Origin of the sequence: Pseudoteredinibacter isoporae (genome assembly GCF_011602085.1) — a bacterium.
In the GTDB taxonomy this organism is placed as follows: Bacteria; Pseudomonadota; Gammaproteobacteria; order Pseudomonadales; family Cellvibrionaceae; genus Pseudoteredinibacter; species Pseudoteredinibacter isoporae.
This window is the reverse complement of the sequence record NZ_JAAONY010000001.1, coordinates 1-230686: the sequence shown is the minus strand read 5'-3', so window position 1 is coordinate 230686 and position 230686 is coordinate 1. Positions and strand designations below refer to the sequence as shown.

At 50.5% G+C, this 230686-nt stretch carries 192 protein-coding genes and 1 riboswitch; of the genes, 106 read left to right on the top strand and 86 right to left on the bottom strand.

The window, feature by feature from the left end; translation table 11 throughout:
* Window positions 1–137: 137 nt before the first annotated feature.
* The 5 genes from folE to ppk1 form a co-directional block, all read right to left on the bottom strand.
* Complete coding sequence (gene folE, locus G8768_RS00955; RefSeq protein ID WP_166852777.1) at window positions 138–815, bottom strand: GTP cyclohydrolase I FolE; 678 nt, start codon at window positions 813–815, stop codon at window positions 138–140.
* An 8-nt stretch (window positions 816–823) separates the two neighbouring features.
* Window positions 824–1189: a dihydroneopterin triphosphate 2'-epimerase gene (folX, locus tag G8768_RS00950; protein WP_166852780.1), complete on the bottom strand. Its 366-nt coding sequence runs from the start codon at window positions 1187–1189 to the stop codon at window positions 824–826.
* A 196-nt stretch (window positions 1190–1385) separates the two neighbouring features.
* A complete protein-coding gene (rho, locus tag G8768_RS00945) occupies window positions 1386–2645 on the bottom strand; it encodes a transcription termination factor Rho (protein WP_166852783.1) in 1260 nt (419 codons plus the stop codon).
* Window positions 2646–3030: 385 nt separating this feature from the next.
* The gene (gene trxA / locus G8768_RS00940) at window positions 3031–3354 is read right to left on the bottom strand and encodes a thioredoxin TrxA (protein ID WP_166852785.1); all 324 of its coding nucleotides are present in this window, start codon (window positions 3352–3354) and stop codon (window positions 3031–3033) included.
* A gap of 204 nt (window positions 3355–3558) precedes the next feature.
* Window positions 3559–5670 carry a polyphosphate kinase 1 gene (gene ppk1 / locus G8768_RS00935; protein ID WP_166852788.1) on the bottom strand — a complete coding sequence of 704 codons (2112 nt, stop codon included), beginning with the start codon at window positions 5668–5670 and terminating at the stop codon, window positions 3559–3561.
* 192 nt (window positions 5671–5862) lie between these two features.
* On the opposite strand from ppk1, the gene G8768_RS20900 reads away from it, so the two are divergent.
* Together G8768_RS20900 and G8768_RS00930 are read left to right on the top strand one after the other, a co-directional pair.
* Complete coding sequence (locus G8768_RS20900; RefSeq protein ID WP_243749339.1) at window positions 5863–6522, top strand: TVP38/TMEM64 family protein; 660 nt, start codon at window positions 5863–5865, stop codon at window positions 6520–6522.
* Window positions 6477–7988, top strand: coding sequence for a dihydrolipoyl dehydrogenase family protein (locus tag G8768_RS00930; RefSeq protein ID WP_243749338.1), 1512 nt, complete (start codon window positions 6477–6479; stop codon window positions 7986–7988). Before G8768_RS20900 ends, G8768_RS00930 begins: the two co-directional genes overlap by 46 nt.
* A gap of 1 nt (window position 7989) precedes the next feature.
* On the opposite strand, the gene G8768_RS00925 is transcribed toward G8768_RS00930, so the two are convergent.
* The 9 genes from G8768_RS00925 to G8768_RS00885 form a co-directional block, all read right to left on the bottom strand.
* Window positions 7990–9972 carry a hybrid sensor histidine kinase/response regulator gene (locus tag G8768_RS00925; RefSeq protein WP_166852789.1) on the bottom strand — a complete coding sequence of 661 codons (1983 nt, stop codon included), beginning with the start codon at window positions 9970–9972 and terminating at the stop codon, window positions 7990–7992.
* 123 nt (window positions 9973–10095) lie between these two features.
* Window positions 10096–11247 (bottom strand): radical SAM family heme chaperone HemW, encoded by a 1152-nt coding sequence (hemW, locus tag G8768_RS00920; RefSeq protein WP_341800950.1) that lies wholly within the window; start codon window positions 11245–11247, stop codon window positions 10096–10098.
* The gene (gene rdgB, locus G8768_RS00915) at window positions 11244–11846 is read right to left on the bottom strand and encodes an RdgB/HAM1 family non-canonical purine NTP pyrophosphatase (protein WP_166852792.1); all 603 of its coding nucleotides are present in this window, start codon (window positions 11844–11846) and stop codon (window positions 11244–11246) included. Before rdgB ends, hemW begins: the two co-directional genes overlap by 4 nt.
* A 63-nt stretch (window positions 11847–11909) precedes the next feature.
* Window positions 11910–12377 carry a DUF4426 domain-containing protein gene (locus tag G8768_RS00910; protein WP_166852795.1) on the bottom strand — a complete coding sequence of 156 codons (468 nt, stop codon included), beginning with the start codon at window positions 12375–12377 and terminating at the stop codon, window positions 11910–11912.
* An 8-nt stretch (window positions 12378–12385) separates the two neighbouring features.
* A complete protein-coding gene (gene metW, locus G8768_RS00905; protein WP_166852798.1) occupies window positions 12386–12973 on the bottom strand; it encodes a methionine biosynthesis protein MetW in 588 nt (195 codons plus the stop codon).
* Window positions 12963–14129 (bottom strand): homoserine O-succinyltransferase MetX, encoded by a 1167-nt coding sequence (metX, locus tag G8768_RS00900; RefSeq protein WP_166852801.1) that lies wholly within the window; start codon window positions 14127–14129, stop codon window positions 12963–12965. The genes metW and metX overlap by 11 nt, the downstream gene beginning before the upstream one ends.
* An 8-nt stretch (window positions 14130–14137) precedes the next feature.
* On the bottom strand, window positions 14138–14734 hold the full coding sequence (locus G8768_RS00895) for a YggT family protein (protein ID WP_166852804.1): 597 nt from the start codon (window positions 14732–14734) through the stop codon (window positions 14138–14140).
* Between the two features lie 99 nt (window positions 14735–14833).
* Window positions 14834–15658, bottom strand: a complete 825-nt coding sequence (gene proC / locus G8768_RS00890) for a pyrroline-5-carboxylate reductase (RefSeq protein WP_166852808.1) — start codon at window positions 15656–15658, stop codon at window positions 14834–14836.
* 70 nt (window positions 15659–15728) lie between these two features.
* Window positions 15729–16466, bottom strand: coding sequence for a YggS family pyridoxal phosphate-dependent enzyme (locus G8768_RS00885; protein ID WP_166852811.1), 738 nt, complete (start codon window positions 16464–16466; stop codon window positions 15729–15731).
* Between the two features lie 223 nt (window positions 16467–16689).
* Between G8768_RS00885 and G8768_RS00880 the strand changes: the two genes are divergently transcribed.
* Both G8768_RS00880 and G8768_RS00875 read left to right on the top strand, forming a co-directional pair.
* Window positions 16690–17724: a type IV pilus twitching motility protein PilT gene (locus G8768_RS00880; RefSeq protein ID WP_166852814.1), complete on the top strand. Its 1035-nt coding sequence runs from the start codon at window positions 16690–16692 to the stop codon at window positions 17722–17724.
* A 24-nt stretch (window positions 17725–17748) separates the two neighbouring features.
* On the top strand, window positions 17749–18894 hold the full coding sequence (locus tag G8768_RS00875) for a PilT/PilU family type 4a pilus ATPase (protein WP_166852816.1): 1146 nt from the start codon (window positions 17749–17751) through the stop codon (window positions 18892–18894).
* Window positions 18895–18907: 13 nt separating this feature from the next.
* Here G8768_RS00875 and ruvX read toward each other — a convergent pair whose 3' ends face one another.
* The 4 genes from ruvX to gshB are packed head-to-tail and all read right to left on the bottom strand — an operon-like array spanning window position 18908 to window position 21817.
* Window positions 18908–19333, bottom strand: a complete 426-nt coding sequence (gene ruvX / locus G8768_RS00870) for a Holliday junction resolvase RuvX (RefSeq protein WP_166852818.1) — start codon at window positions 19331–19333, stop codon at window positions 18908–18910.
* A gap of 25 nt (window positions 19334–19358) precedes the next feature.
* A complete protein-coding gene (locus G8768_RS00865; RefSeq protein ID WP_166852820.1) occupies window positions 19359–19928 on the bottom strand; it encodes a YqgE/AlgH family protein in 570 nt (189 codons plus the stop codon).
* Between the two features lie 14 nt (window positions 19929–19942).
* A complete protein-coding gene (locus G8768_RS00860; RefSeq protein WP_166852822.1) occupies window positions 19943–20812 on the bottom strand; it encodes an energy transducer TonB in 870 nt (289 codons plus the stop codon).
* Window positions 20813–20869: 57 nt separating this feature from the next.
* Window positions 20870–21817: a glutathione synthase gene (gene gshB, locus G8768_RS00855; RefSeq protein WP_166852823.1), complete on the bottom strand. Its 948-nt coding sequence runs from the start codon at window positions 21815–21817 to the stop codon at window positions 20870–20872.
* Window positions 21818–22267: 450 nt separating this feature from the next.
* On the opposite strand from gshB, the gene pilG reads away from it, so the two are divergent.
* From pilG to G8768_RS00815, 8 genes are all read left to right on the top strand, one after another.
* Window positions 22268–22660 (top strand): twitching motility response regulator PilG, encoded by a 393-nt coding sequence (gene pilG, locus G8768_RS00850; protein ID WP_166852824.1) that lies wholly within the window; start codon window positions 22268–22270, stop codon window positions 22658–22660.
* A gap of 38 nt (window positions 22661–22698) precedes the next feature.
* The gene (gene pilH / locus G8768_RS00845) at window positions 22699–23061 is read left to right on the top strand and encodes a twitching motility response regulator PilH (protein WP_166852825.1); all 363 of its coding nucleotides are present in this window, start codon (window positions 22699–22701) and stop codon (window positions 23059–23061) included.
* A gap of 31 nt (window positions 23062–23092) precedes the next feature.
* The gene (locus G8768_RS00840) at window positions 23093–23635 is read left to right on the top strand and encodes a chemotaxis protein CheW (RefSeq protein WP_166852826.1); all 543 of its coding nucleotides are present in this window, start codon (window positions 23093–23095) and stop codon (window positions 23633–23635) included.
* Window positions 23636–23708: 73 nt separating this feature from the next.
* The gene (locus tag G8768_RS00835) at window positions 23709–25871 is read left to right on the top strand and encodes a methyl-accepting chemotaxis protein (RefSeq protein WP_166852827.1); all 2163 of its coding nucleotides are present in this window, start codon (window positions 23709–23711) and stop codon (window positions 25869–25871) included.
* Window positions 25872–25923: 52 nt separating this feature from the next.
* On the top strand, window positions 25924–26799 hold the full coding sequence (locus G8768_RS00830; RefSeq protein ID WP_166852828.1) for a CheR family methyltransferase: 876 nt from the start codon (window positions 25924–25926) through the stop codon (window positions 26797–26799).
* 18 nt (window positions 26800–26817) lie between these two features.
* Window positions 26818–32769 carry a hybrid sensor histidine kinase/response regulator gene (locus tag G8768_RS00825; protein WP_167202719.1) on the top strand — a complete coding sequence of 1984 codons (5952 nt, stop codon included), beginning with the start codon at window positions 26818–26820 and terminating at the stop codon, window positions 32767–32769.
* A 1-nt stretch (window position 32770) separates the two neighbouring features.
* On the top strand, window positions 32771–33751 hold the full coding sequence (locus tag G8768_RS00820) for a chemotaxis protein CheB (RefSeq protein WP_166852831.1): 981 nt from the start codon (window positions 32771–32773) through the stop codon (window positions 33749–33751).
* 13 nt (window positions 33752–33764) lie between these two features.
* Window positions 33765–34235 (top strand): chemotaxis protein CheW, encoded by a 471-nt coding sequence (locus tag G8768_RS00815; RefSeq protein ID WP_166852833.1) that lies wholly within the window; start codon window positions 33765–33767, stop codon window positions 34233–34235.
* Window positions 34236–34258: 23 nt separating this feature from the next.
* Here G8768_RS00815 and G8768_RS00810 read toward each other — a convergent pair whose 3' ends face one another.
* Entirely contained in the window at window positions 34259–34984 is a 726-nt protein-coding gene (locus G8768_RS00810) for a 16S rRNA (uracil(1498)-N(3))-methyltransferase (RefSeq protein WP_166852835.1), read from the bottom strand.
* Window positions 34985–35084: 100 nt separating this feature from the next.
* Here G8768_RS00810 and G8768_RS00805 point away from each other — a divergent pair, with 100 nt between their 5' ends.
* From G8768_RS00805 to G8768_RS21220, 4 genes are all read left to right on the top strand, one after another.
* Window positions 35085–35726 carry a response regulator gene (locus G8768_RS00805; RefSeq protein ID WP_166852837.1) on the top strand — a complete coding sequence of 214 codons (642 nt, stop codon included), beginning with the start codon at window positions 35085–35087 and terminating at the stop codon, window positions 35724–35726.
* Window positions 35727–35801: 75 nt separating this feature from the next.
* Entirely contained in the window at window positions 35802–37727 is a 1926-nt protein-coding gene (locus G8768_RS00800) for a TonB-dependent receptor plug domain-containing protein (RefSeq protein WP_166852839.1), read from the top strand.
* A gap of 75 nt (window positions 37728–37802) precedes the next feature.
* Entirely contained in the window at window positions 37803–38666 is an 864-nt protein-coding gene (locus G8768_RS00795; RefSeq protein WP_166852841.1) for a hypothetical protein, read from the top strand.
* On the top strand, window positions 38656–40062 hold the full coding sequence (locus G8768_RS21220; protein ID WP_166852843.1) for a HAMP domain-containing protein: 1407 nt from the start codon (window positions 38656–38658) through the stop codon (window positions 40060–40062). Before G8768_RS00795 ends, G8768_RS21220 begins: the two co-directional genes overlap by 11 nt.
* Window positions 40063–40101: 39 nt before the next feature.
* Here G8768_RS21220 and G8768_RS00785 read toward each other — a convergent pair whose 3' ends face one another.
* The 3 genes from G8768_RS00785 to G8768_RS00775 form a co-directional block, all read right to left on the bottom strand.
* Window positions 40102–41766 carry an alkaline phosphatase D family protein gene (locus tag G8768_RS00785; protein WP_166852846.1) on the bottom strand — a complete coding sequence of 555 codons (1665 nt, stop codon included), beginning with the start codon at window positions 41764–41766 and terminating at the stop codon, window positions 40102–40104.
* Between the two features lie 88 nt (window positions 41767–41854).
* Window positions 41855–44179 carry a TonB-dependent receptor domain-containing protein gene (locus G8768_RS00780; protein ID WP_166852849.1) on the bottom strand — a complete coding sequence of 775 codons (2325 nt, stop codon included), beginning with the start codon at window positions 44177–44179 and terminating at the stop codon, window positions 41855–41857.
* Between the two features lie 222 nt (window positions 44180–44401).
* A complete protein-coding gene (locus G8768_RS00775) occupies window positions 44402–45136 on the bottom strand; it encodes a helix-turn-helix transcriptional regulator (protein WP_166852852.1) in 735 nt (244 codons plus the stop codon).
* 289 nt (window positions 45137–45425) lie between these two features.
* Here G8768_RS00775 and G8768_RS00770 point away from each other — a divergent pair, with 289 nt between their 5' ends.
* From G8768_RS00770 to G8768_RS00760, 3 genes are all read left to right on the top strand, one after another.
* Entirely contained in the window at window positions 45426–46508 is a 1083-nt protein-coding gene (locus tag G8768_RS00770) for a threonine aldolase family protein (RefSeq protein WP_166852855.1), read from the top strand.
* 69 nt (window positions 46509–46577) lie between these two features.
* Window positions 46578–47906, top strand: coding sequence for a Xaa-Pro dipeptidase (gene pepQ / locus G8768_RS00765; RefSeq protein ID WP_166852858.1), 1329 nt, complete (start codon window positions 46578–46580; stop codon window positions 47904–47906).
* Window positions 47907–47957: 51 nt separating this feature from the next.
* A complete protein-coding gene (locus tag G8768_RS00760) occupies window positions 47958–49244 on the top strand; it encodes a metal-dependent hydrolase family protein (RefSeq protein ID WP_166852861.1) in 1287 nt (428 codons plus the stop codon).
* A 61-nt stretch (window positions 49245–49305) separates the two neighbouring features.
* On the opposite strand, the gene lepB is transcribed toward G8768_RS00760, so the two are convergent.
* From lepB to G8768_RS00745, 3 genes are read right to left on the bottom strand one after another with little or no spacing between them, the layout of a single operon-like run.
* The gene (gene lepB, locus G8768_RS00755) at window positions 49306–49935 is read right to left on the bottom strand and encodes a signal peptidase I (RefSeq protein WP_166852864.1); all 630 of its coding nucleotides are present in this window, start codon (window positions 49933–49935) and stop codon (window positions 49306–49308) included.
* A gap of 49 nt (window positions 49936–49984) precedes the next feature.
* Complete coding sequence (locus G8768_RS00750) at window positions 49985–51199, bottom strand: acetate/propionate family kinase (protein ID WP_166852867.1); 1215 nt, start codon at window positions 51197–51199, stop codon at window positions 49985–49987.
* A gap of 26 nt (window positions 51200–51225) precedes the next feature.
* Window positions 51226–52146, bottom strand: coding sequence for a bifunctional enoyl-CoA hydratase/phosphate acetyltransferase (locus G8768_RS00745; RefSeq protein ID WP_166852870.1), 921 nt, complete (start codon window positions 52144–52146; stop codon window positions 51226–51228).
* A gap of 218 nt (window positions 52147–52364) precedes the next feature.
* Here G8768_RS00745 and G8768_RS00740 point away from each other — a divergent pair, with 218 nt between their 5' ends.
* Complete coding sequence (locus G8768_RS00740) at window positions 52365–53726, top strand: hypothetical protein (protein WP_166852873.1); 1362 nt, start codon at window positions 52365–52367, stop codon at window positions 53724–53726.
* Window positions 53727–53817: 91 nt separating this feature from the next.
* Here the strand turns inward: G8768_RS00740 and G8768_RS00735 are convergent, their stop codons facing one another.
* From G8768_RS00735 to gpmI, 5 genes are all read right to left on the bottom strand, one after another.
* Window positions 53818–54051 carry a DUF6316 family protein gene (locus tag G8768_RS00735; protein WP_166852876.1) on the bottom strand — a complete coding sequence of 78 codons (234 nt, stop codon included), beginning with the start codon at window positions 54049–54051 and terminating at the stop codon, window positions 53818–53820.
* A gap of 132 nt (window positions 54052–54183) precedes the next feature.
* Complete coding sequence (locus tag G8768_RS00730; RefSeq protein ID WP_166852879.1) at window positions 54184–54954, bottom strand: divergent polysaccharide deacetylase family protein; 771 nt, start codon at window positions 54952–54954, stop codon at window positions 54184–54186.
* Window positions 54955–54960: 6 nt separating this feature from the next.
* A complete protein-coding gene (locus G8768_RS00725) occupies window positions 54961–56304 on the bottom strand; it encodes a S41 family peptidase (RefSeq protein ID WP_166852884.1) in 1344 nt (447 codons plus the stop codon).
* Window positions 56305–56421: 117 nt separating this feature from the next.
* A complete protein-coding gene (locus G8768_RS00720; RefSeq protein ID WP_166852887.1) occupies window positions 56422–57567 on the bottom strand; it encodes a murein hydrolase activator EnvC family protein in 1146 nt (381 codons plus the stop codon).
* 19 nt (window positions 57568–57586) lie between these two features.
* Window positions 57587–59140: a 2,3-bisphosphoglycerate-independent phosphoglycerate mutase gene (gene gpmI, locus G8768_RS00715; protein ID WP_166852890.1), complete on the bottom strand. Its 1554-nt coding sequence runs from the start codon at window positions 59138–59140 to the stop codon at window positions 57587–57589.
* A 294-nt stretch (window positions 59141–59434) separates the two neighbouring features.
* Between gpmI and G8768_RS00710 the strand changes: the two genes are divergently transcribed.
* From G8768_RS00710 to G8768_RS00695, 4 genes are all read left to right on the top strand, one after another.
* Window positions 59435–59836, top strand: coding sequence for a rhodanese-like domain-containing protein (locus G8768_RS00710; protein WP_166853495.1), 402 nt, complete (start codon window positions 59435–59437; stop codon window positions 59834–59836).
* Between the two features lie 10 nt (window positions 59837–59846).
* Complete coding sequence (gene grxC / locus G8768_RS00705) at window positions 59847–60107, top strand: glutaredoxin 3 (protein WP_166852893.1); 261 nt, start codon at window positions 59847–59849, stop codon at window positions 60105–60107.
* Window positions 60108–60300: 193 nt separating this feature from the next.
* Window positions 60301–60810, top strand: coding sequence for a protein-export chaperone SecB (gene secB / locus G8768_RS00700; protein WP_166852903.1), 510 nt, complete (start codon window positions 60301–60303; stop codon window positions 60808–60810).
* Between the two features lie 171 nt (window positions 60811–60981).
* Window positions 60982–61590, top strand: a complete 609-nt coding sequence (locus G8768_RS00695) for a GNAT family N-acetyltransferase (RefSeq protein WP_166852907.1) — start codon at window positions 60982–60984, stop codon at window positions 61588–61590.
* Here the strand turns inward: G8768_RS00695 and ntrC are convergent.
* The 5 genes from ntrC to glnA form a co-directional block, all read right to left on the bottom strand.
* On the bottom strand, window positions 61587–62996 hold the full coding sequence (ntrC, locus tag G8768_RS00690; protein ID WP_166853497.1) for a nitrogen regulation protein NR(I): 1410 nt from the start codon (window positions 62994–62996) through the stop codon (window positions 61587–61589). The genes G8768_RS00695 and ntrC overlap by 4 nt on opposite strands.
* Before the next feature lie 2 nt (window positions 62997–62998).
* Window positions 62999–64066 carry a nitrogen regulation protein NR(II) gene (gene glnL, locus G8768_RS00685; protein WP_166852911.1) on the bottom strand — a complete coding sequence of 356 codons (1068 nt, stop codon included), beginning with the start codon at window positions 64064–64066 and terminating at the stop codon, window positions 62999–63001.
* Between the two features lie 325 nt (window positions 64067–64391).
* Window positions 64392–64952, bottom strand: coding sequence for a DUF4124 domain-containing protein (locus G8768_RS00680; RefSeq protein ID WP_166852917.1), 561 nt, complete (start codon window positions 64950–64952; stop codon window positions 64392–64394).
* Between the two features lie 102 nt (window positions 64953–65054).
* On the bottom strand, window positions 65055–66113 hold the full coding sequence (locus tag G8768_RS00675) for a 1-aminocyclopropane-1-carboxylate deaminase/D-cysteine desulfhydrase (protein WP_166852924.1): 1059 nt from the start codon (window positions 66111–66113) through the stop codon (window positions 65055–65057).
* A gap of 176 nt (window positions 66114–66289) precedes the next feature.
* Window positions 66290–67696 (bottom strand): glutamate--ammonia ligase, encoded by a 1407-nt coding sequence (gene glnA / locus G8768_RS00670; protein WP_166852931.1) that lies wholly within the window; start codon window positions 67694–67696, stop codon window positions 66290–66292.
* Between the two features lie 472 nt (window positions 67697–68168).
* On the opposite strand from glnA, the gene thiI reads away from it, so the two are divergent.
* Window positions 68169–69623: a tRNA uracil 4-sulfurtransferase ThiI gene (gene thiI / locus G8768_RS00665; RefSeq protein ID WP_166852938.1), complete on the top strand. Its 1455-nt coding sequence runs from the start codon at window positions 68169–68171 to the stop codon at window positions 69621–69623.
* A 32-nt stretch (window positions 69624–69655) separates the two neighbouring features.
* Here thiI and G8768_RS00660 read toward each other — a convergent pair whose 3' ends face one another.
* On the bottom strand, window positions 69656–70138 hold the full coding sequence (locus G8768_RS00660; RefSeq protein WP_166852945.1) for an Lrp/AsnC family transcriptional regulator: 483 nt from the start codon (window positions 70136–70138) through the stop codon (window positions 69656–69658).
* Window positions 70139–70310: 172 nt separating this feature from the next.
* Here G8768_RS00660 and G8768_RS00655 point away from each other — a divergent pair, with 172 nt between their 5' ends.
* From G8768_RS00655 to typA, 3 genes are all read left to right on the top strand, one after another.
* Window positions 70311–71264: a hypothetical protein gene (locus G8768_RS00655; protein ID WP_184679345.1), complete on the top strand. Its 954-nt coding sequence runs from the start codon at window positions 70311–70313 to the stop codon at window positions 71262–71264.
* A gap of 142 nt (window positions 71265–71406) precedes the next feature.
* Complete coding sequence (locus tag G8768_RS00650; protein WP_166852950.1) at window positions 71407–71877, top strand: hypothetical protein; 471 nt, start codon at window positions 71407–71409, stop codon at window positions 71875–71877.
* Between the two features lie 254 nt (window positions 71878–72131).
* Complete coding sequence (typA, locus tag G8768_RS00645; protein WP_166852974.1) at window positions 72132–73949, top strand: translational GTPase TypA; 1818 nt, start codon at window positions 72132–72134, stop codon at window positions 73947–73949.
* An 89-nt stretch (window positions 73950–74038) separates the two neighbouring features.
* Here typA and G8768_RS00640 read toward each other — a convergent pair whose 3' ends face one another.
* Both G8768_RS00640 and G8768_RS00635 read right to left on the bottom strand, forming a co-directional pair.
* Window positions 74039–74980, bottom strand: coding sequence for a DMT family transporter (locus G8768_RS00640; RefSeq protein ID WP_166852977.1), 942 nt, complete (start codon window positions 74978–74980; stop codon window positions 74039–74041).
* 65 nt (window positions 74981–75045) lie between these two features.
* Complete coding sequence (locus tag G8768_RS00635; protein WP_166852980.1) at window positions 75046–75639, bottom strand: DNA-3-methyladenine glycosylase I; 594 nt, start codon at window positions 75637–75639, stop codon at window positions 75046–75048.
* A 163-nt stretch (window positions 75640–75802) separates the two neighbouring features.
* Between G8768_RS00635 and pip the strand changes: the two genes are divergently transcribed.
* Together pip and dtd are read left to right on the top strand one after the other, a co-directional pair.
* Window positions 75803–76774, top strand: coding sequence for a prolyl aminopeptidase (pip, locus tag G8768_RS00630; RefSeq protein WP_166852983.1), 972 nt, complete (start codon window positions 75803–75805; stop codon window positions 76772–76774).
* A 107-nt stretch (window positions 76775–76881) separates the two neighbouring features.
* Entirely contained in the window at window positions 76882–77322 is a 441-nt protein-coding gene (dtd, locus tag G8768_RS00625; protein WP_166852986.1) for a D-aminoacyl-tRNA deacylase, read from the top strand.
* A gap of 55 nt (window positions 77323–77377) precedes the next feature.
* Here the strand turns inward: dtd and tatC are convergent, their stop codons facing one another.
* The 8 genes from tatC to ubiE all read right to left on the bottom strand — a co-directional run bounded on the left by tatC (window position 77378) and on the right by ubiE (window position 82696).
* Window positions 77378–78124 (bottom strand): twin-arginine translocase subunit TatC, encoded by a 747-nt coding sequence (tatC, locus tag G8768_RS00620; protein ID WP_166852990.1) that lies wholly within the window; start codon window positions 78122–78124, stop codon window positions 77378–77380.
* The gene (gene tatB / locus G8768_RS00615; protein WP_166852994.1) at window positions 78121–78501 is read right to left on the bottom strand and encodes a Sec-independent protein translocase protein TatB; all 381 of its coding nucleotides are present in this window, start codon (window positions 78499–78501) and stop codon (window positions 78121–78123) included. The genes tatC and tatB overlap by 4 nt, the downstream gene beginning before the upstream one ends.
* Before the next feature lie 5 nt (window positions 78502–78506).
* Window positions 78507–78758: a Sec-independent protein translocase subunit TatA gene (tatA, locus tag G8768_RS00610; protein WP_166852997.1), complete on the bottom strand. Its 252-nt coding sequence runs from the start codon at window positions 78756–78758 to the stop codon at window positions 78507–78509.
* 50 nt (window positions 78759–78808) lie between these two features.
* Window positions 78809–79147: a phosphoribosyl-ATP diphosphatase gene (locus G8768_RS00605; protein ID WP_166853000.1), complete on the bottom strand. Its 339-nt coding sequence runs from the start codon at window positions 79145–79147 to the stop codon at window positions 78809–78811.
* A 59-nt stretch (window positions 79148–79206) separates the two neighbouring features.
* Window positions 79207–79593 carry a phosphoribosyl-AMP cyclohydrolase gene (gene hisI / locus G8768_RS00600; protein ID WP_166853003.1) on the bottom strand — a complete coding sequence of 129 codons (387 nt, stop codon included), beginning with the start codon at window positions 79591–79593 and terminating at the stop codon, window positions 79207–79209.
* A 78-nt stretch (window positions 79594–79671) separates the two neighbouring features.
* Entirely contained in the window at window positions 79672–81270 is a 1599-nt protein-coding gene (ubiB, locus tag G8768_RS00595) for a ubiquinone biosynthesis regulatory protein kinase UbiB (protein WP_166853006.1), read from the bottom strand.
* Window positions 81267–81917, bottom strand: coding sequence for a ubiquinone biosynthesis accessory factor UbiJ (locus G8768_RS00590; RefSeq protein ID WP_166853009.1), 651 nt, complete (start codon window positions 81915–81917; stop codon window positions 81267–81269). Before G8768_RS00590 ends, ubiB begins: the two co-directional genes overlap by 4 nt.
* A gap of 17 nt (window positions 81918–81934) precedes the next feature.
* Complete coding sequence (gene ubiE / locus G8768_RS00585; protein ID WP_166853012.1) at window positions 81935–82696, bottom strand: bifunctional demethylmenaquinone methyltransferase/2-methoxy-6-polyprenyl-1,4-benzoquinol methylase UbiE; 762 nt, start codon at window positions 82694–82696, stop codon at window positions 81935–81937.
* Between the two features lie 254 nt (window positions 82697–82950).
* On the opposite strand from ubiE, the gene G8768_RS00580 reads away from it, so the two are divergent.
* Complete coding sequence (locus tag G8768_RS00580) at window positions 82951–84201, top strand: hypothetical protein (RefSeq protein ID WP_166853015.1); 1251 nt, start codon at window positions 82951–82953, stop codon at window positions 84199–84201.
* Between the two features lie 71 nt (window positions 84202–84272).
* Window positions 84273–84629 (top strand): glyoxalase superfamily protein, encoded by a 357-nt coding sequence (locus G8768_RS00575; RefSeq protein WP_166853018.1) that lies wholly within the window; start codon window positions 84273–84275, stop codon window positions 84627–84629.
* A 21-nt stretch (window positions 84630–84650) separates the two neighbouring features.
* Here the strand turns inward: G8768_RS00575 and G8768_RS00570 are convergent, their stop codons facing one another.
* Window positions 84651–85523: an ABC transporter six-transmembrane domain-containing protein gene (locus G8768_RS00570; RefSeq protein WP_166853021.1), complete on the bottom strand. Its 873-nt coding sequence runs from the start codon at window positions 85521–85523 to the stop codon at window positions 84651–84653.
* Between the two features lie 112 nt (window positions 85524–85635).
* On the bottom strand, window positions 85636–86643 hold the full coding sequence (locus G8768_RS00565; protein WP_166853024.1) for an AraC family transcriptional regulator: 1008 nt from the start codon (window positions 86641–86643) through the stop codon (window positions 85636–85638).
* Window positions 86644–86766: 123 nt separating this feature from the next.
* On the opposite strand from G8768_RS00565, the gene G8768_RS00560 reads away from it, so the two are divergent.
* Window positions 86767–87870 (top strand): alpha/beta fold hydrolase, encoded by a 1104-nt coding sequence (locus G8768_RS00560; protein ID WP_166853027.1) that lies wholly within the window; start codon window positions 86767–86769, stop codon window positions 87868–87870.
* Window positions 87871–87915: 45 nt separating this feature from the next.
* Here the strand turns inward: G8768_RS00560 and G8768_RS00555 are convergent, their stop codons facing one another.
* On the bottom strand, window positions 87916–88536 hold the full coding sequence (locus G8768_RS00555; RefSeq protein ID WP_166853031.1) for a glutathione S-transferase family protein: 621 nt from the start codon (window positions 88534–88536) through the stop codon (window positions 87916–87918).
* Between the two features lie 176 nt (window positions 88537–88712).
* On the opposite strand from G8768_RS00555, the gene G8768_RS00550 reads away from it, so the two are divergent.
* Window positions 88713–92018, top strand: coding sequence for a VPS10 domain-containing protein (locus tag G8768_RS00550; RefSeq protein ID WP_166853034.1), 3306 nt, complete (start codon window positions 88713–88715; stop codon window positions 92016–92018).
* A gap of 74 nt (window positions 92019–92092) precedes the next feature.
* On the opposite strand, the gene G8768_RS00545 is transcribed toward G8768_RS00550, so the two are convergent.
* The 4 genes from G8768_RS00545 to G8768_RS00530 form a co-directional block, all read right to left on the bottom strand.
* Window positions 92093–95158, bottom strand: coding sequence for an efflux RND transporter permease subunit (locus tag G8768_RS00545; protein WP_166853037.1), 3066 nt, complete (start codon window positions 95156–95158; stop codon window positions 92093–92095).
* 18 nt (window positions 95159–95176) lie between these two features.
* A complete protein-coding gene (locus G8768_RS00540; protein ID WP_166853040.1) occupies window positions 95177–96328 on the bottom strand; it encodes an efflux RND transporter periplasmic adaptor subunit in 1152 nt (383 codons plus the stop codon).
* 315 nt (window positions 96329–96643) lie between these two features.
* A complete protein-coding gene (locus G8768_RS00535) occupies window positions 96644–97018 on the bottom strand; it encodes a gamma-butyrobetaine hydroxylase family protein (RefSeq protein ID WP_166853043.1) in 375 nt (124 codons plus the stop codon).
* Between the two features lie 36 nt (window positions 97019–97054).
* On the bottom strand, window positions 97055–98239 hold the full coding sequence (locus tag G8768_RS00530; protein WP_166853046.1) for an NnrS family protein: 1185 nt from the start codon (window positions 98237–98239) through the stop codon (window positions 97055–97057).
* A gap of 384 nt (window positions 98240–98623) precedes the next feature.
* Between G8768_RS00530 and G8768_RS00525 the strand changes: the two genes are divergently transcribed.
* From G8768_RS00525 to cobA, 17 genes are all read left to right on the top strand, one after another.
* The gene (locus G8768_RS00525; protein ID WP_166853048.1) at window positions 98624–99052 is read left to right on the top strand and encodes a BLUF domain-containing protein; all 429 of its coding nucleotides are present in this window, start codon (window positions 98624–98626) and stop codon (window positions 99050–99052) included.
* A gap of 201 nt (window positions 99053–99253) precedes the next feature.
* A complete protein-coding gene (locus tag G8768_RS00520) occupies window positions 99254–100459 on the top strand; it encodes a sulfatase-like hydrolase/transferase (protein ID WP_166853051.1) in 1206 nt (401 codons plus the stop codon).
* A 51-nt stretch (window positions 100460–100510) separates the two neighbouring features.
* On the top strand, window positions 100511–101014 hold the full coding sequence (locus tag G8768_RS00515) for a GNAT family N-acetyltransferase (RefSeq protein WP_166853053.1): 504 nt from the start codon (window positions 100511–100513) through the stop codon (window positions 101012–101014).
* Window positions 101015–101059: 45 nt separating this feature from the next.
* The gene (locus G8768_RS00510) at window positions 101060–101521 is read left to right on the top strand and encodes a GNAT family N-acetyltransferase (RefSeq protein WP_166853055.1); all 462 of its coding nucleotides are present in this window, start codon (window positions 101060–101062) and stop codon (window positions 101519–101521) included.
* 34 nt (window positions 101522–101555) lie between these two features.
* Window positions 101556–101846, top strand: coding sequence for a hypothetical protein (locus tag G8768_RS00505; RefSeq protein ID WP_166853057.1), 291 nt, complete (start codon window positions 101556–101558; stop codon window positions 101844–101846).
* Window positions 101847–101928: 82 nt separating this feature from the next.
* Entirely contained in the window at window positions 101929–102840 is a 912-nt protein-coding gene (locus G8768_RS00500) for a bile acid:sodium symporter (RefSeq protein ID WP_166853059.1), read from the top strand.
* 53 nt (window positions 102841–102893) lie between these two features.
* Entirely contained in the window at window positions 102894–103376 is a 483-nt protein-coding gene (locus tag G8768_RS00495) for a DUF3291 domain-containing protein (RefSeq protein ID WP_166853061.1), read from the top strand.
* A 14-nt stretch (window positions 103377–103390) separates the two neighbouring features.
* Window positions 103391–103813 (top strand): SRPBCC family protein, encoded by a 423-nt coding sequence (locus G8768_RS00490; RefSeq protein ID WP_166853063.1) that lies wholly within the window; start codon window positions 103391–103393, stop codon window positions 103811–103813.
* A gap of 195 nt (window positions 103814–104008) precedes the next feature.
* Window positions 104009–104602, top strand: coding sequence for an ANTAR domain-containing response regulator (locus tag G8768_RS00485; protein WP_166853065.1), 594 nt, complete (start codon window positions 104009–104011; stop codon window positions 104600–104602).
* Window positions 104603–104964: 362 nt separating this feature from the next.
* Window positions 104965–106344, top strand: a complete 1380-nt coding sequence (locus G8768_RS00480; protein WP_166853067.1) for a CmpA/NrtA family ABC transporter substrate-binding protein — start codon at window positions 104965–104967, stop codon at window positions 106342–106344.
* Window positions 106341–107339 carry an ABC transporter permease gene (locus tag G8768_RS00475; protein ID WP_166853069.1) on the top strand — a complete coding sequence of 333 codons (999 nt, stop codon included), beginning with the start codon at window positions 106341–106343 and terminating at the stop codon, window positions 107337–107339. The genes G8768_RS00480 and G8768_RS00475 overlap by 4 nt, the downstream gene beginning before the upstream one ends.
* The gene (locus G8768_RS00470; RefSeq protein WP_166853071.1) at window positions 107339–108175 is read left to right on the top strand and encodes an ABC transporter ATP-binding protein; all 837 of its coding nucleotides are present in this window, start codon (window positions 107339–107341) and stop codon (window positions 108173–108175) included. The genes G8768_RS00475 and G8768_RS00470 overlap by 1 nt, the downstream gene beginning before the upstream one ends.
* 20 nt (window positions 108176–108195) lie before the next feature.
* Window positions 108196–109404: an alginate export family protein gene (locus G8768_RS00465; RefSeq protein WP_166853073.1), complete on the top strand. Its 1209-nt coding sequence runs from the start codon at window positions 108196–108198 to the stop codon at window positions 109402–109404.
* Window positions 109405–109453: 49 nt separating this feature from the next.
* Window positions 109454–111979 (top strand): nitrite reductase large subunit NirB, encoded by a 2526-nt coding sequence (gene nirB, locus G8768_RS00460; protein WP_166853075.1) that lies wholly within the window; start codon window positions 109454–109456, stop codon window positions 111977–111979.
* A 40-nt stretch (window positions 111980–112019) separates the two neighbouring features.
* Window positions 112020–112367: a nitrite reductase small subunit NirD gene (gene nirD / locus G8768_RS00455; protein ID WP_166853077.1), complete on the top strand. Its 348-nt coding sequence runs from the start codon at window positions 112020–112022 to the stop codon at window positions 112365–112367.
* Window positions 112367–115051: a nitrate reductase gene (locus G8768_RS00450; protein ID WP_166853081.1), complete on the top strand. Its 2685-nt coding sequence runs from the start codon at window positions 112367–112369 to the stop codon at window positions 115049–115051. Before nirD ends, G8768_RS00450 begins: the two co-directional genes overlap by 1 nt.
* Before the next feature lie 2 nt (window positions 115052–115053).
* Window positions 115054–115887: a uroporphyrinogen-III C-methyltransferase gene (gene cobA / locus G8768_RS00445; RefSeq protein ID WP_166853084.1), complete on the top strand. Its 834-nt coding sequence runs from the start codon at window positions 115054–115056 to the stop codon at window positions 115885–115887.
* Window positions 115888–115985: 98 nt separating this feature from the next.
* On the opposite strand, the gene hslU is transcribed toward cobA, so the two are convergent.
* The 4 genes from hslU to G8768_RS00425 form a co-directional block, all read right to left on the bottom strand.
* Window positions 115986–117305: an ATP-dependent protease ATPase subunit HslU gene (gene hslU / locus G8768_RS00440; protein ID WP_166853087.1), complete on the bottom strand. Its 1320-nt coding sequence runs from the start codon at window positions 117303–117305 to the stop codon at window positions 115986–115988.
* A gap of 8 nt (window positions 117306–117313) precedes the next feature.
* The gene (hslV, locus tag G8768_RS00435) at window positions 117314–117853 is read right to left on the bottom strand and encodes an ATP-dependent protease subunit HslV (RefSeq protein WP_166853090.1); all 540 of its coding nucleotides are present in this window, start codon (window positions 117851–117853) and stop codon (window positions 117314–117316) included.
* Between the two features lie 190 nt (window positions 117854–118043).
* A complete protein-coding gene (locus tag G8768_RS00430; protein WP_166853093.1) occupies window positions 118044–118661 on the bottom strand; it encodes an SPOR domain-containing protein in 618 nt (205 codons plus the stop codon).
* Window positions 118662–118724: 63 nt separating this feature from the next.
* Window positions 118725–120923 (bottom strand): primosomal protein N', encoded by a 2199-nt coding sequence (locus G8768_RS00425; RefSeq protein ID WP_166853096.1) that lies wholly within the window; start codon window positions 120921–120923, stop codon window positions 118725–118727.
* 243 nt (window positions 120924–121166) lie between these two features.
* Between G8768_RS00425 and rpmE the strand changes: the two genes are divergently transcribed.
* Together rpmE and G8768_RS00415 are read left to right on the top strand one after the other, a co-directional pair.
* Window positions 121167–121379, top strand: coding sequence for a 50S ribosomal protein L31 (gene rpmE / locus G8768_RS00420; RefSeq protein WP_166853099.1), 213 nt, complete (start codon window positions 121167–121169; stop codon window positions 121377–121379).
* Window positions 121380–121814: 435 nt separating this feature from the next.
* Complete coding sequence (locus G8768_RS00415; protein ID WP_166853102.1) at window positions 121815–123080, top strand: malic enzyme-like NAD(P)-binding protein; 1266 nt, start codon at window positions 121815–121817, stop codon at window positions 123078–123080.
* A gap of 111 nt (window positions 123081–123191) precedes the next feature.
* On the opposite strand, the gene G8768_RS00410 is transcribed toward G8768_RS00415, so the two are convergent.
* Complete coding sequence (locus tag G8768_RS00410) at window positions 123192–125864, bottom strand: penicillin-binding protein 1A (RefSeq protein WP_243749337.1); 2673 nt, start codon at window positions 125862–125864, stop codon at window positions 123192–123194.
* Window positions 125865–126019: 155 nt separating this feature from the next.
* Here G8768_RS00410 and G8768_RS00405 point away from each other — a divergent pair, with 155 nt between their 5' ends.
* From G8768_RS00405 to G8768_RS21215, 12 genes are all read left to right on the top strand, one after another.
* A complete protein-coding gene (locus G8768_RS00405) occupies window positions 126020–127087 on the top strand; it encodes a pilus assembly protein PilM (RefSeq protein WP_166853499.1) in 1068 nt (355 codons plus the stop codon).
* Window positions 127087–127656: a PilN domain-containing protein gene (locus G8768_RS00400; protein WP_166853105.1), complete on the top strand. Its 570-nt coding sequence runs from the start codon at window positions 127087–127089 to the stop codon at window positions 127654–127656. Before G8768_RS00405 ends, G8768_RS00400 begins: the two co-directional genes overlap by 1 nt.
* Window positions 127656–128267: a type IV pilus inner membrane component PilO gene (locus tag G8768_RS00395; protein WP_166853108.1), complete on the top strand. Its 612-nt coding sequence runs from the start codon at window positions 127656–127658 to the stop codon at window positions 128265–128267. The genes G8768_RS00400 and G8768_RS00395 overlap by 1 nt, the downstream gene beginning before the upstream one ends.
* A 2-nt stretch (window positions 128268–128269) precedes the next feature.
* Entirely contained in the window at window positions 128270–128791 is a 522-nt protein-coding gene (locus tag G8768_RS00390; protein ID WP_306667765.1) for a pilus assembly protein PilP, read from the top strand.
* 10 nt (window positions 128792–128801) lie between these two features.
* Window positions 128802–131027 carry a type IV pilus secretin PilQ gene (locus tag G8768_RS00385; RefSeq protein ID WP_184679344.1) on the top strand — a complete coding sequence of 742 codons (2226 nt, stop codon included), beginning with the start codon at window positions 128802–128804 and terminating at the stop codon, window positions 131025–131027.
* A gap of 6 nt (window positions 131028–131033) precedes the next feature.
* On the top strand, window positions 131034–131540 hold the full coding sequence (aroK, locus tag G8768_RS00380) for a shikimate kinase AroK (RefSeq protein WP_166853111.1): 507 nt from the start codon (window positions 131034–131036) through the stop codon (window positions 131538–131540).
* Between the two features lie 96 nt (window positions 131541–131636).
* Window positions 131637–132716 carry a 3-dehydroquinate synthase gene (gene aroB / locus G8768_RS00375; protein ID WP_166853114.1) on the top strand — a complete coding sequence of 360 codons (1080 nt, stop codon included), beginning with the start codon at window positions 131637–131639 and terminating at the stop codon, window positions 132714–132716.
* 45 nt (window positions 132717–132761) lie between these two features.
* A complete protein-coding gene (locus tag G8768_RS00370; protein WP_166853117.1) occupies window positions 132762–134543 on the top strand; it encodes an AAA family ATPase in 1782 nt (593 codons plus the stop codon).
* A gap of 292 nt (window positions 134544–134835) precedes the next feature.
* Complete coding sequence (gltB, locus tag G8768_RS00365) at window positions 134836–139275, top strand: glutamate synthase large subunit (RefSeq protein WP_166853120.1); 4440 nt, start codon at window positions 134836–134838, stop codon at window positions 139273–139275.
* 14 nt (window positions 139276–139289) lie between these two features.
* On the top strand, window positions 139290–140726 hold the full coding sequence (locus tag G8768_RS00360) for an FAD-dependent oxidoreductase (protein WP_166853124.1): 1437 nt from the start codon (window positions 139290–139292) through the stop codon (window positions 140724–140726).
* Between the two features lie 234 nt (window positions 140727–140960).
* A complete protein-coding gene (locus G8768_RS00355) occupies window positions 140961–141638 on the top strand; it encodes an NINE protein (RefSeq protein WP_221450526.1) in 678 nt (225 codons plus the stop codon).
* Window positions 141639–141982: 344 nt separating this feature from the next.
* The gene (locus G8768_RS21215; protein WP_166853129.1) at window positions 141983–143608 is read left to right on the top strand and encodes a methyl-accepting chemotaxis protein; all 1626 of its coding nucleotides are present in this window, start codon (window positions 141983–141985) and stop codon (window positions 143606–143608) included.
* Between the two features lie 16 nt (window positions 143609–143624).
* Here G8768_RS21215 and G8768_RS00345 read toward each other — a convergent pair whose 3' ends face one another.
* Window positions 143625–144470, bottom strand: coding sequence for an acyl-CoA thioester hydrolase/BAAT C-terminal domain-containing protein (locus tag G8768_RS00345; protein ID WP_166853131.1), 846 nt, complete (start codon window positions 144468–144470; stop codon window positions 143625–143627).
* A 229-nt stretch (window positions 144471–144699) separates the two neighbouring features.
* Between G8768_RS00345 and G8768_RS00340 the strand changes: the two genes are divergently transcribed.
* Complete coding sequence (locus G8768_RS00340; RefSeq protein WP_184679343.1) at window positions 144700–145356, top strand: helix-turn-helix domain-containing protein; 657 nt, start codon at window positions 144700–144702, stop codon at window positions 145354–145356.
* Window positions 145357–145426: 70 nt separating this feature from the next.
* Here the strand turns inward: G8768_RS00340 and G8768_RS00335 are convergent, their stop codons facing one another.
* From G8768_RS00335 to G8768_RS00315, 5 genes are all read right to left on the bottom strand, one after another.
* The gene (locus G8768_RS00335) at window positions 145427–146608 is read right to left on the bottom strand and encodes a CaiB/BaiF CoA transferase family protein (RefSeq protein WP_166853133.1); all 1182 of its coding nucleotides are present in this window, start codon (window positions 146606–146608) and stop codon (window positions 145427–145429) included.
* A 92-nt stretch (window positions 146609–146700) separates the two neighbouring features.
* Complete coding sequence (locus tag G8768_RS00330; protein ID WP_166853135.1) at window positions 146701–147843, bottom strand: acyl-CoA dehydrogenase family protein; 1143 nt, start codon at window positions 147841–147843, stop codon at window positions 146701–146703.
* 73 nt (window positions 147844–147916) lie between these two features.
* Complete coding sequence (locus G8768_RS00325) at window positions 147917–150055, bottom strand: 3-hydroxyacyl-CoA dehydrogenase NAD-binding domain-containing protein (RefSeq protein WP_184679342.1); 2139 nt, start codon at window positions 150053–150055, stop codon at window positions 147917–147919.
* Window positions 150056–150105: 50 nt separating this feature from the next.
* Window positions 150106–151314: an acetyl-CoA C-acetyltransferase gene (locus G8768_RS00320; RefSeq protein ID WP_166853138.1), complete on the bottom strand. Its 1209-nt coding sequence runs from the start codon at window positions 151312–151314 to the stop codon at window positions 150106–150108.
* A gap of 208 nt (window positions 151315–151522) precedes the next feature.
* Window positions 151523–152530: an AraC family transcriptional regulator gene (locus tag G8768_RS00315; RefSeq protein ID WP_166853140.1), complete on the bottom strand. Its 1008-nt coding sequence runs from the start codon at window positions 152528–152530 to the stop codon at window positions 151523–151525.
* 221 nt (window positions 152531–152751) lie between these two features.
* Here G8768_RS00315 and G8768_RS00310 point away from each other — a divergent pair, with 221 nt between their 5' ends.
* Window positions 152752–154416 (top strand): AMP-binding protein, encoded by a 1665-nt coding sequence (locus tag G8768_RS00310; protein WP_166853142.1) that lies wholly within the window; start codon window positions 152752–152754, stop codon window positions 154414–154416.
* 82 nt (window positions 154417–154498) lie between these two features.
* On the opposite strand, the gene rpiA is transcribed toward G8768_RS00310, so the two are convergent.
* On the bottom strand, window positions 154499–155176 hold the full coding sequence (rpiA, locus tag G8768_RS00305) for a ribose-5-phosphate isomerase RpiA (RefSeq protein WP_166853144.1): 678 nt from the start codon (window positions 155174–155176) through the stop codon (window positions 154499–154501).
* A 164-nt stretch (window positions 155177–155340) separates the two neighbouring features.
* Between rpiA and G8768_RS00300 the strand changes: the two genes are divergently transcribed.
* Window positions 155341–156654 (top strand): amidohydrolase, encoded by a 1314-nt coding sequence (locus tag G8768_RS00300; protein ID WP_243749336.1) that lies wholly within the window; start codon window positions 155341–155343, stop codon window positions 156652–156654.
* Window positions 156655–156667: 13 nt separating this feature from the next.
* On the opposite strand, the gene G8768_RS00295 is transcribed toward G8768_RS00300, so the two are convergent.
* A complete protein-coding gene (locus G8768_RS00295) occupies window positions 156668–158722 on the bottom strand; it encodes a sensor domain-containing phosphodiesterase (RefSeq protein WP_166853146.1) in 2055 nt (684 codons plus the stop codon).
* A 165-nt stretch (window positions 158723–158887) separates the two neighbouring features.
* On the opposite strand from G8768_RS00295, the gene ilvA reads away from it, so the two are divergent.
* From ilvA to G8768_RS00250, 9 genes are all read left to right on the top strand, one after another.
* Window positions 158888–160399, top strand: a complete 1512-nt coding sequence (ilvA, locus tag G8768_RS00290; protein WP_166853148.1) for a threonine ammonia-lyase, biosynthetic — start codon at window positions 158888–158890, stop codon at window positions 160397–160399.
* A 113-nt stretch (window positions 160400–160512) separates the two neighbouring features.
* Window positions 160513–160677: riboswitch (cobalamin riboswitch) on the top strand.
* A gap of 123 nt (window positions 160678–160800) precedes the next feature.
* Entirely contained in the window at window positions 160801–162645 is a 1845-nt protein-coding gene (locus G8768_RS00285; protein WP_166853150.1) for a TonB-dependent receptor domain-containing protein, read from the top strand.
* Between the two features lie 25 nt (window positions 162646–162670).
* The gene (locus tag G8768_RS00280; protein WP_166853152.1) at window positions 162671–163684 is read left to right on the top strand and encodes a FecCD family ABC transporter permease; all 1014 of its coding nucleotides are present in this window, start codon (window positions 162671–162673) and stop codon (window positions 163682–163684) included.
* Window positions 163685–163751: 67 nt separating this feature from the next.
* Complete coding sequence (locus G8768_RS00275; RefSeq protein ID WP_166853154.1) at window positions 163752–164561, top strand: heme ABC transporter ATP-binding protein; 810 nt, start codon at window positions 163752–163754, stop codon at window positions 164559–164561.
* Between the two features lie 13 nt (window positions 164562–164574).
* Complete coding sequence (locus tag G8768_RS00270) at window positions 164575–165468, top strand: cobalamin-binding protein (RefSeq protein WP_166853156.1); 894 nt, start codon at window positions 164575–164577, stop codon at window positions 165466–165468.
* Window positions 165469–165471: 3 nt separating this feature from the next.
* The gene (gene cobO / locus G8768_RS00265) at window positions 165472–166074 is read left to right on the top strand and encodes a cob(I)yrinic acid a,c-diamide adenosyltransferase (protein ID WP_166853159.1); all 603 of its coding nucleotides are present in this window, start codon (window positions 165472–165474) and stop codon (window positions 166072–166074) included.
* A 46-nt stretch (window positions 166075–166120) separates the two neighbouring features.
* On the top strand, window positions 166121–167584 hold the full coding sequence (locus G8768_RS00260; RefSeq protein ID WP_166853509.1) for a cobyric acid synthase: 1464 nt from the start codon (window positions 166121–166123) through the stop codon (window positions 167582–167584).
* 497 nt (window positions 167585–168081) lie between these two features.
* The gene (locus G8768_RS00255; protein ID WP_166853161.1) at window positions 168082–169029 is read left to right on the top strand and encodes a GGDEF domain-containing protein; all 948 of its coding nucleotides are present in this window, start codon (window positions 168082–168084) and stop codon (window positions 169027–169029) included.
* Between the two features lie 108 nt (window positions 169030–169137).
* Window positions 169138–170043: a TIGR01777 family oxidoreductase gene (locus G8768_RS00250; RefSeq protein ID WP_166853163.1), complete on the top strand. Its 906-nt coding sequence runs from the start codon at window positions 169138–169140 to the stop codon at window positions 170041–170043.
* A 67-nt stretch (window positions 170044–170110) separates the two neighbouring features.
* Here the strand turns inward: G8768_RS00250 and G8768_RS00245 are convergent, their stop codons facing one another.
* Complete coding sequence (locus G8768_RS00245) at window positions 170111–172354, bottom strand: TonB-dependent receptor (protein ID WP_166853165.1); 2244 nt, start codon at window positions 172352–172354, stop codon at window positions 170111–170113.
* 249 nt (window positions 172355–172603) lie between these two features.
* On the bottom strand, window positions 172604–173209 hold the full coding sequence (locus G8768_RS00240; protein WP_166853167.1) for a TetR/AcrR family transcriptional regulator: 606 nt from the start codon (window positions 173207–173209) through the stop codon (window positions 172604–172606).
* Window positions 173210–173448: 239 nt separating this feature from the next.
* Here G8768_RS00240 and G8768_RS00235 point away from each other — a divergent pair, with 239 nt between their 5' ends.
* The 3 genes from G8768_RS00235 to G8768_RS00225 all read left to right on the top strand — a co-directional run bounded on the left by G8768_RS00235 (window position 173449) and on the right by G8768_RS00225 (window position 177028).
* On the top strand, window positions 173449–175053 hold the full coding sequence (locus G8768_RS00235) for an alkaline phosphatase D family protein (RefSeq protein WP_166853169.1): 1605 nt from the start codon (window positions 173449–173451) through the stop codon (window positions 175051–175053).
* A 6-nt stretch (window positions 175054–175059) separates the two neighbouring features.
* Window positions 175060–175962 (top strand): HAD family hydrolase, encoded by a 903-nt coding sequence (locus tag G8768_RS00230; RefSeq protein ID WP_166853171.1) that lies wholly within the window; start codon window positions 175060–175062, stop codon window positions 175960–175962.
* 70 nt (window positions 175963–176032) lie between these two features.
* The gene (locus tag G8768_RS00225) at window positions 176033–177028 is read left to right on the top strand and encodes an SMP-30/gluconolactonase/LRE family protein (RefSeq protein WP_166853173.1); all 996 of its coding nucleotides are present in this window, start codon (window positions 176033–176035) and stop codon (window positions 177026–177028) included.
* Window positions 177029–177104: 76 nt separating this feature from the next.
* On the opposite strand, the gene ettA is transcribed toward G8768_RS00225, so the two are convergent.
* Window positions 177105–178769 carry an energy-dependent translational throttle protein EttA gene (gene ettA, locus G8768_RS00220; RefSeq protein WP_166853175.1) on the bottom strand — a complete coding sequence of 555 codons (1665 nt, stop codon included), beginning with the start codon at window positions 178767–178769 and terminating at the stop codon, window positions 177105–177107.
* Between the two features lie 237 nt (window positions 178770–179006).
* On the opposite strand from ettA, the gene G8768_RS00215 reads away from it, so the two are divergent.
* A complete protein-coding gene (locus G8768_RS00215) occupies window positions 179007–180545 on the top strand; it encodes a carotenoid oxygenase family protein (RefSeq protein WP_166853177.1) in 1539 nt (512 codons plus the stop codon).
* A gap of 66 nt (window positions 180546–180611) precedes the next feature.
* On the opposite strand, the gene G8768_RS00210 is transcribed toward G8768_RS00215, so the two are convergent.
* From G8768_RS00210 to G8768_RS00185, 6 genes are all read right to left on the bottom strand, one after another.
* On the bottom strand, window positions 180612–180908 hold the full coding sequence (locus tag G8768_RS00210) for a hypothetical protein (protein ID WP_166853179.1): 297 nt from the start codon (window positions 180906–180908) through the stop codon (window positions 180612–180614).
* A gap of 115 nt (window positions 180909–181023) precedes the next feature.
* Window positions 181024–181557, bottom strand: a complete 534-nt coding sequence (locus G8768_RS00205; RefSeq protein WP_166853181.1) for a DUF4136 domain-containing protein — start codon at window positions 181555–181557, stop codon at window positions 181024–181026.
* Window positions 181558–181671: 114 nt separating this feature from the next.
* Window positions 181672–181866 carry a hypothetical protein gene (locus G8768_RS00200; protein ID WP_166853182.1) on the bottom strand — a complete coding sequence of 65 codons (195 nt, stop codon included), beginning with the start codon at window positions 181864–181866 and terminating at the stop codon, window positions 181672–181674.
* A gap of 128 nt (window positions 181867–181994) precedes the next feature.
* A complete protein-coding gene (locus tag G8768_RS00195) occupies window positions 181995–183245 on the bottom strand; it encodes a diguanylate cyclase domain-containing protein (protein ID WP_166853185.1) in 1251 nt (416 codons plus the stop codon).
* Window positions 183245–185404, bottom strand: coding sequence for a putative bifunctional diguanylate cyclase/phosphodiesterase (locus G8768_RS00190; protein ID WP_166853187.1), 2160 nt, complete (start codon window positions 185402–185404; stop codon window positions 183245–183247). The genes G8768_RS00195 and G8768_RS00190 overlap by 1 nt, the downstream gene beginning before the upstream one ends.
* 126 nt (window positions 185405–185530) lie before the next feature.
* On the bottom strand, window positions 185531–186415 hold the full coding sequence (locus G8768_RS00185; protein WP_166853189.1) for an AraC family transcriptional regulator: 885 nt from the start codon (window positions 186413–186415) through the stop codon (window positions 185531–185533).
* Between the two features lie 134 nt (window positions 186416–186549).
* On the opposite strand from G8768_RS00185, the gene G8768_RS00180 reads away from it, so the two are divergent.
* From G8768_RS00180 to G8768_RS00145, 8 genes are all read left to right on the top strand, one after another.
* Window positions 186550–188055 (top strand): CoA-acylating methylmalonate-semialdehyde dehydrogenase, encoded by a 1506-nt coding sequence (locus G8768_RS00180; protein WP_166853192.1) that lies wholly within the window; start codon window positions 186550–186552, stop codon window positions 188053–188055.
* A 391-nt stretch (window positions 188056–188446) separates the two neighbouring features.
* Window positions 188447–189613 (top strand): acyl-CoA dehydrogenase family protein, encoded by a 1167-nt coding sequence (locus G8768_RS00175; protein ID WP_166853193.1) that lies wholly within the window; start codon window positions 188447–188449, stop codon window positions 189611–189613.
* Window positions 189610–190392 carry an enoyl-CoA hydratase gene (locus G8768_RS00170; RefSeq protein WP_166853195.1) on the top strand — a complete coding sequence of 261 codons (783 nt, stop codon included), beginning with the start codon at window positions 189610–189612 and terminating at the stop codon, window positions 190390–190392. Before G8768_RS00175 ends, G8768_RS00170 begins: the two co-directional genes overlap by 4 nt.
* Before the next feature lie 200 nt (window positions 190393–190592).
* A complete protein-coding gene (locus G8768_RS00165; protein WP_166853197.1) occupies window positions 190593–191699 on the top strand; it encodes an enoyl-CoA hydratase/isomerase family protein in 1107 nt (368 codons plus the stop codon).
* 38 nt (window positions 191700–191737) lie between these two features.
* Window positions 191738–192634: a 3-hydroxyisobutyrate dehydrogenase gene (mmsB, locus tag G8768_RS00160; protein ID WP_166853199.1), complete on the top strand. Its 897-nt coding sequence runs from the start codon at window positions 191738–191740 to the stop codon at window positions 192632–192634.
* Window positions 192635–192879: 245 nt separating this feature from the next.
* Complete coding sequence (locus G8768_RS00155) at window positions 192880–194370, top strand: alpha/beta hydrolase (protein WP_166853201.1); 1491 nt, start codon at window positions 192880–192882, stop codon at window positions 194368–194370.
* On the top strand, window positions 194363–195097 hold the full coding sequence (locus tag G8768_RS00150) for an ABC transporter ATP-binding protein (RefSeq protein ID WP_166853203.1): 735 nt from the start codon (window positions 194363–194365) through the stop codon (window positions 195095–195097). The genes G8768_RS00155 and G8768_RS00150 overlap by 8 nt, the downstream gene beginning before the upstream one ends.
* Window positions 195097–196242 carry an ABC transporter permease gene (locus G8768_RS00145; protein WP_166853205.1) on the top strand — a complete coding sequence of 382 codons (1146 nt, stop codon included), beginning with the start codon at window positions 195097–195099 and terminating at the stop codon, window positions 196240–196242. Before G8768_RS00150 ends, G8768_RS00145 begins: the two co-directional genes overlap by 1 nt.
* A gap of 68 nt (window positions 196243–196310) precedes the next feature.
* Here the strand turns inward: G8768_RS00145 and G8768_RS00140 are convergent, their stop codons facing one another.
* The 5 genes from G8768_RS00140 to G8768_RS00120 all read right to left on the bottom strand — a co-directional run bounded on the left by G8768_RS00140 (window position 196311) and on the right by G8768_RS00120 (window position 201530).
* Window positions 196311–196886, bottom strand: coding sequence for a YceI family protein (locus G8768_RS00140; RefSeq protein ID WP_166853207.1), 576 nt, complete (start codon window positions 196884–196886; stop codon window positions 196311–196313).
* A 105-nt stretch (window positions 196887–196991) separates the two neighbouring features.
* On the bottom strand, window positions 196992–198335 hold the full coding sequence (accC, locus tag G8768_RS00135) for an acetyl-CoA carboxylase biotin carboxylase subunit (RefSeq protein ID WP_166853209.1): 1344 nt from the start codon (window positions 198333–198335) through the stop codon (window positions 196992–196994).
* Between the two features lie 51 nt (window positions 198336–198386).
* A complete protein-coding gene (gene accB / locus G8768_RS00130) occupies window positions 198387–198851 on the bottom strand; it encodes an acetyl-CoA carboxylase biotin carboxyl carrier protein (RefSeq protein WP_166853211.1) in 465 nt (154 codons plus the stop codon).
* Between the two features lie 54 nt (window positions 198852–198905).
* On the bottom strand, window positions 198906–199343 hold the full coding sequence (aroQ, locus tag G8768_RS00125; protein WP_166853213.1) for a type II 3-dehydroquinate dehydratase: 438 nt from the start codon (window positions 199341–199343) through the stop codon (window positions 198906–198908).
* A 321-nt stretch (window positions 199344–199664) separates the two neighbouring features.
* The gene (locus G8768_RS00120) at window positions 199665–201530 is read right to left on the bottom strand and encodes a protein-disulfide reductase DsbD family protein (RefSeq protein WP_166853215.1); all 1866 of its coding nucleotides are present in this window, start codon (window positions 201528–201530) and stop codon (window positions 199665–199667) included.
* 184 nt (window positions 201531–201714) lie between these two features.
* Here G8768_RS00120 and G8768_RS00115 point away from each other — a divergent pair, with 184 nt between their 5' ends.
* The 8 genes from G8768_RS00115 to G8768_RS00080 all read left to right on the top strand — a co-directional run bounded on the left by G8768_RS00115 (window position 201715) and on the right by G8768_RS00080 (window position 212435).
* Window positions 201715–202419, top strand: coding sequence for a tetratricopeptide repeat protein (locus tag G8768_RS00115; RefSeq protein WP_166853217.1), 705 nt, complete (start codon window positions 201715–201717; stop codon window positions 202417–202419).
* Between the two features lie 300 nt (window positions 202420–202719).
* Window positions 202720–204615 (top strand): bifunctional diguanylate cyclase/phosphodiesterase, encoded by a 1896-nt coding sequence (locus G8768_RS00110; protein WP_166853220.1) that lies wholly within the window; start codon window positions 202720–202722, stop codon window positions 204613–204615.
* Between the two features lie 53 nt (window positions 204616–204668).
* Window positions 204669–205103: a copper chaperone PCu(A)C gene (locus G8768_RS00105; RefSeq protein ID WP_166853222.1), complete on the top strand. Its 435-nt coding sequence runs from the start codon at window positions 204669–204671 to the stop codon at window positions 205101–205103.
* A gap of 59 nt (window positions 205104–205162) precedes the next feature.
* Entirely contained in the window at window positions 205163–206170 is a 1008-nt protein-coding gene (locus tag G8768_RS00100; protein WP_166853224.1) for a DUF2333 family protein, read from the top strand.
* 178 nt (window positions 206171–206348) lie between these two features.
* The gene (locus tag G8768_RS00095) at window positions 206349–208811 is read left to right on the top strand and encodes a DNA polymerase II (RefSeq protein WP_166853226.1); all 2463 of its coding nucleotides are present in this window, start codon (window positions 206349–206351) and stop codon (window positions 208809–208811) included.
* Window positions 208812–209034: 223 nt separating this feature from the next.
* Window positions 209035–210738, top strand: coding sequence for an EAL domain-containing protein (locus tag G8768_RS00090; RefSeq protein ID WP_166853228.1), 1704 nt, complete (start codon window positions 209035–209037; stop codon window positions 210736–210738).
* 136 nt (window positions 210739–210874) lie between these two features.
* Window positions 210875–211216 carry a YciI family protein gene (locus G8768_RS00085; protein WP_166853230.1) on the top strand — a complete coding sequence of 114 codons (342 nt, stop codon included), beginning with the start codon at window positions 210875–210877 and terminating at the stop codon, window positions 211214–211216.
* Window positions 211209–212435 (top strand): RNA polymerase sigma factor, encoded by a 1227-nt coding sequence (locus tag G8768_RS00080; protein ID WP_166853232.1) that lies wholly within the window; start codon window positions 211209–211211, stop codon window positions 212433–212435. The genes G8768_RS00085 and G8768_RS00080 overlap by 8 nt, the downstream gene beginning before the upstream one ends.
* Window positions 212436–212448: 13 nt before the next feature.
* On the opposite strand, the gene G8768_RS00075 is transcribed toward G8768_RS00080, so the two are convergent.
* Window positions 212449–213441: an adenosine kinase gene (locus G8768_RS00075; protein WP_166853234.1), complete on the bottom strand. Its 993-nt coding sequence runs from the start codon at window positions 213439–213441 to the stop codon at window positions 212449–212451.
* A 95-nt stretch (window positions 213442–213536) separates the two neighbouring features.
* Here G8768_RS00075 and mrcB point away from each other — a divergent pair, with 95 nt between their 5' ends.
* The 4 genes from mrcB to G8768_RS00055 all read left to right on the top strand — a co-directional run bounded on the left by mrcB (window position 213537) and on the right by G8768_RS00055 (window position 219456).
* On the top strand, window positions 213537–215840 hold the full coding sequence (gene mrcB / locus G8768_RS00070; RefSeq protein ID WP_166853235.1) for a penicillin-binding protein 1B: 2304 nt from the start codon (window positions 213537–213539) through the stop codon (window positions 215838–215840).
* A gap of 34 nt (window positions 215841–215874) precedes the next feature.
* Window positions 215875–216384, top strand: coding sequence for a tetratricopeptide repeat protein (locus G8768_RS00065; RefSeq protein ID WP_166853237.1), 510 nt, complete (start codon window positions 215875–215877; stop codon window positions 216382–216384).
* A 230-nt stretch (window positions 216385–216614) separates the two neighbouring features.
* Window positions 216615–219125, top strand: coding sequence for a DUF1631 family protein (locus tag G8768_RS00060; protein ID WP_243749335.1), 2511 nt, complete (start codon window positions 216615–216617; stop codon window positions 219123–219125).
* A gap of 1 nt (window position 219126) precedes the next feature.
* Window positions 219127–219456 carry a PilZ domain-containing protein gene (locus G8768_RS00055; protein ID WP_166853239.1) on the top strand — a complete coding sequence of 110 codons (330 nt, stop codon included), beginning with the start codon at window positions 219127–219129 and terminating at the stop codon, window positions 219454–219456.
* An 89-nt stretch (window positions 219457–219545) separates the two neighbouring features.
* Here the strand turns inward: G8768_RS00055 and hemL are convergent, their stop codons facing one another.
* The 3 genes from hemL to G8768_RS00040 are packed head-to-tail and all read right to left on the bottom strand — an operon-like array spanning window position 219546 to window position 223074.
* Window positions 219546–220826, bottom strand: a complete 1281-nt coding sequence (gene hemL / locus G8768_RS00050; RefSeq protein ID WP_166853241.1) for a glutamate-1-semialdehyde 2,1-aminomutase — start codon at window positions 220824–220826, stop codon at window positions 219546–219548.
* A 49-nt stretch (window positions 220827–220875) separates the two neighbouring features.
* Window positions 220876–221298 (bottom strand): protoporphyrinogen oxidase HemJ, encoded by a 423-nt coding sequence (gene hemJ / locus G8768_RS00045; protein ID WP_166853243.1) that lies wholly within the window; start codon window positions 221296–221298, stop codon window positions 220876–220878.
* A gap of 24 nt (window positions 221299–221322) precedes the next feature.
* Entirely contained in the window at window positions 221323–223074 is a 1752-nt protein-coding gene (locus G8768_RS00040; RefSeq protein WP_166853245.1) for a chloride channel protein, read from the bottom strand.
* A 287-nt stretch (window positions 223075–223361) separates the two neighbouring features.
* Here G8768_RS00040 and argC point away from each other — a divergent pair, with 287 nt between their 5' ends.
* The 4 genes from argC to erpA all read left to right on the top strand — a co-directional run bounded on the left by argC (window position 223362) and on the right by erpA (window position 226197).
* Window positions 223362–224405 (top strand): N-acetyl-gamma-glutamyl-phosphate reductase, encoded by a 1044-nt coding sequence (gene argC / locus G8768_RS00035; protein ID WP_166853247.1) that lies wholly within the window; start codon window positions 223362–223364, stop codon window positions 224403–224405.
* Window positions 224406–224487: 82 nt separating this feature from the next.
* Complete coding sequence (locus tag G8768_RS00030) at window positions 224488–225231, top strand: DUF6776 family protein (RefSeq protein ID WP_166853249.1); 744 nt, start codon at window positions 224488–224490, stop codon at window positions 225229–225231.
* A gap of 52 nt (window positions 225232–225283) precedes the next feature.
* Window positions 225284–225706 carry a bactofilin family protein gene (locus tag G8768_RS00025; protein ID WP_166853251.1) on the top strand — a complete coding sequence of 141 codons (423 nt, stop codon included), beginning with the start codon at window positions 225284–225286 and terminating at the stop codon, window positions 225704–225706.
* Between the two features lie 137 nt (window positions 225707–225843).
* Window positions 225844–226197, top strand: a complete 354-nt coding sequence (gene erpA / locus G8768_RS00020; RefSeq protein ID WP_166853254.1) for an iron-sulfur cluster insertion protein ErpA — start codon at window positions 225844–225846, stop codon at window positions 226195–226197.
* A gap of 41 nt (window positions 226198–226238) precedes the next feature.
* On the opposite strand, the gene G8768_RS00015 is transcribed toward erpA, so the two are convergent.
* Both G8768_RS00015 and G8768_RS00010 read right to left on the bottom strand, forming a co-directional pair.
* Window positions 226239–227381, bottom strand: coding sequence for an anhydro-N-acetylmuramic acid kinase (locus G8768_RS00015; RefSeq protein ID WP_166853255.1), 1143 nt, complete (start codon window positions 227379–227381; stop codon window positions 226239–226241).
* A gap of 9 nt (window positions 227382–227390) precedes the next feature.
* A complete protein-coding gene (locus tag G8768_RS00010) occupies window positions 227391–228800 on the bottom strand; it encodes an OapA family protein (protein WP_243749334.1) in 1410 nt (469 codons plus the stop codon).
* 244 nt (window positions 228801–229044) lie between these two features.
* Here G8768_RS00010 and tyrS point away from each other — a divergent pair, with 244 nt between their 5' ends.
* Window positions 229045–230349: a tyrosine--tRNA ligase gene (tyrS, locus tag G8768_RS00005; protein WP_166853257.1), complete on the top strand. Its 1305-nt coding sequence runs from the start codon at window positions 229045–229047 to the stop codon at window positions 230347–230349.
* The last annotated feature ends 337 nt before the right edge of the window (window positions 230350–230686 follow it).

Here is a 230686-nt window from a genome sequence, read left to right as displayed (position 1 = left end):
AAAAAATGGTCTGCTATTAAATACAGCGAGTCCTAGCATAGCGCTAAGTTTCAGGGCTCGCCAGGGGAACGTGGAGGAGTATAGAGGCTTTGGCTGTACCCAGGCTTAAGACTTAGGTGCAGCCATCATTGTTGGGGCTAATTACTGAGAAATTCAGCGCGGAAGCTTTTGTCGTTTTTGAAACAGCCGCCGAGTGCCATGGTGCTGGTTTGTGAGCTGCTGTCCATAACGCCGCGGGATTTCACACAGTAATGGGTCGCTTCCATGCTGACGGCCACATTCTCGGTTTCCAGCAAGGTTTGCAGTGCCACGAGCACTTGTTGGGTCAGGCGTTCCTGAACCTGCGGACGTTGGGCAAAAAAGCGCACGATGCGATTGATCTTGGACAGGCCGATAATTTTATCGCCGGGGATATAAGCGACTTTGGCAGTGCCATCGATGGTGACGAAATGGTGTTCGCAGGTGCTGGTCATGTCGATGTCCCGCACCTTGATCATCTCATCCACGGCCATTTTATTTTCGATCAGAGCAATCTTGGGAAACTTACTGTAATCCAGGCCGGAAAAAATCTCATGAACGTACATTTTGGCTATGCGGTGAGGGGTTTCAGCGAGGCTGTCGTCGTTTAAATCCAAACCAAGGGTGCTAACGACCTCAGTCATCAATTCCTTGATGCGCTGATACTTCTCCTCATTGCTCAGCTGTTTGGCCAGCATGGGGGTTTCCAGGCCGACAGCGGCCAGGGCAGCTTGCACCTTCTGAGCTTCCGGGCTGATGCTGTTTTCTTTGCTAATGGGGGCTATCGCTTTGTTCATGGTGTTTCCTAGGATTTATGGTAGCACAGGCTCAGAGCGACCGAATCGGCAAAGCGCAAAGCGTGGGGTTTATCAATGCAGACTTCAGCATATTCAATGCTGGGGTGCTCACTGCATATTTCCAGTACATCACTGACCAGTTTTTCGAGCAATAAAAATTGCCCCTGTTCCACATGCTGGATGATGGCCTTACAAATGGTTTTGTAATTCAGTGCGCTATCAACGTCGTCACTGGCAATGGCCGGATTGGCCATATAGTGAATTTCAGCGTTGATCACAACATCCTGATGTTTTTCTCTTTCCTCGGGATTAAAGCCGATCAGAGTTCGCAGGCGTAAATTGCGTATATGTATTTTGGCTAAGCGTGTATTCATCTTTTCCCTTATTGCACGGCGTATTTCGCGACTTTTCGCTAACTGTTTGTACGCCTTCCTGCGGGTACTCGATCATAGATGCTACACGCTAAGGACAATAAATTCTATAAACCCCTGACTCTATGGGGCTTTGCGACCGTAAATACAAAAACGGCACCCAATGAGGTGCCGTTTGAATGCTTCTGATGTTTGACGCTTATTTGCGTTTCATCGACAGGAAGAATTCATCGTTGGTCTTGAAGTCTTTCAGGCGATCAACCAAAAACTCGGTTGCGGCAATGTCTTCCATATCATGCAGCAGTTTGCGCAAAATCCACACGCGCTGCATTTCGTCTTCTTTCATCAACAGGTCTTCGCGACGAGTACCGGAGCGACGTACATTGATGGCCGGATAAACACGCTTTTCGGCGACCTTGCGATCCAGGTGCAATTCCTGGTTACCGGTACCTTTAAATTCTTCGTAGATCACCTCGTCCATTTTGGAGCCGGTATCGATCAGGGCCGTTGCAACGATTGACAGGCTGCCACCTTCTTCAATGTTACGGGCGGCACCGAAGAAACGTTTCGGGCGCTCCAAAGCATGGGCGTCAACACCACCGGTAAGTACTTTACCGGAGCTTGGGATTACGGTGTTGTAGGCGCGTGCCAGACGAGTGATGGAGTCGAGCAGAATCACAACGTCTTTCTTGTGCTCAACCAGGCGCTTGGCTTTCTCGATAACCATTTCGGCAACCTGTACGTGGCGCGAAGGTGGCTCATCGAAAGTAGAGGCTACCACTTCGCCGCGTACAGAACGCTGCATTTCGGTAACTTCTTCAGGACGTTCATCGATCAGCAATACGATCAGGTGAACCTCGGGGTTGTTGCGGGTAATCGCCTGGGCGATGTTCTGCATCATGATGGTTTTACCGGCCTTCGGTGGTGCAACGATCAAACCGCGTTGACCTTTACCGATGGGGGCAACCAGATCGATGATACGACCGGTCAAATCCTCAGTAGAACCGTTACCGGCTTCCAGGTGCAGACGCTCGTCCGGAAACAGGGGGGTTAAGTTTTCAAAGAGGATTTTGTTTTTGGAGTTCTCGGGCTTATCAAAGTTGATCTGGCCAACTTTTAACAGGGCAAAATAGCGCTCGCCTTCTTTAGGGGGGCGAATCTTTCCGGCAATGGTGTCACCGGTGCGCAGATTGAAGCGTCGAATTTGGCTCGGGGATACATAGATGTCATCGGGGCCGGCCAGGTAGGACGAATCTGCGGAGCGCAGAAAACCAAAACCATCTTGCAGAATCTCAAGCACGCCATCTCCGTAGATGTCTTCGCCGCTTTTGGCGTGGCGCTTGAGGATGTTAAAAATAATGTCCTGCTTGCGAGAGCGGCCAACATTGTCGAGGCCTACGTCTTTTGCAATATTCAGCAGTTCTTCAATAGGTTTGGTTTTTAGGTCTGTTAAATTCATAGAATTAGAATTGGAAAAAGAAGGCCGAGAGAAGTGGCCAGTGGTGAGTGAACGTTATGTTTAGATCAATATAACTGTAAATTTCTAACCTTTGAGCTTAACTGCGCTCAAATTCAAGGAATATGGATTGCAGGCCTGCGGGGCTATCGTTGTTGTTACCGCTTTACCAGCTCGCGCGAATACTGCTATAGGGTAATGGCAATGTTCCATTGAATCAGCACAGTAAATCGAAAGGAAAATAGAAACCGTTCGTTGGGTCTAATAGCTAGCTGTGGAGAATCTATTGGGAAGATTAGCCGCGAAACGCGCTTAATAGGCAGGATTATAGCGTACTTTTTGCCCCTTGCAAGGCTTCGGCGGCCCGTATGGCCGCCGTTTGGCCAAATTACAGGCTGGTGTCGATGAACTCAACCAGCTGGGTTTTGGACAGAGCGCCCACTTTCATGGATTCCATGGAGCCGCCCTTGAAGATCATCAGGGTAGGAATACCACGGATATTGAATTTGGCTGGAGTTTCCTTGTTGGCATCAACATCCATTTTGCAGATCTTGATTTTGTCACCGTAATCGCTGGACAGCTCGTCCAGAACAGGAGCGATCATCTTGCATGGGCCGCACCACTCTGCCCAAAAATCAACCAGTACTGGGCCTTCGGCGTTTAAAACGTCGGCTTCAAAGCTGCTGTCGGTTACGTGAACAATGCTACTCATGGGGTTTCTCCGAAATATGAGGCTTGGCATTTGGCTGCCAACGAAAATTTAGCGTAATGATAAGGATTGGCTGGCGATGAAACAAGAGCTGTTATGGCCCTGCTGAGTCAATTGCGGCATAAGCTTAGAGCCTCTGGGGAGGCTCTTGTCGCTGATATAGCAGTGTTTTGCCTCTGCCCGCTGGGCTGGCAGGCGCTCCGCCAGCTATAGTTGCCCCAACAATTCCAGCAGTTGCTGTTGCTGGGGTTTGTCGTCGGGGCTTTGTTTTACCCCGGGGGCAATGTAGTTACCTTCCGAGTTCAACTCCCAGCGTCCCAGCTCGCTGTCGATATAACCTTGCAGTTCATTAATGATTCGCTTGGCGAGGTTGGATTTGGAAATCGGGAAGCAGGTTTCTACCCGTCGATTCAGGTTCCTCTCCATCAAATCCGCGCTGGCACAGTAGACCTGGGGTTTGGCGTTGGCGAAATAATAGGCGCGGGTATGTTCCAGAAAACGGCCGATGATGGAGTAGACGCGAATGTTCTCGGAAACCTGCGGCAGGCCCGGGCGCAGGCTGCACATGCCGCGAATGAGCAGATCAACTTTTACCCCCGCCTGGGAGGCTCGATAGAGCGCCTGGACAACTTTGGGTTCGGTAAGGCCATTGGCTTTCAGGATGATGTGGCCTTCCTTGCCCTTTTTGCAGGCTTCAATCTCATCATCGATCAGCTTGAGCAACTGCTTCTTTAAAGTGAATGGCGCGTGCAGAAGGTGATTGGAACGCTCGGTTTTGCCCATGCCAGTGAGCATCTGAAACACCTTGTGTACATCCTCGCCCAGTTCGGGGTTGGCCGATAGCAATGAATAATCGGTGTACAGGCGGGCATTGCCACTGTGGTAGTTGCCGGTGCCCAAATGGATATAGCGTTTCAGCTTGCCGGCTTCCTTGCGCACAATCAGCAGCATTTTTGCGTGGGTTTTGTAGCCCACAACGCCGTATACCACCACGGCGCCGGCTTCCTGGAGGCGGCTCGCCAGTTCCAGATTTTCCTCTTCATCAAAGCGAGCACGAAGTTCGACCACCGCGGTAACTTCCTTGCCGTGGCGGGCGGCTTCAATCAGGGCTTCTACCATGGGGCTTTGGTCGCCGGTACGGTATAGGGTTTGTTTGATGGCCACGACATCCGGGTCTTTCGCGGCCTGCCGTAACAGATCCACTACTGGATTGAAGGATTCGAAGGGGTGCAGAAGCAGCTGGTCCTTGGCGGCCAGGGCGTCAAACAGATTGTCTTTACGAGTCAGGCCCTTGGGCAGGCCAGGGGCAAAATCAGGGTAGAGCAAATCCGGCCGGTTCACCATGCCGGGTACGCTCATCATGCGCTTAAGGTTTACCGGACCGTTCACGCGATACAATTCGTCGTCACTCAAGCCGACTTCTTTTTGCAGGAAATCCACCATGGCATCCGGGCAGTTATCGGCCACTTCCAGACGCACCGCATTACCAAAGCGGCGGGAATGCAGTTCGCCGCGCAGGGCTCTGGCGAGATCTTCCACACCTTCGGTATCCACATCCAGGTCCGCATTTCGGGTTATCCGGAATTGGTAGCAGCCTTTGACCTGCATGCCGGGGAACAGCTCTTCAGCATGGGCGTGAATCATCGAAGACAGAAATACAAAATTATCGCCGGGTTCGCACAGCTCATCGGGCAGGCGAATCAGGCGGGGCAAAGAGCGCGGTGCTGGCACAATGGCCAGACCGGACTCCCGGCCAAAGGCGTCTTTGCCTTCCAGCTCGACAATAAAGTTCAGGCTTTTATTCACCAGTCTTGGAAAGGGGTGGGCGTGGTCGAGTCCAATCGGGCTGACAACCGGCAAAACTTGCGTGTGAACAAAATCGGCAATCCATTCGGCCTGGGCTTCGCTCCACTGGCGACGGCGCAGGAAGCGAATGTTTTCCTGCTCCATAGCGGGAATCAAAATATGGTTGAGCGTATCGTATTGCAGCTGCACGGTCGCATGGCACTCTTCGGCCAACTGATCGAGGATTTGCTGGGGCAGTAATCCATCCGGGCCGGGATTGTCACGACCCAGCTTCAAGCGCTGGTGCAAACCGGCCACGCGAATTTCAAAGAACTCGTCGAGGTTGGAGCTGAAGATCAACAGAAACTTCAGGCGTTCCAGAAGCGGGTGACTTTCATCCAGCGCTTGGGCCAGGACGCGCTGGTTAAACTTCAAATGACTGAGTTCACGATTGATGTAATACTCCGGGGAGCTAATATCAATCTCGTTAGAGCTGTCTTGAGCGCTCTTGTCGGCTTTGTTGCTTGGCATCATTGTTCTTTGTTTTAAGTGGTGCTTGTTTAAGTGTTGCTGTGCTAACGGAGCTATGGTGTAGCGTAGGAGTATAGCCGCGAGCGTGATTGTTACAATAATATGCGAGGCCTGTGACACTTTTATGTGATTTGCAGAGTACGCTGTGTCAACCATAGAAACCTTGCTGCGAGTGAGTATTTTAAGGATTTCATCATGATTAAAAAAATCGCCATTCTTGCGGTGCTGATTATTGCGATTGCCGCCTTCTATCTGAATGGGGGCGAGCAGTACCTGTCGTTGGCGTTTTTCAAACAGTTGGTGGCAGATCAGCCGTTGAAAGCCGGTTTGTTGTTTTTCCTCATTTATGTGGGTGTCACTGCGGCATCGTTACCGGGTGCGGCGATCATGACTTTGATTGCCGGGGCCGTATTCGGCTTTTCCTGGGGGCTGCTGTTGGTGTCTTTTGCCAGCAGCATCGGTGCCACACTGGCCTTTTTGATCTCCCGCAGCCTGCTTGGCGATTGGGTACAGAGCAAATTTGGTGATCATTTGAAAACGGTCAATGACGGCTTGGAGAAGGAAGGTGGTTTTTATTTGTTCACCTTGCGTTTGATTCCGGTGATTCCGTTTTTCGTGATCAACCTGGTGTTTGGTCTGAGCCGTATTAAAACCTGGACATTTTACTGGGTGAGCCAGCTTGGCATGTTGGCCGGCACGGCTGTGTATGTGAATGCGGGTGCCCAGCTGGCTACGGTCGAAGAACTGAGTGTATCCGGTGTGCTGACACCGCAAATTATTTTGGCTTTTGTGCTCCTGGGTGTTTTCCCATGGCTGGCAAAAGCTTTACTGAAAGCGCTGCGCAAAGGCGATTAAGCACGGGTCTGATTATGTTTTCCAATAAAAAGTTTGACACCAATATTGTCGTAATCGGGGCCGGTAGTGCTGGTTTGATTTCTGCCAATATCGCCGCCACCTTGAATGCCAAGGTGACATTGATTGAGCGCCACAAAATGGGTGGCGACTGTTTGAACACAGGTTGTGTGCCCAGTAAAACACTGCTGCGTTCGGCGAAGATCCGCCATTTGATTTCCGAATCTGATCGTTTTGGTTTGAAGGTCGCTGAAGCTTCCGTAGATTTTCCGGCGGTCATGGGGCGTGTGCAATCGGTGATCAAACATATTGAGCCTAATGATTCAATCGAACGCTACACCTCGTTGGGGGTGGATTGCGTCACCGGCGATGCGACATTAATTTCGCCGAACGAAGTGTTGGTGAACGATCAAACAATTCGCGCCCGCCACATTATTCTCGCGATGGGTGCACGACCGTTTATTCCTGACATCCCCGGGCTGGAGAACATCGAATACCTGACGTCCGATAATATTTGGGAGTTGGATGAGCTGCCTGAATCCATGTTGGTGATGGGTTCCGGAGCGATTGCCTGTGAGATGACCCAGGCCTTTTCGAGATTGGGAACCCGGGTCAGTATGGTGCAGCGTTCGGCATCGATTCTGAACAAAGAAGAACCTGAAGTTGGCGAGTTTATGTTGAAGACCTTCCGGGACGAAGGTATTGACGTCAAACTGAACACGAGCATCAGCGAAGTGCGAGCTGGAGAGAACGGAACCATCGAGGCCTTGTTACGCACTGCTGATGGCAGTGAGCAATGGGAAAGCTTTCAGCATTTGCTATTGGCGGTAGGACGGCAGGCCAATACCGAAGGCATGGGTCTGGAAGACGTGGGTGTTGAGCTTAATGACAATGGCACTGTGAAAGTGGATGAATACCTACGCAGCAATCATAAAAATATTATGGCCTGTGGTGATGTGGCTGGCCCTTATCAGTTTACCCATATGGCCTCCCATCAAGCCTGGTACGCTACCGTTAATGCGCTGTTTGGTTTCGTGAAGAAATTCAAAGTTGATTACCGGATTGTTCCCAAGGCGGTATTTACCGATCCTGAAATTGCTTCGGTTGGCAAATTGGAGGCGGAGTTGAAAACCGAATCGGTGGCTTATGAAGTAATTAACTTCCCCCTCGATGATATGGACAGGGCGCTTGCTGAAGGTGAGGCCAAAGGTTTTATTAAAGTGCTAACGAAGGCAGGCAGTGACAAAATTCTCGGAGCCACGATTGTCGGTGCTCATGCCGCTGAATTGCTCACCGAGTTTGTTAATGCCATGAAAAATGGCCAGGGTTTAAATCACATTCTGGGTACGATTCATATTTATCCAAGCTTCAGTGAAGCGAATAAATATTTGGCAGGACAGTGGAAGCGTAAACACGCTCCCCAGTGGGCTCTGCGCATCCTTAAGAAATTGCACGCCTGGCGTCGCTGATTTAAGACGAGCTGTTTTTCATATCCTCAATGCCGATACGGTGGAACAGCTCTGAAAACGCTTGAATGGTTAACGGTTTGCTGAGGTGGTCGTTAATGCCTTCGCGATAGGCATTGTCGGTATGCTCCCCTTTTTCATGGGCAGTGAGCGCAATAATTTGACAGTTGGCCAGTTGATTGTTCCGCTCGATATCCCGAATCATCTGGGTGGCCTTGATGCCATCCATCACCGGCATTTCAATATCCATTAAGATCAATGGAAATTTCCCCCGATAGCGTTCAAACAGTTCGACGGCTTCCAGACCGTTTTTCGCCACTACTGGCTCAACGTTAAACTTCGATAAAATCTTTTGCGCCACAATAATATTGACGCTGTTGTCATCGACCAGCATCACATTGAGTCCATCGCAGGCCTGGGGTAGGTCGTGGGTCTGGTCCACACCTTGAGGCCCATTGCTTTCGTGACGACTCTTACTTTCTGAGGTTTCGGTTTGAAGTCTCAATTGAAAAGTAAACCAGAAGGTTGAACCTTCTCCGGGTTGGCTTTCTACACCAATGTCGCCATCGGCAAATTCTACCAGGCGTTTGCAAATCGCCAGTCCGAGACCAGAGCCGCCGTATTGGCGAGTGGTGCTGTTATCGGCCTGGTTAAAGGGTGTGAACAAATTGGCAATGGTGCTTTCCTCAATGCCAATGCCGGTGTCTTGAACCGCAAAGCGAATCAAAACCTGCTCACCATCGGACTGTGCCAGCTCCGCCGATAAGTTGACTTCGCCCTGCTGGGTAAACTTAATCGAGTTGCTCAGGAGATTCACAATTACCTGGCGTAGGCGCGTTGGGTCACCTATGACTTTTTGCGGTACAGAAGAGTTGATGTTCAAATAGAAATTCAGGCCTTTTTGTCTGGCCTGGCCAATATAAATTTGATTGCAGTCGTTCAACAAACTGTGCAAGTCGAAAGGGTGAGTTTCGAAGGCCACTTTGTTGGCCTCGATTTTTGAGTAATCCAGAACATCATTCAAAATATGAATCAAGGAGTCCCCGGAGCGGCGCATGATATTGACATAATGCAGCTGGGTTTCGTCCAGGTCGGTATCGCTCAACAATTCCGTCATGCCAATGATGCCGTTCATGGGTGTGCGAATTTCATGACTCATGGCCGCGAGGAAAAAGCTCTTCGCCTGGCTGGCACTTTCGGCTTCCTGTTGTTGCTTAATTGAGTCCAGTTTCTGTTGTTGCTCCTGCACCAGTTGCTGAGACATGGTGCGGCGCATTTCAATATCCCGTAGCAGGCTGGTGCGCATAATATTGAAACCGCGTACGACATTTCCCAATTCGTCGTTATGTTCACCGTCGCGTTCCAGTCTCAGGGGCTCATTTAAATTCCGTAACGATAACTTGCTGGCATAGTTGGCGATGTGGGCCAAGTGACGAGTAAATAGGCTACGGATCAATAGAAAGATAGCCAGTGATACCAACAGTGATTTGGTGAACTGGGCAAGGGCAATAAAGCGAGTGCGCTGCCAAAGTTTTTCGTACACACCATCCAGGCTGATCAGCAGCGTTAAATCGCCAAGGTGTTGCTCTTTCGTGTTCAAGTCGCTGTAGATCAAAGGATAAACGCGAGTCATATGGCGTTCGCCAATCGCTTCGTTTTGATCGACCGCGGTGATTGCTCTGGGGTGATCGTCCCAGTTGGTCCAATTGACCGTAACCTGCACCACATCACTGACATCCAGCATGCCGTTGACTTGCAGGCGGAGCTGTTCTTCATCAAAGTTCCACAGGCTTTTGGTGATGCTCGACAGTGTACTGATGCGGATTTGTTCCAGGCGCAACTCAAGGTCATCGAGATCTTCATTGAAAGAGGCGCGTAACTGCAACACAACAGCAACCAGGGTAATGCCGGAGCTGATCAGAAGAATCCACGCCAGCAGTTTTACTGTGAGTGAATACTGTTTTGCGTTGCCGTTAAAATCCCACATAGTGTCAGCGAGTCTGTCGCTTCCTTGAGTTTGTATTATTGTTGGCGTATCAGGAGAGCCCCTACAGATTAGTCGACCTGCGCTGATATGCCAAGGCTTGCTGTGGTGTCGGCTTCGATGACGCTAGTCAGGCATAAAGGCGGCAATGGTATTGTTCAGGAAGCGTTGACCGAGTTCGGTAGTTTGCAGTTGACCGTTACTGCGCGTGATCAATCCCTGGGCTTCCAGTTGTTTGAGTTTATCTTCGATCGTTGACAATTGAAGATAGGTACGTGTCTCGAACAATGACAAATCAAAGGCATCGGTCAACCGCAGTGCATTCATCATGAATTCCAGGGCCAGCTGCTCGCCTTCAATGACTTCACTGCCGGCGGTGTATTGTTTGCTTTTATCCTGGTAATGCGCAGGCAGGCGGGTTTTCCAAAAACGATGAATCTGTTCATCTTTGCTGATCTTGCTGTGGGCGCCTGCACCGAGACCGAGATAATCCCCAAAGCGCCAGTAATTTAAGTTGTGACGGCTCTGTTTTCCCCGGCTGTAGGCCGAGACTTCATATTGAGCAAAACCGTGCTCGGCCAAATAGTGTTGCCCCTGTATCTGAATCTCGGCCAGATCATCATCAATGGGTAACTGGGGTGGGCGTTTAAAGTATTCGGTATTGGGTTCAATTGTTAACTGGTACCAGGACAAGTGCTCGGGTTCCAGAGCGATCGCGCGTTGCAAATCGACTTTGGCAGCTGCAACACTTTGCTTAGGCAGACCGTGCATTAAATCGAGATTCACGTTGTCGAAACCGGCCTGGCGTGCCATGCCCATCGCTTTCTCGGCCTGCTCGGCGGAGTGAATTCGGCCCAGTGCCTGGAGTTGTTCATTGCCAAAACTTTGTACGCCGATGGATAAGCGATTAATGCCTGCCTCACGATAGCCTTTGAAACGCTGTTGCTCTGCCGTGCCTGGGTTGGCCTCCATGGTGATTTCGATATTGTCACTGAATGGAATATGCGCTTCAACGCCGCCAAGAATCTTCTCGAAGGCTTTGGGGCTGAACAGGCTGGGCGTACCACCGCCAATAAAAATCGATTGCAGGGGGCGATCCTGCACCCATTCCAGACTTTGCTTCAAGTCTTCAATCAGGTTTTCACAATACTGGTCTTCGGGCAGTTCCTCTTCCGCTTTATGGGAATTGAAATCACAGTAAGGGCATTTTCGTACACACCAGGGGATGTGAATGTACATGGAGAGGGGAGGCAGAGCCTCCCGTGTTACCTGTTTCACTGCCGAGCTTCCATGGCTTGCATGAGCAAGGCCAGCGCTTGGCCGCGATGGCTGATTTTATTTTTCAGGGCGCGATCCAGTTCTGCAGAGCTGCACCGTTGCTCTTCCAACCAGAACAGCGGATCGTAACCAAAGCCCTGCTCACCTTGTGGGGCATGCAAGATGCGACCTTCCCAGCTGGCGTGACAGATCAATGGTGTGGGGTCTTTTTCATGACGCATATAAACCAGTACACAATGAAAGCGTGCGCTTCGTTCTTCGTCGTTCAGACCTTGCAACTTTTCCAGCAATAATGCGTTATTGCTTTGGTCCGTCGCCGAAGAGCCGCTGAAGCGTGCGGAATAAATACCCGGCGCGCCCTGCAAAGCATCCACTTCCAAACCCGAGTCGTCCGAGATGGCTGGCATGCCCGTTGCCGCACAGGCGTGGCGTGCTTTGATAATGGCGTTTTCTACAAAGCTCAGTCCAGTCTCATCGGCATCTTCAACGCCGAGTTCGCGTTGGGGTTTAATATGGATGTCCAGCGGGGAAAATAAGGCCTGGAATTCTTTTAACTTGCCCTGGTTATTGCTGGCAAGAACAATGGTTTTGTCGTTCATGGCTAAGGGTTTTAATCACAGTGTTTGAGTGGCAGCGTAAGGGCCGTCATTCGGCCCCGGCTGTTAGTCGGTATTCATTTTTCGGTGGAAGCTGAAGCTGTGGCTTTCTTCCGAGCCCTCTGGTGTGACGGTGATGTTGAAGTGAATCACTTCTTCATTATCAAAGCGCAGTGGTGCCAGATAGTAAACGGCGTTTTGTTCTTTGATTTCTTTAAACTCGAGTTCACGGGTTTGTTGAATCAGGTTTTTAAATTCTCCGCTGACAGCGGCTTTGCTGCCACGAATTTGCCCGTTTTTTAACACGGCAATATTCACCAGTGCGCGATTGGACCCACGTACAAGCTCATAAGCCTTGGCAATTTCAGGAGGAATAAAGCTGCTGTTGAACACGCTGAAGAAGATTTTGTACTCGCCAAACTCTTCATAAGGTTTGCCCAGCTCGCGAGCTTCCTGAGCATGGCTGTTAATGCTCAGGCAGTAAATCAACAAACCCAAAAAAACACTCAACAATGAAGGTTTGGTATAGCGCATGATGGCACCTATCGCTTGCGTAATTGATATATCGCCGTAATACCAAAGAAGTTTGGCAGGGCTTGTTTGATCATGCGGCCGTGACCCTGGGTGGTTACCCGACGGCTGATGATCTCAATGGCCAGTTCCTGGCAGAGCACCTCAAAATCTTTAAAGGTGCAAAAGTGAATGTTGGGCGTGTCGTACCATTGGTAAGGCAGCAAATCCGAAACCGGCATACGGCCGGAAAAGGCCAGATGCCAGCGTGCACGCCAATGACCAAAGTTCGGGAAGGTCACAATGCATTCCTGACCGACGCGCAGCATTTCCTGCAAGACCAGATGGGGAAAACGCATGGTTTGCAAGGCCTGGGTCATCACAACCGTGTCGAAGCTATTGTCGGCAAAGTTTCCGAGACCCCGATCAAGGTTCTGTTCAACCACATTCACACCGCGGGCAACGCAGGCGCTGATCTGGTCCGGATCGATCTCCAGGCCATAGCCGCTGACCTCTTTTTGTTGCAAGCGTTCGAGCAGTGCGCCGTCACCACAGGCCAGATCCAGAACCTTCTGCCCAGGCTGAATCCAGGTGCTGATAATATCCAGATCACTGCGCATGTTGTTTGCTCTCTATTTGCTGGGCGACACCCTTAAGGTAATTGCTGAATACGGTTTCATAGCGCTGGTTGGGCAACAGGAAAGCGTCGTGGCCGGCATCGGATTCGATTTCGGCATAGCTCACCGATTTGCCGGCTGCCATCAGTGCGTCGGCAATTTCTTTCGAGCGTGCCGGAGCAAAGCGCCAGTCACTGGTAAAAGAAATCACCAAAAACTTGCTGTTGGCGTGTTTGAACGCTTCAACCGGATCGTGATTGTATTCCCGCGCCAGATCAAAATAATCCAGAGCCTGGGTCATTAAGATATAGGTATTGGCGTCAAAGCTGGTGGAAAACTTTTCGCCCTGATAGCGCAGATAACTCTGGATTTGGAATTCAACAGGCTCATCCTGACCTTGTTCAAAGGTCCCCGAACGCAGCTGGCGGCCGAATTTTTCGCCCATACCATCGCCAGACAAATACGTGATATGCCCAATCATGCGCGCAACGGACAGTCCGGCGCGTGGGATGTTGTCCTTTTGCTGGTAGTGGCCTTCGGAAAAGTCCGGGTCACTGCAAATTGCCTGGCGCGCGGTCTCATTAAAGGCGATATTCTGGGCGGTCAATTTCATCGCAGAGGCGATGACCACACAGTGTTTGATTCGATCAGGGTATTCCAGTGACCAGCGCATGGCTTGCATGCCACCGAGGCTGCCGCCAATAACCGCAGCCCAGCATTCGATGCCCAAGCGGTCCGCCAGACGGGCTTGGCTGTTCACCCAATCGCGAACTCGCAGGCGCGGAAAATCCGGGCCCCAGGGTTCGCCGGTTTCCGGGTTGATGCTGCTTGGGCCGGTAGAGCCATCACAGCCGCCAATATTGTTCAGGGAGACGACATAAAAGTGATTGGTATCAATCGGTTTTCCCGGGCCAATATAGGCGTCCCACCAGCCAGGCTTGCTGTCTTCGTAACTGTGAAAGCCGGCCGCGTGATGATTTCCGGACAGAGCGTGGCAAATTAAAATGGCATTGCTGGCCGAGGGATTCAGCTCGCCGTAGGTCTCGTAGTAAAGCTGGTACTGCTCCAGCGTTCGGCCCGAGGCGAGTTGCAGTGGCTCGTTGAATTCAGCGCACTGTGCTTCGACCAGACCAACACTGTGATCATCTATCTTTGTCATGACCGACCTTACACACCCACAACCAGGCTGGCGACAACACCGCCAATACCGACTTCATAGGCCAGGCTGCTCAGCAAAATACCGAGGATGCCGAGTACCAGGAAGGCAAAAATCGGACTGATATCAAAACCGCCCATGTCCGGAATCAGGCGACGAAAAGGTCGCATCATCGGCGCCAGTAACTGATTCAACAGCAGCACGGCCGGGTTTGGATTATGCGGTGCAATCCAGCTCAGAATAATGGAGATTAACAGCCCCCATTTATAGATATTCAATATGATGCCCACCAGACCTACAATCGCCCAGGTCAGCACATGGAACGGGTTCAAGAAGCCGGCGCCAATGATCGCTGCACAACCTTGAATCAATAACCAGTGCAGCACGATAGCCAAAACGATACAGGCCATATCCAGGCCAAATATGCCGGGAATAATTTTCCGCAAAGGCAACAGCAATGGATTGGTGGCTTTCACCAAAAATTGCGACACAGGGTTGTAGAAGTCAGCGCGTGCCAACTGCAACAGAAAACGTATCACGATGAGCGCTATGTATAAGCTACCCAGCGTTTGCAGAACATACAGGCCGATCTCGTTGAGCGCCCCCATGGTAATCTCCTTAAAGTCGAAGCGTCGTTTTGCTTTTTGTGCAGCGAATTATAGGCTATCGCGCAGTGGCTCGCTGCTCACTTTGCGCTGGTTTACAGTTCAGCCCAGCTCTTTGGCCATTTCACGGGCGCGATTGCTGCAGGCTTGCATGGCACCGGAAAACAGCTCGCGCAAGCCGTGTTCTTCAAAGTGAGCGATGGCCTGTGCGGTGGTTCCGCCGGGGGAGGTCACTCGACGGCGCAGTTCAAGCACATCAACATTGCTGTTTTGGGCCAGAGTGGCTGCGCCCAATACGGTCTGGATGGTGAGCTCGGTGGCGCTGTCTCGATCCAGCCCCTGCTGAACGCCTTCATTGATCATTGCTTCCATCGCCAGGAAGAAATAGGCCGGGCCGCTGCCCGAAACGGCGATGATGGAATCAATCAGTGCTTCTTCTTCAAGCCACTTCACGATGCCCACGGACGCTTGAATTGATTCGGCGATGTCACGTTGCTCGGCGCTGCAATTGTCATTGGCATACAAACCGGCGGCACCCACGCCAACCAATGATGGGGTATTGGGCATGGAGCGAACAATGGCGAGATCTTCACCCAGCCATTCGCTGAGACTGGCCAATGGAATGCCGGCTGCCAGTGAGATGATCAAGGGCTTGTGGGCGAGATGGGCTTTGATGTCCCCGGCAACCTGCTTCAGCATCTGGGGCTTTACGCCCAGCACAACGACATCCGCTGCGGCGCAGGCCCGGGCGTTGTCGTGGTCTGTGTGCACGCCAAATTGCTCCGAGAGAGGTTTGAGGTTTTTGTCGCTGGGAGCACAGGCAATGATTTGCTCAGCACTGAAGTGGCCTTTTAGCATGCCGCCAATAACCGCGCTGGACATATTGCCCGCGCCGATAAATGCAATTTTGGGTGCCGTCTTGTTCATTATGTCTCTCTGATTCTGTCTCTGGCCAATGGATGGTGAAGAAGTTTGTATCAATGCCGGACTTGCGCGCTTAGTGCTTGTCGCCCGATGAGTCAGGTTTAGTTGCTCGAGGCCCAAATATATCGCTGCCCACCCGCAGCAGGGTACTGCCAGCGGTAACGGCGGCTTCCAGATCATTGGACATGCCCATAGAAAGCGTATCGACAGGCAAGCCAGCAGCCTGCAGTTGTTGTTGCAAATCGTCGAGGCGTTGCAGGCTGGCCAATTGATCGGGAAAGTCACTGCGAGGCTTGGGAATCGCCATCAATCCCCGCAATGTGAGCTTGGGCAATTCACTGATCTGCCTGGCGTGTTCTAATAATTCTGAAGGTGTAAAACCGGACTTACTGTCTTCTGCGTCCAAATTGACTTGCAGACAGATATTAACTGGCGGTAAGTCCTCGGGGCGCTGCTCGGATAAGCGTTGGGCAATTTTTAATCGATCAACGCTGTGTACCCAGCTGAAGTGCTGGGCGATCGCGCGAGTCTTATTGGATTGAATGGGCCCGATAAAATGCCAGCAGATTTCATTACCCGGATATAACCGGGTCAAATGCTTCTGTTTTTCCAGCGATTCCTGAAGATAGTTTTCACCGAAGTCACGTTGCCCGGCCTGGTAAGCTTGCCAGATATCTTCGGCAGGTTTGGTCTTGCTCACCGCCAGTAATTGAATATCGTCTGGCAGGCGATCGACGGCCTGCGCGGCGTCGTATATGCGTGTTTGAACTTTTTTTAAACGTTCGCTGATGGTTTGAGCAATATCGGACATCTTTTTGCAAAAATAGGCGGATGGGTATTTGCTTTTCTGGGGCTGCTGGGTCAAAGTTTACCGTATAGCAAAGGAAAACACCTCAACTATAATTGGGGTGGCATGGCGGCGGGTGATAAGCACAGAATACACGCCCGGACTCGCCATTAATCGCCATCTGACACGCATTGGGCAAGGGTCGCGTGCGGATGTGTAGACAAGGTTTAGCTGTTTTGAGGCCATTATGGATATTACGGAGCTGTTAGCGTTTAGTTCTAAACAGGGGGCATCGGACCTCCATTTGTCGGCAGGTTTGCCGCCGATGATTCGTGTGGATGGTGATGTACGTCGCATCAACCTGCCGCCCATGGAGCATAAACAGGTGCATGGCCTGATTTATGAAATCATGAACGACAAGCAGCGCAAGGATTTTGAAGAGCACCTTGAGACCGACTTCTCCTTCGAAGTGCCAGGTGTGGCCCGTTTCCGTGTAAACGCCTTTAATCAGAACCGGGGTGCCGGTGCGGTGTTTCGTACCATTCCTTCAAAAGTTTTGACGATGGAAGAGTTGGGCATGGGCCAGGTCTTCCGCGAGATCTCAGCGGTCCCGCGTGGCTTGTGTCTGGTTACCGGGCCAACCGGTTCCGGTAAGTCGACAACGCTGGCGGCGATGATCGATTACATCAATGATAATAAATACGAACATATTTTAACCATTGAAGACCCGATCGAATTCGTTCACGAATCCAAAAAATGTCTGGTGAACCAACGTGAGGTTCACCGTGATACCCACAGCTTTAGTGATGCATTGCGCTCGGCATTGCGTGAAGACCCCGACATTATTCTGGTTGGTGAGATGCGTGACCTCGAAACCATTCGCCTGGCTCTTACGGCGGCGGAAACCGGTCACTTGGTATTCGGCACCTTGCACACCACCTCCGCCGCAAAAACCATTGACCGTGTGGTTGATGTATTTCCGGCAGAAGAAAAAGCCATGGTACGTTCCATGTTGTCGGAATCACTGCAGGCGGTTATTTCCCAGACTCTGCTGAAGCGCCAGGAAGGTGGTCGTGTTGCCGCTCACGAAATTATGCGTGGTACCTCGGCAATTCGTAACCTGATTCGTGAAGATAAAGTGGCCCAGATGTATTCCGCGATTCAAACCGGTGGTTCTATTGGTATGCAAACCATGGATCAGTGTTTGGCGGACCTGGTGGACAAACGCATTATTTCTCGTGAAGTTGCACGGGAGAAAGCTCGTATGCCTGAGAATTTCTAAACAGGCATGAGCTAAGGAAACATTATGGAATTTGAACGCTTACTGGCGATGATGGTGGAGAAAGGGGCTTCCGACCTTTTTGTAACGGCGGGTGTGCCCCCTTCAATTAAATTGCACGGTAAGGTGGTGCCGGTTACGACCACGCCACTGTCTCCCGAGAAAACCCGCGAAGTGGTTTTAGGGGTGATGAATGAGCAGCAGCGCCAGGAGTTTATTAAAACTCATGAATTAAACTTTGCGATCAGTGCGCGCGGCATTGGCCGTTTCCGTGTCAGTGCTTTTTATCAGCGCAATCTCGCGGGCATGGTCTTGCGGCGAATTGAAACCATTATTCCGAAAATTGATGATCTCGGTTTGCCCGCCATTATTAAAGACCTCGCCATGGTTAAACGTGGTCTGATTATTTATGTGGGTGCGACCGGTACCGGTAAGTCGACTTCTCTTGCGGCGATGATTGGTCATCGCAATAACAATTCAAAAGGGCATATCATTTCCATTGAGGACCCGATTGAATTTATCCATCAGCACCAGGGGTGTATTGTGACCCAGCGTGAAGTGGGTATCGATACAGATTCTTTTGAGGTTGCCCTGAAGAACACACTGCGTCAGGCACCCGATGTGATCATGATTGGTGAGGTGCGAACCCGCGAGACCATGGAACATGCCATTGCCTTCGCGGAAACGGGCCACCTCTGTCTGTGTACCTTGCACGCAAACAACGCGAACCAGGCGCTTGATCGAATTATTCACTTCTTCCCGGCGGATCGCCACAATCAGTTGTGGATGGATTTGTCTTTGAACTTACGAGCGATTGTGGCTCAGCAATTAATTCCTACGCCCGATGGCAATGGCCGCCGTGCTTGTCTGGAGGTGATGTTGAACTCGCCATTGGCGGCGGACATGATTCGCAAAGGTGATGTTCATGAGCTGAAAGAGCTGATGAAAAAATCCAATGAGCTGGGGATGCAAACTTTCGATCAGGCTCTGTACGAATTGTACGACTCGGGTGAAATTACCTATGAGGATGCATTGGCCCATGCGGATTCGCCAAACGATCTTCGCCTGATGATCAAGCTGGGTTCCGAAACCGATGCCGATTATCTCTCGAATGTTGCGAATGAACTTTCGTTGCAGGCGGAAGAAGGTGACGATAAAGGGCGTTTATTCTAAACGCCCATAATGTCTATATTGGCTGGCTTGCCAGCCAGCTTTCAAGAATCAAACGTGCCGCGATCGAATCGATCGGTTGTTTGGAGTAATTCCCCAATTGCCCGCGTTCGCTGGCTTCTTCTTTTGCTTCGAAAGAAGACAGGCGCTCGTCCATCATTTCAATCGCAACACCAAATCGCCCATGCAGGCGATTGGCAAATTTGCGGGCACGTTTGCTGAGTTCGCTTTCGCTGTCATCCATGTTCAATGGCAATCCAACGACCACGAGATCGGGTTGCCATTCTTCCAGAATCTTTTTAATCTCATCCCAGTTGGGGGTGCCATCTTTAGCCTTTAAGGGCTTGAGTTCCTGGGAGGTGTTGCTGAGTCTATTGCCCTGGGCAAGGCCGATATTGCGAAGGCCGTAATCAAAAGCCAGCACGGTTTTTATATTGCTCATGGCGTACTCTAAAAGATTAAAAGACTCAGGCGTGACCTGCAGTGGATTGCAGCGTGTTTGGATCAAAACCCAAAGAGGCAACTGCTTTTTGCCATTTAAGATGGCTGGGAACCTGGAACAGAATTTCCACAGTAGCCGGGGCGGTTAGCCAGCTATTGCTCTGAATTTCATCTTCCAATTGGTCAGGTGCCCAGCCGGCATAGCCGAGGCTGACCAGGAATTTTTCGGGCCCCGCACCGGTGGCGATATGTTCGAGCACTTCCAGCGACCCTGACAGCGCAACCTCTTCACAAATGATGTCAGATTTCGGGTATGGACCATTGTCAGTGCTGTGCAAAATAAACCCTTGCTCCTGTCGAACGGGGCCGCCATGCAAAACTTTTTGTGGCAGTTCCTGTTCGGCATTGATGTCCAGTTGCTCCAATAGCTCGTCGAGTTGAGCTTCGGTTTCCTGATTGATAATCAGGCCCATGGCGCCCTCATCATCGTGATGACAAATATAGATCAAACTGCGTTCAAAGCTTGGGTCGTTCAGGCCGGGCATGGCAATCAAAAATTGATTGGCGAGGTTCATGGTTTGCTTGGGTGTGGACATGGTGGCCCCCGCGATTAGCGACTGGTGCTCAAACCGGAAATTTCAAAATGCCAGGTTCGAATGATCTCCAGTTTATCAGTTGTCTTGCGAATTTCATTAGGAAATGGGGCAAACGGTGAGGCCAGGTAGACAATTTGCAATGCGGCGCGGTCGAGCAGTTTTTGGCCGGAAGAATGCAGGATCTCGACCTTGTCGACATTGCCGTTGGGCAGCAGGGTTACGGCGGCGCGCAAGGTGCCAGTGATGCCGCGACGTAGCGCTTCATCCGGGTAATTGCGGTTGCCGACAAATTCAATTTTACTGGCCCATTTGCTCAGGTATTCCGCATCGATAGACGCTCTTGTCGCGACAGAGGTAATGCGACGGATGCGCGGGCGTTTGGCATAGGCTTGGCGTTGTCTCGCGAGCTTGGCGTGCAGGCTGGCAATTTCGGCGCTGTGTTGCAGTTCCACATTGGATTTGCCGTCGCTGGCTTGCTTGCGCTGTTGCTTATCCTGGGCCAGATTAATTTTTCGGCTTTTGCCGTTGCTTGCAATGACTTTTTGCTGCAGGGCTTCCTGTTCGCTGCGCAGCCGTTCAGTGGGTGGCGTAATTTCGCGAATCTGGGTGTCGGCAATGGGTGCCTGCTTGTCGACCGTGAGTTCTCTCAAGTCCTCAACAGTGCCGCTGGCCTGTTGATTATTCTGGGCCAGAAAGTCGGCTTTTTCCGGAGCGTTTTGATCTTTGTGCGTCGCCAGTGTGATATTCAAAGAGGCCGCGGGCTTGGGCTCCATATCAATATCGAATGTGAGCCCAAGAATGATCAAGGCATGCACGGCCACCGCGACAAAGGCGGTAAAGTACAGGCGATCATTGCTGCTGGGTGTGGAGGCGGCTATAGACATCGGGCGATTATAACAGCGCTGGCTCGCAAGCAAACGCTGTGCTTGGTGTTTTCGGAATTAATTCAATCGTTTAGCGATTGCGTCCATCAGCTGTTGGCCAATATTTGTGCCGTAGGCGGCATCAATTTCGCGGACACAAGTTGGGCTGGTGACATTAATTTCGGTTAGATAATCACCGATCACATCAAGGCCCACAAACAAGAGGCCTTTTTCTTTTAAGGTGGGAGCAACCTGAGCGGCAATCCAGCGATCCCTTTCGCTCAGCTCCTGGGCTACACCGCGACCGCCGGCGGCCAGATTACCGCGGGTCTCACCTTCGGCAGGAATGCGGGCCAGGCAGTAGGGCACGGCTTCGCCATCCACCACTAGAATGCGCTTGTCGCCATTGCTGATGTCGGGGATAAACTTCTGGGCCATGATGGTTTCCTGGCCAAAGCGGGTCAGTGTTTCCAGGATGACACCGACATTAGGGTCGTCTTGCTTGCAGCGGAAGATGCCCGCGCCACCCATGCCGTCCAGAGGTTTGAAAATGACGTCGCCATGCTGCTGATGAAAGTCGCGCAGTTGTTGATCACTGCGGCTGACCAGTACCGGTGGGCAGCATTCGGGAAACTGGGTAGCAAAGACCTTTTCGTTGCAGTCGCGCAGACTTTGGGGCTTGTTAACGATCAGGCAGCCTTCTCGCTCGGCCGCTTCCAGAATGTAGCTTGAGTAAATGAATTCTGAATCAAAGGGCGGGTCCTTACGCATCAATACGGCGTTCAGCTCGGCCAGAGGCTGTTGCTGTGCGTCGCCCAATTCGAACCACTTTTCCGGATTGGCGAATACCTTCAGGGGCTTCATATTGGCCATTGCGCGGCCCTGGTCCAGGTATAAATCGGCCTGTTCCATATAAAAAAGTTCCCATCCCCGATCAGCGGCAGCCAATAATAATGCTAAAGTGGTATCTTTTTTATATGTGATGGCGGATATTGGGTCCATTACGACGCCAAGTTTTACCTGCATGATCAAGCCTCTTCGAGAAATGTGGAGGGCAAGCATAAGAACTTGCGTGGCATTAGGCAAATGCTGTTTTGTGTCAAAGTACTGTCAAGGGAATGCTGTACAGTGGCGGGTAAATCTACGCCTGTCGGTACTGTGTATTCTTTGCTCAAGCACCGCCTGGTGGAGAAATTGGTTTGCTTTTATGTCTCCCTGGCGCGACATATCCCTTAACTCTGTGAGCCTTTGCTTATCTATTTCAACAGGTTATGGATAAAAGCTAGGAACTGTGTTAAAAACTGGCTGCTTGGCTGTAGCAATTGTTGAGCTGGAGAATTTCCAGCCAGCCCGTTGGCCGGACAGATATAGCCGCAAGCCAGGGGGAACCCGGCTATACGACGTAACGTCAGCCAATAAAAACAGCCCCGCAGAAGCGGATAATTATTATAGCTACTACTCAAAGGTTACGATCCGATGGATGTAGATTTCGAAAGCCTTACGGTGATGGTCATCGACGACAGTAAAACGATTCGTCGTACGGCTGAAACCCTGCTTAAGAAAGTAGGTTGCGCCGTAGTAACGGCGACAGATGGATTTGATGCGCTGGCGAAGATTGCCGACAACAGACCAGACATTATCTTCGTTGATATCATGATGCCGCGTTTGGATGGCTATCAAACCTGCGCATTAATTAAAAATAATAGTCAATTTAAATCTACCCCGGTGATCATGTTGTCCAGTAAAGACGGCCTGTTCGATAAAGCCAAAGGGCGGATTGTTGGTTCGGATGAATACCTGACCAAACCTTTCAGCAAGAGTGAACTGATCGGCGCTATCGAATCCCAAGTGCGCCTGACCAGTGCCTAATCTCTAAACAAAAACTATAAGCCAGCATTGGGGGGAATATGGCAACCGTACTTATTATCGATGATTCACCGACAGAGACCCACAAACTCTCGGGTATGTTAAGTAAGAACGGACATGCAGTGATCACAGCAGACACTGGCGAATCAGGCATGGACAAAGCCAAAGCAGAGCGCCCGGATGTGGTGTTGATGGATATTGTCATGCCGGGCCTGAATGGCTTTCAGGCAACTCGACAATTAACCAAATCACCTGAAACGGCAAATATCCCGGTCATTATCGTGACCACGAAAGACCAGCAGACCGATAAGGTCTGGGGGATGCGCCAGGGCGCCAAAGCCTATTTAACAAAGCCGATTGAAGAAAAAACACTGCTGCAAACTATCAGCGATGTGATGTCTTGATAGCGCAGGAGCTGAAACAGCAGGTAACACTATGAGCGCAACAGCTACCGCTTTTGATGTATTGGCTGAGCTGTCTCTGACAGCCAAGCCCGGCGGCGCCGGTAAAGACCTCGACGCTGAAGCTCAGTTGCAGTGGAGCGGCATTGGCTTCTCCCTCTTCGGCGAACACTTTATTGCCCCCGTTGGCGAAGTCTCTGAAATGCTTGAGATTCCCGCGTCCACCCGCTTGCCCGGTGTTCAGCCCTGGGTAACGGGTGTGGCGAATGTGCGTGGTCGACTGTTACCTCTGTTCGATATGGCCGCTTTTTTTGGCGGCAAGCTCAGCGTTTCGAAAAGACAACACCGAGTGTTGATTCTCGAAAGGGAAAATATTTACGCGGGCCTGGTTGTGGATCATGTATTCGGAATGCAGCATTTCCCTCTTGAAACGTTTCAAGAACAGGCCAATAGCGAATTGGAGGCTGTACAGGACTGTCTGGCGGGTTGTTATCAATTACCTGATAACAGTTGGCAAGTGTTCAGTACCGCTAAATTAATTGAAGACCCAAGATTTTCCAACGCAGCTTTGAGTTAATGCCGATGCCGTGTCATGCGGCGAGTCTTTGGGAAATTTAAACAATAATGCTCGTAGGTCAGGAGCGCCTAGCATGAAAAATGATTCTAAGAGTTTTGCCTTAACCATACGCAGCAACCCGTTTATGGCGGCGTTGATTGCGGCTTTGGTAGCGTCGTTGATCGCCATGGCGGTCAGCTTCTATTTACTTCAGCGCGATGCTGGTAAAGACCAGGCGCAGCTCCAGTTAACGGCCGAGCTGCGAGCCTCTTCTTATCGATTGACGGCACTGTCCCGGGAATCGACCTCCGGTGACGAGAAAGCCTTCTCCGAACTGTCGAAGGTGGTTGCCGAGATGGATGGCAAATGGCAGGAACTGCGCTCCCAGGACGACAGCAACCGCACTATGATGGCCGCTGAGTACGCTGCGTTTGACAGTGTATGGCAACGCGTAAAATCGAACTCGCGCACCATTATTAACAACAAAGATACGATTATCTTTCTGAACGATGTTGCGAACACTCTGAACCAATCGCTGCCTGAACTGCAGGCTGAGCACAACAACATTGTAGAAATCCTTTTGGAAAGTAATGCACCGGCGGATCAGGTGGCGGTAGCCCAGATGCAATCCTGGCGTGCGGAACGTATCGGTCGAAACGTGGACAAGATGCTTCGCGGTGGTTCCGATGCTATGGAATCTGCGGACCAGTTTAACCTCGATGCGAACTTGTTCGGTAAGGTATTGACCGGTATGAGCGATGGTGATGTGGCGATGAGCATCTCCAAGGTAACCGATACCGACGCGATCGACTCACTGGTAGAAATTAAAGAACTGTTCGACTTTGTAAGTTCCTCGGTAAAAGAAATTTTTGAAGCGTCTCCATCGCTGTTTAAAGCGCGTCAGGCGGCTGACGCACTGCTGGATGACTCTCCTGTACTGCTGGAAACCCTGAGTGATTTGACCGACGGTATTTCCAGTTCTTCCGAACAACGTCAGCCAAACAACACCACCATCGCCATTATCGCGTTGATCGGCGTTGTTCTGTTGATCGTCATTGGTGCCCAGCTTCTGAGCAGTTCTCGTAAGCGTCTGGAAGAATCTGCGGCGGCGAACGAACGTAACCAGCAGGCGATTCTGCGACTCCTTGACGAACTGGCCGACCTCGCTGACGGTGACTTGACCACTTCGGCAACGGTAACGGAAGACTTCACCGGGGCCATTGCGGACTCGGTTAACTACGCGATTGACCAACTTCGTATTCTGGTATCCCGAATTAACGAAACCTCGACCAGTGTATCGTCGGCGGCACAGGGCACCCAGCAGACTGCACTGCATCTTGCCGAAGCTTCCGAGCACCAGGCCCAGGAAATTGCCGGTGCATCCGCGGCGGTTAATGAAATGGCCGTGACAATTGACCAAGTATCCGTAAACGCCGCCGAATCAGCGGGCGTTGCGGAGCGATCGGTAACGATCGCAAACAACGGTGCGAAAGTGGTACAGAACACCATCACGGGCATGGATACCATTCGTGAGCAGATTCAGGATACCTCGAAGCGTATTAAACGACTGGGTGAATCGTCCCAGGAGATTGGTGATATCGTAAGCTTGATTAACGACATTGCTGACCAAACGAACATTCTTGCATTGAACGCCGCAATTCAGGCATCGATGGCGGGTGACGCCGGTCGAGGCTTTGCGGTGGTTGCGGACGAGGTACAGCGACTTGCGGAACGTTCTGCGGCGGCAACCAAGCAGATTGAAGGCCTGGTAAAAGCGATTCAGAACGATACCAACGAAGCGGTAATGTCGATGGAACAAACCACCACCGAGGTGGTGAAGGGTGCTCGCCTGGCACAGGATGCGGGTGTTGCACTGGAAGAAATTGAGGGCGTATCGTCCAGCTTGGCTGAATTGATTCAGAGCATTTCGAACGCTGCACGTCAGCAGGCTTCATCAGCCGGCCACATTTCCAACACGATGAACGTGATTCAGGAAATTACCTCGCAAACCTCATCCGGTACCAGTGCTACGGCACAGTCGATTGGTAACCTGGCCGATATGGCGACCGATCTTCAGGATTCGGTTGCAGGCTTCACCTTACCGGAAGGTATGCGCATGGCTTCTGCCAATGAAGATGATGTGGTCTTCGATGGCGGTGATGATCAAGACGTTGAAATCAATCTGGATGACGTCGATGGACTGGATGCCTCTTACGACAGCGATGAAGAAGTTTTAGAGGTGGCGGGTAACCAATAAGGGCCTGTTGACGCTTGCTGATAGAGCGAATAATTAGAAGTAAAAAATGTAGATGTCCTGGTCTTTACAAGTTTCAACGGGCTTAACGGATTTAGAGTTCAACCGCTGGCGAAAACTACTGGAAAAAAGAGCGGGCATCGCAGTTGGTCAACAGCTGCGCAGTCTCCTGCAGGTGCAAATAAACCAGCGCATGCAGGCCATTGGGTATAGAGACTACTCAGACTATTACGAATTTGTGAGTAGTGGTTTGGGTGGCAGGCTGGAGCAGGCCTTATTAATCGAAAAGTTGGTGGTTAGTGAAACCAGCTTTTTTCGACACCGGGCTTCTTATGATTTTGTAAGTATGGCCTTTGCCCGTTTTCTGGAGCAAAGAGAAGCGCAGGACAAACAGACAGCCGACTGTTTTGATGTGTGGAGTGTAGGCTGCGCGAGTGGAGAAGAACCTTATTCCCTGGCGATGGATCTTGAAGATCAGCTGGCTGGAAAAAGCCTCTACGGTTCGGGCTTTTACAGTGTTGTGGCGACGGATATCAGTCACAAAGCCATAGCCCAGGCGCGTAACGGAGTTTACACAGCATCAAGGATGGCTGCCGTGCCCGATGCACAAAAGCAGCACTATTTTGAAAAATTAAACGACGGGCGCTATAAAGTTAAAGCGGCGTTGGCAAAGAATATTTGTTTTAGCCAGGCAAATATTGTTGATATCGACAACATGCCAATGGTCAAAATGGATCTGGTGTTTACGCAGAATATGTTGGTCTATTTCCGTAAACCCCAGCGCCTGAGAATATTAGATTACATTGCCGAGCGACTGAAACCGGGTGGGTTTTTGGTGTTGGGCTTGGGCGAGGTAACCAAATGGCATAATCCACGCATGCAGGCGGTGGATATCGGTGCCGTTCAGGTTTATCAGCGCAACGTAGAATAATTGGGGAAACTTCCTGCTATGGAAGAAAAAAGAGACTTAACAGCACTGGATTGGGTGCTTGGAGAAATTTCCGAGTCATTAAATCAATCTCGCCAAGCTCTAGAAGCCTATATGGGCGATGTCCAGGACATTACCCAATTACGTTTTTGCCTGACACACCTGCATCAGGTTTACGGCAGCTTGCAAATGGTCGAGCTCGAAGGTCCAACCATGTTGGCCCAGGAAATGGAGCTGTTGACCCAGGAAATGCTCAATGGCGCTGTGGCCGCTGACAGTACCGTCGCCAATACGCTTATGCGAGCGATTGTGCAATTACCTCTATTTCTGCAACAAATTCAGCAGGGTCAGGGGTTCCACTCTTCGGCGGTTTTCCCTCTGGTTAATGAGCTGCGTTCCGCGCGTGGCGATTCTCTGATTATCGATTCGGTTGGCTTTAAACCTGATTTATCTCCTTTGCAATTGCGCTTCGGTGTCGCGCCCAAGCTGCTGGAAAATCAGGAACACTTTTTAGCGGTGGCCAAAAAATTGCAGCAGATGTTTCAGTTTGCTGCGGCCAGTGTGTTGCGTGGCATGAATGTGCAGGACAATCGCGACTATCTGAATAAAATCTTTTTGCGGTTAAAGGCCATCAGTCAGGCCAGTCCCCGTCTTCAGCAGTGGGACATAGCGAAAGCCTGGTTAGATAGCCTCAGCAATGAAGATCTGTCTAATGGTTTGGCTGTGCGTGCGTTGATGCGTCACCTGCATCGCGACATCAAATTAATTTCCCAGCAGGGTGTGCCGGCTTTGAATTCGGCACCCAGCCCGGAATTGTTGCGCACCTTATTGTTTTATGTGGCCTGCAGCACCGCTTCTTCCGATGCCATTCGCGCGGTGCGCGAACGCTATGCTCTGGATGAAGCTTTTGGTGGTGATGAACAATCCGCCATCAGCGGCGTTTCCGAGCCGCAGCTGGATACCATTCGTTCGGTTACCAAAGCTCTGAAAGAAGAGCTGGATGAAATTAAGCAAACGCTGGAACGCTTTAATGAAGATGGTGGCGATGCTCAGCCACTTGAAGATATTTTGCCTGTTTTCCAGCGCGTAGCAGACACCATGATGGTTATGGGCGTCAATGAACTGCCCAAACAAGTCAATCAAATTGAAGAATCTCTGCGTCTGAAGTTGCGCGACGGTGAATTGCACAGCCAGGAGTTGATGCAGTTTGCTGAGCGGATTCTGAATGTTGAACATCAACTGGAAGCGATTGCGAGTTCCGGTCGTTTGCAGGAAACCGTAGACAATAAAACCCTGGCAGCGCTGCGAATCGATGACGCGCAACAGGCGGTGGTTCAGGAATCCTATTCCCGACTTGAAACAGTTAAACAATCCATTGTTGAGTACATTGCATCCCAATGGGATGTCGCGCATTTGCAAAGTGCTCCGGGCTTATTGAAAGAAATTGCCGGTGGTCTGGCGATTATTCCTTTGCAGCGTGCTGCGAATATTTTGTACACCTCGGCACGTTACATCGACGATAAATTGCTGATCGGTGATGCTGGTGCTCCCCAGTGGGTTGAGCTGGATACCTTGGCCGATGCCATTTCCAGCGTGGAATACTATCTCGAAAAACTGCGCGCCGGCGTGGACAACAGCGAAGATCAATTGCTCGACGTTGCTGAAGAAAGTTTGGCAAACCTTGGTTATGCCGTCGTTGATATTCAGTACATTGACCCGGCCGAAGAAGAGCCCGAATCCGCCGATTCAGATGGTTTGGCCCTGGCGAGTGTCACCGAGATCGCGGCTGATGGAAGTGTTGAACATATCGACGCAAGCAATGACGAGCAGGAAGGTTTGGAGATCGAACTTTCCACCGCCGATGTTGCAGAAAACTCTTCATCGTCTGGCACAAGTCCTGTTGCCGCGATTGATGATTCAGGCGATGACGATGAAGTCGATAGCGAGATTCGCGAGATCTTTATTGAAGAAGCCAGCGAAGTTATCGAGTCCATTGATGATTACTTCCCGCGCTGGGCCATGGACTTCTCCGACAATGAATCCCTGGGTGAATTCCGCCGAGCCTTCCATACTCTGAAAGGCAGTGGCCGTTTGGTTAAGGCGTTCAGTATTGGTGAGTTGGCCTGGTCCGTAGAAAACATGCTCAACCGAGTAATCGATGGCGCCATTGATCCGAGCGAACAACAGGTTGGTTTAATCAATCGCGTACGCGAGCACCTTCCTGCACTGGTAACTGCCTTTGCCGATGATGTACCGGTGGACAATCAGGAAGAGTTACAACAGCTGCAAGACTGGGCCGCGGTTTTGGCTGATGGCGGAAACGTCGCAGAGTTGGATGGCAAAGCTCAAAGTGACGAAGTCGCAGAGCAGACGGACGAACAATCTTCCGCGAGTGTTGCCCCGCTGGCCGAGCTGGATGTCAGCAGCCAGAGTGGCGATGAACAAAATGCTGAAGCCAGCTCGGAAGACGAAGAGCGTGAAGAAGAATATCAGCTTTGGGATATTTTCGTTTCCGAAGCCGAGGGGCATTTGTACGAAGTCGGCCGCTTTAATGAGCGCATGTTGAATGCCGCTCCATTGTACGAAGCACCGAGCGATCCAATGCAAAGGGCCTTGCATACCTTGAAAGGCAGTGCCCATATGGCCGGCGTTACCGAAGTGGCAGAAATTGCGACGCCGCTGGAAGGTCTGGCCAAGGAAATGCGTAACTACCAGGTAATCCTCAATCAGGACAGCCTGCAGTTATTTATTGATGCCCGCGAATACATTCAAAAGGCGCTGGAACAAATTAAGGCCCGCCAGGATATTGAAATTCCTGAAAAGACATTGTTCCTGGCGCGTGTAGCCGAGCAGTATGAATTAAATGTTGGTCATCTGATTCATCAGGAGCAGGATTCCCCGTTGGGCTCTGCTGATCCAAGCAAACTGACGGCGTTTATGGCCGGCGGTATGGATTTGTTGCTTGATGCCGATCGCTTGCTGGTCAGCTGGCGCTCAGGCGGTCCGGCCGCTGATGTTGCTCAAATTACCAAAGAGTTGCATGCCTTGCATGAAGCCGCAGAACAGGCACGTTTGCCACAGGTTGCTTCAATCAGTGAGCAGTTGCTGGCGGTCTACAAAGAAGTTCCTGAAAATGTCGAAACACTCGACCACGATGTTCTGATGCATCTGGAAGAAGGGCATGAGAGCATTCTGGATATGCTGGATGCAGTCGCTGCAACTCAGGAGCTGCCACTGCCTCGTGAAGAACTGGCCGATTTGTTAGCCGCCGATGCGAAACAACTTGCTGAGCAGGTAGATGCAGAATCTACTTCTGCCGAAGCCGAAGCCGAAGCCGAAGCCGAAGCCGAAGCCGAAGCCGAAGCCGAAGCCGAAGCCGAAGCCGAAGCCGAAGCCGAAGCCGAAGCCGAAGCCCAGGGAGATGCAGCGGATGAATCTGACCTTGTCGAACTGGAGCTGGAAGCTGAAAACGATGCTGAGATTGATGCGTCCGATTCTGAAGAAGAAATAACACTCTCTGAGCCAGAGCCAGAAGTCGAAACGCCTGCGGTTGAAAACTTCGGTGCTGATTCGGAAGCCAGCGGCTATATCAGTGGCTTGCTTGCCGCTGCCGCGACATCCGATGTTCAAAAGGATGTGGAAGAACCGTTTGACGAAGAACTCGACGAAGAAGTCGATCCTGAAATTCTGGAAATCTTCTACGAAGAAGCTGAAGAGCAGATCGAAGAGATTGAAGAAGCGGTTCACGAATGGGAGAGTGCTCCGAACAGCACACAGCACGCTGATGAATTGAAGCGTGTTCTGCACACCTTGAAAGGTGGTGCGCGTCTGGCTGGCTTGTCCGGCTTGGGCGACCTGGCTCACGATTTTGAAACCTATCTGATCAACAATTCCGAACAGGCCAGCAAAGAGCCACAGTTCTTTGAGAAGGTGCATGAATACCAAGATCGTTTGATTCGCCGAATCAAAGCGACGGGCGATGACATTCCAGAGCCAAGTCCTGTAGAAGAGCCGGCTGAAGAGAGCGAACCTACAGAAGTCGCTATCGTTGAAACCGAACAGGTTCAGGTGCAGAGCAAAGCGCCGGTTCAGGGTGAGCAAAATCCCTTGCAAGTGCAGCGCAGTGCCCCGCAAGAAGTCATCAAGATGCCTGCGGATCTGCTGGAAAGCTTGGTTAACCTTGCGGGTGAGACCTCGATCTCTCGTGGTCGAATGGAGCAGCAGGTTTCGGATTGGGGACAATCCCTGGATGAAATGAATTCAACCATTGCGCGTTTGCAGGAACAGCTTCGCCGTTTGGATATTGAAACCGAAGCGCAGATTCTATTCCGTCAGGAGCAGTTGCAGCAGCACGAAGATTTTGACCCGCTGGAAATGGACCGTTATTCCCAGTTGCAGCAATTATCTCGCTCACTGACCGAGTCGGCTTCTGACTTGTTGGATTTGAAAGATACCCTGTCCGATAAAGCTCGTGATGCCGAACAGCTTCTGCTGCAACAGTCGCGTATTAATACCGATTTGCAGGAAGGTTTGATGCGTTCCCGAATGGTTCCGTTCTCGCGTATGGTGCCTCGTCTGCGTCGAATCGTCCGTCAGGTATCCAGCGAACTGGGCAAGCAGGTTAACCTGCAAATGGAAAACATCGAAGGTGAAATGGATCGCTCGGTATTGGAGCGCATGGTGACACCTCTCGAGCATATGCTGCGTAACGCGGTGGATCACGGTATTGAATCTGCCGAAGAACGAGCCGCGGAAAACAAATCTGCTATGGGCCGCATTACTTTGAGCCTGAGCCGAGAGGGTGGTGACGTTCTCTTGCGTTTGGCGGATGACGGTCGTGGTATTGATCTGGAAAAAGTTAAAGCCAAAGCGATCGAGCGCGGCATGATGTCGGCGGATGCTCAATTGAGCGATCGTGACATTATGCAGTTTGTTGTGCAGGCCGGCTTCTCAACTGCCGAATCGGTGACCCAGATTTCCGGTCGCGGTGTAGGCCTCGACGTGGTTAGCAGTGAAATCAAGCAGCTGGGTGGTGCGGTAACCATCAACTCCCAGCAGGGCCAGGGTACCGAGTTCCTGATTCGCCTGCCGTTTACGGTATCGGTGAACCGCGCTTTGATGGTACAGATTGGTGACGATTCTTATGCGCTGCCGTTGAATACCATTGAAGGTATTGTGCGTGTGAGCCCGTTTGAACTCGAGCATTACTATCAGGATCCCCAGGCGCGTTTTGAATACGCCGACGAAAACTACAAGGTTCGTTATCTGGGTGAGATGCTGGGTACCGGTGCGCAGCCAAAACTGGAAGATCAAATTCTTCCGCTGCCGGTTGTACTCGTTAGAACCACAGAACACGTGGTGGCGATTCAGGTGGATTCCCTGATGGGCAGCCGCGAGATCGTGGTAAAAAGTTTGGGGCCGCAGTTTGCCAGTGTGCAGGGCCTGTCTGGTGCAACCGTGATGGGTGATGGTAGCGTTGTTGTGATTATCGATCCAGTGGCTCTGATTCGTCGCCAGGAAGCAATGAGTTACCAGCCGCACTATCTGCCAGAAGAAGTGGCAATGCCGAGCAGCGAAAACGATGAAATTACCGTTATGGTGGTGGATGATTCCGTAACCGTACGCAAGGTTACTGGACGCTTCCTTGAGCGTCAGGGTTATCACGTTGTTGCGGCGAAAGACGGCATGGAAGCCATGAAGCTTCTTCAGGACGAGATTCCGGCCATCATGTTGCTGGATATCGAAATGCCACGAATGGACGGTTTTGAAGTGGCCAAAAACGTTCGCGGCAGTCGTCGTTTGCAAGACCTGCCGATCATCATGATTACTTCTCGTACTGGTGATAAACACCGCGAGCGCGCCATGGAGCTGGGCGTGAACAAATACATGGGTAAGCCGTTCCAGGAAGAAGCTCTGTTGGAAAACATCAATGAGCTGATTGGTATTGTGCCGCGTGCCTTAGAGCAAGCCTGATATGGAGCAGAGCTTGCCGGGCTTGCAATTAGGGCTGATTGCCAATGACGATTCGAGCTTACAGCGATTGCAGAAAATGCTGGAAGAGTTCGATTGCCAATGCCTCTACGCCGAAGTGTTGTCCGAAATAGATTGGCAAGGCCCAATACTGGACGTGCAGCCGGATGCCTGGATGGTGTGCGTTGATGACGCCGACAACAGCGAGTTGGCCGAATGGCTGGTGGAGCAGTCGGTGACGGTAATGTTGGCGGATGAAGCGGTTCCCGCAACACGTTCCGATGCCTTTCCGGAGTGGCGCCAGCGTTGGTTACACAAACTGCGCAAACTTAATGTTCATAAAGAAAAACCCCACTGGCCTAAACAGTTGTGGGTGTTGGCGGCGTCGACCGGTGGCCCGGAAGCGGTGGGTGAATTTTTATCCGAGCTGCCAGCAGATTTGGATGCGGGCTTTATTTATATTCAGCACAGCAGTGTTTCCGGTGAGCCTTTGATTCGACAGGTGGTTGCGAAACGCAGCGTGTATCCGGTGGAATTGGCCGAAGAAGGTCAGGCCGTTGCGCCCGGAAAAGTCTGGATGCTGGGTGCCAGTCGCCGTTTGTTATTGAACAGCCAGGGCCTGTTGGAAAGCGACGATAAACCCTGGGCCAGTGATTTTTCCCCGAGCATAGATCAGTTTGTGTATTCGGCGGCGAGTCGAATTTCCGGTCAAAATAATTGCCAGCTGGGCGTGATCATTTTTAGTGGTATGGCGGGCGATGGCGCCGAAGCCTGCCGCTTTGCCCAGCAGCGTGGCGTGGAGATCTGGACCCAGAGTCCGGAATCCAGCATCAGCCCTTTTATGCCGATGGCGGCTGCTGAAATTGCGCAGGTTAAATTCAGTGGCAGTCCTAAACAGTTAGCAGAGAAGCTTTGCGAACATCTGGCCAGTGTTTCGGAAACGGAAGAACCCGAAGAAGCCTGCCTGGAAAAAGTCGCGAGCTAGTCTGGAGTCAATTATGGAACAACTCACACAAGAACGTCCGAATGAGGTACCCAGCCTGGCGGTGCCAGTGTCCGGTTTTACCTTACTTCTGCCGACGATTTCCGTAGCGGAAATGGTGCCGTATCGAAAATCCCGATTTATTCCGGCTGAGCATGAAGCGAGTGGCTTTCTGGGACGGTATGAATGGCGAGACCAGAAGGTGCCACTGTTATCCTTTGAAGAGCTGAATGGTTTACCAAGGGGTGAGGTTTCCGGTTATAACCAGGTGGCCATCATTAATGCCACGGGCGTTAATTCCGAGCTGGCCTATGTGGCGGTCATCGCTCAGGGTATTCCTCACGTTGCACGAGTGACACCTGAAGCCATCCAGGAATTGAGTGACGCTGATGAGTATCCCTACGTCAAAATGACCGTTGTGGTTGACGGGCAAGAGGCGGTCATTCCCGATGTGCCTGCGCTGGAAGTGACAGCGGCGGAACTGTAGGGCGAACCCAACCTTCCACCCTTCTAAAAATCGCCCCAAAATTGTTGCAGCAGACTGAGTGCTGCCAGCGGGGCGGTTTCAGTACGCATGACCCTGGGGCCGAGGGTCAGCGGCGCAAAGCCAACTGTTCTGGCTGAGCCGATTTCCTCTTCGCTCAATCCGCCTTCAGGGCCAATCAGAATGCAGGCCTTTTCGACGGTTTTGGCCGGGTCCAGTGTTTCACTGTCGCGATGATGGAGTACCCACTTTTCACCTTCGGGTGCTACAGCAAGAAACCCGTCTAATGACGTGGGTGTGTTTAACTGTGGCAGCCGATTGCGCTGACATTGTTCGCAGGCACTGATCAGAATCTGATGCCAATGCTGAAGCTTTTTCTCCAGACGCGGGCCGTTTAATTTCACTTCGGTGCGTTCTGTGAACAGAGGGGTGATTTCCGTCACACCGAGTTCACAGGCTTTTTGCAACACCCAGTCCATCCGGTCACCACGGGATACACCAATCGCCAAATGGCTGTGCAGTGGGGATTCTCGATCGCCGCTGTTATGCTCGGTAATCGTTACTTGAGTGACTTTTTTGCCCACCTCATGAATAATAGCTGTGTATTCACCCCCTTGACCGTTAAATAGGATCAGTTCTCGCCCAGGCGTCATACGCAACACCTTGCCAAGGTGTCGTGAGGCCGCTTCCTCAAGACTGATGGTTAAGCCGGCTTGTAATTGCTGTGGGGTATAAATTCTCGGAATGCGCATAGCTAGATAGCTGGAGAGCTTGTAAATTTCAGCGACTGGGCGCCAGTGGCTGGCCATAATAACAGAATCGGCCTGCCAAACCTAAGATATGGATGTAGTGATGAAAGCGACCTTATTGATTGTTGAAGACTGTGAAGCCGCACGTGAGCGACTGGAAACGGCCATTATCGAAGGTGGCGAATTTCGCCTGGTGGGCTCGGTTGGCACTTTCAAAGCTGCAGCGGCCATGTTGGAAAACTCCTCGCCGGATATCTTGTTGACCGATCTTGATTTGCCTGATGGCAATGGCATCGATCTGATTAAAATGCTGCGTCACAGCAAAGTCAGCACACAGTTGGCTATTGTGATCACTATTTTTGGTGATGAAGCTCATGTAATCAATGCCTTGCGTGCAGGTGCGTCGGGTTATCTGTTAAAAGATGATGAATTCTTTGAAATTAACAGCGCTATCAAACAAATGCAGGAAGGCGGCGCGCCCATCAGTCCGGGTGTTGCCCGTTATTTACTGCAGGAATTCAAGCCTGCGCCGGCCAATGAAGAAGAAACCCATAACAGTTTGAGTGAGCGGGAACATGAAATCCTGTTGCTGGTGAGTAAGGGATATACCTCAAAAGAAATCGGCAATATGTTGAATGTGTCGTTTCACACCGTGAATGCCCACGTGAAAAATATTTATAAAAAGCTGGCGGTGACCAATCGCACCGGTGCGATTTATGAAGCCACCAAAAAGGGCATAATCTAGAGGCCTGTAGCGAGCGTGTTTACAAAAAAAATAGCCCTGTCATTTGCTATGCTGGCGAGTCTGCCAGTGTGGGGAATGGATGAATCCCTTGAGTTGGATCTGCCGGTGGTGATCAGTGCCAGCCGCTTGAATCAGTCCATTCTGCACAGCCCGTCTGCGGTCACCGTCATCGACAAAAACATGATTGCAGCCACGGCGTATACGGACATTGCCGATGTGCTTCGACTGGTGCCGGGCTTTCAGGTCTTGCGCGCTGATGGTCGCACTTATTCTGTAAACTCCCATGGTGGTGGTTGGGAATTCAATAATCGCCTGCAAGTATTGGTGAACGGTCGAACCGCGTATTTGCCCACTTTGTCTGTGGTTGATTGGGATACCCTGGGCGTTCACATTAAAGACATTGAACGAATCGAAGTGGTTCGAGGCCCTTCGGCTTCAGCGTATGGCTCTAATTCCTTTTCAGGTGCCATCAATATTATTACTCGCGAACCGAGTTTGAGTGATCCCTATCGGTATTCGGTTCGTGTCGGTAACAAAGGTGAGCGAGAGTACCAGGCAAGCTGGTCTGATCAAAACGAGCTGATGGACTATCGGGTAACACTGTGGAAACGACGTTCCAATGGTCTGGATAATTTTCACGATTTCAAAGATCACGATAATTTCAGTTTTGCCGGGGTCAGCCATCTGAGCGACGGTTCAAATCTGGATATCGAATTTAATTTTTATAACGGTGAAACCGGTGCGGCAGAGTTCAGGGAATTCCTTCCCCGTGATCGTAAAGTTAACGGCTTCTCCGCCAAGTTGGCCTGGCAAAAAAATTACAGCGCGAACAGTGATTTTGGAATTAAAGCCTATTACAGTGATCGCGATGAAGATGATCTGACGTTTACTATTCCCTTAAATGAAATTGTTGGTGTTAGCCGGGAAGTTTTCAGATTGGTAACCGGCTCTGACGATATTGATTATCGGACAGGCTACAGTACCCATAAAGGTCGCCGAGCTGATCTGGAAGGCCAGTACAGTTGGCACAATGAACAGGGTTTTAAATCGGTTCTGGGTGTTGGCATCCGTCAGGATTTTCTGAAAAGTATTTCCTACTTTCCACAGAAAGGTGAAGTAGAGGAAACCAGTCTTCGCAGTTTTATCAATGTTCAGCAACCCTTGCCAAAAGACTTTATGCTGAACCTGGGCTTGCTCTATGAGTATTCCGCTGACTTTGGCAGCCACTGGTCCCCAAGGCTGAGCCTGAACTGGGACTTTAAACCCCAGCAGAGTATTCGAATTGCAGCTTCTCAGGCGTACCGCCAAGCTTCTTTGCTGGAGGCCAATTTCGATACCCAGACCGTTCTGTCGAATGGCTTTCTGCTCGACCAGCGTTATATCGCCGATGACCACCTTCGTGCGGAAAAAATTCTCAATTTCAATATTGCCTATCAGGGAAAGAAAGGCTTCTGGCAGTGGGAAATCAGTGCTTATCGTGAGGCGCTGGATTATATGATCGACTACGCAGTCGACCGCTCGGTCAATGATGCCCTGATGAATTTTGCCACTCGGGTCGGTAACTTTGACAGTTATGACACGCGTGGTATTGAGGGCGAGATCAGTTATCGTCCCCAGTTGAACAAGTTTATTCGTTTCCACTTCAATCGCGGCAGCAGTCACCATTACTCGCTATTGCGCTTAAACCCATCTGTGACAAGAATTTATAAGGATAGGGCACCCAAGTGGAGTGCCGGTCTATTCATGTCCTACCCGATCAATGGCTGGCAGGCCGGCTATTCAATTCAGTACATGGACAATGTCTACTGGGATGGTTTTGGTGATCAGGTTGAATCCTATACTCGCATGGATTTCTCCCTGGCCAGAACCTGGGAAATTGGTGACAAGGAACTGGAGTTAAAATTTGGTGCATTGTCGTTTAATGACTCATACCAAGAATTTAATGAGGATCTCTTTATTGACCCTCAATACTATCTCGGTATCACTCTGGCTAAGCGCTAGATGAGGGCCTGCTACCTCTTCTTGCTTTTTCTCCTTGTTGGCAGCTCCTCATGCTTTGCCGACATCTATATTCTTGTGCCCGATAACAAGCCGGCACTGATTGAAGCTGCCGAAGAAATCAAAAATGCCATTCACAAAAAAGGCGTGAGGAAAAACGAACTGCATCTTCAGTTGGGGCTGGAAAAAACGGCTCCCGCTTTTCAAAGTAGAGATTTGATTTTAACCTTGGGCCCACAGGCGGCCAGCTACGCCCTGGAAAACTCCGAGCAGAATATGCTTGTGTTTACCTATGTTGAAGAAGCGTATATCCGTGAGAAGGCCGCCGACCGAAAACCGGGCAGTTGGGCGGCTGTGGTTATCAATCAACCTTTGGAACGGATGCAGAAGCTAGCCAATTTGCTCTTGCGCGATCGCAATAAGAAAACGGTATTAATTGCCAACAGTCGGGGCAATGAATTGGTGAATCAGCAGGCGGCTCGTTTACGCGCCGGGCCTGATATTCAAATTCTTCATCGCAGCATCAATGCGAATGCCCGTGATATCTCAAGACTTGAAGACGAATTTTATCAGGCAGGCTTGGTGTTGGCGCCTCTGGATCGAGCCTTATGGCGAGGCAAGAATGCTCGCCTGCTTCTGCACCAGGCTTATAGCTATAAAGTGCCGGTTGTTGCCCACAGTCGGGCCTTCACTAAAGCTGGCGCTATGATGGCGCTGTACTTGGGGAAATCCGAGGTCGCAGAAGAAACAGCCGCACTGGCCTATACCTGGTTGGCAGCGAACAGTTTTGGGCAGCAAGCCATTATTTATCCCGCAGCAAGAATTGATATCAATGACAATATTGCGAGAGCCCTACGGTTTGATCCGGTCCTGATTCGTCGTCAGATCAATGAGGACACCTCGCAGGCAGATGTTCTGGGGAGGTACAGCAGTGCTCGCTAGAAATATCCGCAGTCAGGTTTTATTTATTGCCTTGATGCCACTGTTGTTGGTGGTAGCTGCGGTCAGCGTCTTTATGTTGTCTGAGTCCCTTGATGATATCGAGAGCAATCTGGAACGCCGTGGTAATGATATTTCTACCCAAGCGGTTTTAATGTCGGAGTTTTATTTTTACACCGGCGATGTCCAACGCCTGAGCGAAATTGCGGGAATTCTGATTAACATTGACGCGGTCAGTTCAGTACGCTTTGTGGATGCCAATAATAAAATCCTCGCTGAACAGCGAAAACACACACAGCACCTGAACAAAGATCGTCTGTTTATTATCCCTATCTATAGCAAAGATGTTTCGCCCGATGAAGTGTCTGCACTTGCTGGCATAGAAGATGAGCAGGAAGAAAGGCTGGGACAGATTGAAATTGCATTGTCGCGGGATGAACATTCGAATTTGCGGGAAAAGGCTTATCTGCGCATTATGCTGGTGGCCGTATCGGCTATCGCATTGGGCGTATTTATGGTGTACCTGTTTGGTCGTCGAATGAGTGCATCTCTCTCTGAAATGGCCGCTGCGGCAAAAGCGGTGAAAATGGGTGATCTGGACAGTCGAAGCCCAGAAAATGGTGAAGGTGAAATTCTTGAACTGCAACGCCTGTTTAACCGCATGGTTGGCAGCTTGCAGGAAAATGAAGCGGATTTGCAAAATCGAATCGAGCACGCCACCAAATCGTTAAACGAGTCGGTGGATGCGTTGTCCCGTAAGAATACCGAATTGGAACAGCAGCGCCAGGAAGCTATCGAGCTGGAGCGCAGTAAGGCCATCTCGGATGAGCGTGCCCGTATTATGAAGGACATGCACGATGGAATTGGTGGTCAGTTGGTCGCTTCCCTTGCGATGATTGAAAAAGAGAAGAACAGCGAAATTCGAGACAATATTTCTTCGGCTCTTAGGGAATGCCTGGATGACTTCCGCCTGATTATTTTATCTCTGAATGTAAGCGACAGTAATTTGCAGGCCCTGCTGGCTGATTTTAAATATCGCATCAATAAAAAGCTCAGCAAGCTCAAAGTCAGGTTGAGTTGGCAAGTGGCGATGGAAGTGGATCAGGTGAATATTCAGCCTCAGCAAAGCTTGCATCTTTTACGAATCCTTCAGGAGATATTTGCCAATATTCTCAAGCACAGTGACGCGAGCGAAATCGTACTAAAAGTCAGTTTGGATGGCCAGCAAGTGCATCTTCAGGTTGACGATAATGGCCAGTTTAATGAGCCCGAAGACAAGGGCGGCCACGGCTTGAAAAATATGCACTGGCGAGCCGGTGAGCTAAAGGGTGTGTTCTCATTGAACAAAAACGAGCAAGGTGGCGCGAGCGCGAACTTGTCCTTCCCGGTTGATCTTTGAGCCGCAGCTGGTATCACTGCGGCGACTCAAAAACAAGGGCTAAGCTGTATACGTCAGGCTCTTGCCTTTCTTAGTAATTACCGCACGCTTGATACGTTCCACTTGATACTTTTCCGTCAGAATATCGCTTACGCTGATAAAGTCCGCCTGCGCCTTCTCTTTGCTCAGACTGAGTTTTACAAAGCCCCGGTGTTGGCAATCGGTCCAGACAATTTCAGGGTTGTGCTCGGCAACCAGTTTATCCATGGCGTTGGCGGTTTCAGGGCCATAGCCTTCAAAATCGCCGGGAGAGGTAATACCGGCTGTACCGATTTCGACGCCCATGGCTTTTCCGCTATCGTCAAACAACTGATTGGTCCAAAAGCTGTGGCTGTCACCTGTTAATACCAGAAGGTCTTCGATACCCAGGTTCTGATTTTGTTCGTAAAAGGCCTGGCGTGCGCCCGGGTAACCATCCCAGGTATCCAGGTAAATGGGCAGATCCAGTTCGCCCAGACGACGGAACTGCGCATGCTCATCAGCCACCGGATCGTAACCTTCGCTGTTCTTTTTCTTGAGAAACTGGCTGATGTCCGGGACATGCGTTCTTGCCATGGGAATCTGATTGCCTAACAGATGCCATTGACTGGAATTGTTTTTCAAGGATTGATCGTAAAAGTCCTTCATGTTTTTCGAGAGCATGCTGCGAGCAGGATTACCAAGAACCTGCTTCAAAAACAGGTCTCTATCTTCATCGGACTTTATGTTTCCAAGGTGATCTTTATAGTCAATTTGAATGCTGCGTCCGGTATGACGGGTCTCTAATGTAACGAGGCTCGCCAGATTGCCAAACTGAAAGTGACGCCATAATTGTTTGCGGTTTAATCCCTTCTCTGGCTCGCGTATTGGCATCCACTCGTAGTACGCCTTCAATGAGGCATCACGGCGCTTGGACCAATCGCCTTCATCCGGTTGATGGTTCTGGGCGCCTTGCATATAGGGATTGTTGGTGGATTCGTGGTCATCCCAGGTGGGGATCAAGGGGTGTGCGGCATGCATTAACCGAGAAGCAATATCGGCTTTGTATTGCGCGTGACGTTGGCGATAATCCGCCAGGCTGACAATTTCATGGGCAGGTTCGTGATTGCGATTGATGACTTTACCGGTTGTTCCGCCATAACCGTCATGACCGTATTCGTAAATGTAGTCACCGAGATGCAGCACAAATTGAATGTCAGGGTCGGCGGCGATGACTTCATAGGCATTGAAATAACCAAAAGGAAAATTAGAACACGATGCAATGGCGATGTTCAGATTATCAATATCGCCTTGTGGCAGGGTGCGAGTACGGCCGGGTTCTGAATGAATCCCCTGACATTTAAATCGGTAGTAATAAACCTGACCTGCCTCCAAGTCTGACACTGTAATTTTAACGCAATGATCGTTATCTGCTTCCGCGTTTAGCTGACCTTTCTGTACAAGTTTTCGAAACTGCGTATCGAGTGCCAGCTCCCACTCCACGACAGCCTTTTCCTGTTCGACACTGACGCGTGTCCAAAGCAAAACACTGTCAGCCTGGGGTTCGCCACTGGCAACGCCATGGCTGAACACAGCTTGCACATCGGCTTGCTGACTTTGGGCAAGCACTTGGCCAATAAAGCTACTGCTACCAGCGGCCAGCAGGCCGGTTTGTAATAAATTGCGTCGCGTCAAAGAGGGATTCATATTTTAAATCTCAATGGTTCAGGTAATCTCGAAAACAACAAAGCCCCGGCGTCTACGACGCCGGGGCTAAAGGCAGACAGTGTAAGTATTAGAAACTGGCCTTCAGGTTGATGGCACTTGTGCGTGGTGCGCCGATCCAGCCACTGCCGCCGGCGATGCCACCGATGTAAGACTCGTCAAACAGATTGTTGACGGTCAGGCGCACTTCGAGGTTCTTCACTTTATCGCTCAGGTCGCCAAGATTTACGCCTGCGTAGAAGTCGACAACGGTGTAAGCATCAACACGCTGAGTGTTGGCAGCGTCCATCCAGCGATCACCTACCCACTTGGTCGACAATCCGGCAGAGTAGTCCTCTTTAGTCCAGTCCAGGGAAATCACCGCCATGTCTTCGGCAGAACCAAATACGGTATTGCCCGCTGGGAAGCCTGGTGTTCGATCGGCGTAGGTGGAATCGTTATTGGTGTAAGACGCAAACAGCATCCAGTTCTCGTTGATATCAAGAGAAACCGAGGCTTCAATACCTTTGGATTCGATACCACCGGTATTGATGTAGCTGCCATTGGTGCCAATCAGATAATCGATACCGTCCGGGGAATCCGGGGCGATAAAGGTCAAGCGGTTTTCAAACTCAATGGTGTAGTAGGTCAAGCTGGCGCTGATGTTGTCGCCGTCGTAACGCAAACCTACGTCAATGTTATCAGCGGTTTCCGGCTCGATGTTTTGCAGGGCAGAAGCGTCACGTTCGAGAACAGCATCCTTGATTGCTGCAAAGTTTTCAGCGTAACCAGCGAAGAATTCCAAACCCTCTACCGGTGTACGAACTACAATACCTGCAGATACCAGGGTGTCGGAATCAGAATCAATGGTCAGACTGGTTTGTGCAAACTTGTCCTGTTTTTCCAGCTCTACATCAAAGCGCTTAACACCTACACGTGCAGTGACGGCACCAACTTCAATCTGGTCTTCCAGGTACATCATCATGGTATCGACCGGGAAGGCGTTACTGTACTGGACCCAATACGGTTTGTGATCGAACTGGTAGCCTACGCGTGAGTCAATAATCTTGTGCCAGTCACGATATTCCTGGCGCTTGTAATCTTCGTACCAAATACCACCGCGCAAGATATTGTTCACGTCACCGAAATTGCTTTCCCAGATAAAGTCAGCGTTAAACCCGGTACGCTCTTTGTCGTAGTGTGTATGACGGTAAGAGCCAACCGGAATGGCACCAGCGGCATAACAGGCTGGGTCGTACTCGGGACCAGCTCCGCCATAAGGGAAAGTGATTGAACTCTGGCAGCCAGCAATGGGTGCAACCGAGTTACCATTCGCATCCACAAAGAATATGCGGCCGATGGGTGCGCCACCCAAAACAGTGGTGCCGGAATTCAGTTCGCTGTGGCCGTTGCTGCCGTTGTCAGTTACATCTACCAGATACGGCGGTACCCAATCGCCACGGCCATCGTTTTTGTGGAAATAGACATTGGTTTTAATTTCCACTTCACCGATATCGAAATCCGCTTTCAAATAGGTCAGGAAGTTTTCACGCAGGGTAGACCAACCACGACGATACAGCTGATCGACATAAGGTGTGCCGGTCCAGTCACTGGTCAAGCGATCCCAGCCGGGATTGCTTTCAAACTGACTCAGGGAAACTCGTTGATAGTTGTCTTCGTGAGTATCATCGTAGGACATGTACGCGGTGATATTCACGTCGTTGATGGTGCTGATCAGCTTTGCTGCAATGTGATCACGAGTGTTTTCGGCGGCCTGCTGAATCCAGTCGCTGTTCTCAGTGCTGGAAACACTGATCCAGGCGTAAGTTTCGGGAGCAATTTCACCGGTCTCGTAGCGAACAAAATACTTGCGCGCATCAAAGTCTCCGCTGGTAAAGCTGATGGTTAATTTTTCTTCTTCGCCAGGATCAATCGTGGTGAAGTTCAATGTGCCGCCCAGTGCTTCATTGGAGCGTGAGGCAATATCAGCAGTACCCTGGGATACTTCAACGGTTTGCAGGTTTTCTGTATCGATAAAACGATTGGCTTTCGCGCCGCCGCCGTAGTTTGAGTTGCCGTTGGCAATACCATCAACAGTGATACCAACTTGTTGCTCGTCCAGGCTCAACTGAAAACCGCGAATGGATACCGTGGTTGACCAATCGTCGGTACCGAAGGTATCACCTTCGTTTACCAATACGCCGGGCAAATTATCGATCACCGCCATTGGTGATGTCATGGCAGATTGTTGTTTTACCATTTCTAGGCTGCTGGCATTGTTTGCGTAAGATACGCTTTTGCCAACAACGGTCACTTCTTCCAGGTTTGCACTGGAGTCGATTTCTTCAGCCATAAGCTGGCCGGCGCTGGCGGCAATTGCAATCGCCAAAACATTTACAGGGAAATTCTTTTTCATGAACTTACTCTCGCGACATGGGTCAGGTGATTTCATGGGCGGCGAGTATGTCCCTTACGTGTGACACTTAGATTGCAAATTTTTTAAGATCTACTAATAAAACCTCAATTTATGAGAAATTTGGCAACTGTCTCTACGTGTTTGTGTGAAAACTCAACAAGTGTGAATGTTTTTAGAAACATTGAAGAAGCTTTCGTGACGGAAATGCTACAGTGTTTGAATTCAAAACTGATAGGGCTTTAAAAAATCTAACAGTTTAGCTCGCTGGTGAATGTCGAGTTTTTGATAAATGCGACGGATGTGAGTTCTGCAGGTACTTAAGCTGATGTACAGTTCCTGAGCGATTTTCTGATCGCCGTAAGCCTGATTGAGCAGGCGTAATACCTCAAACTCTCTTTGGGTTAAATCGTACTTTTTAATGAGTTGCTGACCATTTTTCTTATTGAGCCGGCGCATGCTGTTTCTAAAATGCGGGGCAATAATGTTCAACATTTCCAAATCACTGTCTTCAAAATTACGACGCTGTTTGTTTCGCCAAAGTCGAAAATCTGCCAGGTTTCTACCGCTTTCATCAAAGACATAAAGATTCACGCCGTAGTGCATTCCATCCCGGGAGAGAAAATCCTGGTAGAACTCGGTCTTGATTAGATCAGCTTGATGAATGACCTGATTGACGGAAACGGCTTGCTGGAAGCGTCGCATCTTGTGGGTGATGGGGTCGTGAAATTGATAGTAGTCCTGATAACGGGCGAGATTGCGATCATCAAGATTGAGCTGGCAGGGGCTGTGAAACTCGTCCTCTTCGACTTGCCATATATAGGAGGCAAAATGATCCGCTTTCAGTAGGCGCAGCAGAGCTTCCCCACAGTCTCTGCGCAACTGGCTGGGATCCTCACTGGCACTGAAGTATTCGATCAGGCCCAGTGTATCTTGCCATTGCCTTTGGGAGAGCCCCATCTTCTGCCGACCTCATTTGAGGCTGTGTGCGGCGGCTACGTCCTATCTTAAGACTCTATAAATATGAGCGAGCCGGTTTTTTACACAGCGGTTTATTATTGATTTAAGCTCGCCTAGTCTATGACGTATTGAACGAAAAATAAACGACATGTCCCCGCCGTCGAGGCAGGATTCAGTGCTGTTTGGGACAAAATAAGTCCAAACCGGCCAGCTGTCTGGCCTGAAGCTGTCATCGGTATCGCCTTTCCTTACGAAACGACATGTCGAGTACTTTGAAGAGAGAATAAGAATGTACGATGGCTTATTGCTTGGTCATCCTTTGATGTCCAAGTGCACTCGCTTTGTCACTCGTCACCGACCGCTAAGTCAGAGGCAGTGGTTGGAACGTATACAGCAGGTGCCCGAGATCGATCTTGATATTGATCTGTATAACAGCGGTGCGAGCATCGAGATACTCGAACGCCGGATGGCTGAGCTGCTGGGGAAGGAAAAAGCCCTGTTTGTTCCCAAAGGTTCGATCGGGCAATACAGTGCTCTGTTGCAGTGGGCCCAGAATCATGGGAGTAGGAAGCTGGCTCTGCATCCCCAGTCCCACTTTCAGTGTGATGAATCGATGGCCTACGAAACGCTTTTAGGTTTTGAAGGTGTGATGTTCGGCAAACCGGGTAAAGCTATTGATTCAGAGGATATTCGAAACCTGCCCGAAGACGTGTTTGCGGCAACTGTCGAGTTGCCTCTGAGGAGAGCGGGTTTTAAATTGCCGGAATGGCCAGACCTGGTCGCTTTGAAACAGCGTGCAAATGATTCAGGCATTGCTTTGCATATTGATGGGGCTCGATTGTTTGAGTCGGCGGACTACTGGGGGAAGAGTTATCAGGATGTCTCAGCCCTGGGAGATTCGGTGTATGTTTCCCTGTACAAAACTCTGGGGGCGGCCGCGGGTGGTATTATTGCGGGCGATAAAGTATTTGTTGAGCAGTTGATGACGTGGCGCAGCCGTTTAGGCGGTGATTTATTTACGGCCTTTCCTTATGTGTTATCTGCGCTTTGGGGTCTTGAACATTATTTGCCGAGGGTTTCCGAATTTAACCAGCGCGCTCAATCTCTATCAAAGCTGATTGTGGACGCGTTTGGAGAGTCGGCAATTCCCGAACCGGTACAGAGTAACGGTTTTCTCGTGCAATTACCGGTTTCTGCAAGCGTACTAAAAGACAGGGCGTTGCAAGTTGCTGAGAGTGATCGTGTCTGGTTATTTGACCGAGTGTTTGAAGCGAATGAAAACAACAGCCGCTTTGAAATTCAGATCGGTGATGCGATGGACGATTGGAGTGATCAGGAATTTGTTGAAACATTACAGGCGTTGATAAGGTAGTGTCCAAAAGACACTTGAACCATGCCAATAAAAACGGCGGTCACCGTGAAAGAATGATGAGAGGATAATGTGAATTTCGAAATAAGTTATGGCAGCCATTTGGCGAAAAAACTGGAAAGAACCCAGGCCTATTTGCAGCGTTCCGGGCAGCAGGCGCTATTGATCAGTTCCGGTGTGCAAGAACCCATTTTTCAGGATGATTACTATCATTCCTTCGTAGTTAACCCATTCTTTAAGGAATGGTTGCCATTGCTGAACGTTCCCAATTGTTACCTTCTGATTCGCCCAAGCGGTCGACCAAGTTTGTTCTTCCATAAGCCGGTGGACATATGGCATAAAGTCAGTGCGTTGCCGGAAGATTTCTGGACAATGCATTTTGATATTCTTGAATACGCAGAACCACAACAACTGAAGACGTTACTGACTGCGCTCGGTGGGCCAACCCTGTTTATTGGTTTGGCTGGGGCGATACCCGATCTGCCCGGTGTGGAATGGCTGCACAATGACAGCGCGGTGCTGAACCATCTGAAGTATTATCGAGCCCGTAAAAGTGAATACGAGCGGCAGAGTATTGAGCTGGCGAATCAGCAGGCGGCTAAATGTCATACCGCTGCGAAAGAGGCCTTTATGGCTGGCGCCAGCGAATTCGAAATTAATAAAGCGTATATCGGCGCGCTCAATTTACGTGAAAATGATTTACCCTATGGGAACATTATTGCCCTGAATGAAAACGCTGCCATTCTTCACTACACCCATTTACAACTTGAAGAATTGCAAAGCAGTCGCTCTTTCCTGATTGATGCAGGGTTTAGTGTGAATGGTTATGCGGCTGATATCAGTCGTACTTATTGCCGTGAACAGAGTGAAGCAGGGGCCTGTTTCCAGAGTTTGATTGATGAATTGGATAAAGCTCAATTGGCGCTCATCGATGAATTGGAGCCGGGGATGCACTATCTCGATGCCCACAAAAATATGCATCGACGCGTCGGTGATATTCTCCATACAGCAGGCATTTTGAAGATTGACGGTGCCGCGGCACTGGCTGAAGGCATCACCAGCAAATTCCTGCCTCATGGTCTTGGACATTTGCTGGGCGTACAGGTACACGATCTGGGTGGTTGGCAGCAAAATGAGGTTGGTGATATCAGTGAGCCGCCGGCTGAACACCCTTATCTGCGTCTGAATCGTGAGCTTGAAGAGGATATGGTGATCACGGTTGAGCCTGGTATTTATTTTATCGAACCGCTGCTGGCCGAACTGCAGAGTAGCAGCCAAAGTGTGTGTGTGAATTGGGAACTGCTGGATCGTTTACGTCCCTTCGGTGGTATTCGTATCGAAGATAATGTGGCTATCAGCGCTAAGGGTAATCAGAACTATACGCGCAAATTTTTACCCTGATGAGCGCCTAAGCAGACTGACAATGAGAGTCTATTAAAAAGAGCAATGATGATGAAAAAATACAAATTGTTAACGCTTGCATTGGCAAGTTTGAGCATGCCCGTGTTGGCGGATACACAAGTCATTCACGCGGGAACACTCTTGACTGTTCCGGGTGAAAAACCGTTAAAAGAACAGAGCGTCATTATTAAAGATGGCCGTATTGAAGCTGTGAAAGCCGGTTTTATTTCAGCGTCGGAAGCTGGGCAGGATGCAACACTCATCGATTTAAAAGACAGCTTTGTAATGCCGGGTTTGATGGATATGCATGTTCATCTGCAAGGTGAGCTTGGTCCGCATAATGATAGTGAACGCCTGCGCATGTCCGATGCGGATGTGGCGATGCAGAGTGCTCATTTTGCCAAGAAAACCTTGTTGGCAGGTTTTACAACGGTACGTGACCTTGGCGCCCAGAGTCCGCAACATATTTATGCTCTGCGTGATGCCATTGCCAAGGGTTGGTTGGACGGGCCCCGTATTGTTGCTTCCGGCGGTGTGGCGGTAACGGGAGGTCATGGTGATGTGGATGGTATGCGTCATGATCTGCTGGAAAAATACACTTCCAAAACCATTTGTGATGGTCCATTTGATTGCCGTCGTGCGACACGTCGTGCCATTAAGTTTAATGCGGATGTCATCAAAATTACTTCGACGGGTGGTGTTTTGTCGGACACCAATACCGGCACCGGACAGCAGATGGCAGACGACGAATTAAAAGAGGTAGTGGAATCCGCGCACGCTTTGGGGCGTAAAGTGGCCAGTCATGCTCATGCGGCAGAAGGTATTAATGCGGCTTTACGCGCAGGCGTAGACAGCATTGAACACGGTAGCTATGCCGATAAAGAGAGTATCAAGCTGTTTCGTAAAACTGGTGCTTATTTGGTTCCGACTTTACTGGCCGGAGACACCGTAAAACAAATGGCGGAAAAATCGAACTTTATGTCCGATGCGATCAAGGCCAAAGCGGTGCGAGTGGGTGGTGATATGATGACCAACTTTGCCCGTTCCTATAATGCCGGTGTAAAGATCGCCTTTGGTACGGATTCGGGCGTTTCCCGTCACGGCATTAACGCCCAGGAAGCGGTGCTGATGGCGCAGGCGGGTATGACACCGATGGATGTTTTGGAATCGGCAACCATCAACGCTGCCGATCTTATTGATCGCAGCAGCGATCTTGGTACGCTGGAGGCAGGGAAAATTGCGGATATTATTGCCACAGGTGGCAGCCCGCTTAGCGATATTAAAGAGCTGTTGGATGTCGACTTTGTCATGAAAGACGGCAAAGTGTATAAGCACTAAGGGCTTTCTGAAGCCAAAAAAGGCCAGCAATGCTGGCCTTTTTTATATCTGCTTATGTTGATTAATCGAGCTTCAGAGCAAACCGTTCCTGGCGCGGCAGGAAGTAGTTTTCATAATCAAAAGATACTGCTACTGAACCGGCGCGTCCGCGCAGTTCTTTCTGGGGAATAAAACCATAAACTCGTGAGTCAGCGCTGTTATTGCGATTGTCGCCCAAGACCAGGTAATGCCCTTCCGGAACGGTTACTGCCGAGAAGTTGGCGAGTGGGCCATGGACATTTTCAATGCGTACCTTATGGGGGCGGCCTTCAAGCTTCTCCACATAGATATCGTCTTGAAGATTTTCATAATCAAGCGGCAGGCCATTAATGGTCAGGCGATGTCGATGCATGGAAACGGTGTCACCGGGTACACCGATCACACGCTTTACCAATCGTTTGTCCGCGGCGACTGAATCAAAAACAACAATATCGCCTCGCTTGGCCATTTCAGCAGCGCTGATAACGGTGCCAGTGAACGGAAGGCGTAAACCGTAAGCCATTTTATTTACCGTGATGCGATCACCCTCGGTGATGGTCGGTAACATGGAGCCAGTGGGTACATCGTTCCAATCGGCGATGGCACTGCGGAACATCATCATGCCCGCAATAAAGAGAAAAAAGCTGCGGTTTTCCTGGAAAAAGTGTTTCATGCAGAGGCTCCAAGGTTAATGGTTTAGCCTTAGAGCCTTTGATGGAGAATTAGTTCTCTGCGTTTAGCAGCTGGATGGATTCCTGAGCGATCACCAGTTCTTCATTCGTGGGAATAACATAGCAATCGATAGAAGAATCCGCGTGGCTGATGTTAAGCTCACCTTCCTGATTACGTTCTGAATCAATTTTCAATCCCAACCATTGGCAGCGTGTGCTGATTTGCTCACGTATGAACGCTGAGTTCTCACCAATGCCACCAGTAAAAACCAGGCTGTCCAAACCTTCCAGCACGGCAGCCAGTCGTGCGATTTCAAGCGCGGAGCGATAACAAAACATATCGACCGCCAGTTTGGCGTCTGCATGGTTATCTTGCTCAAGCAGTATTTTCATTTCAGAGCTGATCCCGGAGACTCCCAGGCAACCGCTTTGGCGGTATAAAAGGTCTTCCAGTTCATCCAGGCTGAGGCCCTGTTCGCGTTGAAGATACAGCAGTACGCCTGGGTCAATACTTCCGGTTCGACTCCCCATAGGCAGACCCTCCAGGGCGCTGAAGCCCATGCTGGAGGCCGCTGATTTGAAATCTTTCAGGGCACACATGCTGGCGCCGGCGCCGAGATGGCAGACGATAGACTTTGAGCTGGAGGCGTTCAGGCCTTGCAGCTCCCCGGCAATGTATTGATAGCTTAAACCGTGAAAGCCATAACGTTGCACACCGGCTTCGCTGTATCGTTTGGGGATGGCGTAATAACGTTCCAGCTGGCTTTGCCCGACATGGAACATGGTATCAAAGCAAGCGACCTGCGCTGTACCTGGGCACAGTTGTTGACAGAGTTCGATCAGTTTTAAATTAAAAGGTTGATGCAATGGTGCAAGCGGAATAAAGGACTGCAAATTATTAAGGTGCTTCTCATCCAGCAAGCAAGGGCTGGAGTAGTGTTCGCTGCCGTGCACTACGCGATGACCGATGCCGCTGATGACAATGTCATTGAGTTGGGTCTGGATAAATTCCAGAGCGTACTCCAGGCAATATCGATGAGCATCAAAAGATGCTGCCTGCCAAACTTCTGGGCCGGCAATGTCAGACAGGCTGATCTTTTGCTTGTGAAGTTTATTGGCAAGCGCCCCATTGGGTTTTATTTTCAAAAGGGCGTCGCCGTATATATCGGAGGTGTCCAGGCGTAATAATAGCGCCTGCTTGTCCATGGAAAACAAGCCCAGTTTCAGGCTGGATGAACCCGCATTGATGGTCAGAATGGTTTTCATTGCTTCGTCGCTGTGCCTGAGCGTAATTAAGATCTATGTAATACCAGCTGCGAGGCCAGGGCACAGGATGCCAATCTGGCAAACGTTCCGTCGGCGCGGCTGTTCAAAACGACCGGCACTTTTGCCCCCAATGCGATGCCTGCCGATTTTGCATTCGCCAGATACATAAGCTGCTTGGCTAACATATTGGCGGATTCCAAATCCGGAGCCAGTAAAATATCGGCGTCACCGGAAACCGGTGAATGAATATGTTTGTCTTCAGCAGCCTGCTTGGAAATGGCATTGTCAAAAGCCAGAGGGCCATCAAGAATTGCCCCTTTGATTTGTCCGCGATCTGCCATCTTGCACAGTGCGGCAGCATCAATGGTTGCCGGCATATAGGATTTTACTTTTTCAACGGCAGCAAGAATAGCGACCTTGGGTTCGGAAATGCCCAAGGCTTTACAGAAATCAATGCAGTTCTGAACAATGTCTTTTTTCTGTGGCAACTTGGGATCGATATTGATTGCGGCATCGGTGATAAATAGTGGCTTGTGGTAATTGGGCACATCCAAAACAAACACATGGGACAATCGGCGTTCGGTTCGAATGCCGTGTTGCTTGTCGATAACGGCCTCCAGCAATTCGGCCGTCGAGAGATCCGCTTTCATTAAAATTTCAGCCTGTTGTTCTTTTACCAGGGCTACGGCTTTTTCGGCCGCTGCGTGGCTGTGTGCGGTATCGATCAAAGCATATGGTGAGATATCCAAGCCTTCCTCTTCGGCGCAGGCGCGTATGCGAGACTCTGGGCCGATCAATAAGGGCTCGATGATGCCTTTTTCAGCCGCTTCAATGGCTCCGCATAATCCATTTTGTGCAACCGGGTGCACAACTGCCGTGCGGATAGGGCGAGCGGCGATAGCTTGTTCGATAAACTGTTCCAGTTGGCCTTGGGATACATTCACCATAATTTTGAATTCCTATTCACCTTCTTTATGTTGCCGATTGGATTGTGCATTAAACAGTATATCGCCTTTCGATGAACAGGCGATGATTTAAATCGTTTTTCCTGTAGGGAGCCGAATTGCGCTCCTGGCATCTAAATTAGTGTTGGCGGTTTCTTGAAAAAAACCAGTATACTGCGGGCTGAACGATAACAATAACAACCAGAAAAACGGACACAACTATGAGTAATGAACGCGAGCGTGCTACGCAGCAACCCGGTTTTCATTGGCTAGGCTTTACTGCACGTATTCCCATTTTGCACACTCGTGTCTGCTGGCCGGAATTTTTTCAGGGCATTCTTGTTGCGGCGGCCACTGCTCTGGCATTGGTACCATTGCTGACCCATTATTTTGGCCTCAGCTTTGAAGAAGCCATTGCCATGTCTTTCCTGCACAGTTTTTTAATCAGTGCGTCCTGGATGATTTTCGGTGAGCCCTATGCCTCGGGTTGGTTGACCCCGGCTCTGCCTTTTGTATTAACTCTGTTGTTATCAGACAGCTTCTCAACACCTGTTGAACGATTGCAAATGATGACAGCGATTTCATTGGATTTTGCCCTATTGTTGGCGGTGCTCGGCGTCAGTGGGCTCGGCGCCAAACTGATAAAAATCATGCCGGAGGTGCTCAAGGGAGCCGTGATCCTCGGTGCGTCAATTGCGGCGTTTATCAAAGTTTTTGATCTGCAAGCCGCAGACAATATTTTTAACACTCACCCGTTCAGTGCCAGTGTGGCAATTGGTTTGTCTTTATTACTGGCGTTCTCCGCGCCTTTGCACCGCCTCGCGGGGCGCTATCCAATGCTGGCTCGCTTGGTGGCTTTGGGCCTGCTCCCCGGTTTTATTCTCGGTGCCATTGTGGGAGCGCTGATGGGAGAACTTCAGTTTGATATTGAAATGGGTTTCTTCTCTTTGCCGATGATGGATATGTTTAATAAAGTCAGCCCGTTTGCGATTGGTTGGCCAAGTCTGGATATGTTTATCCAGGGGATTCCACTGGCACTGATTGGTTACATTTTATTTTTTGGTGATCTGCTGACGGGTAAGGAAGTGCTCGCCATGGTGGAGAAAGATCGCGAAGACGAACCTCTGAATTTTAATGATTCCCGCACTCATATTTCGGTTGCCATTCGTAATGCGATCAGCGCTTTGATCGCGCCATTTTTCCCAACCCAAGGGATCCTGTGGACGGGCATTCATGTTGTTATTGCCCAGCGCTGGCAGCAAGGGCGTCAGGTCATGGGGTCGTTGTTCGACGGCATTTCTTCCTATTATATGCTGGGTCTGCCGTTTATCTTTTTCCTGGCGCCGGTGGTGACGGGCATTAAGCCGATGATGCCGATCGCACTGGCGGTGACGTTAGCGCTGACCGGTTTTGCCTGTGCCTACGTTGCGATGGCGAAGGCAAGCAACAATGCGGAGAGAGGGTGTATGTTGCTGTCAGCCATGTGTCTGGCCCTCATGGACCCGTGGCTGGGATTGATTTTGGCAGTACTGATGAGTGTGTTTCTGGTGGATTTCAAAGCAGCTGATAAGGAAGAGGCTTGAGGCTTAGTTTGTTCGCTTTGGGTAACATCGGGCGGACATAAAAAAGCCCGGAGCAATCCGGGCTTTGAAAATTTTCTAATGGCCGCAGCGTTTAGGCAGCTGACTTATACCGTTTTAATGTATCTGAAAAAGTCGGCTTTTCACAAACAAACTCTACAAAGGCGTCCACGCCAGCGACGGCTTGATCTATATCGTCGAATGGACCGATATCGATCTGCTCGCGAGTACTGTAGTACCAGTAATCGCCAGACTTAAAACAGCGTTCGCTGCGAGGCGGAATTCGTCCTGATTCGCCTTTTCTGGGTTGTGTGCTAAGTGCTTTCATGGTGTTCCTCCCTGGTTCGCACAATTATTGTGGCCTTATCCTGGCCTTTTTGATGTTTCCTAATGCGATTATAGTTTAATCTCATTGGGAGAAAATCATACTATTCTCCTAACCTGACTAAAAATAGATCAATTAAGGGTGGCTCGCTACTTGCTCTGGGTCGTTTTGTGACGCAGTTCCGTTTATGAGTGTGGAGGCGTGCACGAACTCAATGCCAACCATTCGCAGTGGAGGCCCCAATCTTTCCAGCACTTCCAGGGTTTCGGGGTAGGGGTGGCCAATCGCAATGGCGTGGCCGGTGCGCTTGGCATGATTGATGGCTTTTTCCAGTTGGGCGAGGATATCGGCGTGGCGTCGGCTGTTGTCCAGAAACACGTCCCGGCTGGCGCTGGGGATCTGATTTTGCTCCGCCAGTGTCTGGGCCTGGCTCAGTGGGCTGGTCCGGCTATCGATAAAGAAGAACGAGGTCTCCCTTAGCTCATCCATCAGCCACTGCATGGCTTGGGGCTGCTCCGTCAGGGCGGAACCCATGTGATTGTTCACCCCGCGAATATGAGGTACTGCGGAGAGTCCCTTGCGAACGATATCCTTGAATTCTTCTTCGGCCATCGCCGGGGTGAGACCGCCTTCATCCAATGGCGCATTCTCATCGTGACTCGCCATCGGTAAATGCAGCATGATCTCTTTGCCAGCTTCATGTCCGGCTTTCGCCAACTCACGGGCATTGGGGCTATGGGGTATTACCGCCAGGGTGACGGGCACCGGCAGTTGGATACTGCGGTAGCCGTTTTCCAGATGGTAGCCGATATCATCAATGATGATGGCCAGGCGAGGTTTTTGAGCATGGGCTGGTACGCAGACCATGCTCACGATAGAGATAAAAAGGGTAAAACAGAACTTCATACAAACTTATTTTTTGCTCAGCAGGCTCAGGCCTTTCAGAATATTCAGGGCTTCATAGAGTTGGTTGTCGCGCTCTAGAAGCTTGCGGCCATTGTCCTGACGACGCTTGCGTTCAGCAGCACCGCTTTCTTCTCCACCGTTGGCATTCCCCAAATGACCGGACAGATCGGCTTCGGTGATGCGTGCACGGGGTTTGATGGCCGTGAGACGGGCGCGTTCCACTTCGATATCCGGCTCAATTCCCTGGGCCTGAATGGAGCGGCCATTCGGTGTGAAGTACAAGGACGTGGTCAGCTTAATGGCTTTTTCCTTGCTGATGGGAATAACACTTTGTACGGAGCCTTTGCCGAAACTGCGTGTGCCGAGAATGACCGCGCGATCGTGATCCTGCAGAGCACCGGCCACAATTTCCGAAGCGGAAGCTGAGCCTCCGTTAATCAACACAATCACGGGCATGCCGTCGGTAATGTCACCGGGCTCGGCATTGAACTCGGCATTGGCGCCTTTGATTCGGCCTTCGGTATAGACCACCTGGCCACCATCCATCAAGGCGTCAGCAACTTGCACAGAAGCGCGCAGCACGCCACCAGGGTTATTGCGTAGATCGATAATCAAGCCTTTCAAAGGCTCAGCCTCGGACTTCAGTTTTTCAATCGCTTTAACAAAATCTTTTCCGGTAGGAATTTGAAATTGAGCGATGCGAATCAAGCCGTAGTGATCATCCAACAGGCGAGAGCGCACGCTGGTGACTTTAATATAATCACGGATGATCTCGATATCCTTGGGTTTTTCCAGGCCATCGCGCATCACTTTCAGCGTGATCTTGCTGCCTTTTTCACCGCGCATCAGTTCGATGGCTTCTGCCAAGCTTTTGCCTTTGATGCTTTTACCGTCGATTTGTACGATCAGATCGCCGGCTTCGATTCCGGCGGTAGAGGCCGGAGTGTCATCCATCGGGCTGATCACTTTGACAAAACCATCTTCCATGCCAACTTCAATACCGAGGCCGCCGTACTGACCGGTGGTGTTCTCTTTCAGGTTGTCGAAGTTACTGGCGTCGAGAAATGTGGAATGAGGATCGAGTTCGCTCAACATGCCTTTGATGGCATATTCAAACAGCGTCGCATCGTCGACTTCCTCGATATAGCCACTGCGGATGTCTTCAAAGACCCGGGTAAAGGTACGCAAATCATCCAGCGGTAAACGACCCTGTTCATTGCTTTGAGCGACTCCCTGATCAGCACCTTGTTGGGCATTCTGATCGCTGGCAGCGTCTTGCGCATGGCTGATGCCTGTTGCAAGGCCCACGCAAAGGGCAAGGCTGATTTGCTTAAGTCGGCTAGGCCTCATAATTTGACGTCCATTATCCGGTAGTTCTTATTGGCGGGTGTTCAGCCGCAACCATACCATACTTATAGTAGCCCCGAGGCGGTTTTTTGCGGGCTCCTGAAGGGTATAGCGGCTGAATCAGGCCCGGCACCAGCGAGCTGGGTTGGTAGGGTTGCCTTTGTAACGAATCTCGAAGTAAACCCCGGGTTCTTCGAGGCCTCCAGTGTTGCCAACTTTGGCAATGACATCGTTACTGTTGACCCAATCACCGGTGTCTTTAAGCAGGGTTTGGTTGTGAGCATAAAGACTCATATAGCCCTCGCCATGATCGACAATGATCAGCATGCCGTGCCCTTTGAGGTAATCGGAAAACACCACTCGGCCGTGGTGAACGGCCCTTACCGGGCGACCGTCATTGGCGCGAATAAAAACACCTTGCCATTTTAATTTACCATCCGCTCGAGGGCTGCCAAAACGGTGGCGAATGCGTCCGCTGCTGGGCCATTTCAATTTGCCTTTGCGTTTTTTAAACGCAACGCCACTGCCGGGTAATTTAATATTGGCGAGGGTTTGGCTGACTTCGTCCAGAAGTTTTTGCAGGCGCTTTTGATCCGCCGCTTTGTTTTGCAACTGGGCATCTTTTGAAGCGAGGGTTTTGTTCAGTGCGGCGAGAGTTCGACGTCGCTCTGCTTGCCTTGAGGTCAGTTCCTTGTGCTGGCTTTGCAGGCGGCTCTGCTGTTCGCCAATTGCTTCGGTCTTGGCCAGAATTTTCGGTTCGATGTTGTCGAGTTGTGCAATGGTGTCGCGAAACTCAGTCAGCTTTTCCTGTCGTGCTTCCAGAATGTAGTGATAGTAGCGCAGTTGGCGACTGAATTTGTCGGGCTCCTGCTGATTGAGCAGGAGACGCAAATTTCCGCGCTGACCTAAACGGTAGGCACCATTAATTTCTTCGCCAATGTGTTTTTGCTGGCTGAGTTTTTTCTGCTGAAGTTGCGCCCGCTCTTTATTGAGCCGGCTTAGCTGCTTTTTTTGGCTGGCAAGATCTCCCTTTAAACGATCGATCTTTTTCAGCAATGCGGCAATATCTTCTTCAGACGTTTGCAGTTTGTTTTGCAGCGCATTGCGATTGGATTTTACCGAATTGATTTCACGTTTGAGTTCAGCAATGGTTTCGCGCAACTGTTTTAGTTTGTCTTCGTATTCCGTCGCGGAATCCTGGGCCAGCAAAGCCGGCGACCAGATCAAACAGGCGCAGAGGCCAAGTCGGGTAAAAAAGCGCTGCATATAAAGCTATCTCCGTATTCTAGTGTGCCGCCAGAATGGCCAGGTTGTTCCCGTCCATTTCGCTTGGCTGATCGATACCCATCAGGGCCAGCATGGTTGGAGCCACATCCGCGAGGCTGCCACCTTCGGCCAGACGAATATCTCTCTGGCCATAATAAACGAAGGGCACTGGCAAGGTTGTGTGCTGGGTATGCTTTTGACCACTCTCGGTATCGAACATGGTTTCAACATTACCATGGTCGGCGGTCACCAGAGCTTCGCCGCCACTGGCATCAATGCTGGCAAATACTTTGGCCAGGCATTCATCAACAACCTCTACCGCTTTCATTGCGGCATGGTAGTCGCCGGTGTGGCCGACCTGATCACAGTTGGCATAGTTACAGATAATGACATCGTATTTTCCGGATTCAATAGCGGCAGTCAGTTTCTCAGTAACTTCCGGGGCACTCATTTCCGGCTTCTGATCGTAGGTTTCAACGTCCGGTGAAGGGATCAACTCACGGCATTCGCCATCGAACAGTTCTTCCTGACCGCCGCTGAAAAAGAACGTCACATGGGCGTATTTTTCGGTTTCGGCGATGCGCAATTGTTGCTTGCCCTGTTTGGCCATAATCTCGCCAAAGGAGTTCACCAGATTTTGTGGTGGGAATGCGCAGCTGGCGGGAATGTCGGCGGCGTATTCGGTGGTCATGACAAAGTCTGCCAAAGCCGGGCGGGCTTCACGCTCGAAACCGTCAAAGCCATCATCGACAAATGCGCGAGTGATCTGGCGTGCGCGGTCGGGGCGGAAATTCATGAACAGCAGGCAGTCACCATCGTTAATGGTTGCGGGCTGTTCTTGATCGTCGGCAATCACGGAGGCTTTGACGAACTCGTCATCTTCATCGCGAGCGTAGGCTGCCTGCAAGGCATTGATCGGGTCGGCATAGCGATATTCGGCTTTGCCCAGGGTCATCAGGTCATAGGCCTGTTGAACGCGATCCCAACGGTTGTCGCGATCCATGCCGAAAAAACGGCCACTGACGGAAGCGATACGACCAAGGCCTTTTTCGCGCAGCAGGGTATCGCTCGCTTGCAATGAAGGTTCAGCGCTGCGTGGGGGGACATCGCGACCGTCCAGGAACGCGTGCAGATAAATTTCTTTGGCGCCTCGTTGTGCGGCCAATTCGATGGCGGCATTCATATGGGCTTCGTGGCTGTGAACACCACCCGGTGACAGCAGGCCCATAATGTGAACGGCACCGCCATTGGCAACGGTTTTGTCGATGGCTTGGGTGTAGCTCGGGTTGTTGAAAAAATCGCCGTCGGCAATGGCTTTGTTAATGCGGGTGTAATTTTGATAAACCACGCGGCCGGCACCCAGCGTCATATGACCCACTTCGGAGTTACCCATTTGACCATCGGGCAGGCCCACCGCCATACCGGAAGTGGCAATTAAGGTGTTTGCCCGCTCTTTTACCAAGGCATCCCAAGTGGGGCTGTTGGCATTGTGTATCGCGTTATGCTCTTGGCTATCCGAGTAGCCAAAACCATCCAAAATGAGCAGAACCAAAGGGCCTTTCGCCACCGTCATTGTTATTACCTTAATTGCTATCACTGAAAAACGGCGAATTTTACCTCTTTGTGCCCTTCAACACCATGAAATAGCGGTCTCAAGTCGGCGAAGAGGGTGAGCTGCTCAGGCCACTTTCGCCTTCGTCGGCGCGAATGCTCATAAATGCTGTAATTTCCGCCCGCGTAGATGAAATACCGGGGCTATAGCGTGTATACTGCGGCGCTTTGATTTTAGCCAAGTTGGGATTTTAGCCAAGCTGGCATCCCGATGGGGTGTTGAAGCAATTGAGAGGGCGGTAGACGCGTGGACGTACTGGTATTTGTTACTGAGCAGTGGTTGCTGGTCAGTATTCTGTTGGGCCTGATTTTCTTCTATGTATTCACAGAGAAGCAAAAAGGCGGCAAAACCATCAGCAGTCACGAGCTGACTCGTCTGGTCAATGACGGTGAGGCGGTGATTCTCGATGTGCGTGAAACCAAAGAGTTTAACGCTGGCCACATTGTTGATGCGTTGAATATTCCTTTCAATACCATGGAAAAGCGCATTGTTGAGCTGGATAAGCATGAGGGCAAAACCATCGTAGTCGTCGATAAGATGGGACAGCATGCCGGTGCGGTAGGCAAGCAGTTGGCCCAGCGTGGCTTCTCGGTCAATCGCCTAAGTGGTGGCATGATGGATTGGCAGGGTCAAAACCTGCCCGTTGTGAAGAAGTAGGAGCGGTTCCATGGCTGATGTAACCATTTATTCAAGTGACTTCTGTCCTTTTTGCCATCGTGCCAAGGCTCTGTTGTCGTCCAAAGGCGTCGACTTCAAGGAATTGAACGTTGATGGCAATCCCGAGTTGCGTGCTGAAATGATGCACAAGGCCCAGCAAAGAACCGTGCCCCAGATCTGGATCGGGCAAAGCCACGTTGGTGGCTGCGACGATCTGTATGCGCTGGAACGGACCGGTCAGCTGGACCCGATGCTGGCCAGAGCAGGCTGATCAAGAACTCCCGGGGATGGCCTTGAAATCGGAAAAACCACCCCAATCTGTTCGTTATTACCCGGCAGCTTTGGCTTGGCTCAGGCATCAACCGGTTTAATAGGAGCAATACGGAGCGATTTATCGTTTCGTAACATCGAACGTAGACAATAACGGGTGTGAAACACCTTAAATTTAAAGAGTAGGCAAGAGTATGGCTGAAGAGCATAACCAGGAAGCTGCAGCGGCTGCAGCAGCAGAAGAACAAGCAGGTCAACAATTCGCAGTTCAGCGTTTGTACGTTAAAGACGTATCTTTCGAAGCCCCAATGGGTGCGGAAGCGTTCACCAAGCAATGGCAGCCAGCCGTAAATCAGGAGCTGGGTAACAAGGTTAACAAGTTGGATGACAACAACTACGAAGTGACCTTGACCATCACTGTAACGGTTAAGCTGGGCGAAGAGACCGCTTTCCTGGCCGAAGTTCATCAGGCAGGTATTTTCACCATTACCGGTTTGGATGATCAGCAGCTGACTCACGTGTTGAACACCATGTGTCCGAACATTCTGTTCCCGTACGCACGTGAAGCGATTGACAACATCGTAGGTAAGGGCAGCTTCCCGGCCCTGATGTTGCCACCAGTTAACTTCGACGCCCTGTTTGCACAAGCTGTTCAACAGCAGCAACAACAGGCCGCTGAAGGCCAGGCAGACGAGACTCACTAAGCCTTCTGCCTGTTTCAAAAAACGCCGCTATATGCGGCGTTTTTTATGTCTGTTCCCGCACAATCCCTTCCGGATACCAAAATCGATTAGTCTTGGCCCCTATAAGTGGTCTATGCTTTAGCTTTTCCTCATCCACCATTGTTGGCCGATGTAATTCTGTCTAAGGGCACCATGGAAAATTTCAAAATTGAACACGCTGCTCCGGAAGATGCCGAAGCAATGGCCAGCCTGATCTACAGTTCGGGCCCAAAGGCCTTTGATTATGTTTTCGGTAAGAAAACGCCAGCTGCCCAAGACTTTCTCTATCACGCGGTTCAGCGTCACCGGGGTCAGTATTCCCATCGTAATCATGTGCTGGTGCGCCACAATGGCAGCGTTCTGGGTTCCATGTTTAATTACGACAGTCGTGGTTTGAGCGCGATGTATCTGCCAACGGTTATGTCGGTATTGAGTTTCTTTCGCTGGCGAATCTGGGGGGTGGCAAAACGTTCCTCAGTGATTGATGAAGTGATCAAACCACCGGCGGATGATGTTTTGGTGGTGGCTCATCTCGCTGTTGCTCCAGAAGCCCAGGGCATGGGTATTGGCTCCAAACTGATTGATTATGCCGCTGATATTGCGCGCGAGAATGGTTATGCGGGTTTAGCCCTGGATGTGTCTATGGAAAACCCCGCCGCCCAGCGTCTCTATGAGCGGCTGGGTTTTGAGGTTTGTGCGGAGCGGCAATCCCCTGTTGCCGAAGTGCCGGGACATCGCTACATGGAATGGCGTTTTTCCTAGTCGCTGTGTTCCATTTGCAGATCTTTCAATTTACGGGTCAGGGTATTGCGCCCCCAGCCGAGCAGCACCGCGGCATCGCGTTTGCGCCCAGCGGTATGCTTTAACGCGGTTTCAATCATGGCGCGCTCAAACCTTGGCAGGGCGTTATTGAGAATTTCTTTTTGACCCTGACTCAGGGCATTGTCGGCCCACTGGCGTAAACATTTTTCCCAATCACCGCTGCCGCTGCTTTGGCCACCTTGTTGTTTCTCCAACAGTTCAGGTGGCAGGTCTTCGATATGAATTTCCCGGCTGGAGGCCATCACAGTCAGCCAGCGGCAGGTATTTTCGAGTTGTCGGACATTACCTGGCCAGTCGAGGGAGCACATAAACGCTTGGGTTTGGGGCAGCAGGATTTTAGGTTCCACATTCAGTTCTTTCGAGGCGCGGCGAATAAAATGCTCGGCCAGTTTGGGAATGTCCTCCTGGCGCTCGGCCAGCGTCGGAATGTGAATCCGGATCACGTTCAAGCGGTGGAACAAATCCTCCCGGAAGCGATTATCGGCCACCAACTGTTCGAGATTCTGGTGGGTCGCGGCGATGATGCGTACATCCACTTTCACCGGCACATGGCCGCCAACCCGGTAGAACTCGCCATCGGCCAGTACTCGCAGCAATCGGGTTTGAGTATCGGCCGGCATATCGCCGATTTCGTCCAGAAACAGAGTGCCGCCATTGGCCTGTTCAAAGCGGCCCTGGCGCTGACTGCTGGCGCCGGTAAAGGCGCCTTTTTCATGGCCAAACAATTCTGATTCCATCAGATCTTTTGGAATGGCTGCCATGTTCAGGGCGATAAAAGGCTGTTGTCGTCTTGGGCTATGGCGATGCAGGGCCTGTGCCACCAGCTCTTTGCCGGTACCGCTCTGGCCGTTAATCAACACCGTGATATTAGACTGAGACAGGCGACCAATCGCACGGAAAACCTCCTGCATGGCAGGGGCCTCGCCAATAATCTCGGCATCGCTGTCCTCGGTATTGGGGTTCTGTTGGATCTGTTCTGCGGCTTGGGTCAACGCACGCTGAGTCATGGCGACAGCTTCGTCGATGTCGAAAGGTTTGGGCAGGTATTCGAAGGCGCCACTTTGGTAGGCCGAAACAGCGCTTTCCAGATCCGAATGTGCGGTCATGATGATGACCGGAAGATTCGGGAAGCGCTCCTGCAATTGTCCCAACAGGGACAAACCATCGGTACCTGGCATTCGAATATCACTGATGATCACGGTTGGCTGTTGATGTTCAAGGCGTTGCAGGGCGTCATCGCCACTGGAGAAACTTTCAGTTTTGATGCTGGCCTGCTGAAGTGCCTTTTCAAGCACCCAGCGAATGCTGCGGTCATCATCAATAATCCAAACGGTTTGCTCTTGCATATTCATGGTTCACAGGCCTTGCCAAGAGGTAAGTAAATTGAAAACTGGGTGTTGCCGGGCTCGCTTTCACATTCGATCAAACCGCCATGCTGGCTGATCAGTTGTTGGGATATCGCCAGCCCAAGGCCAGTGCCATTCGCCCGGCCGGTAATCATTGGGTAAAAAATGTGGCTGAGAATGTCGTCGGGAATGCCCGGGCCGTTATCGATAATATCGACTCGCACCACCAACCGATGAAAACTCTGGCCGATGGTGAACTGGCGCTGCACCCGGCTGCGCAGGGTAATTTGCGGTGTCTCGATATTGGCTTCCAGCAACGCCTGCACGGCATTGCGAGCGACATTCAAGAGTGCCTGGATCAATTGTTCCGGGTCGGCGGGCAGGTCTGGAATACTCGGGTCATAATCTTTCAGTAGCTCAACCTTATTACCCACTTCGGCGTGGATAACGGTCAGAATACGCTCCAGCACTTCGTGAATATTGATCGCGGTTAGTTGCAGTGGCTGATTCGGGCCGAGCATTCTGTCGACCAGATTGCGCAGGCGATCCGCCTCATCAATGATCACCTGGGTGTAGTCCTTGAGGGATTCGCTGTCGAGTTCTTTGGACAGCAACTGTGCTGCGCCGCGAATACCACCCAGAGGGTTTTTAATCTCATGGGCCATGTTGCGGGCCAGGTTACGACTGGTTTCCTGGGCGCTGAGCAGAGCCTCTTCGCGGGAGATGCGCAACAGCCGATCGAGGGGTTGGATTTCAATCGCCAGGCCGTCTTGATCGGCCAGTGGTGTTACGCTGTAGTCGATGGTCAACTGATTGCCATTGGGCAGCAACCAGCAGGCACGACGTTTGGTGTACTGGTTCTGTTTCTGCAAGGCTTCCTGCAAGGTGGTAATGGCCTCGTCGCTTTCGCGGAAAAAAGCCAGAAAGGATTGATTGGCAACCTGGGCTCGACTGACCGCCAGCAGATTTTCGGCCGCCGGGTTCATGTGCAAGAGTTGCAGCTGGGGATCGACGATCACCACCGCAGTATTCAAGCTATCGAGCAGTTGTTGGTAATTCATAGGCTCCATCGCATTTTGGGCTGTGTCCTGAGGGCCCACTTGCCACTTGTTGGGCAGGTCTCGCCTTGCTTCAGCGCATATTTGCCCTATCTCTCTGCATACAGCAAAAACCAAACCAAGTAGGAAAGGATTCGCCGATATTGATTTAACTTGTTGTTTTTAAAGGGGAAGTTTTAGGTCTCAGGCCAATAAAATAATGCTGAGTTAAGCATGATAGCGAAATTGAGAAATGAGCGCACCAATTTGGTGCGAAGGTTGGAGGCTTTTGGGGCGTAATTCCGTTTGCCAGGCTCTGGTGCTGGCGCGTGTATCGTTTTGTTGTCTGGTGTTGCCCCTATCGTCTCAAAGGGCGATGGACATAGACGGTAGCGGAAGCGGCCGGGGCCAGCTCTTTGCCGCCGCCATTGACCAGGCGAGCGGTGATCTTATGTTCTCCGCGGGTAATTTCCTTAATGGTGGCTTTGCCGTTGTCGCTGGCGAGCTTGTTTCCATTGAAGTAAATCTCAATCTTTGCTGCGGCCATGGCCGCCTGCTTTTCCTGATCAATCTTGGCCTGATCGGGACTGTTGCTGCGAATAGTGACTGTGAAACCAGCTTCAATTTGCAGGTCGCGTTGGTGGGCCATCATATGGGCGCCGTCACTGGGACTGCTTAGAAACAGTTGGTAGTCGGCATTGAAATGACTGACAAAATTCTGTTTTTCCTTGGCGAGTTGTTCCAGGTCCATGCCGGGTGTGGTGTTGATTGGCTTTAACTCAACTTGCTCGTTCTTTTGATCTTCAGCCGGCTTGTCGCTGTAGCTGACCTTGCCGTTTTCATCGACATGCTTATAGATTTGTGCCGCCAGTGGAGCGGCGATGAGCGTTGCCAGGAGAAATACAAAATAAGGCTTCATAGTGCATATACCGTGCTGATAAGAGCTGACACTTAGAGTGCAGGCGCCAATAAAAGTGCCTTGCCGAAATTGCCCGGCTGCTAAGCGGGCAGCTGGGCTCTACTATACGACAGGTTCCTGAATAAACCCTTGCAGGGCTTTCGGCATACTGTCCAAATCTGCCTTGGCAGCAATGTCTGCGACGTTTGCCGAATTGTAAGTGTGCCAATAGAGTATCTTTTTATCCGGGGAGTTGGCGCAAGCGTTCAATGCAGCGGCGGCGGTTTTGGCGGTATAAGTGGGATCCAGTTCAAGCTCGGCTTGCTCAAACATCTCCTGGGCCCATTCCCCCTCTTTGCTGGCGTGGCCGTAACCGTCGCCATAATAATTGTCCATCAATTGAAACTTGGTGAGTTTGTGTTCTTTGATGCGTGGTTCCAGATCACAGAGAAATTGATAACAGGCTCTCTGCAGTTTGCGCACGGTGCTGAAAGTGCAGGCGGGAATCGGTCCGATATGGGACGGGGCGACACGCACACCAATCAGCTGACTGTTGATGCCCGCCAAACCACAGCCCAGTGTTAATCCGGCTAATGTGGCATTGGAGCCCACCGGGCAGTAAATATAGTCCGGTTCTGGCAGCAAGCCGGCATCGATTTGTTGTTTTAATTCAAAGGCCGCATTCACAAAAGCAAGGCAACCCTGAATCGTTGAGCCACCCGCAAACAGATAATAGCGATCGCGGCCGCGCAACCATTTGCCCAGATAGAATTTTGCAGCGGTTTTAAATAAAGAGCCCTGATAATGTAATTGCGCATTGAAGCGATGCATTAATTTCAGGTTTTGTTGCACTTGCGGAGTAACGGGTTGTTCGAACAACATCATTTGCAAAGGAATATCCATCTGCAAACAATAAATCGATGTTGCCACACCATGATTGGTGCCGATGGCGCCAAAGCTCACTAACTCTTTTTTTCCCGAGCGCAAAACATCGGCCAGAATAAATTCCAGTTTCCGAATTTTATTTCCGCCATACAGGCTGTTGGTTTTGTCGTCACGTTTTACCCATAGATTCGGCGCCAGTTGAGGGAGAGCCTCAATGGGGGTGGGTAACTTGGCGATTGCTAAAAAAGGAATGCGTTCCTTTAAGCGGGGAAAAGCCTCAAACAGCGGGCGGCTCATGGGTTAATACTCAAATTTGCACATTTTTAGGGCAGTAATTATACGCTTTTGTCTGCACGGTAGTAGTAATAAATGCGTAGCTGGATCTTGGAAAAGATCATACCTTGGTAGCTAGGAGAAAAGAGAGGTGGAAATAAAAAAGGCCTCCGAAGAGGCCTTTGGGATCGCGTGGCGACTTATACAGAGTAGTACATGTCGAATTCTACCGGGTGAGTGGTTTGCTCAACGCGGTATACGTCTTCCATCTTCAGGTCGATGTACGCTTCGATCATGTCTTCGGTGAATACGCCACCGCGAGTCAGGAACTCGTGATCTTCTTTCAGTGCATCCAGGGCCTCACGCAGGCTGCCGGCAACCTGTGGAATCGCCAGAGCTTCTTCAGCAGGCAGATCGTACAAGTCCTTGTCCGCAGCATCGCCAGGGTGGATCTTGTTCTGAACACCGTCCAGGCCAGCCATCAGCATAGCGGCGAAGCACAGGTACGGGTTGGCGATTGGGTCAGCGAAACGCGCTTCGATACGCTTGCCCTTTGGAGAGGCAACGTAAGGAATACGGATAGACGCAGAACGGTTGCGAGCAGAGTAAGCCAGCATTACCGGTGCTTCAAAACCCGGGATCAAACGCTTATAGGAGTTGGTGCCCGGGTTGGAGAAGGCGTTAATGGCTTTCGCGTGCTTGATGATGCCGCCGATGTAGTACAGCGCGGTTTCAGACAGGCCAGCGTAACCGTTACCAGCGAACTGGTTTTCGCCATCTTTCCAGAACGACTGGTGAACGTGCATACCAGAACCGTTATCGCCGACTACCGGTTTAGGCATAAAGGTCGCTGTTTTACCGTAAGCGTGAGCGACATTGTGCACACAGTATTTCAGGATCTGTACTTCGTCTGCTTTCTTAACCATGGTGTTGAAAACCACACCGATTTCACACTGACCGGCCGTCGCGACTTCGTGGTGGTGAACTTCAACGTCCAGGCCCATGGCTTCCATGGCATTACACATTGCAGCGCGGATGTCGTGCAGGCTATCAACCGGTGGTACTGGGAAGTAACCGCCTTTCACGCGTGGACGGTGACCCATGTTGCCATCGGCGAATTCTTTATCGGTAGACCAATCGGCTTCTTCGGAATTGATTTCGTAACCGCAAGAACCCATGTTGTCTTTCCATTTTACGTCGTCGAAAACGAAAAACTCAGGCTCGGGACCGAAGAAAGCGGTATCACCCAGGCCAGTAGACTTCAGGTACTCTTCTGCGCGCTTGGCAACAGAGCGTGGGTCGCGCTCGTAACCTTGCATGGTGGAAGGCTCAACGATGTCACAGCGAACGATAACGGTTGGCTCATCGGTAAAGGGATCCAAAACGCCGGACTCGTCATCAGGCATCAAAATCATGTCAGACTCGTTAATGCCTTTCCAGCCAGCGACTGAAGAGCCATCAAACATTTGGCCGTCTTCAAAGAAGTCTTCATCGACAACTTTAGCGGGAATGGTTACGTGCTGTTCTTTACCTTTGGTATCGGTAAAACGCAGGTCCACCCAACGGGCTTCGCTCTCTTCGATCAGCTTTAAGGTATTCTCTGACATGTTCAACCTCCAGGGGGCTATGGTCATTGGCTAATTTACATGCGCGGCCTAAACCGTTATTGGATCGTGCGGCCTTAATGCATACGGATCTACACTTGGCAAATATCGTGCCAGCCGCCAATTACCTTGTTGAACCCGGTATTCGTGGGCTTTATCGTGCTTGGCACCAAAGTTGTGCGCCAATTTGGTGTTTTTTATATTGCGATGCACCAAAATGGTGCCTGGGTTATTGTAAAGGGGCGCTGTGAAGGGTTGCTGCGATGGTTTGAGCGTCGGGGCCGGGGCGAATTGCCAAAGGCTGGCGGGCGCTTTTGGTGCGCAGGATCAGGTCTCTTAGGAGGTGGTTCGGGTCGTGCTTCTGAGCTGCTTGCAAGTGATGAAAAAGTAACCGTGAGAAATCCGGTCGACTGTTTTATAATCCCCCGCCCTTCGGCCCGGCCGAGTCCTTTGACTGAAATATACGCTACTTCCTATGCACATTATCGTTCGACTTTTCTCAGAGATCACCATCAAGAGCGCACCCGTTCGCAAGCGCTTTATCAAGCAGCTGCGCAATAACCTGCGGGATCTGTTGCGCCCGGTTGACCCATCCATTCGTGTTACCCGGGATTGGGAAAAGCTCGATGTCATGGCTGAAGGTGATGATCCGCAGCTGATTCAAAAGATCAATCAAGTACTGGCCACCACGCCCGGTATTGCCCATTTCTCATTGGTGCACCAATACCCGCTGGGCGATCAGCACGATGTATTCGAGAAGACAATGGTGCACTGGAAAGAGGCTCTGACTGAGAAAACCTTCTGCGTGCGGGTCAAGCGTACAGGAAGTCATGATTTCAGCTCCACCGATCTGGAGCGCTATGTCGGTGGTGGCCTGAATCAGCACACTGAGGCTGCCGGAGTGCGTTTAAAGAATCCTGATGTCACCGTACAGCTGGAAGTAAAGGATGATCAACTCTACGTGGTAGAGGCTCGCCGCCAAGGTTTGGGAGGTTTTCCCATCGGTACCCAGGACTCGGTATTGTCACTGATTTCCGGTGGCTTTGATTCTACGGTCTCGAGCTATCTCACCATCAAGCGCGGCCTGCGTACCCATTACTGCTTTTTCAACCTGGGCGGTCGTGAACACGAATTGGGTGTGAAAGAAGTCGCCTTTTATCTCTGGAACAAATTTGGGGCTTCCCACAAAGTGCGCTTTGTTACGGTGCCTTTTGAAGAGGTGGTGGGCGAGATCCTGAAGAATGTTAAAAACTCCCATATGGGGGTGGTGTTGAAGCGTATGATGCTGCGCGCCGCTGAACAGGTGGCTGAGCAGATGGATATCCAGGCACTGGTAACCGGGGAAAGCGTGGCCCAGGTTTCCAGTCAGACCCTGACCAATCTATCGGTAATCGACAAGGTGACCGATACTTTGGTGCTGCGCCCGCTGATCACCATGGATAAGAACGACATTATTGATATTTCGCGCAAAATCGGCACGGAAGAGTTCGCGGCCGCTATGCCTGAATACTGTGGTGTGATCTCCAAGAAGCCCACCACTGGTGCCAAGATGGCAGATGTGCTGGAACAGGAAGCTAATTTTGATTTCAGCGTACTGGAGCGTGCTGTCGAGGAGCGTCGTCTGCAAACCATCGATCAGATCATGGCCGATACCGAGCAGAGCAGTGTGGATGTGGAGATTTTGGCCGAGTTGCCAGAAGCCGCGATCGTGGTCGACATTCGTCACCCGGATGAAGTCGATCAAAGCCCGTTGAAGATGAAAGACGGGCAGGAAGTGGTTTGTATCCCTTTCTATAGCCTGAGCAGCAAAGCGGCCAGCCTAAAAGAAGGTGGTCCGTACTATCTCTACTGTGACAAAGGCATTATGAGTCGACTTCATGCCAGTCATCTGGCGGATGATGGTTATCAGGTGGGCGTTTATCGCCCTTAAGTTGGCCGATATGAAGAGCGAGTAACTGACGTTTACTCGCTCTCGGCTTGAAGATCCAGAGCGGTTTCAAACTTCACTGTGCGAATGGAAATCGAGGTGTGAAACTTGCGAATATTGACGTTGCTATTCAGTACGCGATCAATAAATTTTTCATACGCTCGAATATCCCGCACCGAAACCAACAGAATAAAATCCATTTCCCCGGTCACCTCATAGCACTGAGTGACTTCCTTTGCTTCCAATAGGGTGTCACTGAAAGCCCGGTAGATATCCTTGCGATCCCGTTCCATCTCCACGCTGACAATCAACTGCAAACCATGGCCGGCCAATTGTGGGTCGAGAACCGCGACTTCCTTGAGGATAAGGCCGCTCTCGCGCAAGCGTTTAACCCGTTGCAAGCAGGCCGGAGGCGATAGGCCCACTTCGGCGGCCAGGGTCTGATTCGCAATGCGATTGTTTTCCTGCAGCCGAGATAGGATGGCGATGTCGATACGGTCCAGATTATTAGATTTCATATTGTGGCTATTTTAAGAAATTCAATTAGGCATTTACTTAATATTAAATCAAAAATTACCTAACGATGCCCAAGTAAAAAATTCAAGTTTGTGGCAATAGGGCACAATACTGCGCTTCTCGATCAGTTTTGCGCTGACTTGTGAGCAGCGGTTTATAGAGGACAATTCAAGAATGCAGTCATTTTTTCGAGCTTGGGCCGAGGAAACCTACCGGGTGTGTTGGAGCCTGTTCAAGGTCATGTTGCCGGTGGTTGTGGTGGTCAAGCTGCTGGATAACTGGGGGTTTAGTGAGGTGTTGGCGGAGTTTCTAGCGCCGCTGATGAATGCCGTGGGGCTGCCGGAATCGATGTCATTGGTGTGGGCAGCGACCATGCTCTCCAATATTTATGCTGGGATGCTGGTTTATGTGCAGCTGGGAGAGCCTCTCACACAGGCCCAGATCAGTATTTTGGGCGCCCTGATGTTGATCGCCCATGGTCTTCCCGTGGAGGTGGCCATTGCTCGCCAGGCGGGTGTTTCGGTGATTTTCAGTTTGCTGCTGCGCATTGTGGGTGCTTTGGCGTTTGCCTGGCTGCTCAGGCTGATGTACAGCGTCTGGCCAGCGGAGCAAGCCGCAGAATTGCTTTGGCAGCCCGAGATTCAGATGGCCACCAGCTGGTGGGGCTGGGCGAAGGAACAGGTGATCAGTTTTACGGTGATCTTCGCGATTGTTGCGCTTTTGTTGGCGGTACTGCGCCTGCTGCGTATTTTGGGGGTGGAGGCCTTGATGGCCTGGTGTTTGTCACCGGTGCTGCGAATCCTGGGAATCGCCCGAAGTGCCATGACCATCACCATTACCGGGATTACGCTCGGTATGGCCTTTGGTGGCGGTATTCTGATCGATGAGGCGCGACAGGGGAGGGTCGAGCCCAAGGATGTGTTCAGTGCCATTATGATGTTGAGCCTGTTGCATAGCCTGATAGAGGACACCTTGCTGATTCTCTTGCTGGGGGCCGACTTCAACGCGATCTTTTGGGGGCGTTTGTTGTTTTCTCTGTTGCTGGTGGCGGTGCTAACTCGCTTGTTTAATTACAGTGCGGTGGGGCGCTTTTGCTATCGGGATGTTCGGCTTACGGGTGCAAACTGAGGCGAGCGACCAGAGTTTGTCGAGAAACCCGTGATAGTGAGCGCCAGTTTATGAGCATTTATGCCAAAACCCATTAAAGAACATGACCGTTTATCCGATAGCTCTTATATCAGGCACAGGGCTGCGAACAGGCGAAGCGATCATGGCGAAAGCGTCAAACACACAAAGTAAACAGAAGAAGGTCATCGGTATCATCATTGGTATTGTGCTGGTGGCCATTGGGATCGGTGCCTTTGTGGCCAATCAGGGGCCCACGCTGGCAGACCCGGATACCTTCAGTGATGGCATTCCGGTTTATGGCAAGTTGACCTTGAATGATGCGCGCATTGCCTGTGAACGCTACACGCGTAATAGCCTGGGTAAACAACTGAAAACCCTGTCGGTAGACACTCGTTCCAGTCGCCTCGATAAAAAGAAAGGGCAGTATCTTGTGTATATGGAAGCCTATCTTTACGAGAACGAAAACGGTGGCGGGACCAGCGACCACTATTACGTGAACTGTGCCTCTGATCGATCCAAGCTCAATTTGACAAAGTATGAGCTGGTCAAAAACGAGAACGAAAAGGTGAAAGCCAAGCGCAAGGAAAAAGGCAGCCGTTACGGTTGGCAATAATTCTGATACCTGTGCCCTGAATTCAAGTAATACGCTCGGGTCTGCGAGCCTCTGCCGGTATGCCACTTCGGTAAGTAGGCACACACTTTCTGATTTCTGACTGGTCTGGAGTATCTGTCTTTTGGCCAGCACTCTCCCGGTGAGCCCTTCGGCTGGAAAAAACCAAATTTGGTCATGATTTCGTCAGGCAGTCTCTGTATAATGCCGCCCCTTCTTAAGCCCGGCAGGGCAGATTTTTAGAGAGATACATCATAGTGATCGAGAATTTACGCAATATTGCCATTATTGCCCACGTTGACCATGGCAAAACCACCCTGGTGGATAAACTGCTTAGCCAGTCCGGTACCCTGAGCCGCCGCGACGAAGGCGCCGAGCGCGTGATGGACTCCAATGATCAGGAGAAAGAGCGCGGCATTACCATTCTGGCGAAGAACACCGCCATTGAGTGGAACGGCTACCGCATTAACATCGTAGACACCCCGGGGCACGCCGATTTCGGTGGTGAAGTGGAGCGTGTTCTGTCCATGGTCGATTCTGTGCTGCTGTTGGTTGATGCTGTTGATGGTCCCATGCCACAGACCCGTTTCGTAACCTCGAAAGCGTTTGAGAAGGGCCTGAACCCAATCGTAGTTGTGAACAAGGTTGATCGCCCTGGTGCTCGCCCTGACTGGGTTATCGATCAGGTTTTCGATCTGTTTGATCGTCTGGGTGCGACTGATGAGCAGCTGGATTTCCCAATCATTTACGCCTCTGCGTTGAACGGTGTTGCGGGTCATGAGCCAGATGATCTGGCCGACGACATGACGCCACTGTTCGAAATGATTGCCGAGCGCGTTTCCGCGCCGAAAGTTGATCCTGAAGCGCCTTTCCAAATGCAAATTTCTGCCCTGGATTATGACAGCTATGTGGGCGTAATCGGTGTAGGTCGAATTACTCGCGGTACTTTGCAGCCGAATCAGCAGGTGGTGATTGCCCAGGCTGATGGCTCTACCCGCAAAGGTAAAGTTCTGAACGTAAAAGGTTACCTGGGTTTGGATCGCGTTGACACCGAGTTGGCCAGCGCCGGTGATATTGTCTGTATTAATGGTATTGATGGTCTGGGCATTTCTGACACCCTGTGTGACCCGGACAATGTTGAATCTTTACCGGCCCTCAGTGTTGATGAGCCAACGGTATCGATGACCTTTATGGTGAACGATTCTCCGTTCGCCGGTCTGGAAGGCAAGTTAGTGACCTCTCGTAATATTAAAGAGCGCCTGGATCAGGAATTGATTCACAACGTTGCCTTGCGTGTACAACAGGGCGATAGCGCCGATAAATTTATTGTTTCCGGTCGTGGTGAATTGCACTTGTCAGTGTTGATTGAAACCATGCGTCGTGAAGGTTTCGAAATGGGCGTTTCCCGTCCTGAAGTTATTCAGAAAGAAATCGACGGCGTGATGCAAGAACCTTTCGAAGCCGTTGTCATTGATGTGGAAGAACAGCATCAAGGCGCGGTGATGGAAGAGTTGGGTCTGCGTAAAGCGGAAATGACCAACATGGAGCCCGATGGTAAAGGTCGCGTAAAACTGGAATTCATCGTTCCGTCTCGTGGCTTGATTGGTTTCCGTGGTTTGTTCCTGACGCTGACCTCTGGTTCCGGCATCATGACCAGCATCTTCGATCACTATGGTGAAGTGAAGCAAGGTGAAGTGGCCAAGCGTCAAAACGGTGTGCTGGTTTCCATGGTGAAAGGTAAAACCTTGAGCTACTCGCTGTACAGCTTGCAGGATCGTGGTCGTTTGTTCCTGGGACATGGTGTTGATATTTACGAGGGCCAGATTATTGGTATTCACTCGCGCAGCAATGACCTGGCGGTAAACCCGACCAAAGGTAAGCAGCTGACCAACGTACGTGCATCCGGTACCGATGAAGCGACCATTCTGACTCCACCGATCAAGCACACGCTGGAACAGGCGCTGGAATTTATTGAAGACGATGAGCTGGTGGAAGTAACGCCGGAAAGCATTCGTCTGCGTAAAAAGTTACTGACCGAAAATGAGCGCAAGCGCGCGAAAAACGCGGCCAAGTAATCCTCAGGCGACTGAGTATAAAAAAACCGATGCAGTTACCTGCATCGGTTTTTTTGTGCCTGCCGAATTTAACGGATTTTTGAAAACCGTTAATCCAAGCTTGGGCTGCTGGTTTGGTCCAGCGGCTGCATTTTTGCTTTGCGACGGCCGCCTAATTCGGCGTACAGCATGGCACTGATAATCAGGCCTGCACCAATCCAGCCTTTGAATCCAAGGTGTTCGTCCAGAAAAATATAGGCGAACAGATGGGCAAAGATCGGTTCCAGGGCAAACACCAGAGCCACTTTGTGGGGCTCCAGCAAACGCTGGCTTGAAGTCTGTGCCCAGTAAGCAAAAGCGCTGCCCAAAATCGCGGAGTAGAGCACCGCTTGAATCACAATGTTATTGGTCAGCTGTTCCATCAGCGGCGGATAGTCTCTGGTTTCTCCGATACCAAAAACTGCAGCGATGGCGCTGTACACCCCGACCGCCGCCAGCTGATAAACGCTGAGCAGAACAACTGGATAGCGATCGGCATATCGATCGGTAAAACAGATATGGGAAGCAAAACAAATGGCGCAAATGGTGATAAGAATATCGCCGCTGTTAAATTCCAGCTTGTCACCCACGGTCAACATATAGAGCCCGGCCGTGGCCAACGCTACGCTGATCCATACCGCTTTATCGACATGTTTGCGAAACAGTAAGAAGGCAATTACCGGCGTTAGCGGTACACAGAGGCCGGTAATAAATCCGGCATTGGACACGCTGGTGTACAGCATGCCCTGGGTCTGGGTGCTGAAGCCCAGAAACAGCAGCAGGCCAAGACCAAAGCCAACTTTCAACACCGGGCCGTGGCCGCTGAAGTTTGCTCGCTCTTTGGAAGCCCACCACAGTGGTAACAGGCACAAAGCTGCCAGGCCAAAGCGAAGGGTGTTAAAAGTATTGACGGCCACAATATCGATGGCTTTGTCGATAACCACAAAGCCGGCGCCCCAAATGATGTTGACCATCACCAGAGCCCAAAATGCCGAAGTTCCAGAACGAATCATGGTAAAAAAACCTGCTGAATTTGACGCAAAGCAGGCCATGGTATCAGAACTGTTGAGCGGGGTCTTTAGCGCGCCAGTTTGTTTACCTGGGTGCGGCGAAAACAGTCCTGGCTGTGATCATTCACCAGGCCACAGGCCTGCATATGGGCGTAGCAAATGGTCGAACCAAAGAATTTAAAGCCCCGCTTTTTCAAGTCTTTGCTGATGGCGTCCGAGAGGTCGGTGGTCGCCGGGTAGTCTTCCATTTTCGCGATCTTGTTTTTAATGGGTTTGTGATTCACATAGCCCCACATATAGTCGCTGAAGCTGCCAAATTCCTTTTGGATTTCCAGAAATACTCTGGCATTGCCGATCGCGGCTTCGATTTTCCCCCGGTGGCGAATGATGGCGGGGTTTTGAACCAGTTCATCCACCTTGGTTTGATCAAACTTGGCAACCTTTTTGGCATTAAAATTCGCAAAGGCTTTGCGGTAGCCTTCCCGACGCTGGAGCACGGTATACCAGCTGAGGCCGGCCTGGGCGGATTCCAGTATCAGGAACTCGAACATGACCTTATCGTCGTAAACGGGCACTCCCCACTCTTCATCGTGGTAACGCACGTAATCTTCTTTGCTGGTGTCCAGCCAGGGGCAGCGGCAGGGGGCTTTTTTGCTCGGCATGAATGATCTCCTTATTGACCTGCATATCATAAGGACATGGCTTTTTAGGGCAAGAGCCGTTTCTTTGATATGCTTGCAAAACTGTCAGGAGAATAACTTCTATAATGTTCCTGAGGCTCGCTTTAGCCTGTTGTCTTTCATAACGCCAGGAGTGCTTGTACCTATGTTGATGCTCTATCCTTCCATCAAGCCTTACAAGACGTTTTATTTATCCGTTTCGGATGGTCATCAGCTGTATGTGGAAGAATGCGGAAACCCTGAGGGGATACCGGTTCTGTTTATTCACGGAGGCCCGGGTGGCGGCTGTAGCACCAAGGATCGCTGTTTCTTCGATCCGGAAATGTACCGAATCATTCTCTTCGACCAGCGTGGTGCGGGCCGGTCTCTGCCCCATGCCGAACTGGAAGCCAACAACACCCAAAAACTGATTGATGATATCGAGCAGATTCGAGAGCGTCTAGATGTAGAACAATGGGTGCTTTTTGGTGGTTCCTGGGGCTCTACCCTGAGCCTGCTGTATGCCCAGGCCCATGCTGATAGAGTCATGGGAATGATTTTGCGAGGTATTTTCCTGTGTCGGGACCGCGATCTTCAGTGGTTCTATCAGGAAGGTGCTCATCATATCTTCCCGGATTACTGGCAGGATTATGAGGAGATCATTCCAGAGGCTGAACGTGAGAATATGATTTCTGCTTATTATCGTCGTCTGACCGGCAGCGATGAGCTGGCCAAAATGAATGCCGCCAAACACTGGTCACTGTGGGAAGGGCGCTGTTCCACATTGCGTCCAAGTGCTGATAAAGAAGCGCATTTTTCGGACCCTCATGTGGCACTGGCCATGGCTCGCATTGAAGCCCACTACTTTGTAAACGAAGCTTTTATCGAGCAAAACCAGATTATCGACCACGCTGACAAGCTGGCTGGAATTCCGACCACCATCGTGCATGGGCGTTATGATATGGTCTGCCCATTGGACAATGCGGTGAGTCTGTACAATGCCTTGCCGGATTCTGAGTTGCATATTATTCGCGACGCCGGGCACGCCTCCAGTGAGCCCAGCATTACAGATGCGTTGGTTCGCGCTACTGAAGAAATGGCCGAACGTTTTAAAGGGGATTTTCATCGCGGGGCATAGTTTGCGGGTGGTGTTGATCTTTTAAAAATAAACCGCACAATGCGGTGTCTGGCAAAAACATAATTCAGAGGCAGCCTTTATCGGCTGCCTTTTTAGTAAGGAAGATTGTGAAAGGTTTAATTCAAAGGGTAAGCCATGCCGATGTAGTCATTGGTGGCGAAGAAGTTGGAGCGATTGAACAGGGCATTCTGTTGTTGCTGGGTATCGAGAAGAATGACACCCAGGAGCAGGCCGACAAGTTGCTCGATAAATTGCTGAAGTATCGAATTTTCTCTGATGCTGAAGAACGTATGAATTTAAGCGTGAGTGATATCGAGGGCGGTGTTCTGGCCATATCCCAATTTACACTGGCGGCAGAAACCAAAAAAGGGCTGCGCCCCGGGTTTTCAACGGCCAAGCCCCCCTCTGAAGCGGAAGAACTGTACGATTACTTTGTGGAGTGCCTGAGGGAAAAACACAGTGGGCGCGTTGCCACGGGCCAGTTCGGCGCCGATATGAAAGTGAGCCTTTGCAATGATGGGCCGGTAACGTTTTTATTGGAAGTGTGAATCAAAAAGGGCAAGATGATCTTGCCCTGTTTCTGTGGTGTTTCAATCTCAAGGCTCAGGTTTCAGTTTGGGGGCGAACCAGGGTTTTACCCATGATGATCCCTACCTCAAACAACAGCCACATCGGTAAGGCCAGCAACAGCTGAGAAATAACATCGGGTGGTGTCAGAAGCATACCCAGAATAAAACAGCCCACAATAATATACGGGCGTTTTTCGGCAAGGCTTTCGGGTGTGCTAACGCCAGCAGAAATCAAAATAAAGGTGGCGATGGGAATCTCAAATGCCAAGCCGAAAGCAAAAAACAGCTTAAGGATAAAATCCAGATAGCTGCCCATATCGGTCATGACCGAAACGCCCTCAGGTGCAACTGAGGTGAAAAAGCCAAATACTAATGGAAACACCACATAGTAGGCAAAAGCGATGCCAGCATAAAACAGTACAACGCTGGATGCGAAAATAGGCAGGGCCAAGCGACGTTCTTCTTTGTACATGGCTGGAGCAATAAACTGCCAGACCTGATAAATCAGGAAGGGCATAGAGACAAAGATGGAAACGAACAAGGTCAGCTTAAATGGCGTCAGAAACGGCGCGGCTACTTCCGTAGCAATCATGCCAGCGCCCTCTGGCAAAAACTTTTGCAGTGGGGCGGCAACGAAGGTGTAGATGTCGTTGGCAAAATAAAACAGCCCGGCAAATACCAGCAGCACAATCAAAATGCAGCGCAGAAGGCGGTCGCGTAACTCGATAAGATGTTGAACTAGAGGTTGTTCAACATCTTGATGCTCATTGGGTTCGCTCATGATGGTGTTTTGCTGTTCTCTGGCTGTGTGCTGTTTGAATCGTCGGCGTTTTCAGAAACGGGCGTTTGCCCGGAAGGAGTGTTGGCATCACTTTCCTGATGTGACGGGCTGCCGGTCTCGTTGAGGTCGAGACTTTTATTCAGCTCAGCTTCGGCACGTTCCAGTCGTTGCATGACCTCTTCATTGTGCAATTGACGGCGAATGTCATCGGCGCCGATCTGCTGCTCAATTTCCTGGCGTGTATCACTGATGCTCCGCTTAATGCGGCCCCAGTACAATGCCAGTTTGCGCAGGGTGCCCGGCAAGCGCTCGGGCCCGATTACCACCAGGCCGACAACCGCAATCAGTAGCAGTTCAAAAAAGCCAATATCAAACATAGACGTTACTTATCGGCTTTTTCGGTTTCTGTTTTTTCAGCGTCTACGGTTTCGCCGTTGTTTTGTTCAACAGCCTTGGGAGCTTCTTCCGGGTCTTTGTTGTCGGCTTTGTCTTCGTCGCTCATGGCTTTCTTAAAGCCTTTAATGGCGCCACCTAAATCACCGCCAAGGTTTTTCAGGCGCTTTGTTCCGAACAACAACAGTACGATCACCAGAATGATCAACAGCTGCCAAATACTAATTCCACCTAAACCCATAATAACTTCCTCATTCTAAAGATCGTGCAGCGATCTGTGTGCTTTGCTGCTTAACTGTTATTACGCGCGGCTTTTTCTTCCAAACCGGAAAGATCAAAGCGGCGCTCTAATTCATTGATAACGGCACTGGCGTCTTCGCCCAGATGGCTGAGCATCACCAGTGAGTGAAACCACAAGTCGGCGGTTTCGTAGATAACATCGCGATTGTCACCGCTGCTTTGGGCGTCCTTGGCGGCCAGCACCGTTTCGACGGCTTCTTCGCCAACTTTTTCCAAAATTTTATTGAGCCCTTTGTGATGCAGGCTCGCTACATAGGAACTGTTCGGATCAGCAGCTTGCTTACGCTCTTCCAGAATTTTGCACAGTTGTGTTAATACGTCGTTTGCCATGGTGCTATTGCGCTCTTTGCTTGGCGATTCTTATGTTGCTTTCAGCAATCTGTTTTCAATCAGCTTTTGTAGATATCGCTCGGGTCTTTTAAAACCGGATCGACCTCTTGCCACTGACCATTTTCAAAACGGCGGTAAAGGCAGGATTCGCGACCAGTGTGACAAGCTATACCACCGATTTGCTGAACTTGCATGACAATCATATCGCCATCGCAGTCCAAACGAATTTCCTCAAGCTTTTGGGTATGGCCGGAACTCTCACCTTTATGCCAGAGTTTCTTGCGGGAGCGGGAATAGTACACCGCTTCATTTCGCTCGACGGTCAGTGCCAGGGATTCTCTGTTCATCCAGGCCATCATCAGAATGCGACCGCTTTTGCTGTCCTGGGCAATCGCGGGCACCAGGCCATCACTGTCCCACTTTACGTCGTTTAGCCAATCGTTCATTGCTTAACCTATATACTGCCTGTGCTGCATTATCGCATAGCACCTGCCCCGGCTAAAGTTGCTCGGGGTATTGAAGTGTTAACGTCCGCGCGGCCAAAGCAGGGCCAAGCCAATGACCCCGAGAAACATTGACTGATATGACCAGCTTACCATCGCAGGGCCGACGGCCATCAGCAGGCAGGCGGTTCCCATGATAGGCCACAGGTAGCCGCCCTTGTGTGTCTTGGGCTCTGCCACTTTTGCAGCTTCTGTCACGGCCGGGCGCAGGCGTTGACGCTCCAGGTTTTCGTAAATCAGCTCGGGGATCTCGGGAAACTTCTCCATCCATTCCGGGGCGTAGCGTTTGAATTGTCGCCACAGCTCCTTCGGGGCAAAACGATCTTTCAGCCAGCGCTCCAGATAGGGGTGAGCGGTGCTCCATAAATCCAGTTCGGGGTAGAGCTGGCGGCCCAGACCCTCGATATTGAGCAGGGTTTTTTGCAGCAACACCAGTTGTGGTTGCACCTGCATGTCGAAACGGCGCGCGGTTTGGAATAGCTGGATCAACACCTGACCAAAGGAAATTTCCGCCAGCGGCTTTTCAAAGATGGGTTCGCAAACACTGCGGATAGCGTTCTCGAATTCCCCGATCGGGGTGTCGGCGGGTACCCAGCCACACTGCACGTGCAACTCGGCAACCTGGCGATAGTCCCGGCGGAAAATGGCCAGCATATTGCGCGCCAGATAGTACTGATCTTCCCGGTTGAGGCTGCCCACAATCGCCATGTCCACGGCGATGTATTGAGGTTGCTTGGGGTTGCTGCGCGAAACAAAAATATTGCCCGGATGCATGTCGGCATGGAAGAAGTTGTCTTCAAACACCTGGCGGAAAAAGATATCGACACCGCGCTCGGCCAGGCGCTTCATGTCGGTATTCTGGGCTTCAAGCTGCTCAATGTCAGTGACCGGAATACCGTAGATACGCTCCATGACCATCACGTTCTGGCGACAGAATTCCCAGTGCACTTTGGGTATATAGAGCAGGGGGGAGTTGTCGAAATTGCGGCGCAGCTGGCAGGCGTTGGCCGCCTCCATCTGCAAGTTCAACTCATTCAAAATGGTGTGCTGGTAATCCTCAACCACCTCTACGGGGCGCAGGCGGCGACCGTCCTGGCTAAAGCGCTCCACCAAGTGGGCCAGGCGAAACAGCAGGGCAATGTCTCCGGCGATGGTATTTTCGATACCTGGGCGCACCGCTTTAACAACGACGTCCTCGCCGCTTTTCAGGGTCGCGGTATGTACCTGGGCCACCGATGCCGAAGCGAGTGGCTCAGGGGAAAATTCAGCAAACAGTTCCTCTACCGGTTGACCCAGTGCGCGTTCGACGATGGCTTGGAATTCTTGCTCGTTAAAGGGCGCAACGTTGTCCTGGAGGTGATTGAGCTCGCGCACAATATCAACGGGCACCAGATCCGGGCGAGTTGACAGAAGTTGGCCAAATTTGACGAAGATCGGGCCCAGTTCTTCCAGGGCATGGCGCAGCCGTTGGCCCCGGTTCAGATCGCCTTTGGGAAACAGCAGGAGCAGAGGTTTGGTGCAGCGCAGCCACCAGGGTTGCTGATGCGAATCCAGCAGCAGGTCGAGGCGATAGCGAGCGGCCACGCGAATTATCTTCAGGAGGCGAAAAAATGCCATCATTCGGGTTGGTTTCCTTGCTTGGCCGCGATAATGGCGGCATCCAGGCTTTGCTTGAGTTTGGTGGCTTTCGCTTCCAAACGGGCGCTGCCATCGCGCAAGTTGTCGACGGCCTGGTGAAAATCGTCCAGTTCAAACGGGTGAGGTGTTGCGTGCAGTTCTTCGCTCAGGGCTTCGCCGCTGCGCTGCCAAACAGCGGATTCGCGCTCGCGCCAAAAGCCAAACCCTTTGCGTATCAATCCAGCCAGACTGGGGCCGGCGATGTCGCCCATAAGCTGGCTCAGGGGCTCTTCCCAATCAATATCCAGATCGCTGGCGATCGACTGCAGGTCGACCAATAGACCGGTGCTGCCAAAGACCTGCACGCCGCTGTTGGCAAGACTGTGTTGACCGGATAGGCCAAGCTGTGCGATCGCCATCGCGCTGCCCTTGAGCTGGCAGTCGATGGTCCCTTCAAAGTGCTGACGCAGCTGAACCTGGCCCTCTTCAAGCACGACAAAAGCCGTGATCGTCGGGGACTGGCAGCAAACCTGCAAGGTTTTGTTGCCCAGTTGTCGTAAACGCTGCTGACTGGCGGGATCGTAGTTCAGGGCGCTGTTGATCATGCGCTCCAGACTGGCAAAAGCCGCTGTGCTGAGGGTGGGGTCCATGATTGGCTCTTCAGTTATCAGGGCTTAATGCCCTTGTGCAGCGCCACGATACCACCGGTCATGTTGTGATATTCGCAGGCCGCAAAGCCGGCGTTCGCCATCATGTCTTTCAGGGTGTCTTGGTCCGGGTGCATACGAATCGATTCAGCCAGATAACGATAACTGTCGGCATCGTTAGTGATCAGGCGGCCCATTGTCGGGAGGAAAGCGAAAGAGTAGGCGTCGTAGGCCTTTTCCAGCAGAGGATTGGCGGGCTTGGAAAATTCCAGAACCAGCAAGCGGCCACCGGGTTTCAACACACGCAGCATGGAGCGCAGGGCCAGATCTTTATCGGTCACATTGCGCAGGCCAAAGGCGATGGTGATGCAGTCGAAGGTGTTGTCTGCGAACGGCAGGTATTGGGCATCGGCCTGGGATACCTGAACATTGCCGGCAACGCCTTTGTCGATCAGCTTATCGCGACCGACTTTCAGCATGGAATCGTTGATATCCGCCAGAATCACCTGACCTTCCGGGCCGACCAAACGGCTGAATTTCAGGGTCAGGTCTCCGGTGCCGCCAGCAATGTCCAGCACCTTCTGGCCCTTGCGAACACCGGAAAGCTCGATGGTAAAACGCTTCCACAGGCGGTGAACACCGCCCGACATGACATCATTCATCAGGTCATATTTGGCCGCTACCGAGTGGAATACATCAGCAACACGACCGGCCTTCTCGCCTTTATTGACCGTTTCATAGCCAAAGTGAGTCGTTTCCTGATCCTGTTTATGCTCGCTCATAGTGCTTTTTCGCTTGGTTTAAAGTCGGGCGCTATTTTACAGGCTGGAGGCGTAATTGCCACGCGAGAGCTTGAATCGGAAGGGAATCAAAGCATGAATTTGGGCATCGGGCTACCGTCGGGCGTGCGGGTGAATCCGACCTTCTATTAATATTAACGGATATAAAGGCAATCTTGTCTTATTCTGCGGGCTTCTACTTTTAAATGGTTTATACTTCGATTTTACTCAGTAGATAGTAGTAACTAAGGTTTATTATGTCGCAGCCTGGATCCCAGCAACGACCCGCCCCGATTTACAGTCGTTTCCGTGATGTCTTTAAAGAAGGCTTCAAAATTGATTGGGTTACCGCCAGCTTTCTCAGCATTACCCATGTACTGACACTGATTGCAACGCCTATTGCCTATATCTATGCACCAGAGGGTTTATGGCGCTGGATGCTGGCCTGGACCATCCTGCATGCCTTGATCGGCAGCTTGGCAACCACGGTATACAGCCATCGTTTGATTGCCCATGGAGCAGCGAAAATGGTGAGCTGGCCTGTCCATATTTTGTTCGGTTTTATCGGCCAGGTAATGGCGGTTCAGGGGCCGGTGCGTCGCTGGGCGGCGATGCATATTATTCACCATGGTGTCGATCGCAACGGCCAACATCACCGTGACCCCTACAGCGCAACCTGGTTTCCACAGGCCTGGCGCAACTTCGTGTGGTCCCATATGTTGACCTACTATTTCAAGCACCCGGAAGACGACATGATTCGTCGTGCTTATGAGAGCAAAAACCACCCGGCGCTGGTTTGGCAGGAAAAGCTCTATATTCCGCTTTTGGTTATCCTGAATTTCCTTTTGCCTATGGCACTGGGTTTATATCTGGCGGGTTTCGTTGGCATGCTGTGCATGATGATGGCGGGTATTGCCGGTTTTGTATTGGCGCAGCACAACACCTGGACAGTGAACAGCGTGACCCATATGTGGGGCTTTACCTCCGGTGCCTTTAGCTCGGCTGTGAACAATTATGTTTGGCTTGGCCCATTGGGTGAAGGTAATCACCATGCTGATCACCACGATTTTGCTCGCGACTATCGTAATGGTTTCGGTGTCAGTGGCTGGTTGCTGGACCCGACTCGCTACGTCATTTTGGGCTTGCGAGCGGTTGGGTTGGTAAAAGGTCTTCATCGGGCAAACAAGCGCCAGGAGGCTGAAATTCTCGCGCGTCGCAAATTGATTCATGCTCAATCCCAAACCAAGAAGGCACGTTGGCAAGCCTGGGAAGACAAGCTGGAAGCCTTAAAAGCAGAATGGCTGGAAGCGGCCCAACGTTTTGAGCAGTTCAGGCAGAGAAAGGTGCAGCTTAAAGTGCAACTCAAAACAGCCAGCTTGCCGAAGATTGAATTTCGCAAAAAACTGGACCTGCTGAAAGCGGAGATGGAAGTAGCTCGTCGCGCCATGCGTGCCCGCCGTCAGGCTTTCCTGGATGCACTCTTTGAAATGAGAGCACTGCCGGCCTAGAGTTTGCTTTTCTAATGATAAGGGGTAGAGTCGATACGGTTCTGCCCCTTTTTTGTTTCTGGTGAAGATTGATGAACTATCAAACGATTCCTGTCCTCAGGATTTTTGATGAAGAAAAAGCCAAGGCTTTTTATCTGGATTTTCTTGGTATGAATCTGGATTGGGAGCATCGTTTTGAAGCGAATTACCCAGTCTATATGCAGGTCTCAAAGCAGAATCTGGTCTTGCATCTGAGTGAGCATTCGGGCGATTGCTCGCCGGGTGCTAAAACGTTTATTCATTGCGACGATGTCGACATGCTGTTTTCCGAGTTGCAGGAAAAAAATAATAAGTACTGCAAACCAGAAATTGAAACGGCGCCCTGGGGCGATAGAAGTCTGACGGTGATCGATCCCTTTTCCAATCGCTTGTTGTTCAATGAGCGCTAGTGCATTCTGATTTCAGGTGCACTATTTCAGGGCTTGTTTTGTATTTATTTCAGAATTGATACGCGTCATGATCTCGCTCAGTCGAGACCAGCCTTGCAGCGTGACGGGCAAGATCAGGGCTGCTTCGACAAAGCTCCAGGAATAACTGATCACTGAAAAAATATTACCCACCGTCACTTGAACATGACTTGCGGCAAACCATAGATTGAACGAGACAAAGCTGAGTAACAGTAAAAAGATCAAACCATAAACGAGTGACTCGGTATCCGAAAGATTGACCTCCAGCTTTCGCAGGCGCAACAAGTGATGAGAAATGCGTTCCGGCTTGCGGGTTTCCAGAGTGTCCACCTGTTTTTCTTCCTGATGGTTGTACGCGGAATTCAAACGATAAAAATGTTTGTGAAATAAGCTGTATAAGACCAACATGACGACAACGGTTCCCAGTGCGGCAAAAGCCAGAGCCGGATGGAAGGTATAGAGCACCACCACAGAGATAATCAGTTGAACAATGGAGGTCATTAGCTCGGGGGCTTGATGTTCCAAAAAGTCGACCAATTCTCTTCCCATGCCAATACGAGCGTTCACAACAGACGTGGCCAGCTTGTTCGAACGGCCTGCCAGGGTTTTGCCCAGTTCCACCCGAATCGTTCCGAACACTCGAGTATCGTAAACTCTTCGGCCGACGCCTATTACCAAAAGAGCCCCCATGACGGAAATGAGTTTGATGAAATCTTCATAGCGATCTTCCAGCAGGCCATCAATGGCAAAGCCAATAAACAATGGGATCAAGGTCATCAAGACCGTTTCCAGCAGAGTCAGTAACCAGGTTACGCTGATGGATTTCCAGAATCGTTTGAGCAAACTGGAAACTGTTAATGATAGTCCGTCCAGCATGGAGATTATTCCTACACGGTTTTGGAGAATTATTGGAATGCTAAGCCTAGCCCCCTTAGGTGGCAAAATTAGTGTCCAAAACCACTGAGCTAAAATAGCGAGGCCAGTATCCTCATTCGCGGCCTGTTCGAATTTGCATGGGTGTTTTGTTGTAAAATCTACGAATGGCTCTGCGGAAATTTGAAGGCTCTTGATACCCGAATAAACTGGCAATGGCATCAATGGTGAGGTCGCTGTTGCACAGATATTGCTTTACCAATTCCATTTGGACCTGTTGCTGAATGATACGGAAACTAAACCCTTCCTGGGCCAGTTTTCGGTTGAGGGTTCGGCGTGACATGTGCATAGCTTGAGCAAGATCAGTTTCTTTGGGCAGAGGCGGTCCGCTACAGCGCAGAATCTCTCTGACACGCTGAGTGTATTCACTTTGTCCTTTTAAAGAGGCTTTGTCACTTTGCCGATTGCATTGCTCAAGTGCGGTTTGCCACAGCTCGGGGTTGTAGGCCGCCGGGCGAACAGATCCCAGCGGTGCTGGAATTTCAAAAGCGGTCACCGTTTCATTGAAGTGACAGGGGCTGTCAAAATACTTGGGGTATTCGTTGGTGTAGCCGGGTGGGGGAGTCGCGAAGCGATAGTGTCCATCACAGACCGGCCTGCCGAGAATGCCCTGCACCGAGTTTTGCAGAGTGCGCATAAACACTTCAAGCTGTGTCTGGCGTGTATCGCCGAGGTCCTCAAGTTCGTAGGCCTGAACACATAAATAGTGTTGCCCATTATGCTGCTTGCTGTGAAGCTCAAGGTGGATCGCTGAGGAAAACATGCGGCTGTAGCTGACGTAGGTTTGCAAACAATCTTGCAGGCTTGGTGCGCTGATTGCGGCGAGCCCGGCAAAACCTGCGGAAAAGGCATCGGCGTATTGACCGAAGAGTAGACCAAGTTCGGGACGTTTGCTCAGTGCCAATGCCAGGCTAAGGAAATCCCGAAACTCATCATTCTCAAGATAAACTTCACTCTGCAATTGTTCTTTGCAAAGAGCACTGTGGTGCCACAACTCTTCAAGATCGACACCCAGTATTTCCAGTTCTCTCGTTATCAAACGTGCATAATAAACGCTAATCATATCAGTTTTCCGCCTTGTGGCTCAAAATGACACGAAATAGACCCAAAATCAACTCACCTCTCTGTGACACTTCTTTCAAACTGCTGATGACTCATTTAGCTGTTTGTTTAAGAGGAAGCGCTGATGTCTGTTTCGTATAAAGTGAGCCGTGAGCCGGGTAACACCCCCTTAAAGCATTGGCCGGAAGATTACGTGCCAGGAGGTAAGCAAAATGCCCGCTGGCTGACGCTGCAAAAAGGGCCGGATGCTGGCAAAAAGTTGTTTTACTACGATGTGACTTTGGGAACCGAAGAGCCCGATAAAACGTTGCTGTTCGTTCACGGTAACCCTGAAAGCAGTTACACCTACGCAAAGACTATTGCCGAATTACAAAACCGGACTGATGTGAATGTTAGAGTGGTTGCGATGGACCACATCGGTTTTGGTCTTTCCGATCAGGCCAGCTTTGAAATGGTGGATTTCCACCATGCCCACAACTTGCAACAACTTATTGAACATCTGGATCTCAACAATATTTGCCTGTTGATTCATGATTGGGGCGGCGCCATCGGTATTGGTTCCTTGATCGATCAGGCCGAGCGGGTGAAGGCACTGTTGATAATGAATACCACCGTTTTTCCCATTGCCAGAGATGGGAAGTGGGTGTACGACAATTTTCCGTTTCCGGGGGTTTTATCCTGGAACAAATTGGCAGCCTGGTTCCCCAATAAATTGTGGCCCTATTTATGTTCCATGATTGTTTGCCGGCCCATATACAGCTCACCGGGATTTGCTTTGGAATCTTTCCGGTTTTCGATAAGAGCGATGTTCGGAAAATTAAATCAACAGGAAACGCTTTATCGCGATATGTTTAACAGCGACATCAACAGCAGAAGCTCTCGACGAAATGCACGGCAGACCCACCGATGGGGCTACGGTTATCAATACCATGATCCTCTTGTGGGGGAGCAAGACAATAGTAAATTTTATCAGAATATTCAGGGAAAAATCTCGAAACTATGGGGCGGGAAAATTCCAGCTCTGGGTTTCTTTGGCCAATGGGATGTTCTGGCAAAGCCTTCGGTATTACAGCAGTGGTGTGCGCACCTTCCCCAACTTGAAGATCGAATATCCTTGTATCCCAAGCGGGGGCATTTTATTGAAGAGTGGGAATATGTCGACATCGCCAACGGTGTTGTTTCGCTGCTCAATGATATGCGTAGCGGCCATTTTGGAAACGGCGATTAGGAAGACGCTCAAGGTGTGGGAAGGCGACGCCTTCCCCAGAGTAAATTAAACAGTTTTATCCAATTCCGCTTCAATGCTTTCGGCTTTCTGGAACAGTGCCTGGCCGGCGAGAAAGTCATAGTAGCTTTGCAGGTTGGGGAAGAAGGCAAGTGCGCCACTGCGGTGCAGAGCGTCCACAATAAAACTCATCATGATATCGGCGCCACTCAGTGTATCGTCCACCAGAAAATGCGCGCCAGCATTGTCGTTAAAGAAGCCCATGACTTTGGCAACTTCGTTCTGGGCGTATTGATCCAGCATATTCATTTTGGCGCCGTCTTTATCTACAAACATCTTTAAAAGTAAGGGCAGGATGGCGGAGCTTTCTGCGAAATGCATCCATTGTAGGTAATCGATATAGTGCTTGCTATCGGTAGCGGGAATCATGTCCGGGCGATACCGCTGGCACAGATATTCGGTAATGGCGCCGGATTCGGCAATCACGCGTCCATTGTGCTCAACAACCGGAGACTTACCCAGAGGGTGGATGGCCTTTAATTGATCCGGCGCAAGATTGCTTTGGGCATCTCGCTGATAGGCTTCAATGCGGTATTCGACCCCCAGTTCTTCCAGCAACCAGATAATACGCTTCGAACGGGATTTATTCAGGTGATGCAAAACGATCATGAAAACTCCTTTATTATTGTCATCGTTTTGTGACGGTCGCCGGGCTCTGACGCATACAGGCAACAACTCGGCGCATTGTCCTTCACTTTTTTCGGAAATACTAATACCTTCGGGAAAAATGTTATGTTATAACATTTATATTCCCCTCTAAAATACACAATAAGCAGGAATACGCTATGTACAATTCAGGGCTTACGCGCTCTTTGAAAGGCATGCTATTGGGCACCATGTGTGCTCTTGTCAGCTTGCCGGGCTTCGCAGAGAAGGCCAAGGAAGACGATGCGCCACTTTCCAGCGCGACCTTTAAAGGTTTAACCCTCCGAAATATTGGCCCCGGCTTCATGTCCGGACGAATTGCCGATATCGCCATTGATCCCAAAGATACCAGCGTCTGGTATGTCGGCGTGGGTTCCGGTGGTGTTTGGAAAACCAAAAACGCCGGTGTTACCTGGAAGCCGATTTTTGACGAGCAGCCGGTGTATTCGATCGGTGCCGTTGTACTTGATCCAAACAACAGCAACACCGTTTGGGTCGGCAGTGGTGAGAATGTTGGCGGTCGTCACATCAGTTTCGGTGACGGTATCTACGTGAGCCATAATGGTGGTGCCAAGTGGACGAATATGGGCCTGAAAAACTCCGGCCATATTTCTGAAATTATTGTTCACCCGAAAGATCCAAACACTCTTTGGGTTGCTGCCCAGGGGCCGCTGTGGAAAAAAGGTGGCGAACGTGGTCTGTTCAAGACAAGTGATGGCGGCAAGTCCTGGAAAAAAGTGCTCGGCGACAATGAATGGGTCGGTGTAACCGATGTGGTTATCGACCCCCGCAACCCAGAGATATTGTACGCAGCAACCTGGCAGCGCCATCGCACAGTGGCGGCCTACTATGGTGGTGGTCCGGGTTCAGGTCTGCACAAATCCACAGATGGCGGTGAAAGCTGGCAGAAACTGGAACAGGGTCTGCCCAAGGAAGAGATGGGCAAAATTGGTTTGGCCATTTCTCCCATTGATCCCGATGTGGTTTATGCGGCTATTGAGTTAAAACGACGCACCGGTGCGGTTTATCGTTCTGCGGATCGTGGCGCATCCTGGGTAAAAGGTGCTGATGCGGTTGCTGGCGGTACCGGCCCTCATTATTACCAAGAGCTCTACGCCAGCCCGCATTTCTTCGATCACATTTATCTTGCAGGCGTGCGCATGCAGGAATCAAAAGATGGCGGTAAAACCTTTACTGCGATGAAGGAAGAGCATAAGCACAGCGATAATCACGCTATGGAATTTATCGCCGATGATAAGAACTACATGATGGTAGGTTCTGACGGTGGTATCTACGAGAGCTTCGACAAGGGAGCTCACTGGCGTTATCACGCCAATCTTCCGATCACTCAATACTATAAAGTAGCCGTCGACGACGATGCGCCTTTTTATAATATTTATGGCGGTACACAGGATAACAATTCCCAAGGTGGTCCTTCGCGAACTGACAGTGCCCACGGTATTTTGAATTCCGATTGGGAAGTTATTTTGTTTGGTGACGGGCATCAGCCGGCCACTGAGCCTGGTAACCCTGATATCGTGTACGCTGAGTGGCAGCAGGGTAACCTGACGCGCTATGACCGCACGACCGGAGAAATGGTCTTCATTAAACCGCAACCGGGCAAAGGCGAATCACCCGAGCGTTACAACTGGGATGCGCCGATTCTGGTGAGCCCTCATAAGCCGACGCGTTTGTATTTTGCTTCGCACCGCGTGTGGAAGTCGGAAGATCGTGGAGATAACTGGACAGCCATTTCAGGGGATCTCACAAAAAACCTGAGACGTATCGAGCAGCCTATTATGGGTGCCAAGCAAGGTTGGGAAGGTGCTTGGGATCTGTTCGCGATGTCACAATACAGCACCATTACCTCCCTGTCAGAATCGCCAGTTGTTGAAGGTCTACTGTATGCCGGAACCGACGACGGCCATATTCAGATCAGTGAGAACGGTGGTGAGTCCTGGAAAAAAGTCAACGTGGGCAGCTTGCCAGGTGTTCCAAAAACAGCCTTCGTAAACGACATCAAAGCCGATATGTTTGATGCCGATACTGTGTATATCGCTCTGGACAATCATAAGTTTGGCGATTACAAGCCTTATCTGTTGAAGAGTACCAATCGCGGTAAATCCTGGAAGTCCATGGCTGGCAACTTGCCTGCCAAACATCTGGTATGGCGCGTAGTACAGGATCACGTTGATCCAGAATTGTTTTTTGCCGGTACTGAATTTGGTTTGTTCTTCACCATTGATGGTGGTCAGAAGTGGGTAGAGTTGAAGGGTAATGTGCCGACCATTTCTTTCCGTGACCTGGCCATTCAACGACGTGAAAATGATTTGGTTGGTGCCAGTTTTGGTCGAGGCTTTTTCGTACTCGACGATTACAGCGCTCTGCGTAATCTGTCTGAGAAAAAGCTGGAGCAGGAATCGTTGTTGTTCCCGACGCGAGATGCGCTTTGGTATATCGAAAGAACACCTCTGGGTGTGGGTGCCGTTGGCTCTCAAGGTGAAAACATCTTCCGTTCTCCCAACCCGGAGTTTGGCGCCACTTTCACATACTACTTAAAAGACGATCTCAAGAGCCTGAAAGAAACTCGTCAGGCCAAAGAAAAGTCTTTGAAGAAAGCCAAGAAGCCCGTTAGCTTACCTTCCTGGGAAGCGCTGAAGGCTGAAGAGCGACAGCAAAAGCCAACACTGTGGTTTACCATTCGCGATGAGCAAGGCAATGTCATTCGCAAAATTGCGGGCGGAGCCAAAAAAGGTGTGCAGCGTGTGACCTGGGATCTGCGTTGGCCAGCGCAACAGGCGATTGGCTTGCAGGGCAATTACTTTGAGCCAGAGCCGCAAGGGCCCCTGGTTGCTCCAGGTAAATACACCGTGAGCATGAGCAAGGAAGTTGATGGTCGTGTCAGTGAGTTGCAAGCACCTCAGTCTTTCGAGGTTGTTCAGATGCACAAACGTGGTGCTCTGAAAGAAATTGATGGTGCCAAAGTGGCCGCATTCTGGAAAGCTCTGGCCGAAGCTCAGCGCCTGTCAACCGCAACGGGTCAAGCATTGGCTGATGCGGTAAAACGTCTGGATATGATCGAACAGTCTTTGGATCGCACATCCACAGCGCCGGGTGAATACGATGCAAGATTTGCAGCGTTACGTTCGAAGCTGTTGGCACTGGATACCCGTTTGAATGGTAATCCGGCGAAAAACCAGATCGGTGCCTGGAATGACACAGTCAGCGTTTATGATCGTTTGTTTCACGCGCAAATCGGTACGTTTAAGTCCACCTACGGACCAACGCCGGCCATTCAATCCAGTTTGGATATGGCTAAGGAAGAATTGCTTGAAGTTCGAGCCGAGTTGAACAGATTGATCGGTGAAGACATTCCAGCCTTTGAAAAAGAGCTGCAATCCCTGGGCGCCCCGTGGGTACCAGGTCAACCTTTACCCTCACTTTAAGAGTGAATTGGCGGTAAATAAAAAAGGGCTCATCTGGAGCCCTTTTTTTGCTTCGTTTTGTCTGATTGTTGTTCTTAAGATTTATATTCCGCTTTAAACAATACTGCGTACAGTGCGGGTACAAATCCCAGAGTTAACAAACTGCCGACAACAATACCGAAGGCAATCACGATACCCATTCCGCTCCACAGGCTTCCGCCAAACAGAATCAGTGGGATCAAACCTAAAGCCGTGGTACATGTCGTTACCAGAATCGGACGCATACGAGCTTCACAAGCGGCTTGAATAGAATCCAGAATGGAGTCGCGTTCGGCACGTTCCTCCTCTATCCGTTCGATCAAGACAATGCCGTTGTTAATAATAATTCCGGCCAGACTGAACAGGCCCAGCATACACATAAAGCCGAAGCTCTCACCGGTAATCAACAAGCCAAAGCTGGCACCGATCAAACACAGTGGGATGGTCAGCAGAATAACTGCTGGGCGACGGGCAGAGTTAAACTGCAAGACCAGTAAGATCACAATACCCATCAAACAAGCGGGCATGTACTCAAACAGTGCCGCATTGGCGCTGTCACTGTCCGCTACGTCACCGGCCAGTTCCAAACGATGGCCAGGCGGTAACTCAAAACTGTCCAGCATCGGTTGAATGTTTTCCAGTAACGTGGCCGCTGGCCAAATCTGATGCTTGGCGCTCAGTTCAATGGTGCGTTCCAGATTGCGTCGACGAATCTGGCTGGGCTCAATCACTGCGTCAATTTCCACCACCTGCAACAATGGCACAAAGCTTTGGTTGGTGGGTGACATGATGGTGATTTGGCGCAGGGAATCCAGGCTGCTGCGTTTGTCCTGATCGGCACGCATGCGAATTGGAATCACTTTATCGCCTTCGCGATAATCACTGACGTCCATCCCGGAAAAGTGAGCTTGCAGGGCATTGGCAATCAGGCTGCTGTCCAGCCCCGCGCGGCGGGCGCGAGACTGATCAACTTTCACAATGATTTTGGCCACTGGGCTTTCCCAATCATTGTGAATGCTTTTCATGTCTGGAATGCGGCGCAGATTATCGACTAACTCATTGGCTTTATCCTGAAGTACTTCTTTGTTCGGGCCGATCAAACGCAACGCCAGGCCTTTACCACCACCGCCGCCTACGCCGAGCTTTTCAATTCGCGCACGCGCATCGGGCAATTGGGTCAGCACAAAGTCGCGGCTGCGGCGAGCGATATCGTCAATGCCATCGGCTTCTTTGGCGGTTACGACAAAGAAAGCTGCATTCGGTGCAGGATCGGGCGGTGACAAAGATTGAATAAAGCGTGGGCCACCATCGCCAATATAGGCGGTTGCTGAAACCAGTTCCGGATTCTGTTCTTTATCCGCTAGCCAGTCACTGAAGGTCTGGGTCACTTCCTGGGTTTTGCGAATATCCGTGCCGGCCGGCAAATCCAGATAAACCACAAACTGATTGCTGGAACTTGGCGGGAAGAACTCTTTCGGAATAAACGCCATCGCAAATACGGACAGTGCAAACAACCCGATCATTGCTAACAGGAAGACTTTACGGAATTGCAATATGCCTTTGAGTATGGCGCTGTATCCAGCCTGTAGACGGCTCACAATACCACTCACCATCGCATCCAGCCCGGAAGGCTTGGCAGCTTTTTTATCGCCGACAAATTTCGCATACAACATCGGCAATGCGTAGATGCTCAGGAACCATGAGGACAGCAGGGCGAGGATAATCACCTGACTGAGTGAGCTGATGTATTCGCCGGCCTGGTTGTCGGCCAGCATCAACGGCATAAAGGCCAGGATGGTAGTTAATGATGAACTCAATAGGGGGATCGATAAACTCTTGGCGGCATCAACGGCAGCATCGTACATGGTTTCGCCATCGTCGATTCGACGTTTGATGTCTTCTGCCATCACAATGCCATTGTCCACCAATAAGCCCAGCGCAATAATAATGGCTGCGATGGATACAATCTGAAGTTCCACACCCCAGGCGTTCATGCCAATTAAACTGAGTAAGATCGTAAGTGGCACCAGGCTTCCCACCAGTAGTCCGAGACGTAAGCCCAGGAAAACCATCACAACTGCCAATACCACCAATACGGTTTGGAAGAGATTGCTCAGTGCTTCATTGATTTGTTTGTCGACCACGGCAGGTTGGTAATTCACACGCTTTAATTCCAAACCAACGGGCAACAATTGACGTTGCTGGTCAGCCAATTGATCGACCTGGCGCGCAAATTCGGCGATGGCAGTATTTGGAATCTGTGAGATACCCAGGATTACAGCGGTCTGGCCATTAAAAGTAACCGGTGATGCTGGTGGGTCCTGATAGCCGCGTTCAACATCAACCAGATCGCGCAGGTACACCATGCTCTCACTGTTGGGCAGTTTCACCAAAGTGTTTTTAATGTCTTCGACACTTTGGTAAGTCCCTGTTGGCTCAATCACAAAGCGATCGCCATCGGCTTCAATAATGCCGGCCGGTAGAATCACGTTTTGATTTTTCAGCTCATTGGTGATTTGGCTGCTTTGTAATTGGTTCTGCAACAGCTTGGCTTCATTGAAGTTCAGCCAGATCCGTTCTTCCTGAATACCATGCAAGCTAACGCGCGCTACCAGGGGTAATGCATTGAACTCATCTTGCAGGCGGCGGGCAACTTCGCGCAGTTCGGCATGGCTGTAATCACTACCAGTCAGTGCCAGGGTAATGGGCGCTACGCGGCCGTAGTCGTCATTTACGAATGGCCCCTGAGTGCCTTCGGGCAAGCTGCCGGCAATGTCTTTCATTTTGTTGCGCAGCTTTTGCCAGATTGGCGCGACATCGGTATAGCGGTCGTGAACGGTGACATTGATAATGGCTTCGCCAGTGCGAATGCTCACCGTGATGTCTTTAACCTCTTCGAGTTCTTTAATTTTCTTCTCGATGGGTTTGACGATGAGGTTTTCCATTCGTGAAGGCGACATGCCCTCAAAGTTCGCAACTACCGAGGCTACGCGAATAATAATTTGAGGTTCCTCGCGGCTGGGAAAGCCCGAGTACAAAAACAAACCGAATAAAATAATGGCGGCTAGAATGAACTGGCTAAAGCGCTGCCGGTCCAGGCCGAATCGTGTAATTAAATCCATAGTGATCGCCTCCTTGTCTTATTGCTCTTGGCGCCACTCGGGCTCCCACAAGGTAACTTCCTGGCCAGCGAATAAGAACGGTAGGCCGGCGGAAGCGATTTTATCGCCTTTGTTCAAACCTTTGATTACTTCAACACTGTTGTCGCGCAGATCACCCAGTTCGATTTCGCGTTTTTCCAGGAGTGACGTTTCTGGATTAAACAGCAGAACGCCCGCAAAGCGATTGTCATCTTTATTGACGTTACTTTCGGACAGGGCTGATACCGGAATCATATAAATTGGTGTTTCCTGATTTTCAGCGCGGAACGAAAAAGTGACATTGGCGGTCATGCCTGCGCGGATGTTTGAGGTGTCTCCGCTGAGCTGTACTTTGACCGGGAAGGAGCTGCCGGCTTCAACCTGAGAGCCGATGCTGGAAACTTGTCCTTCCAGGCTCAAACCGGGAACTGCAGGAAAATCGGAGCTGACCAACTGACCATATTCAATATAAGGCATCATGCTTTCAGCAGCCGGCACTTTGATTTTAAAACCGGTGTCACCTTGCAATTGAAAAACGGTATTGCCGGATTGAACACTTTGGAAGGGTTCCAGGGTGCGGGTGTTAATGGTGCCGGCAAACGGTGCGCGCAGTTTGGTGCGTTCCAGATTACGATTAGCTTCCTGTACGCGATCTTCGGCGACCTTCACCTGGCTATTGGCTGCATCAGCGGCCGCTTGCAGCTTGTCGATGGTGGCTTGGGCGACCAGCTTTTTCGCAAACAGTTGCTGGTTTCTTTTTAATTCCGAAGAGCTGTTTTGCTGTTCGGCGCGAGCCTGGTTCAGCTGGGCCTGAGCCGAGCTGAGAGAAGTGCGGTAATCTTTGGGGTCCAGTTCTGCAAGAACCTGATCCTTGCTGACCAAATCGCCTTGTTTCACCAATACATTGGATACTTTACCGTCGACGCGAAAGCTTAGATCGGTTTTGTCAGATGGTTCGACAATGCCAGTAACTTTTCTCACACTGCCGCTGGATTCCTCGCCGACACTAAAATATTTAATGGCTTTTGGCGGAACCGCTTGCTGTGTTTCAAGCTGTTCACTACAGCCAGCAATCAGGGCAGCGGCGGCCAGAGCAATGCCACTGCGTTTAATGGGGAGGGTGTTTTGTTGTAAAAAGCGAATGAATCCCATAAATATCTCCAAAAAATAAAGCGGGTCGTTGCGGTTTATTGAAGTCGGGAGGAGAGCAGGGCAATGTCTCTACACTGAAACAAGATGGTGCTGATAATGATGTCGCCAACATAAACTGCAATTCTGGCGGTTTTATTGCCCTGAGATTTCTCTCTTCCTGCTTTCTAATAAGCCGCAATAATCCTTCAACCCGAAAACCGCGCCATTGTAGAGTGTTTGTACATGGACTTGGGTTAAGTAAGGTTATTTTTGTATCGTCTGCCCCTATTGGGGTGGGTTTAATGACGCTTTTGTTTCAGTGTTAATGCTAAATCATTATCCAAGCCGGATGATTTGAGTGTCGGGGTCGCGACTGAGGCCGGCATCATCCAGTTTTTGTAAATAGTTTTGCCACATCGATTCCTGATTTTTGCCAAGTTCCGCAAGGTAGCTCCAGCTGTATATGCCGGAGTCATGGCCATCATCAAACAGGATTCGAATGGCATAGTGGCCGTTGGGTTCCAGAGTTTGTATGCCCACGTGTTGTTTGCCGTGTTGCAACACTTCCTGTCCAGGCCCGTGACCTTTTACCTCTGCAGAGGGTGAGTGCACGCGTAAAAACTCTGCGCTCAGGTGGTAGGTTGCATCGGAGAAGCTGATTTCCAGTTCCTGGCTTTTGCGGTGCAATTCAATTCGGGTCGGGCTTTGCATAAATCTGGGTTCTTTTGACTGGTTATTTTGTTGCCGTCATGGCGATTTCCCGTCAGCTCTTGGGCTAAGCAGGTATGGAATAAATTCGATGGCGAAACAGAGCAAAGCCAAGCTCCAACACAGGGCAGCAGAATCCCATAGGGGCAGGGTCGGGTACAGGCCCGCGGCCAAACGAAGGACGACAGCCAATAACATGAATATATAGCTGGCCAGCATCAGTCGGCTGCAGTGCAGGGGGCGACCACTGTGGCCGAGACTCACTCGCCCCATAAAGCCAACGGTCATCAGCCCAACACATAAAACACCGGCGCTGTGAATCCAAAGGCTGACGGGTAGCAGTGAAAAATAACTGGCGGCTTTTAACAGGTAAGTGATTGCGAGACCGAAATAGGCAATGTGAAGAACCCAGAGCATTGGATTGCGCCACAGGGCTTTACCCTGCCATCCCCACCATGAGTACAGAATCAGTGTTGCGAATGCCAATGCCAACAGAGCTTTTGGCAGCAGTGCATCAAAAAACGCACTGAACAGAAGTTGGGACAGGCCGGCTGCGAGCAGCCACAGAGGCTGTTGGGCAAAACCTTTCGGCTCCACCGCACCTTGCGTGCCATTGCGCGTAAACATAGGCAATACGCGAGCACCGATGATGGTGATGAGCATCAGTAGCAATTCTAAGGCGAAGAGTAGTGGCTGACTCGGGTTGATCGCAATCTGCTGGTGAATCGCAAGATGGTAGAAGAGGTTGCAGAGGAAAAACGCTATCAGGATTGGGATAAACAGCAGGTTGCGCCAATTGCGGCTCTTTATAATCGGCGCCGCCAGGCAAATTGCCAGGCAGGGAATAAAAGCCAGATCAAGCAGACTGAGGTATAAGGAAGGTGGCAGTATAAGCGCCAGCGGCCTGGGTAAAAGCCATACAATAAGCAGGGCTATGAGCAGTGGGCCGCGAGCGGTATCTTGCCCTGTCCAGTTGCGCACGGCAGTAAGTAGAAAGCCGGCCACAATCGCCATGCCGTAGGCGTAGATCATCTCATGGGCGTGCCAGCTGAACATATTCGCCAATGGCAATTGAATCTGTCCGCGGTAGATGAGTACCCATACCATCATCAGGGTTGCGCCAACGAGGCTGCCGGCCGCAAAGAATGGTCGAAAAGCAATACTGAAAAATACAGAGTGTCCCGGGTTTTGGGTGGTGGGTTCCTGTAGTTGGATCAGGGACATAAAACGATCCTCAACGCACTGGGGTTACCTCTACTTTAGCACGACTGGGATAAACCACAATCGCAAAAGCTCTTTGTATGTAAGTACTCGCAAATCTCTTGAGGCTTTAAATATAGGGCTTTCAAGGGAGGAGGTGATTTCGGGGGGGCAGAAAAGAAAAAGCCCCTGGAGCGTATCAGCATCAAGGGCGAAAGGAGCATATCGCTATTTAACCACAAAACGGCGCCTGGGTCATTCAATGAATGCGCTTTGTGCATTGAGGGTCGAAGAAATTGAGCGACAAAGGCCATGCGTCCAGCTCCTGTCTAAAAATGGTCTACACTAGTTTGCAAAATAAGAGGTTTACTAAATGGGTCTGGGTAACTGTAAGCTTGGAGGCATACCATGGAATTGACTCATTGTATTTATTGTAGTGCAACGACCGAGGAAGAACTGTCCGCTGAGGGCCTGGAGGCAATTCTGGAGCAAAGCCGGACAAATAATCAGAAGTGTGATGTCACAGGGATACTGTTGTTCGAATCGGGCGCGTTTTTTCAGGTTTTGGAAGGTGATGAAGCGGTTGTCGATGCGCTGTATCGAAAAATTGAGATGGATCCACGACACCAGCGTGTGACCAAGCTCATTTCTGAACCGATTGAAGAGCGGGCTTTTGGTGAGTGGTCCATGGGATACCCTAAGGTCAGCACAAAGGACTTGCAGGAAATTGAAGGGCTGAATGACTTTTTCGCCCGTGGTAATTCCTTTATGGACCTCGAAGAGGGGCGTGCAAAAGTCCTGCTGGATGCCTTTAAAAAAGGGAAGTGGCGGGTCTGACTTGCATTTGGGGGTTGCAGAGTGCAAGCTTTTCCACTCTGATTTGCCAGCACAGGGCTCCGCTTTTTGGGCTTGGGCAGGAAAACAATAACCTCAAACCATAATCGCCGTATGAGCTCTTATCTTTGTGAGCCAAGATCCATCTTGGCTCGCTTCTCCCTCCGTTTACGCATTCTTCTCTGTTGTTTGCCGATGGGCCTGATGACCCAAGTTGCATTTGCGAAGCAGCATGCGCAGGCACCCAATATCGTTCTTATAGTGGCCGACTATATGGGCTATTCCGATATCGGGCCTTATGGTGCGAGCGATATTGAAACGCCATCGTTGGACAGCCTCGCTGAACAGGGGGTGTTGTTCAGTGATCACTATAGTTCGGCGCCCAAGTGCATTCCCGCCAGGGCATCGTTAATGAGTGGTTTGTATCCTGCCAAGGCTCTGGACCGAGGGCGCGGATTGCCCGCCGAAAAAAACATCTTGTTAAAATCTCTAAAAGCAAAAAACTATCGAACAGCCTTAATTGGTAAATGGCATCTTGGCATGTCGCCAGGTTACAACCCCAATGATCACGGATTTGATTACTTTCTGGGATTTAACTCCTGGACTTTGGGACACCATGATCACAAAACCCCAAGAGGTGAGCCGGGTTTGTATCGCAATGGAGAGTTGGTTTCCGAGAGTGGATATTTGACGGATGTGCTGACGCGTGAGGCCGTGTCGTTCATTCGGCAGTCATCATCAAGCCCCTTCTTTTTGTATCTTTCCTACAGCTCGGCGTTGCCACCCTATCAAGTGCCGGACTTACCTAAAGAAAAATGGCATTCAGGATGGGATGCAGTGAAAGCCAGGCGTTCTGATTATGTGGCAATGGTCGAGAACATGGACGATGGTATCGCCCAAGTACTGAAAGTTTTGGCTGCGGAAGATAAAGCACAAGATACACTGGTCATATTTACCTATGATCATGGTGGTCGCCACCTTGTGAACTCAGGCCCCCTGTTCCATGGTTTTGATACTTTGTGGGAAGGGGGTATTCGAGTTCCATTAATTATGCGCTGGCCCGGCAAGTTTAAGGCCGGGCATACCATATCGGCACCAAGCCTCATTATGGATATCACCGCAACAGCTTTGGACGCATCCGGGAATGCTGAAAAAATTCCAGGGATAGACGGCAAAAGTTTTCTCGATGTTGAGCAAGCTCGTCCGGATCGGGCATTTTTCTGGAAAAACAAAAGTATGCGAGCGGTCAGAAAAGGCAAATGGAAATACCTTGTCGATGGTTATACGCAAATGCTCTTTGATCTGGAACAGGATGTGGGAGAGCGAGAGAATGTGTTTTACCGTCATCCAGAGGTGGTGGTCGAACTGCAGGGTTTGTTGAAAAAATGGGAAGAAAACGTTTCTGATTGAGCCCGCTTTCTGATTTACTGTCATCAAAGAAATTCTTAAGAGGTGAACGAAGTGGTTCCTACTGTTGAAACGGAACGTTTGAACTTAATCCCGCCAAGCGTTGAAAGCTTTCCTGTTTACGAAGCGTTTTACACCGATGCCGAAGCCTCCAAAATGTACGGCGGTCCCATTGGGCGGGAACAGGTGTGGGCCAGACTGAAAGCTGATCTCGGTTCCTGGTATTTGATGGGCTTCGGCGTTTGGGTTGTTCAAGAGAAAGCCACGGGCGAGCTCATCGGTAGCTGTGGGTTTTGGAAAGGCAAGGATTGGCCAAGGGAATTAACCTGGTGGCTGTTGCCGGAGGCAAGAAGAAAAGGATTTGCTCAAGAAGCGTCCATTGCTGCTATTCAATACGCCTTTGAGGCATTGGCTTGGGATGTTGTTGAAACTTACATGAATGACGAAAATGCTGCGGCGAGAACGCTGGTTGAACGTCTGGGTGGCCAAAAAGTTCGTCGCTTGGAATTTCCGGATGGTTTACATCGCGATATTTATCAGTTTACTCGCCTCTCCTGAGGCAGGGCATCACAGGTTCTTGAACTAAAGAGACTTATTTATTTTATGCAAGATATTGCTGTTATAGAAGCAGATAAACGTCACTCCATAGAAGTGGCAGGGCTGGTTTCCAGGTTACTTATTGAGTTGGAACCTGGAGCCGAAGCTGACATTAAAAAACTCGAGCTTCAAGCTCTCACAGAAAGCTTGTTGAATTCAGGAAAAATCTGGGCATTTCTTGCCCGTTCCAATGGGAGTAACGTTGGTGTGCTCACTCTGCATGAGTGTGCCGCAATTTACGCCGGTGGTGTGTTTGGGGAGATTTCTGAACTTTACGTGGCACCTGAGGTGCGATCTCTTAAGGTGGGACAACAACTCATCGAGGCGGCAATGGAGAAAGCCAGGGCGTTGTGTTGGAAACGGCTGGAGGTAGGCACACCTCCTGAAAATGAAAGCCCCAGAACATTGAGGTTCTATAAAAGTCTCGGGTTTGTCGCAACGGGCGTTCGGATGAAATACGTGTTGTGAATTTGCCGTATGAGACGGCAAAGGATTGATCGAAATGGCTGATCTGATTGAATTCCTGTTTAAGGACTTTCTGCGTCTGTTAGGATTGCTGGCCCGAATCCTGGTATGGCTGATCTACGAGCTGTTTTTCGAAACCATTGCTTGGTATGTCGGTTGGCCCATCTGTCAGCTGTTGAGTCTGGGGCGCTGGCCGAAACAGGGAATCAATGATCAGGAGAATGCTTCGCAGATAAGTCAGGGCCTGGTCTCCGTTATTGGTTTGATATCCCTGTTCGTATTGGCAGCATCTATCGCTTTCTATGCTGGAGAAATTCGTCTTAACTAAACAAAACTTTCATTGCACTACCGGGGGACTGATAATAAGCCGATAGTAATTCGGCAAAATAATAATAGACGCAGGTAGTATTGTGGGAACTCTCTATATTCAACATGAATACTGGTTTTCAGTATTTCAGCTCGTGACCGCCATGGTGGGAATGGGGGCAACCTTAACCCCGAAAGATTTCAAAGAACTCTTACTGGAACCGAAAGCGGTAGCGAGTGGCACAGCCATTCAGATCATCGTTGTGCCTCTGGTCGCTTTGGCATTCATTAGCCTATTCGGTTTGGCGGGCGGGGTGGCGGTTGGCCTAGCGCTGATTGCTTCCGTTCCTGGTGGTTCAACCTCCAATATTTTTACGCATTTTGCCCGGGGCAATATCGCGCTATCGGTGGCTATTACTGCGGTAACCACTCTGGCGTGTTTATTCACCACCCCATTCATATTGGATCTGTTGATTGAAAGTTATATGCCGGCCGATTTCGTGATGCCCAAAGGGCATATCATGAAAGAAATCACACTGACATTATTGTTGCCCTTGGCACTTGGGATGTTGTATTTGCGACTTTTCCCGGGAACCGCTGAACTGTTCTCGAAGTGGGCGATTCGGACCTCAATGTTCGGCCTGTTAATGATTGTTGTAGGTGCATCTGCTTCCGGACGTTTGGATTTAGAAGTCTTCGGTTTGGGTAATGTGGCCCTGATTGTCTTGTTTATCGCCGTTCTTGCTTTGGTGAGCTGGCTTATATCCTGGGGCGTGCTCAGACTGTCCCATGCCGATGCGACTGCGGTGGATATGGAAGTAGTGGTTCGCAATATCAATTTAGGGCTGATGCTGAAAGCTTTGCTGTTCCCGGCCGTTCTTGGCAAAGTTGATCCTATTGGTGATATGGTCTTGTTGTCATTACTGCTATATGGCGGTCTGCAGCTTTTTGTCGCAGGTGCATTAATTGCGGTGCGACGACGTGGTGTCAAGCCTGAAAATATGCTGGCAGAGTAAACTGGAATCGGGACGAGGTGGAGAAAGCCTCCCTTTACTGAAAGGAGCGTGATATGAAATTTGAATTGGCCCAGGCGAATATCGCAAAATTTCGATTGCCGCAGGAGCATCCCGCAAACGCGGACTTTGTAAACAACCTGGATCGAGTGAATGCCGTAGCGGAAGCTCAGGATGGGTTTATCTGGCGTTTTACAGGTGATGGTAACGACGCTATGGATGTTCAGGCATTTGATGATCCCAATATCGCATTGAATATGTCGGTTTGGTCAAGCGTTCAATCGCTGGTTAATTTTGTTTATCGTAATCAGGATCATCGTGACATTATGCGTCGACGCAAAGAGTGGTTCGACAAAATTGATTTCTATATGGTCCTGTGGTGGGTTGAAGCAGGCCGGCGTCCTACGCCTGAAGAGGCGAAGATCCGTCTGGAATTGCTGAAATGCAATGGCCCGAGTTACGCAGCATTTACCTTCAAGCAGCCATTTGCTGCTCCCAGCGGTGAGACCATTGATGCTTTCAATGATCGTTGTGCTTAGGTCAGGATAACTCGATGAATGCAGAGCCAATTATCGTAGAGCAAACATTCGACACCACGATCGACGTGCTGTGGGAGGCAATCACGCAGCAGGGCAGTTTGCAACAATGGCTCTTTCCTGAAATTGAGTCTTTCCGGGCAGAGATGGGCTTCGAGACCGAATTCACAGTGAATGTGGACGGCAAAGGCTATGTTCATCAATGGAAGATTTTGGATGTCATCCCCGGGGAGAAATTGGTCTATCAATGGCGTTATAAAGGCTTTCCAGGGAATTCCACAGTTAGTTGGGTGCTGACTGAAAACCAGGGCAGGACCCACTTACTGTTTACTCACTCCGGACATGAAACCATCCAAGGCGACGATATCTTTAGTTATGAAAATGGCCTGGCGGGTTGGCGCTACCTGATACAGGAAAGTTTATTGAACTTTCTTGCCTAAAATACAGCTCTCTTCTGTTTACCTTCTTCCTGTTTTCGCGCTTTCATTTTCTTTGGGGTATTGCCTAAAAATAGGGCATGCCACTGTTAGCGCTCGAAAGCGGTGCACTTTCCCTTCTTAATGTTTCGAATTATCTGGAATAAAGTTTGCTTCATGGCTAGGTAGTGATAGCTATATGAAAAAGAGTCAAACCCGATGTCCAGTGAAAAAAACATTCGAGTACTTTTGATAGAGTCTGATCAGGAGAAAGCCATTCTTGCACAGAAGGTGCTTGCCGAACTCGCCTGCGATGTGATCCATATGGCGGATGAAAGCGTGTCTATTTTGAGGGAAGTCAGTCGAATAAATCCTGATTTGATCCTGATGGGCACGGAGTTGCCCAGCCCAGAGCTTATAGATTGCCTCGACCTGATTTCGAAACATAAACCCAAGCCTGTCATTGTGTTTTCTGAAAAAGATGACGAAGAAACCATTACTTCGATTCTGAAGTCCGGAGTCAGTGCCTACGTGATCGGTGATGTGGATGCGGAGCGGCTGAGGTCAGTTGTGAAGGTGGCTCTGGCTCGATTCGAGGACTATCAATCGATTAAAAGCGAGTTAAAAGAAGCTCAGGAAAAATTGGGCAATCAAAAGAGTATTGATAAAGCCAAGCGTTGGCTTATGGATACCAAACAGCTTTCGGAGAAAGATGCCTATCATCGTATGCGTAAAGCTGCGATGGACAATGGGCAGAAAATGGAAGAGGTCGCTAAAAATATTCTTTCTATGGCATCCCTGCTGGATAGCTAGATAATTCTACGTTCCAACTGTGAATGTGCGTGATTGTTGTGCATTGGCGCACCTGTTTGGTCCACTGAATGGCGAAAATCAGCGAAAAAATAACGATTTATGGGGTTGGAGTTAAGTTGGCACTGCGCTTGCATTATCCATCTTTGTGTTCTTGACAGTTTGTTTTCACAACGAGGGTGACTGAGTCATGTTTAAGCGGCTCGACAAACTTCACAAGCTCTATACCTGGTTCAGGTGTCGAGCGGGTAGCAGGACTCAAAGCTACAACGGTGTAGTGCATTCATCAGTTAAATATTAGTCGGCATCGAAGCCCGCACCATTGCGTTTTCGCAATGGTGCGGGCTTTTTTTTGGAGAAAAACTATGTTGTATAAACAGCTCGGTCGCATTGTTGAGCGAGTCGCACTGGTCAGTGGCGCATTGTTAGCAGCCATGGGTGTACAGGCTGAGAAACTTGGCTACCCGGAAAAAGAGGAGTTGCGCCTCGGCTTTATCAAACTGACGGATATGGCGCCTATCGCAATTGCCTATGAAAAAGGTTTTTTTGAAGACGAAGGTCTCTACGTCACAGTTGAAGCTCAGGCGAACTGGAAAGTACTGCTGGATGGTGTGATTGACGGTCGCTTAGACGGAGCGCATATGCTGGCAGGGCAACCCATTGCAGCCACTATCGGTTACGGAACAAAGGCAAAAATCATTACCCCATTTTCCATGGATTTGAACGGCAATGGGATCACTGTCTCCAATGAGATTTGGGAACAAATGAAACCCAATATTCCAAAAATGGACAATGGACTGCCTGTGCACCCAATTAAAGCGGATGCACTGAAACCGGTCGTGGATAAATTTATTGAGGAAGGAAAGCCCTTCAATATGGGAATGGTGTTTCCAGTGTCTACCCACAACTACGAGTTGCGCTACTGGTTAGCCGCGGGCGGAATTCATCCCGGTTTTTACGCGCCTCACAAGGGGGATACCTCAGGCCAAATAAACGCGGATGCTTTGTTGTCGGTTACGCCCCCACCCCAAATGCCTGCCACTTTGGAAGCCGGAACAATTTATGGTTATTGCGTAGGCGAACCCTGGAATCAACAGGCCGTGTTTAAGAACATTGGTGTGCCAGTGGTTACGGACTATGAGATCTGGAAAAACAATCCGGAAAAGGTATTTGGGATTACCGAGGCATTTGCCAGGAAATACCCAAATACCACAATTCGATTAACGCGAGCTTTGATTCGGGCCGCGAAGTGGTTGGATGAAAACGACAACGCTAATCGTCCGGAGGCGGTAAAGATTCTTGCTCAGGCGAATTATGTTGGTGCGGATTACAAGGTGATTGCCAATAGCATGACGGGTACCTTTGAGTATGAAAAAGGTGACAAGCGCCCGGTGCCGGATTTCAATGTGTTTTTCCGATACAACGCGACCTACCCTTACTATTCTGACGCGATCTGGTATCTCACGCAGATGAGGCGTTGGGGACAAATCAGTGAAGATAAACCCGACGGTTGGTACATGGATGTCGCTCGGGAAGTCTATCGTCCGGACATTTATCGCAAAGCGGCTGAATCGCTCATTGCTGAAAAACGGATGCAACCCGGTGATTTTCCAGATTTTAACAGTGAAGATGGCTTTCGCCCCCAGCAAACGCATTTTATCGACAATATCGTTTACGACGGGCGTAATCCGAATGAATATTTAAGTCAGTTTGCAATTGGTCTCAAGCAAGGTGACAAGCTATGAGTGCAGTCAAGCGCCATTTAGCCTTCGCGAGTGTCGAGCGATTATCGGTGCAGAGTCTTCTGCTTGCTTTTCAACGTCTGTTCAAAAGCTTGTTGCTACCCGCTCTGGGTATTGTTGCTTTTCTGATTCTCTGGTCGTTTACCGCCAGTAGTATCAATACTTCATTGGGGGAGTTTCCCGGGCCACAGGCGGTTCTGGAGCAGGTGCAGAATCTCTATCAGGAGCATCGTATTGAACGTGAAAAAGAGGCGGCTTTTTATCAGCGGCAGGAAGAACGAAATGCCAAACGCCTTGCAGAAGACCCCACCTACACTGCGAAGGTGCGTGCGTACACGGGTAAAGAAACGTTCTGGGACCAAATTGTAACCAGCTTGCTCACAGTGATGAGCGGTTTTCTGTTGGCCGTTGCCATTGCCATTCCCTTGGGGATTGCCATTGGTCTGAGCAAAAAGCTCAATACGGCAATTAATCCGGTGATTCAGGTTTTCAAGCCGGTTTCGCCGTTGGCCTGGCTGCCGCTGGTGACGATTGTTGTCAGTGCAGTTTATGTTACTCCCGACCCAATGTTCGCCAAATCCTTTATCAACTCTTTGGTTACGGTAACGCTTTGTTGCATTTGGCCAATGGTGATCAATACTTCAGTGGGGGTTGCTTCCCTGAATAAGGATTGGGTGAACGTCAGTAAGGTGCTGCGATTACCTGCGCTTCGGCATATCAAGAAAATTGTTTTGCCGGCATCAATTCCCGCTATTTTTACAGGTATGCGTATGTCACTGGGTATTGCCTGGATGGTGTTGATTGCGGCTGAGATGCTGGCGCAAAACCCAGGGCTTGGAAAGTTCGTCTGGGATGAGTTTCAAAATGGCAGCTCGCAATCGCTGAGTCGAATTATGACGGCTGTATTGGTTATCGGATTGATTGGATTCTTTTTGGATCGAAGCATGTTGCAGTTGCAGCGTCTTTTATCCTGGGATAAGAGCATGGAGCTAAGATAATGCCAGCTTTTTTAGACATCAGTAATATCGACATGGTTTTCCCGACCCCAAAAGGGGATTTTACGGCGCTCAAGTCGGTTAACTTAAAAATCAAAAAAGGGGAATTTATCTCCTTGATTGGACACTCGGGTTGTGGCAAATCGACCGTGCTGAATGTGGTTGCGGGGCTCTATAAAGCCACTTTGGGAGGTGTCATTCTTGATAATAAAGAAGTGAATGCGCCTGGCCCGGAGCGAGCTGTCGTCTTTCAAAATCATTCTCTATTACCCTGGTTAACGGCATATCAAAATGTCGAGCTCGCTGTGAAGCAAGTGTTTTCTAAAACCATGGGCAAAGCCGAAATGGCCGAATGGATTGAACACAACCTCAGGCTGGTGCATATGGACCACGCCATGCATAAGCGTCCTGATGAAATCTCCGGAGGAATGAAGCAGAGAGTTGGCATTGCGCGGGCCTTGTCCATGCAACCGCAGGTGTTACTGATGGATGAGCCCTTTGGTGCATTGGATGCGCTGACTCGTGCTCACATGCAAGATTCTCTGATGGAGATCCAGGAGGAGTTGAACAACACCGTCATTATGATCACTCATGATGTCGATGAGGCGGTGTTGTTGTCGGATCGCATTGTGATGATGACCAACGGCCCGGCTGCGACGGTAGGTGAAATCCTCGATGTAAATCTGGAACGACCGCGCAGTCGCCTGTCACTGGCTGAAGATAAAGAATACAACCGTCTGCGATCCGCAGTGTTGACTTTCCTGTATGAAAAACAACGAAAAATCGAACCTATTAAATCGGCGACTGAAAAGAAAGCGGTATTGAGTAGTGCTTCCTGATCTTGGACTAAAGGTAAACCATGAAAACACGTTATCCCGTTAAATGGCCAATCACATTGATTGCATTAAGCAGCGCATATTCCGTCAACAGTTATGCTGAGGATTTCGCTAAGGTAAAGGCGGATCTGCGCCTGCGTTATGAACGTGTCGAGCAAGATAATGCTCGTCTGGATGCCGATGCTTTGACATTGAGAACTCGACTGAATGTTGTGACTAAAACGGTCGAGGGTTTTTCTGTTGTATTGGACATCGAAGATTCTCGACGTGTTTTCGGGCTGGATGATTACAACGATACGCTTGGCCACAACACGAATTACTCTGTGGTTGCTGATCCAGAAACTACAGAAGTCGATCAGGCATTTGTGCAGTACAAATCGAAGGGGCTGACGGCAAAAATCGGTCGGCAAGTGATTGTTTATGACAATCACCGTTTTCTTGGGCACGTCGGATTTCGACAGGACCGGCAGACCTTTGATGGTGTGAGTGTGTCTTATAAAGGCCTGAAGGACTTGAGCGTGGATTACGCTTATCTCGGTAAGCGCAATCGCATTTTCTCCGATGAGAAGGATGTTGACTCGAAGGATCATCTATTCAATGCCGCTTATAAGACCGCTTACGGGAAGTTGAGCGCCTATGCCTATTTGCTGGAAGTTGATTCGACCGAATCCAATAGCCTGGACAGTTATGGCTTGCGCTTTACCGGAAAACAGAAGATGGACTCGTGGGGTTTTCTGTACACCGCGGAGTATGCCCATCAAAACAATAAAACTTCGAATCAAAACTTTGATGCGAATTATGCCTTGTTGGAACTCGGTGCATCAGTTTCGGGACTGACTACCAAAGTGGGCTACGAATTGCTGGGTTCAGACAATGGTAACTACGGTTTTTCAACACCTCTGGCAACACTGCACAAATTTAATGGTTGGACTGATCAGTTTCTCGCGACCCCAATGCAAGGCTTGGAGGATCGCTACATCTCCTTTTCCGGAAAGGTGTGGGGAGGAAAGTGGCTGTTGGCCTACCATGATTTTTCCGCGGATCAGCCAGACAATGCGATCGGCGCGGCCGCTATTGACGATTTAGGCGATGAAATCGGTTTGCAGTTTGTCATGCCCTTTGCCAAACGCTATTCCTGGGGCTTGAAGTATGCGAGTTATTCGGCGGGAGATTCCGCCAGCAACAAAGTCGATACCGATAAGTTATGGCTCTGGTTGGGCGCCAAATTCTAAATCAAGCTCAAGTCGAAGTTGAAATCGATTCAGCGTTAAGAGAAAGACAATGAAAAATAATAGAATTGTAGTGATTGGCAATGGCATGGTTGGTCACCATCTGGTTGAGAGCCTTATCTCTCAAGAGCCAAAGGCTCGGATAACCGTCTTATCTTCAGAGCCACGCCTGGCTTATGACCGAGTGCATTTGTCTGAGTATTTTTCTGGAAAAAGTGCTGAAGAATTAGCACTGACAAGCGAAGCAACCTATAAGCAGTGGCAAGTAGATTTTCATTGCAATGCAAAAGTGACGGACATTAAACGTGACGATAAGGTGGTGTTAACCGAGAGTGGACAACAGTACGATTATGACAGGCTGGTACTGGCTACAGGTTCTTACCCTTTCGTTCCACCGATTCCCGGAAATGATCAGGCGCATTGCCTGGTCTATCGCACTATTGATGATCTCGATGCCATTCAAGCCTCCGCCGAAAATAGTCGGGTGGGTGTTGTTGTCGGTGGTGGTTTGTTGGGACTGGAAGCTGCCAATGCACTTCGGCAGTTGGGCTTGCAAACCCATGTGGTGGAATTTGCGCCGCAGTTAATGGCGGTGCAAATTGATGGTGCTGGAGGAAACTTACTCAAAAACAAAATTGAAGAGCTGGGTGTTCAAGTTCATTGTTCAAAAGCCACAGAATGCATTGTTCCGGGAGAAGGCCATCGCTACAAGATGTGTTTCGCCGATGGAGAAACTTTGGAAACGGATTTGATTTTGTTTTCCGCGGGTATACGACCTCATGATGAATTGGCACGCAACTGCGATCTTCAGGTTGGCGAACGTGGAGGCATCGTGATTGACAATTACTGCCGCACATCGGATGCCGATATTTATGCAGTAGGGGAATGCGCGCTTTGGGAGCAGCGTATTTATGGGTTGGTTGCGCCTGGTTACCAGATGGCCAAAGTCGCAGCGAAAAGTTTGCTTGAGCAGGAAGGTGGCGAGCAGTTCTCCGGTGCGGATATGAGCACCAAACTGAAACTAATGGGAGTCGATGTGGGTTCCATTGGTGATGCGCATGCCAAAACGCCCGGCGCGATGAGTTACACCTATGAAAATCAGCCTCTGGCGATTTACAAAAAAATCGTTGTTTCGGAAGACGGAAAAAACCTTCTCGGAGCGGTACTGGTGGGCGACTGCAGTGAATACGATACCTTGCTGCAGTATATGCTGAATGGTATTGAGTTGCCGGATGCTCCGGAAACTCTGATTTTACCTATGGCGACGGAAGCGCCCAGCCTGGGTGTTGACGCTTTGCCCGATATGGCCTCTATTTGCTCCTGCCACAACGTTAGCAAAGGCGATGTGATCGCTGCGATTGACAACGGAGCTTGTGACCTTAGCAGTGTCAAAAGCTGTACCAAAGCCAGTACCGGTTGTGGCGGCTGTTCTGCCTTGTTAAAAAATCTCGTTGATTCGACATTGGAGCAACGTGGGCTGGAAGTGAATACCGATATCTGCGAGCACTTTGCTTACAGCCGGCAGGAGTTGTACGACATTATTCGTGCAGAGCGGATTAGGAGTTTCGATGATTTGCTGGATCGTCATGGTAAGGGGCTCGGCTGCGACACTTGCAAGCCCGCCGTAGGCTCAATTCTGGCTTCACATTGGAATGATTATGTACTTAAGGAAGAGCATCTGCCTTTGCAGGATACTAATGATACCTATCTTGCCAACATGCAAAAAGACGGCAGCTATTCGGTTGTGCCGCGCGTTCCCGGTGGCGAAATCACCGCCGATAAATTAATAGTGTTGGGGCAGCTTGCAAAGAAATACGATCTCTACACCAAGATTACCGGTGGCCAGCGAGTGGATCTGTTTGGTGCGCGCCTTGAACAGCTGCCAGAGATTTGGGCGGAGCTGATTGATGCAGGGTTTGAAACCGGACATGCCTATGGCAAATCGCTTCGGACCGTAAAATCTTGTGTTGGCGATAGCTGGTGCCGGTATGGTGTTCAAGACAGCGTCTCGATGGCGATCTTTCTAGAGAATCGATACAAGGGGTTGCGAGCACCACACAAAATTAAAATGGCGGTTTCAGGGTGTACGCGAGAATGCGCTGAAGCCCAGAGCAAAGATATTGGTGTGATCGCGACAGAAAACGGCTGGAACCTCTATGTCTGCGGAAACGGTGGGATGCGCCCAAGACATGCGGATCTGTTCGCAACAGATTTGGACGATGAAGGCCTGATTCGATGTATTGATCGTATTCTGATGTTTTATATCCGCACGGCGGATCGTCTGCAACGCACATCGGTCTGGATGGAAAACCTGGAAGGTGGCCTGGAGTATCTTCAAAAAGTGGTGATTGACGATCACTTGGGTGTTTGCCATGAACTTGAATCGCAAATTGCACATATTGTTGAAAGCTACCAGTGTGAATGGAAAACCACTTTGGAGAATCCTGAATCGTTGAAGCGCTTTCGCCAGTTTGTCAATTCCGATGAATCAGATGAGGGTATTCAGTTTATTCGTGTGCGAGATCAAATATCGCCAGCGGGTGAAAATCAAAAAACAAAAACCGTTGAAATGGCTTAATGCTGTCGGAAGACGTCCATTGAGAGGAGTGTGTGGCAATATGAATGACAATAAATGGACCCATTTATGCAAAACCAGTGATCTGGTAAAAGATTCGGGCGTATGCGCCTTGCTTGAGAATACTCAGGTTGCAGTGTTTTACCTCAGCCGCCCGGAACCGAAAATTTACGCGGTGAATAATTATGATCCGATTGGTAAAGCCAATGTAATGAGTCGCGGCATTGTGGGTTGTCTGGGCGATGAACCGGTGGTGGCATCACCGCTATATAAGCAACACTTTTCCTTGCTCAGTGGGCAGTGTCTGGAGCAGGAAGGCAGTCAGATAACGGTCTATCCTGTTCGTGTAGAAGGAGATGATGTGCAGCTCTCCATAGCGAATGCCAAATAATGACCCTGGCTAAAGAGGCAGTTGCTCAAAATCGACCTTACAGCGCTCAGAGTGTTTGCGCCTATTGCGGTGTTGGCTGTGGCGTTGAGATCGACATGAAAGACGAGCAACCGAAAAGCATCCGAGGGACATCTGATCACCCCGCAAACTTTGGTCGACTTTGCGTTAAAGGACAGCACCTGCTCGATACGATTGGCTATGAAGATCGTTTGCTTTATCCCGAAATCAATCATCAGCGAGCCAGCTGGGCGGAAGCCGTTGAAGAAGCGGCGAAGGGCTTGAGTAACATCATCACCAAGCATGGCCCGGAGGCGGTTGCGTTTTATGTGTCCGGTCAGCTGTTGACGGAAGACTATTACCTCGCCAACAAATTGATGAAGGGCTATATCGGATCAGCCAACATCGATACCAATTCCCGTTTGTGCATGTCATCCGCCGTGGCGGCTTATAAGCGAGCTTTTGGTGAAGACGTGGTGCCCTGTGATTATGAGGATTTGGAGCAAACGGATTTGCTCATTTTAATTGGTTCCAATGCAGCCTGGACTCACCCTGTGTTGTATCAACGCATGGAGCGCGCGAAACGTTTGAATCCTGATATGAGGGTTGTTTTGGTCGACCCACGGAGGACCGCCAGTGCGGAATTGTCCGATCAGTTTCTTCAGATTAAGCCGGGCAGTGATGCCGGGCTCTACAATGGCTTATTGAATTATCTAACTCAACACAATGGTCTCGATCAGGCTTTTTTGGAGCAATATACTGAACATTACGATGCCGCTATTGAAGCCAGCCAGCACTGGAGTCTGCAGCGCACGGCGGAGTTTTGTGGCGTTTTGGAATCGGAGTTAAAACAGTTCTATCACTGGTTTTTAAGCAGTGAGCGAGTTGTCAGTTTTTATTCCATGGGCATCAATCAGTCTTCTTCCGGGGTGGACAAATGCCAGGCTATTATTAACGCTCATTTGGCCTCGGGGAAAATTTTACGCCCCGGCTGTGGCCCGTTCTCTATTACAGGGCAGCCGAACGCCATGGGTGGTCGTGAGGTTGGCGGCCTGGCCAACCAACTGACGGCTCATATGGAGCTGCAGGACCCTGATGACAGGGCTCGGGTGCAAAACTACTGGCAATCTCCGGCGATGGCAAACAAGCCAGGAAAGATGGCCGTGGATATGTTTTCCGAAATTGCCGCTGGCAATATTAAAGCGGTTTGGATCATGGCTACGAATCCTCTGGTCAGCCTCCCGAACCGTCCAGATGTGATCAGAGCCTTAGAGCGCTGTGAGTTGGTCATTGTTTCCGAGTGTGTGGATAAGAGCGATACCTTGCCGTTTGCGGATATTAAGTTTCCCGCCAGCGCCTGGTTAGAAAAAAACGGCACTGTGACGAATTCCGAACGCCGCATATCCAGGCAACGAGGTTTAATCCCTTCGCCTGCTGAAGCGAAGCCAGACTGGGAGATTATTGCAGATGTCGCTCAGGCGATGGGTTTCTCTGGTTTTGATTATCAGCACCCCGCTGAGATATTTGATGAGTGGGTAAAGTTAACCGCCCATGAGAACCAGGATCGCCGTCAGCTCAATTTGGGTGAACTCGGTGATTTAAGTTTGAGTGAGTATGATCAATTGAAGCCGGTTCAATGGCCTTTATCCAAAAATGGAGGTCGTGCCAAACCATTTGAACAAAAACGTTTCAGTACCGCGTCGGGAAAGGCCCGCTTGTTTGCGATTGAGCCGAAGCTTCCTAAACAGGTCGTGGATGCCGCCTTCCCGTTTTTGATGAATTCAGGCCGCTTGAGAGATCAGTGGCATACCATGAGTCGGACCGGACGGTCAGCAAGCTTGAATGGCCATATTGATCGACCATATATTTATATAAACCCCAAGGATGCCATAACGCTTGGGGTTAAACCGGGCGGCCTTATCAAAGCGGCTTCTCGAATATCCGAGGTAACAGCTTTTGCTCAGATCAGTGACGATATTGCATCCGGGCAATGTTTTATGCCTATTCATTGGTCCGAGCAGTTTGCATCTTCTGCGAACGTCAGCAATCTTTACGCCAGTATTGTCGATCCTATATCCGGTCAGCCGGAATCAAAACAAGCGGCGGTAAAACTGGAAGCTGTCGGCTGTGGGCAATTTATTCAGATCTATTCGAAAGCGGAATTACCTTTTCATGAAGGGCTTTGTGTAAAAAGCCGAGGACACTATGGGTTTCATTATCTGTTGGCGTTTCAGGCCCAAAGCCATCATGTGGTAAAATACTTGCAAAAGCGTTTTCAAGCCGATGGTGAGTGGTTGTCTTTTTCTAGTGGTGGGACTGAAAATGTGGTTTGCCTGGGAGATGGAGACGTTATGTTGCTGGCGTTTTCAGGTGAACAAGCTCCAGATATCAGCAAGGAATGGCTGGATCAACTTTTCGCGAAAGAATCGCTGACCCTTGAGGATATTCAGTCGGTTCTACGGCGTCGTGCCGATGAGGCGTTTGAACAGGGGCCGAAGGTCTGCAGTTGCTTTAATGTGCACCAGAAAACAATTGTGGACGAGATTCAGTTGGGGGCTTCGTCTGTTGAAGAATTGGGGAGGCGTCTGCGCTGTGGGAGCAACTGTGGCTCCTGTAAACCAGAACTGTCCCAGTTAATCAGCACGCATCACATACCCCAAAGTTGCCCTGTGAGCGAGAGCGCATAAACATGAACGCACTGACTAAACCGTTTCGGAAACAGCAAGCAGGTTCAGATGCCAAGAGAGGGAAGGTGTATTTTGTCGGCTCAGGTTGCGGCGACCCGGAATTATTAACTCTCAAAGCCCATCGTTTGTTGCAATCCGCCGATGTCATTTTGTATGACGCTTTGGTTGATGATGCTCTGCATGCGTATTTCCCGGCTTCGGCTGAGGCAATTTATGTAGGTAAACGTTGCTTCGAGCACAGCATGACCCAGACGGAAATCGATGAATTAATATTGAGTAAGGCGCGTAAAGGATTAACGGTAATCCGTTTAAAGGGAGGTGATCCGGGAATTTTTGCACGCCTTGCTGAAGAAACCGATAGGCTGGAGTTACATGATATTCCTTTCGCTGTTGTGCCGGGTGTGACGGCGGCCAGTGGTTGTTCGGCTTATTCCGGCATTCCTCTGACACATCGCGAATACGCACAATCTGTTAAATTTGTAACAGCCTATCGCCAGGCGGGTGGCCTTGATATTGATTGGGAACACTTGGCTAACGAGTCAGGTACTCTGGTGTTTTATATGGGCTTATCAAAAGTTGCGTTAATCGCTCAACAATTGATGGTCCATGGTATGGATAGGAGCAAAGCGATAGCCGTCATCGACAAGGGGAGCTTACCCGGGCAGCAATTGCTCTGCAGCCGATTGGATGATATCGAAAGGGATTTGAATTCGGTAACACTGACCGGGCCTGCAATGATCATTGTAGGGGATGTGGTTGGCAAGCGTGCTGAGGTTTCTCTCGAATTGCTGGTTGAGAATGATGCCGAAGCTGGAATTCTGTGCAGCCTTGCGTAAACAAGCTTAACGTTAAAGTGATTTGCGAGTACAAACCGGGGGAATAAAAAAGCCAGAGCGTTTGCTCTGGCCTGTTCGGTTTGGTGTACTTTGTCGCTTTACAGGATAAAGCGACTCAGGTCTTCATCCTGTGCCAGTTCGCCCAATGCATTGCTGACGTATTCGGCGTTAATGGTCACAGGACCTTTGCTGTCACTGGCGTCAAAAGAAATTTCTTCCAGTAAGCGTTCAAGAACGGTATGCAATCGGCGAGCACCAATATTTTCTGTTCGCTCATTCACGTCAAATGCGGTCTCTGCAATTTTGCGAATACCATCTTCGGTGAAGTTCAGTTCCAGACCTTCGGTTTCCAATAAGGCCTTTTGCTGTTCGGTTAGAGAAGCGTTTGGCTCTACCAAAATGCGTTCGAAATCTCCGGCGCTGAGTGCTTCCAGTTCCACGCGAATTGGCAGTCGGCCCTGAAGTTCAGGGATCAGATCAGAAGGTTTGGCTAAGTGAAATGCGCCAGATGCAACAAACAGAATGTGGTCGGTTTTGATCATGCCGTGCTTGGTGCTGACGGTGCAGCCTTCAATTAATGGCAGCAAATCGCGCTGAACACCTTCGCGGGATACATCACCACCGGAGCTTTCCTGGCGCTTGGCAACCTTGTCGATTTCATCAATAAAGACAATACCATTCTGTTCGGCCGCCGCGATTGCTTTGGCTTTCACTTCTTCCTCGTTAATCAATTTGGCCGCTTCTTCATCTTGAAGCTGCTTCATGGCTTGTTTAACGGTGAGTTTGGTTTTCTTGGTCTTGCCAGTATTCATGGACGAAAACATGTTTTGCAATTGGCTGGTCATGTCTTCCATACCTGGCGGTGCCATGATTTCCACGCCGACAGGGGTGGTGGCCAGTTCCAGTTCAATTTCTTTCTCGTCCAGTTCTCCTTCACGTAATTTTTTGCGGAAAATCTGACGGGTACCACTTTCGGCCTTTTCACTCAGGTCTTCGCCACGTGCGGGGGGCAGCAGGGCATCAAGAATGCGTTCTTCGGCGGCATCATAAGCGCGATGTTCAACCTTGGCTTTTTCCTGCTCGCGATACATTTTGATCGACATGTCGACGAGGTCACGAACAATGGATTCGACATCGCGGCCGACGTAACCGACTTCAGTAAACTTGGTGGCTTCTACTTTAATGAACGGTGCATTGGCAAGCTTTGCCAAGCGGCGGGCAATTTCAGTTTTACCCACACCGGTTGGGCCGATCATCAAAATATTTTTGGGCGTGATTTCATTGCGCAGCTCTTCTTCCAGCTGCATACGGCGCCAGCGGTTACGTAGCGCAATGGCCACGGCGCGTTTGGCTTCTTTCTGACCGATGATGTGCTTGTCCAGCTCGTGGACAATTTCTCTTGGTGTCATATTGGACATGGTCTTACTCAGTATTCCAGTTCTTCAATAGTATGGTTCTGGTTGGTGTACACACAGATGTCGCCGGCGATTTTCAGGCCTTGCTTGACGATATCGATGGCTTCCATCTCGGTGTTGTCCAACAGGGCGCGGGCGGCAGATTGTGCAAAGGGGCCTCCCGAGCCAATAGCAATGAGGTCATCTTCAGGTTGGATAACATCACCATTACCGGTGATGATCAAGGAAGCTTCATGATTGGCTACGGCCAACAGGGCTTCGAGTTTTCTCAGGGCGCGATCTGAGCGCCAGTCTTTTGCCAGCTCGACGGCTGCGCGTACCAGTTGGCCATTGTGGGCTTCCAGTTTGGCTTCGAAGCGTTCAAACAAGGTGAACGCATCGGCTGTGCCGCCAGCGAATCCGGCCAGTACTTTGCCGCCATGCAAACGGCGAACTTTGCGGGCATTGCCTTTCATCACGGTATTGCCCATTGATACTTGCCCGTCACCGCCAATGACGACTTTGCCATTACGACGAGCGGATAGAATAGTTGTGCCTCGATATTGTTCCACGGGACGTCCTTTCTAAAGGGTAAGGAATGCCAAACGAAAATTGGCGATTACCCCTTTAAGTATGGGCAATATCCATGCTTTTCAAGCATTCCAGGCACTCAACTGTGCAAAGGACTGTAAAAGCGAATGGAAGGTGGAGCAGCGGTAAGGTGACGGCGGGCAGCCCGAGTGGCTGCCCGGGGAAAGGCTTCTAGCGGGCTTCGCGTTCGATGACCAGCGTTTCAATGCCTTTGCTGATTAGCTTGCCCCGTGTGTTTGCCAGTTTTGAGCGGCTGGCATAAGGGCCTACCAACACGCGATGCCAGGTACTGCCGTTGCGCACTTTGACCTTTTCAACCTGGCTGTCGAAACCGGAAAGGGCCAGTTCAGCGTGCAGGCGATCTGCATCGTTCGGACTGCGGAAAGAGCCAACTTGTAGCAGGTATTCCATGTTTTTCTGTTCGCGTGGGCCGCCACCGTCATAGGCATCGGCCGATTTTTCCACGACCACTTCAGATTCTTTAAGAAGCTCATAAAAGTCGAAACGCGGTTGCGGGACGGGTTTTTCCTCGGCGGCTTGTGTTGCCCTGCTTTGAGTTTTGCCTGGCGCCTTGTCTTGGGGAATGGGAATGACGCCACTCAGAAAGATCAGGAATGTTGCAAGGCTGCCGAGCAGGCCACCACTTAAAAACCATAACCAGCCGCTGGCGCTGCGGGTCTGGGTTTTCTTGCTGTTGCTGGGGCGGCGCTTATTGCCCTTGTTGCTGGAGCTGCGAGTACTGTTACGGGCGGTAGTGCTGCGCTTTTTCTTGGCAAAGTCCTGACTCATGGGTTCCGTGCTTGTTATTCCTTGCTGATTAATGAATGACTACAGAGGGGAAAGCCCGCCATTCTACATCATGTCTAATGGATCGACATCTAATGAGCAGCGAATGTTGTGGGGCATTTTACTCTGTTCCAGATATTGTCCGGCCAGTTGCAGGAGCTGCTGCATCTGGCGGCGGTTTTCGCAGTTGAATTGCAGCTGGAAGCGAAACATTTGTTTGCGCTTTTCCATAGGTGCAGGAAAAGGTCCGAGATAAACACGTTCAGGCGTTGGAGGGGCGTATTGTTCAAGCCATTGCCGCAGGCCCTGTAAATAGGATTCGGCCAGAATTCCATCTTTGCTGTCACAATGAAGAAGAGCCAGCTGACGATAGGGTGGCATATTGGCGAGTTGGCGCTCACGTAATATCTGGCGAGCAAATAAATGGTATCCCTGTTCCAGCAGTGTTTCTAAAAGAGGGTGGTCTTTGTTGTGGCTTTGAATGATGACTCGACCGGGCTTTTCGGCCCGCCCCGCCCGTCCTGCAACCTGGGTAATCAGTTGCCCCATTCGCTCGGGCCCTCGGAAGTCGCCACTGAACAGGCCGCCATCGGCATCGACAATCACTACCAGAGTAACGTTTGGAAAATGATGCCCCTTAGCCAGCATTTGGGTGCCTAAAAGGATGCAGGGCTGGCCTTGGTCCACTTCATGCAGCAGTTCGTGCATGGCCTGTTTTTTACGGGTGCTGTCCCGATCGATGCGAATAATCTGGGTTTCAGGGAAGTATTCCTGCAGGGTTTCTTCGCTGCGTTGGGTGCCGTAACCCTGGCCAATCAGCTCCTGACTGAAACATTTCGGGCATTGTGTCGGCAGGGGCATACTGGCTTCACAATGGTGGCAGCGCAATTGACGCTGAGCTTTGTGCAGTGTCATGCGCGCACTGCAATGGCGGCATTCCGCCACCCAGCCGCAGTTGTGGCAGATAAGACTGGGCGCGAAGCCTCGGCGGTTCAGAAATACCAAAACCTGATTCCCTGCGGCCAGGGTATTGCCGATGGCGTCCAGACTGTTCTGACTCAGGCCGCCAATCAGGGTTTTCTGCTTAATATCATCGACGCTGATCGCGGGCGGCCGTGCGGCACCGGCCCGGCGAGTGAGGCGCAGATGGTGATATCTTCCCTGTATGGCGTTGTGGAGCGTTTCCAGGCTGGGTGTCGCGGTGCCCAGCACGATAGGGATACCGGCTTTTTGGGCGCGGAAGATTGCAAGATCCCGGCCTGAATAGCGCACGCCATCCTGCTGTTTAAATGACAGGTCGTGCTCTTCATCAATAATTATGATTCCCGGATTATATAAAGGGGTGAATACTGAGGAGCGGGTGCCAATAATAATGCCCGCCTGGCCGGATTTGGCCATCCCCCATGCCTGCAGCCGTTCCTTATCGTTCAGGCCGGAATGAATCGCTACGACAGGGCAGCGAAAACGATTTTGAAAGCGACCAAGGGTTTGGGGTGTCAGCCCGATTTCCGGGATCATGACGAGGGCTTGTTTGCCCTGTCGTAATACCTCCGCAATGGCTTGCAGGTACACTTCGGTTTTTCCGCTGCCGGTCGTGCCTTCCAAAAGGTAGCAGGCGAACGTTTGGTAGCGCAACTGCTCCAGTGCGGCGCTCTGTTCGTCATTGAGTTCCAGGGCTTCCTGTTTTTGTTGCTCTTCGGCTTTGATGGTCGGGAGCTGCTCACTCTCCCAACACAGCAAACCTTTTTCCTGCATGGCTTTAACGACAGCATTGCTGATGCAGAGGCGCTTTAAGTCGGTCTTGTCCAGTTTGCCTTGTTCTTGCAGGGCGGTAAGCAGCGCGGCCTGTTTGCGGGCTTTGGCCAATCCTCCAGGAGGCAAACCAAGGCCTTCCTGGCTGAGTTGCAGGAACTCCTGTTGGGGCAGGCTGACTGCCTCGCCATTCCTCAGTAGCTTGGGGAGGGCGGTGTTATAGGCTTCACCAAGGGGGCACTGGTAGTAACGGCTGCAAAAGTCGACCAGTTGACGAATGTCTGAAGGGATCAGTTCATTCTCGTCCAATAGCGCTCTGGCAGGCTTGAGTTTATCCAGATCCTGTTCGCTGTCTTCGGTCTGTTCAATCACAATACCAATCAGCTCACGCTGACCAAAGGGCACACGCACGCGGGCGCCGATGGGATAAACACGGCCTTCTTCCCCCAGGTAGTCAAACAGGCGGCGCAGGGGAACAGGCAGGGCGAGTCGAATTATGGTCTTTGGAGGCATGGCTTGATACTGATTAATGAAGGGACATTATAAGTATCACTGGCAGAGGAATACCATCGGATTCGCGTTGGCGGAAACCTGCTTCCATCAACGGTATGCGATTTTTCTTGCGTTCTGGCTTTGTTCTGTTAGTATGCGCCGTCTATTTTTTGGCCGCTGCGGCTGGCCCAAAAGCGCTTTATAGGGTTTCCGTGCTCGGCAGAGACTGGGTGGCGGAGACAAGATTAATTAAAGAGGCACACTATGAAAGCTGATATCCATCCGAATTACGGTGAGATTACCGCTACTTGTTCTTGCGGTAATACCATCAAGACTGGCTCTACTTTGGGCAAAGACCTGCACTTGGACGTATGTTCAGAGTGTCACCCTTTCTACACCGGTAAGCAGAAAGTTGTTGATACTGGTGGTCGTATCGATCGCTTCAAGAAGCGTTTCGGCAGCCGCATCAAGAAGTAATTCTTGTTGGCGCTCCTCCGGTTTCCCAAAACCGGACGACTTGAAAAACCCTTCGCGGAATCCCGCCAAGGGTTTTTTTGTGCCTGGATGTCCAACTCCTTACTTGTAAGGCTTCTGCTTTTTTTGTCGTGTAAAGCTTGCCTATTTATCGGCGAGACGAATATTGGTTATTGTCCGTTCAAATAATGCGGCATTTAGGCCAATTTAACCTAGCTATAGGGCAATTTAATAGAATCTATGGTCGCTAACACCGTGATTGTGGTTACAATTGTTATTGATGGCTGTATATGCTGGGAGTATGCTTCTCGGACCTGTCTAAAAAGCCGTCAGAGCTTCGCGGGAAATAATTACAATATTCTGCACGACTGAGTGGATGCGGTATCGCATTTACCCGGCTTTGTGCAATCACAAACAAAAGCAATAGTGGTTGGGACCATGTCAAACGATTTGAAAAAAGCGGCGTTGGATTATCACGCCTTCCCCCGTCCCGGAAAGCTCAGCATCGAGTTGAGTACGTCGGCGGAAACCCAAGAAGATCTTTCCTTAGCCTATAGCCCCGGAGTGGCTGAGCCGGTTCGCGAAATCGCGAAAGATGCAGAAAACGCATTCAAGTACACCCTCAAAGGCAATCTGGTTGCGGTAATTACTGATGGCAGCGCCATTTTGGGGTTGGGTAATCTGGGCCCTTTGGCCAGCAAGCCAGTCATGGAAGGCAAGAGCCTTTTGTTCAAGCGTTTTGCGGGAATCGATTCCGTTGATGTTGAGGTAGATGCCGAATCTCCTGAAGCCTTTATTGATACCGTTGAGCGTATTGCGAATACCTACGGCGGAATCAATCTGGAAGATATTAAAGCGCCTGAGTGCTTTGTTATTGAAAAGGCATTAATCGAGCGCTGCCAGGTGCCTATTTTTCACGATGATCAGCACGGTACCGCCATCGTAACCGTGGCGGGCATGATGAATGCATTGGAAATCCAGGGTAAAACCATTTCATCGGCAAAAATTGTTTGTTTGGGCGCCGGTGCGGCTGCTCAGGCTTGTTGTAAATTGATGATCAGTGCTGGCGCGCAACCTGAAAATATCACCATGCTCGACAGTAAAGGTGTTATTTATGCAGGTCGTGATCATTTGAACGAATACAAAGAAACCTTTGCTATTGAAACTGATGCGCGTACTTTGGATGACGCCATTGAAGGTGCGGATGCTTTTCTGGGGGTGTCGGGTCCCAATTTGTTGTCTGAATCCCAATTGAAATCCATGGCTGAACGTCCGGTGGTATTTGCATGTTCCAACCCTGATCCGGAAATTGATCCGAAACTGGCGAATCAAGCGCGTTCGGATTTAATTATGGCGACGGGTCGTTCGGATTATCCGAATCAGGTCAACAATGTGTTGTGCTTCCCGTTCCTGTTCCGTGGCACTTTGGATGTGCGTGCGAAAGCCATTAACGAAGAGATGAAACTGGCGGCGGTTGAAGCAATTCGCGAGCTGGCCAAGCAGCCTGTGCCTGCAGAAGTGTGTGAAGCGTATGGTGGTGCTGAATTAAGTTTTGGTACGGAATATATTTTACCGAAGCCGACCGATGAGCGTCTCCTTGGTGCAGTTGCCGCAGCGGTTGCACAAGCGGCTGTTGATACGGGGGTGGCGCGTTTACCCTATCCGGGTCACTACCCATTGCGTTCGGCGGCCGATATTAAATAGTGTGCATATTGATAGTCAGAAGCTGACAACGGTTTCTGATTTCACGCAATAAAAAGCAGCCCTGGTGGCTGCTTTTTTATTGCTTGTAGAGATTGCGTTTGAAAGGGTGGCTTAGAAGAGCTCCTCGGGAAGGGCTTCCTCGCTGTCACTGTTTCCAATACTTTCATTGCTTAGCAATTCCGGCGCATTTTCCAGGCGGAAGCTTTCGTAAATCGCTCCGATGGTATTGATGTTTGCTCGCTCGCCTGTTTTGGGGTCGATGCGAACCGTGATGATGCCTTCCGGTTGAGGGTGTTTGCTTTCCGGAACATCTTTCAACGCCGTGCGCATATAGTCGATCCAGATCGGCAGGGCGGCTGAACCACCGTATTCTCTTCGGCCAAGCATCAGGTTCTGATCAAAACCGAGCCATGTGGTCACGACCATTTCACTGTTGTAACCGGAAAACCAGGCATCACGCGGACCGTTGGTGGTTCCGGTTTTTCCAGCCAGGTCATTTCGGCCAAGGGTTTTAGCGGCGGTTCCGGTGCCTTTACGGATCACATCCTGCAGCATGGAGTTGATGAGGTAAGCCACTTGAGGATTAAGAACTCTCTCTGCCGGGTTAGCAGGTGGAACAAATGCTGGTTCATTGCTGGTGGCTTCAAAAGTTTCGACGTCGTTTTCCTGATTCAGCACGGCGAGTTCCGAAGCCAACTCTGAAGCCAGTTCGTCATTCAATTCGCGATTACTTTGCATTGCCTCAGCCGGGGCGCTTTGCTGGCCGGGTTCATTATTGGACTGTTCATTGTTGGCCAGTGCATCCGTGAGTTGATCTCTGTCTTCGTCCGCGTGAAGAATTTCCTGTGGTTCTACAGTTGATTCTTCAGTTTGCTCATTGCCTGCCAGCAGTGTTTCGCAACGAGGGCAGGCCGTTGCTGGATTGGCTTCGTAAATGGCCTCACCGTTCACATCCAGAATGCTGCTGAGCAAATAAGGCTCAACTCTAAAGCCGCCGTTTGCGAATACGGCGTAACCTGTGACAATTTCCAAGGGGGTGAGCGCGTAGCTGCCCAGTGCCAGCGACAAGTCTTTCGGCAGTAGTGCTGGCTCGAAGCCGAAGCGATCCATACCTTTTATCGCATTATTAATGCCGATGTTGCGCAAAACGCGAATGGACACCAGGTTGCGTGAACGGTAAAGGGCCTGGCGTAAACGGGTTGGGCCGTAAAACTTTCCGCCGTCGTTTTCAGGGCGCCAGGTGCTTTCCAGATTGGCATCTTCAAAAACAATCGGAGCATCATTAATAATGCTCGCTGGAGTCAGGCCCTGTTCAAGTGCGGTTGTGTATACAAAGGGTTTGAAGTTGGAACCTGGCTGACGTTTGGCTTGGGTCACGCGATTAAAGTGACTTTGCGCAAAGTCGAAACCGCCAACCATTGAGATAATGGCGCCATCTTTTGGGTTCAAAGCGATCAATGCGGCCTGTGCCTTGGGCACTTGGCTGAACGCCCAGCTGTCATCGTCGTTTTGTTGCAGGCGAATAACATCGCCAACAGCGACAACATCACTGGCGAGCTTGGGGCGGGCGCCACGAGCATTCTCGGTTTTGAATGGACGGGCCTGGCGCAGTCCCTGCTCCCAATCAATGTCGACAATGTCGCCATTGGGCAGCAGTGCTCGGATTTGCTGCTCGAAAACCTGGACTACGACCGCGGGTTCAAGGCCGCCGAATTCGCTTAGGTTGCCAAGGGCGCTTTGCCACGCGGCGAGATCCAGATTGTTGAAGTCTGTAACGTCAGTGACACTCGGATCGATAAAACTGGCCGGCCAATGCTGTTCAGGGCCGCGATAACCTTTACGTTTATCATAGGCAAGCAGACCGTCGATGACGGCTTCCTGGGCGCGGCGTTGCAGCCCGCTATCGATGGTGGTGTAAACCTTGAGACCATCGGTGTAGGCTCCGGGGCCGTAGATGTCCATGGCCTGGCGGCGGGCCATTTCGGCGACATAGGGAGCGTGATAGTCAACTTTAATACCGTGCACGCTGGCGGTCACGGGCTCATTAATGGTGGTGTCATAGAGGTTTTGGTCGATATAACCCAAAGATAGCATACGTCCGAGGATCCAGTTGCGGCGAATAAGGGCGCGTTCCGGGTTGGCGATCGGGTTGAATGTCGAGGGTGCTTTAGGTAAGCCTGCAATCATTGCTAATTGAGCTAAACTTAATTCACTCAAGGGTTTACCATAGTAAACCTCAGCTGCCGCATTAATACCGTAGGCGCGGTTGCCTAAAAAGATGACGTTGACGTAGAGTTCGAGAATTTCATCCTTGCTCAACTCACGTTCAATTTGCAGGGCCAGAAGAATCTCGTTGAATTTACGAGCAAAGGTCTGCTGGCGGGTTAGGAAGAAGTTGCGGGCCACCTGCATGGTGATGGTGCTGCCGCCTGACTGAATGTGCCCAGAGCTTATGATCTGGGAAGCTGCGCGCAACAGGCCGCGAATGGAAACGCCATTGTGTGAATAGAACTGGTCGTCTTCAGCGGCCAGCAGTGCTTTGGTATAAAGCTCTGGAATATCCTGGTGCTGAATGGGGGTGCGGCGCTTTTCACCAAACTCGCCGATGAGCAAGCCGTCGCGTGAATAGACGCGCAGCGGAGTTTGTAGTTTTACGTGCCGAAGACTCTCCACAGAGGGGAGTTTCGGGCTCAGATAAAGGTAAAAAGCAGCCAGTCCTGCAATAATGGCACCACTGCCGCAGACGGCTAGCCAAAAGGTAAGGCGGAATAGAGAATTTCGCATGTGTTTAATTCTTAAACGGTAATAGTCGGCAATTTGCCAATAAAGGTGCATTATAAGTGCTTTTTAGGGCATTACCTATGACAAAGGTTGTTGCAGCACACAGTTCAAGTGCTATAACATGATTATCTCATAAGTCACGGATATTGATTGAAAAAATGGGCATTCTGGGATTCTTGGAGTCCAAGGCCAAGCCACTCATTGGTCTGGATATAAGCTCCACCGCGGTAAAATTGCTGGAATTTAGCCGGCAAGGCGACAGCTATCGGGTGGAAAGCTATGCGGTGAAAGCCCTGCCGCCGGGCTCTGTTGTTGAAAAAAACATCAATGATCCAGACGCTGTTGCGGATGCAGTGCGCGCTGTCGTGCAGCAATCCAAGAGCAAGGAAAAGCTGGCGGCCGTAGCCGTGGCGGGATCTGCGGTGATCACCAAGGTTATCGAAATGCCTTCCGGTTTGTCGGAAGATGCTTTGGAGACCCAAATCTCACTGGAAGCTGATCAATATATTCCTTACCCGCTGGAAGAAGTTTCCATCGACTTTGAGGTTCAGGGGCCTTCGGCCAACAATCCTGATCAGATGGAAGTTCTGCTGGCGGCTTGCCGTCGTGAAAACGTGGACCTGCGAGTTGATGTGCTGGAAAAGGCCGATCTGACGGCCAAGGTCGTCGATGTTGAAGCGTATACCATGGAAAGAGCTTTTGCTTTGATTGCTGAACAGCTTGAGCAGCAGGAAGGCCAGGTTGTCGCTGTAGTGGATATTGGCGCGACCATGACGACACTCAGTGTGTTGGTGGATGGCACAACTGTTTATACCCGAGAGCAGCTGTTTGGTGGCAAGCAGCAAACTGAAGAAATTCAGCGTCGCTATGGCCTCTCTGCTGAAGAGGCGGGCTTGGCCAAGAAGCAAGGCGGCCTGCCGGATGATTACGAGTCCGAGGTGCTTGAGCCCTTTAAAGATGCAGTGGTTCAGCAGGTTACTCGATCCCTGCAGTTTTTCTTTTCTTCCAGCCAATACAACGATGTGGATCTGATTGTGCTTGCTGGAGGTGTTTCCGCCCTTGAGGGCTTGGGTGAGCTGATTGAAGAGAAGATCGGTACCATGACAATGGTCGCGAACCCTTTCGCCAATATGTCGGTATCGCCGCGAGTGAATGCAACCGCTCTGGCCAATGATGCGCCTGCGTTGATGATTGCGGCAGGTTTGGCGATGAGGGAGTACGAATAATGGCGAATATCAACTTATTGCCCTGGCGCGACGAATATCGCGCTCGCCGCAAGCAGGAATATTTGACGGTTTTGATGGCTGTGGTGATGTTGGCAGCGGCATTGGCTTATTTGTGGGTGTCCTCGGTGCAGGCGGACATTGATTCGCAGAATCAACGCAACAGTATGCTCCAAGACGAAATCGCGATTCTCGAAAGCAAGGTTTCTGAGATTCGCGAGTTAAAAAAACGTCGATCCGAGCTTCTTGAGCGGATGCGGGTTATTCAAGAGTTGCAGGGCTTACGTCCTGTAATTGTCCGTGCTTTTGATGAGTTTGTGCGTATGGTGCCTGATGGTATTTATATCAAAACCATGGAGCGCAAGGGCGATGTAATAAGCATGGAAGGAGTTACAGAATCCAATAATCGTGTATCAACGTTTATGCGTAATTTGGAGGGCTCAGTTTGGTTCCAGGATCCGAATTTGAACTCCGTAACTGCAAAGCCAGAATTAGGTGATCAAGCCAGTGAGTTCAGTATGACTGTTAAGGCAGCCGTCCCTAAAACTGAAGAATCGGAGGGCGGGAAGTAATGTCTGGTGTGTCCGATTTTATGGATCAAGTGCAGAGCTTTGATCTGGCAGAGCTCGATTTTGAGCGGATTGGTGTCTGGCCATTGGCGGGTCGGATCTTTGTGGCAATGATTTGTGTGGCGCTGGTCTTTGGTATTACCTACTACATGTTTATCAGCGATCTGAAGATCAGCCTTGAAAATGAAATTTCCGAAGAGGCAACTCTAAAGGCCAGTTTCGAAAGCAAGGCCTTTCAATCGGCAAACTTGGTTGCTTATCGTAGGCAGATGCAAGAAATGGAAGACTCATTTGGTGCATTGTTGAAACAGTTGCCAAGTGATACCGAAGTGCCCGGGTTGTTGGAAGATATTGATGAAAAGGGCAGCGAGAGTGGTCTGGCAATTTCAAAAATTGAACTGCAAGAGGAAAAGTCGGAAGAGTTTTATGTAGAGTTGCCGATTTCGATAACAGTTCATGGTGGCTATCATGATTTGGGTGGTTTTGTTAGTGGTGTTGCCGGTATGCCTCGAATTGTGACTCTACACGACTACGATATTAATAGTGGTGAGCGCGGTGAGTTGACAATGAATATTGTTGCAAAGACTTATCGCTATAAGAGTCAGGACGATTAAGCATGATGCGATATATTGTATTAATCACGGCTTTCTTTGTAATGGGGGGATGCTCTTTTGAGAATCGGCACCAGGACTTACGTGATTATATCGAAGAAACTAAACGCCGCCCTAGAGGGCGCATAGAGCCCTTACCCGAGTTCCGCCCCTATAAGGCATTTAGTTATGCAGCAATCAAGCTGCGTAGCCCTTTTGAGAGACTGAAGGAAGAGCAGAAGCAAGAGTATGTTGGCCAGTCTGTTGGGGTTGAGCCTGACTTGGCCCGCGAAAAAGAATACTTGGAAGGCTTCAGCTTAATTGAGTTGAAAATGGTTGGGACTATCGAAAAAGATAATGTGTTGTGGGCCTTGGTGTCTGATGGTCAAGGCGGCGTACACAGAGTTTCTACCGGCAATTACGTTGGTAAAAACCATGGTCGTGTAATCAATACCAGTCACGGCCAACTAGATATTGTTGAAATTATTCCAGATAACCTGGGCGGTTGGGTAGAGCGTCCCCGGGTTCTCAAACTAGAGGAAGAATAAGGAATTGACTATGTTTTCGCTGCTTAGATCCATAAGCCTTGTTAAAGGACGCTTGGTAGCCATGGTGCTGCTGTCGTCTTTGGCGACTTCCTCCCTGGCGAGTAATCTGACTGATATCCAGTTTGCAGAGTTACCCGGGCAAAGGTTTGAAATTAAGTTGAAATTTGACGAACAGCCGAGCACTCCCAAAGGTTACACCATAGAAAAGCCCGCTCGAGTTGTGCTGGATTTTCCGGGTGTTGAGAGTTTGCTGAATAAAAAGAAGTTTCCGGTTTCCTTTGATGCGGCGAACAGCGTAGTGGTTCTGTCTAGCGGTGGCAGAACGCGCATGATTGTGAATCTCAATGAATTAGTGAGTTATAACACCCGTGTTGATGGCTCTGATTTTGTTGTCGAGATGGGCAGTGGCGGCGCAAGCAGTTTTATTAAAAGCGGCTCTAATATGGCGGCGGAAATATCCAATTCAAGAGATAGTGGCCAATATGAGCGTTCCATTACGAGTCTGGATTTTCGTCGTGGCGAAGACGGCGAGGGTAAAATCATTCTCGGCCTCTCAGATCCCAATGTGAATATTGATGCTAACTCGAGTGGCGGAAAGCTTAGTCTCAACTTTGACGGCGTGTCTATTCCTGCAGATTTGCGTCGCCGCCTGGATGTTATTGATTTTGCGACACCGGTTTCCTTTGTTGATACAAGTTATGACGGTGGTAGCACAAAGGTGGTGATTGAGACTAGTCGAGAGTATGACTACCTGGCGTATCAAGCTGATGATCAATATGTTGTTTCTATTAAGCCGCTTACCCAAGTGGAGAGAGAGGAAAGAAAAAAACAGTTTGAATTTGTAGGTAAGAAACTGTCTTTGAATTTCCAGAATATCGAAGTTCGCTCAGTGTTACAGCTTATTGCAGATATAACAGACTTGAATTTGGTAGCAAGTGATACAGTAGGTGGGAGTATTACTTTGCGCTTGGAAAACGTACCGTGGGATCAGGCTTTGAGCTTGGTTCTGAAGACCAAAGGCTTAGATAAGCGCCAGGTAGGTAACGTGTTGATGGTTGCCCCTGCAGCTGAAATTGCCGAGCGTGAAAGATTGGAGCTGGAGACTCAAAAACAGCTGGAAGAGTTGGCTCCTCTGCGTACTGAGTATATTCGTGTCAGATACGCAAATGCTCGCGAGTTGTTTAAATTGTTTAATCAGCCTGACAATGGTGGTGTCGGGAGCAATGCGTCTCAAGATGGGAATTCAACTGGTAGCATCTTGTCTGAGCGTGGACAGGCCATTGTAGATGAGCGAACTAACTCGATTATTCTTACTGATACAGAAGAAAAAATTCAGGAATTTCGTAAGCTGATTGCCCAGGTTGATATTCCTGTGCGTCAGGTAATGATTGAAGCTCGTATTGTTGTTGCCAATACAGACTACCGTAAAGAGCTGGGTGTTCGCTGGCAGGCCGTCGGTCGTCATCAGATACGCTCGACAACTCAGCGTGTACCTGTGCTTGATTCCAATGGGAATGCAACCTTTGATGGAAACGGACAGCAAATTTTCCGTACACAGACAGTCAATCAGCGCAGTGGTTTGTTTTCTGGATCAACTGAAGCTTTTTCAGCAGATAACTTTGATTCGAATGGTGTATGGACCCCGACGATTGATCAGGCCAATATGGTTGACTTAGGTGTGGCTAACCCATTTGGTTCGATTGCAATGTGGTTAAGTACTGACAATGGTTCATTAGGATTGGAGCTTAGTGCTCTTGAGGATTCGGGCTTTGCTGAAATCGTTTCGCAGCCTAAGGTTGTAACTGGTGATAAACAGATTGCATTTATTGAATCCGGTCAAGAGATTGGTTATCAAGAAGCTTCTGCCAGTGGTGCGACATCGACCTCGTTTCGTCAGGCGGTATTAAAACTTGAAGTGACTCCGCAAATCACACCAGATGATCGTATCATTATGGATTTGCTGGTGAAGCAGGATGATATCAATGGGTTTATTGCAGGTGTGCCAGTCATTGATGTGAACCGTATCGACACTGAAGTGCTCGTCGACAATGGTCAAACAATTGTGCTTGGTGGCATCTTCCAGGATCAAGTGACTAAGGGTACTTCCAAGGTACCATTGCTGGGTGACATCCCTTATCTGGGCCGCTTGTTCAAGAAGGATCTGCAAGTTCGTGAGAAGCGTGAATTGCTCATCTTTATTACTCCGAAAATTCTGGCGCAAAGCTTGACCGAATAATCGCCTGTGAAGAGTATTGTTTTAGTCGGCCCCATGGGGGTCGGCAAATCTACCATCGGCCGTTTGTTGGCGACCAGTTTGCGGCGTGATTTTTATGATACGGACAAGTTGATTGAAGATCGCGCTGGTGCTGATATCTCCTGGATATTTGATATCGAAGGTGAAGAAGGCTTTCGTCAAAGGGAAAGCAATACTCTCTCTGAATTATGTCAGCAGGACGATCTGGTCATCGCCACCGGGGGTGGGATTATTGTTCGTGAAGATAATCGCAAGTTGCTCAATAAATACGGTCGTGTCGTATACCTGACAGCGTCTATTTCCCAATTGGTTCGCCGTACTGATAAAGATAAAAAGCGCCCTCTGTTGCAGGTTGACGACCCCAAGCAAAAAATCATTGAGTTGCTGGAGTCGCGTGATCCTCTCTATCGTGAGGTTGCGGATCTGATTGTCGAAACCGACGGTAAAACACCTAAGCAAGTGGCTGAAAGTCTGGCTGAACAATTGCAGGCTTAGGCCAGACGGCTGTATTCTCTGATAGGCTTGTGTTTATTCATTCGCTGCCTTTTCTGCTATTCTTTGGCCGCAAATTTTTTATTGCCGGGAATTATCATGCGCACCTTACGTGTCGATCTCGCTGATCGCAGTTACCCTATCTATATCGGCCCCAAGCTGTTGGGCAGAGAAGATTTACTCACCCCTCATATCAAAGGTAAGCAGGTGTGTTTGGTTACCAATACCACGTTGGCGAAGCTGTTGTTGCCAGAGGTGAAAGCTTCCTTGGGACAATATGATTACACCGAAGTCATTTTGCCCGATGGTGAAGCCCACAAAAACTTGGAAACTCTAAACCTGATTTTTGATGAGCTGCTTAGAGCGAGGCATACGCGAAAAACCACGTTGATTGCTCTGGGTGGTGGTGTAATTGGTGACATGACCGGTTTTGCGGCGGCGTGTTATCAGCGTGGCGTGGACTTTATTCAGCTCCCGACTACCTTGTTGTCCCAGGTAGATTCCAGTGTCGGAGGCAAAACAGCCGTTAACCATGCCCTTGGGAAAAACATGATCGGCGCTTTTTACCAGCCCAATTGTGTGATCGCTGACAGTTCGGTTTTGCAGAAGCTGCCTGAGCGGGAATTGGCGGCGGGTCTTGCTGAAGTGATCAAATATGGGCTGATAGCGGATGAGCCGTTTTATGAATGGCTGGAAGCCAATATGTCGGCTCTGAGCACTGGCGAACAGGACGCGTTAAGCTATGCGATTGAACGTTCCTGCCAAATAAAAGCTGATGTCGTCGCTGAGGATGAGCGTGAGTCAGGCTTACGCGCCATACTGAATTTGGGGCACACCTTTGGCCATGCCATCGAAACTCATATGGGGTATGGCGAATATCTGCATGGTGAGGCGGTGGCGATTGGTATGCAAATGGCCATCGCGCTGTCCGCGTCCAAGGGCTGGGTCGATGCAGAGCTTATTGAACGTAACAAAGCCCTGAGTTTGGCTGCCGGCTTGCCAGTGATAACGCCGGATACTATGCGGGCAGAAGAGTTTTTGCCGCTGATGGCAGTCGATAAAAAAGTATTAGATGGTCGTCTGCGCCTGGTGTTGCTTTCGGCACTGGGCAAAGCTGTTGTCACTGAAGAGGTGACGGAAGAAGAAGTGTTGGCAGCTATTGAGGCTTGCCGCAGCTGAATTCATAATAAAGCACGACGTTACGCAGCCGCTGTGGGAGAGTGAGTGGATACACTGGCCGAATATTTGGATTATTACGGATTTAACAGCGAGCCTTTTGTTGGACAGGGCGGCTTTTTCTCGACGGCTGAACGAGCGGAAGTGCTGGATCAAATCGAGCACTGGTGTGATTTTGGCGCAGGAATTATCGTGTTGGAAGGCCCCGAAGGGGTTGGTAAAACTGCTGTGCTGCAAGAGTTGGCGCGGCGGTGCGGTGATGGCGCATTAATTTCCCAGCTGGATGGCCCGGTGCTGGCAGGCCTGGATCAAATGTTAATGCTCCTGGCGGCGGAATTGGGCGCGGATTTAATCGAAGGGCAAACCTCCGGCGCCATGCTTGGCCATCTGCGCAAGCATTTAAAAAATGCCGCTCAACCTATGTTCGTGCTGGTCGACCAGGCTCATAATCTCGATGATCGTGCTCTTTTGGCGCTGATGGGCTTACTTCAGGGGCAGCAGCCTGGTGAGGGTAATCTCAATATCGTTGCTTTTGCGGAGCGCGGACTGGCGGAGCGCCTACGCAAGTTTGATGTGGCTGATGTTATCGTCAATCAAAAGGAATTGGGCCCTTTAAATGAATCCGAGCTGGCTTCGTACATCCATCAGCAGTTGGCGAGTGTCGACTACGATGGCCCCGAGCTGTTCAGTGATTTAGAACTGAAAGAGCTGTATCGGGCTTCCAGAGGCTTCCCCGCCGAAGTGGATGTCTTGGCTCAAAACCTGCTGGTTAATCGACTCTACAGCAGCTCTCTGAAGAACAAAGGCTTTCCGATTTGGCATCTCGTGGGTGTCGGTGCTCTGATGGCAAGTTTGGGCACGGCTTACATCTATCGCGATACCATCCAGGCAATGTGGTCACAGACCGAAGCAGACGTTGCGGTCGCGGAAAGCAATACGGGTGCCGTTGAAAAGGGTGGAGAGGCCAAGCGTGGTGATAATGACAGGGCCAGGTCCCAGGAATTGTTCAGCTCGGCCGATCAAGCTCCTAAGGCTAGTGAGCAAGCGCCTTCTTCATTGGAATCTGCCGACGCTATGGCCGATACTGAAAACCTTATCAACGAGGCCCTGACGCCCTCTGAGCCTCTGATTAAGTCCACAGAAAAACCAACGAGTAATGAGCAAGTCGCTCAGCTGAATGAGGCCAGAAAGGTACCTGACTCCATAGCGACAGAAGTGGTGACAGATACTGCCGCAGAAAGCAGCCCCCCTGTTGAGCAGGTTGACATCGGTGCTCAAACCAGCAACGTGCTGGCGGGTGTTGAAGGCCGTGATGTGTCCGAACCTGCCTCAATTGAGCCACAAGCCGATACCCAAGCGAGTGAAGTGGCACCAGGTTTGAATACGGATGAAGCTGGCAAAGCGGAGGCGATTGCCCTGGCCGACGTCAATGAATTGAATGACAGTGCGGTGGATTATTCCAGCTACAGCGAAGATCAATTGGCCTTGTTGGGTATGGACCCAGGCTTCGACCTTAGTGTATTCACCGAAGATGAGCAGTATTTACTGCGTTTACCCGACAGTGCTTATGTTTTACAACTGATTTCCGTGCGCACGCCGGAGCAGGTTGAGAAGTTTCTACGGGTACAGCCTAATCGCGATGAGCTGAAAATTTTCAATCGTGAGAATAATGGCAAATCCTGGTATGTCATCGTGCAGCCAGGCTTCGACACCTGGGAATCGGTTCAGGCTGCTCAGGAAAGATTGCCTTCCAGGAGAAGAAGTGGCGGTGCCTGGGCTCGTTCCCTCAAAATCATTAAGGCAGATATACGCTCTTTTAGAGGCATTTAGCAGCATATTTGCCAACTTTGACCGATCATGGCCGAACATCTGCTTAGTTCGACTTGCTTATTTGCACGCCTACAGTTAATATTCAGCGCCCAAATGCCATCAAAGCCCCTGTCTTAGGGGCTTTTTTGTCTGGGAAGCACAGTTTTGTGCTGGTATTAGCCCACCCCTTAAATAAGAGGCTGAACCAGTAATGCACTCATCGCGCGGAATAGTCTGTCAGCGGTCTTTCACATGAGGCCGTTGATATTAAAAAGAAGCGAGCATTCCGCCATAGCAAGAAGAGAGACAGAGCATGACTACTGGACTCTATCGTTTAGACGAATTTAAAGACAACTGCGGTTTTGGCCTGATCGCAAACACCAAGGGAAAGGTGAGCCATAGCCTGTTGGAATCGGCTATTGAAGCGCTAACTTGTATGACCCACCGGGGCGGAATTGCCGCCGACGGAATTACCGGTGACGGTTGTGGTTTGCTCATGCAAAAGCCCGACGGCTTTTTGCGTACCATTGCAGAAGAAAATAATTTTGAGCTGAGTGCCAATTATGGCATTGGTTCTGTGATGTTGAGTCAGGATCCCGTGCGAGCGCAGGCTGCACGGGATGTCGTGACGGCAGAAATTGAAGCAGAAGGCCTGAGTATTGCCGGTTGGCGTGAGGTACCCGTCGACAAATCTTGTCTGGGTCCCATTGCTTTGGAAAGTCTACCCAGTTTCTACCAGGTTTTTGTGAACGCCGAATGTTCATTGCCGGCGCTGAATGCAAAACTGTATATGGCGCGTCGTCGTGCTGATAAGGCGTTAAAAGACGACAAGGCCTTTTATATTTCCAGCCTGTCTTCCTCGGTGCTGTCCTACAAGGGCTTGATGATGCCCAAGGATATTCCGAGCTTCTATAAAGATCTGGCCGACGAGCGCCTGGAAACCGCGATTGTGGTCTTCCACCAGCGTTTCTCGACGAACACCATGCCCCAGTGGAATTTGGCTCAGCCTTTCCGCATGTTGGCGCACAATGGTGAAATCAACACCATTATGGGTAACCGGAACTGGGCCCGAGCCCGTACGCCAAAATTCCAGTCCGAGTTGTTGCCTAACCTGGCCGAAGTGGCGCCAGTGGTTAACACAGAAGGTTCAGATTCCTCCAGCCTCGATAATATGCTTGAGGTATTGGTCCTGGGCGGTTTGCCTCTGCATCATGCTCTGCGCATGCTGGTGCCACCTGCTTGGCACAATGTGGAATCCATTGATCCGGAAGAGCGTGCGTATTATCAGTATATCTCCATGCATATCGAACCCTGGGATGGCCCGGCGGGTTTGGTAATGACTGATGGCCGTTACGCAGTATGTACATTGGACCGAAACGGTTTGCGCCCCTCTCGCTGGGTGCTCACCGATGATGACGTTATTACTGTAGCGTCCGAAGTGGGTGTCTACGATTATCAACCTGAGAATGTTGTTGCGAAAGGTCGCCTTGGCCCAGGTGATATGTTATCGATCGATACCGAAAGCGGTGAGATTCTCGACACCAATGAAATTAATGAGCAGTTAAAAACACGTCAACCTTATCGCAAATGGTTGAAAGAAGGTAACCTGAAAATCGAGGCAACCCTCGAAGCAGAAGCTTATGAAGAAGGGATGCCACGAGAGGAACTGCCACGTTACATGAAAATGTTCCAGCTCAGTTTTGAAGAGCGCGATCAAGTATTGCGCCCTCTTGCCGAGTTGGGGCAGGAAGCGACTGGTTCCATGGGCGACGATACACCGATGGCGGTGTTGTCCGGCAAAACACGTAATCTGTTCGACTATTTCCGTCAACAATTTGCTCAGGTGACCAACCCCCCGATTGATCCATTGCGTGAGGCAATTGTGATGTCGCTGGGCACACAATTGGGACGCGAGCTGAATGTATTTGCGGAAACCCCATCCCATGGTAAGCGTATTAACTTACGCAGTCCGGTTTTATCTCCGCGTAAGTTTTACACTATTCGTGAGATGGACAACAAAGACTATCGCAGTCAACAGTTCACGCTGCGCTATGACCCATCGACTCACAGCCTGAAAGATGCCATTGTAAAACTGTGTGACGATGTCGAAGCCGCCGTTCGCGACGGTGCCGTTGTGGTGATTCTTAGCGATGGTTATCCGGAGCAGGGCATGGGTATGATCCATTCTCTGTTGGCAACGGGTGCTGTGCACCATCGTCTCATCAACGCGGGTTTGCGTTGCGATTCCAATATCATTACCAAAACCGCTTATGCGCGTGATTCGCATCAGATTGCGACACTCATTGGGTATGGTGCGTCAGCGGTTTATCCCTACCTGAGTTATCAGGTTTTGTCCGATTTGATTCATACCGGCGAGTTACTGGTGGATCACGACACGGCGCTGAAAAATTATCGTAAGGGCATCAATAAGGGTTTGATGAAAATCCTGTCCAAGATGGGTATTTCTACCATCGGTTCCTATCGTGGTGCCCAGCTGTTTGAAATTATTGGTCTTAACGAAGACGTTGTGGATCTGTGCTTTAAAGGTACGCCTTCGCGTATCAAAGGTGCCAGCTTCGAGCATTTGCAAGCCGAACAAGAAGCGCTGGATACGATTGCCTGGATTGATCGCAAAACCATCGAGCCTGGTGGTTTGTTGAAGTACGTCCACGGTCAGGAATACCACGCTTTTAATCCGGATGTTGTACAAACACTGCAGCAAGCGGTAAAAACCGGTGACTATAGTATTTGGAAAAAATACGCTGATTTAGTCAATGAGCGTCCCATCGCGACCTTGCGCGATATGCTGAAGTTGAAAGAAGCCACCGCAATTCCTCTGGACGAAGTCGAGCCGATGGAAAACATCGTGGCGCGTTTTGATTCGGCGGCAATGTCCTTGGGCGCACTTTCCCCGGAAGCTCATGAGGCACTGGCGCAAGCCATGAATACCTTGGGTGGCCGTTCAAATTCGGGCGAAGGTGGTGAAGATCCTAAGCGGTATGGCACCAACAAGGTGTCCAAAATCAAGCAGATTGCATCCGGTCGTTTTGGCGTGACGCCACATTACTTGGTGAATGCCGAAGTACTGCAGATCAAAGTCGCCCAGGGTGCGAAGCCTGGCGAAGGTGGTCAGTTACCAGGCGGAAAAGTCAATGATCTGATCGCAACCTTGCGTTACTCCGTACCCGGTGTGACGTTGATTTCTCCTCCGCCGCATCATGATATTTATTCAATCGAGGATTTGGCGCAGCTGATTTTCGATTTGAAACAGGTTAATCCGGATGCCTTGATCAGTGTGAAACTGGTTTCCCGTCCGGGAGTTGGCACCATCGCGGCCGGTGTTGCCAAGGCCTATGCCGATTTAATTACTATCTCCGGTTACGACGGTGGTACCGCGGCTTCCCCGTTGACATCGATTCGTTATGCAGGCTCTCCCTGGGAGCTGGGGCTTTCGGAAACTCACCAAACACTGCGCGCGAATGATTTGCGTGGCAACGTGCGGGTGCAAACCGATGGTGGTTTGAAATCCGGTTTGGATGTTGTGAAAGCGGCTATTCTGGGTGCGGAAAGCTTTGGCTTTGGTACGGCACCTATGGTTGCATTGGGTTGTAAGTATTTGCGCATTTGTCATCTGAATAACTGTGCAACGGGTGTCGCGACTCAGAACGAGCAGCTGCGTCGTGACCACTATATCGGCACCGTTGAAATGGCCATGAACTTTTTCCGTTTTGTGGCGGAGGAAGCTCGTGAATGGATGGCCGCTCTGGGCGTGCGGAGTCTGGACGAATTAATCGGCCAGGTTCAGCGAATGGAAGTCGATGCAGCGAAAACCGATAAGCAGGGTGCTTTGGATCTAAGCCCTATCATTTATACCGACGACTACCTGGAAACCAAACCGCAGTTCTGCCAGGTTGCTCAGAACGACCCCTATGACAAAGGGGAATTGGCTGAACGAATGGTCAGTGACATGCTGTCCAATATCGAAAGCAAAACGGGTGGTGAGTTTGAATTCAAAATCACTAACTGCGACCGCTCCATTGGTGCTCGCGTGTCTGGTGAAATTGCCAAGCGCTATGGCAACCAGGGTATGGCTGATAAGCCGGTCACCGTGAAGCTGAACGGTGTGGCGGGGCAGTCACTGGGTGTCTGGAATGCTGGTGGTCTGAACATTTATCTGGAAGGCGATGCCAACGACTACGTTGGTAAAGGTATGGCTGGCGGTAAGCTGGTTCTCACTCCACCAAAGGGCAGCGCTTTTAAGAGTAAGCAAACGTCCATTATGGGCAACACTTGTTTATATGGTGCAACCGGCGGTGAAGTTTTTGCGGCTGGTCAGGCCGGTGAGCGTTTGGCGGTACGTAACTCAGGTGCTCAGGTTGTGGTTGAAGGCGCCGGTGATCACTGTTGTGAATATATGACTGGAGGCGTCGTTGCCGTATTGGGTCAGACCGGTGTGAACTTTGGTGCAGGTATGACCGGTGGCTTCGCCTACGTTTTGGATTTGGATCGCGGTTTCGTTGACCGCTTTAATAATGAGCTGGTGGAGATTCGCCGTATTGGTGGCGAAAACTATGAAGATCATCGCCACCACTTGCGTACCCTGATTGCCCAGCACGCCGAGGAGACCGGCAGTGAATGGAGTCAGGAACTGCACGAGGACTTCGACGATTACGTTGGTAAGTTCTGGCTCGTTAAGCCGAAGGCCGCCAGCTTGAGCGGCCTGTTGGCACAAACCAAATCTGATACCGAATAAGCGGAGGGCAGACAATGAAAAACCCTAACGCCAAACAGGAACGTTTAAGCAATAACTTTCAGTTTATTGAAGTGGGTCGTAACGACCCGAAAAAGAAGCCGATCCACACCCGTAAAACCCAGTACGTAGAAATCTACGAATCGTTTACGGAAAAGGAAGTCGCCAATCAGGCGCATCGCTGCCTGGCTTGCGGTAACCCTTATTGTGAATGGAAGTGTCCGGTTCATAACTTTATTCCCAACTGGTTAAAGTTGATCAGTGAGGGCAATATTTTTGAAGCTGCGGATCTGAGCCATCAAACCAACACTTTGCCGGAGGTCTGCGGTCGAGTATGCCCGCAAGATCGTCTGTGTGAAGGTGCTTGTACCTTGAACGATGACTTCGGCGCGGTAACCATTGGTAATGCGGAAAAATATATTACCGATACGGCCTTCGCTATGGGCTGGCGCCCGGACATGTCCAAAGTGGTATGGACTGATAAAAAGGTAGCCGTTATCGGAGCTGGGCCTGCAGGCCTCGGTTGTGCGGATATTCTGGTTCGCAATGGTGTTAAACCCGTTGTGTTCGATAAGTACCCCGAAATTGGTGGCTTGCTGACTTTTGGTATTCCGGAATTCAAGCTGGAAAAATCCGTTATGAGTCGCCGACGTGAAGTCTTCACCGAAATGGGTGTTGAGTTCCGGCTGGAAACAGAAATAGGCAAAGACGTTAGCATCGAACAGCTCTTGGAAGAATACGATGCCGTCTTCATGGGCATGGGTACATACAAGTATATGAAAGGCGGTTTTCCAGGTGAAGACCTGCCGGGCGTATACGATGCTTTGCCATTTTTGATTTCCAATGTGAATCGCAATATGGGTTTTGAAAAGAACATCGATGATTTCATTTCGGTAGCCGGGAAGCGAGTGGTCGTCTTGGGTGGTGGTGATACCGCAATGGACTGTAACCGCACTTCGATTCGCCAACAGGCACGCAGCGTGACCTGTGCCTATCGCCGTGACGAAGAAAATATGCCGGGTTCGCGCCGCGAGGTGGCCAACGCCAAAGAAGAAGGCGTTAACTTCCTGTTTAACCGCCAGCCCGTCGAGATTGTGGGTGATGGAAAGGTGGAAGGCATCAAAGTTGTGACCACCGCTTTGGGAGAGCCCGATGAAAATGGCCGCCGTCGTCCTCAGCCAGTTGAAGGTTCTGAAGAAATTATTCCCGCTGATGTGGTGTTGGTTGCTTTCGGTTTTCAGCCAAACCCCGCAGACTGGATTGCCGAGAATGGCGTAACCATCAATAGCTGGGGTGGTATTGAAGCTGCCGAGGAGCAGCAGTACAAGTTCCAGACCAGTAATCCCAAAATCTTTGCGGGCGGTGATATGGTTCGTGGTTCAGATCTGGTGGTGACCGCAATCTGGGAAGGCCGAGAGGCCGCCGAAGGTATTCTGGATTATTTGCAGGTTTGACGACCATTTAGAACCGCCTTGATTAAGGGAGCTTTGGCTCCCTTTTTTATTGTGGGTTTTTACTTCAGTGAGAAGTTTCTTTCTGCTTCCGCGGCTATTTGGTTATAGAGGCCTATTGGAGCCCAGCTTCAATTGCTTTACTCTTGGCGACCGTATTTTTACTATTACTTTTATTGTTGTTAAAAAGACAAGGATTCGTTTATGTCTCGTCAATGTTCTGAGTGTCATGCTGATTTGGATGCTGAACAACCGCAGTGTCCTCAGTGTGGGGCAATTCAAGAAGACTTTGTGTACAAAAGCCGGATTGCCGCCGCGGCTCTGGCAATAGGTTTTGGTTTCTTTGGAGTGCATCGCTTTTATCTTGGGCAATGGTGGGGCATATTCTATTTGCTTTTTTTCTGGACCTATGTGCCTGGTTTGATAGCTTGGATTGAGGGGATTGTCTTCCTGGCTCGGGACCAGAAAGCCTGGAATGCTAAGTACAATAAAGGGGTTTTCGCTGGCAATGAAAAGGGAGGTGTACTCTTTGTCATATTGATTTTTGTCATGATCGCCATACTCGGCATTCTGGCTGCTATTGCACTGCCGGCCTATCAGGATTATTCGAATCGCGCCAAGGTGATATCCGCAATCTCTGCCGCCAAGACCACAATTCCCCAGGTCGAGCAGTATGCTTATGACCATCAGCGTTGGCCGATGACGGAAGATCTTACTTTGAACCCTCTTGATAATCCGCTTCTCGGAACGCTTACCGTTAACAATGGAGCCATCGTGGTTACGATGGATAAAAGTACTCGTATTGACGGATATGTGGCTTTTATCCCTACGAGTGATGAATCTGGTATCAGCTGGTCCTGTACGGAATCCACAATTAAATCTCGGTTTCTGCCTGCGGAATGCCGACCTGAGTAGCTTGAGGCTTCAAAGCTAAGAATCAATCCGCCGGCTTTCGGGCTTGGCGGATTTCCCTTTGGGCTGTATTGGCTTGTCTTTTCGGGACGCTCACAAAGGCTGGGCGCTAAGGTCTTTCCTAATGTTAGAGATCTCTAAAATACTGTAGCGTTTAAGCTGAATTCAGACCTTCCCCTGAATGCTTTTTGTTCAAGTTTCCTCCCTTCTCGCCGAAATTCTATATTGCTATCCGACTGTCGCTGGAATTTTGCGGATGGCGCAAATGTTGACTATACAAAGTAGCAGTCACGGTTAACGCGTTAATGTATTTATTCTGTCAGCAAGGTGTGCTGAGGAGTTTCTGAGTGAAAAGTATCGATATTAAAACGATGGTGCTGGGTGTTATCTCTGCCAGCATCTTGCTGCTATTAATGGCATCTTTGTTTTCCACCTATAAGTTAAGAGATGATTTGATTAAATTCAGCTCTCTGCTGTCCAATGAAGTGGCGGCCATTCATAGTACAGACCGGGTTAATATCGAATTTAAGCGCCAGGTGCAGGAATGGAAAAATGTGCTGATTCGTGGTGCGGATGATTCCCAGCGGGAAAAGTACTGGGGCAAGTTTTTAACACAGGAAGAAAGTGTTCAAAAGATTGCCCGTGAACTGAAAGGCCAGCTGAGTTTTGATCCGGGCCTGCAAAGGCAGGTACAGGACTTTATTGTTGCCCACGAGAAGATGGGGTCAGCTTATCGCAGCGGATTTGAAGAATTCAACGCTTCCGGTTACGACCATCGCGCTGGTGATATTGCTGTAAAAGGTATTGACCGCGCGCCATCAAAGTTGCTGGATGACATCTCGAAAAAAGTGAATGCGGTAGCCAAGCAGAGTGGCGAGACTACGATTACTGAATCTGAGGCCGTAGTGGTATACGCCGTTGTTCTGACTCTGGTAACCGGCGCTTTGGTTCTGTTTGGCAGCTATGTCATCTTACAGCGCGAGGTTCTCAAGCCTTTGAGAAATACGGCGAGCGCCATCAGCGATTTGTCCAAAGGTAATCTTGGTATGAACCTGAGCCGAAATGGCCGGGGTGAAATTGGATTGTTGAACAGCGCCACAGCAGACCTCGCGGGGCAGATGCGGGACTTGATTGCTTCACTGACCAAAACTTCTGATGCCTTGCAACACACCGCAGAAATGTTTGAAAAACAATCTTCAAAACAGAGCTTGGCCAGTACCGAGCAAGTCGCTCAATCCACTCAGGCAGCCCAGGAAGTCAGCACCTTAGTGAACAGTGCTGAACACGCATTTGATACTGCGAGCCATACCAAAGAAATGACTGAAGCCACTATGGAAAAAGCCGAGAAGGCCAGTGCCGTAGTTGATCATGTAGATGGGCTTATGAAGGCTCTGCAGGAAGACATTCTTCACGCGGATAATGCGGTGAGTACTCTGTCCGAACGGGTAGTTCGAGTAGATGAAGTGATGACTGTGATTCAGGGGATTGCCGAACAAACCAATTTGTTGGCGTTGAACGCCGCTATTGAAGCTGCACGCGCAGGAGACCAGGGCCGTGGTTTTGCAGTGGTTGCCGATGAGGTGCGTGGTCTGGCTCAGAAAACCCAGCACTCAACCCAGGAAATCGCCTCTATTCTCGAAGATCTGCGAAAGGGCTCCGAGTCCAGTGTTCAGGCGATGAAAGTTGGCCAGGAAAAAACCAATTACGCCGCTGAGAAAACCAACGAAATCGCCGCGCTTTGGCAGGGTTTATCCGGGGATATTTCTGATATCTCTGCCAAGAATGCAGAGCTGAATCAATCAGCCTCCAAGCAGTCTGAAGCCGCCAGCGGGGTTGAATCCTTCATTGAAAAACTGAAACAAGACGCGGTATTGCAAAGCCAGTTGTCTGACGAGCAGCGTTCCGTCAGTGGAGACTTACTCGAATTGTCTGGCGAAATCAAAACCAAGATTGCCTACTACAAAGCATCTTAATTTCTGAAGCCGCAGCTTAGCGCAGAAAATCTGCGATGAGTGTGCGGCTCTCCTCATCGGCCTCCTGATTGGCTCCTTTCTCGCCATCCAGTGGAATGCTGCTGTCCAGCAGATGTCCAGCTTTCGGGTAATGATGATGTTCGCAAAGAATTTTAGGTGAACTCAACCGTGCACGTTTGCAAATTTCCTGGGCCATTGAATTTGCAGGCCATACGCTGTCCAGACCGCCGCTAAAGAGCAAGAGGTCTGCCTTGCTGTCTTCGATTTCAATTTTGGCGTTTTCTACGGCTTGCTGATTTTTCAGAGAGTTTTCATACAGATCCCGCAGACTGCGAATATCGGTGTTGGCCTGATATGGCACAAAGTTCAGATGTTTATCGCCCATGGTCCAACTGGACAGCGGGGCTCGCTTTTGGCCGGGAATAATCCCGGGCCAAACCACGTGACTGGGCGCAATAGCAACCACCTTGCGGATACGATCATCAATAGTGGCTAACAATAGAGCCGCTTCAGCCCCTTTGGACCAGCCAACGACGGCCAACTCTTCAGCGTTATTTTTTTGCAATAACCAGGTTTTGGCAGGCTCAAAGTATTCGAGAGGGATTGCTTCAATGTGTTTGGGGAGGCCAGTGGCTTTGTAGTAGGCCAGAGCTAGAACCGGGTGCCCCATTTTCGAAATTTTTTCGGCCAGCACTTTGGGAATCCCACTGCCGGAACCTTCCAATACCAGCACCGGCATTTTACTGCTTTGGCCCGGATAGTAATTGGCGACAAAAGCCTGATCTTTCACTTCAACAAATGTTGGAGCTGCAAAAGCCTTGATTGAGAACGCTGCGATTAGAGTAATAAGGGTCTTATACATGAGTATGCCATTGCGATGAACTTTCCCATTTAGACGATGTAAATTTCAAAATAGCTTTGGAAGAGAAGAAATCATCATCGAGGCAAAAATTCTTCAATGCTCAGAAAATGCTCGAAAGCTGGTGAATTAATAATCGAATACACACCCTGGCGTATCGCTGTCGTAGAACTGTCGTACGCCAGCAGGATAAATTCTCCTTATAGATTAATCACTTAAGGTGGGTCAAAATATGGAGATGAAAATTAATCGCCAAACGTTAAAGCGCGTGCGCAAAGACAAGTTGTGGTCTCAGGAGCAGTTGGCAGAGGCCAGTGGTTTGAGTCTGCGTACCATCCAACGCATCGAAAGCAGTGGCAGTGCGGCTATGGATTCTCTAGCGGCCATTGCCAGTGCCCTTGAAACGGACAAAGACACTCTATTGGAAGCTGAGCTCAATTTTATTCCCTATGAGCATACCCAAATGGGCTACTTTATGTGGGTGGTCAGTCTGATCATGGTCAGCGTATGCAGCAGCTTTTTATTACTGATGCCTCCTCTTGGGATCGCGATTACCCTGGTTGCGATGTTAATACCGGCCGTTTTGTTCTTCAGTTTGCGAGTCGCGGTTAGCGAAGAAACGATCAGTTGGCATTTTGGTCCGGGTTTCTGGCGTAAGGAATTGCCGATCGAGGATATTGCCAGCTGTGAAGTCGTGAATAACTCAGTAATGATGGGTTTTGGGATTCGGCTTTTGGGGGACGGGTGGATGTATAACGTGTCCGGCCTGTTGGCTGTGGAGATACGTCTCAAGTCTGGCTCAGCCATTCGCCTGGGTAGCGATGAGCCTAACTATCTAAAAGAAGCCATTGATAATGCGCTGGCGTTGCAGCGCAGCAAAAGCGAATAAGTGCTGGCCTCTCGGAACGAGAGACCAGAAAAAAGAGGCCAGAAAAAAGGATCGGTTTTATTGGTGGTGGCTAGGCAATAGCACCAGACTCCCGCAATTGGGCCAGGCTATCTGCGTCGTAGCCCAGTTGTCCGAGTACCTCATCAGTGTTGGCACCAATCGGCAGGCCTGCATTGCGATATTCGGTTTGTGAACCGCTGAATTTAATCGGGCTGGCGACCTGACGCAGACGTTGACCATCCGCCGCATCGACTTCAATGTACATGCCGCGCTCTTGAAAATGTGGATGCTGTTCGGTTTCATCCAAGCTCAAGACCGGCTCGACACAGGCATCCAGTGCGGCGAAAATCTCGCTCCACTCTGCGAAGGTTTTTTGTTTAAAGGCAGCAATTAAATCCTGTTTCAGCTCAGCTTGTACTTCCGGGTTGTAGTTCATGGCTCGCTCGAACCACTCAGGCTGTCCCATGGCCTCACAGAGCTGTTTGCAGAATTGCGGCTCCAGGCTGCCTACTGAAAGATGGCGCCCGTCAGCGGTCTCATAGAAGTCATAGAAGATGCCGCCATTAAGCATGGTGCCAGAAAGCTCGGGGGCTTTATCACCGGCGAGATGTGCTGCACCGGCGGTGGCGCTCAATGCCAGGGCAGCATCGCTCATGCTGATGTCGATATGCTGGCCTTTCCCGCTGTTGCTGCGCTCGATGACGGCGGCCAGAATGCCCATCACAGCATGGTGGGTGCCGCCTGCGATATCGGCAATCTGCGTGCCCGAAAGAATGGGGCCGGTTTCCTTGCGGCCGCTGTAACTTGCGAGTCCTGCCAGAGCCAGGTAATTAATGTCGTGTCCGGCACGGTTTTTCAAGGGGCCGGTCTGACCATAGCCAGTAATAGAACAATAAATCAGTTCCGGTTTGTCTGCACTCAAGGTGTTGTAGTCGAGCCCCAGGCGTTGCATCACACCTGGACGGAACTGCTCCAGAACAATGTCGTATTCCTGCAGTAACTTCTTCACGATCTCAATGGAAGCAGGTTGTTTCAGGTCCAGGGCGATACATTGTTTATTGCGATTAATACTGCCATGGCCCGCAGAGATATCGCCGACCATGGGAGGCGCAAAGCGTAATAAATCCGGGCGGGTAGGGGATTCGATTCGCAAAACCTGCGCACCCATATCGGCCAGCAATTGAGTGGCATAAGGCCCGGGTAGAAGTGTTGAGAAATCGAGAATTTTTAATCCGCTTAATGGGCCGCTCATGAGAAGCTCCTGAATCCGAGTTGAGAACTGCGTATAAATATTTGGAAAGCAGGCCGCATCAAGCGCGGCCTGTTGAATTCATAAAGAATGGATTAGCCGAGCAGGGAGCGGCCAATAATCAGCTTCATGATTTCATTTGTACCCGCGTAAATTTTCTGGACGCGAGCGTCAGCGTAAGCACGGGCCACCGGGTATTCCCACATATAGCCATAGCCACCATGGAGCTGCAAGCACTCATCAATAACCTTGCATTGCAAATCCGTAGACAGCAATTTCAATTTTGCAGCGGTTGGCACATCCAGCTTGCCTTCGATATGAAGCTCCAGGCAGCGATCGACAAATACCTGGGCCGAAGTCACTTCAGTATCCAGTTCAGCCAGTTTAAATTGTGTGTTCTGGAAGGTGGCTACGGAACGGCCAAAGGCTTTTCGTTCTTTTACGTATTCAACGGTTTGATCCAGAATTGAGCGTGCACTGGCAATCGCATTAACACCAACCGATAAACGTTCCTGGGGCAGCTCTTGCATCAGGTAAATAAAACCCATGCCTTCTTCGCCCAGCAGGTTGGATTTCGGTACGCGAACGTCCTGGAAGAACAGCTCGGAGGTGTCCTGGGCTTTCATGCCGATTTTTTCCAGGTTGGTGCCCTTTTCAAAACCGGGTGTGCCCGCTTCAACCAGAATCAGGCTGGTGCCTTTGGCGCCGGCTTCAGGGTCGGTCTTGGCGACAACGATTACCAGGTCGGCATGTTGCCCGTTGGTAATAAAGGTCTTGGAACCATTAATCACCCACTCATCGCCGTCCAGCACGGCGCTGGTTTTCACACCTTGCAAGTCGGAACCGGCGCCAGGCTCGGTCATGGCGATGGCGGTAACAACCTCACCACTCACACACTTGGGCATGTACTTTTGCTTCAGTTCTTCGCTGCCGTAATTCAAAATATAAGGCACACCGATGTCTGAATGCAGGCCCCAGCCAATACCGGACAATCCTGCACGGGCAACCTCTTCATCAACAATAGCGTTGTAACGGAAATCAACACCGACGCCGCCGTATTCTTCCGGAATAGTGGGTGCTAAAAAGCCCTGTTCGCCAGCCTTGTTCCAAAGCGCGCGATCTACCTGGCCATCTTTTTCCCACTGGGCGTGAAAAGGTACGGCTTCGGCTTCTAAAAATTTACGGACGCTCTCACGGAATAGTTCGTGTTCAGACTCGTATACAGTTCTTGGGATCATGATGTTCTCGTTGTGGAAATGTTAAAACCGCAATGGCCAGGCAGTGCTGGCCATTGCGTTTGATGCGGTTCAATTAGCTGTCTTTAAAGGTCTCGCCTTTTTCAGCCATATCCACCAAATAAGCGGGTGGTGTAAAGCGATCGCCGTACTTCTCAGCCAATTCCTGAGCACGAGTGACAAACGTCTTCAAGCCGGTTTGGTTGATAAATTGTAAGACACCTCCGGTCCATACTGGATAACCGATACCCATGATTGAGCCGATATTAGCATCGCGTACGCTGGTAAGAACTTTTTCTTCATAGCAGCGAGCGGTTTCCACAGCTTCAATATAAAGCAGACGATCTTTAATATCCTGCAATGGAATCTGTGAGTCAGCCTTGTAGTATTGATCCAGGCCGGACCACAGTTTCTTCTTGCCGCCTTCTGGGTAGTCGTAGAAACCACCACCCGTAGATTTACCGGCACGATCCTGTTCCAGCATGGAGTCAGCGACGGCGTCGGCCGGGTGAGCGGTATAGCTTTCACCAGCGGCTTCCATATCAACGATGGTCTGCTTGCGTACTTTGGCTGACAGAGTCAGTGTCACTTCATCCATGACCGCCAATGGTCCAACCGGGTAGCCTGAGAGGAAGGCGGCGTTTTCGACGGAAACCGCGCTGACACCTTCGCCAACCATGGCAATACCTTCCTGAGTGAAGGTGCCGAATACACGTGAAGTGAAGAAGCCGCGGCTGTCGTTGACTACGATAGGCGTTTTAGCAATTTGCTGAACATAATCGTATGCACGAGCCAGGGTTTCATCATTGGTTTTTTCACCGCAGATAATTTCTACCAAAGGCATTTTGTCGACGGGTGAGAAGAAATGCAGGCCAATAAATTGCTCTGGGCGAACAGAGGCTTCAGCTAAGCCTGTGATCGGAAGGGTAGATGTGTTGGATGCAAATACTGCATCGCCGGCAATCTGTGCTTCGGCTTCTTTGGTTACTGTCGCTTTCAGACCGCGCTCTTCGAATACGGCTTCAATAATCAAATCACAACCTTGCAAGTCTTCCGCATTAGCGCTTGGTTTGATCAGGGACAAAATGCCATCGCGTTTTTCTTCGCTCATGCGACCACGGCTGACTTTTTTATTCAACAGGGTTTCAGAATACGCTTTACCCTTTTCAGCATTGTCGAGGCTGACATCTTTCAGTACAACTTCAATGCCCTTAATTGCTGATGAATAGGCAATGCCGGCGCCCATCATGCCCGCACCTAAGATGCCGACTTTTTTCACAGGTTTTTGTTCGAAGCCATCCGGGCGACCGCGGCCGGCTTTAATTTCATTGAGCTGGAACCAGAAAGTGCCGATCATATTTTTACTGATCTGGCCCGTAGTCAGAGTGGTGAAGTATCGGGTTTCGATGCGAGTTGCTGTATCGAAATCAACTTGTAGACCTTCAACCATGGTGCACATAATGGCTTCAGGCGCTGGCAGAACGCCTTTAGTTTGATTGCGCAGCATAGCCGGTGCGATTGGTAACATTTGGGCCAGTGCTGGGCTGCTGGGTTTGCCACCAGGAACTTTATAGCCTTTTACATCGTAAGGCTGAACACTTTCTGGATTGGCTTTGATAAAGGCTTTGGCTTTTTCCAGCATTTCTTCCGGCGTGTCCACGATATCGTGAATCAAACCCAGCTCTTTGCCTTTTTCAGGTTTGAACTGCTTGCCTTCCAATAGGTATGGCATGGCACCTTGCAAACCCAATAAACGTGTCATGCGGATCACACCGCCGCCACCGGGCAGCAGGCCCAGGGTGACTTCTGGCAAACCAAGCATGACACCTTTGGACAAGGCAATGCGGTGGTGGCAGGACAGGGCTATTTCCCAGCCGCCGCCCAAAGCCGCACCGTTGATGCAGGCCACGACGGGTTTGCCCATGGTTTCCAGCTTACGCATGGCCTTTTTCAGGGCTTCCACTTCATCAAAAAACTGTTGGGCATCGCTGGGTTGAACTTGAATCAACGCGGTTAGATCGCCGCCGGCAAAGAAGGTTTTCTTCTTGGAGCGAACAATTACGCCGTCCCAATTGTCTTCGGCTTCCAGTTTCTGGATGAATTCAAAAAAATCCGCTTGGAAGGCTGCATCCATTACATTCGCAGAACCATCTTTGCGGTCCAAAATCATGTGAACAATATTGTCACTGTCTTTTTCAAATTGTACTGAGCTCATAATCTTTCTCTCTTGGCTGTTTCTTACAGCTTGATAATCTGGATGTTTGCTTACACGCGCTCGATAATAGTGGCGATACCCATGCCGCCACCGACACATAGACAGGCCAGGCCACGTTTCAGGTCACGAGCTTCGAGCTCATCCAGCAGAGTGCCCAGAATCATGGCACCGGTTGCGCCTAATGGGTGGCCCATTGCGATGGCACCGCCATTGACGTTGACAATACTTTCGTCCAAATCCAGATCTTTGATCAGTCGCAGGGCAACTGATGCAAAGGCTTCGTTAATTTCAACCAAATCCAGATCCTTAGCTTCCAGGCCGGCAATCTTCAGTGCCTTTTTGGCAGCTGGGCCGGGGCCGGTCAGCATGATGGTTGGGTCGGTACCCACAACAGCGGTGGAAATAATTTTGGCTCGGGGTTTCATGTTGTATTTGTCGGCCATTTCCTGGCTGCCGATTAACATTGCGGCGGCGCCATCCACGATGCCGGAAGAGTTGCCGGGGCCGTGTACGTGATTAATCTGTTCGATGTCGTGGTACTTTTCGCGAGCGACGCCATCAAAGCCCATTTCACCAATTCCGGCAAAGGATGGGTTCAAACCTGCCAGGGTTTCTACAGAAGTTTCCGGACGAATAAATTCATCACGATCCAGAATGGTCAGGCCATTTTGATCTTTTACCGGGATGATGGATTTATTGAAAGCGCCGCGCTCCCAGGCAGCGGCTGCTTTGCGATGGGATTCTGCCGCAAAAGCATCGACATCCGTGCGGCTGTAGCCATCAATGGTGGCAATCAAATCGGCACCAATGCCCTGTGGCATGAAGCCGGTGAACATATTGGTTTCAGGGTCAGCGGCCCAGGCACCCCCATCGCTGCCCATCGGTACGCGTGACATGGATTCAACGCCGCCAGCGACAATCAGGTGTTCAAATCCGGAGCGCACTTTCTGCGCGGCGGTGTTTACAGCTTCCAGACCGGAAGCGCAGAAGCGGTTCAAGGTAACCCCAGCCACGTCATCATCCCAACCGGCGGCCAGAGCAGCGGTTTTGGCAATGTCGGCACCTTGATCACCCACCGCAGAAACACAACCCATTACAATGTCGTCTACATCTTTGCTGTCAAAACCATTGCGCTCTTGCAGGGCCTGTAAGATTTGCACCAGCAGGGTAATGGGTTTGACTTCGTGTAAGCTGCCGGTTGCCTTACCGCGACCGCGCGGAGTACGAATGGCATCAAAAATAAAGGCTTCATTGCTCATGAGCTTATCTCTTTTTGGTGTTCTGGATTGGAATAGGGCGCTTGCGCCAGTGTGCTATACAGCTTAGGCCAAAAGAAAAGGAGAACAATGACCAAAGTTTTCAAGCCGGTGGGAGAAAATGTCAGCTTTGCTGGAGGTGGTAATGGCTTTAGCTGTGCTGCTGAGAGGTAAGTGCTTGCTGATTACGGCTCGGGCGTGAGTGTTGACCCTAGCGACAGGACTCTCGATAAGCGCCCGGCGTCAGCCCGGTCCATTTTTTAAAGGCTCGGTTAAAGGCGCTGGGTTCCGAAAAGCCCATAATGGCAGCGATATCATTGATGGGGGTATTCAGGCGTGCCAGGTGATAGGTGGCAGTGTCCCGGCGTACGGCATCCTTGATTTCCTGATAGGCGTTGCCTTCTTCTTTCAGTCTGCGGCGAAGGGTTTGGGTCGTCATATGCAGACGATCGGCGACCACCTCGAAGGGCAGGTTCTCCACACAGTCACTGGATTGCAGCATACTGCGGATTCTCGCGGTCAGACTGTTGTCGCTCTTATAGCGAGTCAGCAGGCATTCCGGGGCATTGGCCAGAAACTCGCTCAGGGTCTGAGGGTCCTGAGCTACGGGGCGTTCCAAAAAGCGACGGCTGAATACGACACTGTTTTCAGGCTGATTAAAGTAGCTGCGACAGGCAAACATGTCCTGAAATTCATCAGCATAAGGCGGTGCCGGAAACGTAAAATTGATGCGTTCCAGCAAAATTGGTCGGTCGATCATCCAGCTGGTCCAGCGAATCCAGATAATCATCATGGAGACGATAAACCACTCGGGATCAAGGCCGTGAGGGTTGCTGAAACTGAAACCCAGAGTTGCTTCTTCGCCTTGTTCGTTCAGCGAAAAGCCCATTTCGTCGTTGCAGACGCGGGCATGTCGAATGCTGCGCAGCAGCACCCGGCGTAAATTGGGGCAGGTGATGGTGGCATGACATTGCAGAGCAAAGTAACCTTGGCGTAAGGGTCGCGACAGGAAGCCTGCGGCTTCATCGTCCATAACCGCCCAGGTCGCTTTGACGAGCTTGCCGAACTCTTCTTTGTGAAGGTGCAGGCCGTCATCGGGCAGGGCCTTTAAATCGATGTTCAACTCAGCCATGATTTGATCGACATCCACGCCCTGGCGGCGCGGGCCGTCAAGCCAGGACTGAAGTAAATCGATATGAATGCCGGGTTTTGTTTTCATGGGTGTATATTAGCACAGGCCAGGATGAATTCGACGACGGAGCGCTCGGTTTAGTAGAGAGCGTAAGGGTATCAATTTTATTGTCAGTAATCGTCATTGGGCGGCTATGTAAAATTGCATAAGCTCAGTGCAATAACATGGGCCGTTTTTTACCCAGTCGTGGCACTAAATAAGAAACGGACACTACAACGACATAACGAACACAACAATAAGGCTATTTCATGACCAGCGCGATGTTTGAAGAGACCACTCCACTACAACAGCTGTATGCCCGCGAAGGAAACAGCCCAGATCAGCTTTATCTCCGTCAGTCTGTAAACGGTGAGTGGGTTGATTACAGCTGGCAATCCTTTGGCCAGCACGCCCGTAAAATTGCGAACTATTTAAAGCAGTTGGGGCTGGAAGATGGCGATCGCGTCGCAATTCACGCAAAGAACTGTGCGGAATGGCTCATGGTGGACATGGGTATTATGTTGGCAGGCCTGGTCAGTGTGCCGCTGTATCCCGGTCAGCCCGAAAGCTCTATGCGCTACTGCATGGAACACAGTGAAACCAAAGCCATTTTCATCGGTGCAACGGATAACCCCGAAGCGCTTGATGGCTCCATTCCGGATGGCGTTCGCCGTATCGGTATTTGGGGGAATGGCCTGAACGCAGACGATTCGACGGCGGAAATTTTCGCGAATATTGAACCGCTTGAAGACAATCCGGAATACGGTCTGGAGAAGCTGTTTACGATTATGTACACCTCTGGCACCACCGGGAATCCTAAGGGCGTTATGCATACCTACGCATCGGTTGCTTTTACGGTGCCGCGTATGATGGCCGAAGAAAAGTACAGCAATCAGGATCGCTTTTTCTCTTACCTTCCACTGTCTCATGCCGCCGAACGTATTATCGTCAGTATGGTCAGTATCTACAGTGGTGCGGTTGTACATTTTGGCGAGGGCCTGGAAACCTTTGTTCGCGATCTGAATCGGGTGAAGCCGACCATTTTCTTCTCGGTGCCGCGTCTTTGGAAAAAATTCAAGGAAGGCGTTGATGCAAAGATGTCGCCCCAAAAACAAAAAATTCTTTTTAATATTCCTATCCTGGGCAATATCATCAAGCGCAAAGTGATTGCGGGTTTGGGATTGGATCAAGCACGTAAATGCATTACCGGATCGGCACCGACGCCCGTTGATTTGCAGGAGTGGTATGTCAATCTGGGATTACCCCTGATGGACGGCTATGGCATGACCGAAAACTTTATTTACGGTTGTATTTGTCGTGACAAGCCCATCCCTGGATCAGTGGGTAAACCCTATTCAGATAATGAAGTGAAAATCGGTGAAGGCAACGAAATTCTGTTTAAGAGCGGTGCGTTAATGAAGGGTTATTATCTGGAGCCCGAGAAAACTGCGGAAGCCTTAAGAGACGGTTATTACCATACCGGCGATACCGGCTATATCGACGACAATGGCAATCTCTATGTGACCGGCCGGCTGAGCGAAGTGTTCAAAACCTCGAAAGGTAAATTCGTGAAACCAACGACGTTGGAAACACGTTTTGGTAACACTAAAGTCTTTGGGCAAATGTGTATCATTGGTCACGGAATGGATCAGCCTGTACTGTTGGCTGGCCTGGCTGAAGGTGTCGATGGCTCTGATAAAGTGGCTTTAGAGACCGCGATTGCTGGAGAGCTTTCTGCAATTAATGCGGAGCTGCCGCCCCATGAATGCATTAATAATGTGTTTATTGTGGCCGAAGAGTGGACCATTGAAAACGAGCTGCTGACACCCACCATGAAAATGCGCCGCAATGTGATCGATGGGGAATATCGCAAATGGGTTGAGCAAAGCCTGGAAGCAAACGGAAAGCAGCAGGTTCACTGGCAAGCGGCTTAAAGCCGACGTAAAAGGCGCTCATTGCGAGCGCCTTTTTTATTGCTCTCAGTTTGAATTTTCTGCTTGGGTTTTCAGGTTGGCGTTATTGGTTTTTACGAATTTCCTTAACGCCGTCTGTACCGCCGAGCAGTAGCACATCCGCCGAGCGCTCAGCAAACAAACCATTGGTGACAACACCAACAATGCTGTTAATGGCGCGCTCCAGTTCAATCGGCTTATCAATCTGCATATTGTGCACATCAAGGATGACATTGCCGTTATCAGTAAGTACGCCCTGACGATACACCGGGTCACCACCCAACTTCAGCAACTCGCGAGCAACGTAGGAGCGGGCCATGGGGATCACTTCCACTGGCAGCGGGAATTGACCGAGACAGTCAACCCACTTGCTGCTGTCGGCAATGCAGACGAACTCATCAGCAACGGCGGCCACAATTTTCTCCCGGGTGAGAGCGGCGCCACCACCCTTGATCAAGGCCAGCTCGGGATTGCTTTCATCGGCGCCATCAACATACACTGCCATGCTGTCGACCTCATTGAGATCGAACACCGGAATACCATGGCCTTTCAAGCGTTCGGCTGTGGCTTCTGAACTGGCCACGGCCCCTTGAAAGTCACCTTTAATTTCAGCCAGATAATCAATAAAGAAATTGGCCGTTGAGCCGGTACCGACACCCACGATGGAGTAGGCCTCGAGTTTTGGACGAATATAGTCAACGGCGGCTTTCGCGACAGCCTGCTTTAACTGGTCTTGGTTCATGGATATCTCGTCTGGGGCAGATGCTGGAAAAGCCGCTCATTATACGCTGTCACTTCGGCCCTCTCCAGCGCTTGCTCAGGGTATCTTGGCCGAACGGGTGTGCTTTTCGAGGGGCCGTGCTAGTCTAGGTCACGATTGCAATAATAGATTTAAGGAGTAAGCCGATGAAGAAGGGTAGCATGATGAAAAAACTGGCCTTGCCGGCCATGGTTTCATCTCTGGTTCTTGCCACTGTGGCACCAACCCAGGCCGCACTGGACCTCGCGACTATTGAAGCGGATTCAAAGGCCATGGAGCCCAAGGTCATTGAATGGCGCCGTCATCTGCATGAGCATCCGGAGCTCTCTAATCAGGAATACAAAACGGCTGCTTATATTGCCAAACATCTGAAGGCACTGGGCTTTGATGAGGTTCAGGAGGGAGTGGCGAAAACCGGCGTGGTTGGCGTGTTGGTTGGTGGAAAGCCCGGCCCGGTGGTGGCGTTGCGCTCGGATATGGATGCCTTACCGGTGACCGAAGAAACCGGATTGCCCTTTGCGTCAAAAGCAAAAGGCAGCTTTAAAGGCAAAGAAGTCGGCGTTATGCACGCCTGCGGCCACGATGGTCATATGTCGATCCTGATGGGCGTGGCCGAGCTGTTGGCCAAACATCGTAAGGATTTGCCGGGTACGGTTAAATTTATCTTTCAGCCTGCGGAAGAGGGCATGGAAGGTATCGATACCTGGGGCGCCAAACAAATGGTTGAAGAGGGCGTATTAAAAGGCAAGTACGCACCGGAAGTGATTTTCGGTCTGCATATTTTCCCATTCCCTGCGGGCAGTTTGGCCTACCGAGCCGAGGGTTTTATGGCGGCTCAGGATCGCTTTGAACTGACTATCCAGGGTAAACAAACCCACGGTTCTGCGCCCTGGTCAGGGGTTGATCCTATTACCACGGCGGGTCAGGTGGTTACCGCGATTCAATTAATTCCCGCTCGACAGCTGCCAATTACTGAAGCACCTGCGGTAGTTTCCGTAGGTTCAATTCACGGCGGTGTGCGCAATAACATCATTCCTGACAAAGTGGATATGGAAGGCACCATTCGCACCTACGATGTGAAGATGCGTGAGACATTGCACAAACATTTACACCGGACTGTAGAAAACATTTCGGAAGCCTCTGGCGCAACTGCAGATCTTAATATTGTGCCGGGTTATCCTGTTACTTTTAATGATCCGGATTTGACTCGCCAAATGCTGCCAACGTTGGAGCGAGTGTCTCCGGGCAAGGTCATGGAAATCAAACCGATTACCGCCGCCGAAGATTTTTCCTACTTCCAGCAACAAATTCCGGGTTTATTTATTGGTTTGGGCGCTGGCAAACCTGGTGCGGCTTACAATCACTCACCAAAGTTTGATTTGGATGAGTCGGCATTGAAAACCGGTGTTAAGGCATTGAGTGCACTGACATTAGATTACATGAACAGCAAACAGAAATAAGTGCCGGGAGGCCCTAGACACAATGGCGGTTTGGCCCCTTGCTTTGAATCAAGGCCAGCCACTGCTCACTGTCCAGGGCCTCAGTGTAATAATGTCCCTGAACCATTTCGCAGCCATGCTCGCGCAGGAAATCTTCCTGCTCCCGGGTTTGTACACCTTCACAAAGCACTTCCATCGATAAACTGTGCGCAATTGCGATGATGGTTTTTACCAGCTCGCGATTGTGTTTCTTGTCGATCGCGCTAATGAACAGGCGATCGATTTTAATGATATCAATCGGTAGCTTGGCCAGATAACTGAGTGAAGAAAAACCGGTTCCAAAATCATCCAGCGCAATTTTGATGCCTTTTTCCTGACACCAATGCAGATTGGCTACGGCTTGGGGTTCATTGTGAATCAGGGTGTGTTCGGTGAGTTCAATGCCTACGGCATGGCTGGGCACGTTGTATTTTTCCAGCACCCTGCTCACATTGTGTCGAAAGTCCTTATGATTAATGGTAGCTGCCGACAGATTGACAAAAATTCTGGGTGGTTCGATGCCCTGTTCCAAATATTCCTGTATGGTTTTCAGAAGTTGTTTGGTTACCCAGAAATCCAGTACCAGCATTCCCTTTTGTCGCTCAAGAATCGGAATAAATTCTGCTGGAGAAATATCTCCCAGTTGTTCGTGCTGCCAACGGATCAAGGATTCGCTGCCACAGAGCATCTCGGAGTCGAGCTGAAATTGTGGCTGAAAGCTCAGGTGCAGTTCTCCGGCATCGAGGGCTCGCTCCAGATCGTTAGCGATAAAATGGACCCGGTGATTGCTGCGATTCAGTTCCGGGTCGAAATACACAAAACAGCCTCCACCATCAGCCTTCGCCTGGGCCAGGGCTGCATCGCCATGTTGCAACAAGGTTGAAGCATCTTCTCCATCGAAAGGAGACAGAGCAATGCCTATACTGGCACTGATGCGTTCCGGACCTTTTTCGAGGTGCAGTTCCTTGGAAAGCGCTGCCAATAATCGTCTCGCAATACGAGAAACCTGTTTATTGTCCTTCGGTACATTAAAAGACAGAGCATACACATCACCCCCAAACCGGGATTTCAAATCCTGAAAACTGGCGATGGTTAAAATACGGTCGGCCACTTTTTTAAGGATGTGATCGCCCACCTCATGGCCGAATTCACTGTTGACCAATGTGAATTTATCAATGCCGATAAACATCACCGCAGTGCAAAGATCCAACTGTTGACCGACCTTCAAACTCTGCTCCAGCAATGAATGCATCAGCTGGCGGTTGGGGAGCTGTGTGAGCTGATCATAATACTCAAGCTTATGAAGTTGTTGCTGTTGTCGACGAGTGCCATCATCACTGTAATCCAGGCAGTACAGTTCGGCTTCCCGGGAACCGTTTTGCAGAACAATCTGAGTGGTTTGCACCTGAATTTTCTGGCCCTGGCAGTTCATACGAATGCAGTTGCGGTTCGGGGCAACTCCAGGGTTGGCGAGCCATCGCTTATATATGGTCGGGAAATTGCCCTGGTGGCTTTGCGGAATAAGCAGCTCTTCCATATTTTTTCCAACTGCTTGGTCCAGGCTGTAACCGTAGAGCTCACTACTGGCTTCGTTCCAGTAGATAAGCTTTCCATGATGGTCGTATCCCTGAACCGCAAGATGAGGAAGTTGCATCACCAGCTTCAGCAATTCCTGTTCATCAGGCTGGGCCAATGGCAAATCAGATTCCGGACAGCGCAGAAACAAGCCTGTATATGTGGACGCTCGCTGGCTGATGAGAAAGCTGAACACATCGCTGCCTTGGCATGTTTGCAGCCCTTTTTTGTCGGGGTGTTTTAAAAGGTGGCTCAGGCAAGGGGGAGAGTGTTCAGTAAAAACGCCATCGTTGGAATCCAGTTGTAAAAGGCGCTTGGCATTTTCATTAACAAAAAGGCGGGTAGGGCTGGCCTGGGATACCCAAATGCCAACCGGTCCGTCGACAATTATGTCAAATGCATCCTGCGACAGGCCCAGAGAGATTGATTTGAAAAAATCATCATTACCGAGCGGTGTCAGCGTCCCGCGATTCAATGCTTGCACCCTTATTATGAGCGAATGTCCATCAAGCACTACGCTCTGGGCCAAAAAAGTCACCGTTGAGGCTCAGATGCTGCTTTGGCGGCTTACGCCAAAGGCTCCCTTGTTTTATACTCTACGGCCCATTAATAGCTAATTTTTGATCAGTTGTCGAGCACTATGCCTGAGAGTTACGTAAAAAGAATACTAGATGCCCGCATTTATGATGTGGCCCGAGAAACCCAATTGGATGAAGCTCCACTGATCTCTGCTCGAATTAGCAACGATGTTTTGATTAAGCGAGAAGATCTTCAACCGGTTTTTTCCTTCAAGATTCGCGGCGCCTATAACAAACTGCGTCTGCTCAGCGATGAAGAAAAATCTCGCGGTGTGATCGCAGCGTCCGCTGGTAATCATGCACAGGGCCTTGCCTTAAGTGCAAAGGCTCTGGGAGTGAAGGCGATTATTGTTATGCCAAAAACTACTCCGGCCATTAAAGTGGATGCCGTGCGTCGTCGCGGTGCCAAAGTGGTATTGCACGGTGATGCCTATGACGATGCCGCCGCCCACGCCAATAAACTGGTGGAAGAGCAGGGGCTTACCTATATTCATCCGTTTGATGATCCGGATGTGATTGCAGGCCAGGGAACAGTGGCCATGGAAATCCTGCGTCAGCACCCTGGAAAAATTGATGCAATTTATATCCCTGTTGGTGGTGGTGGTCTGTGTGCCGGCATGGCGGCGTATATCAAATACGTTCGACCCGATATCAAGGTGTATGCCGTAGAGCCAGAAGATGCAGCGTGCCTGAAACTGGCTATGGATAAAGGCCGCCGCGCAACCTTATCCGAGGTTGGTATTTTTGCTGATGGCGTGGCCGTCGCCCAGATTGGTAAAGAAACCTATCGGGTTTTGAAAAATACCGTAGATGGTGTGATCACGGCCAATGCCGATGAAATGTGTGCGGCCATCAAGGATATTTTTGAAGATACTCGCTCTATCGCCGAGCCGGCGGGCGCCCTGTCACTGGCAGGCTTGAAAAAACATGTGGCCGAACAGGGTTGGGAAAACAAAACAGTCATTGCTATCGCCAGCGGTGCGAATACCAATTTTGATCGTTTGCGTTACATTTCCGAGCGTACCGAAATCGGTGAAAAGCGCGAGGCTATGTTAACCGTTACCTTGCCTGAAAAGGCCGGTGCTTTTCGCAAGCTCAGTAAAGCCATCGGCCGCCGGGGGATTACCGAATTCAATTATCGCTATGGTTCCCATGAGCAGGCTCATGTTTTGGTGGGTGTGCAGGTGGCCGACGACGAAGGTCGTCATGAACTCGTCGCCGAGCTGCGTGAAAAAGGTTATGAAGTCTGCGATATGACGGATAACGAGGTCGCCAAGCTTCATGTACGTCATATGGTGGGTGGCCATGCCCCGCAGGTTGAAAACGAACGACTCTTCAGCTTTGAGTTTCCAGAGCGTCCCGGTGCCATGGATAATTTCCTCAGCAAAACCGCCAGCCGCTGGAATATTTCCCTGTTCCATTATCGTAACCACGGCGCGGCCTATGGCCGGGTTCTGGTCGGTATGCAAGTGCCGAAAGACGATAACAAGGATTTACTGAAACTGTTGGATAGCCTGGATTATCGTTATAAGGAAGAAACCGACAGTGAGGCGTATCGTTACTTCCTGAGCTAGAAGCGGTAAAACCCATGGGTTTCATCTGTTCGAGCTGATTCAATATAAGCTCAGCGTGAAATGAGCTAAGTGGGTATCTGTATAATACTTGACCTTTATAGGGCGCCCGCGTAAGGTGCGCCCCCTGCACAGGTGCCTGCCAGCCCTTTGGGTTTGGGCAGGTTAAACGGGAAGCTCGGTGAGCCATTTCTATAGAATGGTGATTCCAGCGCTGCCCCCGCAACGGTGAAACGGTGTAAACCGCTAAGCCCGATACCGGCCTTCGCAGAAGTTTATAAAACGATGAAGCGGAGGGCTTTATCGGTGAGTGATAAGCGCTCTGATGCCGTTTAAATTCGATGTTCGAGCCCTTGTGCGCACCCGTCCCTCCCTCAGTCTGTCATCTTGATTGAGGAACCATAGTGAACAATTCAAATCATTTAACGGCCAAATCTTTGTTAGCCGTTGCCATTGGCTTAAGCGTTAACGCCACAGCAGAAAGTAAAATCGAAGAAATCGTGGTGGTTGGCAACCGCATTGAAATGCCCCTGAAGCAGCAGTCCGCAGCGATCAGCATTATTACCGCTGAGCAAATCGAGCGTCGTGGTCACGCCAGTTTGATGGATGTGTTGCGCAACGAGCCGGCGATCAATGTCAGCAATGCGGGTGGTCCCGGTAAAGTATCCGCCCTGCGTATTCGGGGTGAGGAAGGTTATCGAACCAAAGTGTACATCGATGGTATTGATGTGGCCGACCCGACCGGTACCCAGATAGGCCCACAGATACAGCAAATCAACAGTGCCGGCATCCAGCGAGTGGAAATTTTGCGTGGTGCTCAGGGGCTGGTATACGGCGCTGATGCGGGTGGTGTTGTTCGCATCAGCAGTCAACCCCAGCGTGAAGGTTTGCACGGTGGCTTAAGCACGGAAGCCGGTCGTTACAGCACGCAAAACTGGGCGGCGAATATTTCCTATAAAGAAGAAGCCGGTGATATCAGCGCGGCAATTTCCCGCCAGGACACCGATGGATTCAATGCCCGCACAGTTGATAGCAGCGGCGAATTGGACGGCTATGAAAACACCACCGCTCATGTTCATGCGGGTTTGAATTTTGGCGATGGCTGGCGTGTTGCGGCAACTTTGCGCGATGTCGATAGCCGGGCCGGTTATGACGGATTCAGCGCGACCAGTAACCATGTTAACTTCTCCGACTATGAGCAGCGTTCCGGTCGCGTGGCGGTGAGTAAGAAAAGCGATGATTGGCAACATGAAGTCGCCTACAGCAACAGTGAAACCGAGCGCGAAAACATCGCCACCTTTGGCTCCAAAGCCAAGGGTGATATTGAAACCTGGCAATACCTGGGGGCCTGGGATAACAAAGCGCATACCCTGGTTTTCGGTGCCGAGCGTGAAACCCAAACGGATCAGCTGAACAACAACGAACGCGATCAGGATTCTGCGTATGTTGATTGGCAGTGGCAGGCTCAGGAGCAATTGTTTTTGAATGCCGGCATTCGCCATGACGACAATGAAGATTTCGGCAAACACAACAGCTATCGTTTGGGAGCAGCCTATTTTATCCCAACCGCTTTGGGTGAGCTGAAACTGAAAACAACCTGGGGCACGGGTTTCCGCGCGCCGAGTTTGTCGGAGCTGGCTTATAATCGCCGTCCTTTCGCACCCGACTCCATTCTGGCGGTGAACCTGAAAGAAGAAAATACCCGCAGTTTTGATATCGGTGCCCAGTTGTTTTTGGCCGGTGGTGGTCAACTGGAACTGGTGTATTTCGATCAGGAAGTTGAAAACGAGATCTTTTTTGACCTGCAATCCTTTAGTGGTTATTTGCAAGAGAACGGTGACAGCAACTCCAAGGGTGTCGAGCTGAGCTATCGTCAGAACCTCAGTGAAAACGTTGAGGTATACAGTAACGCCACTTATAACGATACCCAGACCGTTCCGAATTCAAATGGTCAGCGTGAGCAGCGTCTTCGCCGCCCACGTGTATTGTTCAACCTCGGTGGCAGCTATGAGTTCGTCGAGGCTCGTATCGAGTTGTCGGCAAACCTCCGCCATGTCTCGGGTCAGCGTGACATCTCTGTGGATATCGAAGATTACCAGGTTCTGGATGCATCTGTACGTTGGTCTGCAACCGAACAGTTGGATGTGTACCTGCGCATTGAGAATGCCCTTGATGAAAACTATCAAGAGATTCCGACTTATTACACAAGTGGGTCTGCGGCCTATGCTGGGGTAAAATTGAGTTTTTAACTCAGGGTATTAGGTGGGGGGAGCGATGTCAGCGACATCAAAATACAAGCTGATGGCCGTATTGGCCTGCTCCCTGCTGCCGACCGTCGTTCTTGCGCTGTGTGTTGGAGCAGAGTTTTCCTCATTCAAAGATGCCTTTGCTGCGCTCCTTGGCCAAGCCGATAATATTGAACAGCAAATTATCAGGGATATCCGTCTGCCAAGAGTTATTCTTGCGCTGTTGATTGGCGCCTGTCTGGCGGTCTGCGGGACTGCCAGCCAGGGGCTGTTTCGTAACCCCCTTGCTGATCCCAGCCTCATCGGTGTCAGTGCCGGTGCTGCCATGGGAGCAAGCCTCTGCATTGTTTTTTTCTATCTGCTTTTTGCGCAGGTTGCCTCAGTAACCATCGTGGCCATCGCGGCGTTTATTGGCGGGATGTTGGCCAGCGTTTTAGTGTATCGACTAGCGAATAATGAAAATGGTACTTCGGTAGCTATGATGCTGTTGGCCGGCATTGCGGTGACCGCATTTGCAGCCGCCGTCAGCAGCTTCAGTGAGTTTGCGTCCAGTAATGCCCAGCTTCGCAGAATCAGTTTGTGGCAAATGGGCAGCCTGGCTGGTAGCAGTGGTGGCCAGAGGGCGGCGCTGGCTGTGGTGCTGTTGCTGCTGTTGATTGTCTTGCAGAAACAAGCAATGAAACTCAATGCACTATTGCTGGGTGAATCAGAAGCTCGACACCTGGGGGTGGACGTCCAGCGTTTGAAAGTACACATTGTCATTGCAATCGCCGCCGGTGTGGGATTGTCGGTGGCCATGGCAGGAACCATTGGCTTTGTCGGTTTGGTTGTGCCGCATATTATGCGTTTGATTATCGGACCGGATCACCGTTATCTTTTATTGGCATCGGCATTGGGTGGTGCTCTGTTACTGCTGATAGCTGACACATTGGCGCGCACGGTATTGGCGCCTTCTGAATTACCTGTTGGCGTGATTACCGCAATTATGGGCGCACCGTTTTTCCTTGTATTGTTGCGGATAAAGCGGAATCAACTGCTGTGACGATTCTTATATTGTTCTCGTCCTTGTGCCCTTTTGATGTGGTCTGGCTTATGAAGAGTATTTCGGCATGAAGCTTCGATTTCCATCTCTGGATCAGGCGTTTGCCTGCCTTGAAGCTCGTGAGGTTTGCCTGAGCTTAGGCGGGCAGCGAGTCTTAAAACCCGTCAGCTTTTCAGCCTGTGCGGGCGAACTGGTGGTGATTATTGGCCCTAACGGAGCGGGCAAAAGCAGTTTGCTGCGTCTGCTGGCAGGCGAGTACTCGCCTGATCATGGTGAACTGATTCTGCATGAGCAGCGTCTTGCGGAGATGAGTTTGGATCAGAGGGCTGCGCATATATCCGTGTTGTCACAACACAGCCGGCTTAACTTTCCATTTACCGTCGAGCAGGTGGTTGCAATGGGCCGAATGCCATTTTCTCTCGGTTATCAAGCCGATCAGGAAATTTGTGAGCAGGCGATGAAAGCCACGGATTGCTATGAATTTCGAGACCGAACTTATACTCAGCTGTCCGGTGGTGAGCAACAGCGATGTCAGTTGGCCAGGGTGTTTACGCAATCATGGCCTGCAGAAGAAGGTCGCCCTAACTATATTCTTCTGGATGAACCGAATAACTGTCTCGATTTAAGCCACCAGAAAATTCTGTTGGACTACTGCAGAAAACGCACGGATGACAATGCCGTGGTACTAATGGTTTTGCACGATCTGAATCTGGCTTTTCAGTATGCGGACAGAATATTGTTGATGCATGAAGGGCGTTTGTACGCCAATGGCTCGCCTTGGGAAGTTGTTGAGAGTGGTTTGCTGGAATCGGTTTATGGAGTGAAGCTGCATTACTCCGCTCATCCAGAGAAGAATGTTCCCATGGTCATTATGTAAGGTTTTGGAAGCGATGAAAAAGACCGTTCCTGTTGTTCTCTTGTGGGTGCTTTTGGCCTGTGCTTTTACGGCCAATGCTGGAAACAACGTAGACACTGCTCATCAAGCTAATGTTGAGTTGGCTGAGAAACCTGCCAAGCGTATTGTCGCTTTGGCGCCGCATCTGGTGGAAATCGCTTATGCGGTGGGGGTAGGCGATAAACTGGTGGCGGCAGTGTCTTACAGTGATTTCCCGGAAGCGGCAAAAAACATTCCTCGTGTTGGAAATTTTGCCACCATTAATGTAGAAGCCATTGCCCGCTTGCAGCCTGATCTGATCTTAGCCTGGGGCAGTGGCAATCCGGCAAAGAGCCTTCGCAAACTGGAAGATCTTGGTTTCAGAGTGTATCGCTCGGAACCGAAAAGCCTTTCAGACATTGCCAAGCTGATGAACGATGTAGCCAGAATCAGTGGCCACAGAGAGGGACTGTCGGCTGCAAAACAATATCAACAAAAGTTGAACAAACTTCGCCAGCGCTATCAATCCCAAAGCCCGGTGACGGTATTCTATCAAGTCTGGAATCAGCCCCTGCAAACCCTCAGTGACCAGAGCATTGTGAGTGATGTCATCAAACTGTGCGGCGGTAAAAATGTGTTTGGGGATGCACCCGCAGTAGCCCCTAAGGTGAGCGTTGAAACGGTGCTAAGGCGTGATCCGGAAGTGATTGTCGCCAGTGGCACCGATGCGTCGAGGCCGAAATGGCTTGATGATTGGAAGGCATGGCCTAATCTTCAAGCAGTGAAAAAAGATCAGTTGTACTTCGTACCTCCAGATCTGATTCAACGGCATACGCCCCGTTTGCTGCAGGGGGCCGAAATTCTCTGCAAGCAATTGGCTCAGGTCCGCAGCAAACAACAAGAGATTTAGATCATGACGGAAGAAAAACGACAACGACACAAAGAGCGTATGCAGCAACGCAAGGAAATTGTGGATGCAGGTATTGCCAGAGCTCAAGAAGACAAGGGCGTTTTTATTGTGCTCAGTGGTGATGGCAAGGGTAAAAGCAGTTCGGGTTTCGGTACGGCTTTGCGTGCGCTTGGGCACGGCTACAAAGTCGGTGTCGTTCAGTTTATTAAAGGTGCCTGGGAATGCGGCGAGCGAAATATGCTTGAGCATATGCCCGACGTTGAGTTTCATGTGATGGGAACGGGCTTTACCTGGGAAACCCAGGATGATGAAAAGGATAAACAGGCTGCGGAGCAGGTCTGGGAAAAAGCCAAAGCGATGTTGCAAAACCCTGAGCTTCATCTTGTTCTCTTTGATGAAATGACTTACGCCCTGAACTACAAGTGGCTGGACAAAAATGAAGTGCTGGAAGCCATCGCCAATCGCCCGGTGCAACAAAGTGTGATTATCACCGGTCGTGGCGCCAAGAAATACCTTCAGGATGCCTGTGATACTTACAGTGAAATCAAAGCCGTGAAGCACGCCTTTCAGGCGGGAATTAAGGCGCAAAAAGGCATTGAGTGGTAAACCGGTTTTGAATTTGGATCTCCAACGCTTTCGTGCCAGAGCTGTTATGGTTCAAGGCACAACGTCCGATGCCGGAAAGAGCACACTGGTCGCAGCTCTGTGTCGTATCTTCAGTGATATGGGCAAAGCGGTCGCGCCTTTCAAACCACAGAACATGGCCTTGAACAGCGCCGTCAGTGAAGACGGCGGGGAAATCGGACGAGCGCAGGCCGTTCAGGCCCAGGCTGCGCGCCTGGAGCCTCATACAGACATGAATCCTGTGTTGCTCAAGCCCAGCAGCGATACCGGTGCCCAGGTGATTATCCAGGGGCAATCCATCGGCAATATGCAGGCACTGGATTATCACCACTATAAGAAAACCGCGAAACACGCTGTCCTGGACTCGTTTGAGCGATTGAGCGCCAGGTATCCGTCAGTGTTTGTTGAGGGCGCAGGTAGCCCGGCGGAAATTAATCTGCGCGAAGGTGATATCGCTAATATGGGATTTGCTGAAGCTGTCGATTGTCCGGTGATTATTATCGCTGATATCGATAAGGGGGGTGTCTTTGCTCATTTGGTGGGAACCCTTGAGCTGCTGAGTGCCTCGGAGCAAGATCGAGTGGTGGGCTTTGTGATCAATCGCTTCCGCGGGGATATCGCTTTGTTGGAACCCGGGCTGCAGTGGCTTGAAAAGCGCACCTCCAAGCCGGTATTGGCTGTGCTGCCTTACCTGCACCATTTTCACCTTGAGGCTGAAGACGCGATTGAGATCAAAAGCAAAGCCCAAAGTGCCTCCCGGTGTTTGCAAGTGGCGGTGTTGGTGCTGCCTAAAATTTCCAACCATACAGATTTTGATCCTCTCGCACTGCATCCCCAGGTTGAGCTGCAGTTTGTCGATCTGGCCGATGACCTTCCGGCCTGCGACCTGCTGATTATTCCGGGCTCCAAATCGGTTCGTTCCGATCTGGCTTACTTAATGTCAGAAGTTTGGGATAAAAAAATATCCCGTCACTTGCGTTACGGTGGCAAACTGATGGGCATTTGCGGAGGTTATCAAATGCTGGGGAGAAGTATTCATGATCCTTTCGCGGTGGAAGGCGAGGCGGGGTTCAGTGAAGGGCTGGGGTACATCGACATGGAAACGGTGCTGGCTGCGGAAAAAACGCTACTGAACCGCACAGGAAAAATAACCGGAACCGATTGCTTCGTTAGCGGTTATGAAATTCATATGGGACAAAGTTCGGGCCCAGGTTTGCAACAAAGCTTTCTTGACCTTGAGGCGCTCGACAAGAAGGGTTCTCTGCAAAAGGAGGGCTACATTTCAAAAAATGGGCAAATTCTCGCCACTTATTTGCATGGTTTGTTTCAGCAGGATGCGGCCATGAATTATGTGTTGCGATGGGCGGGCCTTCAGGATATCCAGCCGTTTGATTATCAGTTATACCGCGAGGCGCAAATACAGCGCTTGGCCGACAGCACAAAAGAAGCCCTCATGGAGCGTGCTGCCGGACGTGAGTTGTTATCCCTATAAATGCTCAGGTTTTAGGATGATTGCCGTGTCGCCTTATATTTAAGGTGACAAAATGACTCAATTTATCCGTTCATTTCGTCAGAAAGCTTTTTTATTGACTTAGCAAAAGCATCATTTTGATCTATTCTTTTAAGCAGTTGCCCGAACAATTATCTCCATAGCAAAGCCTTGTGTTGATGAGCCCATTCCCGGATATCAGGGCGGGCATTCAACTGCGGTGAGGCAGATTTATCGCCTGAGAATGAAGTTTGGATTTCCAGTTTTTTATTTCGAATTGAAACTGGCAAACACTTTCTGTTGGTCGATACTTTAAAGGTAAGGTTTGACATTGCCTGGCCATCACAATCAGTCATTAATGCAGTTTCGATTAATAGTATGAGGGCTCGCCGGCTTTAATTGGGCGACAACGACAGGGAAAAACAGGGCAGGGACAGGTCCATAGGGCTGCTTCCTACAATCGATAGAAGCTGAAACTACGTTCTCAATAACAAACGACTATGAAATTTAATGACTCCAGTGTGCAAAGTCATATGACGATGGGCTTTGTCACGGTCGAACCCAGTGCTTCGCTGCCAGATATTTTACAAACCATCACTGAGGCGAAGGCGCCTTGTCTGATCGTTATTGATGACGATAAGCCGGTAGGAATCATTACCGAAAACGATTTGGTATCTGTGCTTGCGGCCAATCAGCTTGAAGGTAAAAACATTGCGGATATGCACGCTGGGGATGTAATGACATCGTCGCCGGTTACCGTGCATTACAGTTCCCTCCTGAAAGAAGCGTTTGTAATTTCCCAGTCACACAATATTCGTGAACTTCCTGTCGTGGACCCCGATGGATATTTGATGGGCTTGATCAGTCAGAACGATATTCTTGATGCGCATTTCAACATGTTGGATGAGTTGCAAACCTTGTCCATGGAGGATTCTCTTTTGGGAATCGGTAATCGTCGCGCAATGGAAATGGATTTGCAGTATACCCACAATAATGCGTTGCGCTATCAGCGCTACTATTCGATTGTGTTGCTTGATGTTGACTACTTTAAAAAATACAACGATCACTACGGCCATCAGGAAGGCGATCGTGTTTTGCGTTTAGTCAGTGATACGATAAAGGCGAGTTTGCGCAGCTCAGACCGTTTGTATCGCTACGGTGGTGAAGAACTTTTGGTTTTATTACCAGAGACCTACCCTCTGGTTGCCGCAAAGGTCGTCGAGCGAGTATTGGAAAATCTTGAAGGCGAGGCCGAGCCCCATTGTGAAAGCGACTATGGTGTGGTTACAGCCAGTGCGGGTATAGGTAGCTACGAGCCGGGTTGCGGTAAGGAGTGGAAAGCGCTGCTTGAATTGGCCGATGCCCAGCTGTATTCCTCAAAGCAACGTGGCCGAAACTGCGTTAGCTGGCAGGGTGATAAAGGCTCCCTGGCCGCTGAAGCGGTGTAGTTGCCCAATGCCTTCTTCGACCGATCTGTGACAAAACTTGCCCAAACACCGCTACTAAAGTAGCTTAGACTCAAAACCGTAATGAGTGGCGATGGAGAGCAGGCAGGTATGAACATTCTTATGACTGGCGCCAGTGGCTTTATTGCCCAGACGCTGATTCCCAATTTGCTGGCAGAAGGGCATAAGCTCTGGGCATGGACTCGTTCGCCTCAGCACTGTGACTATCTCTACGGAGCAAACCTGAACTGTGTGGCGCAACTTAATGAATTACTGAATCGTGATGATGCTGTTCACTTCGATGCCATTATCAATCTGGCTGGTGAGGGTATTGCGGATAAGCGCTGGAGCGAAGCACGTAAAGCAACGCTGTTATCGAGCCGATTGGATACCACTGCTGCTCTGATCAGGTTTATTGAGCAACTTGACCAGAAACCGACTGTGCTGCTGAGTGGTTCAGCTATTGGTTTTTATGGCAGTCACGACAGTGATGAGCCGCTTGCGGAAGATGGGCCAATCAATATTGGCTTTACCCATGAACTGTGTCGACGCTGGGAAGAAGAAGCGGACAAGGCCCGTGAATACGGCGTACGAGTTTGCTTACTGAGAACCGGTATCGTGTTAGGCAAGGGCGGTGCCCTGGCGAAAATGCGTCTGCCGTTTATGATGGGCATGGGCGGCAGAGTTGGTTCAGGAAAACAATGGATGTCCTGGGTCCATATTGCTGATGAGGTCAGGGCTATTCAGTTTTTGCTCGGCAATGATCACTGCTCGGGAGCTTTTAATCTCACTGCGCCCAACGCTGTCCAAAATCTGGAATTCACCCGGAGCTTTGCTCAATCTTTGGGGCGACCATCATTTATGCCTTTGCCCGATGTGGTTCCCAAATTAATGCTGGGTGAAGGCGCTGAGTTGTTGCTGGAAGGCCAAAGGGTTTATCCCAAGCGTTTATTGCAAGAAGGTTTTCAGTTCAGTTTTGAAAAAATTGAAGATGCATTTCTGGATTTGGAATCCTGAAACCTGAAGATAAAAAAGCCCGGCATGGCCGGGCGTAAATTATCGACTGAGGTTTTGGATAGCTGAATTAATAGAAGTGGTATTTAACATCAATTCCATACGTTCTGGGCAGGGCGTATGAGCGTCTGACTACACCCGGTTGGGCCAGGAATGCCGGAGCAATGCTTGTGTAATATCGTTCGTCTGCCAGGTTTTTCCCCCATAGACCTACTGTCCAGCTTTCATCAGAACTTGATAATTCCAGGCGTCCATTGAGAAGTTCATAGCTGTCAATAACAACATTATCGCTATTGGCAAGATCACCGAAAACATCATCGATGTAACTGTAATCCAGGGCCACTCGGGCAAGGTGATGCTCGCCCACATTCCATCGGTAAGCTATTTGGGCGCTGGTCTGAAGCGTCGGTGTATTGGGTGTGTCATTGCCTATTACAGCAGCTGCCTCTGAAGGGTCTTCTGACGCGAATTCAGTAATTTCTCCATCGAGATAGGTGGCGCCCAGATCAAATCGTAATCCTTCGAAGGGTTGCCAATTCAGATCAAACTCAGCGCCACGGATTTCGGCTTTGCCCGCATTCGTCAGAATGGCGTCCTGAACGCGTGTGCCGTCCTGACCTACGATGGTAACCAATGCCTGCGCTTGCAGGTTATCGTAGTCATAGAAGAAGACCGAGGCATTAATTCTCAGAGGTATTTCTTGAGAGGTCCATTTTATGCCCGCTTCATAAGCCAGCAGTTCTTCTCCGTCGAAAGGTTCAAGGGCTGCATTCGATGTAATTCCGGAGCCATCAAAGCCACCGGATTTGTAACCTTCGCTCACACTGGCATACACTAAAAGCTCTTCAGTCGGGCGGTAATCAAGGCCCAGCCTCCAGGTTAATTCTTCGGCTGAAATGCTGTCTTTTCCGGGAATGATCGGAAGATCCGGAAAGATTCTGCCAACCAGCGCCGTACCGTATGGATCAAAGGCTGTTGAGCTGCGGTCGATGCTTCGGTCTTCTTCCAGATAGCGCACACCGGTAGTGATATTGAGTGCCTCATTGATCAGCCAATCGACCTGGGAGAAAAGTGCCCAGCTTTCTACGGTGCGAGTATATTTTGTATCGAGAAACCCCAGGACGGAATCCGATGCATCTTGTCGTTTGAAAAAATCGACTTCATCTTCGGCGTAGTGAACGCCCGCCGTCCAATTCGCATGTTCGGTCTCACCGACCAGGCGAAATTCCTGACTGAATTGCCAGGAATCATTGAAAAGGTCTTCATTGAGAACTCGGGTTGCGGTTCCCTCGGAGTCCTCCATGTGGCGGTTTAGAGTTTCGTAGCCGCTCAATGATGTGAATTCGGCAAACCCCAAATCCCAACTGACTCGCAATTGCCCGCCCCATTGCTCGTGGTCATTGATGCCCAATTCATCGCCCTCAACAATATAAGGGTCGGCGCTGGCGGGTAACATGCCCAGCGCGTCTGCACCGTCAAGTTTCACGAGAGGAATGTCCGATTGATCATTAAAATAATGGACGCTGGAATAAACTTCGATATCGTCTGCGACATCCCACAACAAACTGAAGCGGGTTGAAAATTTGTCCTGGCCGCCAAATTCACTGTCTGCTGGGCGTTCCTGTACACCGGGAATAACCCCAGGAACGCGAGTAAAACCGGCGGTTCGTGTTGTGCCCAGGTTATTTTGATGGCCATCCGATTGTGTTTGTTTGATGGCTAATCTCGCCGCAACGTTTTCGCTCAGGCTGCCACCAATGGCGGCTTCAATATCGGTTTCATTGAATCGACCGTAGCTTAAATCGATATAGGCGTCGGTTTCGTGGCTCGGCTTGCGGGTAATAAAATTAATGGCGCCCGCCGTTGTGTTCTGTCCAAACAGCGTGCCTTGGGGGCCTTTTAAAACCTCTACACGTTCCAAATCAAATAGGGGAACATTTAAATAACTCGGTGTTGCCATGGCCACTTCGTCAATATGAACAGCTGCGGAAGCGCTCACATTGGGTTCTTCGAAGCGTAAGCCGATCCCTCGAATCGTCACAATAGGATCAAAAAAACCGGTTGACGGCGCAAGGTTCAAACCGGGGGTTAACGTGCCCAGCTTATTGAAATCATCAATGCCTTTGTCTTTCAGAGCGTCTGCGCTGAAAGCGGCTATGGATATCGGGATATCCTGAATATTCTGTTCTCTTTTTTGAGCGGTGACGGTAATTTCTTCAAGCGCGGCTTGCTGCGCAAAGCTGTGGCTGGCGCATATGGCTATTGCTAGGGTGCTGAGTTTAGCCGGCCTTTTCGATAGGACTTTTTTAGCCATGGTGTTTTCATCTCCCAAGGTGCTGTTGTTTGGCAATCAAGTTATTGTTTTGCATACAATCTTTCATGTATTTGGTTTGGCCAATCCACTTCTCAATGAGTGGTGCACGGCTTGTGAGGGGCTCTCTGAATAACTCAATTCAGGGTCGTTTTCCCTCAAAGCAGATACATACATTAGCGTATGTATGCACGTTAAGCAACGGTCGTTGCAGTTTGATGACAGGCACCTAAAAAGTGCTGCTTGGTTTTTTTAGGGCTTATTGATGATTTCTTGGGTTGCTTTTTCAGCAATATCAAAGAGGTTTTCAAATACCGATTTGTCTGAAAACATCAGGTATTCAATGGCGGCCCCCCGCAAAAGCGTACGCTGCAAATAGCGTATGGTTTGGATCTGGGAGTGCTCAAGTCCGGAATGCTTAAGGCATACTCGCCACTGTTCCGATAACTTGGCATCCAGCTCTTTAAACAGTGGCAGGATACGTTCGGACAATTCCTCATCGCTGCGACAAGCCAGCCAAATCTGGATCAGTACGATGGTTTCTTTCTGGTGGAAAAGCTCTTTTTGCAGTTGCCAGACATCGTGAAGTAACTTGTCTGGTTCATGATCCTGCAGGATGGGGAGGTATTGGGCGAAATATTGATCGTAAACATGTTCGGCGGCCTGGGCGATGAGTTCGATGCGTCGGTTGCCGAAGTGATGTTGAAGTGCCCCGCGAGTTACGCCGGATTCCTGGGCGATTAGAGACATGGTGGCGCCCTGGTAACCGTGCTGATGAATACAGCGAACGGTAGCCTCAAGAATATTACTTCGGGTTTGGTTGCTACGTTCCTCGTTGCTACGCCGGATTAAACTCATGCTTACCTTCTTTTCCCAAATCAAGCGGCGATTCTAACCTTTTGTGCCAAAGGGACACAATGGAGGAGGAAATGGCGACCAGCTTCAGCAGGAGAGTGGAGTCATGGCCGTGTTTTCGTAAGATATTGAATATATTGACATACACTCGTGAATGTATGTATATTTGCAAACTGAGATAAGCTTGGACTTGCGATGGCCGGCAGTAAAAATAATGAGAATGTCATGAGAGAAAGCTTGATATGAAACGAAGAAAGCTGATTCGGTCTGCTGGATTACTGGGTTCCACGCTTGCCGTCGCCCCTTTAGCTCACAGTTCCGGTGTTTCAACGGGTTCCGGTCCGAAGGGGGTTGAGAAGAACAGCGCCTTTCTGCATGGGGTTGCCAGTGGCGATCCACTGCAGGACAGATTCATTATCTGGACTCGCATAAGCTCGGACGATGCGGGTTCTGGACCGTTGCATTGGCTTGTTGCAAGCGATAGAGATTTTAACAATGTGTTGCGGCAGGGGCAGCTAACGGTCAGTGCTGAGCGAGATTTTACGGCCAAAATCGATGTTGCCGGCTTGCAGGAAGGTAGGCAGTATTTCTATCGATTTGTTTTCGCTGGTGAACAGTCCCCAGTTGGTCAATGTCGAACTTTGGCGACAAAAAACCACTTGTCTGCTCGTTTGGCGGTTGTGTCTTGCTCAAACTTTCCGGCAGGTTACTTCAATGTTTACAGGGAAATCGCTAAAGACCCTGGTTATGACGCGGTGCTTCATCTTGGCGACTATCTTTATGAGTATGGCCAGGGTGGCTACGCCACTGAAAACGCTGAAGCACTTAATCGGGTTCCGTTCCCTCAAACAGAAATCAAAAGCTTGAGTGATTACCGAAAGCGTCACGGACAGTACAAAAGTGATGTTGATCTTCAGGCGATGCATGCAGCTCATCCAATGATTTGTGTGTGGGATGACCATGAGTTCGCCAATAACGCCTGGCAAAATGGGAGCCCTAAAGAAGGTGATGAATCGAACTGGCTGAAGCGAAAAAACGCCGCTCTACAAGCCTACTATGAATGGATGCCTGTTCGTGAGAATTCCGAACATGGCATCAATCGGCATTTTCGATTTGGTAATTTGTTGAGTTTGTCGATGCTGGATACACGACTGAAAGGGCGTGAAAAACAGCCCAATCGAAAAGCATTTACTCTGGGTTTCCAGCAAGATCGCGAGATGTTAGGGGAAGCTCAGCAGATTTGGTTGGAAGAACAACTGAAATCTTCACAGGACACGGTTTGGACGGTAATCGGTCAGCAGGTGCTATTGTCCAGTCTGAACACACCCGATCTGAATGGAATCGCTGATCCCGAAGGCGATTCCATGTTTGCACGTTACCGGTCTCGAAAACACTACAAGAACACGATTTCCAACAGCCACTATGGTTTGCCCTTGTTGTTGGATGCTTGGGATGGCTACCCCAAAGCCAGGGAGCGTTTTCTGAAATTGTTATCAAAGTACGGCAAAAACCACATTGTCTTAACGGGGGATATACATACTGGTATTTGTTCCGAGATCCCGGTTCCGGGGGAAGAGACTAAAAAAATAACTGAGCTGGTTACTGCATCGGTGACGTCTCCAGGTTTGGATGACTACTTCCCCAGCTTGCCGGATAAATCGGTAGGCGAAGCCTTTCAGCAGAAAAACCCTCATATGTCTTACATTAATGGAAAAGACAAAGGCTGGCTTGATGTTAACTTTACCAAAGAGAACGTAGAGGCAAATTGGAAAGTTGTGGATTCCATTGATAGTTACAACTACAACGTAAGCACTAAATTCACAAAAACGGTTCAAGTTCAAAGCTAGGTCTGTATGAAGTCACTTTCTTATCTGTCTGTAATGTTTGTATTTTTCAGCTCAATTGTCCATGCCAGTTCTGATGATGTGTTACCAAGCTGGTTGAATAATGCGAGCAAGGAAAACATTCTTCAATTCGTAGAGCGTTCCCTGAATCCTAATGCACCGGATTTTATTCCTGTCGAAAGTCGCATTGCCGTATTCGACGTGGATGGCACCTTGTGGGTTGAAAAACCACACTATGCACAACAGGGCTTCGTCTTGTCAGAGCATTCGCCAGCACTTTCCTCGGCTCAGCCAAAGAGCGAAGCTACATTGTTAACATTATCAGCCAAGCTGTTTGAAGGGATGTCGGAGAAAAGCTATCAAGAGAAATCCCGGGAGTTTTTGCTGAATGGCAGCTTGCATCCGAGGTACAAGGCACCACATGCAAAATTGATTTATCAGCCTATGTTGGAATTGATACGCTTGCTGAAGAAAAACAAATTTGACGTTTATTTGTGCACTGGCTCAGATGAAGGATTTGTTCGGTCTGTTGCTTTTGAATTATTTGGCATTCCAGCGGATCACGTGATTGCTCAAAATGTTGCTTACTATCGTGATGATCGCAGCAATGCAGTATTGCGGAGTGGGGAATACCGGAAGCCGATCAATCTTGGGCAAGGCAAAGTCAGCAATATTATGCATCGTATTGGTAAGAAGCCTGTCTTGGCGGTTGGGAATTCTCTGGGAGATTTACAGATGCTGGATTGGGTCGCAGATGGCGGTTTGTCCATTTTGATTACACACGATGATGCTCAGCGTGAGTATGATTATGGGGATAAAAACCAGAAAATCGCCAAGGCATTTTCTGCTGTGAATCTGACGGCCGTCAGTATGAGGAAAGACTTCAAAAACATCTTCTACGAGGTGAACTAAGTTTCTCGTGTCTTATCTTATAAAACTCCTGTTGGGCCTGCTTGTTCTCTTTTTGTCAGGGCTTGTTTATGTGTGGCTGTCTTTGGGTGGGGCGAATGAGCTGTCTTCTGTATCGAACTCCGAACATTGTCGTATAGTCCATGGGATGGTGGGGGCTGAAGACATTGAATTTGATGCAAGCACCAATATTGCATATGTTTCGGCGGACGACAGGCGTTCTCACTCCATGGGTGTTCAGGAGGCGGGGGCGATTTATCGTGTGAGCTTTATTGATGGTGAGCCTGACATTGAAAAAATGCAAGGCACCGAAGCGTTATCAGATTTTCACCCTCATGGTATCAGTTACTTCAACGAGAACGGAAAGAGTTACCTCTATGTAATTAGCCACCGTTTTCCGGAAGATGCCTCGAAAGGGCACGATATTTATTTGTTTCACATTGATGGCTGTCAACTGAAACAAGTCGACAAGCTTGAGCATGATCTTATTCACTCCCCGAATGATATTGTAGCGCTCGCGCAAGATGAGTTTTACTTTACGAATGATCGTAAGGCCGTTACGGGCACATCCATGTTCATCGAGGTGCTTCTCGGTTTGGCGAGAAGTGGTGTTGTTCACTATAAAGAAGGGCGCTATCGTCAGCTTGTGGATGATTTGGCGTTTGCGAACGGCATTGCATTCCAACAGAGCAGCAACACTTTATGGGTATCCGAATCCCGGGGCTCAGCACTGCGCGCCTATAGGCGGGATGTTCACACGGGTGATTTGGAACTGCTGGAGATAATGCCTCTGGGTAACAGTCCGGACAACATCAGTGTGACCAAAGAGGGAGATTTGCTGGTGGCTGATCATGTGAATGGTGTCAGCCAAATTCGGAACGTTTCCGATGCTGCTCACCCTTCTCCCAGTCGAGTGTGGCGCATTGGCAAGAACGGAGAACACCTGCAAATCGCATTGGATGGGAATCGATATTCAGCGGTAAGTGTTGCTGTTGGTTTGAGTGATAAGCAGTGGCTGCTGGGCTCAATTTATAATGAGGGCTTGTTGATTTGTGCGGCGAACGAGTAAGCCAAGCTCAGTTAATTCAGCCCAATAAAAAACCCGGCATTGCCGGGTTTTTTATTCAGTCAAATTGCATTCAAGTTTACGCTTTAATCGGCTTGTACTTCATGCGTTTTGGACCGGCGTCCGCACCTTTACGAGCCACAAAGTCTTCGTGGTACTCCGTGTAGTTGCCTTCAAAGAAAACAATATCACTTTCGCCTTCGTAGGCCAGGATGTGAGTTGCTACGCGATCCAGGAACCAGCGATCGTGCGAAATCACCATGGCACAGCCAGGGAAGGTCAGCAGGGCTTCTTCCAGTGCGCGCAGGGTTTCCACGTCCAAATCGTTTGACGGTTCATCGAGCAACAATACATTGGCGCCTTGCTTTAATGTATTGGCCAGGTGCAAGCGGCCGCGCTCACCACCGGAGAGTTCACCCACACGTTTTTGCTGGTCAGTGCCTTTGAAGTTGAAGCGGCCCACATAACTGCGTGAGCTGACTTCGTAATTACCGATTTTCAAAATGTCGTGGCCATCGGAAATGGCTTCCCAAACATTTTTGTTATCGTCCAGATTTTCCCGACCTTGTTCGACGTATGCGACTTTTACAGTCTCACCGAGTTCTACCGAGCCGGAGTCCGGTTGTTCGGTGCCGGCGATCATGCGGAACAGGGTCGATTTACCTGCGCCGTTACCACCGATGATTCCAACAATCGCACCTTTAGGAATGGAGATGCTCAGGTCGTCAATCAGCTTGCGGTCGCCAAAGCTTTTGCTGAGATTGTTAATCTCAATCACTTTGTCGCCCAGGCGTTCACCGGGTGGAATGTAAATTTCATTGGTTTCGTTGCGCGACTGGAAATCCTGGGATTGCATTTCTTCGAAGCGGGCCAGACGCGCTTTGTTTTTCGCCTGACGACCTTTTGGATTTTGGCGTACCCACTCCAATTCCGCTTTGATGGCTTTGTTGTGGGCAGCTTCGGTTTTCTGTTCCTGCTCCAAACGTTGCTCTTTGGTTTCCAGCCAGGTGGTGTAGTTACCTTCGTATGGAATACCGTGGCCGCGATCCAATTCCAGAATCCAGCCTGCGGCGTTGTCGAGGAAGTAGCGATCGTGGGTAATGGCCACCACCGTACCAGAGAATTCCTGTAGGAATTGCTCCAGCCAGAAAACCGATTCGGCATCCAGGTGGTTTGTAGGTTCGTCGAGCAGCAGCATGTCCGGACGGGATAGCAGCAGGCGACAGAGTGCTACACGGCGTTTTTCACCACCGGATAATTTGTTGACCTCGGCATCCCAGGCTGGCAGGCGCAGGGCATCGGCGGCCTGCTCCAGTTTGTGATCCAGATTGTGGGCATCCCAGGCCTGGATGATGTCTTCGTATTCACCCTGTTTTTTGGCCAACGCGTCAAAGTCGGCACCTTCTTCAGCGTAGGCGGCGTATACCTGATCCAAACCGGCCAGAGCATCGAGTGCTTCACGCACACCATCTTCAACGTTGCCGCGCACATCTTTGTTTTCGTCGAGCTGTGGTTCCTGTGGCAGATAGCCCACCTTGATGCCAGGCATAGGGCGGGCTTCACCGTTATAGTCGGTGTCCACGCCAGCCATAATCCGCAGCAAAGTAGATTTACCCGAGCCGTTCAAACCCAGAACGCCGATTTTTGCGCCAGGGAAGAAACTCAAGGATATATCTTTCAAGATTTCACGTTTAGGTGGGACGATTTTGCCCACACGGTTCATGCTGTAAACGTATTGCGCCATAGCGCGGCAGCCTCCAATCAGTGCATAAATTAAGTGCGGCTATTGTACCCGAGCCTAGCCTTTGGGCGCACGGGCTGGGCCATTTATTTTTAGCCGTCGTCGCTGCTGTATGAAAAATGTTCGACAACTCTGGATTTATAACTTGCATTAATAAACTTACTGAGCCATGATTAGTCTCACAGTCATAAAAAATACAATCAATTTGTGCCGTATATAGCTCTAGATGGAGGTTGGGCCATGAACTCACTCGAACAAGCCATTGCTCTGGAAGTTGCCGAAAAGTGCACGATCATTCGCGATAAAGACGGTAACCCCGCGCCGGATGCGCCTTCCTGGACTCAGGAAATCGATAACCCTTATCTGCACGGCGTCTACGCGCCGATCTGCGAGGAAGTGCAGGCCGATGAGTTGGAAGTCGTTGAGGGCGAAGTCCCGGCGGACCTGTATGGCGCCTATTTGCGCAATGGCCCCAACGCGGTGTACAAGCCTCGTTTCAACTACCATGCCTTCGATGGTGATGGCATGTTGCATATGATCAACTTCAAAGACGGTAAGGCCAGTTACCGTAATCGTTGGATCCAAACCGATGCCAAGGTGAAAGAAGCCGAGGAAGATAAGGCGATATGGCCGGGTGTGATGGGCCCCTTTGATTTCAGTCTCCCGGGTTTTCCGATCAAAGACACTTCCAATACTGATGTGATGTATTACAACGGCCACATTATGTCCCTGTGGTACAACGCTGGTATCCCCTATAAATTGGATATGGAAACCTTGGATACCCAAGGTCGCGAAGATCTTAATGGTGGTTTGAAGCGTGCTTTGTCTGCGCACTCCAAGGTAGATTTGGAAAACGGTGAGCTGGTCTTCTTTGATTATTCCGATGACTATCCGTATTACACCTATGGTATTGCCGACAAAGATGGCAATGTTATTCATGAGGCAGGTGTGGCATTACCGGGTCCACGTTTGCCCCACGATATTGGCGTAACGCCCAATTATGTGATCGTTCACGATTGCCCGTTTTTCCACGACGTGGATTTGCTTGAAAAAACCAGTAAGCGCGTGATGACGTTCCATCGCGATGTGCCAACACGCTTTGGTGTGCAGCCGCGTTATGGCAAAGGTGATGAAGTGACATGGTTCGAGTGCGAGCCCTGCTATATTCTGCACGTGACCAATTGCTGGGAAGAGGGGGATTGGGTCATTCAGGTGGGTTGCCGGTCTACAAATCCGATGCCGAAAGCCGATCCGAGTGAAGGCGAACTTTCTCATATGCTGGCCTATATGCGCCTGGAAGCGAATCTGTATGTGTGGAAATTCAATATGAAAACTGGAGAGGTGATCGAGCACGATATCGATACCCTGAACTCGGAATTCAATCGCTCGAACCCGCTCTATATGGGCTATAAAACCCGCTACAGTTTCAACCAATACATCATGACTCGCAAAGACGATGGCGTGGGGACTCTGGCCTTTGGTGCGATGTTAAAGTACGACGTGGAGAATGGCGATCTGGAGCGTTGGGACTATGGTGAAGGTGTCTTCGGCAGCGAGGCTCCGTACTGCCCGGCGAAAGGTGCTACCCGACATGATCCTGAGGACCAGGGCTATCTGGTTACGATTGTGACCGACAGTAATGACTGGACGTCGTATTGCCTGGTTTTCGATGCTCGTGATGTGGCCCAGGGCCCTGTATGTAAATTGAAATTACCCCAGCGTGTGCCGGGCGGCTTCCACGCAAACTGGGTACGCGGTGAAGACCTTTATGGGGAATAAGCCCTTATCCATCAGTTAAAACAAAAAAGCCCAGCGAGTGCTGGGCTTTTTTCTGCCTGCTGAAACTCAGTCTTTCTTGATGGCTTCAGAGGCTTGGGCTGCGGCCAGCGCTTTTTCGTGTTCTTCTTTTTTGATGTCTTGCAGCACTTGCAGGTTATGACGAAAACGCTCGGTTAGGTCATCAATGCCTTTTTCGCTCAGATAGCCAGCATTGCCGGTAGACACATAAGAGCAGTAGTTGGCAGCCGACGTCATCAGGGCGGCGGCAACCAGGCCAGGGTTCTCGGTTTCCTGGGCGGCAGTGTTGCACATTTCGATAAACAGGCCGGTCAGGCGGTGGTGTTCTTTTTGTAAATCGTCCACAGTTCTATTCCAGTGTTATTTGGGAAAACCGAGGCATGATGCGCTTTGTCGCGGAATAGGTCAATAAGAAGGCCGCGCAAGGCGGCCGCTCGAAGTGTGGAATAGGGAGCCGGTCTTATTTTGGCAGGCTGGCCAGCAACTTGGCGATGGCGGTTTCATAGCGCTTTTGACGCTCTTCCGGCTTGGCTTTGCTCTCCTCGCCGAGCGTCACACTGCCGCGCCACAGCATTTTGCCGCTGCTATTGGAATTGATGTCGATAATCAATTCCGGCTCCAGGCTATCGGCTTCTTTGGCCTTGGCTCGCCAGGAGCCGCTATTGGCATTACCACTGTAGTTACCACTCAGGCTGACGCCGTCGCGTTTGCCGGAATCCAGATAGTAGCTCACGATAATATCCGCTTCGAGAGGGTTAAAGACTTCGCTGTAGCGCGTCTTTACCTGGCTGGCGATGGCTCGTTCGACGCGACCTAATTCCATATCGGTTATCTGGGTATCGCGCAAAGTGCTTTGGCGGGAAGGCACCAGATAGAAACGCTCAAACTTGCTGAAGTTGGTATCGGTGTCGTAGTCCGCTTTGATATTGCTTTTATTACAGGCCGCCAGGGTAATGGTCAAAGCGGACAACAAGAGAATCTTCAGGTATTTCATATAAATGTCCTTACAGAAGGTCAAAAGTCCAAGCGGCTCATTGAGCGCTTGGCTTTGTTTTGGATTAAAGCGAAAGGGCTTAAATCAAAAGGGATGAATCAAACGTGTCGGGAATCAGCTTTCTTCTTCGCTATCCCAGGAGAAAAAGCAGCTGATGGCGAGGGTCAACCAGATCACGATGCCGCCCCAGTAAAGAGTTGGTGACTCTTCCATATAGATGACTTCGTGTAGAATGGTGTAACCGGCGTAGAGGTCATATACCACCCAGACCAGCAGTAGAACGCCGATGACTTTCCAAAAATCTTTCATAGTGTGTTCCCAATAAACTTGATGGTTTAGCGCTTGCCGGTGTATGACATCGGCAGCTGCGATATGGGAATAGTGTAGAGTGCTGGGCTGAGTAAACGTGTCCTGTTTTACGGATTGGAATACTGGGATCAGGATTCCTGATAAACCTGATAGTTGCCTGTGGCCACGGATTTGGCCTGGTACATGGCCTTGTCGGCCCAGCTGATCAAGGTTGTGGCGCTAATGCCGGAAGTGACCTTCGCACAGGCGATGCCGAGACTCCACTCCAGTGGGTGGTCACCCTCTACAGTTTTGCCGCCTTCGAGTAAGCGTTTGGCGACTTTCTTGGCGCCACTTTGGTTGGTGTTGCTGAGCACAATAACAAACTCATCACCGCCGATGCGGGCCGCGAAATCAATGCCCTGCCTTAGCGTGGTCGAGATAAGGCCGGCTGCATTGATCAGCTGCATATCACCCGTCGCGTGCCCGTGTTGATCGTTGAGGGTTTTAAAGTTATCCAAGTCGCAATAAATGATGGACATGTGTTGCTTGTTGATACGGTGTTCTCGCCAGCTGTGCTGAATGGCTTGCTCGAAACCACGTCGATTCAGCAGACCGGTGAGTGGATCGCTGTTGGCGATTTTCAGAAAATTCTGGGTGCTGCTTTGTAATTGTTTTCTGGATTGACGGAAGTTCCAGATCAACATGATGGTGGAGAACGACGCAATAAAGGCAATGCTGAGCATGGCAATACCTTCTAGTTGATCGAAGGCACTGTTATCAACCATGATATGACGAATAGACAGGCCTCCACGAATATCGCCAATTTTCCAGTCTTTCTTGGGGCTGTTATCCAGCTTGTTATGGCACTGAATACAGGCTTCCTGCATCACCAGAGGTTCGATGTAATCAAATTCCAGTTTTCCCCCAATATGGAAACTTTTAAATACGGCTTTGGGTTGTTGTCCGCTGGCCTTTTGTTGCCGAAACGTTTCCAGTGCGCTGTATTCAAAATCGGTTTGTGGCCCACCTTCTGCCTGCCGATTGGGGAAAGGGTGTTCGCTGTACATTCTTACGCGAATATTGGGTTGCTGTTGGCTGACCATTTCGGCCACTTCAATGGTGAAGGTTGCGGGATTGGGAATGGCTTGGGCTTTGTCTTCGTAGTCAGCACCGATATGAATATTGGGGATGGTGCTCAGCTTCTTGGCCACGTTTTTATTGTAGTGAATGCGAGCGGCGTTCATGGTCATCGCCATGACGCGGGCCGACTGCAAGGCTGTGTGTTCAACCGCTTTGAGTGCCGAATTATGCAAACCTACATACGATGCAATGATGGTTACCGGGAGAACAATGACCAGCAACAGTAGGTGTGTTTTACCGCTTATACCACTTAACACTAATTACCTGGCTTTGGGGTTTCTGATAAATACGTAAAGAATGAGTCTGCGTCCATGGGCTTGTGAAAGTAAAACCCCTGTGCCTTGTCACAACCTAGTTTTTGCAATATATCGGCCTGTTCCCTGGTTTCTACACCCTCGGCAATGGTCGTTAGGGAAAAAGTTTTGGCGATATTGATGATCGACTCTACCAGTGCCAAGCTGGAAGGATCGTGTTCGATATCGGAAACAAATGAACGGTCTATCTTCAGGTTCGAGAACGGGTAACGATTGATGTAGGCCAAGCTTGAAAAGCCTGTGCCAAAATCATCAATCGATAGCGCGAAGCCGTTCTCGTTCAATTTTTTCAATTCCCTGAGTGCATGCTCGGGGTCTTTGATCATCAGATTTTCGGTGATTTCAATCTGAACATCCTGGGCGCTTAAACCGTTGCTATTGAGGGTTTCCAGCCACCTTTCGCAGATATTACTGCGGTCCAGAATTTCGGCGGGTGAGCGGTTTACTGACAGGCAGACGTGATCCAGCCCCAGCTCATTGCGAACGGTTTTCAAGAAGGCTGTGGCTTCCCGAAACATTTTGTCGCCCAGTTCGCGAACGAGGCCGGTGTGCTCACAGACTTCCACAAACTCCTGGGGTGAAATGACCTGATTGTCTTTGCTACGCCATCTGGCAAGAGCTTCGAAGGCCATAAGTTGTCGGGTTTTGAGGCAGACGATGGATTGGTAAACCGGATAAATGCGCTGGTCGATGCCGTCTCGACTCAGGTATTTGTATATATGCTGAAAGCGTTCACTTTCGCGTTTTATATCCTGATCAAAAAGCACTTGTGTATTTCTACCATTGGCTTTGGCTTTTTGCAGCGCGAGGGCTGAATTACTCAATAAGGTGCTCGCGCTGGCCCCGTTTTCTGGAAACAGGGCTGCGCCGGAGGTAAAGGTAATGCTGCCGGTAAAACCCGGCGCTGAAAATTTTTCGCGTATAAATTGTCGGAATTGAACGATTTCATGTTCAAGTTCTGTATGAGATTTGTCTCGAATAAACAGGCTGATTTCATCCGCACCGGATTTGCAAATCAATTCCTGGGCCTGAAAATGATCACGTGCGGCATGGGCAAAACTTTTCACCACCTGGTCGGCTGTGCTGGTGCCAAAAAACTGGTTAATCGACTTAAAGTTGTCGATGTCGAAGCTTAGATAGATACCCCGACGATTGTCATGGTGAAAGGTTTCCAGGAGGGTATCCAGTTCACGTAAAAAGGTCTGTCGATGCAATAAGCCGGTTTGTTCATCGTGGGTTGAGCGATACTGGAGTTGTGCTTTGCTGCGCTGCTCTTCGGTTCTGTCGCGATAAAATTTGACGTAAAAGCTGGGGGGCTCATCGTTGAATTCCCGAATGGCGATCAGGCTGGTTTCCACTTGCCGGTAGCCTCGGCGGCCGGCTGGAAATTCTTCAATGATCGGCGGCAAATCAACCATGCTGACATCGAGGTGCTCGCCGAGAACTTGCTCTTCGCTAATATCAAAGAGACTTTCAAACGCCGGGTTAACGGTGCGGATTTTCTGATCCTGATCGGCAATCAGTATGCCTTCATTGGCTCGATGCAGGATGTTGCTGGACAACCGTATTTCGCGGTTTCTTCTCTCCAGTTCGATAAGCTGTTCAGATAATGCTAACTGGTGAAGATGGCGTTCTATTTCGGCAAGAACGCGTACGGAGAATAAATCGAAGACGCTGTGGGCCCAATCGGGATTGGGAATTTCCTTTTCGTACAGGGCACTCATCAACCCGATTTTCTGACCCAGTGTATTGGTAAGTACGGTGCCGATGTAGGAGTTTACACTCATCTCAGCGAGGTGGTGATCTTCCGGGAAACATTGTTGGACGTTCAGATTGAAGGCGCAACGGCCCTGGCTTGCGAGTTCCTGGCAGGGGGTGTTTTCGAGAGGGTACTCCATGGCTTTGGCTTGCTGGCCATTCTCGAAGCCGGCGACGACTCGAGCGTTCTCCACGGTAGAATCCAGGGTCACAATATAAACATATTGAGCCTGAATTAAACTCGCCAGCCGAACGGAGAGCTGATTTAAAAAATCGGTCCCGGTAAATTGACTAACTTCTGAAATAACCCTGATGTAGTCGGGGTTTAAACCACTTTTATTCATACACAACTATCGCAAAACGCCGGCTAATCATGCAAAAGTACTAATTCAATAAGTATGTATGAGGATTTAAGTGCTGTCCAATAGCTTGGGGAGAATATTTCCAAAAACGCTATATGGGTTGTTGTTTTATTGATGCCGGCTTCGGCGATAGTCGCTGGGTGATAGGCCGATCTGTTTTTTAAACAGGCGCGAGAAATAATAGGCATCGTCATAACCCAGACTCGCCGAGATGCGTTTGACAGATTGGCCGGAGCTGTCGAGCAGGCTGCAGGCATGCTGCATTTTGATGGCAATAAAATATTGCATGGGGGATTGTCCGGTAAGTTCTTTGAAGACTTTGCTGAAATGAAATTTACTCCGTCGCATGTGCTGGGCGAGCTCATCCAGACTGAAGTTGCTGTGCAGATGTTGCTGCATAAAGGCTTCGACTTTTTCCATATTGATGGCCTGTTTGCTCTCAAGGCGTGATTGCCTGGCAAGTACGGCAAGCAGGCTGATCAACTGCTGGGTTTGATGGCAGCCGTGAATAAACCCGGTTCGACTGGTGGCGGTATAGCGAACATCAAAGAGTGCCTCAAATCCGGCCAGAACCTGTGGTTTGGTTCCAATCTTGTGAATCGATCCTTTTCCCGTAGGGCTGAGCAGCCCCATCAGTTGTTCCGCCAATTCTCCTTCGAAGTGCAACCAGTAGATTGACCAGGGGGTTTGTTGGTCGGCCCAGTATTTGTGGGGCTGTCCTTTGGGGAGGGCAATCAGTTGACCGCGCTGAATTCTCTCAGAGGCTTGATCGCCGAGCTGCAGATATCCGCTGCCTGCGGTGCAGTAAAGCAGCAGTTGATTATCGTGCTCCTGACGTTCCATGTAGTGCCCGAGGGCACTGGGGTAGTAACCCATGGCAACGGGGTATAAGCCTTTGGTCAGTGGGTTGACCATCAGCCACTCAAACAGAACATGGGGAGTGAGGAAGCGTGTCGCTTGAGGTGGCAAGGGCCAATCTGAGGTAATCGCCATGCTGGTCCGGGGTAATCTAATACTTTGGAAACAGCAATATAGTCCATCATAAAGCCAATATAATCAATCGAAATGGCGCCTATAGCTGTGTTCTACTGGTTCCAATAACGCAATATTTAACCATCGAGGTGATTATGAGCTTTAATTTTCCTTCCCAAGTACCTCTTTTTATTGAAGGTGAATGGCAGCAGAGCCAATCCAAACAGCTGATTCCTGTAACTAATCCAGCCACCCAGGAGGTGCTGACTCAGGTACCTTGTGCCACGGAAGATGAGATGGCTCGCGCTATCGCTTCGGCGGCGGAGACGTTTAAATCCTGGAAAGACACGGCGGTTCCCGTTCGAGCCCGCATCATGTTGAAGTATCAGCAGCTGCTGAAAGAGCATCACGATGAGTTGGCCGAGATTCTGTGTCAGGAAACCGGTAAAACTTTTGAAGATGCCAAGGGCGACGTGTTCCGTGGTATTGAAGTCGTTGAGCACGCTTGCAACATCGCCAGTTTGACCATGGGTGAAACGGTCGAAAATGTTGCGCGAACAATTGACTGTTTTTCGGTAACTCAACCAATGGGTGTGTTTGCAGGTATTACGCCATTTAACTTCCCGGCCATGATTCCTTTATGGATGTTCCCTCTGGCAATTGCCTGCGGTAATACCTTTATCTTGAAGCCTTCCGAGCAGGATCCGTTGACGCCGACTCGTCTGGTCGAGTTGTTCGAAGAAGCCGGTGCACCGAAGGGTGTTTTGCAGGTTGTTCACGGTGGTAAAGAACAGGTTGATACATTGCTGACTCACCCTGAAGTCAAAGGCATTTCGTTTGTGGGTTCCACGGCGGTTGGCGAACATATTTATCGTACAGGTACTCATAATCTGAAACGCGTTCAGTGCATGGTGGGTGCGAAAAACCATATGGTGGTTATGCCGGATGCAAACAAGCAGCAAGTTATTAACAATCTGGTCGGTTCCGGTTTCGGTGCTGCGGGTCAGCGTTGTATGGCTATCTCCGTTGTTGTTGCTGTTGGCAAGAGTCAGGAATGGATTGAAGAGCTGAAAGCGGAAGCGCAAAAGATTCGTCCGGGTGCCTGGAACGATCCGGAAGCGGCCTATGGTCCGCAAATTAATCCTCAAGCGCGCGATCGTGTACTGAGTTTTATTGAAAAAGGTAAGCAGGAAGGTGCCAACTGTATTCTCGACGGTTCCGACTGCACGGTTGACGGTTTTCCGGACGGTAACTGGGTTGGCCCAACCATTTTCACCAATGTAACAACCGATATGGAGATTTATAAAAATGAAATCTTCGGTCCGGTGTTGTGTGTTGTGAATGTCGATACCCTTGATGAAGCGATTGAGCTAATTAACAACAATCCAAACGGAAACGGTACTTCTATTTTTACTGGCAGCGGTGGCGCAGCTCGTAAATACAAGCACGAGATTCTGGTCGGTCAGGTGGGTGTTAACGTACCAGTGCCTGTACCTCTGCCGTTCTTCTCATTCACTGGCTGGCGTGGTTCCTTTATGGGCGATCAACATGCCTATGGTAAACAAGCTGTGCGTTTCTATACCGAAACCAAAACCATTACTGAACGCTGGTTTGATGATTCGGAAGAAGCGGCACTGAATATGACGATTACGATGAAGTAATTTTTCTATTTATTATTGTCGTTTAGGTATAGTGGATGGCGACTTACGGTGCTGTATAGCTTTCGCAACACGCCGTAAACCCGTCCCTGGGGGCTCGGCTTCGGCATCCTTGCCGAAGACGGTTGCGGAAGCTATACAGCACCGTAAGTCGCTTCTAAGTACTGTGGTTTTTTTAGCATTATTCAGGGCTTTTCAATTTGTTGCTTTGAATTTTCATGTTGTAGTTTCTCTAGCAGCACTAGCTGGGAGAATGCGTCTGAGGCAGGGATGCCGAAGCCGAGCCCCCAAGGATGGGTTTACGGCGGCATGATCCCAGCTAGTGCTGCTAGAGAAACGGCAGAGAAGCCCGATTCGATAGATTAGAAACAAGAAATCCACCAAGAGAAAAATCATGGATTTTAATTTAAACGAAGATCAACTGGCTTATCAGGAAGCCGCCCGGGCATTTGCTGAGGGCGAACTTATGCCTAATGCAGCAAGTTGGGATGAAGAAAAAATCTTCCCACTTGAGACCATCACCAAAGCGGGTGAAATGGGTTTCTGTGCCATGTACAGCCCGGAAGATGTTGGCGGCATGGACATGAAGCGTACCGATGCTGCGATTGTGTTGGAAGAGCTGGCTCGCGGCTGCACCGCAACGGCAGCCTTTATCTCCATTCATAATATGGCGCTTTGGATGATCGCCAACTGGGGCACTGAGCAGGCCAAAGCTGAATTTTGCCCCACATTAGTAACGGGTGAAGATCTCGTCAGTTATTGTTTGACAGAGCCCAATGCAGGCAGTGATGCAGCTTCCTTGCGAACCAGTGCCAGAAAAGATGGCGACAGCTATGTCATCAATGGCGGAAAAATGTTTATCTCAGGTGCGGGAAGCACCAAAGTGCTTGTCGTTATGGCGCGTACGGGTAGTCAGGAAGACGGCGCTAAAGGCATCAGTGCGTTTGTTATTCCTGCCGACGCTGAAGGCGTCAGTTACGGTAAGAACGAACCGAAAATGGGTTGGAATGCGCAGCCAACCCGCGCGATCAGTTTTGAAAATGTTAGAATCCCCTCGCACTACTTGCTTGGCAAAGAGGGTGAAGGCTTTAAATTCGCCATGATGGGACTGGATGGTGGTCGTATTAACATCGCGACAACCGCTGTTGGTACGGCGCAAGCTGCATTGGAGGCGTCTCAGCGTTATATGCATGAGCGCAGTCAGTTTGGCAAAAGTCTCGCGAACTTTCAGGCTTTGCAGTTTAAACTGGCCGACATGGCAACTGAGCTGGTAGCGGCGCGTCAAATGGTGCGTTTGGCTGGGTTTAAATTGGATAACAATCATCCCGATAAAACCACCTACTGCGCCATGGCGAAACAGTTTGCCACCGATGTCAGTTTTAAAGTGTGCAACGAAGCCATGCAGATTCACGGTGGTTACGGTTATTTGCGCGAGTATCCCATTGAACGCTATGTGCGTGATACTCGTGTTCATCAAATTCTTGAAGGTACTAACGAAGTAATGCGTATGTTGGTCTCACGCCGCATATTGCAAGACGGAGCAACGGAGTCGATACGATGAGTGAAACAGGTCTATTAAAATACGAAACTCGTGGTCATACCTGCATTATTACCATGAACAATCCGCCGGCCAATACCTGGACACCAGAAAGCCTGCGCGAGTTAAAAGCAAAAGTTGAAGAACTGAATGCTGATAAAGACAACTACGCATTGATTATTGCCAGCGAAAGCGAAAAGTTTTTCTCTGCCGGCGCCGATCTGAATCGTTTTAACCACGACGACAAAGGCCAGGCTTTTGAATTTATCGGTGCCTTCGGTGAAGCGTTTGAAGCGCTTGCGCACTATCAGGGCGTTTCCATTGCTGCCATCACTGGTTTTGCCATGGGTGGTGGTCTTGAAACGGCACTGGCCTGTGACATCCGTGTGTGTGAAGAACAGGCTCAGTTAGCTTTGCCTGAAGCCGCGGTTGGTTTGTTACCGGGTGGTTTGGGTACTCAGCATTTGCCGTGGTTGGTTGGTGAAGCCTGGGCCAAGCGCATGATCCTGTTGGGCGAGCGCGTTAAAGCGCCGAAAGCAGAGCAGATAGGATTGGTGCAGGAAGTCGTACCTACCGGTTCTGTACTGGAAAAAGCGATCGAGCTGGCCGACAAGGTTGCGGGTCAGTCACCAACATCCGTTCGCGTATGTAAAGAGTTAATTATGGCGGCTCGCAATCAAACCATGAATTCTGCCCGCGCACTTGAGCGCGAGACCTTTGTGAAACTGTGGGATACCCAGGATCAAAAAGAAGGTGTGGCGGCGTTTATTGAGAAGAGAAAGCCCGATTGGAAAAACGCTTAAATTGAGCACCTTCAGGTGCGCGCTTTAGGCCCGATAGCTGCGTCGGCGCTGTGCTCGGTCGGTTACGTACTCAATGTACGCTCCCTTCCTGTGCGCAGAGCCTCCTTGCTCTCGAACCTAAATCGCACCCCTGAAAGCACTCATTTTTGATTCATTTATTAAACGGATTTTCCAAAATCTAATTATTTTGAGAAGCGATGATGGCTGAATTACCTGTTTTGTTTGAAGAGCTGGAAGCGGCGGGTGGTAAGAAGATTGGTCTGGCGACGTTGAACGTTGAGAAGTCTTTGAATTCCCTGAACCTGCAAATGATTGATTTGTTGCAGGAGCGTTTCAGTGCCTGGGAAGAAGATGATGCTATTGCCTGCGTATTTCTACAGGGCGCTGGCGATAAGGCTTTTTGTGCGGGCGGTGATGTGGTTGCATTGCATGGTGGCAGTGCAGCGTATGGCGAAGAGATTCCCAACGATTATTGCGTGAATTTTTTCAGTCGCGAATATGCCCTTGATTATCATATGCATACCTTCAAAAAGCCGATCATTTTATGGGGGCATGGCATTGTGATGGGCGGTGGTCTCGGCTTGATGGATGCGGCCAGTCATCGTGTCGCCACCGAAACCAATCGAATGGCGATGCCGGAAGTGACCATTGGTTTGTACCCGGATGTGGGGGGGACCTGGTTTTTAAATCACGCTCCAGGGAATACCGGTTTGTTCCTGGGTTTAACCGGCGCGAACATTAATGCGAGCGATGCCAAGTTTGTCGGTCTTGCTGATCGCCTGGTGGCAAATGAATATCGTGCGAATGTTCTGAGTGATCTGCAAGCTGCGGATTGGTCAGGCAGTGCCGAATCCGCAGTGAATAAAGTGCTGCGTCATTATGAAGCTCAGTCTGCGGCTCAAATGCCGGAGCCGAACGTGCGCCCGAACTACGATCTGATTAACAGCTTATGTGATGGTGATTCCACGGCAGAAATCTGCCAGAACATTCTTGATTACCAAACGGAAGATAAATGGCTGTCACGTGCGATCGACACTTTGCGTAATGGCTGTCCGGTGACTCCTCATCTGGTGGTTGCTCAAATGCGTGAAGGTGCGCATAAGGGACTGGCTGATGTGTTTCGCATGGAATTAACCATGTCACGCCATTGTGCTGCGAAAGGGCATTTTAAAGAAGGTGTTCGCGCACTGCTGATCGACAAGGATCGCAATCCAAACTGGCAGCACAAGAATATTGCGGACGTGAGCGAGGAAGAAGTGGCGGCTTTTTTTGAGCCCTTCGCCGATGACCCGCTGGCGCATTTGTGAATCCAGGACCGGTCAGGAATTAAAAATAGGAGAACCCTATGAGTAAGAAAATCGCATTTATCGGTTTGGGGAATATGGGGGCTGGCATGGCCGCCAATTTGGTCAAGGCGGGTTTTGAAGTCGTTGCCTTCGATCTGTCTGCGGATGCATTGGCACAAGCTCGGGACAATGGCTGCTCAACTGCCACGGATGCCGTCACTGCGGTTAATGGCGCCAACTATGTGGTATCCATGTTGCCCAATGGGCAAATTGTCGAAAACCTCTATATCCACAATGATCACTTACTGAATGCGATTGCCAAAGATGCGTTGGTGATCGACTGTTCAACAATCGCCCCTGAAAATGCCCGTAATTTAATTTCGGCCGCATCCGAAGCTGGCATTTCTGCCATTGATGCGCCGGTATCCGGAGGCGTTGCTGCGGCAGCTGCGGGAACACTGGCCTTTATGTGTGGTGGTACTGAAGCGGCGTGTGACGCGGCCAAGCCAGTTCTGGAAGCGATGGGTGCTAATATTTTCCGTGCGGGTGATGCCGGTGCTGGTCAAGTAGCTAAGATTTGCAACAATATGCTTCTGGCGATTCATATGACAGGAACCGCCGAAGCCTTGCAGCTGGGAATGGACAACGGCTTGGATCCTGCTGTGTTGTCGAACATCATGCTGAAAAGTTCAGGTTGTAACTGGAGCCTTGAAAAATACAATCCGGTTCCGGGCGTTATGGACGGAGTGCCATCCAGTAACGGTTATCAGGGTGGCTTTATGGTTGACCTGATGTTGAAAGATCTCGGCCTGGCAATGGAGGCCGCTTTGGCCAGCCGTTCTTCTACGCCAATGGGGGCGGCGGCACGAAACCTTTATAGCCTGCACAAAAGCAGTGATCAAACCGATAAAGGTTCAAAGGATTTCTCGTCCATTCTCGAATTGTTCGCCAAATAATCATTTTGCGATATGCCGGTATCAGCAGGTCCTTATGAATGCTGATACCGCTTTCACTCCAGCGTTATTTTCATTGATGTGTTCCAAGGTATTCGCAGTGGTTTCCGCGTCTTCGCCAGTGAGCGCGTTGTTTTTCTGTAACACCTTTCCAGTTCGCGGCTTGTACACTTGAGGCTGTACGCTCGTTTGCCGTTTTGTATAAGCCCGCGTAGTATCCAAGGCTTAAATAACAACAGGTTTACACTATGCATTCATTGTTTGCCACATTGATGTTGGCGCTCGTGTTGGCACCGCCCATGTCTTGGGCTGAGTCGGAAAAGGAAGCGGCACAGGAGGGGGAGCTGAGCCCCTGCTATCTGCCCAATTTATCGGATCAAGTTTCCTGCGGTTCTGTGGAAGTGCCGGAACTAAGCGGTGCAGGGAAGAACATTGATGTTCATTTTGCGGTGCTGCCGGCACTGAGGGATAAATATCCCGAAGAAGCGGTATTGGTCATTGCTGGTGGTCCGGGACAGTCCGCGATGGATCTGGCCGGGCACTTCAATCGCCTGCTTAATAAGGTGCGCCGCGAGCGCGATATTCTGATCATCGACCAACGGGGTACCGGGCGCTCCAATAAACTGCACTGTGATCAAATGGATTCCATCGAGCAGTTATCCTTTGATGACCAGAGCCTTGATATAGAGAAAGAAACCCGTAACTGCAAAGATGAGTTGGGTGCTGACTTAAACGGCTACAACAGTCGAGCGGCGTTGGAGGATTTCGAAACCATTCGGAAAAAGCTGGCTTATAAGAAGCTCCATCTCTTTGGCACATCTTACGGTACACGTATGGTGCAACTGTATATGCGCCATTATCCCGAGTCGGTGGCCTCCGGTATTATGGATGGTCTAGTGCCCTTGCAGCAGAATGTTCTGGCTGTGGGTGAGTCGGTCGATCATGCCATGGAGTTGCTGCTCAGTCAGTGTGAAACTCAACCGGCCTGTCAGCAGCGCTACCCTAATCTGCGCCAGGACTTCCAGGATCTATTGAGCAACATCGGTGGGCAAACTTTGTTGCAAGGCGTGAAGCATCCGGTCTCGGCTGAGGGTGCCGCTCTGCGTTTAACACGCAGCAAACTCAATGGTGTTTTGCGTTTGGCGTTGTATAGCCAGCAGGCGAGAAGTTTACTGCCTTACGCAATAGATCGCCTCAAGCTTGGCGACAGTGGACCAATTTTAGGTTTGTTCGGTATGACCTTGTCGGGTTTTGAATTGGCGATGGGTATGCACGCTGCCATTGTGTGTGCTGAGGACTGGCCTCGCCTCACTGACGAAGATCGCGCACAAATGAAAGGCAGTTTGATTGGCGAAGATATGCTGGCAGCTCTGGATATTGCTTGCCCTGTTTGGAATGTGGCTCCTAATCTAAGTGACTTTGAAAAACCCTTGGTGAGCGATATCCCGAGTTTATTGTTGTCCGGTAAATACGATCCTGCTACGCCCCCGGCCTGGGCAAGCACGATGGAATCACAACTTGGTAACAGTCTGCATGTTGTGTTTCCCAACGCGACCCACAGCGTTGCCGGCCATACCTGTGCCAACGAATTAATCGCTGAGTTTATCGCTGAGCCGAATCCTGACGAAGTGGATTTGAGCTGTGTCGAAAAAGATAAGGAGCGAGGTTTTTTCCTGAACGCCAATTCGGCTGCCGCTGACCTGGCTGAGGAAACAGAGGAGTCGATGGACGATGATTGAGGTTCAGGGTTTAACAAAGAAAATTGCCGATGTTCAGGCACTGGATGGCCTGAGCTTCAGTGCCGAAGATGGAAAAATTACGGGGTTGCTTGGGCCAAATGGTGCCGGAAAAACCACCTGTTTGAGAACCCTGTTCAATTTGTTGCGTGCCGACGATGGCTGGGCCAGGGTGGATGGTGTTGATGTCAGTGTCGAGCCGTTGGCGGCCAAGCAAACCTTGGGTTTGTTTCCTGATCCCTTTGGCCTGTACGAGCGACTCTCGCCGAGAGAGTACATTGGCTTTTTTGCTGAATTGAACGGCTTGGGAAAAGCCGCTGCACAGCAAGCCTGTAGCGAGGTGTTGGAACGCTTACAGATGCAAGACATCGCCGATCGTCGCTGCAAAGGCTTCTCTCAGGGACAACGCATGAAGACTGCGCTTGCCCAGGCCATTGTCCATAAGCCTAAAAACATTGTGCTCGACGAGCCCACGCGGGGTCTCGATGTGATGAGCACGAGAACATTGCGTGATTTGCTCTTGTCGCTGAAAGCTGATGGACACTGTATTTTATTCTCATCCCATGTGATGCAGGAGGTGTCCGCTCTCTGTGATGAGGTAGTGGTCATGGCCGCAGGCCGAGCAATTGCGCAGGGCAGTCCTCAAGAGCTATGTGAGCGAACAGGGCAGGACAGTTTGGAAGAAGCATTTATCGCACTAATCGGTTCGGATGAGGGGATCGCAGCATAATGGCCGCCTGGATAAACATTTATAAAAAAGAAATGAAGGACGCTGTTCGAGATCGTCGTTCGGTAATGGCGGCCTTGTCGTATTCGATTGGTACGCCATTAATTATGTGCCTGCTGTTTGTCGCCATGATTGATAAATTCTCAAGCCCCAGTGCGCTTTACATCACGATGGAGAACAGCCGGCAGGCACTGGAATTGATGCGCCATTTGGCCAGTCACGATATTTTTCCCGATGCTGAGTTGCCCGAGGGGAAAACAGCCAAAGCCATTACTTTGCAAATAGACAAAAACTATTTATATGCGATGCAGCACGGCGAGCTGGCCAAGGTCACGATTACGGCCGACTTCTCCGATGATAATCTGCGCAGTTCTATCCGGCGTGTACAAAGAGAATTACAGTCGTTTTCAAGGGAGGTGGCGGCGCTTCGCCTGTTAACCCGAGGGGTTTCCCCGGAAGTGATTCGAGTGTTGGATGTGCAGGCCAAAGATACTGCCAAGCCTGAAGCCAAGGGTGGCTTTATCATCGGTGTAGCTATTTTCATGATGATTTATGCCGTTTTTATTTCAGGTATGAATCTCGCCATCGATACCAGCGCCGGTGAGCGGGAGCGGAATTCTCTCGCCTTGATGTTAAGTTTGCCGATTCGGGTGGGGGATCTGGTGCTCGGGAAATTGTTGGCGGTCAGTAGTTTTGCCCTGTTTGGTCTTTGTATGATTTTGCTGGTGTCGAAGATCGCCTACAGTTTTGTGCCCTGGCAGGATCTGGGGGCCAATGTAATTATTGATGCGCGTTTTGCGTTGTACATGTTGCTGTTCAGTTTCCCTCTGGGGTTGCTGGCCGCAAGCATGCAGTTGTTTGTTTCGTTTATGGCGAAGACATTCAAAGAAGCGCAATCCTATTTAACCATTGTGCTGATTGTGCCGATGGGCATGGCTATGGTGACCGGCTACGACATTGGCCCCGATGTGCTGCGTTGGCTGCCGGTGTCCGGTCAACAAAAAGCGCTTATGGAAGTGGTAAAAGGCAATGCTTTGCCGTGGGATTCTCTACTGATCGCGACGGCCATTACCTTGTTGTTAACCGGTGCCTTGGTGGCCGCGTTGATTAAACTGCTGAGCAGCGAGAAAACGGTTTTTTCTCTGTGAGGCAAAGTGGGAAATTTAAAAGACAATAGAAAAGAAGAGCGGGGCAGGATGTTCTGCCCCGAAAATAACTAGTCAGCTTTTAAATCAAGCACCAGCTGAAAATTCACCGGCGCAGAAGTGGCAATGGCAATGCCGCCTACGGTTCCGGCCATTTTGTTTAAGTTCTCTGCAGGAATGCCGTAGTCTGCGGCGGAAATTACGATGGCTTTGCGGCTGCTGACCATTAAGCTGCGTCCGGTATTGGCCGCGAGGAGTTCCAGTTCAAGGGGCTTGCTGGTATTCCATATGGTTAATGTCGCAGCAACTTTCAATACTTTGATTTCCCCGGTTTTTGGCAGGCTGTCTGGACTGATTGTCGCGGCCACTTCAATCTTGGGGTATTTATCGTAATCGAAAAATAAGGTTCTCAGACTGTTATCGCGGACCGGGTTGATGGTGTCCAGGTGTTTTAAGTCGATATTGGCGACAAACTTGCCTGTCTTGTCGAGAGACCCTGTCAAAGCTGTGATGGTGGCCGGTTCGATCACATACTGTTTCTTGGTGGTGGCAAAGTTAAGAATGGACAGATCTGGATTAACTTCATAATGCCCGGCCAACAACTTGGGGGCGCAGAGGAAACACAGGGCTAGCATCCAGTACTTCATATTATTCTCCGTGGTGTTAGTGACTGTGTTCGCAGCATATCAGAAAAAAAGGGGGAGAGCTTTTCGGGCTCTCCCCCTTTTTAATAACCGCAGAAATGAAAAGGCTTAGCTCAGGCCGAGTTTCTTTTCCAGGTAATGAATGTTGACACCACCTTCGGCGAAAGCGCGATCTCTCGCTAACTCTTGCTGCAGCGGGATATTGGTTTTAATGCCATCAACAATCATTTCATCCAGAGCACTGCGCATGCGAAGCAGGGCTTCTTCACGTGTGTCACCGTAGGTGATCAGCTTGGCGATCATCGAGTCATAGTTAGGTGGCACCAAGTAGCCGCTGTACAAATGCGAGTCTACACGAACACCTAAACCACCTGGAGGGTGGAAGTTGGAGACGCGACCTGGGCTTGGCAGGAAGCTCTTTGGATCTTCAGCGTTGATGCGTGCTTCGAAAGAGTGTCCTTTGATCACAATGTCTTCCTGGGAAAGGGACAGTGGTTCGCCACAGCAAACGCGAATCTGTTCCTTGATCAGGTCAACGCCGGTTACCATTTCGGTAACGGGATGCTCAACCTGGATGCGGGTGTTCATTTCAATAAAGTAGAAACGACCGTCTTCATACAGGAATTCAAAGGTGCCTGCGCCACGATAACCAATTTCGATACAGGCGTTCACACAAGATTGTTGTACTTCGGCACGCACATCGTCTGGAATGCCGGGTGCAGGTGCTTCTTCCAAAACTTTTTGGTGACGACGTTGCAAGGAGCAATCGCGGTCGCCCAAGTGAATAGCGCCACCCTGGCCGTCGGACATAACCTGAATTTCAACGTGGCGTGGATTCTGGAGGAATTTCTCCATATACACTGTGTCATCGCCAAAGGCCGCTTTGGCTTCTGCCTTTGTGATCGCGATAGACTGGATCAGTTCTTCTTCTTCGTGAACCACGCGCATACCACGACCACCACCACCAGCGGCGGCTTTAATGATGACCGGGTAACCAACGTCACGACCAATACGCAAACAGGTTTCCTTGTGTTCGGGCAGAGGGCCGTCGGAGCCAGGTACCGTTGGTACGCCTGCTCGCTTCATGGCGGCGATGGCTGACACCTTGTCGCCCATCAGGCGAATCACGTCGGCGTCTGGTCCGATAAAGGTGAAGCCGCTCTTTTGAACTTGTTCGGCAAAATCTGCATTTTCAGCCAGGAAACCATAGCCCGGGTGGACAGCAGTCGAATCAGTAATCTCCATGGCGCTGATCAGCGCGGGAATGTTTAAGTAACTTTCCGGAGAAGGGTTTGGGCCAATGCAAACGGATTCGTCAGCAAGGCGTACGTGTTTCAAATCGCGATCGATTTTGGAGTGTACCGCTACAGTTTTGATGCCCATTTCTTTACAGGCACGCAAAATGCGCAAGGCAATCTCACCGCGATTGGCAATGAGTAATTTCTGTATCATAAATGTTTCCTCAATGGGCTATTGTGATATCGCGTGTTGTGAGTGGGCGATTTAAACAATAGTTACCAGAGGTTGGTCGAATTCTACCGGCTCGCCATCTTCAATCAGAATGGCTTCAACAACACCGGCCTTGTCGGCTTCGATTTGGTTCATCATCTTCATGGCTTCAACGATACAAACCACATCACCAGGTTTAACGTTCTGACCAACTTTCACGAATGGGCTGGCGCCTGGGCTTGGTGCGGCGTAGAAAGTGCCAACCATTGGGGATTTAACTGCATGGGTGTTGCTGGCCGGCGCAGCAGCTTCAGTGCTTTCCGCAGCGGCAGCAGGTGCTGCTGGCGCAGGCGCGGCGGCTGGAGCTGGTGCAACAGCGGCTGGCATCATGGAAACAGTTTGCATGGAAGAAGAGCCGCGGCTGATGCGTACAGATTCTTCACCTTCTTTAATTTCCAGCTCTCCGATATCGGACTCTTCAAGCAGCTCAATCAATTTTTTAATTTTACGGATGTCCATGTTTAATCTCGCTAAATGTTCTGTCGTTAAAAACTTCTTGGTATTTGGTTTGGATTAAAAACCGTTTTCGATGGCCCAGTCCAAGGCGAGTTCATAGCCCTTGGCGCCGAGACCGCAGATAACGCCGACGGCGATGTCTGAGAAATAGGAATGATGGCGAAAGCTTTCGCGCTGGTGCACATTCGAAAGGTGCACCTCAATAAAAGGAATGTTCACCCCGGCAAGCGCATCACGCAGGGCAATGCTGCTGTGGGTAAAGGCTGCCGGGTTGAAGATAATAAAATCAACGCCTTCGCGGCGGGCATCGTGGATGCGTTCAATCAGCTCGTATTCGGCATTGCTCTGCAGGGCCATAAAGTGGTGCCCTGCGTCTTTGCAGCGGGTGCTTAATGCCTGATTGATGTCTTCAAGAGTGGTGTGACCATAAATCTCCGGCTCACGAGTGCCGAGCAAGTTCAGGTTGGGGCCGTGTAAAACCAGTATTGTGGCCATGGCTGCTGCCCTTATTGTGATTATTGATCTGATGAATAAGGGAAGTGTGCATGAAATTTGGACGCATGTCTATGTAAATGGCGAAAAACACCGATTTTAACGAAGATACCAACAAGATTGGCGAAGTTGTGCCGCTTGGAACTAAGCAAAAAGGGTGAGGGATTTTACGTTTTTGATGTTTTTAGTATATTTCTCCGAAGATGGGCTTTATTTTTAGGTTTTTGTCCGCAATTTTTCGGAAGATGTGCGAAGTTGAGTTTTTTCTTCGGTATTTGGGTTCAACTTCGCGCATTTTCGCCGATCTTGCAAAGCACTGCTGGTTCAGTTGGCTTTGGTACCTTCCAATAAAATATCTTCGGTTAATAGCTGAGGCAGAATCTTTACTTCACCCCTGTTGTAGAACACATACAGAGGCACACCGTTGCGGCCGTGGCTTTGTAGGAGGGCGGTGATGTTAGCGTCGTAATTGGTCCAGTCCGCCTTCATGGCGACAGTGCCCTGTTGCTGGAGTTGCTTCTCAAAGGCCTCGCTGAAGGCAATACGTTCATTGGCCAGGCAGGTCAGACACCAGGCTGCGGTTGCATTAATGAACACCGATTGTTGGTTTGCCAGCGCCTTGTCGAGTTGCCCCTTGCTGTAAGTTTGCCAAAAACCCTCGGTTTCAGTGCTGCTTTGGGTGGAAAGGCTGCTCATTAACCCCGGAAGGGCCAGTGCCAGAACAATTGATACCAGCGCCATTGCCTTGCTGAATACGCCCTGGTAGCGCAGTAGCCACAGAGCAAACGCAATCAAGGTGAGACCAAGCAGAGAAAGCGCCACGGCATCCCCACCTGCCTGGCGGCCCAATACCCAGAGCAACCAGATGGCAGCGACAAATAGGGGGAAAGCCAGGGCTTGTTTGAAGGTTTCCATCCAGGGGCCGGGTTTGGGTAAATAGTTACCCAGCTTGGGAAGGTAGCTGAGCAGCAAGAAAGGGGCGGCCATGCCAAAACCCAGTGCGGCAAATACCGACAAGGCTACGCCGGCGCTTTGCCCCAAGGCAAAACCCAGGGCGGTTCCCATAAACGGTGCGGTGCAGGGGCTGGCAACCACACAGGCGAGTACACCGGTGAAGAAGGAGCCCTGGTAGCCGGATTTCTGAGTCAGCTGCTGGCCGACGCCCATCAGGCGATTACCGAATTCAGCAAGCCCGGCAAGTGACAAACCCATGGCAAAAAACAGATAGGCGAGCAAGCTGACAAAGATTGGCGACTGCAATTGAAAGCCCCAGCCAATGGCCTGGCCACTGGACTTCAGGATCAGCATCAAGGCGGCAATGGCAACAAAGCTGACGACTGCTCCGGCGGTGTAGCTCCAGCCATGCAGTTGTTTACTGGCCGGGCTGTTGCTGGCCTCGGCAAGGCTCAGTGCTTTAATCGACAGAACCGGGAACACGCAAGGCATCAGATTCAAAATCAAACCGCCAAGGAAGGCCAGAACCAGGGCGCTCAGCAATGATCCCTGGGCGGCATCACTGCCCGGAGTGCGGTTGCCTGGGTCCGAAGCAGGTGCGGGCGCTTCGGAAATGTTTCCGCTCTCGGTATTTACCGTGTACCACAAGGTGTGGGGTGGGTAACACAAGCCGGCATCGGCGCAGCCCTGAAACTCTACGGCCAAGCGATACTGATTGCTGTCGCTGGCATCGCTTTGCAGCTTAATTTGGGTGTTGTGGTAGTAGACCTCCAGTTCTTTCTCGAAAACCTGATCGAAAATACGCTTACCTACTTCAAACTCGGCGTTGAGGGGCGCCGTGCCGGAATTCTCGTGCTGCTGAAATTTGAAGCGGTCCTTATAGAGGTAATAGCCATCGGCGATCTGCCAATCAACGTTCAGCTTGCCTTCGCTGAAAAAAACGGCGGCCTGATAGGCTTGATCAATAGGCAGAAAATCCACCGGCTGGCTGTTGTCGGCAACACTGAATGCCGAACTCAGGCTTGTTGCGCTGTCGCTTTGCGGAGTTTCCAGAACCGGCTTGGCGGGTTCCAGGCCAAAGCCACTCTGAGCATTATTATTCTCAAGCTTGCTGCTTTGCTCGGCTTCAGGATTCAGGGCAAAGGGGCTGGCCTGGGATTCCTGTCCCCACGCTGTGCCGTTGGCGAGCAGGCACAGCAGGACAAAACAAATACGGAAGCGTGTGGAAAAACTCATAAATCTGTCTCGATTAATCCCGGTACTGCGGCTGGCGTCATGTTTTTGCGTTTGCAAGGTTTGCTTTGTCTCACGCTTTGTTGCACAGTTCCGCTGTCTTTGCGGGTGATTATACGTTTATTCCCAAGCGTACCCACCCGGATTTGCTAAAACTTAACTCAAAAAAGTATCACAAGGGCTGTTCATGTATCCCCGTAGCTTATTGCTGCTGTTGTTGGCGTCTCTGGTTGCCTGCCAGGCACCTGTTCCCAAACCTTCCCCTGAGCCGGTCAAGCGCCCCGTGAAGCCCAAGCCTGATTTTCGTGCGGCTCAAATCAATAGCTTACTGAGTGATGCGGAAAAAGCCCTGGCTGCCAATCGCCTGACCATCCCCAAGCATAATAATGCGCTGGATTTGTACCGCGCTGTGCTGGCGATCGATCCGAACAATGTGCAAGCCAATTCCGGCTTGCAGATGATTCCACTGCGTTATGTGGAAATGTCTCGTAATGCCGCTGCCAAAGGCAGCCTGTCGAAAGCCAAAACCTGGCTGCGCCGCGCTTTAAGTATTGATCCTGACAATGCCCCGGCCAAAACCTTATTGGCAAAGCTGCAGAAGGTAAATGTACCTGCCGCGGCTAAAACCAACCCGGCCCAACAGGATAACGATGAAAACCTCTATTTGATTGACCCTGAGGCGTTAAAAAATAAAGACGAGAGTCTGCAGCCCTATCTTCAGTTGATAGCCCAGCGAGCGAAAATCGATGGTTTGCTGGCGATTATCAGTGCGCCAACGGATGCACAAGGGCGCTGGATTTATCTGCAAATGAAAAAGGCCTTGCCGGGTTATCGTTTGCGGGGGGATATTCGCCGTGGCCGTAACCCGCAAATTAAATTGGAAACGCCCTGATTTCCGGTATCTGAACTTTTGCCGGGATGAGGGCCGATGCCTTCGCCCGGTCCTGTTCAAATCATCTTATTGGCTATTCTGACGCCTTACAGAAGTAAGGAATTCCACGCCGATTTGAGCTGCTCCGAGGCCTAAAAGCGGTTTTTCTTCTATGCTTTTATGCTGAGCCTTAAGGAGATTGGCCATATGGCCGATACGTGGAGGGTAGGCTCAGCCTGGAAAGGCCTTAGGGAAACCCAACAATAGGGGAAAGCAGCAGTGACTTTGTTTCGGCAACTAATTATCGCAATCAGTGTGCTTATGTGCGCGCTACTTGCGGTCAATCTGGTCATTAGCGTACTCAACGCACGGCTCTATTTTCACGAGCAGATGCAAAACCATGCGGAAGACACTGCAACATCTTTGGCTTTGACCCTCTCCGCGCCGGCTGCTCAGGCCGATGATGCCCAAGTACGTTCTCTGGTGGATGTGATTTTCGATCGCGGCTACTACCGCAATATTATCTTTCGCAAGAGCGCCGACAACCAGCCCAGTATTCACCGTGAGCTGCCGGTCGCCATTGAAGGTGTGCCGGACTGGTTTATTCAGATGATTGATCTTCCCGAGCCCATTGGGCAGGCCGAGGTGGTCAGTGGCTGGCGCATTTTGGGTGATGTGATTGTGGTGGGCAATCCGGGTTATGCCTACCGGGATTTGTGGCGCGTTTGCATTCAATACATCTATATCTTTTTGATTACGGCGGTTATCTGTTATGTGGTGGTTGGTCTCGGGCTGCGTTATTTGCTCAGGCCTTTGAGCAAAGTTGAGAACCAAGCCGAGGCGATTTGTCGCCGCGAGTTTCCGGTCCAGGATGAGTTGCCCAAAACCGTAGAATTGCGCCGGGTCGTTACCGCGATGAACCGCATGGTGCAAAAAGTCCAATCCATGTTCCAGGAACAGGTGGGGCTCACCGAAAGTTTGTACAAGCAAGCGCATTTGGATTCCGTGACCCAGTTGTCCAATCGGCGTGACTTTGATGCACGTTTCAGAGCCTTCATTGACTCGGAGCGTAGCGGCAATCGGGGCGCTTTGTATTTGCTGCAAATCCAGGGCTTGATCGAATACAACGATAGCCATGGCCGCGATGCAGGCGATGAATGTTTGCTGTCCATCGCCAACACCCTGCGTGAAGTTGTCACGATGACGGATGCCATTGTTGGGCGCCGTTCCGGAGCGGATTTTTCCATCTTTGTGCCCGAACTGGATGAAGATGAGTCCAGAAATCTGGCGTCTGAGTTGATCAACTCCTTGTCCCGTCGCAGCTGGTACCAGAGCAAGGAGCTAGTGCCTTATATCGGTGCGGCCCACTCGGAAGCTATTGCGCGGGAAAACAATCTTCTTTCCCAGGCTGATATGGCGCTTCGCAAAGCTCAGCACCATGGCGAAGGCGGTGGCAATTGGGCTATTGCTGAGCGCGAGACGGCTGAGTCTGCACGGCCAGCCCACGAGTGGGGAGAAATGATTTCTTCGGCAATCGAACGGCGGGCTTTTGTCCTGCACTACCAGCCTGTGTACAGTATTGATGGTAGCCTGGTGCACTTGGAAGTCTTGTGCCGCTTGCAGGAAGGTGAAGAGCTTTTAACGGCCGGTGTGTTCTGGCCGATGGTGGAGCGCTTTAATTTGAGTGCCGACCTTGATCGAGTGCTGATAGAAATGCTGGCCGAGCAAGGGCCGGCCGGTGGTTCAATTTTGTGTGTGAATTTGTCTCCGAACTCCTTGCACAACAAACAGTTTGCACCGTGGTTGGAAGAATTCCTGCGCAGCAATCCGCAATTTGCCGAGCGTTTGCAGCTTGAGTTGCCCGCACAAATGCTGGAGGCGGATGAAGAAGTTCTGCGTACGGTGGTGGAGCGTCTTGGGCCAGCCTGTGCCGGTGTCTCACTGGATCACTTTGGCGTGGCCGGAAGCGAGTTTATGCATCTTCAAAGTATTGCATTGCGCATGTTGAAGGTGGATATGCGCTTTACGCACAGTCTCGACCCTAAATCCGACAGTCGTTTCTATGTGGAAACCCTGCTGAAGATCGCTCGCAGCTGTGATCTCACCTTGTTTGCCGAAGGCATTGAAACCGAAGAGCAATGGCAAGCGGTTAAGGATTTGGGATTGGACGGTGGTCAGGGTTATTATCTGGGCAGACCTAGTGACCAGCCGCTGTAAGCTTTAGTTCATCTTCCCTAAGGCATACTTCGGCCAATACATCGGAGTGTGCCATGGGCTTTTCCCTGAAAATCTGTCGTTTTTTTACCCTGTTTATTCTGGCGGTCATCGCTTGGCCGGCCTCGGCCCTCGAGCAGTTAGGAGAGGCTTACAGTCGCCCTCTGCCGCCGGGCCAGAGCACTGCGGTGGCTTATCTGGAGCTGCGCAATAATGGTGATGCGCCCGTTCGTTTGGTTTCTGTGAGCAGTCCTTTGGCCCGTTCTGCCGAGTTTCATCGTCATATACATGAAGACGGCATGATGAAGATGCGCAAGCTCCCGGGTATCGACCTTGAGCTTGGCAAAATTTTACGGTTTCAGCCCGGCGGATACCATATAATGCTGTTCGGGGTGAAAAGGCCGTTGCGTGTTGGTGATAAATTCACCATGCAGATAGAGACTGATACGGGCGAGAGTCTGGATGTCGATGTGCTGGTGAAGGCCTATTAATCGGGGCAGCCTGTAAGACGAGTTATGCGCCCGACTGCAAAATACTAAGGAGCTAATCAATGAGTTATTCAGCGAACGGAGGTGCCTGGTTTCGGGGTACGGGGTTTATCCTGGGGATTCTTCTGCTGGTGACCGTCGTGTTGGGCATCTACTGGAGCTCCGAGCCCGGTGAAGATTTCTACCTCTCTAAAGAGAGTGAAGTGCGCTTTCGCGCATTGCAGAATTCCAAAATTACCGGAGTGGAAACTACAAAAACACTGATCAGTGTGGCCGATACGCTGCTGTATAAGCCCGGCGGTTTTTTGTCCAATGATATTTTTCCTCCGGGCGTCTGGCTCGACAATATTCCCAATTGGGAATACGGTGCGCTGATTCAGGTTCGTGATCTCAGTAAAGCGATGCGCGAAAGCTTCAGTCGTTCTCAATCCCAGTCCACTGAAGACGCTGACCTGGCTTTGGCTGAGCCGCGTTTTAATTTCGACCACAACAGCTGGATGCTGCCGGCTTCTGAAAAGCAGTACAAGGAAGCCACCATGTATTTGCAGCAGTATCTGGATCGTCTCGTGGATGATGACGCTACTGACGCCCAGTTTTTTGCCCGTGCGGATAATCTGCGCAACTGGTTGCGTACCGTCGAAACTCGTCTCGGAAGTTTATCCCAGCGCTTGAGTGCAAGTGTTGGCCAGCGTCGAATCAATACGGATTTGGCCGGTGAAGAGAATGCCAGCCAAAGCACGCCGGCGCCGGCCGAGCTGGAAGTCAAAACCCCTTGGATGGAAATTGACGATGTGTTCTATGAAGCGCGTGGTTCTACTTGGGCGCTGCTGCAGTTTTTGCGTGCCATGGAAAAAGACTTCGCCGATGTTCTGGAAAAGAAAAACGCACGCGTAAGCTTGCAGCAGATTATCCGTGAACTGGAAGCCGCTCAGGAGCCTATTCTGAGCCCGATGATTGTGAATGGTAGTGGTTTTGGCATGTTGGCTAATCACTCTCTGGTGATGGCTTCTTACATCTCCCGAGCCAATGCCGCGATTATCGATCTGCGCGAACTGCTCTCCAAAGGCTAAGCTGAAAGCCGGTTTTTTAAGGTGGGCAGTCGCTCACCTTTTCTCTTCCTGAATTCGTTCACTTCCACAGAATCAAACGCTGATTTCTGCCATAATATCCATGGCGCGAGGTCGGTACCCCTCGCTGTTTTATTCTTACTACACTGTCTGCGTTCCTGTTACACACTATTTATACATTATGCTTGATGCTTTTATCCTGACCCGAGAATGGAAAGACGCGCCTAAAGGTGTGCGTCTGGAATTGTGGGTGGCCAGTGACCAGGGGCCGGTTAAGGTATTGATCGACAAGCAGGAAGCGGTATTTTTTATTGCTGCAGATGACCTGCCTGCGGCTCAGGAGATCTTGGGGGTGACCTGGCGTTATGCGCCAGTTGCATTGCGCAGTTGGGATGATCAGGCGCTCTATGCCTGCTACAACCGAAGTCAGCGTCGTTTGCGTGACGGGCTGCGTCAGCTGACCTCCCGGGGCTTGCAAGTGTGGGAAGGGGATATTCGTCCTCCGGAACGTTTTCTCATGGAGCGGTTTATCTTTGCCGGCATTCGCTTTGATAAAGCTCCGACGGCAACAGAAAACGGTTTTCCTGTTTTGCAGCAGGTGCGTTGCAAGCCTTCAAGTTATAAGCCCGCCTTGAAGGCCATATCCATTGATATTGAAACGTCTTTTAATGCTCGCACGTTGTATTCGGTTGCGGCCGTTGGGGACTGTGCACCCGTGGTATTTATGGTTCGTCCAGATGCGGCGCCTGAAGATGAGGCGCCGCAGGACGAGGGACCAAACAGCAAAAGGTTGGGCAAAGAGGAAAAAGTCCGCGACGAAGACGGTTCTCTTGAAACCCAGCGAATCGACACCGAAACCGGGGCAGCAACATTGCACTGGTTCGATACGCAGGCGGAATGTCTGCAAGCATTTTTTGATTGGCTGGCGGAGCGAGATCCGGATATTTTAATGGGCTGGAATGTCATTCAGTTCGACCTCTGGGTGCTCGAACAAATGTGTCGACGCTGGGGGATAAAGTACAGTATTGGCCGTGAAAGACAGGAACCCGGCTGGCGTCAGGCCAATCAGGGTGGTCACCAGTTTATTACCGTGCCGGGGCGCATCGTGCTGGATGGCATCGAGTTGTTGAAAGCCGCTTTTTACAATTTTGAAAGTTTTGCGTTGGGTGCGGTTGCCTCGGAATTATTAGGCAAGGAAAAGCTCATTCAGTCGGAAAACCGGGCGGAAGAAATTACCCGGCAGTATCGGGAAGAGCCCATTGAACTGGCCAAGTATAATGTTCAGGACTGTGAGCTGGTGTGGGATATTTTTGCGAAAACCCAGTTGGTGGATTTCGCATTGGCACGCAGTCAGTTGACCGGCTTGTCGGCCGATAAGAACGGTGGTTCGGTGGCTGCGTTTGAATATGCGTATCTGCCATTGTTGCATCGCGCCGGTTTTGCAGCTCCTAATCTGGGGGAGCTGCAATCTTCTGTGGTGAGCCCGGGTGGTTATGTGATGGACTCAAAACCCGGATTGTATGAACACGTACTGGTGTTGGATTTCAAAAGCCTGTATCCCTCTATTATTCGCAGCTTTAATATTGATCCCTGCGCCTATTGGCAAGCCAAACATTTGTCTCTACCTGACAGTGAGTGTGTGCCGGGGTTTAACGAAGCGCGTTTCTCAAGGCAGCACAGTTTATTGCCCAATATTATTGCTGAATTGTGGCAAGCCAGGGAGGTTGCCAAGAGCGAAGATAATCAACCGCTTTCCCAGGCCATTAAAATCATCATGAACTCCTTCTACGGCGTATTGGGTTCTCCGGGTTGTCGCTTCTTTGATCCGAGAGTGTGCAGCTCCATCACCTTGCGTGGCCACGAAATTTTGATTGCCACCAAGCACTGGATTGAGAAATCCGGGCACCGAGTAATTTATGGCGATACCGATTCGGTATTTGTGCACCTGCCCGATGTCAGTTGTGATGAAGAAGCCAATGATATTGGCCGGGAACTGGCCCAGAAATTAAATGAGTTCTGGACAGAACGATTACAGCAAGACCATCAGATTGAAAGCTTTCTTGAAATTGAATTTGAAACTCATTTCAGCCGCTTCTTTATGCCAACCATTCGTGGCTCGGATCTCGGCAGCAAAAAACGTTACGCGGGCATGGTGAAGCGTAACGGTCGGGAAGAAATGGTGTTCAAGGGTTTGGAAAATGTGCGTACCGACTGGACCCTGTTGGCACGCAGCTTTCAAGAAGAACTGTATCGCAGGGTGTTTCTGGAAAAGCCTTACAGAGACTATGTGGAAAGTAAGGTTAAAGCGGTGTTGGCCGGCGAACTGGATAGCGAGCTGGTGTATCGTAAGCGATTGCGTCAGGAACTCAGTGACTATCGACACAATATTCCACCCCATGCACAAGCGGCCAGCAAACGATTGCAGAGAGATGGCCACATCTACAAGCAGGGTGATTGGGTGAGCTATGTGTTAACGGTGAATGGTCCGGAGCCGGTGGAATGGTTGGAGCAATCCTGTGGCAGTCCTCTCGACTACAGTCTTTATGTTGAGCGGCAGCTAAAGCCGGTTGCTGACGCTATTTTATCGATGGCGGGGGATTCCTTTGACGATATCGCTGCCAGCCAAATGAGCCTTTTCCACTAAAGTTTTATTCGCGCTGCTTTTTCTTGCTCTTCTGTCTACCTTTCGTCGGTAAAGTGAGTAAATTCAAACACATATCAAGGAATTTCTCTGGCCTACTGGGCCTAGGCTTCTATCTTTAGATGGGTGAATTCAGCGCAATTCTTTGCGCGTGATCCTGGCTAGAGAAAACTCACCTTCAGCCGATACAGCTTAATGACCTAAACGGAATCAGTAGAAGCAAATAGTGAAGCCCAACTCTTCAGAGCCAAAGTGGAGACTGTCCACGCCGCTAAGTACATTGCGCGATATCAGTGCATTGGGCTTCGGGCGTGAAGAAGCACTGAAGCTGTGTCAGTTGCTGGCAGACAATACCCGCGAAGGGGTGATCTTTCTCGATCGACAGGGTTGCGTGTTAATGGCCAATGCCACTGGCAGCACTCTACTGGGCGGTTCCCGTCAAAGTATTGGAAAACCGATTAATCAGTTATTGCAGGCCATGAGTCCAGACGGTTATCAATGCCGAGTGGAAGAGGGCCTGTTTGAGCGATTGTGTGAAGGGGAAACTTGTACCGTGGCGCTCAGTCACGGAGCGGCCGATTTGTATTTGATTCACAGCCGCGAATTGCAGAGCAAAAGTGCCTATGCCGTTGCCTGGCTGCGCAAATTGAACTCCCCACGCGAAGCGATGTTGCGAGCGGGTGGCCTGGACAGTTTAACTGGTTTTGCGGGGCGGCAAGCGTTTGAGAATGCCTTGAGTCAGGCGATGGAGCGTGCCCAGTCCGGAACCAGTTCGGGCCTGTTGTACATCGATCTCTATCACTTCAAGGTGATCAACGAAAGTTGCGGGAACGATGGCGGAGACGAGCTGCTGAAACAAGTGGCTGGTATTTTTGTTTCCTGCTTGCGCGGCAAGGATATGCTGGCCCGTTTGGGCAGCGATGAATTCGGCGTGTTGCTCAGTGATTGCAGCTTGTCCGGCGCGAGTCAGATGGCGTCGCGTATCGTGAAAAAAGTGGAGTCATTTCGTTTCCGCTGGTCCGGTCAGGAGCTGGCGATTGGAATCAGTATCGGTGTTGTCGCGATCAATGCGGAAGGGGAGTCGGCCAATCAGTTGTTGGCCGCAGCGAATGCATCCTGTAATGCCGCGAAAAAATCCGGCCGCAACCGAATCAAGGTTTATCATGGTGATGCGCGTATCAAAGCGCGTCAGGAAAGCATGCAATGGTTGAGTCGCATTCAAAAAGCCATTGCTGAAGATCGCTTTATTTTGTATGCCCAACCGATTGTCGCAACTGAAGACATCCGTCATCGACACCACAGCGAAGTGCTGTTGCGCATGCGTGACGAAGAAGGTGCTTTGGTAAGTCCGGGGGAGTTTATCCCAGCAGCTGAGCAGTTTGGCTTGATGGAGGAGTTGGATCGCCTGGTGCTACGTAAGGTGTTGGCTTATATGTCCGAGCAGGATGACGAGCACCACTACGCCGTCAATGTCTCTGGTGCGAGCCTGGGCGATTCAAAATATTGCGACTATGTTTGCAAAATGCTGGATGAAACCGGAGTAGACCCGGCGCGTATTCAGTTTGAAATTACCGAAACAGCCGCAATCAGCAGTCGGCGGGCGGCCATCGAGCTTATGCGTGAGCTGGGCAGTCGGGGCTGTAAGTTCTTTCTCGATGATTTTGGTCGTGGGCAATCTTCCCTCGCGTACCTTCGCGACCTGCCTGTTCACTACATTAAAATCGATGGCCTGTTTGTTAAAAACATGCTGCGTGATGCCAAGGACTACGCCATGGTGAGTACGATCAATCACCTCGCTCACGTTATGGATTTGAAGACCGTTGCCGAATATGTGGAGAACGAAGAACTCCGCGATGCACTGGAAAAACTCGGTGTTGACTTCGTGCAAGGCTATCTGATTTCCCGTCCTGAACCCCTCGAAGAGAATTAATTTAGAAATTCTTATCCTTTTTGTCCTTTCCCTGTATGGTAGATCGACGTGTATAGGAAAGCAGGCGCATTTTAATGTCCGCGCCCGCTGAAACCTGTGCCGGTCCAGCCGGTTTTCACGATACAAGGAGTAAGACATGCAATACCTCGCATTGATTTACAGCGATGAAACTTTTGATGATGTACCCATGGAGCAACTTTTCGGTGAGTACCGTGCCTTTACGGAGAAGGCTATGGCTGCTGGTGTCATGCTTGGGGGTAATCCTCTGGAGCCCACCAATACGGCAACCACTGTACGCATGCGTGAAGGTGAGCTGTTGCTGAGCGACGGGCCCTTTGCGGAAACCAAAGAGCAACTCGGGGGCTATTACCTGTTCGAGTGTGAAAATCTAGAGGAAGCCGTGTCCTGGGCGAAGCAAATTCCGACGGCTCGTTACGGCAGTATTGAAGTGCGCCCGATTATGGCTTTTGATGACTAATCTGGATTCAACGGCCGACATTCAATGGGTGACATTGTTAAAAAACGAGTCACCCAGAATTCTTGCGGCACTTGCACGACAATGTGGTGACATTGAATTGGCCGAGGATGCTTTGCAGGAAGCTCTGGGCCAAGCTTGGCAGCAATGGCCAGAGCAGGGTTTGCCTGACAAACCCGGAGCGTGGCTGTTACATGTTGCCCGTTGTCGTTTGCTGGATCACTGGCGCCAGCAGGGGCGTATCCAGGATGGCAATCAAAGCTTGCTGGAATCCAGTGAGAATGAATCCTCGCAAGCAGAGGAGGCTGAAAGTGATCAGCGCCTGGCATTGATTTTTTGTTGTTGTCATCCGGCGATTGATGAGACCAGTCAGCTGGCATTGCTCCTGCAATTGTTGGGTGGTTTGAACTATCGAGAAATTGCCAGCCAGTTGATGTTGTCCGATGCGGTTGTGCAACGTCGCCTGAGCCGAGCCAAACTGAAAATCAAGCAAGCCAAGATTCCCATGGAAGTGCCCGGGCGAGATTTGCTGTTCTCCCGTCAGGGACACATCCGTTCGATGATTTATTTAATGTTCAATCACGGCATTGAATTGCAGGCTTCCCAGCGTGAATCGCTTTTGCAGCAGGCGATTGAATTGTTGATGTTGTTGCGTAAGGAAGTGGATAGCCCTGAAGCGATGGGGTTGCAGGCATTGATCATGGCCGTGTTGGCGAGACGGATAGGTGAGGGTGATGATCAGGACATCAAGCGTTTGTCCGAGCAGAATCGACGGTTGTGGGATAAAAAAGCCATTCGGCAAGCGGATATTCTGTTGCAAAAAGCCTTGGCTCTGAAAGAGCTTGGTCCCATGCAAATCCAAGCAGCCATTCAAATGCTTCATTCGCAAGCTGAATCCTGGGAAGAAACCGATTGGCCGCAAATTATTTATCTCTATGAGTTGTTAATTCGCCAGCAGGCATCTCCTGTGCCGAAACTGAATCAGACCATGGCGCGTTTTTATTCCGGAGAGCCGGCGGAAAAAATATGGGAAGCTCTGTGCGACTTGGAGGTGGCTTTGGAACAACATTCCGGCTTCTATGCCGCGCGGATGCAGATACTGATTGCGCAAAATAAAATGGCTGATGCTGAGCAGGAATTTCAGCGAGCTTTGAGTTGTGAGTCTGCACCCCGCCAACGTCGTCTACTTGAACGGCAGTGGGCGAGGGCGCAAATCAAATAAGCGGGTGGGAAGTTTAAACCTGTGCCAATAGCTCAGCGTATTGTTCTTCACGCAGTTGTGGGCCGAACTGAGTAACCAGTGTGGAAGCTGCAAGGCTGGCCAGCTCGCCACAGCGTTGGTAGTCCCAGCCCTGGCTTAGTCCGTACAGGAAAGCACCGGCAAACAGATCGCCTGCACCGTTACTGTCGATCGCTTCCACCTTCGGGGCGGCAACGGTCATTTCTTTTTCACCATCCCAAATCAAGGCGCCTTTGGCGCCCAGAGTGATGACAAAGGTGTTGGCATACTGGCGCAAGGCCTGCGCAGCTTCGCTCACGTTTGAACTGCGAGTAAAGTGAATGGCTTCGGCTTCATTGCTGAACAGCAGATCCACTTTTTCACCAATCATTTCAACCAGGCCGTCGTGGAAGAATTCCACCATGGCAGGGTCGGACAAACTCAAAGAGGTTTTTACGCCAGCGGCAGTGGCGACATCGCGCAGTTCAATAGCGGCGGCTTTACCGCTCGGTGAGCTGACTTGATAGCCTTCGATGTAAACCCACTGAGATTGCTTGATTGCATCGTGGTCCAGTTGTTGATCGCAAACTGTTGCACTGACGCCCAAAAAGGTATTCATGGATCGTTCAGCGTCTGGGGTGATCATAACCAGACACTTACCGCTGATGCCTTCTTCCGAGCAGGTGTTGCTGGAAAAATCGACGCCAGCTTGTTGGAGGCTCTGGGTGAAGAAGCGGCCGGTATCATCATCGGCTACGCGGCAGGAGTAAAAACTTTTTGCTCCGAAATAGTTGGCCGCAATGATAGTATTTGCACCAGATCCACCACAGGCCCGCTTCGAGGCCACCAAGTGGCCAGATAGCTGCTCCATCAGTTGATGTTGCCTATCTTCGTCGACCAGGGTCATAAGGCCTTTTTCGACACCGCATTGGGTAAGGTCCTGATCGCTTACTTCGATCTCAGTGTCGACCAGTGCGGCGCCCAGGCCATAGATGTGGTAATGACTCATTCAAATACCTTGCTAATCAGCTCGCAAAAGGGCGCTATTATGCGCATTTCGTGCCTGCTGTTAAAGCCTGCAAGGAATAAGATTTAAGGCAATTGATGGCACGCAAGGCAAAAAAAGCCCCAGCCAAGCCCTTTTACCGGCGCTGGTGGTTCAAACTCTTCTTTTTCATGGCTCTGGTGTTCGGGGTTTACCTGCTTTATCTGGACCATACCATCCGCAGTAAATTTGATGGCCGCAAATGGGCTTTGCCGGCCAAGGTGTATGCGCGCCCGCTGGAACTCTACCTCGGTCAGGAGCTCAAGCAGGGTGATTTGAAGTTCGAACTCAAGCAGCTGGGGTATCGTTCAGTCAAGCGTCTCGGGCAGCCAGGAGACGTGGTGCAGTGGGGCAATGACTGGCAGATTTACAGCCGGGGCTTCGTGTTCTGGGATGGCGACGAACCGGCTCGCAAGATCAAACTCAAATTGCAGGACGGCCGTATTAGCGAACTGCAAAGTATGAATGGCAAGGCTTTGGATCTGTTGCGTCTGGAGCCTTTGGAAATTGCGGGCATATACCCCAGCCATAATGAAGATAGGGAACTCCTGCGATTGATTGATGTGCCCCATTTGCTGGGTGAGGCCTTGATCGTGGTGGAAGATCGCAACTTCGCCCATCACTTCGGTATTTCACTGAAAGGTATTGCCCGTGCTGCGCTGGCCAACTACAAGGCCGGCAGCGCGGTACAGGGGGGCAGCACGCTGACCCAGCAGCTGGTGAAGAACTTCTATCTGAATCACGAGCGCAGTTTGCAGCGCAAAGCGCAGGAAGCCTTGATGTCGGTGCTGTTGGAGCTGCGTTACAGCAAGTCCGAGATCCTGGAAACCTACATTAACGAGGTTTATCTCGGTCAGAGTGGCAAGCGCGGTATCCACGGTTTCGCCCTCGCTTCCCGCCACTACTTTGGTCAGCCTCTGAAGGAATTAAAGCTTGAGCAATTGGCCCTTCTGGTCGGTATGGTGAAAGGGGCTTCTTACTATAACCCCTGGCGCAATCCCAAACGGGCGTTGAAGCGGAGGAATCTGGTGTTGAAGCTGATGTTGCAACAGCAACTGATCAGCGATAAGGAATACAGGCGCGCGAGCAAAGCAGGTCTGGGTGTGATCAAGGCAGGCTCACGTCCCTCTCAACGTTACCCGGCTTTCTTGCAGCTGGTGAAAGCGCAGTTAAAACGCGATTATCAGGAAGACGATTTGCGCAGTGAGGGTTTGCGAATTTTTACCAGTCTGTCGCCATCGATTCAGCGTCAGGCCGAGAGCAGTTTGAATAACAAGGCGGCATTCCTGGAACGCTATTACGGCATGAAAAAGAAAAGCCTTCAGGGCTCTGTGGTCGTAACGGCAGTGGGTTCCGCTGAAGTTCTGGCGTTGGTAGGTGGTCGTGACAGCAGTGCCGGGGGGTTCAATCGCGCCTTAAACGCGAAGCGCCCGGTGGGTTCTTTGCTGAAACCCGCGATTTACCTCACAGCGCTTAATCGCAGCGCCGAATACAGTCTGGCAACGCGTATCAGCGATGCCACTGTGAAAGTGAAAACCCCGGAAAACAGCATTTGGCAGCCGCGCAATTTTGATCGCAAGAGCCATGGCGAAGTCATGCTCTATGAGGCTCTGGCCAAATCCTATAATCAGGCCGCCGCCCGCTTGGGAATGCAGGTCGGGCTGGCCGATGTCTTTAACACCATTCACCGTCTGGGGATTGAAAAAGAACTGCCTCCGGTGCCTGCTGTGTTATTGGGCGCGGTGGAATTATCTCCCATGGACGTCTCAGCGTTCTATCACAGCTTGGCGAATGAGGGGATTCATTCTCCGATTCGCGCCATCCGAGAAGTGACCTCAAGTGGTGGCCAACCTCTGAAGCGCTATCCATTGCAGGTTGAGCAGCGCTTTTCGGCGGATTCGGTGTACCTGACCCAGTTTGCGTTACAGGCGGCGATGCGTATCGGCAGTGGCCGCACAGCTTATAAAGAGCTGCCTCAGCATCTTGAGGTGGCCGGGAAAACCGGGACCACCAACAATCAACGGGATAGTTGGTTCGCCGGTTTCAGTGGCTCTCACCTGGCGGTGGTATGGCTGGGCCGGGATGATAACGGCACCACACCATTGACCGGTTCCAGTGGCGCCCTGCGTGTATGGAGCGATATCTTCTCGAAGATACCGACTCAGTCGCTGGTGGCCCAGCCACCTCTGGGGGTGGAATACCACTGGATTGATGTTGCCACCGGCAAGCTCAGCCAGGCCGAGTGCCCGGGGGCGATTGAATTGCCCTTCATTGCCGGTCAACAGCCGGTAGAGCAACTATACTGCCAGCCGCGCCAACCCAAACGCCGCAGTTGGTGGGAGCGCTTATTTGGCCGGGATTAAGGTTCGGCCCGTTACAATGATAAGGAGAACATAAATGTCCAGGAGCCTGATCGCTCTGAGCATCTCATTAATTCTTAGTGCCTGCGCCAGTCAGCCGCCAGCCCCTCAGGAAGACGTAAGAGGGGGAAGGGTGTCTGTACCCGCGCCAAGCACTGCTCCGCAGGAGCCCCAAACATCGATGGGAAGCCGGCCGGCAGGGAGAGCAGACGAGGCCAATCAGCGCCCAGTTCAGCCGCCTCAACAGCCTGTCCCCATTCGCGAGCGTCAGCAGTCCGCAGCGTTACCCGCTGCCGCCCAAAGCCTGTTGAATTCGGCCCAAAAGGCGTTTTCGGCCGGGGATTACGATGCGGCCATTGCCAGTGCTGAGCGAGGCTTGCGTATCGCGCGTACCTCTTCCGAGCTGCTGATGGTTTTGGCTCGCAGCTATGCGGCTCAGAGCGATTATGCGCAGGCGCGGGTTTTCGCCCAGCGTGGATTGCGCTATTTGCCAGCTGGAGCCAAGAGGCGGGAATTTGAGGATTTGCTGAGACGCCTGCCCAATTAACCCCGTGCGCCCTGCGGTCAAGTTCGATATTCCTATTAATACTGCTAGAATGGGGCCTGCGAGCTAACTGGACAAGAACGAATAAAAAATATCGATATTGTTGCCATCGACATAGTAGTGATGGCTGCAATGGCGCTCAATTCGACTAAACTCAATAGGTAGGTCAGTCTGAACGGATACAGGCTGACAGCCTTGCTTGTTTGGCCAAGGACGTAGAAGAAGCAAATACTATGAGCAATTTGAGTAATGATAACCCTGCTGGGGCAGCCATCTCGCCTTTCACCAGTGGTCAAATCAAACAAATGCTGGAACGTTGCCGCGATATTGTGATCGCTCAGGCTGAGCCGCGCATGGAAGACTGCCTTAGCAGCCTGGATGAGCAACTGTTGGAATTCGCCACCGACGCCCCCACAGATGCTGAACAGATGCAGTACTTTGATGTTCAGCGCGATTTCCGCAAGCGCGGCGATTCCATCAAACAACTGTTCGGCGAATGCCTGGCTGGTTGTTTTATCAAATTCGCCAATGGCCAACTGGATACCCAAACCGGTGAGGAGAAATACTCCCGGGACATGCTCTCTCTTGTCGACAATGAAGACTTGGAAGAGACTATCGCCATTTCTTCAATCAATCATGCTGCTACCGACAGTTATGGCGAGAGTCTGTGGCTGGTGGCGATGCGATTGGGTCAGTTCAGAGGCGGCAGTGAGCTGCCACCGGAAAAAAATCCGGTCAGTCCCGTACAGTTTTGTGAGTCGCTGCGCCAGACACTACAGGTTATTAAGTGCGATACAAAAATTAAAATTCTGTGTTATCGCACCTTCAGCAAAATTTTTATTCCGGTCCTCGACGACATTTATCAGGAACTGAATGAATACTTGAGTGCAGAAGGCGTATTGAGTGAACTCAGTTACTCTTCAGCGATGGCTGCTGGCGCTGGTGTTTCTGGTGGCGCCGCGGGTGAGGTTGTTGAAGAGCCGGAAGAATTCTTCGAAGAAGCGCTATCGGAAGGCGCGCCAGAGGCGATGGCGTCGGGTCCGGCAGGCGTTGCAGATCCGGGTGGTGTACGACTGCCACGAGCAGGTGCAGGTCATGTGCCTCAGGGCGGTGCGCCGGCGCCTGATCCGAATATGCCATCACCCCAGTATCAGCAGAGTCTGGTCAATGCGATTCGAGTTTTGCAAAACCATCTGGCAACCGATTCCTATCGCAACAGCACGACACCGGTTTCTTCGTCAATGGGAATGGGGGCAAACCCTGCGCCGAGCACCAATACACTGGTCGTCGACGAAGGCTATAGCGCGAGTTGGAAAACGCCCGCTGCACCATCCTCCCAGGGTTTTGCACCAGCAAAAGCCGGTGCTGCCGTGTTCAGCGGGCCGCAGTTGTTGCAGGCCTTGCAGAATTTGCAGGTGGGTATTAATGCGGGCGAAGGTGAACTGATTCGCAGTGAAACCTTGCAAGCCGACTCCGGTCAGTTACAAATTCAAAGTGTTGCGGAAGTTTCCCAGCAATTGAGCAGTCAGCTGCTGGATGCCTCCGAGGAAGATGGCCAGGCAGTTGATGTCGATGATATGCAGATCATTGATCTGGTCGGCATGCTGTTTGACTATATGTTGTCAGACGATAACTTGCCAAATGCCATTAAGGCGTTGCTAAGTTATTTGCATACTCCGTTCTTGAAGATTGCTTTTATTGATCCGGATTTTTTTGAGCAAACCGATCACCCGGCTCGTTTATTGTTAAACAGCCTGGCTGAAGCCGGCACTCGCTGGGTAAGTAACGATGGTACCGCCCAATACGATATTTATCCTCGTATTAAAGCGGTGGTCTCTCGGGTTCTGGAAGAATTTCAGAACGATGTACGTCTGTTTGCTGAGTTGCTGTTGGAGTTCAGCAGTTACACCAAAAAGATCGCCCGTCGTCAGGATTTGATCGAACGCCGTGCCATGGAGAAAGTCCAGGGTGAGGAAAAACTGCGTGAAGTAAAATTGCAGGTGAATGATCAGATCAGCAAGCGCATCCAAAATACCGAGTTGCCGTCCGCGGTTCTGCTGCTGTTGTTGCAGCCCTGGTCGGATTATCTGGTGTTTGTTCTCTTGCGTTTTGGTAAGGATTCCGATCAGTGGAAGTCGGCGTTGGACGTTGTTGATGATGTGATCTGGAGTGTTCAGCCAAAGGAGAAAGACAAAGACAAGGCTCGCCAGATGGAGATGCACGAATCTTTGTATGAAACCCTGTCCAAGGGCTTTGACACCATTGCCTATGATCAGGGTAAGGCGACCAAACTTCTGGATGCACTGTACACTTTGCAGAAAATGGCATTGCAAAGTCAGCCTCTGCAATTTGCACCTGAGCCAATGCGTTCTAAACTGGAAACCATGGCTGCTGAAAAAGCCGGTGCCCAGCCTAGCGACGAAAATGTCAGTGAAGAAGAGCTGCGCATGGTCGATAGCTTGAAGATGATCGAGTTTGGTACCTGGTTTGAATTCAGCGATGGCAAGCGCTTAAAAGTTGCCTGGTATAACTCAACCACCTTGCACTACATGCTGGTTGATCAGCTAGGCAAAAAGGTCGATTTGAAAACCGGTTTGGAGCTTGCCCGGGCAATGTTGTCGGGTGAGGCAAAAGTGATTTCCGGAGCAACCAAACCATTCTTTGAGCGTGCACTGGAAAACATTTTCCAGAGTCTCAATGCCAAGGCCGAAAAAAACGAAGCTGAGGAAACGACGGAGAGTTGAAGTGAGTGAGAATCGCCGTAGGCTGGAGCGTCGCCGCGTAGAAATTGCGGTCATCGCCCAAAATGGTGTTGACGATGAGCCCCTGGGTAAATTGGTCAATATCCATGAAGAGGGTTTGATGATTATGAGCGAAGGACCGCTGCAAACGGAAAGTATTTACCAATTGGAATTGGTTCTCGCGACGCCCATCGATAATGAAGACAGCATCCCATTGGTGGCGGATTGCTTGTGGCAAAGCCCGGCTAATACCGAAGGTAGTTACTGGGTGGGTTTTAAAATTGTTGAAGTCTCCAATAAGTCCATCGATTTGATTGGAAGGCTGTCGCAATAAACTGTTCTAAAGAACAAAAATAAAAAAGCGAGCCTTGTGCTCGCTTTTTTATTTTTAAAGTTCCGTTTTTATGGGATCAATCTTGCTGCTTACAGTTTGGCAAACACCCGTTCAGCGGCATTCAGGGTTTCCTGAATGTCTTCATCCGTGTGCGCGGCGGACATAAAGCCTGCCTCGTAGGAGGCAGGTGCCAGATAAACACCTTCTGACAGCATGCCGTGGAAGAACTGGTTAAAACGTTCGCCGTCACAGTCCATAACCTGTTGGAAGTTGGTAATCTGCTCTGCTTCCGTGAAAAAGCCACCCCACATGCTGCCAACGTGGTTGGTGGTGAACGGGATGCCAGCGGCGGCGGCGCGCTCTTTCAGTCCGTTTACCAGCGCTTCGGTGCGTTTGAAAATCGGCTCGTAAAACCCGTCGACTGAAATCAGCTCCAAAGTTTTTAAGCCTGCTGCCATCGCGACTGGATTCCCGGACAAAGTGCCGGCCTGATAGACCGGGCCCAAAGGTGCGATGTATTCCATGATTTCGCGTTTGCCTCCGAAGGCGCCCACTGGCATACCGCCGCCCATAACCTTGCCCAGGGTGGTTAGATCGGCTTGTACGCCATAGTGACCTTGTGCACCGGTATGGCTGACTCGGAACCCGGTCATCACCTCGTCGATGATTAATACGCTGCCAAACTTATCGCATTGCTCGCGCAGGCATTCGAGAAAACCGGGAATCGGCGGTACACAGTTCATGTTACCTGCGACCGGCTCGACAATAACGCCGGCAACTTGCTCGCCGATTTCGGAGAAGGCTTGTTCAACGCCTGCAATGTCGTTGTAGTTTAAGGTGATTGTATGTTCCGCCAGTGCCTCTGGTACGCCAGGAGAGCTGGGTACGCCCATGGTCAGTGCACCGGAGCCGGCTTTGATTAACAGTGAGTCGGAATGGCCGTGGTAACAGCCCTCAAACTTGATGATTTTATCGCGGCCGGTAAAACCTCGGGCAAGACGGATGGCGCTCATGGTGGCTTCGGTGCCGGAGTTCACAAAGCGCACCATGTCCATGCCTGGCAACAAATTACAGAGTTTCCCGGCCAGCTGGGTTTCAATTTCGGTGGGTGCACCAAAGCTCAGCCCGAGTTGCAGTTTTTCAATAACCGCAGCGATCACTTCAGGATGACTGTGCCCAACAATCATTGGGCCCCAGGACTGAACATAATCGATATAGCGTTTGCCATCGGCGTCAAAAGTATAGGCGCCTTGGGCTTTTTCAAAAAATACTGGCGTGCCGCCCACGGCACGGAAAGCTCGCACCGGAGAGTTTACTCCGCCGGGAATGCATTGCTGGGCTTCTTGAAACAATTGTTCTGAACGATTCATAGGATTCCTGAATTCTCGAAAGAAAAGTGATTCGTTAAATGTAAGAGGGTTAATGAGGTTTCAATACCACCAACAGTACGATGGGGATCAAGAGCAGTACCGGCGCTTCATTGAACCAGCGAAAGAATATATGGTTGCGTTCTTCGCGGTCCTCGGCAAGTCGTCGCATAAAACGGCGGCAGGTAAAATGGTAAATCACCAGACAGGCAACCAGGGCGAGCTTACCCCAAAACCAATGGCTGGATTGATAATAGGCCCAGTTATAACTGGCGGTCCAAAAACCGAGGATAATCGTGGCAATCATGGATGGCGTAGCAATGCCGCGATACAGTTTGCGTTCCATAATGACGAAACGCTCGCGGCTGATTTTGTCCTGGCTCATGGCGTGGTAGACAAACAGTCGCGGCAAATAAAACAACGCTGCCATCCAGCAGATAACAGCAATAATATGAAAGGCTTTCAGCCAAAGCATAAGCTCTCCCTCGGCGGCAATCACTTAACCGTAGAAGTTATTAATGTCTTCTTGGGTGATGACCCCTATTGTAACGGTTTGCCAACGGCTTTGCTTGGTTACGATCAAGGCTTCGGCTTCGCCTTCAATCATGCTAGTTTTTGCCTCAAATAAATTAGACCTTTGATCGATAGGGCAAGCTTGCAGGCGGCTGCCGGGGATGGCGAGTAAATCGATTTCGCTGATTTCCTCTTCGGCTTCTTCCAGATAGCGCGACAGGTCTGCCGCCTTCATCACCAGCGGACGCTTGCTGTCCAAAACGAGCCAGTTGGGCTTGGGTTTTAGTAGTAAGCGAGCTTCTTCGATATCAATTTTGGTACTGCAGCTCTGGCAGCGTCCGCTCATAACGCTGCGTACGCCGGCTCGGCTCAAGACTTGCTGACTGGGCGAGGTTTCGATGGGTAAGCCTTGGGTGCGAAGCTGAGCGAGGAAAATACCGTCGTGGCAGAACCATTGTCGCGTCGCCAGGCAAGCTACCACAATCATCAGCATGGCCGGGAAAATAATGTCCGGCGACTGGGAAAGTTCGAGTACCGCCAATAGAGCGGCCAATGGCGCATTCAGGACGGCAGCCATCATTGCGGTTGCGCCCATCAGTACGTACAGCTCGGTACTGGTGGAGCCCACGGGTGAAAAAGTTGCACCGAGTTGGCCAAGTACCGCTCCGAGACAGGCGCCAATAACCATAACCGGGCCGATGACACCGCCGCTGATGCCGGCGCCTGCCGAGACTGCACTGGCGATGATTTTTGCGAACACCAGAGCGATCAGTAATTGCAAGCCAAGCTCGCCATTGGCAGAACTCAAAATAGTGTCGTAGCCATTGCCCATAATCTGTGGCCAGAAGATGGCGAGTGCGCCGGTAATCAATCCGGCCGCGCTGGTTTTTAGAACAATGGGCAGAGACTTCATTTGCAGAGTGAGCAGCTGCAGTTTGATAAACAACCCTGCTGCCAGCGCGATGGCAATGCCGCCCAGTGCGATATAGGGCAATTCCCAAAGACTCACCAATTGCCCTTCCAGTCCTGCGAAGCTCAGGGTTTGCGCAAACACCGCTTTGGAAATTGCCGCGCCAGCTACCGAGGCAAGGATCACGGGAATAAATCCGCTGATGGTGTATTCCATCAGCACGACTTCCATCGCAAAGATTACACCAGCAATGGGGGTATCAAACGAGGCAGCAATGGCGGATGCGACCCCGCAGCCCACCAGAATGCGCAGGCTGTTGTTGGGAAGTTTTAAAAACTGGCCGAGTTGGCTGGCCATGCCTGCGCCGAGGTGAACGGCCGGGCCCTCGCGTCCAAGACTCTGCCCGGTAATCTGAGCGAGGCAGCCTCCAATAAATTGCACAATGATATTGGCGCCAGGCATGCGCCCCTGAAAATGGTGCAAGCGTGACAGAACGTGCGCGACTGAGAGTTGTCTATGGCTCGGCGTCAGCGCCTGCAAAAACAATCCGATAATCACCGCGCCAATCAATGGCAGGGCAAAGCGAGCACTGGCGGGCAGGTCCTCAAACTGTTTACCAGAGAAAAAACTCTCACTGGGTAAGTCGATCGCCAGGCGAAACAAAACAATCACAGCAGCGGCCAATAAGCCACTCAATAAGCCCAAAAGGGTCATTAAGGGCAGAGCATCAATATGGGCAAGTCGATGGCGAGTGCTGTCCGCGAAGCGGCTAAGTCGTCTTCTAAACACGGCAGAAAGCTTGTTTTTGAGTACTTTTCGCTGGCTCATCTTGATTTGCTAAGCCCTTATTTCATGCGGCCTGGAGGGAAAAATTGTCGCCCCGGTTCTTTAGCTTTGAGGCGTCGCGTTTTATTATAAGCGATTAATTGGAAGTTGGCTGTGTTTAGTCCAGGCTCTTATAACATTGCACTTTGCCAGGTTTGGACTAAATTTGTGGTTAGGCAGACGATTTTTGCCTGTTCACCGCAACGCAGCAAACGATAAAAATAGGTGACGCTGGCGGCCAATGCTGTCCCAACAAGCTCACCACAGCAATAGCGGTAGAAGAGGTAGTCGTGATCAAAGCAGGCATAGTTGGAGCAACAGGGTACACCGGCGCAGAGTTGTTGCGTTTGTTGGTTAACCACCCTCAGGTTGAGGTGAGCATGATCACCTCCCGTGCAGAAAAAGGTGTGGCGGTTTCAAATTTATACCCCAGTTTGCGAGGACGCTGCGATATTGAGTTTTGTGAGCCCGATGTGGCTCAGTTGGCAAGCTGTGATGTTGTATTTTTTGCGACACCACACGGTGTTGCACAGAGCATGATGGCACCATTGATTGCTAAAGGCACTCGGGTTGTCGACCTATCGGCCGATTTTCGAATCAAGGATATTGCGACCTGGGAGCTGTGGTACCAGCAAGCACATGCCTGCCCGGAACTGGTTGAACAAGCGGTTTACGGATTACCCGAGGTAAATCGTGAGCAGATCGTAAATGCTCAGTTGGTTGCTTGTCCTGGATGTTATCCAACTGCGACCCAATTAGCGCTGATTCCGCTGTTGGAAAAAGGTCTGGTTGACCCGACGCGTTTGATTGCCAATGCCGCCTCCGGCGTGAGTGGTGCAGGGCGTCAGGCTAAAGTCGATAATTTAATGGCCGAAGTAACAGATAGTTACAAAGCTTATGGTGTTGCCGGTCATCGGCATCTGCCAGAGATTGAACAAGGGTTGCGTGAAGTACAGGCTGCCGGAGCGGTGCCTGCTGAAATGACCTTTGTTCCGCACCTGCTGCCCATGATTCGTGGTATTCAGGTGACCGCATACGCCGAGTTAACGTCGTCGGATGCGATTGATCTGCAAGCTTTGTTTGCAGAACGTTATGAGCAAGAGAGTTTTGTTGATGTGATGCCCGCAGGAAGCTGCCCACAAACTCGCTGGGTGAAGGGCTCTAATCAGTGCAAGATCGCCGTGCATCAGCCCCAGGGGCGAAACACCGTGGTCGTGCTATCGGTGATCGACAATCTCTGTAAAGGCGCATCTGGTCAGGCCGTTCAGAATATGAACCTGATGATGGGCTTTGAAGAAACGATGGGGCTGGAACAGGTGGCCCTACTGCCTTAGGGCAGGGGATACGCCGAATGGCAAGGATGATGCCAGGCGTCTAATCTTACTTTAGTCAGGTGTAGTACTACTGGAGGTGAATATGGCAGTGGTAAAAGGAAGTTATCAATATCGACTTCGCGTTGTTCAGGACGAGCCGGGTAAACGGTTCGCTGGGCAGTTGGTCACCGCTGTACTGGTGATATGCGTCGGTTTGGCAGCTTACATCTATGGTCGTTATCAGATGCAGTCCACCCAGGCGAGCGCCATGGCCGAGCTGGATGAATTGCGTTCTGAACTGCGAAACAAGAATTCCGAGGCCGAAGGCCTGCGTCAGGAAGTGGCCAATCTCTCTCTTGGTTCCGAGGTGGATCGCAAGGCTGCTGAAGATGTGCGCGGTGAAGTCATCGAGCTGAAAGCGAAAATTGCCGAGCTGGAAGAGAATGTCAGCTTTTATCGCGGCTTGATGTCCCCATCGGCCAACAAACGAGGCCTCACTATTGGTTCTCTGGATGTGATTGCCACTGGCACCCCAAGGCATTATCAGTATAAACTCGTTGTCCAGCAGCTGGCCTCCAACCACAGTCATTTACGTGGCCACCTCAGTTTTAATGTGGTGGGTCGCGAGCCGGATGGAGTAGTTCGCAGTTTTGCGCTGAAAGATTTGTCCAACGAGGTAAGTGGTGACAGAATTCGTCTGGGGTTCCGCTACTTCCAGAACGTGACGGGTGAAATGGTATTGCCGGAAGGCTTCACTCCAGAGCGCATTGAGTTGGTGGCTAAATCCACCGGTAGGGATGCTGTTGAAGTCGAGAAGAAGTTTGGTTGGCTAGTGCAGCAAACCTGAAGCCAGCGCCTGCCGCTTCTTACTCCACATAACTAAGAGTAAGAGTCTAATCATGTTTCCAAAAAAGGAAAAACCAATGGCGTTTGCGGCAGGTTCAACCACACTAATATCCAAAGCAACCGAGATCGTAGGCGATTTACATTTCAAAGGTAATCTGGAAATTGAGGGTCGCGTAAAAGGCAACATTATTGCTGAAGATGGTAGCGATGCTCGGGTTCGAGTAATGGATGGCGGCGAGGTTGAAGGCGAAATTCGTGCCCCTTCTATTGTGGTCAACGGTAAAGTTTCCGGTAATGTCCACTCCAGTAAACACATCGAACTGGCCGAAAAGGCCATCGTACAAGGTAATGTGAGCTATCACCTGATTGAGATGGTGAAAGGTGCCCAGGTAAATGGCAGCCTGCTCTACAGTGATGGTAAACAAGCCGTCCTGACGGCCGTTGAAAGCAGCAAAGATCACGCAGTAGAAGCTTGATCGCTGCTGGCAGCATCGTAAGGGTGCTGCCAAATCCTCCCAATATCTCTCCCCTTGTTGTCCTTTCAGCGGCTTAATAGTTGACTGTTTTTCTAGGTTAAGTGGATAATAGTCGCCGAAGTATAAAGGTTAGTGATATGTCTGAAGCTCAAATGTTCACCCCACAAGCACTGCTGGTAACGCCCAGCGCTGTTAACAAGGTACGCACTCTCGTCGAAGAAGAGGCAAATCCGGATCTGAAACTGCGGGTCTTTGTCACGGGTGGTGGCTGCTCGGGCTTTCAGTACGGCTTCACCTTTGATGAGCTGGCCGCAGAGGATGATTCTGTAGTATCAGTAGACGGTGTTGATGTGATTGTTGATGCTATGAGCTACCCTTTCTTAATGGGCGCCACTGTGGACTACGAAGAGGGCCTGGCCGGTTCCAAATTTGTGATTACCAATCCTAATGCCGCAGCGACTTGCGGTTGCGGTTCTTCCTTCTCAATCTAACAAGACCTCAAAAGCGCCCTGTTCTGTTGCCCGGCAGCCTCTCAGGCCGGGTAAATTGCGCCCAGAATTCGTCCACCTCTGGCCCCTGTGACACTGGGAAGGTTTCCGGGTAGCTGATGTACGCACTGGCGGGCCAGCCAGGCAAAGGTGATTGCTTCAACCCAGTCCGGGTGCACACCCAATTCGGCGGTACTACTAATATGGAAGTTCGGCAGCTTGGACTCCAGGCATTTCATGAGCGCTTGGTTGTGAGCGCCTCCGCCACATATATACAGCTCTCCGCGCGGCTGTGCTGAAGTCTTGTGCAGAGCGATAAGCTGATCAGCAATAGTTTGAGCGGTAAACGCCAGCAAGCTGGCCTGAACATCCTGAGGGCTGACCTCAATCCCGCTCAGTTGTTGCTTTAGCCAGGGCAGATTAAAGGCCTCCCGGCCAGTGCTTTTGGGTGCGGTCAGTGCCAGAAAAGGATGCGCCAGGAGATTGGTGAGTAAGTCTTCATTAACCTTTCCGCCTTCTGCCCACAGGCCGCTCTTATCGTAGGCTTCCTGTTTGTGCGTCTGTATCCAGCCATCCATTAAGGCATTTCCCGGGCCGGTATCGAAACCGATGACTTCACCGCAGCCTTTGGCGGGAATGTGCGTCACATTGGCCATGCCGCCAATGTTCACAATAAAGCGCGCCTGATGGTCGTCTTGAAAAGCGGCGTGATGGAAGGCGGGTGCCAGGGGGGCTCCGTGTCCGCCGGCAGCAATGTCCCGGCGCCGAAAGTCCGCAACCGTCGTGATGCCGGTCATTTCAGCAATACGGCTGGGGTCTCCAATTTGCAGGGTATAGCCGCCTTGCTCTTTGCTTTGGGGAATGTGTCGGATGGTCTGCCCATGGCTGCCGATGGCACGGATGTCTTCAGGCTTGAGTTGCTGGCGTTCCAATAATTCCAGGCAGGCGCCAGCAAAGCTTTCGGCGAGGCTGATGTCCAGTTCCGCCATTTTATGGATTTCATCGGGGCCGCTCAGGGCTAGCTCGGTTACTTGTTGCTTGGTGTTTGCTGGAAGAGGGCACTCGATGCTATCGATCAGTTCGAAACGTAGTGCTTGTGTGTCAGGTGAGTCGAAGGCAATCAGAGCCGCGTCCAGCCCGTCGGCGCTGGTGCCGGACATCAGGCCGATATACAGTTCGCGGCTCATATTATCCTCTTATAATGTGTTAGGCGTTTTTTCCAGGCTGGCAATCTGGCGGGCAGCTTGCAGGTCGCCCATTTGGGCAAGCATGGGCTGAGTTAACTTTTTAAAGCGCTCGGCTTCCGCTTTGGGAATGGAGCGGGCTTTTGGAAGCTTAACCGTTACCGGGTTGCGAACTCGGCCATTAACGTGGAATTCGTAGTGCAGGTGAGGGCCGGTAGCTAAACCGGTTGAGCCAACATAGCCAATGATTTGACCCTGCTTTACGCGCTTACCATTCTTAATGCCTTTTCCGTAGCGGCTCATGTGTGCATACAGAGTTTTGTATGCGCCACCGTGTTTCAGAATCACGGCCTTGCCGTATCCACCCTTGCGGCCGGCGTGAACGACCTTGCCGTCACCCGCTGCTCGAATGGGGGTGCCGCGAGGTGCTGCGTAATCGGTGCCTTTGTGTGCGCGAATTCGGTTCAGTACAGGATGCTTGCGGCGCAGATTGAAGTGCGAACTGATGCGGGCGAAATCAACCGGTGTGCGCAAAAATTCTTTACGCATGCTGTCGCCGTCCGGGGTGTAGTAATGGCTGCTGCCATTCTCATGAGTGTAGCGCACGGCCTTAAAGGTTTTATCTTTATTGGTAAATTCAGCGGCCAGAATCGGGCCGTTACCAATATGTTTGCCGTCCAGATACTTCTCGTCGTACATCACCCGGAAGCTGTCTCCCTGACGAATATCCAAAACGAAATCGACATCCCATCCGAAGATGTTCGCCATTTCCATAATCAGGGCATCGCTCAAGCCGGCGTTCTGGCCTGCCAGGAACAGTGAGCTGTTGATGGTGCCTTCGTGATAGCTGGGTTTTAGGTCGGGCTCTCTAGTGAGAGTTTCTGCAATAAAGCTGGCGTCGTCGCGGCGGAAATTGGCACTGCTCAATTGATCGGTTTGATAGCGCAGTTCCTGCAGTTGACCTTCGGCGATGTGGAAGTCAATGGCTTGACCTGGGTGAAGGCGTTTAAGCTGCTTGGCTTCTTTACAGCTGCTGATAAGTTCATGCAGATCGCTGTCGTTCAGTCCGGCGCGCTTAAAAATCAGCGACAAATTGTCTCCGCGCTTGACGGTTTCTCGATGCCATTCAATTTCTGCTTCAGCATCGGCTACGGCAATTGGTTCTGGTTCCACAGCTTCTGGAGTTGTTTGTTCAGCGTCAATGAGTTGGCTGACTTGCGCAACAACTTCTGGAGATGCATCGACATTGATCATCGGGGCAGCGTGTTGCTCCGCAGCTTCCTGGATGATTTCAGTTGGCGCTTCCGTGACGGCTTTGTCATCCCCCATAAAGCTGACGGCGCCCAGGGCGAAACCCAGTCCAGCAGCGATGGCGAGGTTCAGCAGTGGAAACCCGCGTAAAGTTTTTGAAAAATCTTTCATATTTTCAGCGACTTATAGTGTTTTCTTATGTTCGCACAGTAAAACTTGGTCTTAAGCTGTGTGTTTATATCAAAAATAGCCCTACTAAGCACCCGAAAACCGTCATTCGGTGGGCATTTGAGGTAAGGCTCTTGTTTTTCGAAAAGGATAGGGTAAGGTTGCGCCTCCCTTAATAAGGCCATAAGACAAATGCGGGCCTTGGATGTTCAATTGAAGTTGCTGTTAAATGCAAAAAGGTAGAGATATGTCTCAAGTGGATGCGGGTTTGCTCGAAGACTTAAAGGCGCGCGGCTTGTTAGCGCAAATGACAGGTGAGGAAACCTTGCCGGAATATCTGTCCGCTGAGTCTCGTACCTTGTATTGTGGTTTCGATCCCACCGCCGACAGCTTGCATATTGGCAGTCTCGTTCCTTTGTTAACCTTGCGTCGTTTTCAGCAGGCGGGCCACAAACCTATTGCTTTGGTGGGTGGTGCAACCGGTTTGATCGGTGATCCGAGTTTTAAGGCTCAAGAGCGCAAGCTCAATACTGCCGAGACGGTATCCGGTTGGGTGGAGAAGTTGCGCAGGCAGGTATCGGCTTTTATTGAATTTAATGATGAGCCCAATTCCGCTGTGGTTGTTAACAACCTGGATTGGACTCAAGGCATGGATGTGCTGAGCTTCCTTCGAGATGTTGGTAAGCATTTCTCTGTTAACAATATGATCAACAAGGAATCCGTAAAACAGCGTATCGATCGTGAGGGTGAGGGTATTTCTTTTACCGAATTTACCTATTCGCTGTTGCAATCCTTCGACTTCGCGGAGCTGTATAAACACCATAACTGTAGCTTGCAGATCGGTGGCTCTGACCAGTTTGGCAATATCATAGGCGGTGTTGAATTAACTCGCCGCCGCTATGGCGGTAAAGCTTATGGTTTGACGCTGCCTTTGGTCACAAAGGCGGATGGCACCAAATTTGGTAAGACTGAGTCCGGTACGATTTGGTTGGATGCCGGTAAGACATCGCCTTATGCCTTTTACCAGTTTTGGTTGAATACGGCCGATGCTGATGTGTACAAGTTCCTCAAGTACTTTACCTTTCTGCCTGTTGGCGATATTGATGCGCTGGAAGAAAAAGATAAGGCGGCAGCTGGTCGCCCTGAGGCTCAAGGTGTTCTGGCGACAGAAGTTACTCGACTGGTTCATGGCGAGGAAGGGCTGGCTGCCGCGGAGAGGATTACCAAGGCTTTATTCTCTGGTGATGCTGGAGAGTTGTCTGCAGAAGATTATCAGCAACTGGCTCAGGATGGCTTGCCAAGCTATGCGATCGAATCTGCTGACTTGGAGGAGCCTCTGACCAGCTTGTTGGTTAAGGCAGGGTTGGCTGGTTCCGGCAAGCAAGTGAAAGATGCCTTGCAGCGCCGAGCGCTGTTGGTTAACGGTAAGGATTACGGCGCTGAAGATAACATGAGTGGGGCTGAGATCTTTTCTTCTGCCAATGCGCGTTTTGAAAACTATTTTCTGGTGCGTTTGGGTAAGAAAAAATATGCCTTGCTCACCTTGGCTTAAGGTCGAAAATGTTTACAAAAAACAGCCCTGAAATGTTTTTGTAAAAAAAACTCCCAAAAGGGCTTGCCAAGGTTTTTGGTCTGCGTATAATGCGCGCCTCTCCTGACGGGGAAGAGCAGAAAAGCACAGCTTTTCAGGCAAGTGATTCAAGGTTTGATGATTGTTTAAAACAACGCTAAACACTTGAAAAGATGTAAAAAAACACTTGCAAAGCTCAACGGGATGTGTAGAATACGCCTCCCTGATCGAGACGAGGTTTCGATCGCAACGACAAGCTCTGGCAGCTGTCGGTACTTTAAAAAGTTAATCAAGCAATGCGTGTGGGTACTTGCGGAGT

What these genes read in the sequence shown, in the direction of transcription:
- G8768_RS00520 (WP_166853051.1), top strand. Translation starts at nt 99,254, where the DNA reads ATGACCCAAGTTGCATTTGCGAAGCAGCATGCGCAGGCACCCAATATC.
- lepB (WP_166852864.1), bottom strand. Translation starts at nt 49,935, where the DNA reads ATGAAACACTTTTTCCAGGAAAACCGCAGCTTTTTTCTCTTTATTGCG.
- G8768_RS00260 (WP_166853509.1), top strand. Translation starts at nt 166,121, where the DNA reads ATGGTTCAAGGCACAACGTCCGATGCCGGAAAGAGCACACTGGTCGCA.
- G8768_RS00010 (WP_243749334.1), bottom strand. Translation starts at nt 228,800, where the DNA reads ATGAAAGATTTTTCAAAAACTTTACGCGGGTTTCCACTGCTGAACCTC.
- G8768_RS00335 (WP_166853133.1), bottom strand. Translation starts at nt 146,608, where the DNA reads ATGAGCGGCCCATTAAGCGGATTAAAAATTCTCGATTTCTCAACACTT.
- erpA (WP_166853254.1), top strand. Translation starts at nt 225,844, where the DNA reads ATGTCTGAAGCTCAAATGTTCACCCCACAAGCACTGCTGGTAACGCCC.
- G8768_RS00185 (WP_166853189.1), bottom strand. Translation starts at nt 186,415, where the DNA reads ATGGCGATTACCTCAGATTGGCCCTTGCCACCTCAAGCGACACGCTTC.
- G8768_RS00115 (WP_166853217.1), top strand. Translation starts at nt 201,715, where the DNA reads ATGTATCCCCGTAGCTTATTGCTGCTGTTGTTGGCGTCTCTGGTTGCC.
- G8768_RS00080 (WP_166853232.1), top strand. Translation starts at nt 211,209, where the DNA reads ATGACTAATCTGGATTCAACGGCCGACATTCAATGGGTGACATTGTTA.
- pip (WP_166852983.1), top strand. Translation starts at nt 75,803, where the DNA reads ATGTTGATGCTCTATCCTTCCATCAAGCCTTACAAGACGTTTTATTTA.
- G8768_RS00165 (WP_166853197.1), top strand. Translation starts at nt 190,593, where the DNA reads ATGGCTGAATTACCTGTTTTGTTTGAAGAGCTGGAAGCGGCGGGTGGT.
- folX (WP_166852780.1), bottom strand. Translation starts at nt 1,189, where the DNA reads ATGAATACACGCTTAGCCAAAATACATATACGCAATTTACGCCTGCGA.
- G8768_RS00415 (WP_166853102.1), top strand. Translation starts at nt 121,815, where the DNA reads ATGTCAAACGATTTGAAAAAAGCGGCGTTGGATTATCACGCCTTCCCC.
- aroB (WP_166853114.1), top strand. Translation starts at nt 131,637, where the DNA reads ATGCGCACCTTACGTGTCGATCTCGCTGATCGCAGTTACCCTATCTAT.
- pilG (WP_166852824.1), top strand. Translation starts at nt 22,268, where the DNA reads ATGGATGTAGATTTCGAAAGCCTTACGGTGATGGTCATCGACGACAGT.
- G8768_RS00385 (WP_184679344.1), top strand. Translation starts at nt 128,802, where the DNA reads ATGTTTTCGCTGCTTAGATCCATAAGCCTTGTTAAAGGACGCTTGGTA.
- G8768_RS00150 (WP_166853203.1), top strand. Translation starts at nt 194,363, where the DNA reads ATGATTGAGGTTCAGGGTTTAACAAAGAAAATTGCCGATGTTCAGGCA.
- grxC (WP_166852893.1), top strand. Translation starts at nt 59,847, where the DNA reads ATGGCTGATGTAACCATTTATTCAAGTGACTTCTGTCCTTTTTGCCAT.
- folE (WP_166852777.1), bottom strand. Translation starts at nt 815, where the DNA reads ATGAACAAAGCGATAGCCCCCATTAGCAAAGAAAACAGCATCAGCCCG.
- G8768_RS00860 (WP_166852822.1), bottom strand. Translation starts at nt 20,812, where the DNA reads ATGTCTATAGCCGCCTCCACACCCAGCAGCAATGATCGCCTGTACTTT.
- G8768_RS00470 (WP_166853071.1), top strand. Translation starts at nt 107,339, where the DNA reads ATGCCAGCTTTTTTAGACATCAGTAATATCGACATGGTTTTCCCGACC.
- gshB (WP_166852823.1), bottom strand. Translation starts at nt 21,817, where the DNA reads ATGCAGGTAAAACTTGGCGTCGTAATGGACCCAATATCCGCCATCACA.
- G8768_RS00270 (WP_166853156.1), top strand. Translation starts at nt 164,575, where the DNA reads ATGAAAAAGACCGTTCCTGTTGTTCTCTTGTGGGTGCTTTTGGCCTGT.
- G8768_RS00095 (WP_166853226.1), top strand. Translation starts at nt 206,349, where the DNA reads ATGCTTGATGCTTTTATCCTGACCCGAGAATGGAAAGACGCGCCTAAA.
- G8768_RS00910 (WP_166852795.1), bottom strand. Translation starts at nt 12,377, where the DNA reads ATGCGCTATACCAAACCTTCATTGTTGAGTGTTTTTTTGGGTTTGTTG.
- G8768_RS00730 (WP_166852879.1), bottom strand. Translation starts at nt 54,954, where the DNA reads ATGAAGTTCTGTTTTACCCTTTTTATCTCTATCGTGAGCATGGTCTGC.
- G8768_RS00780 (WP_166852849.1), bottom strand. Translation starts at nt 44,179, where the DNA reads ATGAAAAAGAATTTCCCTGTAAATGTTTTGGCGATTGCAATTGCCGCC.
- G8768_RS00215 (WP_166853177.1), top strand. Translation starts at nt 179,007, where the DNA reads ATGAACTCACTCGAACAAGCCATTGCTCTGGAAGTTGCCGAAAAGTGC.
- G8768_RS00805 (WP_166852837.1), top strand. Translation starts at nt 35,085, where the DNA reads ATGAAAGCGACCTTATTGATTGTTGAAGACTGTGAAGCCGCACGTGAG.
- aroQ (WP_166853213.1), bottom strand. Translation starts at nt 199,343, where the DNA reads ATGGCCACAATACTGGTTTTACACGGCCCCAACCTGAACTTGCTCGGC.
- G8768_RS00105 (WP_166853222.1), top strand. Translation starts at nt 204,669, where the DNA reads ATGGGCTTTTCCCTGAAAATCTGTCGTTTTTTTACCCTGTTTATTCTG.
- G8768_RS00770 (WP_166852855.1), top strand. Translation starts at nt 45,426, where the DNA reads ATGTACGATGGCTTATTGCTTGGTCATCCTTTGATGTCCAAGTGCACT.
- G8768_RS00485 (WP_166853065.1), top strand. Translation starts at nt 104,009, where the DNA reads ATGTCCAGTGAAAAAAACATTCGAGTACTTTTGATAGAGTCTGATCAG.
- G8768_RS00865 (WP_166852820.1), bottom strand. Translation starts at nt 19,928, where the DNA reads ATGTCCACACCCAAGCAAACCATGAACCTCGCCAATCAATTTTTGATT.
- G8768_RS00155 (WP_166853201.1), top strand. Translation starts at nt 192,880, where the DNA reads ATGCATTCATTGTTTGCCACATTGATGTTGGCGCTCGTGTTGGCACCG.
- G8768_RS00345 (WP_166853131.1), bottom strand. Translation starts at nt 144,470, where the DNA reads ATGTATAAGACCCTTATTACTCTAATCGCAGCGTTCTCAATCAAGGCT.
- G8768_RS00785 (WP_166852846.1), bottom strand. Translation starts at nt 41,766, where the DNA reads ATGAATCCCTCTTTGACGCGACGCAATTTATTACAAACCGGCCTGCTG.
- G8768_RS00880 (WP_166852814.1), top strand. Translation starts at nt 16,690, where the DNA reads ATGGATATTACGGAGCTGTTAGCGTTTAGTTCTAAACAGGGGGCATCG.
- G8768_RS00675 (WP_166852924.1), bottom strand. Translation starts at nt 66,113, where the DNA reads ATGAGCCGCCCGCTGTTTGAGGCTTTTCCCCGCTTAAAGGAACGCATT.
- metX (WP_166852801.1), bottom strand. Translation starts at nt 14,129, where the DNA reads ATGACAAAGATAGATGATCACAGTGTTGGTCTGGTCGAAGCACAGTGC.
- G8768_RS00405 (WP_166853499.1), top strand. Translation starts at nt 126,020, where the DNA reads ATGGGCATTCTGGGATTCTTGGAGTCCAAGGCCAAGCCACTCATTGGT.
- G8768_RS00040 (WP_166853245.1), bottom strand. Translation starts at nt 223,074, where the DNA reads ATGAGCCAGCGAAAAGTACTCAAAAACAAGCTTTCTGCCGTGTTTAGA.
- G8768_RS00745 (WP_166852870.1), bottom strand. Translation starts at nt 52,146, where the DNA reads ATGGTGAATGTATCCCAAGGCCAACTGGAACAGTTTATCGAACAAGCT.
- G8768_RS00315 (WP_166853140.1), bottom strand. Translation starts at nt 152,530, where the DNA reads ATGAAAACAAAACCCGGCATTCATATCGATTTACTTCAGTCCTGGCTT.
- G8768_RS00085 (WP_166853230.1), top strand. Translation starts at nt 210,875, where the DNA reads ATGCAATACCTCGCATTGATTTACAGCGATGAAACTTTTGATGATGTA.
- G8768_RS00390 (WP_306667765.1), top strand. Translation starts at nt 128,270, where the DNA reads ATGATGCGATATATTGTATTAATCACGGCTTTCTTTGTAATGGGGGGA.
- G8768_RS00575 (WP_166853018.1), top strand. Translation starts at nt 84,273, where the DNA reads ATGAACTATCAAACGATTCCTGTCCTCAGGATTTTTGATGAAGAAAAA.
- G8768_RS00825 (WP_167202719.1), top strand. Translation starts at nt 26,818, where the DNA reads ATGGAAGAAAAAAGAGACTTAACAGCACTGGATTGGGTGCTTGGAGAA.
- G8768_RS00205 (WP_166853181.1), bottom strand. Translation starts at nt 181,557, where the DNA reads ATGAAATACCTGAAGATTCTCTTGTTGTCCGCTTTGACCATTACCCTG.
- G8768_RS00015 (WP_166853255.1), bottom strand. Translation starts at nt 227,381, where the DNA reads ATGAGCCGCGAACTGTATATCGGCCTGATGTCCGGCACCAGCGCCGAC.
- G8768_RS00835 (WP_166852827.1), top strand. Translation starts at nt 23,709, where the DNA reads ATGAAAAATGATTCTAAGAGTTTTGCCTTAACCATACGCAGCAACCCG.
- G8768_RS00300 (WP_243749336.1), top strand. Translation starts at nt 155,341, where the DNA reads ATGAAGAAGGGTAGCATGATGAAAAAACTGGCCTTGCCGGCCATGGTT.
- ilvA (WP_166853148.1), top strand. Translation starts at nt 158,888, where the DNA reads ATGCCTGAGAGTTACGTAAAAAGAATACTAGATGCCCGCATTTATGAT.
- hslU (WP_166853087.1), bottom strand. Translation starts at nt 117,305, where the DNA reads ATGTCCAATATGACACCAAGAGAAATTGTCCACGAGCTGGACAAGCAC.
- tatA (WP_166852997.1), bottom strand. Translation starts at nt 78,758, where the DNA reads ATGGGTTTAGGTGGAATTAGTATTTGGCAGCTGTTGATCATTCTGGTG.
- G8768_RS00450 (WP_166853081.1), top strand. Translation starts at nt 112,367, where the DNA reads ATGACCCTGGCTAAAGAGGCAGTTGCTCAAAATCGACCTTACAGCGCT.
- G8768_RS00775 (WP_166852852.1), bottom strand. Translation starts at nt 45,136, where the DNA reads ATGGGGCTCTCCCAAAGGCAATGGCAAGATACACTGGGCCTGATCGAA.
- G8768_RS00720 (WP_166852887.1), bottom strand. Translation starts at nt 57,567, where the DNA reads ATGCAGCGCTTTTTTACCCGACTTGGCCTCTGCGCCTGTTTGATCTGG.
- G8768_RS00535 (WP_166853043.1), bottom strand. Translation starts at nt 97,018, where the DNA reads ATGCAAAGCCCGACCCGAATTGAATTGCACCGCAAAAGCCAGGAACTG.
- ppk1 (WP_166852788.1), bottom strand. Translation starts at nt 5,670, where the DNA reads ATGATGCCAAGCAACAAAGCCGACAAGAGCGCTCAAGACAGCTCTAAC.
- G8768_RS00885 (WP_166852811.1), bottom strand. Translation starts at nt 16,466, where the DNA reads ATGTCCGATATTGCTCAAACCATCAGCGAACGTTTAAAAAAAGTTCAA.
- G8768_RS00410 (WP_243749337.1), bottom strand. Translation starts at nt 125,864, where the DNA reads ATGCGAAATTCTCTATTCCGCCTTACCTTTTGGCTAGCCGTCTGCGGC.
- G8768_RS00190 (WP_166853187.1), bottom strand. Translation starts at nt 185,404, where the DNA reads ATGAATAAAAGTGGTTTAAACCCCGACTACATCAGGGTTATTTCAGAA.
- G8768_RS00570 (WP_166853021.1), bottom strand. Translation starts at nt 85,523, where the DNA reads ATGCTGGACGGACTATCATTAACAGTTTCCAGTTTGCTCAAACGATTC.
- ubiB (WP_166853006.1), bottom strand. Translation starts at nt 81,270, where the DNA reads ATGATGGCATTTTTTCGCCTCCTGAAGATAATTCGCGTGGCCGCTCGC.
- G8768_RS00250 (WP_166853163.1), top strand. Translation starts at nt 169,138, where the DNA reads ATGAACATTCTTATGACTGGCGCCAGTGGCTTTATTGCCCAGACGCTG.
- accC (WP_166853209.1), bottom strand. Translation starts at nt 198,335, where the DNA reads ATGATACAGAAATTACTCATTGCCAATCGCGGTGAGATTGCCTTGCGC.
- G8768_RS00540 (WP_166853040.1), bottom strand. Translation starts at nt 96,328, where the DNA reads ATGGGATTCATTCGCTTTTTACAACAAAACACCCTCCCCATTAAACGC.
- hisI (WP_166853003.1), bottom strand. Translation starts at nt 79,593, where the DNA reads ATGAACGATTGGCTAAACGACGTAAAGTGGGACAGTGATGGCCTGGTG.
- G8768_RS00490 (WP_166853063.1), top strand. Translation starts at nt 103,391, where the DNA reads ATGAATGCAGAGCCAATTATCGTAGAGCAAACATTCGACACCACGATC.
- G8768_RS00400 (WP_166853105.1), top strand. Translation starts at nt 127,087, where the DNA reads ATGGCGAATATCAACTTATTGCCCTGGCGCGACGAATATCGCGCTCGC.
- G8768_RS00695 (WP_166852907.1), top strand. Translation starts at nt 60,982, where the DNA reads ATGGAAAATTTCAAAATTGAACACGCTGCTCCGGAAGATGCCGAAGCA.
- trxA (WP_166852785.1), bottom strand. Translation starts at nt 3,354, where the DNA reads ATGAGTAGCATTGTTCACGTAACCGACAGCAGCTTTGAAGCCGACGTT.
- G8768_RS00510 (WP_166853055.1), top strand. Translation starts at nt 101,060, where the DNA reads ATGCAAGATATTGCTGTTATAGAAGCAGATAAACGTCACTCCATAGAA.
- G8768_RS00925 (WP_166852789.1), bottom strand. Translation starts at nt 9,972, where the DNA reads ATGTGGGATTTTAACGGCAACGCAAAACAGTATTCACTCACAGTAAAA.
- G8768_RS00075 (WP_166853234.1), bottom strand. Translation starts at nt 213,441, where the DNA reads ATGAGTCATTACCACATCTATGGCCTGGGCGCCGCACTGGTCGACACT.
- G8768_RS00660 (WP_166852945.1), bottom strand. Translation starts at nt 70,138, where the DNA reads ATGAAATCTAATAATCTGGACCGTATCGACATCGCCATCCTATCTCGG.
- ruvX (WP_166852818.1), bottom strand. Translation starts at nt 19,333, where the DNA reads ATGAGCAATATAAAAACCGTGCTGGCTTTTGATTACGGCCTTCGCAAT.
- secB (WP_166852903.1), top strand. Translation starts at nt 60,301, where the DNA reads ATGGCTGAAGAGCATAACCAGGAAGCTGCAGCGGCTGCAGCAGCAGAA.
- tatC (WP_166852990.1), bottom strand. Translation starts at nt 78,124, where the DNA reads ATGAGCGAACCCAATGAGCATCAAGATGTTGAACAACCTCTAGTTCAA.
- G8768_RS00505 (WP_166853057.1), top strand. Translation starts at nt 101,556, where the DNA reads ATGGCTGATCTGATTGAATTCCTGTTTAAGGACTTTCTGCGTCTGTTA.
- G8768_RS00025 (WP_166853251.1), top strand. Translation starts at nt 225,284, where the DNA reads ATGTTTCCAAAAAAGGAAAAACCAATGGCGTTTGCGGCAGGTTCAACC.
- G8768_RS00735 (WP_166852876.1), bottom strand. Translation starts at nt 54,051, where the DNA reads ATGAAAGCACTTAGCACACAACCCAGAAAAGGCGAATCAGGACGAATT.
- G8768_RS00565 (WP_166853024.1), bottom strand. Translation starts at nt 86,643, where the DNA reads ATGATTAGCGTTTATTATGCACGTTTGATAACGAGAGAACTGGAAATA.
- rho (WP_166852783.1), bottom strand. Translation starts at nt 2,645, where the DNA reads ATGAATTTAACAGACCTAAAAACCAAACCTATTGAAGAACTGCTGAAT.
- mmsB (WP_166853199.1), top strand. Translation starts at nt 191,738, where the DNA reads ATGAGTAAGAAAATCGCATTTATCGGTTTGGGGAATATGGGGGCTGGC.
- cobA (WP_166853084.1), top strand. Translation starts at nt 115,054, where the DNA reads ATGAACGCACTGACTAAACCGTTTCGGAAACAGCAAGCAGGTTCAGAT.
- ubiE (WP_166853012.1), bottom strand. Translation starts at nt 82,696, where the DNA reads ATGAGCGAGCATAAACAGGATCAGGAAACGACTCACTTTGGCTATGAA.
- G8768_RS00170 (WP_166853195.1), top strand. Translation starts at nt 189,610, where the DNA reads ATGAGTGAAACAGGTCTATTAAAATACGAAACTCGTGGTCATACCTGC.
- G8768_RS00325 (WP_184679342.1), bottom strand. Translation starts at nt 150,055, where the DNA reads ATGAGCTCAGTACAATTTGAAAAAGACAGTGACAATATTGTTCACATG.
- G8768_RS00425 (WP_166853096.1), bottom strand. Translation starts at nt 120,923, where the DNA reads ATGCCTCCAAAGACCATAATTCGACTCGCCCTGCCTGTTCCCCTGCGC.
- G8768_RS00810 (WP_166852835.1), bottom strand. Translation starts at nt 34,984, where the DNA reads ATGCGCATTCCGAGAATTTATACCCCACAGCAATTACAAGCCGGCTTA.
- cobO (WP_166853159.1), top strand. Translation starts at nt 165,472, where the DNA reads ATGACGGAAGAAAAACGACAACGACACAAAGAGCGTATGCAGCAACGC.
- rdgB (WP_166852792.1), bottom strand. Translation starts at nt 11,846, where the DNA reads ATGAACGACAAAACCATTGTTCTTGCCAGCAATAACCAGGGCAAGTTA.
- pilH (WP_166852825.1), top strand. Translation starts at nt 22,699, where the DNA reads ATGGCAACCGTACTTATTATCGATGATTCACCGACAGAGACCCACAAA.
- hemJ (WP_166853243.1), bottom strand. Translation starts at nt 221,298, where the DNA reads ATGCTTTGGCTGAAAGCCTTTCATATTATTGCTGTTATCTGCTGGATG.
- G8768_RS00030 (WP_166853249.1), top strand. Translation starts at nt 224,488, where the DNA reads ATGGCAGTGGTAAAAGGAAGTTATCAATATCGACTTCGCGTTGTTCAG.
- G8768_RS00145 (WP_166853205.1), top strand. Translation starts at nt 195,097, where the DNA reads ATGGCCGCCTGGATAAACATTTATAAAAAAGAAATGAAGGACGCTGTT.
- G8768_RS00100 (WP_166853224.1), top strand. Translation starts at nt 205,163, where the DNA reads ATGAGTTATTCAGCGAACGGAGGTGCCTGGTTTCGGGGTACGGGGTTT.
- G8768_RS00235 (WP_166853169.1), top strand. Translation starts at nt 173,449, where the DNA reads ATGAAACGAAGAAAGCTGATTCGGTCTGCTGGATTACTGGGTTCCACG.
- thiI (WP_166852938.1), top strand. Translation starts at nt 68,169, where the DNA reads ATGCACATTATCGTTCGACTTTTCTCAGAGATCACCATCAAGAGCGCA.
- G8768_RS00655 (WP_184679345.1), top strand. Translation starts at nt 70,311, where the DNA reads ATGCAGTCATTTTTTCGAGCTTGGGCCGAGGAAACCTACCGGGTGTGT.
- G8768_RS00875 (WP_166852816.1), top strand. Translation starts at nt 17,749, where the DNA reads ATGGAATTTGAACGCTTACTGGCGATGATGGTGGAGAAAGGGGCTTCC.
- G8768_RS00895 (WP_166852804.1), bottom strand. Translation starts at nt 14,734, where the DNA reads ATGGGGGCGCTCAACGAGATCGGCCTGTATGTTCTGCAAACGCTGGGT.
- nirD (WP_166853077.1), top strand. Translation starts at nt 112,020, where the DNA reads ATGAATGACAATAAATGGACCCATTTATGCAAAACCAGTGATCTGGTA.
- G8768_RS00240 (WP_166853167.1), bottom strand. Translation starts at nt 173,209, where the DNA reads ATGAGTTTAATCCGGCGTAGCAACGAGGAACGTAGCAACCAAACCCGA.
- G8768_RS00550 (WP_166853034.1), top strand. Translation starts at nt 88,713, where the DNA reads ATGTACAATTCAGGGCTTACGCGCTCTTTGAAAGGCATGCTATTGGGC.
- G8768_RS00640 (WP_166852977.1), bottom strand. Translation starts at nt 74,980, where the DNA reads ATGATTCGTTCTGGAACTTCGGCATTTTGGGCTCTGGTGATGGTCAAC.
- G8768_RS00430 (WP_166853093.1), bottom strand. Translation starts at nt 118,661, where the DNA reads ATGAGTCAGGACTTTGCCAAGAAAAAGCGCAGCACTACCGCCCGTAAC.
- G8768_RS00530 (WP_166853046.1), bottom strand. Translation starts at nt 98,239, where the DNA reads ATGTCCCTGATCCAACTACAGGAACCCACCACCCAAAACCCGGGACAC.
- G8768_RS00340 (WP_184679343.1), top strand. Translation starts at nt 144,700, where the DNA reads ATGGAGATGAAAATTAATCGCCAAACGTTAAAGCGCGTGCGCAAAGAC.
- G8768_RS00545 (WP_166853037.1), bottom strand. Translation starts at nt 95,158, where the DNA reads ATGGATTTAATTACACGATTCGGCCTGGACCGGCAGCGCTTTAGCCAG.
- G8768_RS00580 (WP_166853015.1), top strand. Translation starts at nt 82,951, where the DNA reads ATGTCGCAGCCTGGATCCCAGCAACGACCCGCCCCGATTTACAGTCGT.
- glnA (WP_166852931.1), bottom strand. Translation starts at nt 67,696, where the DNA reads ATGTCAGAGAATACCTTAAAGCTGATCGAAGAGAGCGAAGCCCGTTGG.
- gpmI (WP_166852890.1), bottom strand. Translation starts at nt 59,140, where the DNA reads ATGACGGTGGCGAAAGGCCCTTTGGTTCTGCTCATTTTGGATGGTTTT.
- G8768_RS00635 (WP_166852980.1), bottom strand. Translation starts at nt 75,639, where the DNA reads ATGCCGAGCAAAAAAGCCCCCTGCCGCTGCCCCTGGCTGGACACCAGC.
- ettA (WP_166853175.1), bottom strand. Translation starts at nt 178,769, where the DNA reads ATGGCGCAATACGTTTACAGCATGAACCGTGTGGGCAAAATCGTCCCA.
- G8768_RS00120 (WP_166853215.1), bottom strand. Translation starts at nt 201,530, where the DNA reads ATGAGTTTTTCCACACGCTTCCGTATTTGTTTTGTCCTGCTGTGCCTG.
- accB (WP_166853211.1), bottom strand. Translation starts at nt 198,851, where the DNA reads ATGGACATCCGTAAAATTAAAAAATTGATTGAGCTGCTTGAAGAGTCC.
- G8768_RS00230 (WP_166853171.1), top strand. Translation starts at nt 175,060, where the DNA reads ATGAAGTCACTTTCTTATCTGTCTGTAATGTTTGTATTTTTCAGCTCA.
- metW (WP_166852798.1), bottom strand. Translation starts at nt 12,973, where the DNA reads ATGCGCAGTGATCTGGATATTATCAGCACCTGGATTCAGCCTGGGCAG.
- gltB (WP_166853120.1), top strand. Translation starts at nt 134,836, where the DNA reads ATGACTACTGGACTCTATCGTTTAGACGAATTTAAAGACAACTGCGGT.
- G8768_RS00760 (WP_166852861.1), top strand. Translation starts at nt 47,958, where the DNA reads ATGAAAAAATACAAATTGTTAACGCTTGCATTGGCAAGTTTGAGCATG.
- G8768_RS00725 (WP_166852884.1), bottom strand. Translation starts at nt 56,304, where the DNA reads ATGAGGCCTAGCCGACTTAAGCAAATCAGCCTTGCCCTTTGCGTGGGC.
- ntrC (WP_166853497.1), bottom strand. Translation starts at nt 62,996, where the DNA reads ATGCAAGAGCAAACCGTTTGGATTATTGATGATGACCGCAGCATTCGC.
- G8768_RS00140 (WP_166853207.1), bottom strand. Translation starts at nt 196,886, where the DNA reads ATGAAGTACTGGATGCTAGCCCTGTGTTTCCTCTGCGCCCCCAAGTTG.
- G8768_RS00930 (WP_243749338.1), top strand. Translation starts at nt 6,477, where the DNA reads ATGGCTGGCAAAAGCTTTACTGAAAGCGCTGCGCAAAGGCGATTAAGC.
- G8768_RS00740 (WP_166852873.1), top strand. Translation starts at nt 52,365, where the DNA reads ATGAGTAATGAACGCGAGCGTGCTACGCAGCAACCCGGTTTTCATTGG.
- G8768_RS00395 (WP_166853108.1), top strand. Translation starts at nt 127,656, where the DNA reads ATGTCTGGTGTGTCCGATTTTATGGATCAAGTGCAGAGCTTTGATCTG.
- rpiA (WP_166853144.1), bottom strand. Translation starts at nt 155,176, where the DNA reads ATGAACCAAGACCAGTTAAAGCAGGCTGTCGCGAAAGCCGCCGTTGAC.
- G8768_RS00110 (WP_166853220.1), top strand. Translation starts at nt 202,720, where the DNA reads ATGTGCGCGCTACTTGCGGTCAATCTGGTCATTAGCGTACTCAACGCA.
- G8768_RS00465 (WP_166853073.1), top strand. Translation starts at nt 108,196, where the DNA reads ATGAAAACACGTTATCCCGTTAAATGGCCAATCACATTGATTGCATTA.
- G8768_RS00245 (WP_166853165.1), bottom strand. Translation starts at nt 172,354, where the DNA reads ATGGCTAAAAAAGTCCTATCGAAAAGGCCGGCTAAACTCAGCACCCTA.
- G8768_RS00830 (WP_166852828.1), top strand. Translation starts at nt 25,924, where the DNA reads ATGTCCTGGTCTTTACAAGTTTCAACGGGCTTAACGGATTTAGAGTTC.
- G8768_RS00815 (WP_166852833.1), top strand. Translation starts at nt 33,765, where the DNA reads ATGGAACAACTCACACAAGAACGTCCGAATGAGGTACCCAGCCTGGCG.
- G8768_RS00840 (WP_166852826.1), top strand. Translation starts at nt 23,093, where the DNA reads ATGAGCGCAACAGCTACCGCTTTTGATGTATTGGCTGAGCTGTCTCTG.
- hemL (WP_166853241.1), bottom strand. Translation starts at nt 220,826, where the DNA reads ATGAATCGTTCAGAACAATTGTTTCAAGAAGCCCAGCAATGCATTCCC.
- G8768_RS00275 (WP_166853154.1), top strand. Translation starts at nt 163,752, where the DNA reads ATGAAGCTTCGATTTCCATCTCTGGATCAGGCGTTTGCCTGCCTTGAA.
- G8768_RS00320 (WP_166853138.1), bottom strand. Translation starts at nt 151,314, where the DNA reads ATGAGCAATGAAGCCTTTATTTTTGATGCCATTCGTACTCCGCGCGGT.
- G8768_RS00605 (WP_166853000.1), bottom strand. Translation starts at nt 79,147, where the DNA reads ATGGCAAACGACGTATTAACACAACTGTGCAAAATTCTGGAAGAGCGT.
- G8768_RS00175 (WP_166853193.1), top strand. Translation starts at nt 188,447, where the DNA reads ATGGATTTTAATTTAAACGAAGATCAACTGGCTTATCAGGAAGCCGCC.
- tatB (WP_166852994.1), bottom strand. Translation starts at nt 78,501, where the DNA reads ATGTTTGATATTGGCTTTTTTGAACTGCTACTGATTGCGGTTGTCGGC.
- G8768_RS00330 (WP_166853135.1), bottom strand. Translation starts at nt 147,843, where the DNA reads ATGATCCCAAGAACTGTATACGAGTCTGAACACGAACTATTCCGTGAG.
- G8768_RS00800 (WP_166852839.1), top strand. Translation starts at nt 35,802, where the DNA reads ATGGATGAATCCCTTGAGTTGGATCTGCCGGTGGTGATCAGTGCCAGC.
- mrcB (WP_166853235.1), top strand. Translation starts at nt 213,537, where the DNA reads ATGGCACGCAAGGCAAAAAAAGCCCCAGCCAAGCCCTTTTACCGGCGC.
- G8768_RS00680 (WP_166852917.1), bottom strand. Translation starts at nt 64,952, where the DNA reads ATGAAGCCTTATTTTGTATTTCTCCTGGCAACGCTCATCGCCGCTCCA.
- glnL (WP_166852911.1), bottom strand. Translation starts at nt 64,066, where the DNA reads ATGGAGCCTATGAATTACCAACAACTGCTCGATAGCTTGAATACTGCG.
- G8768_RS00480 (WP_166853067.1), top strand. Translation starts at nt 104,965, where the DNA reads ATGTTGTATAAACAGCTCGGTCGCATTGTTGAGCGAGTCGCACTGGTC.
- G8768_RS00310 (WP_166853142.1), top strand. Translation starts at nt 152,752, where the DNA reads ATGACCAGCGCGATGTTTGAAGAGACCACTCCACTACAACAGCTGTAT.
- tyrS (WP_166853257.1), top strand. Translation starts at nt 229,045, where the DNA reads ATGTCTCAAGTGGATGCGGGTTTGCTCGAAGACTTAAAGGCGCGCGGC.
- proC (WP_166852808.1), bottom strand. Translation starts at nt 15,658, where the DNA reads ATGAACAAGACGGCACCCAAAATTGCATTTATCGGCGCGGGCAATATG.
- G8768_RS00060 (WP_243749335.1), top strand. Translation starts at nt 216,615, where the DNA reads ATGAGCAATTTGAGTAATGATAACCCTGCTGGGGCAGCCATCTCGCCT.
- G8768_RS00280 (WP_166853152.1), top strand. Translation starts at nt 162,671, where the DNA reads ATGTCAGCGACATCAAAATACAAGCTGATGGCCGTATTGGCCTGCTCC.
- nirB (WP_166853075.1), top strand. Translation starts at nt 109,454, where the DNA reads ATGAAAAATAATAGAATTGTAGTGATTGGCAATGGCATGGTTGGTCAC.
- G8768_RS00555 (WP_166853031.1), bottom strand. Translation starts at nt 88,536, where the DNA reads ATGATCGTTTTGCATCACCTGAATAAATCCCGTTCGAAGCGTATTATC.
- G8768_RS00065 (WP_166853237.1), top strand. Translation starts at nt 215,875, where the DNA reads ATGTCCAGGAGCCTGATCGCTCTGAGCATCTCATTAATTCTTAGTGCC.
- G8768_RS20900 (WP_243749339.1), top strand. Translation starts at nt 5,863, where the DNA reads ATGATTAAAAAAATCGCCATTCTTGCGGTGCTGATTATTGCGATTGCC.
- G8768_RS00475 (WP_166853069.1), top strand. Translation starts at nt 106,341, where the DNA reads ATGAGTGCAGTCAAGCGCCATTTAGCCTTCGCGAGTGTCGAGCGATTA.
- G8768_RS00750 (WP_166852867.1), bottom strand. Translation starts at nt 51,199, where the DNA reads ATGAAAACCATTCTGACCATCAATGCGGGTTCATCCAGCCTGAAACTG.
- G8768_RS00820 (WP_166852831.1), top strand. Translation starts at nt 32,771, where the DNA reads ATGGAGCAGAGCTTGCCGGGCTTGCAATTAGGGCTGATTGCCAATGAC.
- G8768_RS00590 (WP_166853009.1), bottom strand. Translation starts at nt 81,917, where the DNA reads ATGGACCCCACCCTCAGCACAGCGGCTTTTGCCAGTCTGGAGCGCATG.
- G8768_RS00360 (WP_166853124.1), top strand. Translation starts at nt 139,290, where the DNA reads ATGAAAAACCCTAACGCCAAACAGGAACGTTTAAGCAATAACTTTCAG.
- G8768_RS00560 (WP_166853027.1), top strand. Translation starts at nt 86,767, where the DNA reads ATGTCTGTTTCGTATAAAGTGAGCCGTGAGCCGGGTAACACCCCCTTA.
- G8768_RS00650 (WP_166852950.1), top strand. Translation starts at nt 71,407, where the DNA reads ATGGCGAAAGCGTCAAACACACAAAGTAAACAGAAGAAGGTCATCGGT.
- G8768_RS00200 (WP_166853182.1), bottom strand. Translation starts at nt 181,866, where the DNA reads ATGAAAGATTTTTGGAAAGTCATCGGCGTTCTACTGCTGGTCTGGGTG.
- G8768_RS00525 (WP_166853048.1), top strand. Translation starts at nt 98,624, where the DNA reads ATGGAATTGACTCATTGTATTTATTGTAGTGCAACGACCGAGGAAGAA.
- rpmE (WP_166853099.1), top strand. Translation starts at nt 121,167, where the DNA reads ATGAAAGCTGATATCCATCCGAATTACGGTGAGATTACCGCTACTTGT.
- G8768_RS00180 (WP_166853192.1), top strand. Translation starts at nt 186,550, where the DNA reads ATGAGCTTTAATTTTCCTTCCCAAGTACCTCTTTTTATTGAAGGTGAA.
- G8768_RS00255 (WP_166853161.1), top strand. Translation starts at nt 168,082, where the DNA reads ATGAAATTTAATGACTCCAGTGTGCAAAGTCATATGACGATGGGCTTT.
- G8768_RS00495 (WP_166853061.1), top strand. Translation starts at nt 102,894, where the DNA reads ATGAAATTTGAATTGGCCCAGGCGAATATCGCAAAATTTCGATTGCCG.